The sequence below is a fragment of the Nocardia sp. NPDC004168 genome, from assembly GCF_040610355.1.
GTDB lineage: Bacteria > Actinomycetota > Actinomycetes > Mycobacteriales > Mycobacteriaceae > Nocardia > Nocardia sichangensis.
This window is the reverse complement of record NZ_JBEXME010000001.1, coordinates 319,176-547,601: the sequence shown is the minus strand read 5'-3', so window position 1 is coordinate 547,601 and position 228,426 is coordinate 319,176. Positions and strand designations below refer to the sequence as shown.

General features: G+C 69.3%; 216 protein-coding genes, 4 tRNA genes and 4 pseudogenes (2 of these 224 running past the window's edge). 79 read left to right on the top strand and 145 right to left on the bottom strand.

Annotated features, from left to right (window positions below):
* From ABZW96_RS02740 to ABZW96_RS02675, 14 genes are all read right to left on the bottom strand, one after another.
* Positions 1-1,724, bottom strand: the 5' portion of a protein-coding gene (locus tag ABZW96_RS02740; RefSeq protein ID WP_355071045.1) for a primosomal protein N'. 640 nt of this gene lie to the left of the window's left edge; only the first 1,724 of its 2,364 coding nucleotides appear in the window; it begins with the start codon at positions 1,722-1,724; its stop codon lies beyond the left edge, outside the window.
* A gap of 82 nt (positions 1,725-1,806) precedes the next feature.
* The gene (gene metK / locus ABZW96_RS02735) at positions 1,807-3,018 is read right to left on the bottom strand and encodes a methionine adenosyltransferase (protein WP_355070640.1); all 1,212 of its coding nucleotides are present in this window, start codon (positions 3,016-3,018) and stop codon (positions 1,807-1,809) included.
* 229 nt (positions 3,019-3,247) lie between these two features.
* Positions 3,248-4,471, bottom strand: coding sequence for a bifunctional phosphopantothenoylcysteine decarboxylase/phosphopantothenate--cysteine ligase CoaBC (gene coaBC / locus ABZW96_RS02730; RefSeq protein ID WP_355070638.1), 1,224 nt, complete (start codon positions 4,469-4,471; stop codon positions 3,248-3,250).
* 44 nt (positions 4,472-4,515) lie between these two features.
* The gene (gene rpoZ / locus ABZW96_RS02725; protein WP_355070636.1) at positions 4,516-4,791 is read right to left on the bottom strand and encodes a DNA-directed RNA polymerase subunit omega; all 276 of its coding nucleotides are present in this window, start codon (positions 4,789-4,791) and stop codon (positions 4,516-4,518) included.
* 172 nt (positions 4,792-4,963) lie between these two features.
* Positions 4,964-5,548, bottom strand: a complete 585-nt coding sequence (gene gmk, locus ABZW96_RS02720; RefSeq protein WP_355070634.1) for a guanylate kinase — start codon at positions 5,546-5,548, stop codon at positions 4,964-4,966.
* Between the two features lie 8 nt (positions 5,549-5,556).
* Complete coding sequence (mihF, locus tag ABZW96_RS02715) at positions 5,557-5,877, bottom strand: integration host factor, actinobacterial type (RefSeq protein ID WP_028476708.1); 321 nt, start codon at positions 5,875-5,877, stop codon at positions 5,557-5,559.
* Positions 5,878-6,445: 568 nt separating this feature from the next.
* Positions 6,446-7,270 carry an orotidine-5'-phosphate decarboxylase gene (gene pyrF / locus ABZW96_RS02710; RefSeq protein ID WP_355070631.1) on the bottom strand — a complete coding sequence of 275 codons (825 nt, stop codon included), beginning with the start codon at positions 7,268-7,270 and terminating at the stop codon, positions 6,446-6,448.
* Between the two features lie 25 nt (positions 7,271-7,295).
* Complete coding sequence (carB, locus tag ABZW96_RS02705) at positions 7,296-10,604, bottom strand: carbamoyl-phosphate synthase large subunit (protein WP_355070629.1); 3,309 nt, start codon at positions 10,602-10,604, stop codon at positions 7,296-7,298.
* Positions 10,604-11,716: a glutamine-hydrolyzing carbamoyl-phosphate synthase small subunit gene (carA, locus tag ABZW96_RS02700; RefSeq protein ID WP_355070627.1), complete on the bottom strand. Its 1,113-nt coding sequence runs from the start codon at positions 11,714-11,716 to the stop codon at positions 10,604-10,606. The genes carB and carA overlap by 1 nt, the downstream gene beginning before the upstream one ends.
* Positions 11,713-12,234: a transporter gene (locus ABZW96_RS02695; RefSeq protein ID WP_355070625.1), complete on the bottom strand. Its 522-nt coding sequence runs from the start codon at positions 12,232-12,234 to the stop codon at positions 11,713-11,715. Before ABZW96_RS02695 ends, carA begins: the two co-directional genes overlap by 4 nt.
* A 38-nt stretch (positions 12,235-12,272) precedes the next feature.
* Positions 12,273-13,595 (bottom strand): dihydroorotase, encoded by a 1,323-nt coding sequence (locus tag ABZW96_RS02690; RefSeq protein WP_355070623.1) that lies wholly within the window; start codon positions 13,593-13,595, stop codon positions 12,273-12,275.
* Complete coding sequence (locus ABZW96_RS02685; protein ID WP_355070621.1) at positions 13,592-14,551, bottom strand: aspartate carbamoyltransferase catalytic subunit; 960 nt, start codon at positions 14,549-14,551, stop codon at positions 13,592-13,594. Before ABZW96_RS02685 ends, ABZW96_RS02690 begins: the two co-directional genes overlap by 4 nt.
* A 40-nt stretch (positions 14,552-14,591) precedes the next feature.
* Positions 14,592-15,131, bottom strand: coding sequence for a bifunctional pyr operon transcriptional regulator/uracil phosphoribosyltransferase PyrR (gene pyrR, locus ABZW96_RS02680; RefSeq protein WP_355070619.1), 540 nt, complete (start codon positions 15,129-15,131; stop codon positions 14,592-14,594).
* Complete coding sequence (locus tag ABZW96_RS02675) at positions 15,026-15,847, bottom strand: class I SAM-dependent methyltransferase (protein WP_355070617.1); 822 nt, start codon at positions 15,845-15,847, stop codon at positions 15,026-15,028. The genes pyrR and ABZW96_RS02675 overlap by 106 nt, the downstream gene beginning before the upstream one ends.
* 30 nt (positions 15,848-15,877) lie before the next feature.
* Between ABZW96_RS02675 and ABZW96_RS02670 the strand changes: the two genes are divergently transcribed.
* Positions 15,878-16,504, top strand: a complete 627-nt coding sequence (locus ABZW96_RS02670; protein WP_355070615.1) for an alpha-ketoglutarate-dependent dioxygenase AlkB — start codon at positions 15,878-15,880, stop codon at positions 16,502-16,504.
* 95 nt (positions 16,505-16,599) lie between these two features.
* The gene (locus ABZW96_RS02665) at positions 16,600-17,313 is read left to right on the top strand and encodes an HD domain-containing protein (protein WP_355070613.1); all 714 of its coding nucleotides are present in this window, start codon (positions 16,600-16,602) and stop codon (positions 17,311-17,313) included.
* Between the two features lie 97 nt (positions 17,314-17,410).
* On the opposite strand, the gene ABZW96_RS02660 is transcribed toward ABZW96_RS02665, so the two are convergent.
* A complete protein-coding gene (locus ABZW96_RS02660) occupies positions 17,411-17,986 on the bottom strand; it encodes a helix-turn-helix domain-containing protein (protein ID WP_355070611.1) in 576 nt (191 codons plus the stop codon).
* Positions 17,987-18,069: 83 nt separating this feature from the next.
* Here ABZW96_RS02660 and ABZW96_RS02655 point away from each other — a divergent pair, with 83 nt between their 5' ends.
* Complete coding sequence (locus tag ABZW96_RS02655) at positions 18,070-19,056, top strand: zinc-binding dehydrogenase (RefSeq protein WP_355070609.1); 987 nt, start codon at positions 18,070-18,072, stop codon at positions 19,054-19,056.
* 35 nt (positions 19,057-19,091) lie between these two features.
* The gene (locus tag ABZW96_RS02650) at positions 19,092-20,258 is read left to right on the top strand and encodes a serpin family protein (protein ID WP_355070608.1); all 1,167 of its coding nucleotides are present in this window, start codon (positions 19,092-19,094) and stop codon (positions 20,256-20,258) included.
* A 3-nt stretch (positions 20,259-20,261) separates the two neighbouring features.
* Here the strand turns inward: ABZW96_RS02650 and ABZW96_RS02645 are convergent, their stop codons facing one another.
* The 4 genes from ABZW96_RS02645 to ABZW96_RS02630 form a co-directional block, all read right to left on the bottom strand.
* Entirely contained in the window at positions 20,262-21,488 is a 1,227-nt protein-coding gene (locus tag ABZW96_RS02645; RefSeq protein WP_355070606.1) for an FAD-dependent oxidoreductase, read from the bottom strand.
* 108 nt (positions 21,489-21,596) lie between these two features.
* On the bottom strand, positions 21,597-22,130 hold the full coding sequence (locus tag ABZW96_RS02640; protein ID WP_355070604.1) for a DUF4334 domain-containing protein: 534 nt from the start codon (positions 22,128-22,130) through the stop codon (positions 21,597-21,599).
* Between the two features lie 89 nt (positions 22,131-22,219).
* Positions 22,220-22,726 (bottom strand): DMT family transporter, encoded by a 507-nt coding sequence (locus ABZW96_RS02635; RefSeq protein ID WP_355070602.1) that lies wholly within the window; start codon positions 22,724-22,726, stop codon positions 22,220-22,222.
* Between the two features lie 64 nt (positions 22,727-22,790).
* Positions 22,791-23,279 carry a DMT family transporter gene (locus ABZW96_RS02630; protein WP_355070600.1) on the bottom strand — a complete coding sequence of 163 codons (489 nt, stop codon included), beginning with the start codon at positions 23,277-23,279 and terminating at the stop codon, positions 22,791-22,793.
* A gap of 211 nt (positions 23,280-23,490) precedes the next feature.
* On the opposite strand from ABZW96_RS02630, the gene ABZW96_RS02625 reads away from it, so the two are divergent.
* Positions 23,491-24,744: an SLC13 family permease gene (locus ABZW96_RS02625; protein ID WP_355070598.1), complete on the top strand. Its 1,254-nt coding sequence runs from the start codon at positions 23,491-23,493 to the stop codon at positions 24,742-24,744.
* Positions 24,745-25,022: 278 nt separating this feature from the next.
* On the opposite strand, the gene ABZW96_RS02620 is transcribed toward ABZW96_RS02625, so the two are convergent.
* The 4 genes from ABZW96_RS02620 to ABZW96_RS02605 are packed head-to-tail and all read right to left on the bottom strand — an operon-like array spanning position 25,023 to position 27,566.
* Positions 25,023-25,286: a YciI family protein gene (locus ABZW96_RS02620; RefSeq protein WP_355070596.1), complete on the bottom strand. Its 264-nt coding sequence runs from the start codon at positions 25,284-25,286 to the stop codon at positions 25,023-25,025.
* Complete coding sequence (gene nusB / locus ABZW96_RS02615; protein WP_355070594.1) at positions 25,283-25,792, bottom strand: transcription antitermination factor NusB; 510 nt, start codon at positions 25,790-25,792, stop codon at positions 25,283-25,285. Before nusB ends, ABZW96_RS02620 begins: the two co-directional genes overlap by 4 nt.
* A 34-nt stretch (positions 25,793-25,826) precedes the next feature.
* A complete protein-coding gene (gene efp, locus ABZW96_RS02610; RefSeq protein WP_355070592.1) occupies positions 25,827-26,390 on the bottom strand; it encodes an elongation factor P in 564 nt (187 codons plus the stop codon).
* Between the two features lie 48 nt (positions 26,391-26,438).
* A complete protein-coding gene (locus tag ABZW96_RS02605) occupies positions 26,439-27,566 on the bottom strand; it encodes a Xaa-Pro peptidase family protein (RefSeq protein WP_355070590.1) in 1,128 nt (375 codons plus the stop codon).
* A 223-nt stretch (positions 27,567-27,789) separates the two neighbouring features.
* Here ABZW96_RS02605 and ABZW96_RS02600 point away from each other — a divergent pair, with 223 nt between their 5' ends.
* From ABZW96_RS02600 to aroB, 5 genes and pseudogenes are all read left to right on the top strand, one after another.
* On the top strand, positions 27,790-28,263 hold the full coding sequence (locus ABZW96_RS02600; RefSeq protein WP_355070588.1) for a prepilin peptidase: 474 nt from the start codon (positions 27,790-27,792) through the stop codon (positions 28,261-28,263).
* 211 nt (positions 28,264-28,474) lie between these two features.
* Entirely contained in the window at positions 28,475-29,356 is an 882-nt protein-coding gene (locus tag ABZW96_RS02595; protein ID WP_355070586.1) for a universal stress protein, read from the top strand.
* A gap of 96 nt (positions 29,357-29,452) precedes the next feature.
* A complete protein-coding gene (aroC, locus tag ABZW96_RS02590) occupies positions 29,453-30,661 on the top strand; it encodes a chorismate synthase (RefSeq protein WP_355071043.1) in 1,209 nt (402 codons plus the stop codon).
* Positions 30,658-31,278, top strand: a pseudogene (locus tag ABZW96_RS02585) (shikimate kinase); the annotation flags it as partial. The gene aroC and the pseudogene ABZW96_RS02585, both read left to right, overlap by 4 nt.
* A 263-nt stretch (positions 31,279-31,541) precedes the next feature.
* Positions 31,542-32,663 (top strand): 3-dehydroquinate synthase, encoded by a 1,122-nt coding sequence (gene aroB / locus ABZW96_RS02580; RefSeq protein WP_355070584.1) that lies wholly within the window; start codon positions 31,542-31,544, stop codon positions 32,661-32,663.
* 64 nt (positions 32,664-32,727) lie between these two features.
* Here aroB and ABZW96_RS02575 read toward each other — a convergent pair whose 3' ends face one another.
* The 8 genes from ABZW96_RS02575 to ABZW96_RS02540 all read right to left on the bottom strand — a co-directional run bounded on the left by ABZW96_RS02575 (position 32,728) and on the right by ABZW96_RS02540 (position 41,208).
* Positions 32,728-33,207, bottom strand: coding sequence for a B-4DMT family transporter (locus ABZW96_RS02575; protein ID WP_355070582.1), 480 nt, complete (start codon positions 33,205-33,207; stop codon positions 32,728-32,730).
* A gap of 50 nt (positions 33,208-33,257) precedes the next feature.
* Entirely contained in the window at positions 33,258-33,482 is a 225-nt protein-coding gene (locus tag ABZW96_RS02570; RefSeq protein ID WP_355070580.1) for a hypothetical protein, read from the bottom strand.
* Positions 33,483-33,604: 122 nt separating this feature from the next.
* Positions 33,605-34,423, bottom strand: a complete 819-nt coding sequence (locus tag ABZW96_RS02565; protein WP_355070578.1) for a shikimate dehydrogenase — start codon at positions 34,421-34,423, stop codon at positions 33,605-33,607.
* Complete coding sequence (gene mltG, locus ABZW96_RS02560; RefSeq protein WP_355070576.1) at positions 34,413-35,915, bottom strand: endolytic transglycosylase MltG; 1,503 nt, start codon at positions 35,913-35,915, stop codon at positions 34,413-34,415. The genes ABZW96_RS02565 and mltG overlap by 11 nt, the downstream gene beginning before the upstream one ends.
* A complete protein-coding gene (gene ruvX / locus ABZW96_RS02555; RefSeq protein WP_355070574.1) occupies positions 35,912-36,475 on the bottom strand; it encodes a Holliday junction resolvase RuvX in 564 nt (187 codons plus the stop codon). The genes mltG and ruvX overlap by 4 nt, the downstream gene beginning before the upstream one ends.
* Positions 36,475-39,144 (bottom strand): alanine--tRNA ligase, encoded by a 2,670-nt coding sequence (alaS, locus tag ABZW96_RS02550; RefSeq protein ID WP_355070572.1) that lies wholly within the window; start codon positions 39,142-39,144, stop codon positions 36,475-36,477. The genes ruvX and alaS overlap by 1 nt, the downstream gene beginning before the upstream one ends.
* A 72-nt stretch (positions 39,145-39,216) precedes the next feature.
* Positions 39,217-39,792, bottom strand: a complete 576-nt coding sequence (locus tag ABZW96_RS02545; protein WP_355070570.1) for a Uma2 family endonuclease — start codon at positions 39,790-39,792, stop codon at positions 39,217-39,219.
* A gap of 72 nt (positions 39,793-39,864) precedes the next feature.
* Positions 39,865-41,208 (bottom strand): replication-associated recombination protein A, encoded by a 1,344-nt coding sequence (locus ABZW96_RS02540; RefSeq protein ID WP_355070568.1) that lies wholly within the window; start codon positions 41,206-41,208, stop codon positions 39,865-39,867.
* Between the two features lie 123 nt (positions 41,209-41,331).
* On the opposite strand from ABZW96_RS02540, the gene ABZW96_RS02535 reads away from it, so the two are divergent.
* The gene (locus ABZW96_RS02535) at positions 41,332-43,002 is read left to right on the top strand and encodes an alkaline phosphatase D family protein (RefSeq protein WP_355070566.1); all 1,671 of its coding nucleotides are present in this window, start codon (positions 41,332-41,334) and stop codon (positions 43,000-43,002) included.
* A gap of 52 nt (positions 43,003-43,054) precedes the next feature.
* Here ABZW96_RS02535 and ABZW96_RS02530 read toward each other — a convergent pair whose 3' ends face one another.
* Entirely contained in the window at positions 43,055-44,224 is a 1,170-nt protein-coding gene (locus tag ABZW96_RS02530; protein ID WP_355070564.1) for a kinase, read from the bottom strand.
* A gap of 190 nt (positions 44,225-44,414) precedes the next feature.
* Between ABZW96_RS02530 and ABZW96_RS02525 the strand changes: the two genes are divergently transcribed.
* Positions 44,415-45,386 carry a hypothetical protein gene (locus ABZW96_RS02525; RefSeq protein ID WP_355070562.1) on the top strand — a complete coding sequence of 324 codons (972 nt, stop codon included), beginning with the start codon at positions 44,415-44,417 and terminating at the stop codon, positions 45,384-45,386.
* Between the two features lie 7 nt (positions 45,387-45,393).
* On the opposite strand, the gene ABZW96_RS02520 is transcribed toward ABZW96_RS02525, so the two are convergent.
* On the bottom strand, positions 45,394-46,362 hold the full coding sequence (locus tag ABZW96_RS02520; protein ID WP_355070560.1) for a DUF389 domain-containing protein: 969 nt from the start codon (positions 46,360-46,362) through the stop codon (positions 45,394-45,396).
* A gap of 62 nt (positions 46,363-46,424) precedes the next feature.
* Positions 46,425-48,218, bottom strand: a complete 1,794-nt coding sequence (aspS, locus tag ABZW96_RS02515; protein WP_355070558.1) for an aspartate--tRNA ligase — start codon at positions 48,216-48,218, stop codon at positions 46,425-46,427.
* Between the two features lie 190 nt (positions 48,219-48,408).
* Here aspS and ABZW96_RS02510 point away from each other — a divergent pair, with 190 nt between their 5' ends.
* Both ABZW96_RS02510 and ABZW96_RS02505 read left to right on the top strand, forming a co-directional pair.
* Positions 48,409-49,332: a neutral zinc metallopeptidase gene (locus tag ABZW96_RS02510; RefSeq protein WP_355070556.1), complete on the top strand. Its 924-nt coding sequence runs from the start codon at positions 48,409-48,411 to the stop codon at positions 49,330-49,332.
* Between the two features lie 117 nt (positions 49,333-49,449).
* On the top strand, positions 49,450-49,986 hold the full coding sequence (locus ABZW96_RS02505; protein WP_355070554.1) for a hypothetical protein: 537 nt from the start codon (positions 49,450-49,452) through the stop codon (positions 49,984-49,986).
* A gap of 72 nt (positions 49,987-50,058) precedes the next feature.
* Here the strand turns inward: ABZW96_RS02505 and ABZW96_RS02500 are convergent, their stop codons facing one another.
* Positions 50,059-51,678, bottom strand: coding sequence for a hypothetical protein (locus ABZW96_RS02500; protein WP_355070552.1), 1,620 nt, complete (start codon positions 51,676-51,678; stop codon positions 50,059-50,061).
* Positions 51,675-52,004 (bottom strand): type VII secretion target, encoded by a 330-nt coding sequence (locus ABZW96_RS02495; protein WP_040867626.1) that lies wholly within the window; start codon positions 52,002-52,004, stop codon positions 51,675-51,677. Before ABZW96_RS02495 ends, ABZW96_RS02500 begins: the two co-directional genes overlap by 4 nt.
* 210 nt (positions 52,005-52,214) lie before the next feature.
* Between ABZW96_RS02495 and ABZW96_RS02490 the strand changes: the two genes are divergently transcribed.
* From ABZW96_RS02490 to ABZW96_RS02475, 4 genes are all read left to right on the top strand, one after another.
* Positions 52,215-53,219, top strand: a complete 1,005-nt coding sequence (locus ABZW96_RS02490; protein ID WP_355070549.1) for an NAD-dependent epimerase/dehydratase family protein — start codon at positions 52,215-52,217, stop codon at positions 53,217-53,219.
* A 31-nt stretch (positions 53,220-53,250) separates the two neighbouring features.
* On the top strand, positions 53,251-54,267 hold the full coding sequence (locus ABZW96_RS02485; protein WP_355070547.1) for an Rv2578c family radical SAM protein: 1,017 nt from the start codon (positions 53,251-53,253) through the stop codon (positions 54,265-54,267).
* Positions 54,268-54,377: 110 nt separating this feature from the next.
* On the top strand, positions 54,378-56,366 hold the full coding sequence (locus ABZW96_RS02480; RefSeq protein ID WP_355070545.1) for a 2-oxoacid:acceptor oxidoreductase subunit alpha: 1,989 nt from the start codon (positions 54,378-54,380) through the stop codon (positions 56,364-56,366).
* Entirely contained in the window at positions 56,363-57,442 is a 1,080-nt protein-coding gene (locus ABZW96_RS02475; protein WP_355070543.1) for a 2-oxoacid:ferredoxin oxidoreductase subunit beta, read from the top strand. Before ABZW96_RS02480 ends, ABZW96_RS02475 begins: the two co-directional genes overlap by 4 nt.
* Before the next feature lie 47 nt (positions 57,443-57,489).
* Here the strand turns inward: ABZW96_RS02475 and ABZW96_RS02470 are convergent, their stop codons facing one another.
* The 3 genes from ABZW96_RS02470 to hisS form a co-directional block, all read right to left on the bottom strand.
* Positions 57,490-58,494 (bottom strand): malate dehydrogenase, encoded by a 1,005-nt coding sequence (locus ABZW96_RS02470; RefSeq protein ID WP_355070541.1) that lies wholly within the window; start codon positions 58,492-58,494, stop codon positions 57,490-57,492.
* A gap of 133 nt (positions 58,495-58,627) precedes the next feature.
* Positions 58,628-59,275 (bottom strand): hypothetical protein, encoded by a 648-nt coding sequence (locus ABZW96_RS02465; protein WP_355070539.1) that lies wholly within the window; start codon positions 59,273-59,275, stop codon positions 58,628-58,630.
* 153 nt (positions 59,276-59,428) lie between these two features.
* Complete coding sequence (hisS, locus tag ABZW96_RS02460; protein ID WP_355070537.1) at positions 59,429-60,700, bottom strand: histidine--tRNA ligase; 1,272 nt, start codon at positions 60,698-60,700, stop codon at positions 59,429-59,431.
* 139 nt (positions 60,701-60,839) lie between these two features.
* Here hisS and ABZW96_RS02455 point away from each other — a divergent pair, with 139 nt between their 5' ends.
* Both ABZW96_RS02455 and ABZW96_RS02450 read left to right on the top strand, forming a co-directional pair.
* Entirely contained in the window at positions 60,840-61,718 is an 879-nt protein-coding gene (locus tag ABZW96_RS02455) for a peptidylprolyl isomerase (protein WP_355070535.1), read from the top strand.
* A gap of 405 nt (positions 61,719-62,123) precedes the next feature.
* Entirely contained in the window at positions 62,124-62,672 is a 549-nt protein-coding gene (locus tag ABZW96_RS02450) for a hypothetical protein (protein ID WP_355070533.1), read from the top strand.
* Between the two features lie 89 nt (positions 62,673-62,761).
* Here the strand turns inward: ABZW96_RS02450 and ABZW96_RS02445 are convergent, their stop codons facing one another.
* The 19 genes from ABZW96_RS02445 to ABZW96_RS02355 form a co-directional block, all read right to left on the bottom strand.
* Complete coding sequence (locus ABZW96_RS02445; protein WP_355070531.1) at positions 62,762-63,145, bottom strand: DUF4913 domain-containing protein; 384 nt, start codon at positions 63,143-63,145, stop codon at positions 62,762-62,764.
* Positions 63,142-64,977: a TraM recognition domain-containing protein gene (locus ABZW96_RS02440; RefSeq protein WP_355070529.1), complete on the bottom strand. Its 1,836-nt coding sequence runs from the start codon at positions 64,975-64,977 to the stop codon at positions 63,142-63,144. Before ABZW96_RS02440 ends, ABZW96_RS02445 begins: the two co-directional genes overlap by 4 nt.
* 42 nt (positions 64,978-65,019) lie before the next feature.
* Positions 65,020-65,583 carry a hypothetical protein gene (locus ABZW96_RS02435; protein WP_355070527.1) on the bottom strand — a complete coding sequence of 188 codons (564 nt, stop codon included), beginning with the start codon at positions 65,581-65,583 and terminating at the stop codon, positions 65,020-65,022.
* A 65-nt stretch (positions 65,584-65,648) separates the two neighbouring features.
* The gene (locus ABZW96_RS02430) at positions 65,649-67,313 is read right to left on the bottom strand and encodes a peptidoglycan DD-metalloendopeptidase family protein (protein ID WP_355070525.1); all 1,665 of its coding nucleotides are present in this window, start codon (positions 67,311-67,313) and stop codon (positions 65,649-65,651) included.
* Positions 67,314-67,350: 37 nt separating this feature from the next.
* Positions 67,351-67,659, bottom strand: a complete 309-nt coding sequence (locus ABZW96_RS02425; RefSeq protein WP_067802237.1) for a transposase — start codon at positions 67,657-67,659, stop codon at positions 67,351-67,353.
* Positions 67,656-69,800 carry a hypothetical protein gene (locus ABZW96_RS02420; protein WP_355070523.1) on the bottom strand — a complete coding sequence of 715 codons (2,145 nt, stop codon included), beginning with the start codon at positions 69,798-69,800 and terminating at the stop codon, positions 67,656-67,658. Before ABZW96_RS02420 ends, ABZW96_RS02425 begins: the two co-directional genes overlap by 4 nt.
* 7 nt (positions 69,801-69,807) lie before the next feature.
* Positions 69,808-71,298: an SCO6880 family protein gene (locus tag ABZW96_RS02415; RefSeq protein ID WP_355070521.1), complete on the bottom strand. Its 1,491-nt coding sequence runs from the start codon at positions 71,296-71,298 to the stop codon at positions 69,808-69,810.
* On the bottom strand, positions 71,295-72,725 hold the full coding sequence (locus tag ABZW96_RS02410; RefSeq protein ID WP_355070519.1) for a hypothetical protein: 1,431 nt from the start codon (positions 72,723-72,725) through the stop codon (positions 71,295-71,297). The genes ABZW96_RS02415 and ABZW96_RS02410 overlap by 4 nt, the downstream gene beginning before the upstream one ends.
* 38 nt (positions 72,726-72,763) lie before the next feature.
* Positions 72,764-73,570, bottom strand: a complete 807-nt coding sequence (locus ABZW96_RS02405) for a hypothetical protein (RefSeq protein ID WP_355070517.1) — start codon at positions 73,568-73,570, stop codon at positions 72,764-72,766.
* Between the two features lie 23 nt (positions 73,571-73,593).
* On the bottom strand, positions 73,594-74,406 hold the full coding sequence (locus ABZW96_RS02400) for a hypothetical protein (RefSeq protein ID WP_355070515.1): 813 nt from the start codon (positions 74,404-74,406) through the stop codon (positions 73,594-73,596).
* Positions 74,403-75,059 (bottom strand): hypothetical protein, encoded by a 657-nt coding sequence (locus tag ABZW96_RS02395; protein WP_355070513.1) that lies wholly within the window; start codon positions 75,057-75,059, stop codon positions 74,403-74,405. The genes ABZW96_RS02400 and ABZW96_RS02395 overlap by 4 nt, the downstream gene beginning before the upstream one ends.
* Positions 75,060-75,090: 31 nt before the next feature.
* Positions 75,091-75,375 carry a hypothetical protein gene (locus ABZW96_RS02390; protein ID WP_355070511.1) on the bottom strand — a complete coding sequence of 95 codons (285 nt, stop codon included), beginning with the start codon at positions 75,373-75,375 and terminating at the stop codon, positions 75,091-75,093.
* Entirely contained in the window at positions 75,375-75,671 is a 297-nt protein-coding gene (locus ABZW96_RS02385; protein ID WP_039799032.1) for a hypothetical protein, read from the bottom strand. Before ABZW96_RS02385 ends, ABZW96_RS02390 begins: the two co-directional genes overlap by 1 nt.
* Before the next feature lie 51 nt (positions 75,672-75,722).
* Complete coding sequence (locus ABZW96_RS02380; RefSeq protein WP_355070509.1) at positions 75,723-76,385, bottom strand: DUF6668 family protein; 663 nt, start codon at positions 76,383-76,385, stop codon at positions 75,723-75,725.
* Positions 76,382-77,260 (bottom strand): hypothetical protein, encoded by an 879-nt coding sequence (locus ABZW96_RS02375; protein ID WP_355070507.1) that lies wholly within the window; start codon positions 77,258-77,260, stop codon positions 76,382-76,384. The genes ABZW96_RS02380 and ABZW96_RS02375 overlap by 4 nt, the downstream gene beginning before the upstream one ends.
* A gap of 15 nt (positions 77,261-77,275) precedes the next feature.
* Positions 77,276-78,244 carry a hypothetical protein gene (locus ABZW96_RS02370; protein WP_355070506.1) on the bottom strand — a complete coding sequence of 323 codons (969 nt, stop codon included), beginning with the start codon at positions 78,242-78,244 and terminating at the stop codon, positions 77,276-77,278.
* Positions 78,245-78,301: 57 nt separating this feature from the next.
* Positions 78,302-79,900 (bottom strand): cutinase family protein, encoded by a 1,599-nt coding sequence (locus ABZW96_RS02365; protein ID WP_355070504.1) that lies wholly within the window; start codon positions 79,898-79,900, stop codon positions 78,302-78,304.
* Between the two features lie 299 nt (positions 79,901-80,199).
* Positions 80,200-82,608 carry a RelA/SpoT family protein gene (locus ABZW96_RS02360; RefSeq protein ID WP_355070502.1) on the bottom strand — a complete coding sequence of 803 codons (2,409 nt, stop codon included), beginning with the start codon at positions 82,606-82,608 and terminating at the stop codon, positions 80,200-80,202.
* 342 nt (positions 82,609-82,950) lie between these two features.
* Entirely contained in the window at positions 82,951-83,928 is a 978-nt protein-coding gene (locus ABZW96_RS02355) for an alkaline phosphatase family protein (protein ID WP_355070500.1), read from the bottom strand.
* Between the two features lie 384 nt (positions 83,929-84,312).
* Between ABZW96_RS02355 and ABZW96_RS02350 the strand changes: the two genes are divergently transcribed.
* Positions 84,313-84,972 carry a metallophosphoesterase gene (locus tag ABZW96_RS02350; protein ID WP_355070499.1) on the top strand — a complete coding sequence of 220 codons (660 nt, stop codon included), beginning with the start codon at positions 84,313-84,315 and terminating at the stop codon, positions 84,970-84,972.
* On the top strand, positions 84,969-85,301 hold the full coding sequence (locus ABZW96_RS02345) for a YnfA family protein (protein WP_355070497.1): 333 nt from the start codon (positions 84,969-84,971) through the stop codon (positions 85,299-85,301). The genes ABZW96_RS02350 and ABZW96_RS02345 overlap by 4 nt, the downstream gene beginning before the upstream one ends.
* Positions 85,302-85,397: 96 nt before the next feature.
* Here the strand turns inward: ABZW96_RS02345 and ABZW96_RS02340 are convergent.
* Positions 85,398-85,544 (bottom strand): annotated as a pseudogene (locus ABZW96_RS02340) (NUDIX hydrolase); the annotation flags it as partial.
* Between the two features lie 25 nt (positions 85,545-85,569).
* The gene (locus ABZW96_RS02335; RefSeq protein WP_355070495.1) at positions 85,570-86,079 is read right to left on the bottom strand and encodes a helix-turn-helix domain-containing protein; all 510 of its coding nucleotides are present in this window, start codon (positions 86,077-86,079) and stop codon (positions 85,570-85,572) included.
* An 80-nt stretch (positions 86,080-86,159) separates the two neighbouring features.
* Here ABZW96_RS02335 and ABZW96_RS02330 point away from each other — a divergent pair, with 80 nt between their 5' ends.
* Together ABZW96_RS02330 and ABZW96_RS02325 are read left to right on the top strand one after the other, a co-directional pair.
* Positions 86,160-86,573, top strand: coding sequence for a nuclear transport factor 2 family protein (locus tag ABZW96_RS02330; RefSeq protein ID WP_355070493.1), 414 nt, complete (start codon positions 86,160-86,162; stop codon positions 86,571-86,573).
* 10 nt (positions 86,574-86,583) lie between these two features.
* Positions 86,584-86,937, top strand: coding sequence for an MmcQ/YjbR family DNA-binding protein (locus ABZW96_RS02325; protein WP_355070491.1), 354 nt, complete (start codon positions 86,584-86,586; stop codon positions 86,935-86,937).
* Positions 86,938-86,944: 7 nt separating this feature from the next.
* Here ABZW96_RS02325 and ABZW96_RS02320 read toward each other — a convergent pair whose 3' ends face one another.
* From ABZW96_RS02320 to ABZW96_RS02285, 8 genes are all read right to left on the bottom strand, one after another.
* A complete protein-coding gene (locus tag ABZW96_RS02320; protein ID WP_355070490.1) occupies positions 86,945-88,534 on the bottom strand; it encodes an ATP-binding cassette domain-containing protein in 1,590 nt (529 codons plus the stop codon).
* A 163-nt stretch (positions 88,535-88,697) separates the two neighbouring features.
* Positions 88,698-89,303: a DUF4291 domain-containing protein gene (locus ABZW96_RS02315; protein WP_355070488.1), complete on the bottom strand. Its 606-nt coding sequence runs from the start codon at positions 89,301-89,303 to the stop codon at positions 88,698-88,700.
* A 93-nt stretch (positions 89,304-89,396) separates the two neighbouring features.
* A complete protein-coding gene (locus ABZW96_RS02310) occupies positions 89,397-89,969 on the bottom strand; it encodes an adenine phosphoribosyltransferase (protein WP_355070486.1) in 573 nt (190 codons plus the stop codon).
* 37 nt (positions 89,970-90,006) lie between these two features.
* Positions 90,007-91,728 (bottom strand): ABC transporter substrate-binding protein, encoded by a 1,722-nt coding sequence (locus ABZW96_RS02305; RefSeq protein WP_355070484.1) that lies wholly within the window; start codon positions 91,726-91,728, stop codon positions 90,007-90,009.
* An 18-nt stretch (positions 91,729-91,746) separates the two neighbouring features.
* The gene (gene secF, locus ABZW96_RS02300; protein ID WP_355070482.1) at positions 91,747-92,982 is read right to left on the bottom strand and encodes a protein translocase subunit SecF; all 1,236 of its coding nucleotides are present in this window, start codon (positions 92,980-92,982) and stop codon (positions 91,747-91,749) included.
* A 5-nt stretch (positions 92,983-92,987) separates the two neighbouring features.
* Positions 92,988-94,667 (bottom strand): protein translocase subunit SecD, encoded by a 1,680-nt coding sequence (secD, locus tag ABZW96_RS02295; protein WP_355070480.1) that lies wholly within the window; start codon positions 94,665-94,667, stop codon positions 92,988-92,990.
* A gap of 120 nt (positions 94,668-94,787) precedes the next feature.
* Positions 94,788-95,147 (bottom strand): preprotein translocase subunit YajC, encoded by a 360-nt coding sequence (yajC, locus tag ABZW96_RS02290; RefSeq protein ID WP_355070478.1) that lies wholly within the window; start codon positions 95,145-95,147, stop codon positions 94,788-94,790.
* A gap of 172 nt (positions 95,148-95,319) precedes the next feature.
* Entirely contained in the window at positions 95,320-96,810 is a 1,491-nt protein-coding gene (locus ABZW96_RS02285; RefSeq protein WP_355070476.1) for an NAD(P)/FAD-dependent oxidoreductase, read from the bottom strand.
* 36 nt (positions 96,811-96,846) lie between these two features.
* On the opposite strand from ABZW96_RS02285, the gene ABZW96_RS02280 reads away from it, so the two are divergent.
* Positions 96,847-97,512 (top strand): TetR/AcrR family transcriptional regulator, encoded by a 666-nt coding sequence (locus ABZW96_RS02280; protein ID WP_355070474.1) that lies wholly within the window; start codon positions 96,847-96,849, stop codon positions 97,510-97,512.
* 151 nt (positions 97,513-97,663) lie between these two features.
* Positions 97,664-98,227 (top strand): DivIVA domain-containing protein, encoded by a 564-nt coding sequence (locus ABZW96_RS02275; protein ID WP_355070472.1) that lies wholly within the window; start codon positions 97,664-97,666, stop codon positions 98,225-98,227.
* Between the two features lie 36 nt (positions 98,228-98,263).
* Here the strand turns inward: ABZW96_RS02275 and ruvB are convergent, their stop codons facing one another.
* From ruvB to ABZW96_RS02250, 5 genes are all read right to left on the bottom strand, one after another.
* On the bottom strand, positions 98,264-99,346 hold the full coding sequence (gene ruvB / locus ABZW96_RS02270; protein WP_355070470.1) for a Holliday junction branch migration DNA helicase RuvB: 1,083 nt from the start codon (positions 99,344-99,346) through the stop codon (positions 98,264-98,266).
* A 6-nt stretch (positions 99,347-99,352) separates the two neighbouring features.
* Positions 99,353-99,958, bottom strand: coding sequence for a Holliday junction branch migration protein RuvA (gene ruvA / locus ABZW96_RS02265; protein WP_355070468.1), 606 nt, complete (start codon positions 99,956-99,958; stop codon positions 99,353-99,355).
* The gene (gene ruvC / locus ABZW96_RS02260; RefSeq protein ID WP_355071042.1) at positions 99,955-100,524 is read right to left on the bottom strand and encodes a crossover junction endodeoxyribonuclease RuvC; all 570 of its coding nucleotides are present in this window, start codon (positions 100,522-100,524) and stop codon (positions 99,955-99,957) included. The genes ruvA and ruvC overlap by 4 nt, the downstream gene beginning before the upstream one ends.
* A gap of 83 nt (positions 100,525-100,607) precedes the next feature.
* Positions 100,608-101,060: an acyl-CoA thioesterase gene (locus tag ABZW96_RS02255; RefSeq protein ID WP_355070466.1), complete on the bottom strand. Its 453-nt coding sequence runs from the start codon at positions 101,058-101,060 to the stop codon at positions 100,608-100,610.
* Positions 101,061-101,157: 97 nt separating this feature from the next.
* Positions 101,158-101,673, bottom strand: a complete 516-nt coding sequence (locus ABZW96_RS02250) for an O-acetyl-ADP-ribose deacetylase (protein ID WP_355070464.1) — start codon at positions 101,671-101,673, stop codon at positions 101,158-101,160.
* 121 nt (positions 101,674-101,794) lie between these two features.
* On the opposite strand from ABZW96_RS02250, the gene ABZW96_RS02245 reads away from it, so the two are divergent.
* Positions 101,795-103,225, top strand: coding sequence for an alpha/beta hydrolase-fold protein (locus ABZW96_RS02245; RefSeq protein WP_355071041.1), 1,431 nt, complete (start codon positions 101,795-101,797; stop codon positions 103,223-103,225).
* 20 nt (positions 103,226-103,245) lie between these two features.
* Here the strand turns inward: ABZW96_RS02245 and ABZW96_RS02240 are convergent, their stop codons facing one another.
* Positions 103,246-104,217, bottom strand: a complete 972-nt coding sequence (locus ABZW96_RS02240) for a helix-turn-helix domain-containing protein (RefSeq protein WP_355070462.1) — start codon at positions 104,215-104,217, stop codon at positions 103,246-103,248.
* A gap of 97 nt (positions 104,218-104,314) precedes the next feature.
* On the opposite strand from ABZW96_RS02240, the gene ABZW96_RS02235 reads away from it, so the two are divergent.
* On the top strand, positions 104,315-105,250 hold the full coding sequence (locus ABZW96_RS02235; protein ID WP_355071040.1) for an NADP-dependent oxidoreductase: 936 nt from the start codon (positions 104,315-104,317) through the stop codon (positions 105,248-105,250).
* A gap of 42 nt (positions 105,251-105,292) precedes the next feature.
* Positions 105,293-105,499, top strand: coding sequence for a DUF5988 family protein (locus ABZW96_RS02230; RefSeq protein WP_355070461.1), 207 nt, complete (start codon positions 105,293-105,295; stop codon positions 105,497-105,499).
* Positions 105,500-105,675: 176 nt separating this feature from the next.
* On the opposite strand, the gene ABZW96_RS02225 is transcribed toward ABZW96_RS02230, so the two are convergent.
* The 3 genes from ABZW96_RS02225 to ABZW96_RS02215 form a co-directional block, all read right to left on the bottom strand.
* Positions 105,676-106,428, bottom strand: coding sequence for a YebC/PmpR family DNA-binding transcriptional regulator (locus ABZW96_RS02225; protein WP_355070459.1), 753 nt, complete (start codon positions 106,426-106,428; stop codon positions 105,676-105,678).
* A gap of 118 nt (positions 106,429-106,546) precedes the next feature.
* The gene (pdxT, locus tag ABZW96_RS02220; protein ID WP_355071038.1) at positions 106,547-107,143 is read right to left on the bottom strand and encodes a pyridoxal 5'-phosphate synthase glutaminase subunit PdxT; all 597 of its coding nucleotides are present in this window, start codon (positions 107,141-107,143) and stop codon (positions 106,547-106,549) included.
* A gap of 136 nt (positions 107,144-107,279) precedes the next feature.
* On the bottom strand, positions 107,280-108,101 hold the full coding sequence (locus ABZW96_RS02215; RefSeq protein ID WP_355070457.1) for an acyl-CoA thioesterase II: 822 nt from the start codon (positions 108,099-108,101) through the stop codon (positions 107,280-107,282).
* Positions 108,102-108,206: 105 nt separating this feature from the next.
* Here ABZW96_RS02215 and ABZW96_RS02210 point away from each other — a divergent pair, with 105 nt between their 5' ends.
* Positions 108,207-108,833 (top strand): hypothetical protein, encoded by a 627-nt coding sequence (locus ABZW96_RS02210; RefSeq protein ID WP_355070455.1) that lies wholly within the window; start codon positions 108,207-108,209, stop codon positions 108,831-108,833.
* Between the two features lie 112 nt (positions 108,834-108,945).
* Here the strand turns inward: ABZW96_RS02210 and ABZW96_RS02205 are convergent, their stop codons facing one another.
* From ABZW96_RS02205 to ABZW96_RS02135, 15 genes are all read right to left on the bottom strand, one after another.
* Entirely contained in the window at positions 108,946-109,680 is a 735-nt protein-coding gene (locus ABZW96_RS02205) for an SDR family oxidoreductase (protein WP_355070453.1), read from the bottom strand.
* 178 nt (positions 109,681-109,858) lie between these two features.
* A complete protein-coding gene (locus ABZW96_RS02200; RefSeq protein WP_355070451.1) occupies positions 109,859-110,356 on the bottom strand; it encodes a hypothetical protein in 498 nt (165 codons plus the stop codon).
* Positions 110,357-110,519: 163 nt separating this feature from the next.
* Entirely contained in the window at positions 110,520-111,407 is an 888-nt protein-coding gene (locus ABZW96_RS02195) for a LysR substrate-binding domain-containing protein (protein ID WP_355070449.1), read from the bottom strand.
* 24 nt (positions 111,408-111,431) lie between these two features.
* Entirely contained in the window at positions 111,432-112,334 is a 903-nt protein-coding gene (gene pdxS, locus ABZW96_RS02190) for a pyridoxal 5'-phosphate synthase lyase subunit PdxS (protein ID WP_195042546.1), read from the bottom strand.
* 456 nt (positions 112,335-112,790) lie between these two features.
* Positions 112,791-113,834 carry an NUDIX domain-containing protein gene (locus tag ABZW96_RS02185; RefSeq protein ID WP_355071036.1) on the bottom strand — a complete coding sequence of 348 codons (1,044 nt, stop codon included), beginning with the start codon at positions 113,832-113,834 and terminating at the stop codon, positions 112,791-112,793.
* Positions 113,834-114,958, bottom strand: a complete 1,125-nt coding sequence (locus tag ABZW96_RS02180; RefSeq protein ID WP_355070447.1) for a glycosyltransferase family 4 protein — start codon at positions 114,956-114,958, stop codon at positions 113,834-113,836. Before ABZW96_RS02180 ends, ABZW96_RS02185 begins: the two co-directional genes overlap by 1 nt.
* Positions 114,955-115,923 carry a phosphatidylinositol mannoside acyltransferase gene (locus ABZW96_RS02175; RefSeq protein WP_355070445.1) on the bottom strand — a complete coding sequence of 323 codons (969 nt, stop codon included), beginning with the start codon at positions 115,921-115,923 and terminating at the stop codon, positions 114,955-114,957. Before ABZW96_RS02175 ends, ABZW96_RS02180 begins: the two co-directional genes overlap by 4 nt.
* 88 nt (positions 115,924-116,011) lie before the next feature.
* Positions 116,012-116,707 (bottom strand): phosphatidylinositol phosphate synthase, encoded by a 696-nt coding sequence (pgsA, locus tag ABZW96_RS02170; protein WP_355070443.1) that lies wholly within the window; start codon positions 116,705-116,707, stop codon positions 116,012-116,014.
* 23 nt (positions 116,708-116,730) lie between these two features.
* Positions 116,731-117,330, bottom strand: coding sequence for an HIT domain-containing protein (locus ABZW96_RS02165; RefSeq protein WP_355070441.1), 600 nt, complete (start codon positions 117,328-117,330; stop codon positions 116,731-116,733).
* Positions 117,327-119,390 (bottom strand): threonine--tRNA ligase, encoded by a 2,064-nt coding sequence (gene thrS / locus ABZW96_RS02160; protein WP_355070439.1) that lies wholly within the window; start codon positions 119,388-119,390, stop codon positions 117,327-117,329. Before thrS ends, ABZW96_RS02165 begins: the two co-directional genes overlap by 4 nt.
* 223 nt (positions 119,391-119,613) lie before the next feature.
* Positions 119,614-120,228: a (2Fe-2S)-binding protein gene (locus ABZW96_RS02155; protein ID WP_355070438.1), complete on the bottom strand. Its 615-nt coding sequence runs from the start codon at positions 120,226-120,228 to the stop codon at positions 119,614-119,616.
* Between the two features lie 2 nt (positions 120,229-120,230).
* Positions 120,231-120,656 carry a TIGR02611 family protein gene (locus ABZW96_RS02150; protein WP_355070436.1) on the bottom strand — a complete coding sequence of 142 codons (426 nt, stop codon included), beginning with the start codon at positions 120,654-120,656 and terminating at the stop codon, positions 120,231-120,233.
* Between the two features lie 110 nt (positions 120,657-120,766).
* Positions 120,767-123,016 (bottom strand): bifunctional SulP family inorganic anion transporter/carbonic anhydrase, encoded by a 2,250-nt coding sequence (locus tag ABZW96_RS02145; protein WP_355070434.1) that lies wholly within the window; start codon positions 123,014-123,016, stop codon positions 120,767-120,769.
* A gap of 244 nt (positions 123,017-123,260) precedes the next feature.
* Positions 123,261-125,489 (bottom strand): bifunctional SulP family inorganic anion transporter/carbonic anhydrase, encoded by a 2,229-nt coding sequence (locus ABZW96_RS02140; RefSeq protein ID WP_355070432.1) that lies wholly within the window; start codon positions 125,487-125,489, stop codon positions 123,261-123,263.
* A gap of 540 nt (positions 125,490-126,029) precedes the next feature.
* Positions 126,030-126,101: transfer RNA gene (locus tag ABZW96_RS02135), tRNA-Val, on the bottom strand.
* A gap of 392 nt (positions 126,102-126,493) precedes the next feature.
* Here ABZW96_RS02135 and ABZW96_RS02130 point away from each other — a divergent pair.
* The 4 genes from ABZW96_RS02130 to ABZW96_RS02115 all read left to right on the top strand — a co-directional run bounded on the left by ABZW96_RS02130 (position 126,494) and on the right by ABZW96_RS02115 (position 128,365).
* A tRNA-Gly gene (locus ABZW96_RS02130) sits at positions 126,494-126,566 on the top strand.
* Between the two features lie 43 nt (positions 126,567-126,609).
* Positions 126,610-126,680, top strand: a tRNA-Cys gene (locus ABZW96_RS02125).
* A 1-nt stretch (position 126,681) separates the two neighbouring features.
* Positions 126,682-126,756 (top strand) — tRNA-Val (locus ABZW96_RS02120).
* Between the two features lie 379 nt (positions 126,757-127,135).
* Complete coding sequence (locus ABZW96_RS02115) at positions 127,136-128,365, top strand: sigma factor-like helix-turn-helix DNA-binding protein (protein WP_355070430.1); 1,230 nt, start codon at positions 127,136-127,138, stop codon at positions 128,363-128,365.
* Here ABZW96_RS02115 and ABZW96_RS02110 read toward each other — a convergent pair.
* Positions 128,331-129,275 carry a hypothetical protein gene (locus ABZW96_RS02110; RefSeq protein ID WP_355070428.1) on the bottom strand — a complete coding sequence of 315 codons (945 nt, stop codon included), beginning with the start codon at positions 129,273-129,275 and terminating at the stop codon, positions 128,331-128,333. The genes ABZW96_RS02115 and ABZW96_RS02110 overlap by 35 nt on opposite strands.
* Before the next feature lie 549 nt (positions 129,276-129,824).
* Between ABZW96_RS02110 and ABZW96_RS02105 the strand changes: the two genes are divergently transcribed.
* Positions 129,825-130,865, top strand: a complete 1,041-nt coding sequence (locus ABZW96_RS02105; RefSeq protein WP_355070426.1) for a hypothetical protein — start codon at positions 129,825-129,827, stop codon at positions 130,863-130,865.
* Here the strand turns inward: ABZW96_RS02105 and ABZW96_RS02100 are convergent.
* From ABZW96_RS02100 to ABZW96_RS02090, 3 genes are all read right to left on the bottom strand, one after another.
* Entirely contained in the window at positions 130,832-131,794 is a 963-nt protein-coding gene (locus ABZW96_RS02100) for a LysR family transcriptional regulator (RefSeq protein ID WP_355071034.1), read from the bottom strand. The genes ABZW96_RS02105 and ABZW96_RS02100 overlap by 34 nt on opposite strands.
* A 427-nt stretch (positions 131,795-132,221) precedes the next feature.
* On the bottom strand, positions 132,222-133,781 hold the full coding sequence (locus ABZW96_RS02095) for an NAD(P)/FAD-dependent oxidoreductase (RefSeq protein ID WP_355070424.1): 1,560 nt from the start codon (positions 133,779-133,781) through the stop codon (positions 132,222-132,224).
* A gap of 58 nt (positions 133,782-133,839) precedes the next feature.
* A complete protein-coding gene (locus ABZW96_RS02090; RefSeq protein ID WP_355070422.1) occupies positions 133,840-135,072 on the bottom strand; it encodes a cytochrome P450 in 1,233 nt (410 codons plus the stop codon).
* 166 nt (positions 135,073-135,238) lie between these two features.
* Here ABZW96_RS02090 and ABZW96_RS02085 point away from each other — a divergent pair, with 166 nt between their 5' ends.
* Entirely contained in the window at positions 135,239-136,465 is a 1,227-nt protein-coding gene (locus ABZW96_RS02085; RefSeq protein ID WP_355070420.1) for an MFS transporter, read from the top strand.
* Here the strand turns inward: ABZW96_RS02085 and ABZW96_RS02080 are convergent.
* Complete coding sequence (locus ABZW96_RS02080) at positions 136,416-136,877, bottom strand: hypothetical protein (protein ID WP_355070418.1); 462 nt, start codon at positions 136,875-136,877, stop codon at positions 136,416-136,418. The genes ABZW96_RS02085 and ABZW96_RS02080 overlap by 50 nt on opposite strands.
* Here ABZW96_RS02080 and ABZW96_RS02075 point away from each other — a divergent pair.
* Entirely contained in the window at positions 136,876-137,415 is a 540-nt protein-coding gene (locus tag ABZW96_RS02075; RefSeq protein ID WP_355070416.1) for a GNAT family N-acetyltransferase, read from the top strand. The genes ABZW96_RS02080 and ABZW96_RS02075 overlap by 2 nt on opposite strands.
* A 7-nt stretch (positions 137,416-137,422) precedes the next feature.
* Here ABZW96_RS02075 and ABZW96_RS02070 read toward each other — a convergent pair whose 3' ends face one another.
* From ABZW96_RS02070 to zapE, 3 genes are all read right to left on the bottom strand, one after another.
* Positions 137,423-138,175, bottom strand: coding sequence for an alpha/beta hydrolase (locus tag ABZW96_RS02070; protein ID WP_355070414.1), 753 nt, complete (start codon positions 138,173-138,175; stop codon positions 137,423-137,425).
* 68 nt (positions 138,176-138,243) lie between these two features.
* Positions 138,244-139,026 (bottom strand): tyrosine-protein phosphatase, encoded by a 783-nt coding sequence (locus ABZW96_RS02065; RefSeq protein WP_355070412.1) that lies wholly within the window; start codon positions 139,024-139,026, stop codon positions 138,244-138,246.
* A 74-nt stretch (positions 139,027-139,100) separates the two neighbouring features.
* Positions 139,101-140,117 carry a cell division protein ZapE gene (zapE, locus tag ABZW96_RS02060; protein WP_355070410.1) on the bottom strand — a complete coding sequence of 339 codons (1,017 nt, stop codon included), beginning with the start codon at positions 140,115-140,117 and terminating at the stop codon, positions 139,101-139,103.
* A 17-nt stretch (positions 140,118-140,134) separates the two neighbouring features.
* On the opposite strand from zapE, the gene ABZW96_RS02055 reads away from it, so the two are divergent.
* From ABZW96_RS02055 to msrB, 4 genes are all read left to right on the top strand, one after another.
* On the top strand, positions 140,135-140,914 hold the full coding sequence (locus ABZW96_RS02055; protein ID WP_355070408.1) for a pyrimidine reductase family protein: 780 nt from the start codon (positions 140,135-140,137) through the stop codon (positions 140,912-140,914).
* A gap of 31 nt (positions 140,915-140,945) precedes the next feature.
* Positions 140,946-142,502: an alpha/beta hydrolase gene (locus tag ABZW96_RS02050; protein ID WP_355070406.1), complete on the top strand. Its 1,557-nt coding sequence runs from the start codon at positions 140,946-140,948 to the stop codon at positions 142,500-142,502.
* Between the two features lie 82 nt (positions 142,503-142,584).
* The gene (locus tag ABZW96_RS02045) at positions 142,585-143,919 is read left to right on the top strand and encodes a glycosyltransferase family 87 protein (RefSeq protein WP_355070405.1); all 1,335 of its coding nucleotides are present in this window, start codon (positions 142,585-142,587) and stop codon (positions 143,917-143,919) included.
* Positions 143,916-144,359 (top strand): peptide-methionine (R)-S-oxide reductase MsrB, encoded by a 444-nt coding sequence (gene msrB / locus ABZW96_RS02040; RefSeq protein WP_355070403.1) that lies wholly within the window; start codon positions 143,916-143,918, stop codon positions 144,357-144,359. The genes ABZW96_RS02045 and msrB overlap by 4 nt, the downstream gene beginning before the upstream one ends.
* A gap of 97 nt (positions 144,360-144,456) precedes the next feature.
* Here the strand turns inward: msrB and hemQ are convergent, their stop codons facing one another.
* From hemQ to hemE, 5 genes are all read right to left on the bottom strand, one after another.
* Complete coding sequence (hemQ, locus tag ABZW96_RS02035) at positions 144,457-145,152, bottom strand: hydrogen peroxide-dependent heme synthase (RefSeq protein ID WP_355070401.1); 696 nt, start codon at positions 145,150-145,152, stop codon at positions 144,457-144,459.
* A 4-nt stretch (positions 145,153-145,156) separates the two neighbouring features.
* Positions 145,157-146,401 carry a globin domain-containing protein gene (locus ABZW96_RS02030; protein WP_355070400.1) on the bottom strand — a complete coding sequence of 415 codons (1,245 nt, stop codon included), beginning with the start codon at positions 146,399-146,401 and terminating at the stop codon, positions 145,157-145,159.
* Complete coding sequence (locus ABZW96_RS02025) at positions 146,398-146,871, bottom strand: Rrf2 family transcriptional regulator (RefSeq protein ID WP_355070399.1); 474 nt, start codon at positions 146,869-146,871, stop codon at positions 146,398-146,400. Before ABZW96_RS02025 ends, ABZW96_RS02030 begins: the two co-directional genes overlap by 4 nt.
* Positions 146,872-147,066: 195 nt before the next feature.
* On the bottom strand, positions 147,067-148,428 hold the full coding sequence (locus ABZW96_RS02020) for a protoporphyrinogen oxidase (RefSeq protein WP_355070397.1): 1,362 nt from the start codon (positions 148,426-148,428) through the stop codon (positions 147,067-147,069).
* Between the two features lie 310 nt (positions 148,429-148,738).
* Positions 148,739-149,803: a uroporphyrinogen decarboxylase gene (gene hemE, locus ABZW96_RS02015; RefSeq protein WP_355071032.1), complete on the bottom strand. Its 1,065-nt coding sequence runs from the start codon at positions 149,801-149,803 to the stop codon at positions 148,739-148,741.
* Positions 149,804-149,926: 123 nt separating this feature from the next.
* Between hemE and ABZW96_RS02010 the strand changes: the two genes are divergently transcribed.
* A complete protein-coding gene (locus tag ABZW96_RS02010; protein ID WP_084823786.1) occupies positions 149,927-150,565 on the top strand; it encodes a DUF3000 domain-containing protein in 639 nt (212 codons plus the stop codon).
* Between the two features lie 137 nt (positions 150,566-150,702).
* Entirely contained in the window at positions 150,703-151,941 is a 1,239-nt protein-coding gene (locus ABZW96_RS02005; RefSeq protein WP_355070395.1) for an HRDC domain-containing protein, read from the top strand.
* Between the two features lie 34 nt (positions 151,942-151,975).
* Here ABZW96_RS02005 and dxs read toward each other — a convergent pair whose 3' ends face one another.
* Positions 151,976-153,871, bottom strand: coding sequence for a 1-deoxy-D-xylulose-5-phosphate synthase (dxs, locus tag ABZW96_RS02000; RefSeq protein ID WP_355070394.1), 1,896 nt, complete (start codon positions 153,869-153,871; stop codon positions 151,976-151,978).
* Between the two features lie 193 nt (positions 153,872-154,064).
* On the opposite strand from dxs, the gene glsA reads away from it, so the two are divergent.
* Both glsA and ABZW96_RS01990 read left to right on the top strand, forming a co-directional pair.
* Positions 154,065-155,882 (top strand): glutaminase A, encoded by a 1,818-nt coding sequence (gene glsA, locus ABZW96_RS01995; RefSeq protein WP_355071031.1) that lies wholly within the window; start codon positions 154,065-154,067, stop codon positions 155,880-155,882.
* A gap of 51 nt (positions 155,883-155,933) precedes the next feature.
* Positions 155,934-156,608: an SIMPL domain-containing protein gene (locus tag ABZW96_RS01990; protein ID WP_355070392.1), complete on the top strand. Its 675-nt coding sequence runs from the start codon at positions 155,934-155,936 to the stop codon at positions 156,606-156,608.
* A gap of 15 nt (positions 156,609-156,623) precedes the next feature.
* Here ABZW96_RS01990 and ABZW96_RS01985 read toward each other — a convergent pair whose 3' ends face one another.
* Positions 156,624-156,923, bottom strand: coding sequence for a DUF1330 domain-containing protein (locus tag ABZW96_RS01985; RefSeq protein WP_355070390.1), 300 nt, complete (start codon positions 156,921-156,923; stop codon positions 156,624-156,626).
* 121 nt (positions 156,924-157,044) lie between these two features.
* Here ABZW96_RS01985 and ABZW96_RS01980 point away from each other — a divergent pair, with 121 nt between their 5' ends.
* Complete coding sequence (locus ABZW96_RS01980; RefSeq protein WP_355070388.1) at positions 157,045-157,848, top strand: enoyl-CoA hydratase; 804 nt, start codon at positions 157,045-157,047, stop codon at positions 157,846-157,848.
* A 4-nt stretch (positions 157,849-157,852) separates the two neighbouring features.
* Here the strand turns inward: ABZW96_RS01980 and ABZW96_RS01975 are convergent, their stop codons facing one another.
* Complete coding sequence (locus tag ABZW96_RS01975) at positions 157,853-159,274, bottom strand: TRAM domain-containing protein (protein WP_355070386.1); 1,422 nt, start codon at positions 159,272-159,274, stop codon at positions 157,853-157,855.
* Positions 159,275-159,293: 19 nt separating this feature from the next.
* The gene (locus ABZW96_RS01970; protein WP_355070385.1) at positions 159,294-161,282 is read right to left on the bottom strand and encodes an APC family permease; all 1,989 of its coding nucleotides are present in this window, start codon (positions 161,280-161,282) and stop codon (positions 159,294-159,296) included.
* A gap of 161 nt (positions 161,283-161,443) precedes the next feature.
* On the opposite strand from ABZW96_RS01970, the gene ABZW96_RS01965 reads away from it, so the two are divergent.
* Positions 161,444-162,109, top strand: coding sequence for a TrkA family potassium uptake protein (locus ABZW96_RS01965; protein ID WP_355070384.1), 666 nt, complete (start codon positions 161,444-161,446; stop codon positions 162,107-162,109).
* 2 nt (positions 162,110-162,111) lie between these two features.
* Positions 162,112-162,783, top strand: a complete 672-nt coding sequence (locus ABZW96_RS01960) for a TrkA family potassium uptake protein (RefSeq protein ID WP_355070382.1) — start codon at positions 162,112-162,114, stop codon at positions 162,781-162,783.
* 52 nt (positions 162,784-162,835) lie between these two features.
* On the opposite strand, the gene ABZW96_RS01955 is transcribed toward ABZW96_RS01960, so the two are convergent.
* The 3 genes from ABZW96_RS01955 to ABZW96_RS01945 all read right to left on the bottom strand — a co-directional run bounded on the left by ABZW96_RS01955 (position 162,836) and on the right by ABZW96_RS01945 (position 164,700).
* The gene (locus ABZW96_RS01955; protein WP_355070380.1) at positions 162,836-163,462 is read right to left on the bottom strand and encodes a sigma-70 family RNA polymerase sigma factor; all 627 of its coding nucleotides are present in this window, start codon (positions 163,460-163,462) and stop codon (positions 162,836-162,838) included.
* Between the two features lie 158 nt (positions 163,463-163,620).
* Positions 163,621-164,319, bottom strand: a complete 699-nt coding sequence (locus ABZW96_RS01950) for a DUF3159 domain-containing protein (protein WP_355070378.1) — start codon at positions 164,317-164,319, stop codon at positions 163,621-163,623.
* A gap of 3 nt (positions 164,320-164,322) precedes the next feature.
* The gene (locus tag ABZW96_RS01945; RefSeq protein WP_067808861.1) at positions 164,323-164,700 is read right to left on the bottom strand and encodes an OB-fold nucleic acid binding domain-containing protein; all 378 of its coding nucleotides are present in this window, start codon (positions 164,698-164,700) and stop codon (positions 164,323-164,325) included.
* 132 nt (positions 164,701-164,832) lie between these two features.
* Between ABZW96_RS01945 and ABZW96_RS01940 the strand changes: the two genes are divergently transcribed.
* Positions 164,833-165,528 (top strand): alpha/beta hydrolase, encoded by a 696-nt coding sequence (locus tag ABZW96_RS01940; RefSeq protein ID WP_355070376.1) that lies wholly within the window; start codon positions 164,833-164,835, stop codon positions 165,526-165,528.
* A gap of 10 nt (positions 165,529-165,538) precedes the next feature.
* Here ABZW96_RS01940 and ABZW96_RS01935 read toward each other — a convergent pair whose 3' ends face one another.
* Complete coding sequence (locus tag ABZW96_RS01935) at positions 165,539-166,408, bottom strand: DUF3710 domain-containing protein (protein ID WP_355070374.1); 870 nt, start codon at positions 166,406-166,408, stop codon at positions 165,539-165,541.
* Between the two features lie 5 nt (positions 166,409-166,413).
* Entirely contained in the window at positions 166,414-166,914 is a 501-nt protein-coding gene (dut, locus tag ABZW96_RS01930) for a dUTP diphosphatase (RefSeq protein ID WP_355070372.1), read from the bottom strand.
* A gap of 73 nt (positions 166,915-166,987) precedes the next feature.
* On the opposite strand from dut, the gene ABZW96_RS01925 reads away from it, so the two are divergent.
* Entirely contained in the window at positions 166,988-167,479 is a 492-nt protein-coding gene (locus ABZW96_RS01925) for a DUF3093 domain-containing protein (protein ID WP_355071029.1), read from the top strand.
* 24 nt (positions 167,480-167,503) lie between these two features.
* Here ABZW96_RS01925 and ABZW96_RS01920 read toward each other — a convergent pair whose 3' ends face one another.
* Positions 167,504-167,806 (bottom strand): DUF4193 domain-containing protein, encoded by a 303-nt coding sequence (locus ABZW96_RS01920; protein ID WP_014351871.1) that lies wholly within the window; start codon positions 167,804-167,806, stop codon positions 167,504-167,506.
* A gap of 376 nt (positions 167,807-168,182) precedes the next feature.
* On the opposite strand from ABZW96_RS01920, the gene cei reads away from it, so the two are divergent.
* Complete coding sequence (cei, locus tag ABZW96_RS01915; RefSeq protein ID WP_355070370.1) at positions 168,183-168,860, top strand: envelope integrity protein Cei; 678 nt, start codon at positions 168,183-168,185, stop codon at positions 168,858-168,860.
* On the opposite strand, the gene ABZW96_RS01910 is transcribed toward cei, so the two are convergent.
* Positions 168,861-169,763 carry an inositol monophosphatase family protein gene (locus ABZW96_RS01910; protein ID WP_355070368.1) on the bottom strand — a complete coding sequence of 301 codons (903 nt, stop codon included), beginning with the start codon at positions 169,761-169,763 and terminating at the stop codon, positions 168,861-168,863.
* 198 nt (positions 169,764-169,961) lie between these two features.
* On the opposite strand from ABZW96_RS01910, the gene ppgK reads away from it, so the two are divergent.
* From ppgK to ABZW96_RS01895, 3 genes and pseudogenes are all read left to right on the top strand, one after another.
* Entirely contained in the window at positions 169,962-170,720 is a 759-nt protein-coding gene (gene ppgK / locus ABZW96_RS01905) for a polyphosphate--glucose phosphotransferase (protein ID WP_355070367.1), read from the top strand.
* Positions 170,721-170,871: 151 nt separating this feature from the next.
* Positions 170,872-172,281: pseudogene (locus ABZW96_RS01900) on the top strand (RNA polymerase sigma factor); the annotation flags it as partial.
* A 165-nt stretch (positions 172,282-172,446) separates the two neighbouring features.
* Positions 172,447-173,211, top strand: a complete 765-nt coding sequence (locus ABZW96_RS01895) for a rhomboid-like protein (RefSeq protein ID WP_355070365.1) — start codon at positions 172,447-172,449, stop codon at positions 173,209-173,211.
* On the opposite strand, the gene ABZW96_RS01890 is transcribed toward ABZW96_RS01895, so the two are convergent.
* A complete protein-coding gene (locus ABZW96_RS01890; RefSeq protein ID WP_355070363.1) occupies positions 173,212-174,396 on the bottom strand; it encodes a cation:proton antiporter in 1,185 nt (394 codons plus the stop codon).
* A 3-nt stretch (positions 174,397-174,399) separates the two neighbouring features.
* Positions 174,400-174,882: a cation:proton antiporter regulatory subunit gene (locus tag ABZW96_RS01885; protein WP_355070361.1), complete on the bottom strand. Its 483-nt coding sequence runs from the start codon at positions 174,880-174,882 to the stop codon at positions 174,400-174,402.
* A 111-nt stretch (positions 174,883-174,993) separates the two neighbouring features.
* Here ABZW96_RS01885 and ABZW96_RS01880 point away from each other — a divergent pair, with 111 nt between their 5' ends.
* On the top strand, positions 174,994-176,169 hold the full coding sequence (locus tag ABZW96_RS01880) for a histidine kinase (RefSeq protein WP_355070359.1): 1,176 nt from the start codon (positions 174,994-174,996) through the stop codon (positions 176,167-176,169).
* Positions 176,166-176,813: a response regulator transcription factor gene (locus tag ABZW96_RS01875; RefSeq protein WP_355070358.1), complete on the top strand. Its 648-nt coding sequence runs from the start codon at positions 176,166-176,168 to the stop codon at positions 176,811-176,813. The genes ABZW96_RS01880 and ABZW96_RS01875 overlap by 4 nt, the downstream gene beginning before the upstream one ends.
* Here the strand turns inward: ABZW96_RS01875 and ABZW96_RS01870 are convergent, their stop codons facing one another.
* Complete coding sequence (locus ABZW96_RS01870) at positions 176,814-177,173, bottom strand: DUF952 domain-containing protein (RefSeq protein WP_355070356.1); 360 nt, start codon at positions 177,171-177,173, stop codon at positions 176,814-176,816.
* A gap of 276 nt (positions 177,174-177,449) precedes the next feature.
* On the opposite strand from ABZW96_RS01870, the gene ABZW96_RS01865 reads away from it, so the two are divergent.
* Positions 177,450-177,644 carry a hypothetical protein gene (locus ABZW96_RS01865; protein ID WP_036538000.1) on the top strand — a complete coding sequence of 65 codons (195 nt, stop codon included), beginning with the start codon at positions 177,450-177,452 and terminating at the stop codon, positions 177,642-177,644.
* Between the two features lie 104 nt (positions 177,645-177,748).
* On the opposite strand, the gene ABZW96_RS01860 is transcribed toward ABZW96_RS01865, so the two are convergent.
* Positions 177,749-178,456 carry a TetR/AcrR family transcriptional regulator C-terminal domain-containing protein gene (locus tag ABZW96_RS01860; protein WP_355071028.1) on the bottom strand — a complete coding sequence of 236 codons (708 nt, stop codon included), beginning with the start codon at positions 178,454-178,456 and terminating at the stop codon, positions 177,749-177,751.
* 157 nt (positions 178,457-178,613) lie between these two features.
* On the opposite strand from ABZW96_RS01860, the gene ABZW96_RS01855 reads away from it, so the two are divergent.
* Together ABZW96_RS01855 and ABZW96_RS01850 are read left to right on the top strand one after the other, a co-directional pair.
* Complete coding sequence (locus tag ABZW96_RS01855) at positions 178,614-180,380, top strand: DEAD/DEAH box helicase (protein WP_355070353.1); 1,767 nt, start codon at positions 178,614-178,616, stop codon at positions 180,378-180,380.
* On the top strand, positions 180,380-180,934 hold the full coding sequence (locus ABZW96_RS01850; RefSeq protein WP_355070351.1) for a hypothetical protein: 555 nt from the start codon (positions 180,380-180,382) through the stop codon (positions 180,932-180,934). Before ABZW96_RS01855 ends, ABZW96_RS01850 begins: the two co-directional genes overlap by 1 nt.
* A 274-nt stretch (positions 180,935-181,208) precedes the next feature.
* Here the strand turns inward: ABZW96_RS01850 and ABZW96_RS01845 are convergent, their stop codons facing one another.
* Positions 181,209-181,949, bottom strand: a complete 741-nt coding sequence (locus tag ABZW96_RS01845) for an SDR family oxidoreductase (protein ID WP_355070350.1) — start codon at positions 181,947-181,949, stop codon at positions 181,209-181,211.
* 104 nt (positions 181,950-182,053) lie between these two features.
* Here ABZW96_RS01845 and ABZW96_RS01840 point away from each other — a divergent pair, with 104 nt between their 5' ends.
* Positions 182,054-182,656: a TetR/AcrR family transcriptional regulator gene (locus tag ABZW96_RS01840; RefSeq protein WP_355070348.1), complete on the top strand. Its 603-nt coding sequence runs from the start codon at positions 182,054-182,056 to the stop codon at positions 182,654-182,656.
* A gap of 6 nt (positions 182,657-182,662) precedes the next feature.
* Here ABZW96_RS01840 and ABZW96_RS01835 read toward each other — a convergent pair whose 3' ends face one another.
* Positions 182,663-184,381 carry a DEAD/DEAH box helicase gene (locus tag ABZW96_RS01835; RefSeq protein ID WP_355071026.1) on the bottom strand — a complete coding sequence of 573 codons (1,719 nt, stop codon included), beginning with the start codon at positions 184,379-184,381 and terminating at the stop codon, positions 182,663-182,665.
* A gap of 297 nt (positions 184,382-184,678) precedes the next feature.
* Between ABZW96_RS01835 and ABZW96_RS01830 the strand changes: the two genes are divergently transcribed.
* Positions 184,679-185,752, top strand: a complete 1,074-nt coding sequence (locus ABZW96_RS01830; RefSeq protein WP_355071025.1) for a YihY/virulence factor BrkB family protein — start codon at positions 184,679-184,681, stop codon at positions 185,750-185,752.
* Positions 185,753-185,761: 9 nt separating this feature from the next.
* On the opposite strand, the gene ABZW96_RS01825 is transcribed toward ABZW96_RS01830, so the two are convergent.
* Positions 185,762-185,998 (bottom strand): DUF3039 domain-containing protein, encoded by a 237-nt coding sequence (locus ABZW96_RS01825; protein WP_039799212.1) that lies wholly within the window; start codon positions 185,996-185,998, stop codon positions 185,762-185,764.
* 249 nt (positions 185,999-186,247) lie between these two features.
* Here ABZW96_RS01825 and ABZW96_RS01820 point away from each other — a divergent pair, with 249 nt between their 5' ends.
* Positions 186,248-186,601, top strand: coding sequence for a DUF3099 domain-containing protein (locus tag ABZW96_RS01820; protein ID WP_355071024.1), 354 nt, complete (start codon positions 186,248-186,250; stop codon positions 186,599-186,601).
* 19 nt (positions 186,602-186,620) lie between these two features.
* Here ABZW96_RS01820 and ABZW96_RS01815 read toward each other — a convergent pair whose 3' ends face one another.
* On the bottom strand, positions 186,621-187,916 hold the full coding sequence (locus tag ABZW96_RS01815) for an MFS transporter (protein WP_355070346.1): 1,296 nt from the start codon (positions 187,914-187,916) through the stop codon (positions 186,621-186,623).
* A gap of 190 nt (positions 187,917-188,106) precedes the next feature.
* Here ABZW96_RS01815 and ABZW96_RS01810 point away from each other — a divergent pair, with 190 nt between their 5' ends.
* From ABZW96_RS01810 to ABZW96_RS01800, 3 genes are all read left to right on the top strand, one after another.
* Positions 188,107-188,850 carry a VOC family protein gene (locus ABZW96_RS01810; RefSeq protein ID WP_355070344.1) on the top strand — a complete coding sequence of 248 codons (744 nt, stop codon included), beginning with the start codon at positions 188,107-188,109 and terminating at the stop codon, positions 188,848-188,850.
* Between the two features lie 95 nt (positions 188,851-188,945).
* On the top strand, positions 188,946-190,463 hold the full coding sequence (locus ABZW96_RS01805; protein ID WP_355070342.1) for a methyltransferase: 1,518 nt from the start codon (positions 188,946-188,948) through the stop codon (positions 190,461-190,463).
* Positions 190,464-190,657: 194 nt separating this feature from the next.
* Entirely contained in the window at positions 190,658-191,626 is a 969-nt protein-coding gene (locus tag ABZW96_RS01800; protein WP_355070340.1) for a sigma-70 family RNA polymerase sigma factor, read from the top strand.
* 164 nt (positions 191,627-191,790) lie between these two features.
* On the opposite strand, the gene ABZW96_RS01795 is transcribed toward ABZW96_RS01800, so the two are convergent.
* The 3 genes from ABZW96_RS01795 to ABZW96_RS01785 all read right to left on the bottom strand — a co-directional run bounded on the left by ABZW96_RS01795 (position 191,791) and on the right by ABZW96_RS01785 (position 196,200).
* Entirely contained in the window at positions 191,791-192,093 is a 303-nt protein-coding gene (locus ABZW96_RS01795; protein WP_355070338.1) for a DUF4333 domain-containing protein, read from the bottom strand.
* A 170-nt stretch (positions 192,094-192,263) separates the two neighbouring features.
* Positions 192,264-194,936, bottom strand: a complete 2,673-nt coding sequence (locus ABZW96_RS01790) for a GNAT family N-acetyltransferase (protein ID WP_355070337.1) — start codon at positions 194,934-194,936, stop codon at positions 192,264-192,266.
* Positions 194,929-196,200 (bottom strand): acetoin utilization protein AcuC, encoded by a 1,272-nt coding sequence (locus ABZW96_RS01785; protein WP_355070336.1) that lies wholly within the window; start codon positions 196,198-196,200, stop codon positions 194,929-194,931. The genes ABZW96_RS01790 and ABZW96_RS01785 overlap by 8 nt, the downstream gene beginning before the upstream one ends.
* 209 nt (positions 196,201-196,409) lie before the next feature.
* Here ABZW96_RS01785 and ABZW96_RS01780 point away from each other — a divergent pair, with 209 nt between their 5' ends.
* Both ABZW96_RS01780 and galE read left to right on the top strand, forming a co-directional pair.
* Positions 196,410-197,096 carry an iron dependent repressor, metal binding and dimerization domain protein gene (locus tag ABZW96_RS01780; protein ID WP_355070334.1) on the top strand — a complete coding sequence of 229 codons (687 nt, stop codon included), beginning with the start codon at positions 196,410-196,412 and terminating at the stop codon, positions 197,094-197,096.
* A gap of 3 nt (positions 197,097-197,099) precedes the next feature.
* Entirely contained in the window at positions 197,100-198,080 is a 981-nt protein-coding gene (galE, locus tag ABZW96_RS01775; RefSeq protein WP_355070332.1) for a UDP-glucose 4-epimerase GalE, read from the top strand.
* A gap of 185 nt (positions 198,081-198,265) precedes the next feature.
* On the opposite strand, the gene ABZW96_RS01770 is transcribed toward galE, so the two are convergent.
* Together ABZW96_RS01770 and ABZW96_RS01765 are read right to left on the bottom strand one after the other, a co-directional pair.
* On the bottom strand, positions 198,266-199,339 hold the full coding sequence (locus ABZW96_RS01770; RefSeq protein WP_355070331.1) for a DUF4192 domain-containing protein: 1,074 nt from the start codon (positions 199,337-199,339) through the stop codon (positions 198,266-198,268).
* Between the two features lie 442 nt (positions 199,340-199,781).
* Positions 199,782-200,480: a sensor domain-containing protein gene (locus ABZW96_RS01765; RefSeq protein ID WP_355070329.1), complete on the bottom strand. Its 699-nt coding sequence runs from the start codon at positions 200,478-200,480 to the stop codon at positions 199,782-199,784.
* A gap of 281 nt (positions 200,481-200,761) precedes the next feature.
* Here ABZW96_RS01765 and ABZW96_RS01760 point away from each other — a divergent pair, with 281 nt between their 5' ends.
* The 4 genes from ABZW96_RS01760 (at position 200,762) to speD (ending at position 206,764) form a co-directional block, all read left to right on the top strand.
* The gene (locus ABZW96_RS01760; RefSeq protein WP_355070327.1) at positions 200,762-201,706 is read left to right on the top strand and encodes a PAC2 family protein; all 945 of its coding nucleotides are present in this window, start codon (positions 200,762-200,764) and stop codon (positions 201,704-201,706) included.
* Between the two features lie 69 nt (positions 201,707-201,775).
* Positions 201,776-204,274, top strand: coding sequence for a DUF3516 domain-containing protein (locus ABZW96_RS01755; protein ID WP_355070326.1), 2,499 nt, complete (start codon positions 201,776-201,778; stop codon positions 204,272-204,274).
* A 163-nt stretch (positions 204,275-204,437) separates the two neighbouring features.
* Positions 204,438-205,553: a type III PLP-dependent enzyme gene (locus ABZW96_RS01750; protein WP_355070324.1), complete on the top strand. Its 1,116-nt coding sequence runs from the start codon at positions 204,438-204,440 to the stop codon at positions 205,551-205,553.
* An 8-nt stretch (positions 205,554-205,561) separates the two neighbouring features.
* Positions 205,562-206,764 (top strand): adenosylmethionine decarboxylase, encoded by a 1,203-nt coding sequence (gene speD, locus ABZW96_RS01745; RefSeq protein WP_355070322.1) that lies wholly within the window; start codon positions 205,562-205,564, stop codon positions 206,762-206,764.
* A gap of 106 nt (positions 206,765-206,870) precedes the next feature.
* Here the strand turns inward: speD and ABZW96_RS01740 are convergent, their stop codons facing one another.
* The 5 genes from ABZW96_RS01740 to ABZW96_RS01720 form a co-directional block, all read right to left on the bottom strand.
* Complete coding sequence (locus ABZW96_RS01740) at positions 206,871-207,077, bottom strand: 4-oxalocrotonate tautomerase family protein (RefSeq protein ID WP_355070321.1); 207 nt, start codon at positions 207,075-207,077, stop codon at positions 206,871-206,873.
* Between the two features lies 1 nt (position 207,078).
* Positions 207,079-207,813 carry an SDR family NAD(P)-dependent oxidoreductase gene (locus tag ABZW96_RS01735; protein WP_355070319.1) on the bottom strand — a complete coding sequence of 245 codons (735 nt, stop codon included), beginning with the start codon at positions 207,811-207,813 and terminating at the stop codon, positions 207,079-207,081.
* Between the two features lie 76 nt (positions 207,814-207,889).
* Entirely contained in the window at positions 207,890-208,480 is a 591-nt protein-coding gene (locus ABZW96_RS01730; protein WP_355070317.1) for a TetR family transcriptional regulator C-terminal domain-containing protein, read from the bottom strand.
* A 53-nt stretch (positions 208,481-208,533) separates the two neighbouring features.
* Positions 208,534-209,028: a gamma-glutamylcyclotransferase family protein gene (locus ABZW96_RS01725; RefSeq protein ID WP_355070315.1), complete on the bottom strand. Its 495-nt coding sequence runs from the start codon at positions 209,026-209,028 to the stop codon at positions 208,534-208,536.
* Positions 209,029-209,082: 54 nt separating this feature from the next.
* Entirely contained in the window at positions 209,083-209,991 is a 909-nt protein-coding gene (locus ABZW96_RS01720) for a hydrogen peroxide-inducible genes activator (protein ID WP_355070313.1), read from the bottom strand.
* A 177-nt stretch (positions 209,992-210,168) separates the two neighbouring features.
* On the opposite strand from ABZW96_RS01720, the gene ABZW96_RS01715 reads away from it, so the two are divergent.
* The 3 genes from ABZW96_RS01715 (at position 210,169) to ABZW96_RS01705 (ending at position 212,179) form a co-directional block, all read left to right on the top strand.
* On the top strand, positions 210,169-210,756 hold the full coding sequence (locus ABZW96_RS01715; protein ID WP_355070311.1) for a peroxiredoxin: 588 nt from the start codon (positions 210,169-210,171) through the stop codon (positions 210,754-210,756).
* Between the two features lie 102 nt (positions 210,757-210,858).
* Positions 210,859-211,398, top strand: coding sequence for a carboxymuconolactone decarboxylase family protein (locus tag ABZW96_RS01710; RefSeq protein ID WP_355070309.1), 540 nt, complete (start codon positions 210,859-210,861; stop codon positions 211,396-211,398).
* A gap of 106 nt (positions 211,399-211,504) precedes the next feature.
* A complete protein-coding gene (locus ABZW96_RS01705) occupies positions 211,505-212,179 on the top strand; it encodes a PhzF family phenazine biosynthesis protein (RefSeq protein WP_355070307.1) in 675 nt (224 codons plus the stop codon).
* A gap of 6 nt (positions 212,180-212,185) precedes the next feature.
* Here ABZW96_RS01705 and ABZW96_RS01700 read toward each other — a convergent pair whose 3' ends face one another.
* From ABZW96_RS01700 to ABZW96_RS01690, 3 genes are all read right to left on the bottom strand, one after another.
* A complete protein-coding gene (locus ABZW96_RS01700; protein ID WP_355070305.1) occupies positions 212,186-212,905 on the bottom strand; it encodes an anti-sigma factor in 720 nt (239 codons plus the stop codon).
* Positions 212,898-213,584 (bottom strand): ECF RNA polymerase sigma factor SigK, encoded by a 687-nt coding sequence (gene sigK / locus ABZW96_RS01695; protein ID WP_355070303.1) that lies wholly within the window; start codon positions 213,582-213,584, stop codon positions 212,898-212,900. The genes ABZW96_RS01700 and sigK overlap by 8 nt, the downstream gene beginning before the upstream one ends.
* A gap of 63 nt (positions 213,585-213,647) precedes the next feature.
* Positions 213,648-214,322, bottom strand: coding sequence for a DUF5134 domain-containing protein (locus tag ABZW96_RS01690; protein ID WP_355070301.1), 675 nt, complete (start codon positions 214,320-214,322; stop codon positions 213,648-213,650).
* A 453-nt stretch (positions 214,323-214,775) separates the two neighbouring features.
* Between ABZW96_RS01690 and ABZW96_RS01685 the strand changes: the two genes are divergently transcribed.
* Positions 214,776-215,279, top strand: coding sequence for a GNAT family N-acetyltransferase (locus ABZW96_RS01685; protein ID WP_355070299.1), 504 nt, complete (start codon positions 214,776-214,778; stop codon positions 215,277-215,279).
* A 2-nt stretch (positions 215,280-215,281) separates the two neighbouring features.
* Here ABZW96_RS01685 and ABZW96_RS01680 read toward each other — a convergent pair whose 3' ends face one another.
* Entirely contained in the window at positions 215,282-216,511 is a 1,230-nt protein-coding gene (locus tag ABZW96_RS01680; RefSeq protein ID WP_355070297.1) for an aminotransferase class III-fold pyridoxal phosphate-dependent enzyme, read from the bottom strand.
* Positions 216,512-216,728: 217 nt separating this feature from the next.
* Between ABZW96_RS01680 and hrpA the strand changes: the two genes are divergently transcribed.
* Positions 216,729-220,829 (top strand): ATP-dependent RNA helicase HrpA, encoded by a 4,101-nt coding sequence (hrpA, locus tag ABZW96_RS01675; protein ID WP_355070295.1) that lies wholly within the window; start codon positions 216,729-216,731, stop codon positions 220,827-220,829.
* Position 220,830: 1 nt separating this feature from the next.
* Here hrpA and nrdR read toward each other — a convergent pair whose 3' ends face one another.
* The 3 genes from nrdR to ABZW96_RS01660 form a co-directional block, all read right to left on the bottom strand.
* Positions 220,831-221,301 carry a transcriptional regulator NrdR gene (gene nrdR, locus ABZW96_RS01670; RefSeq protein WP_355070293.1) on the bottom strand — a complete coding sequence of 157 codons (471 nt, stop codon included), beginning with the start codon at positions 221,299-221,301 and terminating at the stop codon, positions 220,831-220,833.
* Between the two features lie 206 nt (positions 221,302-221,507).
* Complete coding sequence (locus ABZW96_RS01665) at positions 221,508-222,761, bottom strand: hypothetical protein (RefSeq protein WP_355070291.1); 1,254 nt, start codon at positions 222,759-222,761, stop codon at positions 221,508-221,510.
* Positions 222,762-222,885: 124 nt separating this feature from the next.
* A complete protein-coding gene (locus ABZW96_RS01660; protein ID WP_355070289.1) occupies positions 222,886-223,353 on the bottom strand; it encodes a hypothetical protein in 468 nt (155 codons plus the stop codon).
* A 343-nt stretch (positions 223,354-223,696) separates the two neighbouring features.
* Between ABZW96_RS01660 and lexA the strand changes: the two genes are divergently transcribed.
* Both lexA and ABZW96_RS01650 read left to right on the top strand, forming a co-directional pair.
* On the top strand, positions 223,697-224,350 hold the full coding sequence (gene lexA, locus ABZW96_RS01655; protein WP_355071022.1) for a transcriptional repressor LexA: 654 nt from the start codon (positions 223,697-223,699) through the stop codon (positions 224,348-224,350).
* Positions 224,351-224,520: 170 nt separating this feature from the next.
* Positions 224,521-225,603 (top strand): annotated as a pseudogene (locus ABZW96_RS01650) (glycosyltransferase family 39 protein); the annotation flags it as partial.
* Positions 225,604-225,738: 135 nt separating this feature from the next.
* Here the strand turns inward: ABZW96_RS01650 and ABZW96_RS01645 are convergent.
* Positions 225,739-226,179 carry a hypothetical protein gene (locus ABZW96_RS01645; protein ID WP_355070288.1) on the bottom strand — a complete coding sequence of 147 codons (441 nt, stop codon included), beginning with the start codon at positions 226,177-226,179 and terminating at the stop codon, positions 225,739-225,741.
* Between the two features lie 28 nt (positions 226,180-226,207).
* A complete protein-coding gene (locus ABZW96_RS01640) occupies positions 226,208-226,717 on the bottom strand; it encodes a DUF2231 domain-containing protein (protein WP_355070286.1) in 510 nt (169 codons plus the stop codon).
* A gap of 187 nt (positions 226,718-226,904) precedes the next feature.
* Here ABZW96_RS01640 and ABZW96_RS01635 point away from each other — a divergent pair, with 187 nt between their 5' ends.
* The gene (locus ABZW96_RS01635) at positions 226,905-227,078 is read left to right on the top strand and encodes a hypothetical protein (RefSeq protein ID WP_355070284.1); all 174 of its coding nucleotides are present in this window, start codon (positions 226,905-226,907) and stop codon (positions 227,076-227,078) included.
* Positions 227,079-227,448: 370 nt separating this feature from the next.
* On the opposite strand, the gene ABZW96_RS01630 is transcribed toward ABZW96_RS01635, so the two are convergent.
* Together ABZW96_RS01630 and ABZW96_RS01625 are read right to left on the bottom strand one after the other, a co-directional pair.
* On the bottom strand, positions 227,449-228,195 hold the full coding sequence (locus ABZW96_RS01630) for a DUF6390 family protein (protein WP_355070282.1): 747 nt from the start codon (positions 228,193-228,195) through the stop codon (positions 227,449-227,451).
* Positions 228,195-228,426, bottom strand: partial view of a HoxN/HupN/NixA family nickel/cobalt transporter gene (locus ABZW96_RS01625; protein ID WP_355071020.1) — the final stretch only. The gene runs 836 nt beyond the window's last position; only the last 232 of its 1,068 coding nucleotides appear in the window; its start codon lies beyond the right edge, outside the window; the stop codon is at positions 228,195-228,197. Before ABZW96_RS01625 ends, ABZW96_RS01630 begins: the two co-directional genes overlap by 1 nt.

The following is a 228,426-nucleotide window of genomic DNA, read 5'->3' as shown; positions in this document are numbered from 1 at the left end:
AACGCACGGCCGAGCTCCTCCGCCGTGCGCGCCGCCCCGATCACCACGGCGCGCAGTGCGCGCGACCCGCAGGTGGTGCAACGAAACGCGGTCTCGGTGATCCCGCACCAACGGCAAGCGGGACTCTGCGCGGCCGCGCCGGGGTCGGCGGCCGATCCGCGCGGTCCCCGAGCTTCCGGCAGCGCGAGCGGTCCGCTGCAGTGTCGGCATCGAGCAGGAGTACGGCATTTCCCGCAGGCCAGGGCGGGAATGTACCCACGACGCGGCACCTGTACCAGCACCGGCGCGCCTTCCTTCAGCGCGGCGCGGGCAGCCGCGAAGGCGACGCCGGGAATTCGGACAGCACGGGCGACCGGATCGCGTTCCAGCGCGATATCGCTGTCGCCGGGGGCGCTGATGCGCGGCGCGGCCTTGCGCAGCACGGCACGATCGGCGACCAGATCGTGCGCCCAACCCGAATCGACCACCGCTTGGATCTCCGCGCTGCGCGCGAAACCCGCCGCGACGAAGGCCGCGCCGGTTTCGTGCGCCCGCAACATCGCCACCTCACGCGCGTGCGGATACGGCGCACGCGGTTCGGCGTAGGTGTCGTCACCGTCGTCCCACAACGCGATCAGCCCGAGGTCCAATGCCGGTGCGAACACGGCGCTGCGCGTGCCCACCACCACTCGCGCCGAACCGCGCAGCACCGCGAGCCACCGCCGGTACCGAGCCGCTGGACCGAGACCGGCGGACAACCCGACTGCCGAGTCCCCCACCAGCCCAACGCATTCCGCCAGGACCCGGTCGAGGTCGCGTTGGTCGGGGACCATGAGGATCGCGCTGCGCCCCTGCCGCGCCACCACGGCGGCGAGCTCCGCCAGCCGTCGTGGCCAGTCCTCACCGGGCAGTGCCTGCCAGGCCGCGCGTGCCCCTTTCCGCTGGCCGAGGGCGGCGACGAACGCCGCCCCGTGGACGTACCGTTCCCAAGGCGCGAGATCTATGGCCGGAAACTCCGAATCGACGGAGGCGGTTCGGTCTTCGGCGTCGCCGCTCGTCTCCCCTGCACCGCCCGAGTCCCCCGCGCCGGTTGGCCCGAGCTTCGGATGCGCACGTGCGGACGGCTCGGCATCGAGCTTCTCGTCGCTCTCCGGCGCGGGCACATGTCGGCCGACGCCAGGGCTATCGCGCTTCGAATCCGGTTCCGCCGCAGCACCACTTTTCGGAGCCGCGCTGCTCACATCGGCCGAATCGGCTTGCAGGTCAGAGGATTCCGGCGATGCAACGGGCAACTCTCCGGCAGACACGGAACTCGCCACGTCCGACCGCACGGGACCAATTGCGGTGGCGGGGTTCTCGTTCGCGGAATCGGCTCGGGCCGCAGCGGACTTCTTCCCGCCACCGGTCTCGGTGCGGGCGTGACGCGGTGGTATCGCCAGACGCAGGACATCGGCACGCGTCCCCGCATAACGGGCCGCGACCTTGCCGGCCAGCTCCAGGATTTCGGGAGTCAACACGCGTTCGCCGGAGACGACGCGTTCCAGCTTGACCAGCTTTCCGCCGTGGTCACTGTGCCGCGATCGAGCCAGGAGATAGCCGTCGACCAGCCGACCGGCGAAACGGACCCGCACCCGGACCCCCGGCTGGGCGAGTTCGTCCAGCTCGGGAGGCACCAAGTAGTCGAAGTCGCGGTCGAGATGCGCGGGCGAGAGCAGCGGAAGCACCCGGGCGATCGGCAACTCCACGCCCGCGGGACCCGCGGCCGGACGGTCCGCCTCGGTGGCGGGGGTGTCCGCCGCGGGTTCGTTCACTCGGACCTGATCGAGGTCAGAGTCCGACGGCGGCGCGCAACTTGTCGGCGCGGTCGGTGTGCTCCCACGGCAGGTCCACGTCGGTGCGGCCGAAGTGGCCGTACGCGGCGGTCGGCCCGTAGATCGGACGCAGCAGGTCCAGGTCGCGGATGATGGCGCCGGGACGCAGGTCGAAGACCTCGGTGATCGCGGTGCTGATGCGCGCCGGGTCGATCTTCTCGGTGCCGAAGGTCTCGACGAACAAACCGACCGGAGCCGCCTTGCCGATCGCGTAGGCCACCTGGACCTCGACGCGGTCGGCCAGATCGGCCGCGACGACGTTCTTCGCGACCCAGCGCATGGCGTAGGCGGCGGAGCGGTCCACCTTCGACGGGTCCTTGCCCGAGAAAGCGCCGCCGCCGTGGCGGGCCATGCCGCCGTAGGTGTCGACGATGATCTTGCGGCCGGTCAGGCCCGCGTCGCCCATCGGGCCGCCCAGCACGAACTTGCCGGTGGGGTTGACCAGCAGGCGAATATCCGAGATGTCCAGGCTGGGCAGCTCGAGGTCGGCGAGCACCGCGTCGAGGACCTTCTCGCGGATGTCGGGCGCGAGCAGGTTGTCCAGGTCGATATCGGCGGCGTGCTGGGTGGAGACGACCACCGTGTCCAAGCGGACCGGGCGATCACCGTCGTACTCGATGGTGACCTGGGTCTTGCCGTCCGGACGCAGGTAGGGCAGCACGCCGGTCTTGCGCACCTCGGTCAAGCGGCGCGACAACCGGTGCGCGAGCGCGATCGGAAGCGGCATCAGCTCGGGGGTGTCCTTGGTGGCGTAACCGAACATCAGGCCCTGATCGCCCGCACCCTGCCGCTCGATCTCGTCGTCGGAGCCGCCGATGCGCGCCTCGTGCGAGGTGTCCACACCCTGCGCGATATCCGGCGACTGCGCGCCGATCGCGATATTCACACCGCAGGAATTTCCGTCGAATCCCTTTGCCGACGAGTCATATCCGATTTCCAGGACCTTTTCCCGGACAATTCGGGGAATATCGGCGTACGCCGACGTGGTGACCTCACCCGCGACGTGGACCTGGCCGGTCGTCACGAGGGTTTCCACCGCGACCCGGCTGCGCGGATCCTCCGCGAGCAACGCGTCGAGAATGGAATCGCTGATGGCATCACAGATTTTGTCCGGATGACCTTCGGTCACGGACTCACTGGTGAAAAGCCGGCTCCCGGACGTGCGCACAGTTCTTCCCTCTCCCTCAACGGGTTACTCGTATCGGCTTGCGACAGTAACGCGATGTCGCGACTGCGCAACCCTTATATCTCAGCCTATTCCAAATCACCGACAGGGCGGACCTCAACGCCGCGGCCATCCCGGACAGCTGAACTCCCGGTGTCGTGCCGGTGCCGAATTGATGACGGCGTCGCGAACGACGGACCGGATCGCAATCCTGGCAGGGACGCGGCCCGGCTCAGCGCAGCAACACGCTCAGCGCGTCGAGCACACGGCTGGCCAGCAACGCCTTGGAGCCGTGATCGAGCGCCTGTTCGGTGCCGTCCGCGCCCAGCAGCCAGCCGTCGTTGGTGTCCACCTCGAACGCCTTGCCCTCGCCGACCGCGTTGACCACGAGCAGGTCGCACCCCTTGCGTGCGAGCTTGGCCCGCGCGTGGGTGAGAACATCGCCGTGCTCGTCACCGGTCTCGGCGGCGAAACCGACGATCGCGGTGCCGGGCAACTGTCCGTCGCGGCGCGCCTGCACCAAGCCGGCGAGGATGTCATCGGTCTTGGTCAGCGGAATGACGTCGGGCTCGCCTGCACCCTTCTTGATCTTGGCGGCGGCGACGTTGGTCGGCCGGAAATCGGCGACCGCCGCGGCCATGATCACCGCGTCGGCGCCGACGGCGTGCTTGTCGACGGCGGTCTTCAGCTGTTCGGCGGTGGTGATGTGCACCAGGTCGACGGCGGCGGGCGCCGCCATCTCGATCGTGTTGCCCGCGATCAACGTCACGTGAGCGCCGCGCTGGGCCGCGACCCGCGCGAGCGCGTAGCCCTGCTTGCCGGAGCTACGGTTGCCCAGGAAACGCACCGGATCCAGCGGCTCCCTGGTGCCTCCCGCCGTGATGACGACCCGGCGGCCCGCCAGATCCCGCGGGATCGCGTCGGCACGCTCCATGAGCAGCGACGCGAGGCCGAAGATCTCCTCGGGCTCGGGCAGCCGTCCAGGGCCGGTGTCGGCGCCGGTGAGCCGGCCCGCCGCGGGCTCCATGACGATCGCACCGCGGGCGCGCAAGGTCGCGACGTTGGCGACGGTCGCCGGATGCTCCCACATCTCGGTGTGCATCGCGGGCGCGAACAAGATCGGACATCGGGCCGTCAGCAGCGTGGCGGTGAGCAGGTCGTCGGCGCGGCCGGACGCGGCGCGGGCCATGAGGTCGGCGGTCGCCGGGGCGATGACCACGAGGTCCGCCTCCTGGCCCAGCCGAACATGCGGCACCTCGGGCACGTCGGAGAACACGCCGGTGTGCACCGGGTTCCCGGACAGTGCCTCGAAGGTCGCCTTGCCGACGAACTCCAGCGCCGAGGTGGTGGGGATCACCCGGACGTCATGTCCGGTCTCGGTGAATCGCCGGACCAGAGAGCACGCCTTGTAGGCGGCGATGCCTCCGGCTACACCGACGACGATCCTTGTGGTCACTACGCCTCCGGCCTAGTAGTGGTCACGGCGAACCGGGGTTCGCCTCACTCGCCTTCGGAGTGCTCGAGCAGGTCGGAGTGGATCTCGCGCAGGGCGACCGACAGCGGCTTCTCCTGCAGACCCGGCTCGACCAGCGGGCCGACGTACTCGAGGATGCCGTCGCCGAGCTGGTTGTAGTAATCGTTGATCTGCCTGGCCCGCTTGGCCGCGTAGATGACCAGGGCGTACTTGGACGACGTGCGCTCCAGCAACTCGTCGATCGGCGGGTTGGTGAGGCCGACCGGCGTGTCGTAAGCGGGCGCGGTCTTGGTGTCCGTCACTAGGAAGACTCCTGCTGTGGTCGGTCGGATGAACGAGGGGCCCTGCGAGTGCGGCGGCGTGCCGCCTCCGGGCCTGGTCACTCATGCCGGAGTGGATTGCGCATGCGCGAAGGCCCTACGTGAATACGCAGGCTACCTCCTCCGGGCCTGATCGCTCATGCGCAGGTGGGGGTCACGAACTCGAATTTGTGCTAACGAACAACGATACCAACTGCTCACAGGCGCTGGTCACCTCGTCGTTGACGATAACTATGTCGAACTCGTCACAGGCCGCCAGCTCGATCCTGGCCGTTTCCAAGCGACGCTCGATCACCTCGGGCGACTCGGTGCCGCGCGAGGTCAGTCGCGCCACCAACTCGTCCCAGCTCGGCGGGGCAAGGAAAACCAGAATCGCCTCGGGGATCGCCCGGCGCACCGATCGCGCGCCCTCGAGATCCACTTCGACCAGTACCGGAAGGCCCTCCGCCAGCGCGGCGCGCACCGGCCCGGCGGGGGTGCCCGAACGCTGCAACCCGCCGTGGATGTCCGCCCACTCGAGCAGTTCATCCGCCTCGATCATCGCGTCGAACTCCGCACGGGAGACGAAGTGGTAGTCGAGGCCGTCGACCTCCCCGGGCCGCGGGGCCCGGGTCGTTGCCGACACGCTGAAGACCAGGTAGGGCAGTCGTTCGCGGACACAGCGGACCACGGTGGACTTGCCCACGGCCGAGGGGCCGACCAGTACGACCAGTCGACCCTTCCGCGTGTGTTCGATCACCCTCGTCGTCAGGCGTCGAAGTCGAACCGGGCCAGCAGCGCCTTACGCTGCCGGTCGCCGAGTCCGCGCAGCCGCCGGGTGGGGGCGATCTCCAGCTCGCTCATGATCTCCGCCGCCTTGACCTTGCCCACCTTCGGCAGGGCCTCCAGCAGCGCCGACACCTTCATCTTGCCGAGGATCTCGTCGGTCTCGGCGTCGGTGAGCACCTGCTTCAGGTTGGTGCCGCCACGCTTCAAGCGCTCCTTGAGCTCCGCCCGAGCGCGGCGAGCGGCAGCCGCCTTCTCCAAAGCAGCGGCGCGCTGCTCGTCAGTCAGCTGGGGAAGGGCCACGGTTCCTCCGTCTCATCGTTCATTGCATTCAACTCCTGCCGGTAACCCGGCAGTCTCAGCGACCGTACCCACGACGTCCGCCGATTGCGAACCCACCCCCCAGGTCAGCGCATGATTCCGGATACGGACCGCACCACGGCGGCCCGGCGCCGGTGCCGCCCGCGCCATCGAGCGCATCGCGATACCGAATCAGCGAAATGTGCCGCCAGCAGGGCGTTTTCGACAAACCGAATGGTTTGCGGAAGGGTTGCGAGACGGCAGCGCATCTCTCCAGCAACCCCTCACGCGCCCTACCAGGAACTTTCTGGAAATTCTCCGCGTGTCGCGAGTTTTTTGCGCGTGTCGGGCGTCACATCCGAGCCGTTTCGGCCGCCATGACCGGCATCCGGTGCCGGAAACCGGCCCTGTACGTCGGTCCAGGAGCGTGTGCCCATCCGTGCACCGATCGGCCCCGAAATCAGCGCAGCAGCGCGCACAGGCCCCGCTAAAGGGCACGTGTGTGCGAACACCTGCACGCTCGAGGGACGGAAACGACGAAGGCCGGCGCGGATGCGCCGGCCTTTCGCGGTCATTTCTGGAGGAACGCGAACGCGTCTTGGAAACCGTGCACTCTGGCACGCAGTGCCGGAACGGTGGGCCCGTCCCTCAGCACCTCCCGCGAGACATTCGGCACGACGGCCGGGAGCATCGCCTCCGGGACCAGCTCCCTGATGGTTTCCGGGCCGCCGCCCTGGGCGCCGACCCCTGGCATGAGGATCGGGCCGTTGAGCGCGGAGAGATCGGGCGCCTCGCTGAGCGTGGCGCCGACCACAACGCCGACCGAACCGAACTCCCCGCCCGCGTTGCGCGCCGCCGCCTCGTCGACCATGGTCTGCGCGACCGTGCGGCCGTCCGCAGCGACCGCCCGCTGCACCTGCGCTCCCTCGGGGTTCGAGGTCGCCGCGAGCACGAAGACGCCGCGGTGGCCTGCCTCGGCGAGCGTCAGCGCCGGTGCCAGCGAACCGAAGCCCAGATACGGCGAGACCGTGACCGCGTCGGACCCGAGCGGGCCGTCGGCCAGCCAGGTCCGCGCGTAGGCGTCCATGGTGGACCCGATATCGCCGCGTTTGGCGTCGGCGAGCACCAAGGTTCCCGAGGCCCGCAGCACCTCGATGGTGCGCTCCAGGACCGCGATGCCCCCGGAGCCGTGGGCTTCGAAGAACGCGACCTGCGGCTTGACCAGTGCGACGAGGCCGTCGAACGCCTCCACGCAGATCTCGGCGAACCGCTCGAGTCCCTCGACGTCTTCGGTCAGTCCCCAGGACCGCAGCAGTTCCGGGTGCGGGTCGATGCCGACGCACACCGGCCCCAGTTGCCGCGTCGCGTGCCGCAGGCGGTCGCCGAAGGTCTTCATCGCACCCGTTCCGTCCGGTCGCGGCTCACCCACGCAGCACCGAGTGCAGTTCCTGCAGCGACCGCACGCCGATGCCACCGTTGATGCTGGCCTCGATGCCCTGCACCGCGGCCGCCGCACCCTGCACGGTGGTGATGCACGGGATGTTCACCCCGACCGCCGCGCTGCGGATCTCATAGCCGTCCACGCGAGGGCCGGAGTTGCCGTAAGGCGTGTTGAACACCATGTCGACCTCGCCGTCGCGGATCTGCTCCACGATCGTCGGCTCGTCGTCCGGCCCCACCTCGGAGTGCTTGCGCACCTGCTCGCACGGAATCCCGTTGCGGCGCAGCATTTCCGCCGTGCCCTCGGTGGCGAGGATGCGGAAGCCGAGGTCGTGCAGGCGCTTCACCGGGAAGACCATCGCGCGCTTGTCCCGGTTGGCGATCGAGACGAACACGGTGCCCTCGGTGGGCAGCGAGCCGTAGGCGGCGGTCTGACTCTTGGCGAAGGCGGTGCCGAAATCGGCGTCGATGCCCATCACCTCGCCGGTCGACTTCATCTCCGGCGAGAGCAGCGAATCCACGCCGCTGCCGTCGGCGCGCCGGAAGCGGTGGAACGGCAGCACGGCCTCCTTGACCGCGACCGGAGCGTCCAGCGCGACGTGCCCGCCGTCGCCCTCGCTCGGCAGCATGCCCTCCTTGCGGAGTTCGGCGATGGTGGCGCCCAGCATGATCCGCGCGGCGGCCTTGGCCAGCGGCACCGCGGTGGCCTTCGACACGAACGGAACCGTCCGGCTCGCGCGCGGATTGGCCTCCAGAACGTAGAGCACGTCGTCCTTGAGCGCGTACTGCACGTTGAGCAGGCCGCGGACGCCGATACCCTTGGCGAGCGCGACGGTCGAGCGGCGCACCGACTCGATATCGCTGCGGCCCAAGGTGATCGGGGGCAGCGCGCAGGCGGAGTCACCGGAGTGGATGCCCGCCTCCTCGATGTGCTCCATCACGCCGCCGAGGTAGACCTCCTCGCCGTCGCACAGCGCGTCGACGTCGATCTCGATCGCATCCTCCAGGAACCGGTCGACCAGCACCGGGTGCTCCGGGCTCAGCTCGGTCGCCCGGGAGATGTAGCCCTCCAAGGAATTCTCGTCGTAGACGATCTCCATACCCCGGCCGCCCAGCACGTAGGAGGGGCGCACCAGCACCGGGTAGCCGATGTCGGTGGCGATCTTGCGCGCCTGCGCGAAGGTGGTCGCGGTGCCGTACTTCGGCGCGGGCAGACCGGCCGCGACCAGCACGTCACCGAATTCGCCTCGGTCCTCGGCCAGGTCGATCGCGGCCGCGCTGGTACCGACCACCGGCACGCCCGCCGCGGTGAGCCGCTGCGCGAGGCCGAGCGGGGTCTGCCCGCCCAGCTGCACGATGACACCGGCGACGGTGCCGGACTCGCACTCGGAGTGGTAGACCTCGAGCACGTCTTCGAAAGTCAGCGGCTCGAAGTAGAGGCGATCGGCGGTGTCGTAGTCGGTGGAGACGGTCTCCGGGTTGCAGTTGACCATCACCGTCTCGTATCCGGCCTTCGACAGCGTCTGCGCCGCGTGCACACACGAGTAGTCGAACTCGATGCCCTGGCCGATGCGGTTGGGCCCGGACCCGAGAATGATCACCTTCTCGCGGTCGGGCTGCGGCGCCACCTCGGACTCGGCCGCGGGATCGAGTTCGTAGGCCGAGTAGTGGTACGGGGTCTTGGCCTCGAACTCGGCGGCGCAGGTGTCGACCGTCTTGAAGACCGGGCGGACCCCGAGCCGGTGGCGCAGGGCGCGCACACCGCTCTCCCCTGCCAGTTCGGGTCGCAGCGCGGCCAGCTGACGATCGGACAGGCCGTAGTGCTTGGCCCGCCGCAACAGCGGTTCGTCCAGCACGGGCGCGTCGAGGATCTCCTGGCGCAACTCGACCAGACCGGCCACCTCCGCGACGAACCACGGGTCGATGCCGGAGGCGGCGGCGACGTCCTCGATGCTCGCGCCCAGCCGCAGCGCCCGCTCCACCTGGTAGATGCGCCCTTCGGTGGGCGTGCGCAGGTCTTCGAGGATCGCTTCGACGTCGGTCCACGCGCCGTCGTCCTGGGTCCAGAAGCCCGCGGCTTTGGTCTCCAGCGAACGCAGCACCTTCCCGAGCGCCTCGGAGAAGTTGCGGCCGAGGGACATGGCCTCGCCGACGGACTTCATGGTGGTGGTCAGCGTGCCGTCGGCGCCGGGGAACTTCTCGAACGCGAACCGCGGGGCCTTGACGACCACGTAGTCGAGGGTCGGCTCGAAGCAGGCCGGGGTTTCCTTGGTGATGTCGTTGACGATCTCGTCGAGCGTGTAGCCGATGGCCAGCTTGGCGGCGATCTTCGCGATCGGGAAGCCGGTCGCCTTCGACGCCAGCGCAGACGAACGCGACACGCGCGGATTCATCTCGATGACGATCAGGCGGCCGTCGCGCGGGTCCACCGCGAACTGGATGTTGCAGCCGCCGGTGTCGACGCCGACCTCGCGCAGGATGGCGATGCCGAGATCACGCAACTTCTGGTACTCGCGGTCGGTGAGCGTCATCGCCGGGGCGACGGTCATCGAGTCGCCGGTGTGCACGCCCATCGGGTCGACGTTCTCGATCGAGCAGACCACCACGACGTTGTCGCGGCCGTCCCGCATCAGCTCGAGCTCGTATTCCTTCCAGCCGAGGATGGACTCCTCGATCAGGACGTTCGCGGTGGGCGAGGCGGCCAGGCCGCCGCCGGCGATGCGATCGAGGTCTTCCTCGTTGTAGGCCATGCCGGAACCGAGGCCGCCCATGGTGAACGACGGGCGCACCACCACGGGGTAGCCGAGTTCGGCGACCGTATCGCGGACCTCGTCCATGGTGAAGCAGACCCGGGAGCGGGCGCTCTCGCCGCCCACCTTGGCCACGATGTCCTTGAACTTCTGCCGGTCCTCACCGCGCTGGATGGCGTCGAAGTCGGCGCCGATGAGTTCCACGCCGTACTTCGCCAGCACTCCGCGCTCGTGCAGCGCGACCGCGGTGTTCAGCGCGGTCTGGCCACCGAGGGTGGCCAGGATGGCGTCCGGACGCTCCTTCTCGATCACCTTCTCCACGAACTCCGGCGTGATCGGCTCCACGTAGGTGGAGTCGGCGAACTCCGGATCGGTCATGATCGTCGCCGGGTTCGAGTTGACCAGCGACACCCGCAGGCCCTCGGCCCGCAGCACCCGGCACGCCTGCGTGCCGGAGTAGTCGAATTCGCACGCCTGGCCGATGACGATCGGGCCAGAACCGATCACCAGGATGTGCTCGAGATCCTCGCGGCGAGGCATCAGGCTCCTTCCATGAGACCGGCGAAACGGTCGAACAGGTACGCGGCGTCGTGGGGTCCGGCGGCGGCTTCCGGGTGGTACTGCACGGAGAAGGCGCGGCCGTCGACCAGCCGGACCCCCTCGACCGTGCCGTCGTTGGCGCAGACGTGACTCACCTCGGCCGTGCCGAAGGGGGTGTCGAACCGCTCGCCCCGCTCGCCCTCCAGCGCGAACCCGTGGTTCTGCGCGGTGATCGAGATCCGGCCGGTCTCGTGCTCCACCACCGGGATGTTGATGCCGCGGTGGCCGAACTTCATCTTGTAGGTGCCCCGGCCGAGCGCGCGGCCGAGGATCTGGTTGCCGAAGCAGATGCCGAACAGGGGCAGGCCCTCGCCCAGCACGCCACGGGTCAACTCGACCGCCGCGTCGGCGGTGGCCGGGTCGCCTGGACCGTTGGACAGGAAGACCCCGTCGGGCTTCAGCTCGAGGATCTGGTCCAGCGTGGTGTTCGAGGACACCACGTGCACCCGCATGCCGCGCTGCGCGAACATGCGCGGGGTGTTGGTCTTGATCCCGAGATCGACCGCGACGACCGTGCGGCGATGGTCGCCCTCCGGCTCGATCGTGTAGAGCGCGTCGGTGGTCACCTCGCCGGCGAGGTCGGCGCCCAGCATGGACGGCTGACCGTTCACTCGGTCCACCAGCTCGTCCGCGGCGGCGAGCGCGTCGCCGGAGAAGATGCCCGCCTTCATCGAACCGCGGGTGCGCAGATGACGTACCAGCGCGCGGGTGTCGATGCCCGCGATGCCGACGATCCGCTGACGTTCCAGCTCGTCCGGCAGCGTCCTGGTGGCGCGCCAGTTGGAGGCGCGCCGCGCCGGGTCGCGCACCGCGTACCCGGCGACCCAGATCTTCGTGGACTCGTCGTCCTCGTCGTTCCAGCCGGTGTTGCCGATCTGCGGCGCGGCGGCCACCACGATCTGGCGGTGGTAGGACGGGTCGGTGAGGGTCTCCTGGTACCCGGTCATCGCGGTGCAGAACACCGCCTCACCGAGCGTCTGGCCCACGGCGCCGTAGGCCTGGCCGCGGAACACCCGGCCGTCCTCCAGCACGAGTGCTGCTTCTCCTGTCATCCCTCGTCATCTCCCGTCATCGTCCCGCTCTGATCCGCCGCGGGAAGCCTGCGCCAAGCCGGGTAGACCGACTTGTCGTCGCCGCGGAAACCCGTATCGATCTCGGTTCCCGTCGGCAGCTTCCAGCGAATGACCAGCACACCATCTTCCGTCATCACTTTGCCCGCGTGCCCGCGTTCGGTGCGCACCGCGGTGATGGATTCGTCCGGAATCCAGATCACCGTCGCGCCGTCGCGTTCGAGCAGAATTCCCTTTTCGAACCGCGTGAGTTCCGCGGTGGCCCGGAAACCCAGATCGCCGACGGTGATCCGGTCCTGCCAGCTCGGCGCGATGGTGCTGCCCAAGTACAGGCCGGTGGTCGGCTCCAATACCTGCGCACCCAGTTCCGCAGGCACGGTGGGCAGCGCGCCGACGCGCTCGGCCTGGCGCGCCGCGCGATTGCGCCAGCCCCGGTACATCAGCCACAGGCAGGCCGCGAACAGGATCAGCAGCCCGACCACCCAGAGTGTTCTCTCCACTACGAACCTCCTCGAACGGCTGCGCCTCGGTTGCTCATCTACGCCTCCGCCCCGTCGACCAGCGCCTTGCCGTCCCTGGCGGTGACCCGGCCGCGCAGCAACGTCGCCGTCACCCGGGCCGGGAAGGTCATCGCCTCGAACGGCGTGTTGTTCGAGATGCTGGCCAGGTCCTTTCCACGCACCGTCCAGCTCGCCTCCGGGTCGACCAGCGTCAAGTTGGCCGGCTCGCCGACCTCGAGCGGTCTGCCGTGCTCGTCCAAGCCCACGATCGCGGCCGGTCGCTCGCTCATCACGCGAGCGACGCCGCGCCAGTCCAGCAGCCCGGGCTCGACCATGGTCCGCACGATGATCGACAGCGCCGTCTCCAAGCCGAGCATGCCGGGCCGCGCCGCGGCGAACTCGCAGCACTTGTCCTGCTCGGCGTGCGGCGCGTGGTCGGTGGCGACGCAATCGATGATGCCCTCGGCCAGCGCCTGCCGCAGCGCGGCGGCGTCGGACGACTCGCGCAGCGGCGGGTTGACCTTGTTGACGGCGTCGTAGGTCTCCAACCGGGAGTCGTCCAGCAGCAGGTGGTGCGGGGTCACTTCGGCGGTGATCGAAATACCCTGGGACTTGGCCCATCTCACCAGTTCCACGGTGCCCTCGGTGGAGGCGTGGCAGATGTGCACGCGGGCGCCCGCGTCGCGCGCCAGCAAGGCGTCGCGCGCCACGATCGACTCCTCGGCCGCGCGCGGCCAGCCGGCCAGCCCCAGCCGGGCCGCGCTCGGCCCCTCGTGCGCGACGGCGCCCTTGGTCAGCCTTGGCTCCTCCGCGTGCTGCGCGATCAGCACCCCCAGCGAGTTCGCGTACTCCAGGGCCCTGCGCATGATCAGCGGGTCGTAGACGCAGTGACCGTCGTCGGAGAACATGCGGACCGCCCCGACGCCCGCGGCCATGGTCCCCATCTCGGCGAGCTGCTTGCCCTCCAGGCCCACGGTGACCGCGCCGACCGGATAGACGTCGACCAGGCCGACCTCCCGGCCCCGCCGCCACACATGGTCGGTGACGACCACCGAGTCGGCGACCGGGTTGGTGTTGGCCATCGCGAACACCGCGGTGTAGCCGCCGAGCGCGGCGGCGGCGGAACCCGTCTCGATGGTCTCGGTGTCCTCGCGGCCCGGCTCACGCAGGTGGGTGTGCAGGTCGACGAAGCCGGGCAGCAGGATCTGGCCCTGCGCGTCGATGATTTCGGCGTCGACCACGCCCAGATCGGTGCCGATCTGACGGATCTCCCCGTCGGCGACGAGCACGTCGACCGGCTCGCCTTCGCCGTACAGCAGCGCGCCCTTGATCAGAACGATGGCGTCGTTCCTTCCACTCATGCCACTGCCTCCTGGGTTCCGACGAGCAGGCGGAACAGCACCGCCATCCGCACGTGCACCCCGTTGGTGACCTGTTGCAGCACAGCGGCTTTCGGCGAGTCCGCGACGGAGGACGCGATTTCCATGCCGCGCAGCATCGGGCCGGGGTGCAGCACGACCGCGTGGTCTTCCAGCAGGGCCAGCCTGCGTTCGGAGAGTCCGTAGGTGATCGAGTACTCGCGGGCCGACGGGAAGAACCCGCCGTTCATCCGCTCGGCCTGCACCCGCAACATCAGCACGGCGTCGGCGCCGATCAGCTCGGCGTCCAAGTGGTGTGAGACGCGGGCGGGCCAGCTCTCCACGCCGACCGGAAGCAGCGTGCGCGGAGCGACCAGCACGACCTCCGCGCCGAGTGTGGCCAGCAGGAAGACGTTCGATCGCGCGACCCGGCTGTGCAGGATGTCACCGACGATGACCACCCGCTTGCCCTCGATGTCGCCGAGCCGCTGCCGGAGGGTCAGCGCGTCCAGCAACGCCTGGGTCGGGTGCTCGTGCGTTCCGTCGCCCGCGTTGACGACCGCCGGGCCGGAGCCGCGCCCCGTGGAGACCGCCCACTCGTCCATCCAGCGCGCGATCTGGTGCGCGGCGCCGGAGGCCGGATGCCGCACGATCAGCGCGTCGGCTCCCGCGGCGTGCAAGGTGAGCGCGGTGTCGCGCAGCGACTCGCCCTTGGCGACCGAGGAGCTGCTCGCGCTCACGTTGATCACGTCCGCGCTCATCCACTTGCCCGCGACCTCGAACGAGACCCGGGTCCGGGTCGAGTTCTCGTAGAAGACCGTCATCACGGTGCGCCCGCGCAGCGTGGGCAGTTTGTGCACCTCGCGGCCGAGCAGCGCCTGTTCGAACCGCTCGGCCTCGTCGAGCAGCTCGTTCGCGGCGGCGCGATCGAGCGCGGCGACCGAAAGCAGATGCCTCACGCGCCTGCCTCCTGCCGCGAGCCGGCGTGTGGCAGCTTCATCACGCCTCCTCCTGGTGCAGGTAGACGCCGTCGCGGCCGTCGTGTTCGGTCAGCAGCACCGAGATGTCCTCGGAGCGGTTGGTCGGCACGTTCTTGCCGACGTAATCGGCACGGATCGGCAGTTCCCGGTGACCGCGGTCGATGAGCACCGCCAGCTGCACCGCGCGCGGGCGGCCGAGGTCGCGCAGACCGTCGAGCGCGGAGCGGACGGTGCGGCCGGAGAACAGGACGTCGTCGACCAGCACCACGAGCGCGTCCTCGATACCGCCTTCCGGAACGGAGGTGCGCTCCAGCGGCCGGTGCGGGCGGCTGCGCAGATCGTCCCGGTAGAGGGTGATGTCGAGCGAGCCCAGAGCCGGGCGGACGCCGGAGAATTCCTCGATCTTGCCGGTGAGCCGCGCGGCCAGGGTGGTGCCCCGGGTGGGGATGCCGATCAGCACCACGCGTGGCGCGCCCGGCTCACCCGCGTCCAGCGCGGTCTTCTCGATGATCTGGTGCGCGATGCGCGCGACGGTCCGCCCGACATCCGAAGCCGACAACAGCTCTCGTCCCGCCGCCACCCATTCCGGGGTATGTCGCTGCGATGTCTCGGCAGCGCCGGACTTGGCGGCCCGTTCTTCGGGCACGGCCATGCCGACCTCCTTCCCCGCCTCACCGGACGGTCCGTTAAAGGATGTCTTACGGCAAGCAGCGTAGCAGCGCCCCGACCCCCGGTTTCACCAGGCATATCGCGCTGTGAGCGGGGCCACTGAGCGCGGGGCAGCGGCCGCTGTCGGCGCACGGCGAGAAATACACCGAGATCGCGGCTGCCCAGGAGCGCGTGACGCTCCAGCGGCGCCACCAAGTCGTCCCAGGCCCGGAACTCGGTCCGCCATCCGTGCTCGGCGAGCCATTCTTCGGCGCCGGGTCCCAGCCCACTGGGCTCCCTCGGCCCGTCTCCCCCGGCCCGGACCAACCACCGCAACTCGGTGTACCGGTCGCTGTGCTGATCGGTGTCGAACTTGCCGACGCCGAAGCGACTTTCCGGCGCGGACAGCTCCGTCAGCGTGGTCACCACCCGGAGGGCGTCGGCACGCCGTAGATATCCGAGCACCCCTTCGTCGACCCAGTGGGTCGGGACGTCGGCGCGAAACCCCTCGACGCGCAGCGCGGCCGCCCAGTCGCCGCGCAGATCGGCCGCCACGACATGTCTCGCGCAGAGGGGACGGGCGTCGGCCGCGTCCAATACCGGCCCATGACCGAAAACCGCTAGCACATATGTTCGATCAGCGGTACGCTCGGCCGCATGTCCACACCGCTACAGGGATCGCTGCTCGACGGGTTCGGTGAGACCGAACTCGGGCCGCTGCGCGACGCGCGCCGTACGGTGCTCGACCACGACGCCTGGGTGGATCTGCTGCCCGGTTGGCTTTCGGGCGCGGACGCGCTGTTCGACCGACTGGTCGACGGCGTGCCATGGAAAGCCGAACGCAGGCCGATGTACGACCGCGTGGTAGACGTGCCCCGGCTGCTGCGGTTCTACGCGGAGCACGAACCGCTGCCGGATCCGGCACTCGCCGACGCGCGCACAGCACTGAGCGAGCACTATCGGCGCGAACTCGGCGAACCGTTCCGCACCGCGGGCCTGTGCTACTACCGGGACGGGCACGACAGCGTCGCCTGGCACGGCGACACCATCGGCCGCGGCGCCACCCACGACACCATGGTCGCGATCGTGTCGATCGGGGCGCCAAGGGCGCTGCTACTCCGGCCGCGCGGCGGTGGCCCGAGCATCAAATACGTTGTCGGACATGGCGACCTGCTGGTCATGGGCGGCTCTTGCCAGCGCACCTGGGAGCACGCCGTGCCCAAGACGCGCAGGCCCACCGGTCCGCGGATCAGCATCCAGTACCGTCCACGCGGCGTCCGCTGACCCTGCTCCCACGCACCGTTTCGAGCTGAACCATCGTCGAGGTCGGAAGTGATCGTCGTCCGCCACGTGTCCCCCGCTCCGGTTAGCCTGGCATTATGAGCAATCCAGGGGCGGGGGTCTTGGCCGTGATGCCGCTGCACACGATCAGCGAGGTCTACGGCGAGGCCGGGCTGCGCGAACGATTACTGCTGGAAATCGCCGAGTTGCCGGACACGCAACGCCTGGCCGCGGCGCTCGATCTCGCGGCCGATCTGCATCGCGACGATCGGTACGGCCGCGAGCCCTATCTCAGTCATCTTCTGCGCGTGTCAATTCGGATCATCAGCCATTACGAGGTTCGCGATCCGGACGTGGTCGCGGCGGGGCTGTTGCACGACGCGGTCGAGGACCACGCCGCCGAGCTGGCCGCCGATCGTCCCGGACCCACCGTCGACGCCGCACTGGGCGCGCTCACCGATCGGTTCGGTGCGCGAGTGGCCGATCTCGTGGCCGCGGTGACCAATCCCGAGCCGGATCCGGCCCGGGACCGGCAGGCGCAGTACCGCGAGCATGTCGCGACGAATCTGGACCGGGACCCGTGGGCCCGCGTCATCAAGCTCTCCGACTTCACCGACAACGGTGTGGGCATCCTCTACGCCACCGGCCCCGCGATGGCGAGACTCGCCGCCAAGTACCGCCCGCTCACCGACGTGTACCGCGATCTGGTCACCCGGCCGGACACGCCGCTGGCCGAGCACGTCCGGCAGCACATCCTCGATCAGCTCGACCGAGCCGACGAACGGTTCGAGGCCATTCTGTCGCGGGACTGATCGCCGCGCGAGGTGTGAGCGGATCGAAACCGCGTGCCGCACACGAACGGTCGAGCCGTAGACGGACCGACGCGCCGGTCGCGATGCCGCACGAGCGTCAGGGCGCGCGTAGCACCGATTCGACCAGCTCGCGGACTGCGGCCAGCAACCGTTCCGTCTCGCCCGCGCGGACCATGGCAGGCACCAGTTCGGCGCTCAGCGCGCCGAGCAGTAGCCGCCCGACCACTTCGGCGTCCAGGTCCGGACGCGCCTCGCGCAGCAACGTGGTGATGTGGCGGTCCCAGAACGCGTGGAATTCGGCGGTTCGCGGATGTGGCGGCTCGGTGCGATAGGCGACCATCAGCTCGGAATTGTTGATCACCAACCGTGCCATGGCGTCGAAGTAGGCGACCAGCCGGGCATCGGCGGGCGCACCGGGGCCGAGGGGTGGCGGGCCGCTGGTGACCGCGTCCATGAGCGCGACCGCGCTTTGCGCGACCATCTCGTGCAACAGCCCCGCCCGGCTGCCGAAGCGATGGAAGATCGTGCCCTTGCCCACTCCGGCGGCGGCCGCGACGCGGTCCATGGTGATCGCTTCGGCGCCGTGCTCGGCCAACAGGGCGAAGGTGGCGTCCACTATCGCCCGCCGGTTGCGCGCCGCGTCGGCCCGTTCCTTCGGCCGTCCGTCGCCCATCGCACCCACTTTCTAGACAAGTTGACCGACGGTCCATATCATCGGTGAGTCAATTGGACCGTCAGTCAACTTATGGAGTTCATATGCAGGCAATCGTAATGACGGCGCCGGGCAGCCCGGACGTGCTGGTCACCGCGGACGTCCCGGCGCCACGGGCAGACGCGGACGAGGTGGTGATCCGCGCCGAGGCGATCCCGGTGCTGTTCCCCGAGACCAAGCTGCGCTCCGGGGAGTTCCCGCTCGGCGCGCCGCTGCCGCTGGTTTTCGGTTTCCAAGCCGCAGGGGTCGTCACCGAGGTCGGCGCGCAAGTCGATCCGGCGCTGATCGGACGCCGGGTCGTCGTGTCGACCCAGGGTTCCGGCGCTTACGCCGAATTCGTCGCCGCCAACGCGGATTCCGTGGTTTCCATTCCGGACGGCCTGTCCTCCGTGGACGCCGCGGCGGTGCTGATGAACGGATCGGTGGCGATTCCACTGCTGGAGACCGCCGCGCTCACCGGCATCGAAACCGTCCTGATCGAAGCCGCCGCCACGGGCATCGGCAGCGCGCTGACCCAATTGGCGAGAGAATTCGGGGCGGCTCGCGTCATCGGGACCGCAGGTGGTCCCGACAAGGTCGCCCACGCGCGCAAACTGGGAGCCGACGAGGTGATCGACCACAACGATCCGGACTGGACCACCCGGCTGCGCGAAACACTCGACGGCGCGACGGTGGACGTGGTGTTCGATTCGATCGGCGGCGCGAGTGCCGTCGGCCTGCTCGATCTCCTGACACCCCTGCGCGGCCGGATGCTGGGCTACGGATGGTTGTCCGGAGCACCCGCGCAGGTGTCGGCGAGCGACCTGCTCATGCGCGGGCTCACCTTCGTCGGTTGCGCAGGACCGGACTGGCTGAACCGAGTAGCCCAAGCGCGCACCGCCGTTCTGGCCCGCGCGGCGGCGGGCGGCCTCGACCCGCTGGTCGAGGCCGTGCTGCCGCTGGACCAGGCGAGCCGCGCGCATCGCCTGTTGGAGGAAAGGACGGTACTGGGCAAGATCGTGCTGCGCCCGGGCTCCGCCGTGTCCGGATAACGCCGCGCGGCCCCCGGCGTAGCTAGGGTGGGCTGGTGCGGACTTCTGTGGAATCCCATGTCGGCGCCGCCAACGCGCTCACCGCACGGTGGTGCGCGGCGGCGGGCGAACGAGACTTCGTGGTGTCCGGCGCCGGGGTATGGCCGCTGCTCGCCCTGCTCGCTTCCGCGGCGGACGGTCCGGCTCGGGACGAACTGACGACCGCGACCGGCTTGCCCGCGGCGGACGGGCAAGCCGCGGCGCTCCGGCTGCTGGACGACCTCGAGCGCGCGGAGGCGGTGTCGGCCGCACTCGGAGTGTGGGTGCGCCGCGACCTTCCGTTGCACGAGCCGTGGTCGCAGTCGCTTCCCGAGAGCGTGCTCGCGCGGCTGGCCGGGCAGTCCGAGCTCGACAGCTGGGCGGCCCGGCACACCGATGGGCTCATCGAACGCTTTCCCCTCACGGTCGATCCCGAGACGCTGCTGATACTCGCCACCGCGCTGGTCGCGAAGACGAAGTGGCAGGCGCCCTTCGATGTCGGGACGCTGGCACCCGAGGACGGCCCGTGGCGGGGACATCGCGGACCCGGGTTGTCCCGCACGAGCCGCGACCTGACGAACGCCGCGATCCTGGACGCATCGGAACCGGTCACCCGCGTGGTCGTCGAAGGCGTCGCCGACCTCGACGTCCACCTTCTGCTCGGCACCGGGGCACCCGGCGCCGTGCTCGAAACGGGCCTGGCCGCGCTGTCCGGCAGTGTGCCGACCCGCTCCGACCTGCCGGTCGGCACGAAGGGACCGGGCCTGAACGTGCGTACCGAGCCGGTGGTACCCAACACTGGCCGACTGCGCGTCCAGCTACCGCCTTTCGAAGTCCGCTCCACCCACGATCTGCTCACCGCGCCGGGCTTGTTCGGCCTGACCGCCGCGACCGACTGCACCCACGGCCACTTCCCGGCGATCTCCCCGGAGCCACTGTGCGTCGGCCAGGGAGCGCAGGAAGTGCTCGCCCGGTTCGGCCACGAAGGTTTCGAGGCGGCCGCCGTGACGGCCTTCGCGTTGCGCGCGGCAGCGGCCGTCCTGCGGCACGACTACGCGCCTGTCGTCTCGGTGGTCTTCGACCGGCCCTTCGGTTTCCTCGCCGTGCACCGCCCGACGGGTCTGGCGGTCGTCGCGGGTTGGATCGCCACCGCGCCTACGTCCTCCCCCGACGTGCCGGCCTGAGCGCTACCGCCGCGCGAAGTGCGGGGCGTGCTCGGGCAAGACACCGCGAGCGATCAAGAAGGTCGGCACGCTGCGAATCACGGGGATGCGCCGCAGAATGCGGACCGGCAGCGGTGCGCGCGGGGAACTCGCGATGTCGACTCGTCCGTCGAGGGCGGGCGCGACCGCGACGGTGTGCAGGAGTCGCTGCATTCCCTGTGTCACCACGGTCGGGAATCGGCGCCGTCGCTGCACCTTCGCCAACTCCCTGGTGCCGAGCGTCCCCGAGAGCAGCGGCGGAGCAAGGATCCTGGCCGCGGCTACGGCGTCCTGCACGGCCAGGTTGATGCCGACGCCGCCGGCCGGGGACATGGCATGGGCGGCGTCGCCCAGACACAACAGGCCGTTGGTGTACCACTTGGTCAGCCGATCGAGTTTCACCTCCAGCAACTTGACCTCGTCCCAGCTGGTCAAGGCGTCGATCCGGTCGTAGAGCCAGGGAGCGGCCTCGGCCAGACTCCGCATGACGTCCCGCACCGGCCCGCGGCGGGCGGATTCGTCGGCGCCCTTGGCGATCAACGTCGCGCACTGCCAGTAGTCGCCGCGATCGAGCAGCACCGCCACCCGCCGGGCGCTGACGATCGGCAGCGCGCCCGCGGGATCGATCTCGGTGCGCGGCAGGCGGAACCACCAGACGTCCATGGGTGTCGACCACGTGCGGATCGGCAGTCCCGCGGCCGACCGCAGCAGTGAGCCGCGGCCGTCGCAGGCCACCGTGAGGTCGGCTTCGATCGCGCCGGTGGCGCCGTCGACGGTCCGGTAGGCGACGCCACCTACCCGGCCGTCGATCCAAACCAGGTCGGTGGCCTCGGTGTTCAGCCGCAGCCGGAAGGTGGGTTCGTCGGCCGCGGCACGCGCGAGCAGATCCAGCAGATCCCACTGCGGCACCATGGCGATGTACTTGTGCCTGCCCGGCAGATGCGTCAGCGTGGCGAGCGTCTGCAGGCCGCCCGAGATCGGCAGTTGCACTCGATCCACCTTGCGCGCGGGCAGTTTCGCGAACTCCGCGCCGAGACCCAGTTCGTCGAGCAGATCGAGGGTGGTGGGATGCACGGTGTCGCCGCGGAAGTCACGGAGGAAGTCCTTGTGCTTCTCCAGCACCGTGACCTCGACCCCGGCCCTGGCGAGCAGCAGCCCGAGGATCATTCCGGCCGGGCCCCCACCAACCACCAGGCAGGTCGTGCGCTCCATCGACTGTGTCTCCCTCGGTCACCACATCGCCGCAAGGTGTCGCCTGTTCGCGCAAATCCTAGTGTGGCGGGCGCGGCGCCGGACCCGGATCGGCGACGGCCGACCGGCTCAGCCGATATCCCGATGCAGCACGAAGAAATACGGTTCGGCCATACCACGCAAATCCATCACGCCGAGCAGGGTGTGCTCGTCGGCGCGCCGGAAATGATCGATGATCGGCAGGTGGTCGTAGACCATCGCGGCACTTGTCACACCGCGGTATTCGACCTCACGCAGACGCGCGGTGTGCTTGCGCGTGCGCAGCGCGGGACGCAGGACCGGCAGCAACTTGCGCAGGGCCCGCACACCGGGCAGCGGTACCCGCCCGGCCAACGCGACCGGGACGCGGCGCGGATCGACGGCGAACACCGCGCCGCCCGAGGTGAACAACAGCGGATGCACGCTGTCGGGGCCGTCGAACTGCTTGCCGTACCAGCCCGAAGCCACCAGCACACCGTCCATCGGATGACCGGTGTCCAGTTCTTCGCCTCGCCAGCGCCCGGTCGTGACGTCCTCGACCCGCGCCGCGGGGAGTCGGTCGAACAGCGCCCACGCCTCCTGTGCGGTACGGATGTCCGTCACGGTCAGCTCGTTCGCGGCCATGTCTCCCACTTCCCTCAGCGAGGCAACGTTGCGATAGCTACCCTATCTGTCTCTCAGAACGCCGCTGTCGACCAGGTCCGCACGGATGTTCAGTAGGTCGCCATGAGATAGATCCCGGCGATGATCATGACGCAGGCGACGACGCGTTTCGAGCTCACCGTGCGCCGCGGGAATCCCATCAGCCCGAAGTGGTCGATCGTGAGCGCACCGAACATCTGTCCCGCGATGATGAGGGCGTTGAACGTACCCGCGCCCACATCGGAGGCCACGGAGATCATCGCCAGGATCGCGGCCCCGCCGAGCAGGCCACCGAAGGGCGCCCAGCGGGGCATACTCCGGATGTCGGCCTTCGTCGGCCACGGCCGGTTCCTGGAAACCAGCAGCGCCACCGTGAGGAAGATCGCGAAGCCGGTGAATGCGACGGCGTAGGAGATCACGCCACACAGCCAGACGTTCTTCAATGCGAGCTTCAGCGAGTTCTGGCAACCGGCTTCTACGGAGCGCAGCGCGCCGCCGACCAGGATGAACGCGAAGATGAGTGCCATCGTGACGCGGGACAGGGCGGCACGGGGCTTTTCGGCGGTCTGAACCGTCATCGAGAATCCTCGGGAGAGTGCGAAGAGTGGATGGCTGGGACCGGCAGCGGTGGGCGTACTGCTGTCAGGTGACGCTGACCCTGGGCTCGTCGCCCGCGGGCTCATCGGCCATCAGGTATATCGCGAGCGTGATCAGCCCGCAGGCCACCAGACGCGGAACGCTGGCGGATCGTTCTTCGAATCCCATGAGTCCGAAGTGATCCATGATCACGGCGACCACCATCTCGCCGACGATCACCAGCGCGCTGAAGGTCGCCACGCCGACATGCCGGGCGACCGCGATCATCCCCATCACCGCCGCGCCGCCCAGCAGACCGCCGAACGGCGCCCACCACGGCATGTTCCGAACGTCGTCGAGCGTCGGCCACGGCGTCTTCGACGAGAGCGCCAGGAAGATCGAAAAGCCGGTCAGCGCAACGGCATACGAGATCACCGCGCAGAGCCACATGTTCTTCATGTGGTTCATCAACGTGTTCTGACAGCCGGCTTCGGCCGACCGTAGGCTGCCTCCGACCAGGATGAACAGAAATACCAGTCCGATGACGAGGCTCATGGGCAATACATCCTTGGCTCGACGGCGGACGAACACCGAGATTGCCTCGGACACAACGTTTTCCACCCGAAAACGGGATCGGTTGTGCCGGAACCGACGTCCGACCTATGTGACCCGCATAACGTACCATCGAATAACGGTACGTTCAATGGGTAAGCGAGGACTGCCGTGGCCCGTCTCGGCCGGGAAGGGACGCGAACGAAGGGCTGCCATGATGGCACTCGTGCCCGAACTGGTCGATTCCTCCACACGGAACCCACCCGCGACCACCTCCGAGCGGCGGCTCAGCGTCCTGGACCGGGTCCGGCTCGCCTTGCTGGCGGCCGGTCTGCTGTGCGTGCTCACCGGGCTCCTGCCCCGCGACGAGGCCGCCGCGAACATGCGCCGCATCGGCCCGTTACTGCTGTTTCTCGCAAGCGTGATCGTGCTGGCCGAGCTCACCCGGCAGGCGAAGGTCTTCGACGCCATCGCCCATCGCCTCGCGATCCTCGGTCGCGGCCATTACCCGGCGCTGTTCGGCCTCTGCGTGCTGTTCGCCTCCGCGACCACGGTGCTGCTGAACCTCGACACCACAGCCGTGCTCATCGCCCCGGTCATGCTGGCACTAGCCGCGCCCGCTCGGATCCCACCACTGCCGCTGGCCATGACCACCCTGTGGCTGGCGAACACCGCGAGCCTGCTGCTACCGGTCTCCAATCTCACGAATCTGCTCGCCGCCGACCGGGTGGCACTGACCGCGACCGGATTCGCGAGCAGAATGCTGGCGCCGCAGATGGTCTCGATCACCGCGACGACGGTGTGCCTGTGGGTGTGGTACTGGCGGCGCGGTCGCCGGGAAACCGACCGCTACGTGCCGCCCGAGCCGATCCGGCTCGTGAACTTCCGGGAGCGCTCGCTGTTCTACACGACAGCCGGGGCCTGTCTGTTGTTCATCGTCGCGATCCCCCTCGTCGGCGACCGGATCGGCGTCGCGGCGACGGTCGCGGCGCTCATCGCGTTGGCGGCGTTCGCCGTGTTCGATCGCGGCGCGTTGCGGCTTTCGCTCATCCCGTGGCAGCTGCTCGTGTTCGTGGTCGGATTGTTCCTGGTGGTGCCCACCCTGAGCCGATTCGGCCTCGGCGACTCGATGCATGCTCTGATCGGCACCGACTCGGGTGCGTCCGGCGCTTTCCGAGCCGCCGCGGCGGGTGCGGGTCTGTCCAATGTCGCGAACAATTTGCCCGCCTACACCGCGGGCGAGGCGGTGATCCCCGCGCAGAACAGCGATCAACTCCTCGCGTTGCTGATCGGCACCAATGTCGGCCCGATCGTCACGCCGTGGGGCTCGCTCGCCACACTGCTGTGCCTGGAGTTCTGCCGCATGCACGGCGTACGGGTACCCATGCGACGTTTCGTCCTGACCGGTGCCGCGCTCGCGACGGTCGCCACCGCAGGCGCGGTCACAGCGCTGCTGATGACGAGTTAGCCGCCGAGACACCCGCGAGTCAGCGCCTCGCTTGACCTCGAGTGCGGTCGAGGTACGAGGATACTGTCGAGACAGGATCGAGACGCACGTCCAGGTTCGGTCTCCGCGCGGAACCCAGGTTCCGGTGCTCCCGCTGGGCATCCGTACACCCACCAGCGGGAGCCATGCGCGGTCTGCGGTAGGAGTTGCACGGACGTCGCGTTGCCCGGCCTCACGCTGCCGCGCGGGAACACGAACCGAGCCGGGAAGCCCGCGCACGCTCCGACGGGCAGTCGAAGTCAGCTCGGCGCCGTGACTTCCCACTCGTAGATCGTGAGCTCCGAGGACCCGGTGGTGTGCACCGGATCGGTGAACACGATTTCCCTTGCGGCGTCGAGGGCTTCGGCGTAGATGATGTACGCGCCTCCGGTGCCGTCGGTGAAGCGGCCACTCTCCTGCAACTGCCCCAGATCCTGCAGCGACTGCAGGAACCGCCGGTGCGGCTCGATCACGGCGGTATCGAAGCGCGGTGTGCGCATCGCCAGGACGAGGTACTTGTTCACGCCTCGGGCTCCGGGCGGGGGGCCCTCGTCGCGGCAGCGGCGGCGCGCACCTGCGGCGCCACCAGGACGACCTGCCCCAGCACGCCGTTCAGGAAGGACGGGGAGTCGTCGGTGGACAGCTCCTTGGCCAGCTCCACCGCCTCGTCCACGGCGACGACCGGAGGCACGTCGCTCGCGTGGAACAGCTCCCAGACCGCGATGCGCAGGATCGCGCGATCCACGGCCGGGAGCCGCGACAAGGTCCAGTCCTGCAAGTACGACTCGATCGTTCCGTCCACCCGGTCGAGATCGTCGGCCACACCCTCGACCAATGTCCGGGTGTAGGCGTGCACCGGCGCGACCGACTGGTCGCGGGCGGCGAGCTCGGCGCGCTCGTCGAGCAGGTCGGCGGCGTCGACGTCCCTGGCCTCCGCCTCGAACAGCAGGTCGACCGCACGGCGGCGGGCCTTGTGCCGCGCGCCGAGCTTCTTGTACGTGGACTTCTTGTCCACGGGCTGGTCAGCCACGGTCACATCATTCCGGGATCGGCCGGCCCGCGGCTCAGGCGTTGACCCGGCCGAGGTAGCTGCCGTCGCGCGAGTCGATGCGCAGCTTGTCGCCGGTGTTGATGAACAGCGGGACCTGCACCTCGGCGCCGGTCTCCAGGGTGGCGGGCTTCGTGCCGCCGGTGGAGCGGTCACCCTGCAGGCCGATGTCGGTGTGCTGGACCACGAGTTCGATCGAGACCGGGAGCTCGACGTACAGCGGCGCGCCCTCGTGCGTGGCGACCTGCACGGTCATGTTCTCCAGCAGGAAGCGGGCGCCGTCGCCGATGGTCTCCTCGGCGATCGAGATCTGGTCGAAGGTCTCGCCGTCCATGAAGACGTAGTCGGTGCCGTCGTGGTACAGGTACGTCATGTCGCGGCGGTCGACGTTCGCGGTCTCCACCTTCACACCGGCGTTGAAGGTCTTGTCGACCACCTTGCCGGACACGACGTTCTTCAGCTTGGTCCGCACGAACGCGGGGCCCTTGCCCGGCTTGACGTGCTGGAATTCGGTGATCTGCTGGAGCTGACCGTCGATCTTCAGCACAAGGCCGTTCTTGAAGTCGCTGGTGTCCGCCACTGTCTTCGGATCTCCTCGTTCTACCGCTTGGTCTCGGGCAGACCGGCGTCAGTCGACGACGGTCAGGTCTTTGCTGGTGTGGGTGAGCAGCTCCGGGCCCCCTTCGCGCACCACGAGCGTGTCCTCGATCCGGACCCCGCCGCGGCCGGGAAAGTACACACCTGGTTCGACGGTCACCGCCACGCCAGTCAGAAGTGTACCGGTTCCGGTTTTCGCGATTCCGGGCGCTTCGTGGATCTGCAGACCGACCCCGTGGCCGAGGCCGTGCACGAACAACTTGCCGTGCCCTGCCGCCTCGATCACCGCCCGCGACGCGGCGTCCACGTCGGATACCGGGACCCCCGGGCGCAGCGCCTCCCGCCCGGCCCGCTGTGCCTCGGCGACCAGCGCGTACACCGCGCGCTGCCAGTCGGTCGGCGCGCCGAGCACGAAGGTGCGGGTCATGTCGGAGTGGTAACCGCCCACCACCGCGCCGAAGTCCAGTTTGACGAAATCACCCGCGGCCAGCACGGCGTCGGTCGGGCGGTGATGCGGGACAGCCGAGTTCACGCCGGTCGCCACGATGGTCTCGAACGAAACCGCTTCGGCGCCGTGTTCGAACATGGCCCATTCCAGTTCCCTGGCCACCTGACGCTCGGTGCGGCCCGGACGCAGTCCGCCCCGCTCCAGCAGCGCGGCCAGACCGGCATCGCCCGCCGCGCAGGCCGCCCGCAACTGATCCACTTCGTAGGCGTCCTTGACCATGCGCAACTGCTCCACCAGCCCGGGCGAGGCGACGAACTCCAGGCCGGTGCGCTGTTCGAGGAAACCGCGATGCTGGTCGACGGTGACCACATGGCTTTCGAAACCCACCCGGCCGACCTGCCACTCACCGGCCAGCTGCACGATCCGCCGGGCGGCGGCGCGCGCGATCTCGGCCCGCAGATCGGGAACCTGCTCGGCGACCTGGGTCCGATACCGGCCGTCGGTGCCGATCACGGTCCGGTCCTCGGCGGTGCGCGTGTCCCAGGAATGCACCAACAACGCCGCGTTGGAGCCGGTGAACCCGGTCAGATATCTGATATTCACCAGATCGGTGACCAGCAGGGCGTCCACCCCGTTCTCCACCAGCAGGCTGCGCAGCGCGCCACGCCGCGCCGCGTAATCCGGCACATGACCCTGGTGATCAGCACACATGAGTCAAAACTACCGCCGACACACCGCACACCGACAGCCAACGCGTGATCGGCATGGCCGTCCGCGGCTGTCGAATCATCGATTTTCGCCCGAAAACATTGCGGCCCAGCATTTCTCGACAGTCGGAGGACTACTGACCCATAGCCTGTTCACACCCGAACCGGTTGTGCACATTCCGGGCCGGAGCGGATGATCCGCGCCGGAACCGGGCGAAGGTGGAGCCATGACTCCACTCGCGTGCGCCGCGCTCACCGTCTGGTGCGCGGCACTGACGACGTTCGACCTGCGTGAAGGACGCCTCCCGAACCGGCTGACGGGCTCCGGAGCGCTGGTCGTGCTCGGATATGCCCTGCACACAAAGCATTTCACCGCCGCTCTGCTGGGCGCGCTGTTGCTTTCGGCGCCGTACCTGCTGGTGCACCTCGCCGCGCCCGCCGCGCTGGGCGCGGGCGACGTCAAGCTCGCGGTGATGCTGGGCGGGGCGACCGCCCTTGGCGGCGCCCGTCCGTGGGTTTGGGCGGCACTCGGAGCACCGGCGCTCACCGCATGCGTCGCGCTCGGAGCACTGGTCTGCCGACGCGCATTCGGCTCCCGCCCCGCCGACTCGGGCGACAGCGCGCTCACCGTGCCGCACGGCCCTGCGATGTGCCTGGCGACATTGCTGGCCCTACTGTCGCCGGTCTTCGACTCGACCTGAGTCCGCTCCGCCCGACGCCACCAGAATGCCGCCGGACCGCGCTGGACGCCGCACAAAGCCAGCAAATCAGTAGCAATTCATCGGTAGCATCAATCGCGGGCAACGACTTTCCGACCCGCCGCCACGTCAGCGCTCGAGATGCGGCGCCTCGGAGAAGTCGCCCCTCGAGTGCGCCAGTACCGCGGAAGCAGCGTCGAGAAGGAGCCGCCCAGTGAATCCGAGGCATCCGTCGCGGGGACCGATCGTCGTGGGAACCGACGGTTCGGAGCAATCGATCGTCGCGGTCCGCTGGGCGGCGCAGACCGCCGCGCTGCACGACGCTCCGCTGCACATCTCGCTCGTCGTGGAGTCCTCGCTCGGCTCCGACGACGACGATCCCCCGCGTCCGGCGGCGCTGCTGCGGGTGCGCGAGGCGGACGAGGCGATCGAGCGCGCGGCGGACGCCGCCGTGGCGGCCGCGCACACCGTGCGCGACATCACCATCGGCACCGAGATCCGCACGGCGCACATCGCCACCGCCCTCATCGAACGCTCCCGGAGCGCGGCGATGCTCGTGGTCGGCACCCGCGGGGTCGGCCGCGTCCAGCGTGTCCTCCTCGGCTCGGTCAGCACCGCCGTCTCCAGGGACGCCGAATGCCCCGTGGCGGTGGTGCCCGCCGAGACGCCGCTGTGGGACCGGGCGACCACCAACCCGGTGATCGTCGGCGTGGACGGCTCCACCGCCGAGCAGGCCGCCATCGGGGTCGCCGCGACCGAGGCGTCGCTCCGCGGGGTCGAACTGGTGGCCGTGCACACCTGGGGTGAGGTCGAGCCGCTGGCCGCGATCGGCACCGACTGGGCCGCCCTGCGCCGGACCGAGGAGGCGTTGCTCGCGACCAGCTTGGCCGGCTGGCAGGAGCAGTACCCGGAGCTGACCATCCGGCGCGAGGTCGTCCGCGACCGTCCGGAGCGAGGGTTGCTCGAACGCTCCCGCGACGGACAGCTGCTGGTGGTGGGCAACCGCGGCCGAGGAACTTTGCGGCGACTGCTGTTCGGCTCGGTCGGTGACGCGCTGCTCCGCTCGGTGGACCGCCCCATTGTCATAGCCCGCTGAGCGCCTCGGCCCGCGGTACCCTGGCTCCCCGGCGTGCGGTTCGTCACGGCGGGCCACGTTCCGGAGCACGGGCGTCGACATGGGAAGATGAACAATGTGCTGCGTTGGATAACTGCCGGAGAATCCCATGGTCCCGCTCTCGTCGCCCTCCTGGAGGGGATGGTGGCAGGCGTCGAGGTCACGTCCGACGAGATCTCCGCGCAGCTGGCCCGTCGCAGGCTCGGCTACGGTCGCGGCGCCCGGATGAAGTTCGAGGCCGACAAGGTCACCGTCATCGGCGGCGTGCGGCACGGGCGCACCATGGGCGGCCCGGTGGCCATCGAGGTGGCCAACTCCGAGTGGCCGAAGTGGACCACGGTGATGTCCGCCGATCCGGTCGATCCGGCCGAACTCGCCGACCTGGCCCGCAACGCACCCTTGACCAGGCCCCGGCCCGGGCACGCCGACTACTCCGGCATGCTCAAGTACAACTTCGACGACGCCCGTAACGTGCTCGAGCGCGCCAGCGCCAGGGAGACCGCCGCGCGCGTCGCGGCGGGCACCGTCGCGCGCAATTTCCTGCGCCAGGCGTTCGGCGCGGAGGTCGTCTCGCACGTCGTGTCGATCGGCGCGGCGCAGAACACTTCCGGCCTCGTGCCGAGCGCCGCCGATCTCGCCGCGGTGGACGAGAGCCCGGTGCGTGCCTTCGACAAGGACGCCGAAGCCGCGATGATCGCGGAGATCGAGGCCGCCAAGAAGGACGGCGACACCCTCGGTGGCGTTGTCGAGGTGGTCGTGGCGGGACTTCCGGTCGGCCTCGGCTCGTTCACCAGCGGCGAGAACCGGCTGGACGCGCGGCTCGCCGCCGCGCTGATGGGCATCCAGGCCATCAAGGGCGTCGAGGTCGGCGACGGTTTCGAGACCGCGCGCCGCCGCGGCAGCCAGGCGCACGACGAGATGCGCCCCGGCCCCGACGGCGTGCTGCGTTCCACCAACCGCGCCGGCGGACTGGAAGGCGGCATGACCAACGGCGAGGCGCTGCGCGTGCGCGCGGCCATGAAGCCGATCTCCACGGTGCCGCGCGCGCTGTCCACCGTCGACATGACCACCGGCGACGAGGCCGTCGCCATCCATCAGCGCTCGGACGTCTGCGCCGTGCCCGCCGCGGGCGTGGTCGCCGAATCCATGGTGGCGCTGGTCGTCGCGCAGGCCGCGCTGGAGAAGTTCGGCGGCGACTCGCTCACCGAGACCGTCGAGAACATCACCAGCTACGTCAAGCGCATCAGCACTCGCCCGCACGTGCCCGCGGACAGTCGGTCGCAATGATCGTGCAGACCGATCCGCGCGCCCCGCGCGTGGTGCTGGTCGGACCGCCGGGGGCGGGGAAATCCACGATCGGCCGCAAGCTCGCCAGGGAACTCGGCGTCGAGCTGTACGACACCGATGCCGGCATCGAGCGGGAGACCGGTCGCACGATCCCGGAGATATTCGCCGAAGACGGTGAGCCCGAATTCCGCAAGATCGAGGAGCGGGTGGTGCGCCGCGCCGTCCTCGCCGAACGCGGTGTGGTCTCGCTCGGCGGCGGTGCCGTGCTGTCCGAGCACACCAGGGCACTCCTGCGCGGCCGCACCGTCGTCTACCTGGAGATCAGTATCGCGGAGGGTCTTCGGCGCACCGGCGCGAGCACGCAGCGGCCGCTGCTCAACGGCGCCGACCCCGGCGCGAAGTACCGGGAACTGATGCGTACCCGTCGGCCGCTGTACCGGGAAGTGGCGACCGTCCGGGTTCGCACCGACGGCCGCAGTCCCGGCCGCGTGGTGCGGATGATCATGACCAAGCTCGGTATGGAGCCGGTCGAACCGGCCGAAACGGATCTCCGGCCACCGCCGAGCGGAATCCCGCAGGGCAGCAGCCGATCCCGGGCCCGCCGACGTGCGAGAGCAAGAGCGGCGGCGCGGCGCAAGACCGCCGATCAGTCCGAGACCACCGACACCGCGACCGGCGCCGCGGCGGAAGCGGCGGTGACCGCCACGGTGCGCTCCCGGCGCAGCCGCAGGAGCGTCACGAGCGAACCCGACGCCGAGGGCGGGGCAGGCAACGGGGAGACGGCGGCGGGCAGCCGATCCCGGCGCGCCCGCGCACGCCGCGCCCGCTCCCGGGCGCGGCAGCAGTCGACAACAGCAACAACAGAATCGGAGCAAGCCACGTGACAGAGCCGAGTCGTCTCGAAGTCCGGACCGCCGACCCGTACCAGGTGATCATCGGCCGCGGGTTGCTCGGCGAACTCGTCGAGTCCGTCCACAGCGCGACCAAAGGTGTGCGCACCGTGGCCGTCTTCCATCAGCCGCCGCTCACCGAGACCGCCGAAGTGGTGCGAAAGGCGCTGGCCGACACCGGTATCGACGCGCACCGGATCGAGATCCCGGACGCCGAGGCGGGCAAGGAACTCGCGGTCGCCGGCTTCTGCTGGGAGGTGCTGGGGCGTATCGGCCTGACCCGCAACGACGTCGTGGTCAGCCTCGGCGGCGGCGCGGCGACCGATCTGGCCGGTTTCGTCGCCGCCACCTGGATGCGCGGGGTGCGGATCGTGCACGTGCCGACCACGCTGCTGGCGATGGTCGATGCGGCGGTCGGCGGCAAGACCGGCATCAACACCGAGGCGGGCAAGAATCTCGTCGGCTGCTTCCACGAGCCGGCCGCCGTGCTGGTCGACCTGGCCACCCTGGAGACGGTGCCGCGCAACGAGATCGTCGCGGGCATGGCGGAGATCATCAAAGCCGGTTTCATCGCCGACCCGGTGATCCTGGAGCTGGTGGAGCGCGACCCGGAGGCCGCCCTCGACCCGTCCGGCGAGGTGCTGCCGGAGCTGATCCGTCGCGCGATCCAGGTGAAAGCCGACGTCGTCGCCGCCGATCTGAAGGAATCCAGCCTCCGCGAGATCCTGAACTACGGTCACACCCTGGGGCACGCGATCGAACGGCGGGAGCGTTACCGGTGGCGGCACGGCGCCGCGGTCTCCGTCGGACTGGTGTTCGCCGCCGAGCTCGGTCGTCTCGCGGGTCGTCTCGATGACGCCACCGCCGACCGTCATCGCGCGATCCTGTCCGCCGTCGGCCTGCCGACCAGCTACGACGCCGACGCGCTGCCTCAGCTGCTGGACGCCATGCAGACGGACAAGAAGACCCGCTCCGGCGTGCTGCGCTTCGTCGTGCTCGACGGCCTGGCCAAACCCGGACGCTTGGAAGGACCCGATCCCGCCCTGCTGGCCGCCGCTTACTCGGCGATCGCGCGGGAGGACAGTCCGAGCGGCGGCGCGGTGCTGCTCTAGCCCGCGGCGGCCGCGAGAGACGAAAACGGCGCGCCCGCTGCGGGCGCGCCGTTTTCTCGTGGAATCAGATCGCGCTGCCCGCGGCGGAGTACAGCGACGGCGGGGTGGAGCGCCCCTTGCCGTTCTGCCGCTCGGCCAGCATCCGGCCGACGCCGACACCGATCAGCGCGGGCACGAAGATCAGCAGGATGATGAACGCCGCGCCCGCCGTGAGTTCGAACAGCAGGCCGTTGTCACCGAGATCGAACCGGGGAGCCCAGTCCAGGATCCAGGACGCCAGGCCGCTGCCGACACCACCCACAACGGCGGCCTTCAGCCACATCATGGTCAGATCGGCGCCGCGTTCGGCGTCCCCGCTCTCGACGCGGTCCCTGCGACCGTCCAGCACACCCCAGGCCGCGATGGCCGCGACCAGCACGACCAGGCACAGGATGCGCATCAGTGCCCCGTGTGTCGGCCAGTACACCATCGCGAACCCGAGCCCGGCACGCAACGCCACCACCAGCGCGCCGAGCACGACGGCCCGCAACAACCAAGCATTCATGCGAAACACCATAGCCGTGTTTCTCGGCAGCGACTACGGCCCTGCGTGTCTCAGTTGGATGGAATCCAGAGGTCGTACCTACCGCTACCGTCGTTCCGCTGAATGCACTTCCCGTCTTTGTGCCACAGCGGCGCCTCTTTCATGCAGTTCGCCAGCGCGACGTTCGACGCCGCGGCAACACACTGGAACCCCCAAGTCGGCTGCGCCGATGCGCAGCCATCGGCTTTCGCCGCCGACTGTCCGGCGAAGACGAACGCGGATGCCGCGATCCCCATCGCGACGGTGACTCCGAGTCGAATCAACACAACGCTACCCCTCCCGTTGAAACGCGTTGGAGGACAGCATAACCGGCGATCACGGCAGCGGAAAGAGCAGATACGCACCGCTGGTGAGAAGGCTATCGACGCCCCTCGTCCAGCGCCGCCGCCATCTCCGCGCGCGGCGCTGCCTGCCCGGTGAACAGCTCGACCTGCCCATACGCCTGGTTCAGCAGCATCTGCAGACCACTGACCACCGTGTGCCCGGACCGGGCCACCGCCTCGGCCAGCGGGGTGGGCCAGGGGTTGTAGATCGCGTCGAGCACCACCGGCGCCTCGGCTACCGCGGGGGCGACCACCACCGCCGCCGTGGCGGGAATGGTGCTCACCACGGCTCCCGCGGCCGCGCAGATCGTACGCAGCGCCCCGGCATCGAAACCGGCCAGCGACGCGATCATCCCCAGCCGCTCGGCGAGTTCCAGCGCGCCGCGCGCCCGCCCGGCGTCCCGGGCGACCACGGTCACCGACTTCGCGCCCAGCTCCGACAACGCCAGCAGGGCGGGCCGCGCGGTGCCGCCCGCCCCCAGCACCACGCCCTCGGTCAGGTCGGTGACACCACCGCCGCGGAGCGCTCCGAGCACACCGTCCACGTCGGTGCAGTCGGCCAGCCAGCCCGCGTCGCGGCGGACCAAGGTGTTGGCCGATCCGACCAACACGGCCCGGTCGGTGCGCTCATCGGCGTAGGCCAGTGCCGCTTCCTTGCCGGGCATGGTCACCGAAAGCCCGACCCATTCCGGCCCGAGCCCGTCGACCAGCCCGGGCAGCTGCTCCGCCGAGCATTCGATGCGCTCGTAGCTCCAATCCAATCCGAGCGCGCGGTACGCGGCCAAGTGCAGCTGTGGCGATCGCGAGTGCGCGATCGGCTTCCCGAGCACCGCCGCCTTGCGATTACCGGCCACCGCTGTCCTTGGAACTGTCGAGGATGCCGCTGCGCTGCGCCCGTGCGATCAGGCGCAGATGCTCCTGATAGTCGTCGGTGAACAGGGTGGTGCCCTGCTTGTCGACGGTGACGAAGTACAGCCACGGCCCCTGCTCCGGATTCTCCATGGCACGCAGAGCGTTCAACGACGGCGCGGCGATCGGAGTCTTGGGCAGGCCACGCATCGCATAGGTGTTCCAGGCGGTTTCCTGGGCGCGGTCGGCGTCGGTGGTCGCCACCTCGGTGCGATCCAGGGTGTAGTTCACCGTCGAGTCGAACTGCAGCATCTGATCGACCCGCAGCCGGTTCACGATCACCCGTGCCACCTTGCCCATGTCCTGGGGCTTCGCCTCGCGTTCCACCAGCGAGGCGGCGACCAGCGTCTGGTACGGCGTCAGTTTCGTGTCGGCGCCGGACTGCAGCAGTCCGGTGGACTCATAGCTCTTGGCACTCGCGGTCACCAATTGCCGCAGGATCTCCGCAGGCGTCCCGCTCGGATCGAAATCCCATGTGCCGGCGGCGATCAGGCCCTCCAGCTGCCGTGTCCGGTCCGGGCAGTCCTTGACACCCTGGGTCGCCCATGCCGGCACTCCGAGCGCGGCCAGGTCCAGGCTCGCGCCCGCGGCATCGAGCTGTTCGTAGCTCACGCACTTCTGATTGGTGCCCGTGCCGATGCAGCTGGCCTCCGCGATCTTGCGGTAGATGCCGTCGTACCGCCCGCCGGTGCTCATGTCGTGTTGGTCGTGCAGCAGCCGTCCCTCGGAGACGACCAGATTGCCGACCCGCGAGGACTTGCTCACCAGCGCCGACACCGCCTCGGCGGCGGGGCTCTGGCTGGGGATCGCGTAGAAGCCGGGCTGCACCGTATTCATGTTCGAATTGCGCACGGCCGCTTGGAAGAACGCGCCCGAGCTCGCCACGACGCCGCGCTCGACCATCGTCGACGCGATCTGCTGGGAGGTGTCGCCCGGATGCACTTGCACCACCACCAGCGGTCCCCCTGGTCCCGCGAAGTCTTTCGGCGGAGCCATACTGGCGACCAACTTCATCCCGGCGAAGATCACGGCGCCGGCGAAGAGAAGGATGAAGACACCCGCGACGAACCATAGGTTGCGGCGGCGCTTCTTGCGCTCGGCGGCTTTGCGGGAGGCGACCCGGGATCGCTTGCCGCGCTGCGAGCGGCCGGAGCGCTCGGGCCGGGCACGTTTCGACTCCGCGCGCTTCGAGCGGCGCGGCTCCTCGACACGCGTCGTCCTGGGGCGCTGTCCGCCACGCCGTGGGGCCGGTGGCGGCGGCGCGGGCTCCGGCTCTTCCTCGTCGTCGACGTAGCGGGGGATGACGGTCGTGTCGTCGTCGTAGTCGTCGTACCGGTCGCCGTCGTACTCGCCCCAGGCCCGGTCGTCTCTCCGGTAACGCCGATCAGCTTCGCGCTGTCGGAACAGTTCCTCGGCCCGCGCCCACCGATCCGTCATGCATCGTCCCCGGACGACGCAGGACGTCCCGCTTCCACCGACCTCAACACCGCACTCCGTTCGTCCAACCATCCTTGCAGGATCGACACGGCCGCCGCCTGATCGATCACCTGCCGCTGGCCACGCGCGCGAACTCCACTGTCCCGCAATGCACGTGCAGCTGACACCGTAGTCAAACGTTCGTCGGAAAGCCGGACCGGCACCGGCACGACAGCAGCCCGCAATCGCTCAGCGAATGCGCTGGCCAGCGTAGCCGCAGTGCCTTTCTCCCCGCGTAATGTTCGCGGCAATCCGACGATTACCTCGACTGCCTCGTACTCCCGCACAATTTCGGCAATTCTTTCGATATCGGGTGCGGGAGCCGATCGCCGGGACGGTTTCGCGCGCGGCACGGTCTCCACCGGGGTGGCGAGGATGCCGTCGGGATCGCTCGCGGCGACCCCGATCCGGACACTGCCGACGTCGACGCCGATCCGCCTGCCCCGACCGGGGTCGGTGGCCGGATGCGGCCGGTCGGCGCCGCGGGGCGCCGACCGCTCCGGTTCCGCTGGGCCGCCCATCACCCGGCGAGTTCGGCCACCCGCGCGCGGACCGCGGTCAGGCCGGCCGGAATGCCGGACGGGTCCGAGCCCGCGCCCTGCGCCATCTCCGGCTTGCCGCCGCCTCGTCCCGCGATACTCGGGCCGAAGCAACCGACCAGATCGCCCGCCTTGATGCCGAGTTCCTGAGCGGGCTTGTTCACCGCGACCACGAACGGCACCTTGCCGTCGGCGTTGCCGAGCAGTACCACCACGGCGGGCTCGCTGCCGAACCGGCCGCGGATGTCGGTGGCCAGCGTGCGCAGATCGCCCGCGGACACGCCCTCCGGCGCGGCCACGGCGACCAGCAGCAGCCGGCCGATCCGCTCGGCCTTCTCGACGAACTCGCCCGCCGAGGACAGCACGGCGGCCATCTTCGTGCGCTCGAGCTCCTTCTCGGCCACCTTGAGCCGCTCCACCAGCTGCTCGACGCGAGCGGGCACCTCGTCGGAGGGCACCTTGAGCGCGGAGGCGACACCGGCCAGCAGCGCGCGCTCCTTGGCCAGGTACGCGTAGGAATCCAAGCCGACGAACGCCTCCACGCGACGCACGCCGGAGCCGACCGACGACTCGCCGAGCACCGTGATCGGGCCGATCTGCGAGGAATGCTGTACGTGCGTGCCACCGCACAGCTCCATCGAGAACGGGCCGCCGATCTCCACCACGCGCACTTCGTTGCCGTAGTTCTCGCCGAACAAGGCCAGCGCGCCCATCTGCTTGGCCTTCGGCAGATCGGTGACGAAGGTGTTCACCGGGAAGTCGGCGCCGACCGCGTCGTTGGAGACGGCCTCGATGTCGGCTTTCTGCTGCTCGGACAGCTGGCCCTGCCAGTTGAAGTCGAAACGCAGGTAGCCCGGCTTGTTCAGCGAACCGGCCTGCACGGCGTTCGGGCCGAGCACCTGCCGGAGGGCGGCATGCACCATGTGCGTACCGGAATGGCCCTGCGTGGCACCCCGCCGCCAGGACGGGTCGGCCTGCGCCAGCACGACGTCGCCCTCGGTGATCTGGCCGTGCTCCACCGTGGTCTTGTGCACCCACAGCTTCTTGGCGATCTTCTGCACGTCGTTCACGCGCAGCTTCAATCCCGACGAGGCGGTGATGGAGCCGCGGTCGGCGATCTGGCCGCCCGCCTCGGCGTAGAGCGGGCTGCGGTCCAGGATGACCTCGACGTCCTGCCCCACGGTCGCCGTCGGCACCCGCACACCGTCGGCGATCAGGGCGAGCACGGTGGCCTCGGAGGTGAGCTCGTCGAAGCCGGTGAACTCGGTGGCGCCGCGGTCGACCAGTTCCTTGTAGATCGTGAGGTCGGCGTGGGCGTGCTTGCGCGCCTGCGCGTCCTCCTTGGCCCGCTGACGCTGCTCGGACATGAGCGAGCGGAAGCCCTCTTCGTCGACCGACAGCCCGGCCTCCGCGGCCATCTCCAGCGTCAGATCGATCGGGAAGCCGTAGGTGTCGTGCAGGGTGAACGCGTCGGACCCGGCGATCGTGCTGCCGCCGTGGGCCTTCACCGCGGCGGCGGTGTTGTCGAACAGGGTGGAGCCCGTGTTCAGCGTCTTCAGGAACGCCGTCTCCTCGCCGACCGCGACGGTCTCGATGCGGCGGAAGTCGGTGGCCAGCTCCGGGTAGGACGGGGCCATCAGGTCGCTGACGACCTTCATGAACTCGCTCATCACCGGCTTCTCGGCGCCGAGCAGGCGGGCCGAGCGCACGATGCGGCGCAGCAGGCGGCGCAGCACGTACCCGCGGCCGTCGTTGCCCGGGTTCACGCCGTCGGCGATCAGCATGGCGGCGGTGCGAGCATGGTCGGCGATCACGCGGAAGCGGACGTCGTCCTCGTGCTGGACGCCGTAGGAGCGTCCGGTCAGTTCCTCGGCCTTGTCGATGATCGGGCGCAGCAGGTCGGTCTCGTAGACGTTGTCCACGCCCTGCAGCAGCAGCGCGATGCGCTCGACCCCCATGCCGGTGTCGATGTTCTTCTTCGGCAGCGACCCGACCGGCGAGTGCCCGAGTTTGGGGCTCAACTCACCGCGGATGTCCTGCATGAACACGAGGTTCCAGATCTCGAGGTAGCGGTCCTCGTCGGCGACCGGCCCGCCGTCGCGGCCGTACTCGGGGCCGCGGTCGTAGTAGATCTCCGAGCAGGGTCCGCCGGGGCCGGGCACGCCCATGTCCCAGTAGTTGTCCTTGCCGTCGCGGAACTGGATGCGCTCCTCGGGGATCCCCGCGACCCGCTTCCAGATCTCGGCGGCCTCCGGGTCGTCCTGGTACACGGTCACCCAGATCCGCTCGGGATCGAACCCGTAACCGCCGTCGTCCTGCGGCTTGGAGATCAGCTCCCAGGCGAGGGTGATCGCCCCCTCCTTGAAGTAATCACCGAAGGAGAAGTTGCCCGCCATCTGGAAGAAGGTGTTGTGCCGCGTGGTGACGCCGACCTCTTCGATATCGCCGGTTCGCACGCATTTCTGCACGCTGGTCGCCCGCGGGTAGGGCGGCGCCTCCTGACCCAGGAAGTACGGCTTGAACTGGACCATGCCCGCGTTGACGAACAGCAGGTTCGGGTCGGCCAGGATCAGCGAGGCACTCGGCACCTCGGTATGGCCGGCACGGAGGAAATGGTCCAGGAAACGCCGTCGAATCTCGTGGGTCTGCACGAATACCCAGCCTACCGGTGCCGCGCACGCGAATATTCATCGACCGGGCTCCGATCGCGTCCCCGCGACCGGTCAGCGAACCCAACCCCGCAACGGCTCGCTATCCAGCGTCATACACACCGGATCAGGCAGTTCGACAGTCTTCCCGAATGCCCGTCGCACAGTCTTGCTGTAGACACCGTCTTCCGGCTCGCTGAACACGACTGACTCGCAGCTGTCTCGGTCCACGAGAAGGTAGACCGGGATGCCGGTCTCGGCATACGCGCGCGGCTTCTCAACTCGATCCCGACGATCGGTGTCGGTGTCATACGACGTCACTTCCACGATCATGAGAACTTTCGCCGGGTCGGCCCATTCGCCCTCGCCTGCGAAACTTCCGTCAGGTGCCAATACCCCGTCCGGACGCACTCGCCCCTTTCGGTACGACTCGACCTGCAAACCGCGCTCCGGATACAGCCACATCTCCGGTCGTTGCAGAAGGAAATGGCGCGTCAACCAACGGATGACCTCGTCGTGGTCCCCCTCCGGCACAGCCTTGACCCCCACCCTCCCGAACACAAATTCCAGTCGCACCGTCTCACCGGCATTCTCGGCGAGTTCCTCGAACTCACTGACGAGCATCTGTGGCCTGTTCACTGGCGCCGCCACGGGAACCTCCAGTTCGTTCCGCCCCTTGTCGGATGCACCGATACCGACACAGTACGCCTCGTACCGGGCCGGTCAGCCTCGGACGATGCGGCGCAGCTTGTCGACTCTGGGGCCGATCTCGCGTTCGTGGCCGTGGTCGGTGGGGTGGTAGTAGTCGACGCCGACCAGCTCGTCGGGCGGGTACTGCTGGCCGAGCACGCCGTCCTTGTCGTCGTGCGGGTACTTGTAGCCCTGCGCGTTGCCGAGCGCCGCCGCGCCGGGGTAGTGACCGTCGCGCAGGTGGGGCGGAACCGGGCCCGCCTTGCCCGCCGCGACGTCGGCCATGGCGGCGCCGATCGCGGCCACGACGGCGCCGGACTTCGGGGCCGTGGCCAGGTGGATGGTGGCTTGGGCGAGCGCGAGGCGGCCTTCTGGCAGACCGACCAGCTGCACGACCTGCGCGGCGGCGGTCGCCGTCTGCAACGCCATCGGGTCGGCCATGCCGATGTCCTCGCTCGCGTGGATCATCAGCCGCCGGGCGATGAAGCGCGGGTCCTCCCCCGCGCTCAGCATGCGCGCCAGGTAGTGCAGCGCGGCGTCGACGTCCGAACCGCGGATGGACTTGATGAACGCGCTGATCACGTCGTAGTGCTGGTCGCCGGCGCGGTCATACCGGACGGCGGCCTTGTCCACGCTGGCTTCGACCAGGTCCACGTCGACGGTGCCGTCGAGCGAGGACTCCGCCGACGCTTCCAGAGCGGTCAACGCGCGGCGGGCGTCACCGCCCGCGATCCGGACGATGTGGTCGAGCGCGGCCTCGGTCACCGTATACGCGCCGTCGAGCCCGCGTGGATCGGTGATCGCGCGGGCGAGCACCTCGCGGATGTCGGTTTCCGTGAGCGACCGCAGTTGCAGCACCAGTGAGCGCGACAGCAGCGGCGACACCACCGAGAACGACGGGTTCTCGGTCGTCGCGCCGACGAGCAGGACGATGCGGTTCTCCACCGCGGCGAGCAGGGCGTCCTGCTGGGTCTTGGAGAAGCGGTGGACCTCGTCGATGAACAGCACGGTCTGCTCGCCCGTAGCCAACCTGCGCCGCGCCACATCGATGACCGCGCGCACCTCTTTGACCCCGGCCGAGAGCGCCGACAACGCTTCGAACCGGCGGCCGGTGGCCTGGGACAGGAGCGAGGCGAGCGTGGTCTTGCCGGTGCCGGGCGGGCCGTACAGCAATACCGACGCGGCGCCCGAACCCTCGATCAGCCTGCGCAGCGGCGAACCGGGACCGAGCAGATGTTGCTGTCCGACCACTTCCTCCAGCGTGGCCGGGCGCATGCGCACGGCCAGCGGCGCACCCGCGTCCCGGCGCACCACGGTGTCGATCGAATGCTCCGGAGGCACCGCGGCTCCGGGCACGTCGAACAAACCATCGCTCACGACAAGAACGTTACCGAGGCGCACCGACAGCACGACATGCCGTTCCCGGATGCGTCTCCGGTGCGGCCGCGCGGTCTCGACCGGCGCGGCGACAGACGGAGTTGCGTGTCGCCGGTACTTCGGATGGGATCGGTACCCGTGCCTGAAAACGTATCCGTTTCAGATCCCTCGTCCACCGCGCGCTTCGCTCGGCGCACTCTTTTCAAGGGCAGCGCGGCCGCCGCCACCGCCACCGCGGTGCTGGGCGGCGGTGACGCGGAAGCCGCGACACCGGTGTTCCGGCACGGCGTGGCCTCGGGGGACCCGCTTGCCGACGGCGTGATCGTCTGGACCCGCGTGACCGTCTCCGACGACGCGACGCCCGGCTCGGGCCTGGGCGACCCGGCGACCGTGCGGTGGGAGATCGCGGCGGACGAGCGGTTCGCCTCGGTCGCCGCGTCCGGCGCCGTGACGACCTCGGCTGACTCCGACCATACGGTCAAGGTCGACGTTTCCGGCCTGGCTCCCGGTGTCGAGTACTTCTATCGATTCACCGCCCTGGGCCAGACCTCTCCGGTGGGCCGCACCAAGACCGCGCCCGCCACGGCGGACACACCGGATCGCCTTCGGTTCGGCGTGGTGTCGTGCTCGAACTGGGAGGCGGGCTACTTCGGCGCCTACCGTCACCTGACCGCCCGCACCGACCTGGACGCGATCGTGCACTTGGGCGACTACATCTACGAGTACGGCCGCGGCAAGTACGGAGGCCGCAACGGCGCCGTACGCCCGCACGATCCGGCCAACGAGACCGTCAGCTTGACGGACTACCGCATCCGCCACGCCCAGTACAAGACCGACCCGGATCTGCTCGGCCTGCACGCCACCTTGCCGTTCATCTGCACCTGGGACGACCACGAATCCGCGGACAACTCCTGGTCCGGCGGCGCGAACAATCACGATCCCGCCACCGAGGGCAGCTGGGCCGACCGGCGCGCCGCCTCCGCGCAGGCCTATCTGGAGTGGATGCCGGTCCGGGCGTCCGGCTCCGGCGCCGACGTGCGGATCTACCGCAGGCTGCGCTTCGGCACCCTGGCCGAGCTCACCATGCTCGATCTGCGCAGCTACCGCGACCAGGAGGCGAAGCCGGGCGCGAACTGGCGCGAGGCCGACGACCCGGCGCGCACCATCACCGGCAAGGCGCAGATGGAATGGCTGACCGCGGGCTTGGCCTCCGCGCCGGTGCGGTGGAAGCTGGTCGGCAACTCGGTCATGATCGCCCCGCTGGTCTTCCCGCCGCTCGAGCCCGCCACCACGGCGGCGATCACCAGCACCATGGGCGTCCCGCAGTCCGGTCCGTCGCTGAACGGCGACCAGTGGGACGGCTACACCGCCGACCGCACCAGGCTGTTCCGCGCCATCATCGATCAGCAAATTTCCGACGTGCTGTTCCTGACCGGGGACATCCACTCCTCGTGGGCCGCCGATCTCCCCGTGGACGTGGCGAGCTACCCGGGCGGCGTGACGGCGGGCGCCGAGTTCGTGGTGCCGTCGGTGACCTCGACCAGCATCGGCGACATGGTCCACACGAATTCCGCTCCGATCGCCGAAGCGATCAAGACGGTCAACCGCCATCTGCGTTATGTGGAGTTGGACTCGCACGGCTACGGCGTGCTGGAGATCACCCCCGACCACGCGCAGATGGACTGGTACTACCTGCTGGATGTGGCGGACCCGAATTCCGATGTACGCTACGGCGCTTCGTTCGCGGTGCGCAGCGGGGGACGGATCGAGCCGCGGCAGGTCCCGCTCGGCTAGCGCGGGGCGGCCGCGCGCCGTCTCCGGAGGCAGCAGCCCCCGGGTGCGCGGCCTACTCGCCCCAGCGTTCTTCCAGCATCGCCGATACGTCCTCGGCGAAATCTCCCACGATGTCGTCACCCGTGCACCGCGCGTCTTCGGCGAGCGCGGCCCAGCGGTTGATCAGCGCCGCCGAGCGCGGCACCGACAGCCCGTGCTCCCTGGCAGCCGCGATACGGGTGTGATCGGCGGGCAGGAACCAGTAAGTGGACAGCCAGACCCAGATCAGCCGAGCTTCCAGGATGCGTTCGGCCAGCTGGTCGTCATCGGCCAGCGCGGGCCACACGCCCACGACCTCCGCGCGCCAGGCCTCGACCATCTGCCGCGCGCGCTCACGCGAGAGCTCGACATCGCACAGGCAGCCGGGGAAGGACACCAGCGCGTAGGCGATGTCCAAGGTGGCGTCGCGGAACCCGCCCCACTCGTAGTCGAGGAAGCGAGCACCCTCCTCGTTCAAGATCACATTGTCCGGGCAGAGGTCCGACGGGCTGAACGCGCGGAAACGGCCCGCGGAGTACAGCCGGTTGCCGCGCACGATGCGCTCGGCGATCTCGCCCGGCACCTCGATACCCAGTTCGCGCTGGAGCAGACCGGGCACCTCGGCGATCGCCGACTCGGCCTGCTGGGCGATGCCGTCCACCCGGTGCACCACGTCCACTCGGCGCAGCAGCGCGACGAAGTCCGCCTCGCGCCCGACGGTGGCGGCATGCATCCGGCCCAGCGCCTGAGCGAACGCCATCAGGGCGTTGCGGCCCGCGGGCTCGGCCCCGGAGCGGAGCACGGCGGTGAGCAGGGAGTTCTCACCCAGGTCACTGAGGATCAGCAGACGGTCGGGAAGGCTGTGCGCGACCAGGTACGCGCCCGGCCGGTGCTCCCGGCTCAACGCGGTGGTGAACTGATAGGACACCGTCTCGCGGAGGAACGCGGAATCGACGCTGGCCACCCCGGGCGCCAAGCCGCCGGTCCGGCGATCCTGCGCCGCGCCGCGGACCTGCTTGATGATCAGGGTTCGCGGCAATGAAAAGGCGTTCTCCGCTACACGCACGCGTAGGACCGTCGTCCTACCACTACCGCTGAGTTCGATCGGATCGCTCAGCTTTACCGGAGCACCCATTCGCTTTGTGAGCAACTGTTGCGCTGCGGACACGACTTCGGCGGCGCGTTCGGCCAATAGTGCGGTCATCGCCTCTCAAAGTACTCGCATGGGGTCACTTCTAGCGAGCGGTTACACAACCTTTCCGCGTCGCTCGGCGTGTCTCCGGCATGGCCGGACGGCGGCCGCAGGTCGCTTGACACCTCCGCACCCGTCGGGTTTTCTCATCGTCAACTGCCCTGCGCCACACCGCAAACCAGTTGAGTGGAAAGGTCTACGCATGACCGAGATCCCGCCCTCCGCACCCAAACAATCAGGTGGCGGCGCTCCCGTGCCGAACGATGACGAACGCTTCGCGGCCAGGCCCGGGCAGCACGAGAGCCCGAATCCGCAGGCTCCCGGCCCCGGGACCGGCCACGCCCGCCACGAGATGGCGGGTCCGGCCGGATATCCGCAGTTCGAAGGCCCCGGCGCGGCGCACTACGGCAACGAACCGCTGGAGCCGCCGCCGCCTGTGGGCGCTGGGCACCCCAGCTACGGACCGCAAGGCACCGGGCCGGGCTGGGCGCAGTCCGGCCCCGCGCCCGCGCAGGAGCCGATCTACGGCTACCAGCAGGTCTCCACCGGTCCCGGCAGACTGGACGTGGGCCGGGCGCTCAGTTACGGCTGGGCGCGACTCTGGGCAAATCCGGGGCCGTGGTTCGGGGTGACCGCGGTGGGCCTCGTCATCTACTTGGCGTTCGTGGTCGTCGTTCAGCTCACCGACCCGACGTCGATGCTGCCGCTGCTGCTGATCTTCTTGGCGGTCATGGCAGGCGTGTGGCTGCTGCAGGCGGCGATGGTGCGCGGCGCACTGTACGAAACCGACGGCACCCCACCGCCTTTCGGCGCATACTTTCGATTCGTGAACGCGGGCAACGTGTTGCTCACCGCGTTGCTGGCATTCACGCTGACCTTCCTCGGCGCGGCGCTCTGCTTGCTTCCCGGACTGATCGCCGGATGGCTGTGCATGTTCTCGTTGCACTTCGTCGTCGATCAGGACCAGGGTCCGTTCGAGGCGCTGAAGTCCAGTTTCACGCTGGTGGTCGCCAACGCCGTGCAGGTGCTGCTGCTCGCGCTGGCCGTGCTGGTGATCACGTTCCTGGGCACGCTGCTGTGCGGTCTCGGCCTGCTGATCGCGGGCCCGGTCTCCGTGATCGCGGTGACCTATGCCTACCGAGTGCTCACCGGAGGCACCGTCGCCGCGGCGTGAGGCCCGCTCACTTCTCGGCCGGTGCGCGCATGCCGATCCAGCGCTGCAACCGCTCCACCGGACCGGCCTCGCTGCCCGCGCGCGGCCGGAGCTGGAGCACGATGATCCCGGCCACGATGATGCCCGCCATGTTCACCGCCAGCTGGCCAGCGGACAGGAACGCCACCCGCCACTCCCCCAAGGTCGCCGCGACCACGGCGAATCCGGCCGCGGGCACGGTGGTCACCGAGATGAACACGCCGACCAGCGCGGCCGACTTCGCCGTCACGAGCGAGAGCATGCCGGCCGCGCCCGCCAATAGCGCGACGACCAGGGAGAACGGGCCCACCTGATAGATGAAGTCGACCTGCTCGACGCCGCTCACCCCGTCCATGGTGATCCAGCCGACCTGTTCCCACACCACCGTGGCCACCAACGTGACCACCATCGCCACCGGAAACCCCACCGCGAGCGCGAGGGCCGAGCGGCGGGCGAGGCCGAAGTCCCTGCGCACCAACGCGACCGCGAAAGCGGCGAGCGGACCGAACTCCGGGCCGACGACCATCGCGCCGACGATCGTCACCGGCGAATCGGTCGCGACGCCCACGGCCGCGAGCAGGCAGGCGATCGTCAGGAACGCGAGAAAAGTCGCGTTGAGGCTCGACTCCTCATGCGTCTGCGCGAGCAGTTCCTCCCACACCACCGCGTCGCTCGGATCACCGGGCGCCTCGTGTACCGCGCGCTCGCCCGCCTCCGACAGGACCGTCTCGACCGGCGTGAGCGTCATCCCGCCGGACCGGCAGACGCCCAGCGCGGTCAAGTCGTCGAGCACGTCGTTGGCGGCCTCACGAGCCACGTCCGCCTGGACGAGATCGCCCTTCGGCTCCAGCGCGGCACCGCGGGCCAGGGTCACGTGCGTGACCCCGGGATCGGCGGCGAGTACCGCGAGCACCTCGTCGGTGAGATCCGGCGGGCTGATCAGGCGCAAGTGCAGCAACGGGTTTCCTCGCGATCGGGCAGGCGTAACTGCCCAGAAGGTACCGTTCGCGCGAGCGCCCGCTACGAGGCGGTCTCGGCGCGCTCGCCCTTCTTCTGCTCCGGCTTGACGTCCAGACCCGCCTCTTTGCGCTGCAGCTCGCTGATCGGCGCGGGCGCGTCGGTCAGCGGGTCGACACCGCCGCCGGTCTTCGGGAACGCGATGACCTCGCGGATCGAGTCCTCCCCCGCCAGCAGTGCGGTGACCCGGTCCCAGCCGAAGGCGATGCCGCCGTGCGGCGGCGCGCCGAAGGCGAAGGCGTCCAGCAGGAAGCCGAACTGCTCCTGCGCCTCCTCCGGGCTGATGCCCATCACGTCGAAGACCCGTTCCTGCACGTCGCGACGGTGGATACGAATCGAGCCGCCGCCGATCTCGTTGCCGTTGCAGACGATGTCGTAGGCGTAGGCCAGCGCCGAGCCCGGGTCGGTGTCGAAGGTGTACAGCGACTCCGGCTTCGGCGAGGTGAAGGCGTGGTGCACCGCGGTCCAGGCGGAGTGGCCCACCGCCACGTCACCGCTGGCGGTCGCCTCGACGGTCGGCTCGAACAGCGGCGCGTCCACGATCCACACGAACGACCAGGCGTCCGCATCGATGAGACCGACTTTGCGGGCGATCTCCACCCGCGCCGCGCCGAGCAGCGCGCGCTGCGCCTTCGCTGCGCCCGCGGCGAAGAACACGCAGTCACCCGGAACCGCGCCGACGTGCTTGGCCAAGCCGTCGCGCTCGGCCTCGGTGAGGTTCTTCGCGACCGGGCCGCCCAGTGTGCCGTCCTCGTTCACCAGCACGTACGCCAGACCTTTGGCGCCGCGCTGCTTGGCCCATTCCTGCCAGGCGTCGAGCTGGCGTCGCGGCTGGCTCGCACCGCCCGGCATGACCACCGCGCCGACATAAGGCGCCTGGAACACCCGGAACGGGGTGTCCTTGAAGTAGTCGGTGCACTCGGTGATCTCCACGCCGAAACGCAGGTCGGGCTTGTCGCTACCGAACCGGCGCATGGCCTCGGCGTAGGTCATGTGCGGGATCGGGGTCTGGATCTCGTAGCCGACCAGCTTCCACAGCGCGACCAGGATCTCCTCGGCCAGCAGGATCACGTCCTCCTGGCGCACGAAGCTCATCTCGATGTCGAGCTGGGTGAACTCCGGCTGACGATCGGCGCGGAAGTCCTCGTCCCGGTAGCACCGCGCGATCTGGAAGTAGCGTTCGATGCCGCCGACCATGAGCAGCTGCTTGAACAGCTGCGGGCTCTGCGGAAGGGCATAGAAGTTGCCCGGCTGCAGGCGGGCTGGCACCACGAAGTCGCGCGCGCCCTCTGGCGTCGACCGGGTCAGCGTCGGGGTCTCCACCTCGACGAACTCGTGGCGGCCGAGCACCTCGCGGGCGGCCGCGTTGACTTTGGACCGCAGCCGGATGGCGTGTGCCGGGCCCTCGCGGCGCAGATCGAGGTAGCGGTGCTTCAGGCGCGCTTCCTCACCCGGCTGCTCGTCCAGCTGGAAGGGCAGCGGGGCGCTCTCGTTCAGCACCTCGAGCTCGGTGACGTTCACCTCGATGGCGCCGGTCGGCAGTTCCGGGTTCTCGTTGCCGCTCGGCCGCGGTTCCACGGTGCCGGTGACGCGCACGCAGTACTCCGCACGCAGCCGATGTGCCTGCTCGGCGGGTTCGCCCTCGCGGAAAACGGCTTGGGCCACACCGGACGCGTCGCGCAGATCGATGAAGATCACCCCACCGTGGTCACGCCGCCGCGCCACCCAGCCGGTGAGAGTGACGGTCTGACCGGCATGCTCGCTTCGCAGCGAACCAGCCAAGTGGGTGCGCAGCACGGGGTTCCTTTCGACGACTCTGGCACCGGCGCGGTGTGACCAAGTGCGAGTCCATCGTAGTGAGACACATTCGGTGAGTGAAAACCGATATCGACGCGCCCGTGCCAAGCTGTATCCGAGGGAGTGTGAACCGGGGTCGCCGACGACCGAGGGTTGGGTGACCCCGGGGACGAGCGAGAAAGCGACGACGATGACCTTCAACGAGGGCATGCAGATCGACCCCGACCGGGTTTCGTCCGGCGGTCCCGGCATGGGCGGCAAGCTCGCGCTCGGCGGCGGCGCGGGCGGGCTCATCGTGCTGGTGCTGGCGCTGCTACTGGGCGGCGACCCCGGATCCATCCTCGGCAACTTCACCGGCTCGCAGGACCAGAGCCAGACGCAGCCGGGCACGGCCGGCACGCCGAGCCATTGCAAGACCGGGGCGGATGCCAACAAATACGTCGACTGCCGGGTGGCGCTCACCGCGCAGAGCCTGGACGCGGTGTGGTCGGCCGAACTGCCGAAGCAGGCCGGAAAGCGCTACCAGCAGCCGAAGGTCGTGCTCTTCTCCGGAGCCACCTCGACCGGATGCGGCAACGCCACCAGCGCGGTGGGACCGTTCTACTGCCCGGCCGACCGGACCGCGTACTTCGACACCAGTTTCTTCCAGGAACTGGTGGATCGATTCGGTTCCAGCGGCGGCCCGCTGGCGCAGGAATACGTCGTGGCGCACGAGATCGGCCATCACATCCAGAACCTGCTCGGCGACATCGGCCGGGCCCAGCGCGATCCACGCGGCGCGGACTCCGACGCGGTGCGCACCGAATTGCAGGCCGACTGCTACGCGGGCATCTGGGCGCATTTCGCGGACAAGCAGCCCGCGCCCGGCAGCAACCAGCCGTTCTTGAAACCGTTGTCGGACAAGGATGTCAACGACGCGCTGTCGGCGGCCGCCGCGGTAGGCGACGACCGCATCCAGCGTGCCGCCCAGGGCCGGGTGAATCCCGAAGCGTGGACGCACGGTTCGTCCGAGCAGCGGCAGAAGTGGTTCCTCACCGGCTACAAGACCGGTCAGGTGAGGGCTTGCGACACGTACTCGGCTCCGGACCTGAACAACCCGTCCGGCCTGCGGTAGCGCCGGATCCGATCGATACAGCGCGCCGACTCCCGCCAGGGGTCGGCGCGCTGTCATGATCTACGGCAGTTCGTCTGTGCCGCAGACGGACACGGACAGCACCGGAAGATGGGATCGATGCGAGTAACGAAAGCCGTTCTGCTGGTTGTCACGCTGATCGTCGCGGTGGGCTCGGGCGCCGCCACGGCCGACCCGGCACTGGATCGCCCCAGTGCGCTACCGCCGATCGCCGCGCCGCTGGCACTGTTCACGCTGACCACCATTCCGGACGGTTGGCAGGCCCGGACGGATCTGCGCCCGCAGCTGGAGATCTTCGCCGACGGCCGTGCGGTGAGCAGCCCCGATGCGGTGGCCGCCGAGCGCCGTCCCGAGACCCCGCCGAAGCGGATCGACGGCCATATCCCGCCCGATGTGTTGAACGCGGCGCTGGCGGAGACCAAAGCGCTCGCCACGGTGGACCTCGGCGTGCCGAAAGCCACCGACCAGAGCAGCCGGATCATCGACTTCATGCCGCAGTCGCCGTCGGACGACGTCCATCTGGTGGTGTACTCGCCGGACACCACCGAGGGGCTCGGCGCCGAGCAGCAGGCCGCGCGTAAACGGTTCGCCGACCTCTACCGGAAACTGATCGACTCGTTCACGCAGGACAACTGAGACTCTGCACGTCACCCGGCCCGGCGCTGATCCGCTCGGGCCGGGTGCGGCGCGTCGCCTACCCGGCGTCCGTCAGAACTGGTCCTGCTCGTAGTCCGAGCTGATGATCTCGTCCGAGTGTGTCGCCCCGATGACGTCCGGCGTCGACTCGCCCAGCGGGCCGGTGAGGTCGTCGTTGCCGATGGGGCTCAGGTAGGGCTGCACCGTGCGGGAGTGTTCCTCGTCGTTGCCGCGCTGCCCCGCCGCGGCGCCGGGGCCGCCCATGAAGCTGCTCGATCCGGCGGATGTGGTGCTCGCGGGCGTGCCGGTACCGAGCGAAGTGCCCGGGACGCCGGCGACCGGCCGGATCGGTGCGACCGTGGCGCCGGGCAGGCCGGTGACTTTGGGCACCGACGACACGCTCGGGCTGCCGGGACGGCCGGGGCTGCTGCCGAGCAGGCTGCTCGGCGTGCCGTGGCTGGTGGTCGGGCTGTGCGAGGTGCTGTGCACCGACGACGGCGTGGTCGAGGGCGTCGATGTCGACGGCGTGGCGGAATCAAGGCCTGCCGCCTTGGTCGCGGTGTCCGACGCGGTCGACTGCGCCTGCTCCAGGATCGGCTGACCGACGTTCTCCGCCAGCGCCTGCGCGACCTCCTGCGGCGCGGGCCCGCCGCCCGGCGCGACCAGCTGCTGCACCATGCCGCTGAGCTCGGCGGTCTTACCGGCCAGGTCGCCGCGGGTGGCGTTGACCACGCCGACGGCTTGACCGAGGTGTTCGGTGGCCGAGGCCATCAGCGTCGCCTGGGCGGGCGGAGTGAGGATCACCGGCGCGAGCGCGGTCGCCTGGGTGGCGAACGACGACGCGATGCCGAGCAGTTGCGCGTTGCCCTGCTGCACCACCGTGGCAGCACGCTGCGTGAGCTCGGAGATGTCGATGCCCCGCTGGCTGGTCTCCTGTCCCTGCACGTTCGCCTGCTGGCTCGTGGCCTGTGCGTTGCGCGCGGCCTGGCTCTGCCACAGCTGCTCGACCGTGCTCATGCTGCCCTTGCCGACCTGCATGGCCATCTCGATGACCTTGGAGGACTGGCTGAGGATCGCGGTCGGATCGAACGCGCCGATGACGCCGGTGCCGAAGCTGCTCAGCAGGTCCAGGATCGGCTTCATCAAGACGTCGACGCCGGGCAGCGCGGGCACCGCGACACCCTGGAGCAGGGCGGCCACCGGATCGGCGGGCAAGGCGGGTAGCGATCCGGCCGCGGCCGCCGCCTGGTTCACCGCGCCGCTGATCGCGCTCGGCGCGGCGGCGAGCGCACCGTTCAGCACGCCGTTCGCCTGATCGAGCGCGGCTTCGACCGCGGGCGCACCGATCTGGCCGACCGCGGCGTTCGTGTCCCCGAGCAGCGCGGACGTATCGTGCGCGATCCCGTGCCCGTCCTCGGCGCTCGGTGTACCACCCAGTCCGGGCAGACCGGCGGGCACGGTGGCGGCCGACTGCTGATCCTCGGAGATCTTGCGGGACAGCACGAATGCGGGCGGCTCGATGGGCGGCAGATCTTCGGGCAACTGCGGCAGCGGCAGGTCGAGCACCGCCTGTGCCGGTGTCTGCTGCAATGCGTCCAGCACGGTCTGCTGGCCGATGGCGACGTTCTGTTCGGCCGCGTGCGCGACGGCGTGATCTTCCGGCGCGATGACGCCGCTGTCCAGCGGTCTCATACCGCGCCCCCGATCTGGCCCGCGATCGACCCGAGCGCGCCCGCGTTGGACCAATCGACCGCGTCGTAGGCCGCGGCCGCGCTGAACGCCGAGTCCGAGAGCTTGGCGTACTTGGCGGACAGATCGTTGATGTCCTTGGCCTGCAACACTTGCGCCGCGGCGAACATCGCCAGGTAATCGGCCCCGATCAAGCCGAACACCGGGACGAGCGCCGAAACGTTCTTCACCGCGTCGAAATTGCCCGCCCCCGCGAGATCACCGGCGATACCGGCGTTCGTGGCGGCGAACGCCCGGACCGCTTCGGTCTCTACCGAGAGATCACTCATCGAGATGCCCCCCAAATCGTCGTACAGATCAGCGTCATGCAGTTGTGGTGATCCGCCTGCTCCCTGCCGAATCGGCAAGGGCCGCTACGGTTGCGCTCAATATAGCGGACCGGACCGGCATGTTTCGAGCCCGAACGCGCCGCACACCGGGCAAACCCGGCAGAACTGGAACGTGTTGCAAATTAGAACAAGTTCTATATTCTCTGTCCCATGAAGGTCGCAGTGACCGGCGCAGCCGGCTACCTTGGCACGAATCTGCTCCGCCTCCTCACCGAGCGCGGTCACCAGGTCACGGCCATCGATCGGGCCGTTCCCGCCGAGCCGGCGGCACCCGGCGTCACCTGGCTGCGTGGCGACGTGCTCGACCCGGCGTCGATGCGCGCCGCGCTGGACGGCGCCGAGGTGGTCTACCACCTGGTCGCGGTGATCACCCTGGCCGAGAAGAACGATCTCGCCTGGCGGGTGAACACCGAGGGCGTGCGCGTGGTCGCCGAGGCGGCGCTGGCGGTCGGCGCGCGCCGGATGGTGCACGCCAGCTCGATCCACGCGTTCGACCAGTACAGCTGCGGCGGCCGGATCGATGAGAACGCGCCGCGGTCGACCGACCCGGCGCTGCCGGTCTACGACCGCTCGAAATGGGCGGGCGAGGTGGCGCTGCGCAAAGTGATCGACCAGGGACTCGACGCGGTACTGTGCAATCCCACCGGCGTCTTCGGCCCACTGGACCACAGCAAGCCGCTCTCGCGCATCAACCGGACGCTCAAGGACGCGGCCCTCGGGCGCGTGCCCGCCATGATCGGCGGCGGATTCGACCTGGTGGACGTGCGCGACGTCGCCGCGGGCCTGGTACTGGCGGGCGAGAAAGGCCGCACGGGCGAGAACTACCTGCTCGGCGGATCGATGATCTCGATGCTCGAACTGTGCCGCGTCGCCGCGACCCATGGCGGCAAGCGCGGCCCGAGGTTCGCCATCTCCCCCAAGCTCGTGTCCGGCGTCATCCCGGTGCTCGCGCCGATCGGCAAGCTGTTCAACTCCGACATCGTCTCCAAGGCGGCGCTGGGCGCGCTGATCTCCGCGCCGGTGGTCGACCACGGTAAGGCCGAGCGCGAGCTCGGCTACCGGCCGCGCCCGCTCGACGACACGGTGCGCGACCTGGTCACCTTCTTCGCCGACCCGGCCGCGCTGACACCGCCCGGCACCAAGCAGATCGCTTGACAGCTGCTAGAACACATGTTCGACTGAGAGGGTGCGGTGGCAAAGCCAGACCCTGGACGCCGAGGACGGCGCCTTGCCCGGGCTGTCCCGGGCCGGTCTGGTGCGCACCGTACGGACGCCGGAGTTCGAGGGCATCACATTCCACGAGGTGTTGTGCAAGAGCGCCCTGAACCGGGTGCCCGAGGGCGCGAACGTGCCGTTCCGATGGACCGTCAATCCCATGCGGGGTTGTTCGCACGCCTGCCGCTACTGTTTCGCGCGCGGCACGCACGAATATCTGGATCTGGACGCGGGCCGGGACTTCGATTCGCAGATCGTGGTGAAGACGAATGTCGCCGCGGTGCTGCGCAAGGAACTCGGCAGGCGGTCCTGGCGCCGCGAGCCGGTCGCGCTGGGCACCAACACCGATCCCTATCAGCGCGCCGAGGGACGCTATCGCCTGATGCCCGGCATCATTCGCGCGCTGACCGAATCCGGCACCCCGTTCTCCATCCTCACCAAAGGCACCCTGCTGCGACGGGACCTGCCGTTGCTCACCTCGGCCGCCCGCGAGGTGCCCGTGAGTATCGCGATGTCCATCGCGATACTGGACGAGGATCTGCACCACAGCCTGGAGCCGGGCACACCGTCACCACGAGCCCGCCTGGACCTGGTTCGCGCGCTCGCCGACGCGGGCTTCGCCGTCAACGTGCTGGTCGCACCGGTCATCCCCTGCCTCACCGACGGACGCGCCCACCTCGACGCGGTCTTCGGCGCGATCGCCGAGGCCGGGGCTCGATCGGCGGTCGCGTTCCCCATGCACCTGCGCGGCAGTACCAGGGGCTGGTTCCTGTCCTGGCTGGCCGAGCACCATCCGGCGCTGCTGCGCCGGTACCGCCAGCTGTACCGGCGCGGCGCCTACGTCACGCCGGAGTATTCCGCGTGGCTGCGCGCGCGGGTCGCTCCGCTGCTGGCGGAGCACGGTTTGACGGCGCGCGGACGGCCCGAACCGGAGACACGAGCCGAAACCGCGCACGCGAGCGACGCACAGCTGGCATTGTTCGCCTGACGCCCGCACCGCCGAATCTCGCCGGTCCGCGCGCTTCACGGGCGCGCACCGCGTTCGACGGAGTAGTTTGGCGATGGCACCTCTCAGCGACGAGGAAGTGAAGCAGGCATATGGTTTCACACCAAAACGATGTCGGCACAGCTAAATTGGAAAAGGTCGTCATTCGGTTCGCCGGGGACTCCGGCGACGGAATGCAGCTGACCGGCGATCGCTTCACCCACGAGGCCGCCGCCTTCGGCAACGACCTGGCCACCCAGCCCAACTTCCCCGCCGAGATCCGAGCGCCCCAGGGCACGCTGCCCGGCGTCTCGTCCTTCCAGATCCAGATCGCCGACTACGACATTCTCACCGCGGGTGACCAGCCCGACGTGCTGGTCGCGATGAACCCGGCCGCGCTCAAGGCGAATCTGGAGGATCTCCCGCGCGGCGCCACCGTCATCGTCAACACCGACGAGTTCACCAAGCGGACCCTCGCCAAGGTGGGTTACGCCGCCGATCCGCTGGCCGACGAGACACTGTCGGACTTCGTGGTCCACCGCGTCCCGATGACCTCGCTCACCCTCGGCGCCACCGAATCGACCGGACTCGGCAAGAAGGACGCCCAGCGTGCGAAGAACATGTTCGCCCTCGGCCTGCTGTCCTGGATGTACGGGCGCCCGATCGGCGGCACCGAGCAGTTCATGCGGGAGAAGTTCGCGACCAAGCCCGATATCGCCGAGGCCAACATCCTGGCGTTCCGGGCGGGCTGGAACTACGGCGAGACCACCGAGAGCTTCGCCACCACCTACGAGATCGCGCCCGCCGAACTCCCGCCGGGCACCTACCGCCAGATCACCGGCAACACCGCGCTCGCCTATGGCCTGATCACCGCCGGTCAGCTCGCCGGGCTGCCCGTCTTCCTCGGCACCTATCCCATCACTCCGGCCTCGGACATCCTGCACGAGCTGAGCAAGCACAAGAATTTCGGCGTCACCACCTTCCAGGCCGAGGACGAGATCGCCGGGATCGGCGCGGCGCTCGGCGCCGGGATCGGCGGTGCGCTCGGCGTCACCAGCACATCCGGCCCCGGGCTGGCGCTCAAGAGTGAGACCATCGGCCTGGCGGTGATGACGGAGCTGCCGCTGGTGGTGATCGATGTGCAGCGCGGCGGACCGTCGACCGGACTGCCGACCAAGACCGAACAGGCCGATCTGTTGCAGGCGCTCTACGGCCGCAACGGCGAATCACCGGTGGCGGTGCTCGCGCCGCGCTCCCCCGCCGACTGCTTCGCCACCGCGGTGGAAGCCGCGCGAATCGCCCTCACCTACCGCACTCCGGTGCTGCTGCTGTCCGATGGTGCGATCGCGAACGGCTCCGAACCGTGGTCCATCCCGCAGGTGACGGAGCTGGAGCCGATCGACCCGGCGTTCGAACCGGAAGGCGACGACACCGACCCGTTCCAGCCGTACGCACGCGATCCCGACACGCTCGCCCGGCCGCTCGCCGTCCCTGGCACGAAGGGCCGCGCCCACCGCATCGGCGGCCTCGAGAAGGCGGACGGCAGCGGCAACATCTCCTACGACCCGGCCAATCACGAACTCATGGTTCGCCTGCGTCAAGCCAAGATCGACGGCATCGAGGTGCCCGATCTCGTGGTGGACGATCCGGACGGCACCGCCGAGCTGTTGCTGATCGGCTGGGGCAGTTCCTACGGCCCGATCGGCGAGGCGTGCCGTCGCGCGCGGCGGCGCGGTGTGCCGGTCGCTCAGGCGCATCTACGGCATCTGAATCCGTTGCCCGCCAACCTCGGTGACGTACTGCGCCGTTATCGCGTCGTGGTCGCGCCCGAGATGAACGGCGGCCAGCTCGCCACGCTGCTACGGGCGAAGTACCTGGTCGACGTGCGACCGTGGACGAGGATCGCGGGCACCGCGTTCTCCGCCCAGGAGCTGGTCGGGGTCATCGACGCGGCGCTGGACGGGTCGATCGAGGAGCTGGAACAGAACAAGGTCTTCGCCGCACGGGCGCGGGCCACCTATAGAACACTGCCGGACGAAGGCCGTCCACAGCCCAGCGCAGGCGAGGCAGCCACATATCGGATGTCTGGGGGTATCGCATGACCATCGTGGAAACCTCACTGGTCGGCACCGATCTGGGACTCACCGGTGTATCCGGAGTGCCGTCCGCGGACGGACCGCAGAAGGTGAAGGACTTCACCTCCGATCAGGAAGTGCGCTGGTGCCCCGGCTGCGGCGACTACGTGATCCTGGCGACGGTGCGCGGCTTCCTGGCGGAACTCGGATTGCGCCGGGAGAACCTGATGTTCGTGTCCGGGATCGGCTGCTCCAGCCGCTTCCCGTATTACTTGGAGGCCTATGGCATCCATTCCATCCACGGTCGCGCGCCCGCGATCGCGACCGGATTGGCGGTCAGCAGGCCCGATCTGTCGGTCTGGGTGGTGACCGGTGACGGCGACGCGCTGTCCATCGGAGGCAACCACCTCATCCACGCGCTGCGCCGCAACGTGAACATGACGATCCTGCTGTTCAACAACCGGATCTACGGCTTGACGAAGGGCCAGTACTCGCCGACCTCGGAACAGGGCAAGATCACCAAGTCGACCCCGATGGGCTCGGTGGACCACCCGTTCAACACCCTGTCGGTGGCGCTGGGCGCGGAAGCGACCTTCGCCGCCCGCGCGCTCGACTCCGATCGTGCGGGACTCACCGAGGTGCTGCGCGCCGCCGCCGAACACCGGGGCACGTCGTTCGTGGAGATCCTGCAGGACTGCCCGATCTTCAACGACGGCTCGTTCGACGCGCTGCGCCGGGACAACGCCGCCGACCATCTCGTCCCGCTGCGGCACGGCGAGCCGATCCGATTCGGCACCGAGGGCGAATTCGCGGTGATACGACGGGGTTTCGGGCTCGCGGTGGCCCGGGCCGACAGCGTCGCGGAGTCCGATATCGTGGTGCACGACGCCTACGCCGACGACCCGGAGTACGCCTACGCGTTGTCGCGGCTGTCCGATCAAGGGCTCGAACACGTGGTCACAGGTATCTTCCGCAGCGTCTCTCGACCGACCTACGACGACGCGGTGCGCTACCAGATCGAGACGGCGCGGGAACGGAAGCCCGTCGGTCCCGAATCGCTGCAGTCCCTGCTCACCGGATCCGAAACCTGGACGGTCGGATAGCTGGCCGCGCCTGACCGGCTCTGCGGGGCGGACGCTCGCGGCGCCGGTCAGGCGCGCTTGGCGAAACCGAGGTCGACGACGGCGTCGCGCTCTTGCACCAACTCCGCGACCGACGCATCGATCCGGGGACGGGCCAGAGCATCGATCGCCAGGTCGGGCACGATGGTGTACTCGCCGTTCGCGCAGGTGACCGGGAACGAGCTGATCAGCCCGTCCGGTACGCCGTAGGAGCCGTCCGAGGCAACGGCCATGGAAACCCAGTCACCGTGCCGCGTGCCGCGCACCCAGTCGTGGATGTGGTCGATCGCGGCGCTGGCCGCACTCGCCGCCGAGGACGCGCCGCGGGCCTGGATGATGGCGGTGCCGCGCTGCTGCACGGTGGGCACGAACTGCTCGGTCAGCCACGCCGGATCGCCGATCAGGTCGAGGGCGGGACGTCCCGCGATGGTGGCGTGCGCGATGTCGGGGTACTGCGTCGCCGAGTGATTGCCCCAGATCGCGACCCGGGCGATGTCGGCGGCGGGCGCGCCGGTCTGCTTGGCCAGTTGCGCGATGGCGCGATTGTGGTCCAGCCGCGTCATGGCGGTGAAACGCTCGGCGGGCACGTCCGGTGCGTTGCTCATGGCGATGAAGGCGTTGGTGTTGGCCGGGTTGCCGATCACGAGCACCTTCACGTCGTCCGCGGCGCTGGCGTTGATCGCGGCGCCCTGCTCGGTGAAGATCGCGCCGTTGGCGGCGAGCAGATCCGAACGTTCCATCCCGGCGGTGCGCGGCCGCGCGCCGACCAGCAGGGCGATATCGGCGCCAGCGAAGCCGATCCACGGGTCGTCGCTGATGTCGATGGACTCCAGCAACGGGAACGCGCCGTCTTCCAGTTCCATCGCGACGCCCTCCAGCGACGCCACCGCGGCGGGGACTTCCAGCAGCCGTAGCCGCACGCGCGTGTCCGGGCCGAGCATCGCGCCGGAAGCGATCCGGAACAGCATGCCGTAGGCGATCTGGCCCGCGGCTCCGGTCACGGTGACGGTCACGGTCCCAGCGGCGGTGCTCACGACGAACTCCTTGCGGTAGGCGGACTTCTGTTGCCCACCCTAACCACTCTCACCGCCGCCGAAGGCCGACGGTGAGCTACGCGACAGTGACTCGTGCGCCGCCCGGCACCGGCCCCGGAGGAGAACCGCGGGGTCAGCTGAGTGTGGCGACCTCGCTGTCGGTCAGCACGATCGGCGAAACCGTGTCCTTGGCGCGCGCCAGCCGCACGGCGCGATACAGCGGCCGTTCCTCCAGCCCGGCGTCGCGCGCCTCGGCCCGCAACTGCCGCACCAGCATCTCGGAAACCGCTACGGCCGCGGCCAATCGACTGGCGGCGAGCGCGTCCGCGAGCCTGCGCAAACCGACCAGGTGCAATTCGCGGCCGCTGCCCACGTCGGTGTACATGGCCAGCGGAACGACCTGGGAGACCTCACCGGCGGTGACCCGCAGAGCGATCCGGCTCAACCGGGCCGGGAACACCAGGACCTCGACCCCGGTGGCCGCAGACATCTCCACCCGCCGTTCACCGAACAGTCTGCGGGCGTGGATCATCGTGCCGGTCAACCACATTCGCCGCCGACGCAGCGCGACGGCGTACAGGACGGTCGGCGCGCCGACGACGACGCCGACCGCCGCGGCGATCGGCCAGCTCACCACGGTCGCGGCCAGCAACGCCGCGCCGACCCCGATACCCGACGCGGCCAGCGCGAGGCGGCGCAACATCGGCGCGTACAACTCGGGCGCGACCAGATCGAGGCCCACCGGCGCGAGCGCCCGCTGGTCATCAGAATTCGTGGACACTACTCCGCCCTCTCGCGACTCCGGCGGCGGTGGTGTGCGCGCCGGTCACGCTACTGCTCCCGTCACCCGGCCGACGACGGGTTCGACGCACAGTACCGTGCGCGCGGCGGGCGCGTCGCGAAACTCGACGGGCAGCGCGCACCCGCCGCCCCGCTACCCGGCCAGCGACTCCCGGATCACGCCGACCGCCTCGGGCAGCGGAATCTGCCGTTGATCACCGGTCGCCATGTCCTTGAGCCCGATGGTGTTCTCCGCGAGGTCACGATCGCCGAGCACGAGGGTGAACTTCGCCCCGGAACGGTCGGCCGCCTTCATCGCGCCCTTCACACCGCGCCCGCCGTAGGCCAGATCGACCCGGACGCCCGCCGCGCGCAACTGCGCGGCGACCACCAGGAGCCGCTGCTTGGCGGCGTCGCCCAGCGGCACGCCGAACACCTCGCAGCGCGCCGGGTTGCCCGCCGACTTGCCCTCGGCCGCCAGCGCCAGCATGGTCCGGTCGACGCCGAGGCCGAATCCGATACCCGACAGCGGCTGCCCCCCGAGCTCGGCCATGAGACCGTCGTAACGGCCACCGCCGCCGATGCCGGACTGCGCACCCAGACCGTCGTGCACGAACTCGAACGTGGTCTTGGTGTAGTAGTCGAGGCCGCGCACCATGCGCGGGTTCACCACGTACGGCACGCCCAGCGCTTCGAGGTGGCCGAGTACCTGCTCGAAGTGCGCCTTGGCCGACTCCGACAGGTGATCGATCATCAGCGGCGCGTTCGCGGTCATCTCCCGTACCTCGGGCCGCTTGTCGTCCAGCACGCGCAGCGGGTTGAGCTGGGCGCGCCGCTTCGTCTCCTCGTCCAGCGGCAGTCCGAACAGGAAATCCTGCAGCAGTTCGCGGTACTGCGGGCGGCACGTCTCGTCACCCAGCGAGGTGACCTCGAGGCGGAATCCGTCCAGGCCCAGGCCGCGGAACCCGGCATCGGCGATCGCGATGACCTCCGCGTCGAGCGCCGGATCGTCGACGCCGATCGCCTCGATGCCCACCTGCTGCAACTGGCGGTACCGGCCCGCTTGCGGCCGCTCGTAGCGGAAGAAGGGACCCGCGTAGCACAGCTTCACCGGGAGCTGACCGCGATCGAGGCCGTGTTCGATGACCGCGCGCATCACGCCCGCCGTGCCCTCGGGACGCAGCGTGACGCTGCGGTCGCCGCGGTCGGGGAAGGTGTACATCTCCTTGGTGACCACGTCGGTGGACTCGCCGACGCCGCGGGCGAACAGGCCCGTGTCCTCGAAGACCGGCAGCTCGATATGCCCGTACCCGGCCAGTCGGGCGGCGCGGAGCAGGCCGTCGCGCACCGCGACGAACTCTGCCGAGCCGGGCGGCACGTAGTCCGGTACCCCCTTCGGGGCGGAGAAGCTGCTGGTCTTGGTCACGATGCTCCAGTTTCCACCACTACGGCACCGCAAGTCCAACCGGTTCCCCGAACCGACTCTCAGGAAGGTTGCGGAACAGTCTCAGGTAGAAATGGCACACTCTTATCCCGATGTAACCGGATACGGGAGGAACGTGGTAGTGCCGAGCAACGAACAGCGACGAGCAGCGGCGAAACGCAAGCTGGAACGTCAGCTCGCCAACCGGGCCGAGCGGGCGCGTAAGCGCAAGCAACTCACCATTGCCGGATCGGTACTCGGTGTCGTCGTCGTGGTCGCCGCCGTGACCGGGGTGTACTTCTTGACCCGCGGCGACGACAGCAACAGCTCCGATGCCGCCGACGCCTCGCTGTCCAGCACTCCCGCCGCGGCCGCCCCGCCCTCCGCGAAGGCCAAGCCCGCGACGGTCGACTGCACCTACAGCGACAGCGCCAAGCCCGCGGACAAGCCGGTGAACAAGCCGAAGGCCGGCCCCGTCCCAACCACCGGCGTCGACGCCAAGGTCAGCGTCAGCATGGACACCAGCCAGGGGCCGATCGGGCTGACCCTGAACAACGCCGATTCGCCGTGCACGGTGAACAGCTTCGTCAGTCTGGCGGCGCAGAACTACTTCGACGGCACCAGCTGTCACCGCATGACCGCGGGCGAGGGCCTGAAGGTCCTGCAGTGCGGCGACCCCACGGGTACCGGAATGGGTGGGCCCGGTTACGAGTTCGACAACGAATACCCGACCGACCAGTACGCTGCGAACGATCCGGCGGCGACTTCGGAGCCGATCTCGTACAAGCGTGGCGTGCTGGCCATGGCCAACGCGGGGCCGGGGACCAACGGCAGCCAGTTCTTCATCGTGTACTCCGATTCCCTGCTCCCGCCGCAGTACACGATCTTCGGCACCGTGGACGACAACAGCCTCGGCACGTTGGACAAGATCGCCGCGCTGGGCCAGGACGACTCCAACGGCCCCGGGGACGGGAAGCCCAAGCAGCCGGTCACGATCCAGTCGGTGCGCATCGACCGCTGAGTGCGGATCCGGGCCCGCGGCGTCTCGGCCGCGGGCCCGAGCCGTATCCACGTCCCTGCAGCCGAAGTGCGGATAGTGGAACCTTTCTTCGGTTAGGGTGCCCTCAGCCCGAAGATCATCCGGCGCGCCCGAAGACACGCCGGAAATGTGCGATATATGCTGATAAAGCAGCACGCTCGTGCGATTGTGCCGACCTTTGTCAGGTAACCTCGAAACAAGGAGTTCTTGCAGCGTAGTGCGGCCTCGGCCGGGCTATCCCCGGGCAGGAAGTGCCACGCCGCAAGTTCTTCGGGTGTCCACGTTTGCAGGCGGGACCCGCTGCACGGGACTACAGTTCGCGTGGCGGCGTCCGTAACGAAGCACCACCATCATCCATAGTGATCACCGCAGCATCGGGGAGCAGCCATGTCCGAGGAACTGGACGACATCGGCCGGGAAACCGCGGCCATGATGAGGACAATGTTGCAGCTTGCGACGCTCGTCGCCTTGCGTACCCGCGAGCGTGGTCAGAAGGAAGCCGAAGCGCGCGTCAAGCTCACCGAGGCCCGGATCAAAGAGGCCAAGGAACTGCAGTTGCGGGAGGCCAGGGACGCGAAGGCCAAGGACCCGCGCAACACCGAGCTGGCCCGGCTGATCGAGAAGCCGATCCCGGAAAAGGGTGTGTCCCTGGAGAAGGACCGCTTCTCCGCGCAGGCCGAGGCATCACGGATGGCGGCCAATGCCGCCGCCGCCAAGCCGGCCTTGCAGTACGACTCCCAGGAACGCCGGATGGCGATCGCGGCACATCTCGCGAAAATGGGTGTGGCGCCGGAACTCGCCGCGGTGCGGATGCTGATCGAAGTAGGGCAGGCACAGCCGCCGGGTGAGGCCGTACGCACCCGCCCCGGCGAGGCGCCCGCGGTTACCAGGGCAGGACGGGAACAGGATCCCCGCGGCTTGGAGCGCACGCGATAGCACGAGACGGACGAGTGCCCGCTGGATCATCCAGCGGGCACTCGTCCGTTCCGAACCCTTTCGGCGAGAATCGCCGTGACGCATCGCCACTACGGCGGGAAGTTACCGATCGTAGGGTCACTGAACATGCCGTTCTGCGGCGCCTTCGTCGGCAGCGGGTTGAGCATGTCCTTATGACCGTTGCGCACACTGCAATACTTGAACGGTCCCTTGGGATCGAACAATTTCGCCATATGCGGATCGGCATGATCCAGGAACCAGACGCTCAGTCCGGTCGCCCCGTCCTGGCGGTAGTGCTCCCAAGCGCGCCATAACGCGTCCAGCCGGGCAATTGCCTCCGCGTGCTGCCACCACTCCGGGCACCACACGGTGTCACTGAGATCGGTGACCTGCCGACGGTAGATCACGCTGAGATAGTTCTCGACGAACTCGACCACGTTCGCGTAGTGCATGTTCTGCTGCGGTTCGTTCACAGCGGCCGGACCTCCTCGACTTGGCCGTACTCCGGCGGTGGCGTCGACTTGCTCAGCGACGGCGAACCGATGACGTCCGCGATCTGCGTCTTGCGCTGCGGATCATGGTGCGAGATGGACTGTTTCACGTCGGAAGCGTACTCACCCTCCCACCACGGCACGGTACGGATGAGCACCGGTGGCGCACCGGACGGGAACAGGATGGCCCGCCCACGCGGCAGCGTCGCCAGACCGTTGACCGAGAACGTCTTGGACGAGCCCAGCGAGCGTGAGTAGCTCTTGCCGCCCTTGGACTCGGAGACCGACTGCGAGATCGCGTCGTACTCACCGAGCACGTCCGAACGCTCCTGCAGGAACTTCGTGTCGTCCACGCCGCTGCCGAGCACTTTGATGTTCGCCGCCGACCACAACGCGTTCATGCCGCTCTCGCCCCAGCAGCGGGCGCCCTGCGCCCAGGACTGCAGCACGGTCATCACGACGATGCCCCGGGAGCCGAAGTGGCTGTACTGCTTGGGCAGATCCTTCCAGCGCACCACGTTCGCCGCCTCGTCCAGCACCGCGAGCAGCGGGATCGCCAGGCGGCCACCGGCCGACTGCGACGCCTTGCGCATCGCCACGTCCACCACCGCCTCGGTGAGCGCGCTCACCAGCGGCGCGGCCGAACCGCGGCCCTCCAGCGACAAGCTGTAGAGCGTTCCGTTGTTCTCCAGGAACTCCAGCTCGTCGAATTCCCTGCGGTCGCCGCCGCGGGAGATCCACGGATGCACGTTCGACAGTTTCAGGCAGCGGATCATCTTCTTGGCCGTGCCGAAGATGCCGCTGCGCGTGCGCGGATCGGTGTTGTACTGCGAGGACAGGCCCGAGGCCGTGTAGTGATGGCGGGCAGCGCGCAGCAGCTCGATGGGCTCGGTGTCCTGCGGATTGGTCACCCACTCCCAAACCTGCACGATCGGCCTGCTGCCGTTGCGGTCGCCGACGGCGGCGGCGAGGAACAACCCGGCCAGCAGGTCCTCGGCCTCGGGATCGAAGAACGCGTCGGTCTTCGTGTCGCGGCCGTCGTCACCGTCGGCGAAGTGCCCCGCAAGCCGCGCCGCGCGCATCTCACAACCTTCGCGCTTGGCGTCCACCCAGGACAGCGGATCCCAGAACCAGGTCGGCTCTTCACCCGCGACACCCTGCGGGTCGAAGACGAAGGTGGGACTTCCCTTGGACTCCCGCACGTCTCGGGTGGCGTCCACCACGTCGCGCTTGTTCGAGGTGGCCAGCACCGGGCCGATCGCGCTGAGGATCGCCGGGATGACCCGGGAGGTCGACTTGCCCTGACGCGGACCCCAGATGTCCAGGTGCAGATCCTCGTACGAACCGTAGAGCATCACCCCGTCGGCCACACCAACGCCGATCGGCACGCCCGGAGCGTCGTCGTAGCCGAGTCTCACTCCCAGCTGCTCGGCCTTCTCCCGGACGCCCGCTTCGGTGAGCATCGAGATCGCGCCGCCGTTGCCCATCACGTCGGCCTTGTCGTCGACCGGCAACCTGCCTTTGGACCGGCGCTTCTGCAACTCCTTGCGGATCACCAGATACGCTACGACGCTGAGGATCACCAGCAGCACGATCGCCGTCGCCGCGCCCGGCCAGCGCAGCCTTCCTCGCGCCAGATCGGCCGCGATGGCGATCGGGTTGAACGGAACCTTCTGCGGGCTGCCCTCGAGCATGTTGCCCAGATGCAGCGCGAGCCAGAGGGTTCCGAAGATCGCGAAGCCGGCGTAGGTCAGTAGCAGGCTGACATCGGGTCCGGGGATGGCCGGATCCGTCACCTTTTTCTTCTTCGCCATGTGTCCCTCCTGGGTCGGCCGTCCGGTACGGAAAGCGAGTGGTCAGCGGAATGCGTCGAGCCGCCAGCCGTCGGGTGTGCGCACGACGGTGGCGATCACCGTCGCGGGCGGCAGCGGCTCCTTGCGTCCGTTCGGATGGACAACGGTCTGCTCGATCCCGATCTTGAACTGCTGGACGTTCGGATCACTGAGGGCAGGAGCCTTCTCGCCGGACGCGAAGGTGAACGCCTCCACATGCGCCCCTTCCCTCGCCCAATCCGCCCACTGCAGTGTCGACTTCGGCGTCTGCACCGCGGTCGGCGTCGCATCCAGCATACGAATCAGGCTGGGGCCGAGAAACTTCCGCGCTCGGCCCAGCGACTCGCCCTGGGTCTCGGTGGCGGGCTGCCAACTGTAGATTTCCCGCAACGCCGCGACCGCGACGCCGTCCGGCGTCACCGGGTCGGGGGCGGGCACGCCCTCCAGCAACCGGGGTGTGGACGTAGCGGAATGCGCCGCATCGGATCCCGAGTCCGCGCGGTCCGTCCGGCCACAGGCCGCACCCAGCACCGCGACGCTCACCACCAGCATCACCACCAGTTTCGCGCGTGCATTTGCTCTGTCCATCCAGGCTAACCGCACACCGGGGCGTCGCGGCAGTCCCGCCGCCGTGTGTTCGCGCCCGTGAACGCTCACAGCACCCTCCTCGCCCGTCCGTCTCCTGGCACCGCGACTTCCGAAACGCCGCCGCCGGATCGGACGTCCGCGCCGGGCACCGACTGGATCATCCGGCCGTTGCCCGCATAGACGCCGACCTGCGCGGGGCCACGCGCGCCGAACGAGCTGAACACCAGATCCCCGGGCTGCGCCTTGCTCATCGGCACCTCCGCGCCCGCCTCCCACTGCTGTTCGGCCGTGCGCGGCAACGTCACCGCGCCGGAGGACGCCGCGAACACCGCCGCCGCGGTCAGGCCCGGTCCGTCCAACCCCCCGCCGCTCGGTCCTTGGGGTCCCCCGCCGCCCCACACGTAGGGCGTGCCGAGCCACTCGTGCGCGGCTTGGACGATCTGGTCGCCGGCCGAACCCTGCCCAGGGGTGAACCGGCCGAGCGAACCCGGCGCTCGGTATTGCGCTTCCATGGTGAGAATGTTGCGCACGTATGGCTGGGTCTCGGCGTAGTGCGCAGCGAGCTGGTTCGGCATGCCGCCCGAGGCCAGCACCGCGCCTTCGCCGGCGTTGTACGCCGCCAGCGTCAAAGCGACGATGTCGCCCTGCACCCTGCCCTCGGCCTGCCACCGCTGGATCTGGTGCGCGATCGCGCACATGTAACGCCCCTGGCCGACGATCGCGTCCCCGTCGTCCCACACGCTGGCCACGCCGTTGCCGTCGGCATCGATCACGTACGGCTGACCGTCGTCGGGATCGATGCTCACCGCGGTGGTCGGCAGGAACTGGGCCAGGCCCTGCGCACCGGCGGGCGAGGTCGCGCCGCGCCGGAAACCGGATTCCTGCCTGCCCTGCGCGGCCAGTAGCGACGGCGTGATCTGCGGGCAGATCGAACCCGCACGGCGGTACCAGATCTCCAGTTCTTGTGGCACCTTGCCCGCGGCCAGCGCGCCACCGGCGGTGCCGAAACCGAGGCTGCAGCGTGGATCGCTGGAATACGCTCGCGCACCGCCGACATCCGGGGTCGGCGCACCGTCGAGCCAGGGCAGCGGATCGATCTGCCGTCCGCCGGTGAAACGGCCGCCCGGGACGATCTCGAAATGCAAGTGGGGCCCGCTGGATTCACCCGCCGACCCCACCGCGCCGATGTGCTGCCCTGCGGTCACCGTATCGCCCGGCCGGACCAGGACGCCGGAGTCCCACATGTGGCCGTAGACCGCCGAGTACGAACGGCCGTTGATGTCCACCGAGTCGACGACGATCCAGTTGCCGAATCCGGATGCCGGACCGGCGGCGACGACGCGGCCGTCGGAGACCGAGAAGATGGGCGTGCCGTCCGGCGCGGCCAGGTCGACGCCCTTGTGCGCGCCACCCCGCGCGCCGAACGTGTCCGACACCGTGAAGGTTCCGGTGGCCATCGGCAACGTGCGGCGTAGCGGGCCGACTCCCGCCGCGAGTGAGGGTGTGGCGGTCGCGGCCGGATTGGGTCGGCTCGCCCCGGAACCTGTTGTCGCGGCGGCGCGCCGATCGCCCGGCGGGTAACCGCCCAGCGGCGGAAGCGCCGACTGCGATCCGAGCACGGAGCCGCCCTCACAGGCGTCGTCGACGGCGGGCATGACGATGACCAGCACGATGGTCATCAGGCCGAGCACCGCGCCCAGCGCCGTCCACAAGACGGATTTGCCGCTCACCGCCGCACTCCGGCATCGTGCCGCGCGCAGCCCGGGTTCACGTGCGGCGCCGAGTCTCGTTGAGGGTGTCGGCCAGCGTGCGGTTCATCTCGGCGGCGGCAGCCAACTGCTGTTGCAGCAGTGCGACCTTGCGCCGCAGCGCGGTGGCGTCCATCCGCTCCAGACTGGGGCCTTCGGCCGCGCGCACCCAATTGCGCACCGAGTTCGTGTGCACACCGATCTGCTCGGCGACCACGCGGCATGCCTCCGATTCACTGCGCAGCTTGCCGGTCAGCGCGATGACCTGTTCGACCGCCGCTTGACGCACCTCCGGCGAGACGCGTCGGTAGGACCGGTGCGGCATCATGCGGCGCTCCCCGGTGAATCCGTTCCTCGCGAGATCGATTCGGTGAACTCGCTGAACCGCTGGTTGGTGTCGTGGATCCCGCTTTCCTTCTCCGACAGCGTGAATTCCATGTGGAAGGGGATACCGGGGCGGCGATCCTCACCGATTTTCAGCAGGAACTTACCGGTGCCGGGCGGGGAGGGCCGCTGCTGTCCCGGTTTGAGCGCCTCGCCGGTCAGCGCTTGCGGCGCGGACCATCCGGTCACCATCTCCTCCTCGGCCGAGGTGAACGGAACCGTGCTGTCGAGCCGTTTGATCTCCTCGGCCGGAAGCGCGCCGAAGATCTTGGCGCGCGCCCGCTCGAGGAAACCGAGCGCCTTCGCGATGGCGGCTTCCGATCCGAGCGCCTGCAGGTCCTTGATGGTGTGGCTGATCATGATCAGCGCGGTGGCGATGCCGCGCTGCAAGCGGGTGAGCTCGTCGACGCGGTCGACCATGAAGTCACCGAGGCCGAGCACCTGCCACAGCTCGTCCATCACCACTTGGAAATAGCGCTGCGGACCGAGTTTCGCGTCGGCGAGCACGTGCGCGGCCTCGACCGAGGCGAACCCGTCGGCCCAGCAGGCCAGCATGACCGCGGCTTTGAGCTTCTTGTCGCCGGTCGGGATGTGTGAGACGTCCATGCACACCGCGACCGCGCTGGTATCGATCGGCACGGTGGTCTGGCCGTTGAAGACCGCGCCGAACGGTCCCTGGGTGAGCGCGCGTAGGGAGCGGCGCAGCCCCTTGATCGCCTCCTGGTACTCCGCGGTGTCGTCGGCGCCCGCGTCCAGCATCAAGTCCTCGCCGCCGCCGACGATCACCTCGAGCAGGTTCTCCATGATCGGCGGCTGGTCCGGCGTGTACCCGCTGCCCGGCCGGTAGAGTATGCGCAGCGCGGTGGCGATCAGGGTCTCCTCGTAATCGCGGACACGATCGCCGCGTACCAGTTCCACCAGGCCCGCGATCAACGTCACCTGCCTGGCCCGCAGGTCCTGCAACACCTGCAGCTGCAACGCCGGGAACTCTTCCAGTCGCGGGACGACCGCGCCGAGCACGCCCGCCGCGAGCGGGTTGAGCTTGCCGTGCCCGTAGCCCAGGTCGATCACCTGGCCGCCGACGAGCTCGACCATCTTCCGGTAGTCCGGTTTGACGTCGGCGAGGATCAACGGCGTGATCCCTTGCGCGATGCCACCGAGCACGATGCGGCGGACCAGCGAGGACTTGCCGAAACCGTTGAGGCCGAGAACGAACAGGCTGGGCGCGGTGATGAAGCTGCCGCGCATGAACCAGTTCATCGGGTCGAAGCAGACCGGCGCGCCGGTGTGCAGATGCGAACCGAGGGGCGTGCCGATCAGCGGCGCGCCCGCGCCGACCGACCAGGGCCACAGACCGGCGACCTGGGCCGTGGTGGCACGGTACTCGACCGGGCGGCCGACCACGTTCATCCGGCCGCCGCCCGCGCCCGCGTAGCCGCGGTCGGTGAGTTGCGCTGTGCTGCGGTCGAATCCGTCCTCGATCGTCTGCTCCGCGCGGGCCGCGTAGTTGCGGCGGCGGATGTCGTCGGTGCGGACCCGGAACTGCGCCCATGCCGCCCGCAAGCCATTGCCCTCCCGGGCGAGCATCTCCAGCTTGGCACGGGTGGCGTCGTCGAGCAGCGGTGGCCCGGATTGCTTGCGCCGATCGGCTTTCGCCTTCGCGCGACGGGCCGCCTTGTCCGTGTACGGGCTGCCCATCGCGCGGTCGGCGGTGTAGTCGACCTTCGCGGGCCGTGCCACGCGACCGTTCCTGGCGCCGCTGCGCTCCGGCCGCGCGGCGATGCGCTCGGTGACCGCGTCGCGGGACATGCGGGGGTTCCGTTCGGCCCGGGAGCGTTCGTTGTGCCCCCGGTCGGCGCGCACGCCGTCGGACCGGCCCGCGCCCGGTCGAGCGCGACGCTCGCCCGCTCGCCGGTCGGTCGTGTCCACGCCCAGCCGGTCCTCGCCGTTCACCCGCGCCGAGTCCCGTGTGGGGCGCCGCCGTTCCGGCCGCTGTCCCCACTCGTCCCGGCCGGATTGTTCGAGCCGCCTGCGGCGTGCGTCCTCGTCCCGTTCCCGCACGGGTGGCTCGTAGTCGCGTGCCATGAATCGCTCACCCCGCCAGTGCCTTCGGAATTGTCGCGTGTTCCGGCAGGATCACCCCGCAACCGAGCGAGGCCGCGAAGGCCGCCGCCTGGTAGCGGTAGCACCGCCGAATCTTCAAGCGCGCCTGGGTCGACAGGTCGCGCGTGATGGCTTCGATGCGCGGCAGGTCACCGCGCAAGGGCTCGGTGATGGTCACCAGCGCCCCGAAGCGGGTCACACCGTGACCCCTGGCCTGCTCCTCGCGGGCCTGCTGAGTCGCGCCCACCCGCAGCGTCGCCGCCGCGGACACGACTCCGCGTTCGCTCTGTTGGGCCACCAACGCGTTCTTGAAATCGTCGTCGACGATCTCGGCGGCGTCGGCGGCCGAGTGCGGACGGTACACGATCGCGATACGTTTGCGCGGCACTTCGGGATTCGGCGCGAGCAGCCGCTGCAGCACCCGCTCGTCGACCGCGCCCTCGGGGGCGGCATCCATTTCCCAGGTGACCGACCGGCCACCGTCGTGCACCAAGTAATCCCACTTCTCGTCGTGGGACACCGGGCCCGCGTCCGCCCAGTCCAGGCCGTGCCCTTCGGGTTCGCCCGCGGCCACCTCCAGGTCGGCCTGCGAGGCGGGATCGTAACTGCGGCGGATGAACGAGATCACCTCGTCCGCCGACATCGGCTGAGCGCGCACACCGGCTTCCGCCAGCGCGGCGCAGATGCCGGGCAGGCGCCGGCCGATCTCCACGGCTTCTTCGGCCGGGTTCTTGCGGCGCTCGGCGGTGGTGGCCTTGAACGTGATCGCCACCCGCGGCAGCAACTGCACGCGCTCCTGCGGCAGTTCGGTGGCCAACTCGTACATCACCTGCTGGGCCAGTTCGGGCGCCTCGGGCCTGGTGATCGTGGAAACCTCGGTGAGCAAACGGTTTCCGGTCTCCGGCACGGTGTCGATCACCGGCACCACGGCGACGATGTCGCTGGTCTGTCCGACCGAGGCCAGGAAGGTTCCCCACGCCGACACCCACCGGTCGATCACGGGCTGGTCCACGGCCTCATGACCTTGCGGCCACGCGCGCAGCACCACGGTGTACTGGGCGAACTGCGGCAAGTGGATCATGCCGAAGCTGTAGCCACCCGCGTCGATGCCCTCATACAACTTGGAGGGCGCGAGCAGGCCCGGCAAACGGGTGACGCCGCCGGGGATCCGGGAGAAGCGGCCACCGCGGTACACGTGCTCGCCACGACTGCGCGAGCGCATCCAGTTGAACATCATCAATCCCGTCTCGTAGCCCGAACGACCTCCGGTCCGCCACACCAGTGGGACCATCACGACGACACCGACGCCGCCGACGATCACACCCCACTGGAAGCCGCCGACCATCGCGGTGATCAGCGCCGTGATCACGACCGCGAAGCCGAGCACGGTTTCCTCCCAGCGCAAGCCGAAAAGGCCTGCGCTGCGCGGCTTCTGCCAAAGCCCGTACGAGCGGCGCTCGTAGGTGTCGGTGATTGTCATCGCGGAATGGTGCTCCTCCCGAGGTCGGGTGAACGGTTCGTCCAGCGATCGCCCGCGACGTCACCCATGGCTTGGTCGGCCCGGCTCAGCCCACCGCTCGCGGCGCGCGCCGCGCCGATCCGGCCTGCCGTCCTGGCCGCTCCGGACGCTACCCCGGCCGCGCCCGCAGGTCCGGAGGCGCGCGGAGCCGCGCCGCCCTGGGGGCCGCCGCCCCCACGCGGCGGCGTCGGCCGAGGTGCGCCGCCGCCACCTCGCGGTCCGCCCGCGCCGCCCGGGCGCGGTCCGGTGCCGCTGCCGCTCACATAGCCTGCCCGGCCCGGCGCCGCAGTGCCCTTCACGCCGACCGCCTTGGTGCCCATGGCGCCGAGAGCAGCCACACCGACCAAGGTGCCGCCCGCCGCGGTGAAACCCGAACCGCCGCTGCCGACGATCGCGACGGCCGGAGTGACCAGTCGCATCAGCGCGGGCAACACGAATGCCACGCTGCACAACAGCACGATCGCCACCAGCATGCGCTGGGCCTGCTCACCGTCGGGCAAGCCGCTGGTCGGAGTGAGCGAGTCGACGTGGCCCGCCGTGGTGAACGCGATCATGTAGACGATCGCCGCCACCGGTTTCCACAGCATGAAGGCGATGATCCAGCCGATGAGCTTCTGATAGGACTGCTTGCCGATGTTCATGCCGGAGGCCGCCGCGGCCAGCGGGAGCACACCGGCCGCGATCACCAGCAGTCCCTGCCGGACGATGGCGAGCACGATCTGCGCGAGCGCGCCGAGCAGGCCCACGATCGCGATGATCAGCACCAGGCCGGGCGAAAAAGCCTGCAGCTTGCTGGTTTTCACCATCAGCTCGGCGAGGTCCTTGGCATTGCCGTTGGTCGAGTCGTCGATGATCCACTCCGCGAAGCGGTCCGACGCCTGCGTGCCCGCGACGATGACCGCGCCCAGCATCCAGGAGCTGAACACGACACGGGTGAACATCCGGAACGATTCGGCCGCCTCGTTCATCGCGGCCCCGCGTCTGGCTTCGGCCAATCGCGCCCCGGACAGGATCACCGACGCTATCAGCAGCAGGATCTGCGCTTGATAGGTGTAGTCGTTGATCTTCGTGAACAACGAACCGGAATCGCTGACCGCCTCGTTGGGCACCTTCATCCAGAAGGTCAACGCCAGGATGATGGCCTCGCCGAGACCGTTCATCAGCGAATCGACCACCTTGCCGAAGGTGGAGTCCCAGGCCTTGTCCTTCACCGCCGTCGCAGCCTGGTTGGGATGCGAGGCGGCATTGCCCGCCTTGCACGCGGCGGACGCGGCGTCACCGAGGGTGAAGCCGGGCAGCCCGAGGCCGTCGAGGCTGTCGTGGATCTCGTTGCACGTATCGTCGAAGCCGTACGTCTGGCCGTAGGCCACGGTCGGAGTCGCGATCATCACAGTGAAGATGACCGCGAGGATTGTGACTAGCCGCCTCACCATTGTGTCCACCCATCGATCGAACCGATCGTTTCGAGCGGCTGCGCGTCGCCCGCGGACGACTTCAATCTCCAGCCACCGTCACGCCATACCACGTTGAGTCTCATGGCCACCCAACTTCGCCCGCCGTGCAGGAACTCACGGGTCTTGCGGGCGACACGAACAACAGCGAAATCGTCACCATAGCTTTCGATTCGAAATGCGTCGGACGCGTACAGCAGCGGTTTGACGCTCTCCGGCAAGACGTCGGGCACTTTGCCCTCGGCGATCTTGCGCTCCCGGTCGGCGAGTTCCTCGGGCGTGAGGATCACCAACCGCTGCCACAGCGTGTGGTCGGTGGGCCGCGCCACGGTCCGCCAGTAGATCTGCTCGGCGGCCAGGGCGGCGCCCTGCGGGGTCTTGGCGAACCCCGTCGGCACACCGTTGTCGACGCGCGCGGGTCCATCGGTCGTCGAGAACGGAACCACGGGGCCGCCGTACACCTGTTGCCAACCGCCCGGCTGGTTCGTCCCGCCCGGCGCGCCGGTCTGCCACTCCGGATCGGTCGGCGTCCGTGGCGCGCCCGACTGCGAGAGCGCCTGCCCGGCGGGGTCTTTCGGGATATCGAAACGATGGCCGAACGAGTCCGCACCCGTTCCAGCGAAGGACGACCCCGGACCGGGTGCGCCGGAAAGGTCGGCCGATGCCGTCGTCTGCGACACCTGGCCGGCTGCCGCGTCGTCGTCCCGGACCGCGAACACGGTGACGACCGCGGCCACCGCCACGGCCAGTACCGCTCCCGCGCCCAGCACGGCAGGCGGCATGCGATCGGAAGACCTCCTACGACTCACCATCGCGTCCACCCCTGCAACGACTCGACGTACTCGGTCTGGGCGTTGTTGGTGGTCGTGGGCTTCAGGCGCCAATCGCCCGCGTCCCACACCATGGCCAGACGCGTCGCCGCCCACAGTTGTTTGCCGTCGATCACCGGGCCCCTGGTGGCCAACCGGACGATGGCGAGATCGTCGGCGTAGTCATCCACTTTGAACGCGTCCGAGGCGACGAAGTAGCGGGTCACCTTTTCCGGCTGCTGCTTCGGCAGCCGGGAGTCGGCCAGCGCCTTGTCGTAGGCGGCGATCTGCTGGGCGGAGACCCGGACCTGGCGCACGTACAGGTCACGGTCGGCGGGCCGGGCGTTGAGCCGGTAGGTGATCTGCGCCGCGGCCAGCACCGCGCCCTGCGGGGTGTGCGAGTACCCGACGGCCAAGTCGTCCTCGATCCGGGTCGGCCCGTCGGAGGTGGAGAACGGGACGGACGCGCCGTACACCCGCTGCCAGCCATGTGGTTCGGCGGTACCCTCCGGCGCGGCGGTCAGCCAGTCCGCGTCGCTGGGCTTGCGCTGCCGGGAGGGGTCCTGCGCGAGCGGTTGCCCGGCAGCGTTGTTCGGGATGTCGACCCGCCTGCCGAGGATGTCCAGCTCGGGGCTCGCGAAGCCGGTTCCGCCGGAGCCTTCGGCGACGGCGGGCGCGCCTGCGACCGGCTCGTCGTCACGGCTGACGAAAACGAAGATGCCGACCACCACGATGAGCGCCAGCACGGCGGCGGATGCGACGATCCCGAAGGAGACACGGTCGCGCGCGTACGACTCCCTGTCGCTCACGTCGGTGCCTCCACTTTCACGATGTCGGTAGGTAATGCGTCGATCGAATCGATCGGTCGCACGGTCGAATCCGGATCCGGCAGCCGTAATCTCCAGTCGTCGCCGAACCACTCCACGGCCGTGTGGTGCACTGCCTTCGACCTGTCGGAGTACTCCGTATACACGTCCACGGTGGACCGCGACTCCGAGTAGCCGGTGATCTTGTAGCCGAGCAAACGGGGCGCGAACTCCGGGCCCGCCGGGCCGGTGATCGACAGCTGCACCCGGTTGATCGCCCATTCGTCCTTGGCCGGACCCGGAACGAGCTCCGCGGCAGCGACTTTCGCCCATTGAGTATCGGCCGCCACGGCCAGCCGCACGGAGTGGGTCAGCGCGGCGATGGCCGCGCCGCGCGGCGAGTGCTCGAAACCGGTCGCCGCGCCGTCGGCCGTCGACCGCGGTCCCTGGCCGGTGTGCGGCAGCGGCACCCCTTGGAACGGCTGCCACCGCACATCGGTGGGAGCGGCCGAGAGGTCCGGCCCCACCGAGTCCGCGCCACCGCCGCAGCCGACCGCCGCGAACAGCAGCGCGGCGCCGACGACTCCGGCCGCGGGGCGGCGGATGTCACGCCGCCACGCCGCGGTGTCCGCCGGCCGCAGTACTGTCGAATTCATTCCCGCGTCGTCCCCGTCCCGCTCCGGCGGCTCACGCGGGCAGGAACGCCAGGGCGATCCCCGACGCCGTGCTCGCCACCACAGCACCCAGCAGGCTCATCAGAACGCCGTGCGAGGCATCGTTCATGGCCAGGTCACTGCGAAAGACCAGCCACAGCTTCCCCGCGGAGACGATCATCCAGGCCAGGCACACCAGAAGGACGAACCACAGCAGCCAGTTCAGCAGCTGCATCAGCGGTGCGAGGACGTCGGCGGGCATCTGCTTGTAGGCCAGCGACCCGGCCGCGAGCATGTATACGGTACCCATCGCCGACATCAGGTCCCGATGACCGCGTTCATGATGGTGCCCGCGCTGGTGGCGACCACGCCGCCGATCATCGCGCCCGCCACCATCTTCGGCGACTCCAGACCACCACCGGTCCACTTCTCCCAGGCGAACTTGCCGCCCGCGTAGACGATGCCGCAGATCCCGGACAACAGGACGAACCACGTGAGATACCGCACCAGCTGCAGGATCTTCTCCGAACCGGGCGGCGCCTCGGGCGTCGGATTACCGACTTGCGCGAGTACGGTGCCGTACGTGTCCTGCACGGCGAGGAGGAGCGTGCTCATCGGGTGCCTTTCTCGAATAGTGGGTGGTGGTCGCCGATGCGATGCGGACGTTCACTCATCGGACGGCTTGCGAAGATCCGGAGACCCGCGGTCGTAGCCGACCTCCTCCAGTGCCGTCCGAGCTGCCGCCACGATGTCGGCGCCGAGCTCCCGGACATCGAGCGGGACTTCCTCCAGCAGATCGAGCTTGCGTTTCCGCGGTGGCACCAGGTCACCGGGCGACCACACCGGCAGCTGCTCCGGTTCGACCAGCGTCCACTCCTCGTACCACGGCACCTGCCACACCTGTCCGGCCAGGGAGCCGACCACGTCTCGGTAGCGCCGGATCTCGGGAGCCATCCGTCCTGGCCTGGCGGCGACGGTGATCAGGCCGAGCACGTCGGAAGGACCGGCGAAACCCGAAAGATGTTGGCGCAGAAGGTCGTGCGCGCGAGACAGACCGGCGATGGTCTCCCTGGCGACGAGGACGACGAACGGGCTTTCGCGGTCGAAGACGCCGGGCCAGCGGCGGCCCGAATCCGCCGCGGGCGCAAGCACATGCGCGAGGGTACTGGCTCCCGCTCCGCCGTGCACACCCAGCAGCCAGACCAGCGGCGCACGGCCGACACCCGGTACGGGACGGTCCCAGACGGCGGCACGGCGGGACTCCGGCGGGGCGATCACACCGGCGGGCGCGGGATCGGGCTGACGCGGAAAAATCATGGCGGCGGTCATGATGCCACCCCGGCGAGCAGGCGCCCATACGCCCGGCGCGTCTCGTCCGCCAAGGAGGAGTGCCGCACGAGTTCACCACGGGCCAGATGCGGATCGTAGGGAATCTCCCTGATATCGCGAACCCAGCCGGACAGGTGCTGGCGCAAATGATCCGCTACCCGGGAGTCGTCGCCGGGATACTGGTGCGAGATGACGATGGTGGTGTCGCCGACGATGCCGCCGCCATGTCCTTCCTCGGCGTCACCGAACTGGTCGTCGAGCCATTCCAGGGCGACCCGCAGCCGGTTGGCCGCGTCGTTGCGCGCCGGAATGGCAAGTACCAGAGCGACTTCCGCGTCGTCGAGCAAGGGAAGCAGTTGCCGGGCGGCAATCGGATGCCCCCCGTCGTAGACGCCGGTGTATCCGGCGTCGCGCACCGCGCGGGCGACCGTGAGGTAGGTCGCACGCCTGCGCAGCGGCGCGGCATCGCGCCACAGCAGGCCGACGCCCGAGGTCGCCCGCGACAGGCACTCCTTCAACGGCGCGGGCTCGTCGTCACCGCGTCCGTACAACCAGGACTGCAAACTGATCGGGTGCAGATGCTCGTCCGCGCCACGCAGCGCGAGATCACTGCCCGCCGAAGTGGCGTCCACCGCGACTGTCGGCGTTCCACCCGTGCCCATCTCACCCGCCAAACCCAATGCCGTCGTCGTGGTACCCGCACCACCGCATCCACCGACCACCAGGATCGGCCGCTGCGCCGGACGATCCGCGTCGGAACCGTCACCCTTGCCGCGCCGCAGCCGCACTACCGGAGCCTTCGAACGCACCGGCCGGCTCGACGCCGCGCCCTCCCCGGGCGCATCGTCGAGCCAGCGGCTCCAGTCCTCTCCCATCGCCTCTGCTCTCCTTTATCCGGCCGTGATACCCGTGATCAGGGTGCGGCCGTCGATCACCGCGGTGGTGACCGTCTGCCTGTTGTACGTGGCGGGCGCGCCGCCGGGCCGGTACTCGGTGACCTCCACCGAATACCGGTTGTCCGCGACCGTCACGATCCGGACGCAGTGCGTCGTGCCGATCGGGACGGAGTCGATGCCCCGCTGGATGACCCAGGCGGGCTGGACGTCGGCGGCCGGAGCGACGGCCGCGCGGGCGCGGTCCCCCGAACGTTCGACGTAGTACGCGTACTGGAACGACAGCACCGCGTCGGGCCCGGAGCCCGTGCCGCCCGGCTCCGCGCTGCGCACGATCGCGTCACTGCGCTCGGTCGGGCAGGCGCCCGCGCTCACCGCGCGCGGGTCACCGCCCGCGTGCACACCGCCGACGGTGAGCTGCACCGACGCGGACCCATGTGAGTCCTTGGGCAGCGCGGCGCGACCGGCGGCGGAGCGCAGCAGCAGCAGCACGCACACCGCGGCGACGGCGATGATCAGCACCGCCGCGATCCCGATGAGCAGCAGCCGGGCTCGGCGCACCGCCGGATGGTCGCGGGCGGCTTGGCGCAGTGCACGCGACGCCGCAGGGCGCGGCCGCTCGACCGGCTCGGGTATGTCGTCGTCGGCCCACGGCAACTTGACCGGATCGGCCTGCCGCGGCGCGACGTAGTCGTCGTCGGGGCCGGGCGCCCGGCCGGTCACCACCCAATCCGACCAACCGCCGGTGAATTCGCTGCGCTGCGCGGGCAGATCCGACGGGACCTCCTCGGGCTTGCGCTGCCACGGCTCGGTGTCGTCGCGGATGTAGTCCGGATAGCGCGAAGGCGCGTCGTCGTCTGCCGGGGCGATGGTGTCCGCCTCATCCGGCTTGCCCGCCTCTGGCGTTCCGACCGCCGGCTCGAGAGCGCCGTACCAGCGGGAAAGCTGTTTGTACGACTTCAACATTCCCCCATTCCCGCAGAGCAGGGCACGCAGTATCGCATCGTCGGACCCTCTCGGCGATCAGTTCGTGGAGAACGGGTAGGTGTTGGGTGTGCCGGTTCGGTCGGTGGGCGGAATCGACGTCACGCCGCTGGATGAGGCGCCGTCGGCTCCTGTCCCGAACGGAAATTGTCCCGTACCGGACGAACTCGGCGTGGGAGACGCGCCGGAGCCGTCCCCGAAGAATCCGGTCGGCTGCTTCTCCAGCACGGCCCTCGGCTCGGCCTTGCTGCCGAACGCGTCGGCGATGTCGCGAGCGATCGCCGCGAACCAGTCGGCCACGAACTGGGTGGGAGCGTCACCGTTCGCCGAGACGGTCGCGCTGGTGTAAGCGGTGTGACGCTGCACGGTGTCCCAGTAGCGCACCCACGTGGTCGTGTTCAGCAGCTCGCTGTTGTCGGTGATGTTCTGCACCACCGCGTCGAACGCCTGGGTGACCAGACGTACGCCGGTGGTCGGCGGGATCAGCTGCGGAATAGCGCCGAGCAGCTTGACGCCGAGCGACAGCAGGGCGGCGGGCGGATTCGCCAGGCCCGCGGTGGCGAGCTCGGCGATGTTCGCCGGGGCGATCACCGTCCGGACCACCGCGATCACCGAGTTCAAACCGATCATGCCGACTTTCAGCAGCGCCTGCAGCGCGGCGGGCAGATTCAGCGGAGTTCGTGGATCCGAGGCGTCGGCGAGGCGCTGCGAGATCGACTTCTGCGGCGAGATCGACAGGGTGGCCAGCGAATTGCCCTGGACGTCGCCGTTGACCACTTCGGTCGCGGTCTTGATGGAGGTGAACGCCAGCGCCTGCGCGATCGATACCAGTGAGGCGATCGGGTCGCCGCCGCTGAGCTTGGACTGGCCCGCCACGTTGGCGACCGCCTTCAGGATGGGCGCGCCGTCCGGGGCGTCGCAGGCGAGATCCCCCGCCGCGCAGAAACTCGCCACCCGGCCGGTGAGCGCCCCGAAATTCGCGGCCTTGTCTCGTTCCGGGCCGATGCCGCCGCCGGTGGCGGGCGCCTGCGGCAGTGCGGCGATGGACACCAGCCGGTCCCCCGAGGTTCCCGGCGCGGGGTCCGGCGTCGCCTTGCCGGGCGCGCCGGGAAAAAGCGGCGCACCGGGATTGCGGGTCGGGTCGCCGAACAACGCGACCGCGGCCACCTTTTCGGCGGGCAGCGCACCGTGCCCCTGGCCGACCTCCTGGGCGAACATCGAGGCGACGTGCGCGCCCTGCGAATAACCGACGACCGCGAACCGGCTGTTCGGGCAAGCCTCGGCAACGGTCCCGGCCATGCTCCGCAGACGGGCCAGGCCGCCGGCCACGGATTCCGAATACGGCGCCGCACCACCGGCTGTCGCACCGCCGAAGCCGGATTCGTATGGCACGTAAGCCCGATCGACGAGTCCGGTGTCCGGAGCTTTCGCCATCATCGGGCGGAACACGGTGGAAAGCATTCCGGTGTCGGTGGTGGGCGCGGCATCCGGCGACGATTCACCGGTGCCTTGAATGCCCAAGGCGTACAACGCGGGACAGGTCGTGAGACGGATATTCGTGGACGGGCCAACAGGATTCGACGGCTCCGCCGCGGCGACACCGGCGGTCGCCACAGCCACGGCGAGTGCTACCAGCATCCCCGAGAGTCTTGCCGAGTATCCAGTCATAGCGATCCGCAATCAAGTCGTCAGCCGCAGCTACCTCAACGCCATGAAACGCAATAGACCGTAACAGATTACGGCTATTACTGCCGCATCGACGGAAAACTTCCACGACACACCGAGTTGAACGCGACACGCAGTGGCGCGTTCCGGGGAAGGGTCCGACAAGTTTCCGGCATCGCGCCCCGAATGGCAACCCCTGGAGCCGAGTTGGCGACAAGCGGAAACCCTTGCGATAAGAGCTAATTGACAGCTACTCGAAGGATTCGCGCGCGTCAGGCCGCGGAGGTGACGCGGTAGACGTCGTAGACGCCCTCCACGTTGCGCACCACGTTCAGCAAGTGCCCCAAGTGTTTCGGATCGCCCATCTCGAAGGTGAACTTGCTGATCGCCACCCGGTCGCCGTGCGTGGCCACCGAGGCGGACAGGATGTTGACCTTCTCATCGGCCAGCACCTTGGTCACGTCGGACAGCAGCCGCGTGCGGTCGAGCGCCTCGATCTGGATGGCGACCAGGAACACCGAGGACGGCGACGGGGCCCAGGACACATCGATGATCCGTTCGGCCTGCTCACGCAGGGAGCCGGCGTTGGTGCAGTCGGTACGGTGCACGCTCACCGCGCCACCGCGGGTCACGAAGCCCATGATCTCGTCGCCGGGCACCGGAGTGCAGCACTTCGCGAGCTTGGCGACCGTGCCGGGAGCGCCGGGGATCAGCACGCCCGCGTCGCCGGTGACCCGCTGCCTGCTCGGTGTCGTCGACGGGGTGGAGCGTTCGGCCAGCTCGTTCTCCACGTCGCCGATGCCGCCGAGCTGCGCCATCAGCCGCTGCACCACGTGGTGCGCGGAGACCTGGTGCTCGCCGACGGCGGTATAGAGCGTGGAGATGTCGGTGTAGTGCAGTTCGTGGGCGACGGCGGTCATCGCGTCGACGCTCATCAACCGCTGCAGCGGCAGCCCGACGCGACGGACTTCCTTGGAGATCTGCTCCTTGCCGCTCTCCAGCGCCTCCTCGCGACGCTCCTTGGCGAACCATTGGCGAATCTTGGCCTTGGCGCGCGGCGACACCACGAAGTTCTGCCAGTCGCGGCTGGGTCCCGCGTTCTGCGCCTTCGAGGTGAACACCTCGACGACCTCGCCGTTCTCCAGCTGACGCTCCAGCGCGACCAGGCGCCCGTTCACCCTGGCGCCGATGCAACGGTGCCCCACCTCGGTGTGCACGGCGTAGGCGAAGTCCACCGGCGTCGACTTCTGCGGCAGCGTGATCACGTCACCCTTCGGCGTGAACACGAAGATCTCCGGCGATTTCAGGTCGAAGCGCAGCGACTCCAGGAACTCGGCGGGGTCGGCGGCCTCGCGCTGCCAGTCCAACAGCTGGCGCATCCACGCCATGTCGTCGACCTCGGCGGTGTCGTTGGAGTGTTTACCCCTGGTCTCCTTGTAGCGCCAGTGCGCGGCGATGCCGAACTCCGCGGTGCGGTGCATGTCCTGGGTGCGGATCTGCACCTCCAGCGGCTTGCCGTCCGGCCCGACCACGGTGGTGTGCAGCGACTGGTAGACGCCGTAGCGCGGCTGGGCGATGTAGTCCTTGAACCGTCCCGCCATGGGTTGCCACAGCGAGTGCACCACGCCGACGGCCGCGTAGCAGTCGCGCACCTCGTCGCACAGGATGCGGATGCCGACCAGGTCGTGGATGTCGTCGAAGTCCTTACCCTTGACGATCATCTTCTGGTAGATCGACCAGTAGTGCTTCGGGCGGCCCTCGACGATCGCGTTGATCCGGGACGCGGCCAGCGTGTTGACGATCTCGGCTCGCACCTTCGCCAGGTAGGTGTCGCGCGAGGGCGCGCGGTCGGCGACCAGCCGGACGATCTCGTCGTATTTCTTCGGGTGCAGGATCGCGAAGGCGAGGTCCTCCAGCTCCCACTTCACCGTGGCCATGCCGAGGCGATGGGCGAGCGGTGCGATGACTTCCAGCGTTTCCTTGGCCTTCTTGGCCTGCTTCTCCGGCGGCAGGAAACGCATGGTGCGCATGTTGTGCAGCCGGTCGGCCACCTTGATCACCAGCACACGCGGGTCGCGGGCCATCGCGATGATCATCTTGCGGATCGTCTCGGCCTCGGCGGCCGCGCCCAGGTTGACCTTGTCCAGCTTGGTGACGCCGTCGACGAGGTGCGCGACCTCGGAGCCGAAGTCCTGGGTGAGCTGTTCGAGGCTGTAGCCGGTGTCTTCGACCGTGTCGTGCAGCAGCGCGGCCACCAGCGTGGTGGTGTCCATGCCGAGTTCGGCGAGAATGTTCGCCACGGCGAGCGGATGGGTGATGTAGGGGTCACCCGATTTGCGGAACTGATGCTTGTGCCGCTCGTCGGCCACATCGAACGCGCGTTGCAGCAGCGTCAGGTTCGCCTTCGGGTACAGCTCGCGGTGCACGGTGGCCAGCGGCTCCAGCACCGGCTTGACCGCCGCGATACCGCGCTGCCCGGTCATGCGGCGGGCCAGACGGGCTCGCACCCGGCGCGAAGCCGAGGTCGGAACGGCGGAAGAGGTGCCGGGCTGACGCGGCGGGGTCGCGTTCGCCGACTCCGGCGATTTCGGGGTCTGCGCGGCGTCGGTGGCGCCCGCACCGTTCGACCGCGGGCCCGACGTCGATTGCTCGACCTTCGCCTCGCCCAGATGCTGAGTCATGCCACCACCTCTCCGCGCCTCGATCGGACCACCCTATCCGACCGGTGCAACCTCCCGGACCACCAACTTTAGTCCGGGCGGAGCACCCACGTCCGCTCTGCTGAGGAAGGATGCGCGCCGGAGTGCCGGGACGACGAACCGGCGCGGGCGCGCAGGGGTCCCGGCCACCCTCTTCCACCGTCGTATTTCGGACACATACGGAGCGCGGCGCTCGGTAGCCTCCCTGCGCACGCGGCGCTCTCCGCAGCGAGATTCATTCACTTGACCAGCGCTTTTACCCCATGAGGCGTGATACCCGAACCGCTGGGGCGAGAACTACGAGCCGAGGCGAGACAGGCGCGGTCAGCGAATGGCGGCGGGCTGGGATCCGGCGAACGGCGTCCGGTCGGAGCCGGGCTCGGAACGAAGCGAGCGACCGTCGAGATCGGCGGCGGGAGCGACGTCGAGCAGGTCGAGCACGGTCGGGGTGATGTCGACCAGGGTGGCTCGGGTACTGGTGGCGCCGGGCCGGAAGTCCGGGCCGCGAGCGATGACGAAGTTGGTCGTCTCGTCCGAGGACTGGCCGCCGTGCCCGCCTTCGGGGGTGTGGCCGTGGTCGGCGGTGACCAGGACGGTCCACCGCTCGGCGGGGTGGGCGGCGGCGCGGGCGTCCACCGCGGCGACGATGCGTCCGACCAGGACATCGATGCGCCGCACCGCGTCGAGGTAGGCGCGCGAGGCGCCACCCGCGCCGTGACCGGCGTGGTCCACCTGGTCCAGGTGGGTGAACAGCAGGTCGGGCGCGAACCTGCCGATCACGGACGCCACGGCGTCGGCGGTGGCGGCGTCGGTGCGCGACTCGTCCGGATCGTCCGGCACGGGCGCGGTGGAGACGACGACGTCGGCGCGCGGGCTGCCGCTGCCGGTCATCGTGGCGATCTGGTCCCAGGTGGCGATGGACTGGGTCTTCGACGCGGGCCGAGCGCGTTCGAGTTGGGTGAACACCGTGGGGTAACGCGCGAACGGCGCGGCGGTGAACTGGTTGTCCGTGATGCCGTGCTTGCGATCCCACACGCCGGTCAGCACGGTGGCCCAGGACGGACCGGAGATGGTGATGTGCGGGGCGATGGACGAACGGCTGAGCAAGCCCTCGCCGCTCAGCCGCAGCAGATTAGGCGCCTGCGCGTGCTCGACCTTGCCGTACATCAAGCCGTCCAACCCGATCACGACCACTTTGGCCGCGGGCGCCTCGCCCTGCGCGACTCCGGCCGCGGCGGAGAGTGGGAGGAACACAGCCGCCGCGGTGGCAACGACTTTCGACAGCAGTTGCGCTCCGCTCATATCGCGACCATGCGGGAGCGACCGGCGCGCGCGATAGTCCGACGCGGCAGTGTTCATGGACGTTTCATCGGACGCCACACTGCCCGTAGTCTCACTGAACAGCCCTTGAACAAGGAATAGCCAACAGCTATATACCGATCTCACGGCGGGTCGCTGCCGGGTGAACGCCGAGTTTCCTGCTTCGCCCCGGTCGGCCGTCGCGGACGTGCTTCGCGCCGTCGCTTGACACGCCCTTCGCCGGTATGGCTGGCTGGCCGTTGTGACCCCAGCGCGCACCGCCGAGCGCATTCGCGTCGCGGCCGTCGGCGACCTGCATATGCACGCGGCCGTGGCCGGGCGTTTTCGTCCGGACTTCCTGCGCCTGCCCGATGCCGCGGATGTCCTTTGCTCGCAGGCGATCTCACCGATGGCGGCACCCGCTCGCAAGCCGATCTGCTGTGCGCGGAACTCGAAAGTCTTCCCGTGCCGGTGGTCGCCGTACTCGGCAATCACGACCATGACGACGAATCGGGCGACCTGATCGCGGCACGGCTCACCGCGGTGGGCGTCCATGTACTCGACGGCACTTCGATCTATCTCGAGATCAACGGCATTCGGCTCGGCGTCGCCGGAGTCATGGGCGGCAGCGGTGGCTTCCCCGGCCATCCCGGCACACCGGACGAGGGGTCCGCCGAACGCCGCGCTCGCATGCGGCGCGGTCCGGTCGACGCCCTTCGCCTACGCCGGGCACTCGGCCGGATCGACTGCGAAACTCGCATCGCGCTCACGCATTTCGCGCCGGTCGTCGACACCCTGGCCGGGGAACCGCCGAAGATCTACCCCGGCCTGGGTTGCCAGGATCTGGCCGAGGCGGTCGACGCGGGCGGGGCGGTGCTCGCCATCCACGGGCATGCCCATGGCGGTACCGAATTCGGCCGCACCCAGGGCGGCGTGCCGGTACGCAACGTCTCCTACCCGGTACTGCGGCGCGCCTACGCCGTCTACGAGGTCGGGCCGGGCTCGCGACGTCCGGCGGACCACGAGCAAGTACCGTCCCCGCCATGATCGTCGCCCGTTCACTGCTGCTGTTCGCCCTCGCCGCGCTCGCCGAAATCGGCGGTGCCTGGCTGGTGTGGCAGGGCTGGCGAGAACAGCGCGGCGTCGTCTGGATCGCCGCGGGCGTGCTCGCGCTCGGCGTCTACGGATTTGTCGCCACCTTCCAGCCGGACCCGAACTTCGGCCGCATCCTGGCCGCCTACGGCGGTGTCTTCGTCGCGGGCTCGCTGGCCTGGGGCATGCTGGTGGACAAGTTCCGCCCCGATCGCTGGGACTACCTCGGCGCGGCGATCTGCCTGGTCGGCGTCACGGTCATCATGTACGCGCCGCGCCGCTGACCGGAGTATCGCGGCGCCCTCGATCGTTGTCTCGCAAATCCGGTGCACGCCCTCGAGGAACGACCGCGCGAGCGTCCCGCGGGCGGGTGCTCCGATTCACTCGGGTGCGCCGAACGCCCACACCGCCGCAGGCCGGCCGGTCGCTTTGACCCGACGCCGTTCGGCGGTGCGCGCCAGTCCCGGGATGGCCGCCGGCGTCCGGTTCAGGTTCGCCGCACCGGGACGGGCTCCGGACAGCGCCGTGGCGGCCTCCACCGCCGGACTTCGGTCAGTCCGCGGCGTCTGTGGCTTCGAGCACTCCCCCGATCAGCATCGTTCCCGGCGCTTGCCTGCCACCGGGTCCGGAAAGCCACCGGACATTGTCCGCGGTGAGCGACCCACCGCACTCCCGGCACACCACCACGCCCGAGGTTAGCCGCCCGCACTCGCGATGGACCACTACGGCGGGCGGGCCTTCCGGGCCCGCGAGCCATTTGTCACCCCAGGTGAGCAGCATCGCGAGGACCGGATACAGGTCACGGCCACGTTCGGTGAGCAGATACTCGTAGCGGGCCGGATTCGATTGGTACGCCCGCTTTTCCACGATGCCGTGCTCACGCAGCACCTCCAGACGAGCGGCGAGCACATTGGAAGCGATGCCGAGGTCGCGACGCAGATCCTCGAAGCGGGTCAGGCCGACGAACAGATCGCGCAGGATCAACGGCGTCCAGCGCTCGCCGATCGCGTCGACCGTGCGCGCGATCGAGCAAACGATGTCGGAGAAAGCGGCCTTGGGCATTTGCCCAGTCTAGTCCATTGCTTTTTGCAAGTGACTTGAACTAGGTTCGGAATCAGCGACGAGCGAAGGGGTTGACCAGCATGTCCGACGCCATCACCGAGTTCCGATCCGCGACCGAAAGCGGCGACATGGATGCGCTGACACGGGTACTCGCGCCCGATGCCGAATTGATCTCACCGCTGTCCGGCCGACTGGTCTTCCGCGGCCGGGACGACCTGCGCGTGCTGCTCTCCGCCGCGTACGGCAGTCTCACCGGCTTGCGGTGGACCGAGGAGATCGGCGACGGCGCGCGGCGCGTCCTGCTGGCCGAAGCCGGGATCGGACCGTTCCGGCTGACCGAAGCGCTGGTGCTGCGGCTCGACGACCAAGGCCGCATCCGCACGTTGCAGCCACACCTACGTCCGTGGCTGACGCTCACCTACCTCGCGGTGCGCCTGGCGCTCGGCCTGTCCAAGCATCCCGGCCTCATGCGGCGTGCGGCCAAGGCCACATAGACTCCCACTCGTGGACCCGCTCGCCCGAATCCGCGCGATCTGCCTGGATCTGCCGGAAAGCACCGAACGGCCCAGCCACGGCTCCCCCACCTTCTTCGTGGCGGCGAAGAAGGCGTTCGTGTACTACCCCGAGGACCGGCACCGGGAGCCGGGTACGACGATCTGGTGCCCGGCTCCCCTAGGCGTGCAGGCCGAAATGGTCGCCGCCGAGCCCACCCGGTTCTTCGTGCCGCCCTACGTCGGGCACCGCGGCTGGATCGGCGTCCGGCTGGACGTGGAACCCGACTGGGACGAAGTCGCCGAGATCGTCCGGGACGGTTACCGACACGTCGCCCCGAAGCGGCTCTCGGCGCTGCTGACCTGACGGCGGGTCAGGTCACCAGCGTCTCCGTCAATCCCGCCGCGGTGAGTTCCAGACGCCGGGTCACCCCGATCTCGTAGAGGAAGCGCGGATCGTGGCTGACCACGATCAGCGCGCCCTCGAAGCCGGCCAGCGCCTGGGTGAGGTGCTCCAGGCTGGGCAGGTCGAGGTTGTTGGTCGGCTCGTCCAGTAGCAGCAGGCGCGGCGCGGGGTCGGCCAGCAGCAGCATCGCCAGCGCCGCGCGCAACCGTTCACCGCCGGACAGCGCCGCCGCCGCGACGTCGGCGTCCGCGCCGCGGAACAGGAAGCGGGCCAGCTGCGCCCGGATCCGCTCCGCGGAGGCGTGCGGCGCGGTGGAGGCGACATTCTCGAATACCGTCTTCCGCTCGTCGAAGACGTCCAAGCGCTGCGGCAGCATCCGCCACGGCACCTTCGGCCCCTCCTCGACGATGCGCCGCAGCAGCGTCGTCTTGCCGACGCCGTTGCGGCCGGTCAACGCGATCCGCTCCGGACCGGACACCCGCAACGCCACCGTCGGCCCGCACGCCAGCTCGACTCCGTCCAGCTCGATGACGTCCTGACCGGGATACAGCCGCGTGTCGGGCAACTCCACCCGGATCTCCCGATCGTCGCGCAACAACTCCTTGGCCTGCTCGAGCTGTTCCTTGGCGGAGTCCAACTTTTCGATGTGGTTGTTGCGCAACTTGCCCGCGGACACCTGCGCCTGCCGTTTGCGTTCGCCCATCACGATTTTCGGCTCCCGCTTCTGGTCCCACATCTTCTGCCCGTACCGCTGCCTGCGGTCCAGTTTGATGCGCGCCTCGACGAGTTCGCGTGCCTGCTTGCGGACATCGCTGCGCGCGTCCCGGATCGCGGCGCGGGCGGCCTCCTGCTCGGCGGCGACGATCCGCTCGTATTCGCTGAAATTGCCGCCGAACAACCGGAGTTCGCCGTGGCGCAGCTCCGCGATGGTCGCCATCCGATCCAGGAGCGCACGGTCGTGGCTGACCGTGAGCACCGTGCCGGAGAATTGGCCGATCACCTCGTAGAGCCGCGCGCGAGCCACCCGATCCAGGTTGTTCGTCGGTTCGTCCAGCAACAGCACGTCGGGCTCGGCGAGCAGCTCGGCGACCAGTCCGAGCAGCACCGTCTCGCCGCCGGACAGGGTGTCGAGCGTGCGATCGAGATGCTCCACCGAGTCGGCGACATAGTGCAGGCCGAGCCGGGCCAGCAGCGCCAACGCCCGCTCCTCGACATCCCACTGGTTGCCGACCGAGTCGAAGTCGGCCTCGCTGCCGACTCCGGATTCGATGCGGTGCAAGGCTTTTCGCACCTCCGCGATGCCCAGCACCGCGTCGACGCGCTGCCCCAAGCCCAGACCGAGGTCCTGGCGCAGATACCCGAGATGCCCGGCGACCGTGACGGACCCGCGAACGGGCTTCAACTCCCCCGCGATCAACCGCAGCAAAGTGGATTTACCCGCACCGTTCCCGCCGACCAGGCCGATGTGACCGGGGCCGAGCACGGCGTCGAGGCCCTCGAAAACGGGGGTGCCGTCCGGCCAGCCGAAAGTGAGATCGGAAAAAGACAGATTGGTCATGCCAGCTCCCAGAGGTTGCGACGAGACACGGCGCGCGAATGCGGGCCGCACGGTGGCTACCTCAAATGAGCAACGGCAGAACTCCGATCAACGGAAATAAGACCTCTACAGGTTAATCACAACTTCGGCAGATGCGCCAGTGCGATTCGGATCACACGGTTCGTCAGGACGACGCGCCGATGGCGGCGGCGACGGCCGCGGGCAACGGATAGGGGCGCTCCTCGGGAAGGGCCCGAGTCGCCGCCTCCAGCTTCCCGTCCGCTACCAACTGCCGCAGCTGCCGCGCTTCCCCGGTGACATCGCGGATCCCGGTGATCCAGCGGTCGAGGAAATGCCCCACGGCGATACCGCCCAAGCCCACTTGCAGGGAGCGGTACGCCAGCGGACGATGCGCGAGGTCACGTTCCGGATCCCACTGGACGCGTACCGGACTCGCCCGCAACCGCTCGGCCCACACCTCACGATCCGGGTGGAGCTTCCGGTCGTAATGGCTGAGGCAGGCATGCGCCAGTGCCCATTCGAACCCGGCACGGGTGATCGTCACCGCCAAGACCCGCTCCTGGCCGGGCTTGCTCGCCCACCCGCAGCGATACATCATCCACAGGAACGAGGGCTTGATCCACGTCATCCGCTCCCGGCGAAACGGCTCGACGAAAGTCCCAGCGGCAACGGCGGGTTCGGCGATCTCCGGGGAGTAGGCCTGATAGACGACGATCGTCCGCTCGTCGTAGACCGCCCGGATCCGGCGCGGCGGCTCCTCAGGTCGCATGCCGCGATCCTGACAGTCGCCGCGGTGGCGAGCAACAGAATTAGGCTGCGAGCGGCTCCCCGCGGGCGGCCCCCGCGCACGGCCGGTGTCGGCTCAGAGCTGAACGATCGAGGTCAGCGGGTAGTCGCCCTGCCGGGCGCGCCCGCCAAGGAAGCCGAGTTCCAGCACCACCGCGGCGGCGGCCACTTCGGCGCCCGCCTGCTTGAAGAGCTCGGCCGCGGCGGCGAGCGTGCCGCCGGTGGCGAGGACGTCGTCCAGCAACAGAACGCGACGGCCGGTCAGGTCGAGGCCGTCCGCGGGAATCTCCAGCGCGGCGGTGCCGTATTCGAGGCTGTACTCGCGGCTGATCACCGGCGGCGGCAGTTTGCCCGCTTTGCGGACGGCGAGCACGCCGGTGCCGAGGGACGCGGCGACACCCGCACCGAGCAGGAAGCCACGGGCGTCGACGCCGGCAACCAGATCGGCGTCGGGCGCGCACGCGGCCAGGCAATCGACCACGGCGCGGAAGCCCTCGGCGTCGGCGAACACCGGGGTGAGATCCGCGAAACGTACACCGGGCGTGGGGAAGTCGTCGTGCCAACGGGTCAAACGGTCGACCACCTCGGCGGCTCTGGTGGTCCGTTCGGCGGCTACATTCTCGGACTCGATCGCCGCGTGCTTGCTCATCGACACCTCTCCATGATCACATCACCCACACCGTCTATCACCGCTCGAGCACCCACCGGTCCATGTTCCAGCCGGTTCCGGCCTGGTTGGGGGCGGCGATCCCGTTGCGCAACCCCTTACCGAAGGCGATCGTGCGCGGGGTGGCGAACAACGGAATGCTCGGCAGCTCCGCCCACAGCAGGTTCTCGGCCTCGGTGAGCAGATTCAGCTGTGCGGCCGAACTGTCGTCGGCCCCGAGCTGATCGGTGATCGCATCGTAACGGCCGTTGCCGTACCGTCCGAAATTGAGACCGTTACCGGTGCGCAACGCGCTGGTCGCGGCCACTCCCCCGATCGAGCCCGCCGGACCGGGGGCCGACGCGGTGCTGCCGAGGACGGCGTCGACCTTGCCCTCGGTGAGCCGGGCGGGAGTGAAATCGGGGGCTCCGGCGTCCACCACGGTGATGCCCGCCGGTTTGCAGGCCTCGGCGATCATGGTGACCGTCTGCGCGCGCCGGTCGTCCGGACCCGCGTAGCCGATCCGGACGGTGGGATTCGGTGCGCCGGAGGCGGCGACGGCCCTGGTCGCGTTCGCCACGTCACCGCCCGAGTACTTGTTCGACGCGCCGATGACCGCCGGGTAGAGCAGGGAATCCTGTTGCAGGATATGCGCGTTCAGCGGTCCGGAGCCGAGCCCGGCCTTGGGTGCGTCCGGCACCTTCCCGAGCTTGTCGAACAGCGTCTGGCGCGGCAGGCACAGCGCGAACGCCCGGCGCGCCTCGACCGAGGCGAACACCCCGCCGGTGGACAGCGTCAACTGCTCGGCGCCACGGCCGGGCAGGGTCTGCACCGAGAAGCCGTTCAGATTCAGGTCCTTCACCGAGTGCGCGCCGACGTCGAGCACGCCGACGGCGTTGTCGCCGACCTTCTTCTTCAAGTCGAAGGTCTTCGGCCACACCACGATCCGCCCGGTCGCCGGTTTGTTTCCCCACCAGCGCTCGTTGGCCACCAGCACCAAACCGTCTTCGCTGCCGAAGGATTCGATGCGGTAGGGCCCCGACGAGGGGAACCGCGACAGGTCGAGCCGTCCGTCGGCCGGAATGGTCCATCCGGTGTTCCAGAACTCCGCGATCCTGCCGAGGGCGTTCGGATCGCCGGTCTGCAACGCCGACACCACGTTGGGCACGTTCGCCACTTGGGCCGCGACGTGCGCGGGCATCAGCTCACCAGCTGCGAACAGGTTGCGCCACGGCAGGTACCGCCTGCCGGGCCGGAACACCACCGTGGCATCCCGCGAGCCGGGCTGGCAGTCGACCCGCTCGATGGCGTCGTAGCCGCTGGTGCTCGCGGCGTCGAACAGCGGAACGGGGCCCCGATCACCGGGTTTGGTGTACCGCCCGCTGCGGGCGGCCCAAGCAAGGACCAAGTCGTCGCAGGAGGTCGGCACACCGTCGGAGTACACGCCGTCGGGATTGAGGCGGTACTGGATGGTCTGCGACTCGCCCGGCACCTCCTTGGCGGTCCCGAAGTCGGTGTCGGCGACCTGCTGGCCGTCCGGACCGGTGTAGAAGAAGCCGGTCAGTACCCGGGAGAACACCGCGGAGGACCCGGAACTCGCCCCGAGCGAGCTGGCGCCGTTATAGGTGGCGATGGTGGCATCGGTCGCGTAGCCGATGGAGGGCACCTGATTCTTGCTGGAGCAGCCGACCATCAGCCCGGCGGCCAGCGTCCCCGCAGCGAGCGCTCCGATCAGTCGTACCGCACTGCGTGGCTGTCGCATGAAACCCCTTGCCTGGTGTCAGTTCCGCCTCTTGTGCCGTTTGCCGCTCGGGCGCGCGCCGGGTCGCGGCGCCTGCCCGGCCGCGCGCTGCTTGCGCGGCGCCTCTTCGTAGTCCCGCCCGGCTGCCACGCTCGCGCGGCGCTCCGCCGCGACGCCCGCACGGGCGCTCGCCGCGCCGGCCCGCTTGGCCAGAACCTTCTTCGTGTGCGCCGCCACAGGCCCCCAGCGTTCCTTGATCGAGACCAGCAGCGGAGTAGCGAAGAAGATCGAGGAGTACGTGCCGACCAGCAGACCCACCAGCTGTACCAGCGCCAAATCCTTCAGGGTGCCGACGCCCAGCATCCACACCGCGATCACCATCAGCCCGACGATCGGCAGGATGCCGATCAAGGCGGTGTTGATCGAGCGCATGAGCGTCTGGTTCACCGCGAGGTTGGCCTGTTCGCCGTAGGTGCGCCGAGTCAGGTGCAGGATACCGTGGGTGTTCTCCTCAACCTTGTCGAACACGACGACGGAGTCGTAGAGCGAGAAGCCGAGAATGGTCAGGATGCCGATCACGGTCGCCGGGGTGACCTCGAACCCGACCAGTGAGTACACGCCCGCGGTGACCGTGACGTCGAAGGCCAGCGCCGCCAGCGCCGCGATGGCCATGTGCGCCTCGTAGCGGATCGCGATATAGCCCGCGACGAGCACGAGGAACACCGCGAGCGCGATGATCGCCTTGCGCGTGATCTGGCTGCCCCAGGTCTCGCTGACGTCGGAGGTGCTGATCGCGGCCCGGCTCGGGTTGCCGGACTTGTCCTTCGGCTGGAACTCGGCGAACAGCGCGCTGTTGAGCGCCTCGACCTGCTTCTGGTTCAGCGCCTCGGACCGGATCAGCATGGTGGCCGATCCGCCCGCGCCGACGGTCTGCACCGAGACCGGGTCAGTGCCGATCGCGCCGCGGTAGACATCCTCCACCGCGCTGGTGGTCGCGTTCCCCGCCGGGAACTGGATGCGCGAACCGCCCTCGAAGTCGATGCCGAAGTTGAAGCCGCGGAAGATGATGCTGCCCAGCGAGACGAGCACGATCGCGGCGGTGATGATGTACCACATCCGGCGTTTGCCGATCACGTCGATCGCGCCGGTGCCGGTGTAGAGGCGGTTGAAGAAGCCGTGCTTGGGGGTCTGCGCGTCGCCGACCGCCGCGAACACGTCGGTGATCTCGGTGGCGCTCGTCTTGTCGAGCGACGGGGTGGTGTGGCTGTTGGTCATCGTCCTCACGCCTTCCCGAGTGCGGCCTCGGCCGCCTTCCGCTCGCGGGCGACCTGCTGGATCGCGCCGAGGCCGTTCACCGACGGCTTGGACCAGAACGCCGTCCGCGAAGCGAGCAGCACCAGCGGCGAGGTGACCAGGAACACCACGACCACGTCGAGGATCGTGGTGAGACCGAGGGTGAACGCGAAGCCCTTGACCTGTCCGACGGCCAGGATGTAGAGCACCGCCGCGGCGATGAAGCTGACCGCGTTGCCGGACAGGATGGTCCGGCGGGCACGCTGCCAGCCGCGCGGAGCGGCGGAACGGAAGCTGCGGCCCTCGCGCATCTCGTCCTTGATGCGCTCGAAGAACACCACGAACGAGTCGGCGGTCATACCGATACCGATGATCAGACCGGCGATGCCCGCGAGGTCGAGCGTGAACCCGATCCAGCGCCCGAGCAGCACCATGATGCCGTACACCGCGAATCCCGATGCCACCAGCGACAGACCGGTGACGAATCCGAGCATCCGGTAGTACAGGAGGCAGTACAGCAGCACCACCAGCAGGCCGACCGCGCCGGCGAGCAGGCCCGCTTTCAGCGAGGACAGGCCGAGCGTGGCGGACACCGTCTCGGCTTCCGAGGTCTGGAACGACAGCGGCAGCGAGCCGTACTTCAGCGTGTTCGCCAGTTCCTTCGCCGACGTCGCGGTGAAGTTGCCGGAGATCTGGGTGCGGCCACCCTGCTGCGGGCCCTGCTGCACGACTGGTGCGCTGACCACCTTCGAGTCGAGCACGAACGCGACCCGCTTGTAGACGTACTCACCGGTGAGCGACGCCCACGCGTCACTGCCGCCGGACTTGAAGTCCAAGTAGACCTCGTGCCTGGCCTGCTGCTGGTTCAGGCCCGAGGTGGCGTCCTTGATCTCCTGGCCGTCGATGCGGCTCTTGTCCAGCAGGAAGACCTCGGTGCCGTCGGTCGAGCAGGTCACCAGCGGAAGGGCCGGGTCGTCGTTGCCCGCGAGCGGATCGGCCTTTCCACAGTCCATGGTGGCCAGCGCGGCCTGCTGCACCGACTGGTCGGTGCTCTGGCGCAGGGCCTTGGCCGCCTGGATCTCCTTGGTCGACTCTTCGGTGGGCTCCAGACCGGGATTCGTGGGTGGCTGCGTCGGCTGCTGAGCGGGGAACACGCGCTGCTGCGGGGCGGGCGCGGGCTCGGTGGTCTCCGGCGCGGCGGGCTGCGTGGTCTCCGGCGTCGTCGGCTGCGCGGCGGGCGCGGGCTGGGTGCCCGGCGCGGTCTGCGGGGTGGCTCCGCGTCCCGCCGCGGGCACGGCCTGCAGCACGGGACGGATGTAGAGCTTGGCCGTGGTCGCCAGCGCGCGCGCCTGCTGCCCGTCGTCGCCGGGCACGGTGATCACGATATTGTCGCCGTCGATGACGACCTCGGATCCGCCGACACCGAGGCCGTTGACCCGGTTCTCGATGATGTCCTGCGCCTTCTTCAGGCTGTCCTGGCTCGGCTTGCTGCCGTCCGGCGTGCGCGCGGACAGCGTGACGCGGGTGCCGCCCTGCAGGTCTATACCGAGCTTGGGTGTCGGGGACTTGTCACCGGTGAAGAACACCAGCGCATAGATCACGGCCAGCAGCGCGGCATAGACACCGAGCAGCCGCAGCGGGTGCGCCGATCCCTGGGAAGGTGGCACAGTACGTCATCTCCTAGGCGGGAAGTCGAGGATGGAACATGCGGACGTGCACCAGCGCCGCCGGGTGCGCGGACGGACGGCCGCGGCGACATCCGGCGAGCCGGGGCACAACCGGAACGATCAGTCCTTGGTCAGGCGGGTCTCGGTCTGCTCGGCGGATTCCTCGACGGCCTCGGTGGTGTCCGAGCCGGTGGTCTCCGAGCCGGTCTCCTCGGTGCTCACCTGGTCGTCGGTGCGCACCTCACGGATGGCCTGGCGCAGCCACGTGGTGACCACGTCCTCGGCGATCTCGAGGTCGACCGTGGTGTCGTCGAGTTCGACCACGGTGCCGTACAGACCCGACGTGGTGACGACCTGATCGCCGATCTTCAGGCTGTCCTGCATCTGGGTGACCTTCTCGGCTTCCCGCTTCTGACGGCGGACACCGAGGAACATCGGCACGAGCAGGGCTACCAGTAGCAGCGGAAACAGCAGTTCCATCGTCGAAGTCAGTCCCTAGTGTCGTGGGTGGGATGGGCAAGTACCCACACAGTCTGCCAGTTCGCTGCGCGGGTGCCACACCCGCACGCCCGCTGGGCAGCTACAACGGCCCAGATCGCACACCGGCTCGCCCGCCGGGACACGCTCCGGCGGGCGAGCCGAGGTAACGGTGTCAGGCGGTCTTGCCGTAGACGTAGTCCTCCAGCGGGAAGGCGACCGCTTCGCGATGGGCGCTCAGTGTGCTGGTGGGCCGCAGCAGGGCGGCCTCACCGTGCTGGTTGAAGTAGTAGCTGCGCGCGGTGGCGCAGTCGCCGCCGTAGAAGACCGAGGAGCCCAGCTTGTCGGTCACCCGGTCCAGGAACGCGGCGTTGGCCTGCTCGCTGACCTCGAAGGTGGTCTCGCCCCTGCGGCGCAACTCGCCGAACAATCTGCCCATGTGCTTCATCTGGGCTTCGATGGTGGTGAAGTAGGACAGGCCGCTGTAGGAGTACGGGCTGTTGAGGCTGAGGAAGTTGGGGAACTTCGGCACCGTGATGCCCTCGTAGGCTTGGAAACGGTTGTCCCGCCAGAACTTTCCGAGGTTCACCCCGTCCCGGCCGATGATCTCGATGGCCGGGAAGTTCACGTCCCACAGATTGAAGCCGGTGGCCAGGATCAGGGTGTCGATCTCGGTCTTGTGCCCGTCGGCGGTCACGATGCCGTCCGGCTCGATGTGGTCGATCGAATTCGTCTCCAGGCGCACGTGCGGCTGGTTGAACGTGGTGAAGTAGTGGTTGGAGAAGGTCGGCCGCTTGCACCCGAAATCGTAGTGCGGTGTCAGCTGCCTGCGCGTCTCCTTGTCGCGCACGGACGCCCGCAGGTGCGCCTTGGCCAGCGCTCCCGCCCCCTTGTTCAGCAGCTTGGCCTGCTTGAAGTGCAGCACCCCGACCACCATCAGCGCCTCCAGCAGGCTGGTGTTGACCAGCCGCGCGGCCTTCTGCGTGGCGGGAACCCGTTCGAACAGCTTGCGCACCGGGGCGGGAATCGCGGTGTCGACCTTCGGCACCACCCAGATCGGGGTGCGCTGGAACACCGTGAGCGCCCGCGCCTTCTTGGCCACCTCGGGCACCAGCTGCACGGCGGTGGCGCCGGTGCCGATGATCGCGGCCGTGCGGCCGGTGAGGTCGAAGTCGTCCTCCCACGCGGTGGTGTGGATGATCTTGCCCGCGAACGAGTCGATGCCGGGGAACGGCGGGGTATAGGGCTGGGACAGGAATCCCGTCGCCGTCAGCAGGTATCGGCCGGTGACGGTTTCCCCGCCCGCGATCGAGACCACCCAGTGTTGCCGCTCTTCGTCCCAGCGCGCGCCGTCGACGACGGTGCCGAAGCGCATGCGGCGGCGCAGGCCGTACTTGTCGGCGACGTGCGCGGCGTACTTCTTCAGCTCCTCGCCCGGCGCGAACAGCCGCGACCAGTGCGGATTCGGTTCGAACGAGTAGGAGTAGGTGACCGAGGCGATGTCGACCGCGAGACCCGGATAGTGGTTGACGTGCCAGGTGCCGCCCAGGTCGTCCTCGCGTTCGAGGATGACGTAATTGCTCAGGCCGAGCCGATCGAGCTGAATACCGGCCCCCATACCGCCGAACCCCGCACCGACCACGACCGCGTCGTATTGAGGCGCCACACCGAACCTCCTGCTAGCTGAACCACATATCACGGAATGACACATCATTCCGTTTGTGATGACTGTATCATCGGGAAGGTGACGAAGCCATCCACGCGTGCCGAGCGACGGAAAGCCGAACTGCGCCAAGAGATCATCGACACCGCCTTCGTCTGTTTCGCGGAGAAGGGCTATCACGCCACCGGCATCGCCGACATCGCGGGACAGCTCGGCATCGGTCACGGCACCTTCTACCGCTACTTCAGCAACAAGCGCGAGATCATCGACCACGTCATCGATGACCTCGCCGCGCGCATCATCGCCGCCCTCGGCACCGAGAACGCCCCGGACGCCGCCGCCACCCTCGACGAATACCGCGCCCAGATCGACCGGATCGGGGTGGCCCTCACCGAAATCCTGCTGACCGATCGCCGGGTCGCCCAGCTGTTGCTGTTCCACGCCACCGGCATCGATGACGAACTCACCCAGCGGCTGTACGGACTGCTCGACACCGCCGACGCGCTGACCGCGGGCTATCTCGACCACGGTGTCGAGCAGGGCTACCTGCGCGCCGACCTGGACACGTCGAACACCGCGCGCGCGGTGACCGGCATGCTGATCGGGGGCATCGTCTACTCACTGCGCGAACCCGACGAGGCCGCGATCGCGGGGCTGAACCAGGCGATCCGCCGCCTGCTCGTGGACGGCGTGCGCAAGGACTGAGCACCTCGGCAATCCCCCTGACACCGCCACCGGCGCTAGGGTGAGGCGCACTGATCCGACGCTTTCGCCAGGGGGACGGCCCTTGTTCGCAAAAGGCCAGGGAATCGCGAAGTTTCCCTTCCGATCGGCCGGACGCGCCGAGCCTGACAGAATGTCGCCCGTGACTCCGGAGGACGTGCGCCGCACCCGTTTCGCGACCCCGACGCTCGGGCATCGCGGCTATCACGCGGACGAGGTGGATGCCTTCCTCGAACTCGTCGCCGCGACGCTGGCCGGGCACGGCGTTCTCGCCGCCGACGATCTGCGGCATGTCGGTTTCGGCGCGCCCCGGCTCGGCCAGCGCGGCTACCGCGCCGACCAGGTCGACGAGTATCTCGACCAACTGCGCGCGGAACTGGAGTTCCGGCAGCGCGGCGTCCGTCCGGTGCCCGCCGCGAACGGCAACGGCCACGCCATGCTCACCTTCGACGATGTGCAGCGCATGCGATTCAGCCAGGCCCCGGTGGGCAGGCGCGGATACAACGAGGAAGAGGTCGGCGCGTTCCTCGATCTGGTCGCCGCGACCCTCGCGCACGGCGGGCCGGGCAGCCTCACCCTCACCGACGTCGAGGCCGTCCGCTTCACCGAGGCCCGCCTCGGCACTCGCGGCTACCAGCGCGACGAGGTCGACGCTTTCCGCGACTTGGTCGCCGCCGCCCTGCGCCATCGCCGCTGACCCGCCACCGCGGCGGCGATCACCCGAGCGCGCGGCTCATTCGAACAGGTCGAGCGTGGGGTGCGGCTCGCGACCGCGCACTTCGATGGAACCGAACACCAGGTCGGGCGGCGGAACGAGACCGAGATGCTCCCACGCGGCGGCGGTGGCGACCCGGCCGCGGGGTGTGCGCGCGACCATGCCCGCGCGAACCAGGAACGGTTCGCAGACCTCTTCCACGGTCGCGGCCTCCTCCCCGACCGCCACAGCCAAGGTGGACACCCCCACCGGGCCACCGCCGAAACTGCGCACGAGCGCGCCGAGCACCGCGCGGTCGAGCCGGTCGAGACCGAGCACGTCCACGTCGTAGACCTCCAGCGCGGCCTGGGCGATGGGGCGGGTGATCCGGCCGTCGGCACGCACCTCCGCGTAGTCGCGCACACGGCGCAGCAAGCGATTGGCGATACGGGGCGTGCCGCGTGAGCGGCCCGCGATCTCGGCCGCCGCCTCCTCCTCGATGACGACACCGAGGATGTGTGCCGACCGTTGCAAGATGCGCAGCAATTCGCCGGGTTCGTAGAAGTCCATGTGCCCGGTGAAACCGAAACGGTCGCGCAGCGGACCGGTCAGCGCTCCGGATCTGGTGGTGGCCCCGACCAGGGTGAACGGTGCGATATCCAGGGGAATGGAGGTCGCCCCCGGCCCCTTGCCGACGACGACGTCCACCCGGAAGTCCTCCATCGCCAGGTAGAGCATCTCCTCGGCGGGGCGCGCCATCCGGTGGATCTCGTCGATGAACAGCACGTCGCCCTCGACCAGGTTGCTGAGCATGGCGGCGAGGTCTCCGGCCCGCTCCAGCGCGGGACCCGACGTGATCCGCAGCGCGGTGCCGAGCTCGGCCGCGATGATCATCGCCATGCTGGTCTTGCCCAGACCCGGCGGCCCGGACAGCAGGACGTGATCCGGTGTGCCGCCGCGCTGTTTCGCGCCGCGCAACACCAGCGCGAGCTGTTCGCGGACACGGGGTTGCCCGATAAAGTCGTCCAGCGACTTCGGGCGCAGACTCGCCTCGATCTCGCCGTCGGACTTCAGATAGTTTGCGCTGACCTGCGATTCGGCGGGTTCCTCAGGATGATCCATGACGCCTTACCGGTTCTTGCCGAGCAGGCCGAGCGCCGCCCGGAGGGCGGCGGAGGTGTCGGCGGCGGGCTGTTCCGCCAGCACCGCGTCGATCGCCTGTTCGGCCTGTCTGACGGCGAAACCGAGGCCGACGAGCGCTTCGGTGACCTGGTCACGCACGGGGGTGACCACCGCGGCGGGCGCGGATCCGGGCGGGCCGGCAGGCACGGGAACGAGACTCACCTTGTCGCGCAGCTCCACCACCATGCGCTCGGCGCCGCGCTTGCCGATGCCGGGGACCCGGGTCAGTGCCGCCACGTTGCTCTCGGCCAGCGCTTTGCGCAGCGCTTCGGGTTCGAGTACGGCCAGCACCGCCATGGCCAGGCGAGGCCCGACGCCCGAAACGGTCTGCAACAGGCCGAACAGGTCGCGGGCCTCGGTGTCGGCGAAACCGTAGAGCGTCATCGAGTCCTCGCGGACGATCATCGCGGTGTAGAGCCGGGTTTCCTCGCCTCGGGTGAGCCCGGCCAGGGTGGACGGAGTGGCATTGAGCCGGTAGCCGACGCCTGCCGCCTCGATCACCGTGTGGTCGAGGGCGATTTCCAGCACTTCACCGCGTACCGACGCGATCACCCGTGCACCGCCTTCCGTTGTTCGGCCAGCCGCTCCCGGTATCGGCGCTGCGCCGCGGCCGCCTTGGCCTCCGCCGCCGCCATCCGCTCCAGCAGCGGCGCTCGCCAACAATGGCAGATCGCCAGCGCCAGCGCATCCGCCGCGTCCGCCGGTTTCGGCGCGGACGGCAGCCCGAGGATACGGGTGACCATGGCGGTCACCTGCCTCTTGTCCGCGGTGCCGTTGCCGGTCACCGCGGCCTTCACCTCGCTGGGTGTGTGGAACGCGACCGGGATTCCCCGGCGCGCGGCGGCCAGCGCGATCACGCCGCCCGCCTGCGCGGTGCCCATGGCGGTACGGACATTGTGCTGAGCGAAGACGCGTTCGATGGCGACGGCCCCCGGCTCGTGGATGTCCATCCAGCGTTCGGCTGCGTCCGCGACCGCGAGCAGGCGCTGCGCCAGATCCATATCGCCGGGAGTGCGGACCACGTCGACGTCCACGGCGGTGACCTTCCGCCCCGATCCGCCCTCCACGATGCTGAGGCCGCAGCGAGTGAGTCCGGGGTCGACGCCCATCACCCGCACGACGACCCCTCTCGCAGACACGAACAACTGTTCGAGAGTCTAGCGGAGGCTTCGCCTTTCGCCGTCCAGCGACACAGCCCCGGCTATTCGCCGACAACCGCCGCTTCCCGCGCGGCGCCCGGCAACCCCAGCAACTCCGGACGGTTCGCGCGTGCCGCCCACTGCCGCGCGGGATCGGCCACGAGGCGCCGCGCCGCCAGATCGAGCAAGCCACTGACATTGGTCACCGTCGCGGCCACCACGCCGTCGGCGCGGGTCAGGACGTGCTCGACACGATAGGTCTTGCCGTCTCCCCACTGCCAGGCGCACGAGACGTCCACGGTGTCGCCACCGCGGAGTTCGCGCTGGAAGCGGAGCACGGTCTCCAAGTTGACCGGCCCGAGCCCGGAGGCGATCAGCTCGTCCACCGACACGCCCGCCGCCTGAACACAGGCGAAACGGGCGTGATCGGCGAATTGGTGGTAGGCCGCGCCGGTGACGTGCAACTGGGGATCCAGGTCGGAGACCCGGATTTCGATGCGAGTACTGAACGACACGCGCCGACTATGTCAGCGGGGACCGACAAGTTCGGCCCACCGGTGCTGCGGACCTGCCGTACCCGTGACGACACGGCGGCTGCCGGCGCAGGAGGTCTCAAGTCCCGCAGACCTGCCGCGCGAACGCACCGTGAGCCCGTTCGTCGAAGAGAACGAATCGCGCCTCCGATACCGCCGTCTCGGTCGTACGAACCGTGTCGACAGCGATTCGCGCCCCGTCGTCCATCGGCCAGCCGAAGATCCCGGTCGAGATCGCCGGGAAGGCGACCGTGCGCGCCCCCAATTCGTCCGCCACACGCAGGGATTCGCGATAACAGGAGGCCAGCAGAGCCGAGCGGTCCTCGACGTCCGACCACACCGGCCCGACGGTGTGGATGACCCACCGCGCGGGAAGCCGACCCGCCGTGGTGGCCACCGCCGCTCCGGTGGCAAGTCCCGCGCCGTAGTGGGACGCCCGCAATCGGCGGCATTCCGCCAGGATTTCCGGGCCGCCGCGCCGGTGGATCGCTCCGTCCACTCCCCCGCCGCCGAGCAGCGACGAATTCGCCGCGTTGACCACCGCGTCGACCTCCTGTTCGGTGATGTCGCCGCGCACCAGCACCAGTTCGACCATGCTCGCATTCTCCTCGCGCACCCCGGACGGCACGACAACATTTCGGGCCGGTCGCACAGGAGGACCTGAGCCGATTCACAGCGTCTCTCGAGCAACCGCCTGCACAATGCCGGACGTGCCGATACTCGCCGCGCCCACGTCTCCGGCGCCACCGCAGGTTCCCCCGGCGAGTCCGGCCTCGAACCAGCAGCACACCTTCCACCACGGGATCTCACTGCTGCACGGCTGGCTGCCGGTGACCGTCGCGCTCCTCGCCGCGGTGGTCGTGCTGCTCGCCGTCGCTCGGCGCGGCAGACAGTGGTGGCTGATCCAGCTGCCGGTTTGCGTGGCGCTCGGCGTCGCGGGAGCGCTGGGCGCCGCGTGGTACGTGGCCGACGAGGGATTGGCCTCCGATCCGGCGCCCACCCGATTGTGGGCGTGGGTCGGCGCGACCGCCGTCGCCAGCGCCGTCGCGGTCGTCGGCTGGCCGGGCGCACGCTGGTGGCGGCGTGGGATCGCGGTCCTCGCCATCCCGCTGACCCTGGTGAGCACCGGAATCGTGCTGAACCAGTGGGTCGGCTACTACCCCACCGTGCAGGCCGCCTGGGGCGCGGTCACCGCGGGTCCGCTCCCGCACGAAACCGACCTCTCGGCGTTGCCCGGCCTGCGGAACACCGCCGTTGCCGACGGCAAACTGGTGCCGGTGCGCATTCCCGACGCGGGCAGCGGATTCCCGCACCGCACCGAATACGTCTACCTGCCACCCGCGTGGTTCGCCGGACCGACCCCGCCCGCTCTGCCGGTGGTGATGATGATCGGCGGCGAGTTCAACACGCCGGCGGACTGGATCCGCAGTGGCCAGATCATGCCCGCCCTGGACAGCTTCACCAAGGCCAACGGCGGACGCGCGCCGATCCTCGTCTTCGTCGACTCCAGCGGCAGCTTCAACAACGACACCGAATGCGTCGACGGCCCTCGCGGCGACGCCGCCGACCATCTGACCGAGGACGTGCCCGCCTATGTCGAATCGCGTTTCGGCGCCGCGGCCGATCCCGCGAATTGGGCGGTGGTCGGCTGGTCCATGGGCGGCACCTGCGCGGTGGACCTCGCGGTCATGCACCCCGATCTGGTCCACACCTTCGTCGACATCGCCGGTGACCTCGGGCCGTCGTCCGGCACAAAGGAGCAGACCATCGCCCGGCTCTTCGGCGGTGACTCCGCCGCATGGGCCGCGTTCGACCCGCTGACCGTCATGGCCGCGCACGGTCCCTATAGCGGCGTCGCCGGCCTGTTCGACGACCTCGTCCCCGCACAACGCTCCGGCGGGGGGACGAGGCGCGCGCCCGTTCCAGACGACGACCGCGCGGGCCTCGGCGGCCGCGACGGGATACCCGATTCCGGTGAGGTCGGAGCCGCCGACAAACTCTGCGCCGCGGGACGCGCGGTCGGCATCGATTGCACCGTCTACACCACCCAGGGCGGCCACACCTGGCAGTTCGCTTCGGCAGCGTTCACCTCGTCGCTGCCGTGGATCGCAGGCCGCGTGGGTCTGTCCGTCACGGCCGCCGACTGAACCGGTCGGCGCACCGGCGTTCAGCTCGCCGCGGCGCCTGCTCGTGCACGGAACGTACGCCGATAAGCCTGCGGTGACACGCCGATCGCGTCGGCCAGATGTTGACGCAACGAAGTCCCGGTGGCGAAGCCGACCTCGCCCGCGATGCGATCGACGGTCAGGTCGGTGGTTTCCAGCAGGTGCCTGGCGCGGAAGACCCGCTGCTGGATCAGCCACCGTCCCGGGCTCATGCCGACCTCGTCACGGAAGCGCCGGGCGAAGGTTCGTTTACTCATCCGGGCGCGGGCCGCCAGTTCATCGACGGTCAGCGGATGGCGCAGGTTCTCCAGGGCCCATTGCCGGACCGCGGCGGTCCCAGCCGACGTCTCGGGCGGCACGGGTTGCTCGATGTATTGCGCTTGGCCGCCGTCGCGCCACGGGGGAACGACGCAACGGCGCGCGACCGCGTTCGCGACGGCGCTGCCGTGATCGCGCCGCACCAGATGCAGGCAGACGTCCAGTCCTGCCGCGGCGCCCGCCGACGTGAGGACGTCCCCGTCATCGACATAGAGCACGTCCGGGTCGAGGCGGACCCGCGGGAAGGTGCGCCGGAACAGACCGGCCTGATTCCAGTGCGTCGTGGCCGGTCGATCATCGAGCAGCCCTGCGGCCGCGGCGATGAAGGCACCGGTGCAGATCGCGACGATCCTGGCCCCCGCCGGAATCAGCGCGAACGCGTCGAGCACCGGCTGCGGCAGCGTGCCGGTGAGAGCCGTCGTGATGTCGCAGGCGGGCAGCACCACGGTGTCCGCGTTCCGCAAGGCGCGGCTGTCGTGGGCCACCGCGATGTCGAAATCGGCGGCGCTGCGCACCGGACGACCGTCGACCGAGCAGGTGATCACCTCGTATCTACCTGCCGCACTGCCGAACACCCGATTCGGGATACCGAGTTCGAAGGGGTAGACCCCCGCCAGCGCCAACACCACCACTCGATGAGGCGCCGTCGAATCCATGGCATGATCATATCGAAGAATGGCAATCGTGCCATTTTCTTTGCCGTCGGATACCGGCAGGCTGACAGCCGTGACCGAAATCGACAGCACCGCGACCATGCGCGCGATCAGCCAGCAGACCCTCGGCGGACCCGAGGTGCTCACCGAAGTGAAACTGCCGCAGCCGGTGGCCGGCCCCGGCCAGATCCTGGTCCGGGTCCGCGCGGCCGGGCTCAACCCGACCGACTGGCGCCACCGCGCCACCGCGGGACTGTTCCTTCCCGAGCCGCCGTTCGTCCTCGGCTGGGACGTCTCCGGCGAGGTCGCGGCCACCGGCATCGGCGTCACCCTGTTCCGCCCCGGCGACGAGGTGTTCGGCATGCTCCCTTACCCGTACGGCCACGGTTCCTGCGCCGAATACGTCGTCGGCCCCGCCCGCGCCTTCGCCCCCAAACCGGCCGCGCTCGACCACACACAGGCGGCGGCGATCCCGCTCGCCGCGCTCACCGCCTGGCAGGCGCTGGTCGACACCGCCGGGATCAGCCCCGGGCAACGCGTACTGATCCATGCGGCAGCGGGCGGCGTCGGCCACTTCGCGGTTCAGATCGCCAAAGCGCGCGGGGCGTACGTCATCGGCACCGCCAGCGCGCCGAACCACGCGTTCCTGCGCGATATCGGCGCCGACGAGGTGATCGACTATCGCGACACCGACGTCGCCGAGGCGGTCCGCGACGTCGACGTGGTGCTGGACTCGATCGACGACGACAACAGCATCCGGTCCCTGCGCACCCTGCGTCCAGGCGGACTGCTGGTGACGTTGCGGGCCTTCGGCGCGGTCGACTTGGCAGTCGAGGCGGAGGCGCTGGGCGTGCGCGCGATCCGGATGCTGGTGGAGCACGATCACGCGGGCATGCTCGCTCTCGCCGGACTCGTCGAATCCGGCGCGTTGCGCCCGGCGGTCGCCCGGTCGTTCCCGCTGTCCGCGGCAGCCGAGGCGCACGCACTCGGCGAGACCGGGCGAACCGTCGGCAAATTGGTACTCACCGTGCCATGAAATATGCCACGATCAGGACCTTCGCGCTTCTACCATCCCAGGATGAGCAAAGGCGCAAAAGCAGTCCTCGAAGGCGGGCCGCACGATCTGCCCTCGCGCATCGTCCCGATCACCCCACCCGGCGTGGAATTGAAGGTGCCGTTCCGCGGCGGATACGAGCACTTCAAGGTCAGTCAGCGGGAGCAGGACACGCCTGAAGGGCGGCTGCGCGTGTACGAGTGGTGCGACCGCACCGAGATCGCGGAGTGAGTCCGGCCCCACCTCCCCGGCGGCCGCAGCGCCGACCGGAAGGTGGGGGCGCGGCCGCCGAGCGGTGCGCTGGGAACCAGGAATGAACCCACTCGGGGCGGCCCGTACACAGACCGGCCGCCCCGATTTCGCGCTCAGCATCCCGCCGTGCGGGAGTACGGCGCGCGGTCGATCGACTAGTCCTCGAGCTCGGCGAGCACGTCGTCCGGGATGTCGACGTTGGTGTAGACGTTCTGCACGTCGTCGCTGTCCTCGAGGGCATCCACGAGTTTGATCACCTTGCGGGCGCCGTCGACGTCCACCGCGACCGACACCGACGGCTGGAAGCCGGATTCGGCGGAGTCGTAGTCGATACCGGCGCCCTGCAGCGCGGAGCGGACCGCGATCAGATCGCCCGGCTCGCTGACGATCTCGAACGACTCGCCGAGATCGTTGACCTCCTCGGCGCCCGCGTCGAGCACGGCCAGCAACACGTCGTCCTCGGACAGCCCGTTCTTCTCCAGGGTGACGATGCCCTTGCGATGGAACAGGTAGGCCACCGAGCCAGGGTCGGCCATGTTGCCGCCGTTGCGCGTCATCGCGACCCGCACCTCGCCCGCGGCCCGGTTGCGATTGTCGGTGAGGCACTCGATCAGCACGGCGACGCCGTTGGGACCGTAGCCCTCGTACATGATCGTCTGCCAGTCGGCGCCGCCGGCTTCCTCGCCGCCGCCGCGCTTGCGGGCGCGCTCGATGTTGTCGTTGGGGACCGACGACTTCTTCGCCTTCTGGATGGCGTCGTACAGCGTCGGGTTGCCTTCCGGGTCACCGCCACCGGTCCGGGCCGCCACCTCGATGTTCTTGATCAACTTCGCGAACAGCTTGCCGCGCTTCGCGTCGATCGCAGCCTTCTTGTGCTTGGTGGTGGCCCATTTGGAGTGGCCGCTCATTCCCTACTTCCTTCAGGTCGGTGGCACGTCTGGTGGTGTGTACGGTACCGGCACCGCCGGGCGGACAACTTCTCCAGCCTACTCGGGCCTCCACCACGGCCGTACAGAGCGGCCCCGACTACGCGGCGGCCGAACGGACGATCTCCACGAACATGCGGTGCACCCGCAGATCGCCGGTGACCTCGGGATGGAACGACGTCGCCAGGACGTTGCCCTGCCGCACCGCGACGATCCGGCCCGTGGCGGGGCCATCCGGCACCGTGGCCAGCACCTCGACGCCCGCACCCGCCCGCTCGACCCACGGTGCGCGGATGAACACCGCTCGCACCGGACCGTCGGTCAGGCCGGAGAACGGCAGGTCGATCTCGAACGAGTCGACCTGACGGCCGAACGCGTTGCGCCGCACCGTCATATCGATGCCGGACAGATGCTGGGCGTCCGGGCGGGTGTCGAGCACCTCCGAGGCGAGCAGGATCATGCCCGCACAGGAACCGAACGCGGGCATACCGTCGCGCAGCCGCGCGCGCAGCGGCTCCAGCAGGTCGAAGGCCTGCAGCAGCTTGCTGATCGCGGTCGACTCGCCACCGGGCAGCACGAGCGCGTCCACGGCCGCGAGCTCCGCCTCGCGCCGGACCAGCACCGGCTCGGCGCCGCAGTGCGCGAGCGCGGCGACGTGCTCCCGGACGTCGCCTTGCAGCGCGAGCACGCCGATCATGGGACGGGACCGCGCCTGTCCGGTGTCGGCGGCGGGTGCGGTGACCGAGGAAGCGTTCACGCCGGAAAGCTTACGAGCCGTACCGATGTGGGCCCGCTCACGGTCGGCCGCATCCGCGTCGCGATGGCCCGCCGGGTCAGTCCTCCCGCAGCCTGCGGATGAGGCCTTCCTGCACCACGGCCGCGACCAGCGTGCCTTCTCGGGTGAAGATCTTGCCGCCGGTCAGCCCCCGGCCGAAAGCCGCTGACGGCGAGGACTGGTCGTAGAGCAGCCATTCGTCGGCGCGGAACGGGCGCAGGAACCACATCGCGTGGTCGAGCGAGGCATTCTGGGTCGGCTCGTCGGGATGGATGACCTTCGAGGAACCCAGCAGCGTCATATCGCTCATGTAGGCGAGGGTGCACACGTGCACCAGCGGATCGTCGGGCAGCAGGTGCCGGTAGCGGAACCACACCTGCTGCTGGGAGACCACACCATCGCGGCGGGACACGTTCTCGTGCGGGACCATGCGTATGTCCCAGTGTTCCCACTCCCGCATCGCCCATAGCCGTTCTGGCGTCATCGTGGTGCTGGCGTCGGGCAGATCCTCCGGCATCGGGACATCGGGCATGACATCTTGATGCTCGGGCCCCTCGTCGCCGACGTGGAACGAGGCCGACATGGTGAATATCGCGGCGCCGTCCTGGATGCCGGTCACCCGGCGGGTGCAGAACGACCGCCCGTCCCGGATGCGCTCGACCTGGTAGACCGTCGGCTCCTGCGGATTACCCGGACGGAGGAAATAGCCGTGCAGGGAGTGCACCTGAAATCGCGGTTCCACCGTCCGGACCGCGGACACGAGCGCCTGGCCGGCAACCTGGCCGCCGAACGTGCGCGCGAGCTGGGTCTTGGTGGACGCGCCACGGAAGATGTCCCGCTCCAGCCGCTCTATTTCCAGCGCCTCTTCGATTGTCGCCATGCGCAGAGATTATCCCGGCCGCTCACGGCGTCGCCGTTCGGCCGCCGGTGAACGCCTGGCTACGCCCACGCCGCACCGGCCGTCGCACTTTGCTGAGATGGATGGGTGCCGCGCTTCCTGCCCATCACGCCCGACGCCCTCGTCACGCAGGTGATCCAGCCCCTGCTGACCGCGACCGCACACACGGTGATCGCCGTCGACGGCGCGGACGCCGCACAGCCGGTGGCGCTCGCCGACCGGATCGTGGAGGCGCTGCGCGACGCGGGCCGGTCGGCCCACGTGGTCTCCTTGCATGACTACGTGCGTCCCGCCTCGCTGCGCATGGAGTTCGGCCGCACCGACGAGATGTCCTATCGCACCGCGTGGTTCGACTACGCCGCGCTGCGCCGCGAAGTCGTGGAGGCGCTGCGCGAGCACGGCCGGTGGCTGCCCGCGTTGTGGGATGAAGCCGCCGACCGCTCCGCGCGCGCCGCGATCCGCACGGCGCCGCCCGCGACCACCGTTGTCGTCGCGGGCCCGATGCTCGCGGGCCGCCACCTCGACGCCGACCTGATCCTCCGACTGGAGCTGTCCGAGGCCGCGCTCCGCCGCCGCACCCCGCCCGAGGCGCAATGGACCATCCCGGCCCTGCTGCGGCACGATGCCGATAACCCCTACACGCCGACCTTCTTCGTGCGCTGGGACCACCCGGATCGTCCGGCGCTTCGAGTCGACCAGGACCGGGCCGACTAGGTTCCCGGGTCCTTGTCGATTACCGCTCGAGCTCGGCTTCTGTGGTGAGGCACAATCCCATGATCAGATGCGCATAACCGCGTAGCCATATGGGTTTCCCGCCGCCCAGCGGTCAGACCAGCCGATGCCCGCCGTCCACGTGCAGGACCGTGCCGGTGATGAAGGGATTGCGCATCACGCCCAGCATCGCCTGCGCGATATCGGAAGGGCGGCCGATGCGCCCGACGGGCAGGCGTGCGGCGAGCTGCTGGTGGCGTTCGGTTTTCGCGGGCCCGGCGATGGTGTCCCAGATCGGTGTGTCGACCCACCCCGGCGAGACCACGTTGACGCGGACCGGGCCGAGCTCCAGGGCCAGCGCGTAGGCCAGCGAGGCGAGCGCGCCGTTGACCGCCGCCACCATGGCGCCGCCCGGCGCGGGCCGATACGCCGCGACGCCGGAAGTGAACGTCACCGAGCCGCCCGGTACGACCCGGGCGTGCTTGGCGAGCAGCATGGGGCCGATCAATTTGGCGGAAACGAGGTTCCGAGCCAGGTCGGCGTCGAACCGATCCAGCTGCTGATAGGCGCCGGTGACATCGGCGGCGGTGGTGACGACATGATCGACCGGCTCCGATTCGGCGAACAAACGCTCGAGGTCGGCTTCGCGGGTGATGTCCGCGACCACCGAGCGCACCGTGCCCGGCCCCACGGACAAGATGCGCTCCGCCGCGGCGAGCCGTTCGGCGGAACGGCCCGCGATGGTGACCTGCGCGCCCGTATCGATCAGCGATGCCGCCAGCGCGAGTCCCATGCCGGAGCTGCCGCCCACGATGACGACGCGTTCGGGTGTTGTGCTGCTTGCTGTCATGACTCCACCCGACCATCGCCGCGGTCGAGTGTCCATGTCGCACTGTCGAATACGCCTTAGGCACGGGCTAACACCGCAGGCCGTGGACCGATTCGGTGCACGGACCGCGGTGGGTGGAGCCGACGCCGGTCACGACGAAACGAACGTCACCGCCCGCGCGCCGGGCCGGCTCCGGTCATCAGGCGGTGCAGGCCGGGGATTGCTGGTTCAGGTTGGCCAGCGCCTGGCAGGCCCAGGCCTTCTGGACCTTCCACTTGCCGTCTTCGAGGACGAACGGAACGTCGACCTGGTTCGCCTGCCCGTTGACGGTGAACGTGGCCTGGGCGGTGACCGTGTCACCGAAGGCGGTGACGCCCGTGACCACTGCCGTGGCGTTGGCCTGCTGAAACGCCTGGGCCAAGCGGTTGGGCAGGCTCGGATCGGCCTCGATGCCCTGCACGAGGTCGAGCTTCTCCTCGTTCGGCACCGCGGGGTCGAGCGCACGCTGCAGGTTGGCGTTGAGTTCTTCTTTGGTGGGAGGGGCAGGTACCTTCGCGGTCGCCGAAGCGGCGGCGGTGGTGGTGTGGGTGGAGTTGTGCGAATCGCTCTTGTCGTCGCTGCCGCAGGCGGCCAGGCCGAGGGCGGCCACAAGGGCCAGGCCCGCTGCTGCGATGCGTCCGGTCTTGAGAAGCTTCAACTGTTCGTCCTTTGCGCTCGGATCGATCCGACGGTGATAGGGCGCGATATGGCCGGGACGGCCATCGAATGGCGAAGCTACTGAGCGTGATTGTGAGAACCATGAGACGACCTTCTGGCCGCCGTAAGAAGTGAACCTAGCATCGGAAGCGGTACCGGCGGGCTCATTCCGGCGACAGTTCGGACGCCAGTGCCGCGAGCAGCGCCGCGACGGCCGGATCGCGCACCGCCGCGCGCCAGGCGATCGCATAGGTCACCCGCAGGGGCGCGCCACGTAACGGCCGCCAAACCAGACCGGCCAGTCCGTTTACGCGCGACGAGCTGAGCCCGATCGCGTCGGGACGTGACGGCAGCACGGCCAGCATCTGCGCATGGCCCATCGCGCTGTCGCTCAGCCGTACCGCCGCGCCGTGGTCGGCGAGCGTACGCAACAGCGAATCATGCAGGCCCGCGGCGGATTCGCGGGAAAACAAGATCAACTCGTGCCCATCCAGCTCGGCCGGGTCCAGCGGCGCCGCCGCCCCGGCGAGCGGATGCCGCTCGGACATCACGACGCCCAGCTCCTCGCGGGCAACCGGACGTTGCGCGAAGCGTTCGGGCAGCTCCACCGGGGCGCGGACCAACGCGAGATCGACTTCGTCGTCATCGAGAAAACGCACCTGATCGGCGGTGGTCCCACCGGTGAGCACCATCCGGGCATCGGGTAGCACGGCGGTGAGCAGGCCGCCGATGTGGGCGGGCAGCCAGGGCGGGACGCCGTTCAACAGCCCGAGACGCAGCACCGGGGCACCGGCGGCGGCAGCGCGCCTGGTCTCGCGCATCGCCTCGTCCATCGCGCGCAGCACGTTCCTACCGGAGCGCAGCAGCACCGCGCCCGCGGCCGTCAGCTCCACCCGCGGCTCCCGGACCAGCAAGGGGCCGCCCAGCTCCCGCTCCAGCACCTTGATCTGCTGGCTGAGCGTCGGCGTCGAGATGAACAATCGCTCCGCGGCCCGGCGGAAGTGCAATTCCTCCGCCAGAACCACGAAGTACCGCAGCTGCCGCAACTCCACGCGGCCGACGCTACCGGCCCGAGCTCACCAGCCGCGCTCGGCCAGGCGGTGCGGCTGGGCGATCTCTTCGACATTGATGCCGACCATGGCCTCGCCGAGCCCGCGCGACACCTTCGCCAGCACGTCCGGGTCGTCGTAGAACGTGGTGGCCTTGACGATGGCGGCGGCACGCTGCGCCGGGTTGCCGGACTTGAAGATGCCCGACCCCACGAACACGCCCTCGGCCCCGAGCTGCATCATCATCGCGGCGTCGGCGGGAGTGGCGATGCCGCCCGCGGTGAACAGCACGACAGGCAGCTTGCCCGTCTCGGCGATCTCACGGACCAGCTCGTAGGGCGCCTGCAACTCCTTGGCCGCGACGAACAACTCGTCCTCGGGCAGCGACGACAGGCGACGGATCTCCTGGCGGATCTTGCGCATGTGCGTGGTCGCGTTGGACACGTCACCGGTACCGGCCTCGCCCTTGGAGCGAATCATCGCCGCGCCCTCGGTGATTCGGCGCAACGCCTCGCCGAGGTTGGTGGCGCCGCAGACGAACGGCACGGTGAAGTTCCACTTGTCGATGTGGTTGGCGTAATCCGCGGGGGTGAGCACCTCGGACTCATCGATGTAGTCGACACCGAGGCTCTGCAGGATCTGCGCCTCGACGAAGTGGCCGATGCGTGCCTTCGCCATGACCGGGATGGAGACAGCGTTGATGATGCCGTCGATCATGTCCGGGTCGCTCATCCGGGAGACCCCGCCCTGGGCACGGATGTCGGCGGGGACCCGTTCCAGCGCCATCACCGCGACCGCACCGGCGTCCTCGGCGATCTTGGCCTGCTCCGGCGTGACGACATCCATGATCACCCCACCCTTGAGCATCTCGGCCATGCCGCGCTTCACGCGGGCGGTACCGACGGTCTGGGTGGTCTCGGGGGTGGTCACGGCAAACTCCTCCAGGCATGTGCGCCAAATCGATCACTCGCATACGAACGCCACGATTCTAGGTGGGCGCAAAAGGCCACTTGATAGCCAGTTGGAGTGCACTGGCCTGGTGTGATCTCGGTAATGGCGCCTTACGCCGGGAAGGCTCGGCCGCAGTGCCGTCCCGGCGCCGCACTGGCCTGCCCGGTTCGCGCCGGGCGCCCGATCACAGCGGGCCGACCACCAGCAACTGCGCCCAGTACTCCGCGGCCGCGGGACCGATCAGCGGCAACAGGAAATCGAACAGCAGGTACGACATGAACCAACTACCTCCACAACCGAACAGGAACAGCCCCGCCGTCAGCGGGACCACGACACCGAAAGCACATGCGTCCCCGACAGCAATACCCTCCGGCGCCCTGGATCATCGCGACGCTATCACGATCGTGAAACACATCACACGTGTTCCGTGGCCGGTCAGCGGATGGAGCGGACCTCCGGATCGCCGGTGCCCGACGCGGCCTGAGCTGCTTCGGCCAGCAGTTCGTCCAGGTGATACGGGTAGACGGTTTCGCCGGAGCGGTCCAGCGTGACGATGTCGGCGGCGGTGCACCATCGGTGCCCGGTGATGGAGCGGCGTTCGATCGCGGTCAGGTTCGCCGGTTGCGGGTCGAAACCACGCACCCGCAGGGCGAAGAACAACTCCTCGCTCCGGATCAGCTCCCCGTTGAAGGGGAATACCGCTACCCGCCGCCAGATCGGACCGCGCAGGGCGGCCGGATCCCCGCGATATCCGGTCTCCTCGTACAGTTCCCGTACCGCCGCCGCGCGCAGGCTCTCCCCCGGCTCCACGCCGCCGCCGACGGTGAACCAGAACGACACCTGCGGCGTCTTCGGATCGTTGCCGCGCATCAGCAGAGTCCGGTCGTTCTCGTCGAACAGCACCACCCGCGCGGTGGTGCGGATGGTGTCCACCGCGAGGCCGGTGGACGCGGCCGGGGTAGCGCGCTCGGTGATCTCGAAGTAGGACGGCAGCGGCGCGGTACCCCCCAGGTGCAGGACGCGGACCGGGCGGCGCGTGCGCAGCGCCAGCGTGTCGCGTACGGCGTCGTTGTGGAAGCGGCGTGCGATCAGCACCCTGGCCTCGGCGTCGGCCAGTTCGGCGACGAGTTGCGGGCGCAGCGTGCCGATATCGACCGCCGACAGCGCGGTGGACAAGCGGTTCTCCACGGTCTCGCGCTCGGCGCGACCGGCGCGCTCGGCCCGGTCCGCCAGCGCTGCCAGTTGTCCGGCCTGCTCCGACAGAGCCGGATCGGACACCGGACCCGCGATCGCCATGGCGACCGACCTGGCCACCACCGCCCGGCGGGCCAGCGCCGCGTCGAGCGCCTGCCAGGACTGATCCGAGCGCACGTGCAGCCGGTCGAGCCGGTTGGCGGTGGAGTACGCCCACAGACCGATCGCGACAACAACCGCCGCGATCAGCGCGAGGACGAGAACGGTCGTCGCGGAGAAGGTGATCATCCGGCGGCCCGCACTCTCGTGTCGCCCACGGTCACCGTCTCGTAGACGCGCAGGATCTGTTCGGCCACCACCGGCCAGTCGTACTCGCCGACGACCTGGGTCGCGGTGTGCACGAGCCCCTCCCTGCGCACCTCATCGGTGAGTACGGCATGCAGCGCGGTGGCCAGCGCCGCCGAGTCGCCGACCGGGACCAGCATGCCCGCCGAACCGTCCCGCAGTACCCGGCGGAAGGCGTCCAATTCACTGGCCACGACCGCGGTGCCCGCCGCCATCGCCTCGATCAGGATGATGCCGAAGCTCTCGCCGCCCAGGTTGGGCGCCACGTACACGTCGGCGCTCCGCATCGCGGAAGCCTTTTCCTCGTCGGACACCTGGCCGAGGAAACGCAAGTGGCCGGACAGGTCGCCCGCTTCCCGGCGCAACCGGTCCTCGTCGCCGCGGCCGACGATCAGGATCTCGACGTCGGGATGTTCGCGCACCAGCTCGGGCAGCGCGCCGAGCAGGACCTCCATGCCCTTGCGCGGCTCGTCGTAGCGCCCCAGGAACAGCACCGTCCCGCCGGGGCGCGGATAACCCGGCAACATCGGCGCGCGCGCGAACGCAGGGACGTCGACGCCGTTGGGGATCTCCACCGCGTCCGAGCCGAGCGCCTCGACCTGCCAGCGGCGCGCGAGCTCGGACACCGCGATACGACCGGAGATCTTCTCGTGATACGGCCGCAGCACACCCTGAAAAGTGCTCAGCACCAGCGATTTCGTCGTAGAGGTGTGGAAGGTCGCCACGATCGGGCCCTCGGCGATCTTCAGCGCGAGCATGGACAGGCTCGGCGCGTTCGGCTCGTGGATGTGCAGCACGTCGAAGTCGTTGCCCTCGATCCACCGGCGGATCCTGGTGTAGGCCATGGGCCCGAACGACAGCCGCGCCACCGACCCGTTGTACGGGATGGCCACGGCGCGCCCCGCCGACACCACGAACTCCGGCAGCGGGGTGCCCTCGGACGCGGGCGCAAGGACGCTCACCTTGTGCCCGCGTTCGATGAACACTCGCGCCAGTTCGACCACATGCGCCTGCACCCCGCCGGGGACGTCGAACGAATAGGGGCAGACCATGCCGATCTTCATGGCGATACGTCCCCCTGTTCGGCTTTGATGCTCGCCTGCGCGGTGGCGATCCTGGCACGCCGCTGCGGCGAGAGATCGCTCTCCCACAATGGTTGCAGCATGTGCCAATCCGCGGGGTGCTCGGCGATATTCGCCGCGAAAGTTTCCGCCAACGCCTGGGTGGCCGCCGCCACGCCATCGGAAACATTCAGCGGTGCTTCGACTTTCAGGCCCCAGTCCTCTCGGCCATCGGCGTCGACCTCGAACCAGGCGTGCACCGGCAGCAATGCCGCGCCGGTCTCGATCGCCAGTTTCGCCGCACCCGCCGGCATCCAGGTGCGCTCGCCGAAGAACTGCACGGGCACGCCCTTGCCGGTGAGGTCGCGTTCACCCAGCAGGCACACGATCTTGTTCTGTCGCAGTCGGGCCGCCAGCAGACCGAACGGCGGCTGCTCACCGCCGGTCAGCGGGATCACCTCGAAGCCGAGGCTCTCCCGATAAGCGACGAACCGCTCGAACAGCGACTCCGGCTTCAGCCGCTCGGCCACGGTGGTGGGGCCGCCGTAGTGCTGCACCAGCCAGACGCCCGCAATGTCCCAGTTGCCGGAATGCGGCAGCACCAAGAGCACGCCTCGGCCCTTCGCAATCGCGGCATCCAGATGCTCCAGCCCGCCGACGTCATAGTCGATCGCTGCATGGTCCATCGTGGGCAGCCGGAACGCCTCCCGCCAGTACCGCGCGTAGGACCGCATGCTGGCGACGATCAGTTCGTCCGGCACGTCGGCGGGAAGCACGCCGAGCACGCGCGCCAGATTGCGCCGCAACTGGTTCGGCGCGCCGCCCGCGTGGAATTCCCGATTGGCGCGACGGGCGATCCGGTCGGCGCCCCACTCGAACAGTCGTCGTGCCGTCGTCTCCGGCAGCGCACGCACCAGTCGCCAGCCCGCCGCGTATCCGGCGGCGCCGAGCTGTTCCCCGATCGTCATCCGAGCCCCCGAGCCGCAGGTCCGCAATTCATCGTGACGGATACCCGGACGCCACCGTCGATCGGTTCGCGCCCGGCATCGGGTGAGGTCACGTCGGAAGCCCCGAGGCGTCGGCGGTGCCCGCGCCAGGGCGCTGCGACTGCCCGGTCGGGATCACGGTGCGCGCTCCCGGCGAGTTGCGTACGGCCAGCACCCGCTGAACGACGGTGACGATGCTGAGCACGGCGAGGATCCACATGGCCACGTGCACGGCGTACGTCAGCCATTCGATCCCCCAGTAGCCACCGATGCCGGTGAATCCGGCGCCGACCAGCACGATGATCAGCCGGTCCGGCCGCTCGATGAGGCCGCCGTCCGCGGACAGCCCACTGGCCTCGGCGCGCGCCTTCGCATAGGAGATCACCTGCGAGGTCACCAAGACGACCAGCGTCGCGGCGAACAAGGGCTTGTGCTGCTCGTGGAAGACCGCCCACCAGGCCAGCCCGCCGAAGATCGCCCCGTCGGCCAGCCGGTCACAGGTGGCGTCCAGCACCGCGCCGTACTTCGTGCCGCCACCGCGTGCCCGCGCCATCGCCCCGTCGAGCATGTCGAACATGACGAACAACCAGATCACCATGGTTCCCCAGAACAGGTGTCCGGTCGGGAAGAGCGTGACCGCGGCGACGATGGAGGCGGTGGTGCCGATCAGCGTCATCGCGTCCGGCGTCAGTCCGGTGCCGACCAGCGCGCGGCCCAGTGGAGCAGTCGCCTTGGCGAACGTCTCGCGGCCGAAGAAACTCAGCACGGCCGACCCGCCCGGTCGCTCATCTACGCCTCCTTCCAGGCCGCCGACAGCAGCGCCCTGGTCTCCCGCAGCAGTTGCGGCATCACCTTCGCCCCGCCGATGACCGTGATGAAGTTCGCGTCGCCACCCCAGCGCGGGACGATGTGCTGGTGCAGGTGGTCGGCCAGCGACCCACCGGCCACCCCGCCGAGATTCAGCCCCACGTTGAAGCCGTGCGGCCGGGACACCTTCTTCATCACCCGGATCGCCTGCTGGGTGAAGGCCATCAACTCGGCGCTCTCCGCCTCGGTGAGATCCTCCAGGTTCGCCACCTTGCGGTACGGCACCACCATCATGTGTCCCGGGTTGTACGGGTACAGGTTGAGCACGGCGTACACCAACTCGCCCCTGGCGACGACCAATCCGTCCTCGTCGGACATCTTCGGGATGTCGGTGAAGGGGTGGCCGGTCGAATCCTTGGGACCGGTGGCCGCCTCCGCGATGTAGGACATGCGATACGGCGTCCACAGGCGCTGCAGCCGATCCGGTTCGCCGGCGCCGGTGTCCACGATGCTGCCCGGCTCGGCCGAGGTCGCGGTCCCGTCCAGATCCGCGAGCCCCTCCGGCACCGTCCGCTCGGTCATGCCCCACCCTTGTTCGCTGATCGGATTTCGAAACCCTCGGCCGTCGGCGACGCGTTCTCCCGGTGGGCGATCCACGCGACGATGGTGGCCACCGCGTCGTCGACCGGCACGCCGTTGACCTGGGTACCGTCGCGGAAGCGGAAGCTCACGGCGTTCGCGTTCACGTCGCGCTCACCGGCGAGCAGCATGAACGGCACCTTCTGGGCGGTGTTGTTGAAGATCTTCTTCTGCATCCGGTCGTCGCTGCGGTCCACCTGTGCCCGGATGCCCTCGTCCTGCAACCGTTCGATCACCCGATCCAGGTGCGGGGCAAAGGTATCCGCGACCGGGATGCCGACGACCTGCACCGGAGACAACCAGGCCGGGAACGCGCCCGCGTAGTGCTCGGTGAGCACACCGAAGAAGCGCTCGATCGACCCGAACAGCGCGCGGTGGATCATGACCGGTCGCTGCTTGGTGCCGTCCGACGCGGTGTACTCCAGGTCGAAGCGCTCGGGCAGGTTGAAGTCGAGTTGGATGGTCGACATCTGCCAGGTGCGCCCCAGCGCGTCCTTGGCCTGCACGGAGATCTTCGGACCGTAGAAGGCGGCGCCGCCGGGATCGGGTACCAGCTCGAGACCGGAGGCCGAGGCGACCTTGGACAAGGTCTCGGTGGCCTCCTCCCAGATCTCGTCGGAACCGACGAACTTCTTCGGGTCCTTGGTGGACAGCTCGAGGTAGAAGTCGTCGAGGCCGTAGTCCTTCAGCAGATCCAGCACGAACCGCAGCGTGTCGGTCAGTTCGCTGTGCATCTGCTCTTTGGTGCAGTAGATGTGCGCGTCGTCCTGAGTCATGCCGCGCACCCGGGTCAGGCCGTGCACCACGCCGGACTTCTCGTAGCGGTAGACCGAGCCGAACTCGAACAGCCGCAGTGGCAGCTCCCGATACGACCGGCCGCGGGCACGGAAGATCAGGTTGTGCATCGGGCAGTTCATCGGCTTGACGTAGTAGTCCTGGCCGGGCTTGCGGACCGTGCCGTCCTCGTTGAGTTCGGCGTCCAGGTGCATCGCGGGGAACATGCCGTCGCGGTACCAGTCCAGGTGGCCGGAGACCTCGAACAGGTGGCCCTTGGTGATGTGCGGGGTGTTGACGAACTCGTAGCCCGCCGCGACGTGCCTGCGGCGCGAGTACTCCTCCAGTTCCTTGCGGATGATGCCGCCCTTGGGGTGGAACACCGGGAGACCGGAACCGAGCTCGTCGGGGAAGCTGAACAGGTCCAGTTCCAGGCCGAGCTTGCGGTGATCGCGGCGCTCCGCCTCGGCGAGCAGGTGCAGGTGCTCGTCGAGCGCCTCCTGGGACTCCCACGCGGTGCCGTAGACGCGCTGCAGGTCCTCCCGGCTCTGGTCACCGCGCCAGTAGGCGGCCGAGCTGCGGGTCAGTTTGAAGGCCGGGATGAACTTGGTGGTCGGGATGTGCGGGCCGCGGCACAGATCGCCCCAGATCTTCTCGCCGGTGCGCGGATCCAGATTGTCGTAGATGGTCAGCTCTTTGCCGCCGACCTCCATGACCTCTGGATCATCGATCCCGGACTTGTCGCTGATCAGCTCCAGTTTGAACGGCTCACCGGCCAGCTCGACCCTGGCCTCGTCGACCTCGACCACCCGGCGGGAGAAACGCTGCGCGCCCTTGACGATCTTCTTCATCCGGGATTCCAGCTTGGCCAGATCCTCCGGGGTGAACGGCCGCTCGACCCGGAAGTCGTAGTAGAACCCGTCCTTGATGTAGGGACCGATGCCCAGCTTGGCCTCGGGGAATTCCTGCTGCACCGCTTGGGCGAGCACATGCGCGGCGGAGTGCCGGATGACGTTGCGGCCGTCGGGGGTGTTCGCCGCGACCGGCTCCACGTCGACGTCCTCGTCCGGGGTCCAGGACAGATCCTTGAGTTCGCCGTCCAGCCGGACGACGACGACGGTCTCCGGCCCCTTGGTGGACAGTCCGGCCTCGCGCACCGCGGCGCCCGCCGTCGTCCCGGCCGGCACCCGGACGAGGGCGACTGGGCTGATGGCGGCTGAGGTGGTCACGGCTGCGCTCTCCTTGGCGTTTCTCGTGCGCGGGCGGGGTCCCGCTGGATGGTGGCCGATCGCAAGTTCGTCCGGCGCGACCATGCTACTGTCCCGCCGCTTCGGCCCGCCCCTCCGGGTTTTGGGCCGTAGCGGTCGGGTGGCGCGAGATTTGCGTTCGGGTCTCTCTCCGGGTGACGCCGGAGTTCCTGGCGTTCCCGTCGAGTTGTCGCGCGCCGGATGGTCAGCCCTCGGCGGCCAGGTCCGCGAGCAGTGCGATGCGTTCGGCGGCAGAACGTTTCGGGCAGCTGGTGCACATCTCGCAGCCGGGGACCTCGAACACCAGGCAGCAGGAGATGCGCCGCACGAAGGTGCGTCCGCCGATCTCGACGAAACGCGGAACCGGAAGTTTGCCGCCGACCTCGGCGGCCAGCCGCGCGCCCGCGTCCGGCGACCCGGCATCCAGTGCCCGATTGCCGATCGCGTCGGCCACGATCGCCCACAACGCGGGGACGCCTGCGCCCGACACCCGGGCGACCGGCGGGATGACGGTCGCCAGCGTCTCGCACAGCGCCGATGCGCTACCGGAAGCCCGGGCGCCGTCCACCGGGATGCGCGCCCGTTCGATGCCGCCGTCGGGGCGCACTTCGCATTCCAGCCGGTCCAGCGCGGCCTCGGGGGCGTCCGCGTCGTGCGCGTACGCCCGCGCGATCTGCTCCACCAGCGCGGACGCGGCCATGCACCACCACAGCGTGCCCGCGATACGCAGCGACGTGGTCCCCCAGGAATGGCCCATCTCCGCGATACGCGCGGCCAGCCATTCCGGTTGGGTGAGCATGCGCCCCGGAACGGTGGTCACCGTTACAGGGGGCTGCGCAGCCATTCCCATTCGACTCCGATCCAACTACCCACAAGCCCGAAGGTTCCCAACACCCACAGCGTCGCCACGACCAGCGCGGCGGTGCCGACCGCACCGGCCACCTGCACGGCCAGACCTTGCCGGGAGTACCAGTCCATCAACTGCCGATACCGGTCCCGCAGCCAGGTCAAGACCCGGTGCGCCCAAGCGAATTCGGTGGCGAGGATGCCCAGCCCGGCGAACACGATCGCCCAGCCGGGACCGGGATAGGGAATCGCGAGCACACCGGCCGCGAGCACGGCTACACCGACCACCGCGACCACGATCCGGTAGCCGAGGTACAGCGTAGGTCGTCGTTCGAGCCCGGCGCGGAAGGCGCGCCAGCGGGTCGGCCGATCGTCCGAGCTCGTTTCGAGGTCTGCCGTCACGTTTCCCAGGGTACGAGGGTCCGGCACAGCGAATCGCGATCCCACTCGCCCGGACAACGGTGACCCCGCCCGAGCAGGCCGCCCGGGCGGGATCACCCATCCCCGTCCGATCAGACGAGTTCGGGAGCGGGCTGATGGCCCGCGTCATCGATGTGCGCGATCCCGTTCTCGGTCACCTCGACCACCCGGGCACTGGCGATGTCGAAGAACAGGCCCGACACCTTGACGCCGCGCTCGGCGACCGCCTTGCGCACCGCTGGGTGCCGGTGCAGCAACTCGAGCTGCACCGCGACGTTCACCATGGCCAGCTGATCGACCTCGCCGAAACCGGCCTCCCGCGCGGCACTCGCCACCGGGTGGCCCGCGTGGAACCGCTCCAGGCTCGGTCGCGCATGGGCGAGCCAGGCGTCCACGCCGGGGACCTGGGCCCCGGCGTGCAACGCCTTCATCGCACCGCACGAGGAATGCCCGCAGACCACGATCGAGCGGACGTTCAGCTGCTCGAGCGCGAACACCAGCGCGGCCTCCACCGACGCGTCACCCTCGGCGGGCGCCAGGTTGCCCACGTTGCGCACCGTGAACAGATCGCCCGGCCCGCTGTTGGTGATGATGTTCGGCACGATCCGCGAGTCCGAGCAGGTCAGGAAGAACGAATCCGGGTCCTGCGTGTCGCGCAACTCGTCCAGATGCGGCCGGACGACGTGCGCGTGGCTGCGGTGGAAGGCCGCCACACCCGCCGCGACCGGATTCTCGTGCCGCTCGTCGCGCCGCCAAGGGCCGAGGATGTCGTCCCAGACCGAGCGGGCGAAGCTGCGCGCGGGCGGCTGCGCCGCGGCGTGGGCCATCCTGGCGCCGCCGATCTCCACGAAATCGACGTTGCCGCCGTGGTTCACCTGCTGGCGGGCGAATTCCTCGATGGCCTCGAACGCCGCGTGATCGAGGAAGTCGACGGTCATCTCCACCGTGACGTCGGCTCCCGGAGGGATCTTCGCGAATTGCGCCGACAGTTTCGGCAGCGCGAGGAAGGTGGCCGATCCGTCGATGGTGACCAGCCAGCGCTGCGTGCCGGGTACCTGTCGGGCCTCGATCGCCACGCGCACCACCCGCCACAGCAGCAGGCCGAAGGCCAGGCCCAGACCGATCAGCACGCCCTCGAGCAGGTTCGCGAACACCACGCCGAGCACCGTCACGGCGTAGACCAGCAGGTCGCCGGTGCGCCGCGCCAGTTTGATGTGGGCCAGCTTCACCAATTGGATGCCGATCACGATGAGCAGACCGGCCAGCGCGGCCTTCGGGATCTGCTCCACCACGGAGACCAGGGCCACCGAGAACACCAGCACCCAGACCCCGTGCAGGATCGCGGAGGCGCGGCTGTGCGCGCCCGCCTGCACGTTGGTGGCGCTACGCACGATCACGCCGGTGACCGGCAGGCCGCCGAGCAGACCGGACAGCACGTTCGCCGAGCCCTGGCCGATCAGTTCCCGGTCGAAGTCGGTGCGCTTGCGCGAGTGCATCTTGTCCACGGCCACCGCGGACAGCAGGCTCTCCACGCTGGCGATCAACGCGATGGTGACGACTGCCAGCGCCAGACCCGACCAGTCGCCGCGAGGCAGCGCGGGCAGGCCGATGGCGTCGAACAGCGAGCCGTTCAGCACGATGCGCACCGCGTCGAGCGGAAGCATCAGCGACAGCGCCGTACCCACGAGCACCGCGACCAGCGGACCAGGCACGACGCGGACCCTGGCGGGCAGGTACTTCCAGCCGAGCATGATCGCGATCACGACCACGCCGATCAGCGTGCCACCGCCGTGCAGGGACAACAGCTGCCCGGGCAGCTCGACGATGTTCCGCCAGGCCGAGCTGTGCGAGGAACCGCCGAGCAGCACATGGATCTGCTGCAGCGCGATGGTGATGCCGATACCGGCGAGCATCGCGTGCACCACCACGGGCGCCACGGCGAGCGCCGCCCTGGCCACGCGGCTCAGGCCGAGCAGGATTTGCAGCACACCGGCGGCGAAGACGATGAAACACGTTGTGCGCCAACCGAATTGATTGATCGTCTCGGCGACCACGACGGTGAGGCCCGCGGCGGGGCCGCTCACCTGCAGGACCGAACCACCGAGGCTGGCGGCGACGACACCGCCGATCACGGCGGCGATGAGCCCGGCGGCGACGGGGGCTCCGGAGGCGATCGCGATGCCGAGCGAAAGCGGCAGCGCGACAAGGAAAACCACGATCGATGCGGGCACATCGTGGCGCAGGATTTCGGTGAAGCGATCGGACAGCGGTCCGGAACTGCGGCTCGAGCCCGCCGGTGCGGGCTTCGACGGTGGCGGGGCCAAATCGTGATCGATAGCCATGACTCTCCTTCGCCGACTCGGCTGTTTCGCCGAGGTCGGTTGACGATCAACATGTCCAGCAGGGCACAAGACCGCGAACCGGCATCTCGCGGTGAAGCAGTCCCGACACAGCGATGAGTCGAGATGTAAACGAGTGCAAGTCTATTGGTAAAGACTTAGCAAAGCCTGAGAAGTTCGCCGATTGTGTGCGATTCCCCACTATCCGGTCGTCGTCCATCAGCATGATCCACCGCACAATGCCTGGTCAGACGGGTTCCGCCGCGATACCGCGCCGCTCGTCGCCGAACTCCGCGATGCCGCCGGCCATGACCTCGATCACCCGGGCCGTGGCGAGGTCGAAGAACAATCCCGACACCGCCACGCCCCGCTCCTCGATCCCCCGGCGCACGACCGGGTGCGCGTGCAGCGTCTCCAGCTGCACGGCGACGTTCACCATGCCCAGCTGATCCACCGGGCCGAATCCCGCGACGGCCGCCGCGGCGGCGACCGGATGCCCCAGCCGGTAGCGCTCCAGGCTCGGCCGGGCGTGCGCCAGCCAGTCGCCGAGCCCCGCCCCGGCCCGCACCTCGCGATGCAGCGCCTCCATGGCACCGCAGCCGGAGTGGCCGCAGACCACGACCGCGCGCACGTCCAGCCGCTCCAACGCGTAGATCAGCGCCGCCTCCACCGAGACGTCCCCACCGCGCGTAGGCACCAGATTGCCCACGTTGCGCACGGTGAACAGGTCGCCAGGGCCGCTGTTGGTGATGACGTTCGGCACGATTCTGGCGTCCGCACAGGTGAGGAAGAACGAGTCGGCGTCGTGCCGATGGCGCAACTTGTCCAGGTGCGGGCGCAGCAGGTGGGCGTGGCCGCGGTGGTAGGCGGCGATGCCCGCCGCGATGCGGTCCTCCCGGTCGCCCGTGCGCCGCCACGGTCCGATGACCTGGTCGACGACCTGCCTGAAGTGCCCGCGCTCGGGCGGTCCGGCCAAGGCGGTTGCCATCCTTTCGCCGCCGAGTTCGACGAATTCCACTGCACTACCGTGCGTTTCGCGCTCGCGAGCCCATTCGGTGAGGAACTCGTGCGTAGCGTGGTCCAGGAAGTCGACGGCCATCTCGACGGTCACCTCGGCGTCGGCCGGGACCTTCGCCAGTTCCGCGGTGAGCTTCGGCAAGGCCAGGAAGGTGCACGTGCCGTCGATAGCGACCACCCACCGGCGCGAGCCGGGTACGGGAGCCGCGACGATCAGGACGCGCACCACCCGCCACAGCAGCAGCGCGAACGCGAGCACGAGACCGATCAGCATGCCCTGCAAGAGATTCAGGAACACCACACCCAGCACCGTCGCCAGGTAGACGTACATTTCACCGGCCCGCCTGGCCAGCCGGATGTGCGCCAGCTTGATCAGCTGCGCGCCGACGAAGATGAGCAGTCCGGCCAGCGCGGCGGTCGGGATCTGCCGCACGAGGCCGGCCAGGGCCACCGCGAACAGCAGGATCCAGACTCCGTGCAGCACGGTCGCCGCCCTGCTGCGAGCGCCTGCGTTCGCGTTGGTGATGCTGCGCACGATGACGGCCGCGATCGGCAGGCCGCCGAGCAGGCCGGAGACGACGTTGGCCGATCCCTGCCCGATCAGCTCCCGGTCGAAATCGGTGCGGTGACCAGGCCGCATCTTGTCCACCGCGACCGCCGACAGCAGGCTTTCGACGCTGGCGATGAGCGCGATCGTGATCACGGTCGAGGCGACGGCCGCCGGGCCGCCGGAGGGGATGGCGGGCAGGCCCAGGGACTCCAGCAACGACTCGTTCAGCACGAGGTGCTCGACCCGCGTGGGCAGGACGAGCGCCAGCAGCGTGGCGGTGACCACGGCGACGAGCGGTGCGGGGAGCACGCGCACCCGCCGTGGCGCGAAGCGCCAAGCGACCAGGATGCCGATGACGACCAGGCCCACGCACAGGTCGCCGGTGCGCACCGACAAAAGCTGCCGCGGTAACCCCACCAGCGCGGCGAACGACGAACTCAGCGAGCTGCCCCCGAGCAGCACGTGCACCTGTTGCAGCGCGATCACCACGCCGATGCCCGCCAGCATGCCGTGCACGACCACCGGGGCGATGGCCAGCGCGGCGCGCGCGACCCGGCTCAGCCCGAACAGGATCTGCAGCACACCCGCTCCGACGGTGATGAAGCACGTTGCCGCCCAGCCGAATTGGTGCACACTCTCGGCGACGACCACGGTGAGGCTCGCGGTGGGCCCGCTCACCTGGATCGCGGAACCACCCAGCAATCCGGCCACCACACCGCCGACGACGGCTGCGATGAGTCCTGCCGCCACCGGAGCGCCGGAGGCCACCGCCACACCGAGCGAAAGGGGAAGCGCGACCAGGAAAACCACGATCGAGGCAGGTAGATCGGCACGGCCGACGCTGGTCAGGCGACCGGCGAGGTGTGCGCGCGGCGACGTCCGTGGTGCGGAATCGGTGTCGGTGGACATATTTTCTCCTTCGCCGGGGTGGCCCCGGTTCATCGGTCAAACATGTTCTTGGCATCGAAAGCGAGCGGCGGGCGAAGCTCGGGCCGTTCCTCCGTCGGTCGAGGCGACCCCGTGACACAGTGATCGAAACGATAGTAAAGAGTTCGCAAAGGGTGTGGAAAGGTTCCCGGTTCCCAGAAAGGCAACCGCTACCATAATGTGACTCAGGTCACAGCGCAACAAAGAACGTCGACGGCTGCCGATTCGAGGAGCTTCGCAGCGACAGGACGCTCGACTGGACGGATGGCCAAGGAGACAGCCCGCTCACCGGCGAACGACGTCGAAGACGAATCCCTCGATCGTGACTCCCGGTGCGAATGAGAACGCCCACGCCACCAGCCCAGTGGAGCACGCGATACTTCGCCCACCGGACGTTCAGCCTGACGCTCACGAAGAGCGTCTCCCACTTGCCGCAGTACGCGGGCCGAGGCAGTCGACGAGGTTCGAACGATCGGATACGCAAAATCCCCCCGAACTGGCAATCTGTCGAGGGGAATCGAGTGGTCCCAGCTGGGATCGAACCAGCGACCTTCCGCGTGTGAGGCGGACGCTCTCCCGCTGAGCTATGAGACCTGACGGGTTCCGGCGGCGCGTGGCGCCCTCCGGACGAGACGAAACATTAGCACGCGCCACCGGTGGTTCACCAAATCGCCGTCCGGACAGGGATGGTTCGGCGCGGAGCCACCGCTCGCGAGCAGTTCCTCTCGATCTTGCGCGAACTCTAGGTGGCGGACAAGCGGGGTCGCGACCACGCCGGCTGCGGTCGCAGATTCGGTGCGGCTCGACCATCGAGAGGACCACCGAGCGCCTCGACTCCCCCATCCACCACATGAGCCACCGGCGTCACAGCGCCCACTTTCCAGATTTCCGCCGTTCTACCAGCGGATTTGTACCTTTCACCGAGCGTCCGCTAATGTTCTGTCTCGCACCACGGAGGCCGGAAACGAGCCCCGGGGAGGCAGAATGCGGATGTAGCGCAGCTGGTAGCGCATCACCTTGCCAAGGTGAGGGTCGCGGGTTCGAATCCCGTCATCCGCTCGAGAGGTAGGGCCAGGCAACATTACGCCGTCCCCCTTTGCGCGGTGGAGTGGCCGAGTGGTGAGGCAACGGCCTGCAAAGCCGTGCACACGGGTTCGATTCCCGTCTCCACCTCGCGCGATTAGCTCAGCGGGAGAGCGCTTCCCTGACACGGAAGAGGTCACTGGTTCAATCCCAGTATCGCGCACCACCGTCTCACGAGGTCAGACCCGGTTTTCACCGGGTCTGATTTTGTTTGTGCCCCGCACGCGGATCGAGTTCCCACTGGCCATTCGTCGCGGTCCGGCTCGAGAACACGTAGTCGGCTACCCGTGAGCAGTCCGGTACCTACTGGCAGCGTTCTCCCTGATCACGAGTAGTCGAGTTGGGAGTTCCGATGCGCTCTCCGATCAGCCCCGGTCCAGGAGCTACGAGAGCCGCTCGGTTCGCCACGTGTGCGCCGCACCTGATCGAGCGCGCCGACTGCCAGGGAACGACTGCTGTCGCCGGCGACCAGGATGGGGCCGCGTGTCGGTGGGTAGGGATACGCTGTGGCGCACAGTGCCGGAGCCGAGTCAGGGGGTTGTCGCGTGACGATCAGCGCGGAGGTCGCGCAAGGCGCGGCGCCGGATGACGACGATCCCGAGTCACTCGACCTGCGCGACGACATCTCGTTCGAACTCGAAGAGGTCAACGAGGTGCTCGGGGAGCTGATCGCGCTGCGCGCCGACCAGAAGGCCAAGGACGGCGACCTGCTGACGGCTCGGCTGGGAGTCGGTGGCGAGAAGCCCGAGACACTCGCCCGGATCGGCGCTCGTTACGACCTTTCCCGCGACCGGGTGCGGCAACTGCACACCAAAGCGGTCGGGCAGATGATCCGGATGGCGCAGCTTTCCGGACATCGGGCCGCCGCGGTCCTGTCCGCGCGCTACCCCCTCGACGCCATGGACCGGCAGCTCACACGCGCGCTGCTGGTGGAGACGTACGCGACCGACACCGATATCGCCGCGACCGAGCTGTCGTATCTCAAACTCCGGCTGGCCGGGCACGCCGCCGAGGACGCCAAGCGAATCGCCGGATTCGTCACCCAGCGCATCGCGGCGTGGCAGAAGAAGACCAACCGGCGCCTGGCGAAACTACACGACGCCGAGCCGCGCGCCACGAGTCAGCTGAATACCTGGTTGGGGCAGGTCGACTGGCCCCACGCAGGCGCCGCGGCCGCGATCCCGACCTCGTCCGCGCGCACCGTGGACAGCGACGACGACGGCCGGGGGCGCTTCTATCTGGACAAGGTCGGTCGCAACGTGCCGTTCGACTCCGGTCTCGAGGCCAGGCTGCTGCGGATCCTCAACGCCGGCGATCTCGTCGAGACCTTCCTGGAGCAGCCCGCGGCGGTCGTCTACGAACTCGACGGCGCGGAGCGGGTGCACTATCCGAGCATCGTCGCGCGGCTCACCGACGGCCGCACCGTACTGATCGACGTCACGCCGCTGGGCCATGTCGGCTTCCACGTGAACGTCGTGAAATCCGCCGCCGCTCGGGCATACGCGCACGCCAACGGCTGGGGCTGGCTGGTCTGGACCGGCAGCCGCGTCGGCGTCCCGGATCTGCGCGCCCGCCCTGTCGACGCCGCGGGTGAGCGGATGCTGCGCGACCTCGTCGAGCGCGGCCCCGTGCACTGGGCCGCGCTCCGCGAGGTGCGCGCGAAGACCGGCCTGGAACTGCTGGACTTCCTCGCGCTGGTGCTGCGCCACGAATGGCGGTGGGACCGGGCGCCGTTCCGGCTCAGCGCACCACCATCGCCCCCGCCAGGAAAGTGACGATCAGCAGCATCGCGCAGATGGTGATCAGCTGCCAGCGGCCGATGGTCACCTCGAGCTTGGCGATCGTGTTGCGCAGGGCCTTGTCGAGCCGGTCGTGATCGGCGATCGTGCGCTGGGCGGCGGCGAGCGCGTCGGCCCGTTCCTGCGCGGCCTGCTCCGCGCGCTCCAGTCGCGTGGTCATCTTCAGCAGATGTTTCTGCTTGTCGCGCAAGGCTTTCCGGGCCACCGCCAGCGACGTGCGCTGGTTGACCAGCTCCTGGCGCTGCCGGGCGATGACCGTGGCCTGCGTCTTCGTGTGGTACTCCCAGTCGGTCACGGTCGCCCAGCCTCCTGTCCTCTCGTCCCGATGGCCCCAGACGTACTCGCCGCTCACCCAGCCCGCGATGAACTCGCGCAGCTCGACCGGCTCACGCCGCGGCGCCGCCATCGCGTGCTCGGTGTCGAGCACGCCGGTGACCGCGCGATAATCACAGGCGGCGGGCGCGAAGTCCGCGATGCCCAGGGCGTGCAGGTACGGCACCCAGTAGCCGGGTGGGCACAGCCACAACACGTCCGTACAACCCTCGGCGCGCAGCCGTTCGGTGTGCTCCTGAGCCAGTCCACGCTCCAGCGGACCGCTACGCACCTCGATCGCGTATATCCGGTCGCCCTTGCGCCAGTACACGTCCACCGGCAAGGTCCCGATGCGCTGATCCACTTCGGCCTCGTCGGCTCCGTAGGCGAGCAGCCTGCCGCACAACCAGTATTTGAGCCGCCGCATATCCCACTGGGCGGCGGCACATTCCGGGCACCCGCAGGCGTAACCGGTCTTCGATCCACGGATACGGCCGGAGGCCTCTCCGATACCCAACTCGGCGAGCATCGCTCGGCGCCCGCAGGCGATCTCCGCCCGCTGCTTCGTTCTCACGCGACCACTCCCCTGCACAAACCACCGCAGGCCCGGCGACCTACGCCATAGATCAAGAGTGCGTCAGACTCGGCTACCTCGCCAGCCCCGTTCACCCCGCGCTCGGGTGTGCCACACACGTGGCCTGCCGACGAGATCTGCGTTGTACTCTGCGGCACAAGGGCTTTCATCATGCCACGGGACGGCATCGGCCACTGCGGGAACGCTGAATTGACAGTTGCCGCCATCCCACGACGCGCCCGGCCGCTCGCAACCCTGGCCCCGCGGCAACCGGCACGGCCTTCGCGCAGCCACCCCTGGGCGTGAACTCGCGCAGGACGCGCTTCGGGCGGATAATGACCGATCAGATGCGTCGGCCCGTTTCCGGACAAACCGGGTCGCCGCGTAATCCGCCTGCAGGGGGCTGATTCCGGGGGCCTAGGCTGCTTCGATCAGGTCTTGATTCGGCGGTGCACCGCCGAATCTTTCGCGAGCCGCGGATGTCCAACTGGGCGGATAGAATCGTCCGGCCGAGTGCGAGCTGGGCCGATACGGGGAAGTGGGTACTGGATGGAGCACGGTCAGCAGACCGGCGAGTCGGTCGGCACGATGTTGGCGAGTATCGCGTCGGCTCTCCGAGAGGTCAGCGAGAAGCTCGACGCGGTGGCGGCCCGGATCGACGGTGCGCAGACCGTGGTGAGCGAACCGACCGTCGAGGGGCGGTTGGCCGAGCTCGAGGCGTGGGCTTTCCGTGCCGGACAGGACATCTCGAGTCTCGATGCCAGGGTGGAGCGCCTGGAATCCGGTGACGACCCAGCGCAGGAGGACCAGCGAACTGCGCAACGCCCGCTACCCCGGGCAGCCGCGGGACGATCGAACGCGCGCGGACCGCAGCACGGCGGCGCCGAAGCCACTGCGCAGAAGAGCGATTCCCGCGAGCCGGCCGGTGCCACGAACGGTGTGCGCCCGCAGCGCACGCAGCGAGAGCCGGTGCACGCGGCGGTCGAACCGAGTTCTACTGCGCAGACGAGTTTCACACCGCCGCGCGAGCCCACGCCGACCGTGCTCGATACGAACGCCACGTCCGGGCAGAACTTCACCACGCCCCGCGACCCGGCGGCGAGCTTCACCGCCCCGCCGTCCCGTGAGCCGGCTTTCACCACTCCGGTCCAACGGGAGCCCGTATCGCCTTTCACCGCGCCGACACCGCGCGACCCGAGCCCGGGACAGCAGGAGGCGTTCATCGCCTCGCGCGAACCCGCCACCTCGTACTCCCCCGGTGAGAACGCCGCGTACGAAAGCATCGTCGCGTCCGCCCCGAGCACGACGCACAACGGCGCGGAGAACGGCACAGCCCCCGGCACCCCGGGACTCACCGGAGCGCACCGCGCCGGCGACGACGACCGCACCCCGGTCGAGAACACGCACGTGGACAAGCTGCAAGCCATGCTGGACGAACTCAAGCGCACGGCGGCGGCTCCGCTGGGCCGCTCCGACCTCTTCGGGCCGGCGCCGGGCGAGTCGACGACGAATGGCTATCAGTCCGACCGCACCGACGCGCAACGCCGACCGGCCGACTACCGGCTATCCAGCCCGCCCCCGATGTCCTGAAGGGCCTTGACGCGCCGCCGCTTCGGCGGAGGCGCCGCCGCGAACGAACGCAACAGGATCTGCTGGACGAGATCGCGCAGCCAGCGATGCCCCCCGTCGGCGGTGTTGCGCGGATGCCAGGCCATCCCGATGGCGACTTCGGGCAACGGCAGGGGTATCTCGAACGTGCTCAATCCGATCGCGGGTAGGGTAGCGGCGCTCAGCAAGGCAGGTGCGGGGCAGACCAGGTCGCTGCCGCGCACCGCGAACAGCGCGCTGGTCAGCGTGGGCACGGTGGCCACCACCCGCCGGGTGCGGCCGTGCAGGGCGAGCCGGTCGTCGATCGGGCCGTGCGAACGGCCGGTGCGCGAAATGCTCAGGTGCGGCGCGGCGGCGTACGCGGCGACGGTGACGCGATCGGTGACCAGCGGATGGTCGGTGGCGGCGACTCCGATCACCCGGTCGGTGAGCACTCTGCGCACAGTGGTCTCCGGGTCGGTGTGGTCGATCACGCCGACCTCCAGGTCGACGCGTCCATCCCGCATCGCCCCGGTGCCCTCGGCGATGTCGGGCAGGAAGCGCAGCGTCACGCCAGGCGCTTGGGCGCGCACCGCGGACAGCAGGGGCCCGGCCAGTTCGGTGAGCACCATGTCGCCCGCCTGTATCGCGAACGTCCGGCGCAGCGCGGCCGGGTCGAGGTCGTCGCGCGGCGTCAGCAGTGCGCGTCCCTGCTCGACCAGCGTGCTGACCTCGTATCGCAATTCCAGTGCGCGCGGCGTCGGCACCAGGTTGCGACCGGCACGCACGAGCAGCGGGTCGCCCAGTACGTCGCGCAATCTGGCCAGCGTCCGGCTCATCGCGGGCGGCGAGGTGTGTAGGCGCTCCGCGGCCAAGGTGACGCTGTTGGTGTCCAGCAGTGCGTCGAGGGCCACGAGGAGATTCATGTCCAGCGCTTCCACCCTTGGATTATCGCCAACGCAAACAGCGGCCCCCGGTATTGCGCGCGGGATAACTCGCGGCGAGTCCGAACCGAGCGGTTCCACCGGACAGTCGGAGGCGGAACCGTCCGTGCTCGAGCGGGCCGCCGCCGCGTGCACGGCACCGTTGCGAGCATCCGGCTGGCCGGTGAGCTGGGGATACGCCCCGCACAGGCCAGCTGGGCGGCGGCGCGACAGTCCTCATCGAGCGCGCCGGACCCAGAAAGCAGCACCGCAGACCGATCGGCCATCGGACGGCCCGGCACGATTTGCCGCATGACAGCCGCCGGTTCGGCAGTCGATGCAAGTGTGCGCACGCGGTCGCCCACCCCGCGGCCCGGACCGATCGGAGAACTCGCTGACCGAGTGGACCGGCGCTACCCGGGTCCGCCCCGATGTTCTAGTGGCTGACCCGGCCGCTGTCGCCCTCGTACGGAAGCAGCTCAGCCTCGATCGGCACCGCCGGGCGTGCCACCGGCCCTGGCCCCGGCTTGCGACGGTTGGCCAGTCCGCGGTAGGACTCCGGCCTGATCCGGCGGAACACCTGCGCCACGCGCGTGTGCAGCGGCAGGCGGAACTTCAGGTCGACGAGCATCTCGTCGATGTTCTGGATGGAGAACGGGACGACCGCGGTGCCGTGCGCGTGGTGGCCGTGCGTGCGTTCCTCCATCCAGCGCAGCCGGGCGTCGATCTCCTCGTCGAGTTTCTCGGCGGGCGGCAGGACGAGCCCGCCGTTGAGCAGCGCGGCGGTCCAGTGCGCGGCGACCTCGGCGTTCAGCGTGCTGATCACCGAGGAGTTGTAGCCGGCGAAGGTCAGATTCGGGACCTCCAACGGCAGGATCTGACGGTGCAAGCGGAAATTGCCGTGCTCATCGGTCAGCCTGCGCTGGATGTACGGCGTGAGGAACGGCACGCGCTGCTGGAAGCCGGTCGCGCAGATCACGACGTCCGCCTGCAGCACCTGCCCGGTGGACAGCCGGATCCCGGGCGCCGCCTTCGGGCCACCGCCCATCTCGGTGATCGTGGTGTCCCGGTGCACCGTGATACGTCCGTTGGCGACCTGCTCGTAGAAGCCTTCGCTCACCAGGCTGACGGTGCTCTCGGCGATCTGCTCGAACCGCCCCTCGGGCACCAGACCGAGTTCACGCAGCTGCGAGTGCTTGGTGACCAGTTCCTGGATCAGATCGAAATTGCTGATCCGTACCGATTCGCCGGGGCCGTCGAGGAACCGGTCCATCCAGCGGGGCCGCAGGTAGTGGAAGTGCGCCTCGCCGAAGCGGGTCAGCATCAACCGCTCGTAGTCGATCACCCGCGCCAGCTTGCGCGGCATCTTCCAGAACAGCCGCCGGGCCACCACCGAGGTGGACGCCGCCACCTCGCTCACCGCGGTGGCGATGTCACAGGCGGACTTGCCGTAGCCGACCACGACGACCGACTTGCCGCGCACCGACTCCAGATCGGTGAACTCCGAGGAGTGGCACAAGCGCCCGCCCGCCGCGCGGAACCAGTCGGCGCCGCGGTACTCCGGCATCGCGGGTTCGCTGAAAACACCGTTGGCGATGACCAGGTGATCGCACGAGGCGCGATGGACTCCGCTCGAATCGCGAATCTCCAGCAACCAGCCGCTGTCCACCGGATCGGCGGCGACCACCTCGGTGCCCAACCGCAGGTGCTCGGTCAGCCCGAAGTGCTCGGCGTAGGCGGCCAGATAGGCCTGCATGTGCTGCCCGTCGAGGACGCGCGGGTAGTCGGCAGGCATGGGGAAGTCGGAGAAGTGATATGTGTCCTTGGAGTTCTGCGTCTGCAGTCCCGGGTATCGCCGGGTCGCGCTCCACACACCACCGACATCGGGTGCACGGTCGAAAACCTCGACCGGAAAACCCGCCTGTTTCAGCACTTTCGCGCAGGCGAGACCTGCGATACCCGCACCGACGATCCCGATGCGGCTTCCGCTTGTCATGCGCGAGAGATTACGTCGCCAGCGGCGCACAGCAAAGTCGGTCGACCGAATCCGCTCTTCAGCGCACTACGGGCGTACCCACCGGGACCACCGGAAGCTCGAGCAGCCCACGGATCAGAATGCTCTCCCGCCACCGCAGGTCCGCGTCGTCGACGGCGGGCCGCAGCTGCGGATAGCGCCGCACCAGCCGGGTCAGCGCGATGCGGGCCTCCAGCCTGGCCAGCGCCGCTCCGAGGCAGTAGTGGATGCCGTGGCCGAAGGCCAGGTGCCCGTTCGTGCCGCGGTCCGGGTCGAACGCCGCGGGCGAGGCGAAGTGCCGTTCGTCACGGTTGGCCGACGCCACCGAGACCAGCACCAGCTCCCCTTCCGGGATGACGCCGCTCGCCAGGTGGACCGGCGCGGTGGTGTAACGCAGGGTCGCCACGTTGACCGGGCCGTTGTGGCGCAGCGTTTCCTCCACCAGCGGTGTGACGCCCGCCGGGTCGTCGCGCAGGGCCAGGTAGCGGGCGGGATCGGCGAGCAGTTCCAGCACGGAGTTACCGATCAGGTTCACCGTGGTCTCGTGACCCGCGACCAGGATCAGGAAGGCCATGGAGATCAGCTCGTCGTGACTGAGCCGGTCCCCTTCCTCGGTGGCGAGCAGCAGCTGGGAGATCAGATCCTCACCCAAGCCCTCCGCGCGCCGCCGGGCGACCAGGTCGTCGAAGTAGTCGACGATGGCGTCGGTCGCGGCACGGATGCCCTCCGGCGTGGACATGGGCGTGTCGACCACCGCCGCCGACCACTCTCGGAAGCGCGCGCGGTCCTCGACCGGCACGCCGAGCAGTTCGCAGATCACCGTGATCGGCAGCGGGAACGCGTACTCCGCGAGCAGGTCGACCGGACCGGCACCCGTCGCACGATCGATCGCGTCGAGCAGATCGTCCGCGATCGCCACGATCCGCGGTGCGAGGGCCTCCATCCGCGCGGGCGCGAACGCCGGTGTGACGAGTTTGCGCAGCCGCGAGTGCCGCGGCGGGTCGGAATTGAGCAGATGCAGGCTCAGGCGCGGGTTGACCGCCGTGACGCCGCTGCCACCTGCGGCTGATCGCCGCGCCTGGGCGCCCCTCGGAGCGTGCGGGTCCTTGTGGACGTCGGGATGGCGCAGCACCTCCTTGGCGGCGTCGTAGTCGACCACAAGCCAGGCGCGCACACCGGTGCGCAACCGGACCTGATGCACCGGCCCCTCGGCGCGCAACTGCTGGTAGAAGGCATGCGGCGTGCGAAAGAAATCCGCGGGCAGCTCTCTCATCCGATCGGTTCCCCCTGATTCGTGAGTATCGTTGCGGCCCTTCGATGGTGACACCGATCACGGATCTCGGCCAGGCCGCGCGACCGGACCATCCTGTGAGCAGCGTTGCCCTCGTCGCGGCCCGGCCCGGCGCGCGTCGTCGTCAGGGTCCGGCTACCCTGCGCCAATGAGTTCGATCGCGCCCGTCCTGCGGCGTGCCCGGATCGCGAACTCGTTCGCGTTCGGCGCACAGGGCTTCTTCCTCGCCGTCGTGCTGACCGAGTTGCCGCAGCAGAAGGAGCGTTTCGGGCTATCGGACGGCGTGATCGCGGTCTCGGTGGTGCTGATCTCGTTGCTGGCGGGCGGCGGCAGCGTCCTCGCGGAGCGGCTGGCGCTGCGCTGGTCCAGCCGCGCGGCGGTGCGGATCGGGCTGCTGCTCGTGGCCGTCACCGGATCGGCGGCGGCGTTCGCGCCGAACACGCCGCTGCTGGTGGCCGCACTCGGCTGCTACGGGATCGCGGTCGGCATCGTCGACGCGAGCACCAACATGCAGGCCGTGTTCATCCAGCACGGCTATGGGACCTTCATCCTGTCGTCGTTCTACGCCGCGTGGAGCGCCGGAACGATAGCCGGGGCATTGTTCGTATCCGGGTGCGAGGCGCTGGAGGTGACGCTGCGCGAATCGCTGCTCGCGGCCGCCGCGATCGTGCTGCTGCTCGGCTGGGCGCTCGGACGAGGACTGCTCGGCGTGCGGGACGCGGAGACGAGTCCCGTCGAGACCGCTGCGTCCGGTCCCACCGTCGCGCTGCGCGCGTATGTCGGGTTCGGGGTCGCGATGGCGTTCGTCTTCGCGGTCGACCTCGCGGTGGGCAACTGGTCGGCTTTATACCTGACCGACGACCTGCTCGCCGGTTCGGCGACGGCGGCGCTCGCCTTCGCCGCGTATCAAGGCACGTCGTTGGTCTCCCGGATCGCCGGGGATTCGCTGGTGCGCCGTTTCGGTCCGCGCCCTGTGGTGCGGGCCGCCGCGGGCACCGGAGTCCTCGGTCTGGCTCTCGTGGTGGCCGCGCCGAGTCCGGCGGTCGCGATCGCCGGGTTCCTCGTCGCGGGCGCGGGCCTGCCCGTGATCGCGCCGCTGTGCTTCAGCGCGGCCGGGCAACTCGCGACCGGACGGGAGCTCGACGCACTGATCGCGCGTCTCAACCTGTTCAACTACGCGGGGACACTGCTCGGCGGCGGTGTGGTCGGCGCGATCGCGGCGAGCGTCGGTCACCGCGTGGGATTCGTGATCCCGCTGCTGTTCGCCGTGGCCCTGATCGGGCTCTCCCGCGTCTTCCGCTCCCATCGGGTCGCGAGCGCGCCTCCTACGCGGAAACTGGACCAGCCCACCGAACTCGGGCCTGCCACCGGCTAGTGCGACCAGCGGTGCACAACCGGACGTCGGCCGGCGCCAAGGTCTCCGAGCGCAATCGCCGCAATCGGCCGATCAGCCGATTCGCCAGCCACGGCGACAACAGGAAGGCCGGCGCGGTGGCGCCCGACACCGCGGCGCCGGTCAGCAGCGAGTCGCGTGACCGCCCCGCCGCGGTGTCCGCGGCCTGCTGGTTCTGGTCGCCCCAGAGCGCCACCACTTCGCTGTTCACCTGATCCGCGACCGATCGCCAGTCCGCGATGCTCACCGGCGGCGCGGGCGCGGGGCCCGACTTCGCGGGCACCGGGCGGATGACGGCCTCCTCCATGGCGCTCGCCTGCTGCCAGGCGCGCGACGAGGTGAGCGCCCTGAGCCGCGCCGCTGACGCGTTGTCGATATGCTCTGATGTAGCCATGAGCAACCTCTCCGTCGTCGTCGACCGCGCCGGGCTGTGGGACGCGGAAGCGCTCAGTGATGTTGCCGCCGCGACTTTTCCACTGGCGTGCCCGCCCGAGGCGACGCCCGACGATATCGCGGTGTTCGTCGGCGAGGTCCTGTCGGGCGAACGGTTCGGCGAATATCTGAGCGATCCGGCTCGGATCGTGCTCAAGGCTGTCGCGGACGACGACATCGTCGGTTACGCGATGCTGGTCACGGGCGGCCCAGCGGACCCTGCGGTGGCCGAGCCGGTCGGGCCGCACCCGATGGTGGAGCTCAGCAAGTTGTACGTGCTGCCCGGCCGGCACGGCACCGGGGTGTCCACCGCGCTGATGAACGCCGCGCTGGACTGGGCGCGCGCCGAGGGATATCCGGGCGTATGGCTCGGCGTCAACCAGGAGAACGTCCGCGCTCGGCGCTTCTACGCCAAACACGGTTTCACCGAGGCCGGCACCAGGACGTTCACCGTCGGCGCCCAGGTGCATCACGACTACGTGCTGCGGCTGGTCTTCTGATCCCGCCTCAGCGCAGGAAATCGACGAGTGCGGTGTGGAACGCGGGGTTCAGCACCGCCATCAGGTGATCGCCGGGCACCACGGCCAGTTCACCGTTCGGCAGCGCGGCGGCGAGTCGCTCCGGTTCGGCGGCGAAGGGGTCGTCCTCGCCCGCCAGCACCAGCGCGGGCACGGTGATGTCCGCCAGCGTCTCGATGGGACGATCGTCCAGACCCGTCGCCACGGCGTGGATGGCTTGCACGTCGGCCTGTACCGCGTCGGCCAGCACCCGGAACATCTTCGCGGTCGGCGACGCGTCCGCGCCGTCTCCGGTCATCGCGGCCTGCAGATCCGGCAGGTCGATCACGCGGCGATCGACGCCACCGCAGTCCAGCACACCCGACCCGATGCCGCCGACGGCCAGCCGCCGCACCCGCCGGTCGGTCGCGGCCACCATCAGCGAGATCACCCCGCCCATCGAGTACCCGACCTGCGCGACCTCCTCGAATTCGAGCTCGTCGTAGAGGGCGCGTACGTCACGCGCCATCGCCTGCCACGAGTACCGCGCCGCGTCGTGCGGCTTGCCGGAACGGCCGTGACCGCGCGCGTCCAGGGACACCACGGTGTGCCCGGCGGACTGCAGTGCGGCGACCACACCGGTGCTCATCCAGTTCGCGTTGGTATCCGCGACCACTCCGTGCTGCAGCACGACCGGGATGCCCTCGCCCTCCCACACCCGGTAATTGAGTTCCAGGCCGTCCCATGTCTCAAACTTCGCCATGCCGGGATCGTAGTGCACGGCACGCCACCGAAACTGCCGAAGCGGACGTATCGGGCCGGGTGCCGCGCTCAGGCCAGCAGTCGGTCCCGCAAGGCCGCGATATCGGCGTCGGTGAGTCCCATGCCGTCGCGGACATACGCGTCGAAACTTCCGTAGGTCCGATCCACCTGGTCGAAGGCGGCGTCGAGCCAGGATCCCTGAACGCCGTTGAGCGGGTCGTTCTCGCTGGCGTTGCGGAATCGGTTGGACAGCAGATAGTCCTCGGTGACCGTGGCACGATCGACGCCGAGCAGCGTGAGCAGCACGGCCGCCGTCCAGCCGGTGCGGTCCTTGCCCGCGGTGCAGTGGAACAACACCGCGCCGTCGGCGCCGATGAGGTCGCGCAGCACCGAAGCGAACGCCTCGTTCGCGCCGGGCGCGGTGATGAACGCGCGATACAGGCCGTCGCCTCCGGTGAGCGTGGTGGCGATGACCTCCGGCGGAGCTTGGCCGATCACGTCGGCCCAGTGCGCCGTCGCGCCCGCGGGCAGCCGGTCCGGACCGAGTGCGCGCTCGTAGACCGTGCGCAGGTCGTGCACGGAGCGCACGCGGCGGCCGGTCAGCGCGGCCAGATCCTCCGGCGTCGCGTTGTTCAGCTGCCCGGTCCGATACACCAGACCGGTGCGCACGATCCGGCCGTCGGTGGTGCGATACCCGCCGATGTCCCGCGCGTTCTGCACCCCTTGCAGGTGCAGGGAGGGATCGGCGACGACGGCCGCAGGCGGGTCGGCCTGCGCGATGACGACTACCGGCCCGAAGGCGACCGCCAGGCCGGCCGCCATCGCGACCGGGACGCGGAAACGAGTGGCCATTCGGCTGCTCCAATCATCGGGTCTGTGGGTCTGCCCACGTTCTCTCGCCGGCCGCCGAGGCCGGGCAGGCAGCGCTAGGCCGCGACCTCGAACCGCGAAAGCGCGAGCAAGCGGGAGATGGCGCGCAGGTACTTCTTGCGGTAGCCGCCCTCCAGCATCTCGGCGGAGAAGATCTCGTCCAGTTTCGCGCCGGACACCGTCACCGGCACGCTCGCGTCGTAGAGCCGGTCGGCCAGCACCACGATGCGCAGCGCCACGGCCTGATCGGTGACCGGATGCACGCCGGAGACGAACACCGACGACACCCCGGAGATCAGCGCGCCGTACTTCGACGGATGCAGGGTGCTGAGGTGCTTCAGCAGCGCGTCGAACTCGTCGAGCGTGGAATTCGGTGTGCTCGCCGCCCGTTCGGCCAGGACCGCGGCGGCGGTGGGCTCCGGCGCGGGGGGCAGATCGCGGTGGCGGTAGTCCGGCCCGTCCACGCGCACCGCCTCGAAGATGGCGCCCAGCTTCTTGATCTCGCGCATGAAATCCTGTGCGGCGAAACGGCCTTCGCCGAGCTGCCCCGGCAAGGTGTTCGACGTGGCCGCGATCGAGACACCGGCCGCGGACAGTTCGGTCAGCAGGCGCGAGACCAGCATCGTGTCGCCGGGATCGTCGAGCTCGAATTCGTCGATGCACAGCACGCTGTTGCCCGAGAGCCGCTCGAGGGCATTGGCGAAGCCGAGCGCGCCGACCAGGTTGGTCAGCTCGCCGAACGTACCGAACGACTTGGGCGCGGGCGAGCTGTGGAAGATCGAGGCCAGCAGGTGGGTCTTGCCGACGCCGAATCCGCCGTCCAGATACAGGCCCGCGCCGCTGACCTGCTTCTTCTTACCGAAGAAGCTCTTCTTGCCCGCGGCCTTGCTGATCTTGGCGACCTGCCCGGCGAACTCCTCGGCCTTGCCGACCGCGGCCGCCTGGCTCGGTTCCTTCGGATCGGGAATGTAGGAGGCGAAGCTCACCTCGTCGAACATGGGCGGCGGCACCATTTGGGCGACGAGCTGATCGGCCGGGACCTCCGGGTGACGATCGACGAGGCGTTCTTGCATGGACGAAGCCTAAAGACGTGGTGAGATCTGATTTCATGCAGCGTAGCCAGAATGCGATCCAGCTCACAGCACTCGGCCCGGACGACCTCGCGCAGATGTACGCCTTCCCCGCCGCGCTCGACGCGCCTTGGGTCCGCGCCAATTTCGTCTCCAGCATCGACGGCGCCGCCACCAGCGGCAACCTGACCGAAGGGCTGGGCACCCCGGCCGACCGAACGGTGTTCATGTTGCTGCGCGAACTGGCGGAGGTGATCGTCGTCGGCGCGGGCACGGCGCGTGCGGAGAACTACGGCGGGGCGCGCACCGACCCGGCGCGCCGCCGCGCGTTCCACGAGCGCGGCATCGGCGGGCATCCCGACGGCGCGCCGCCGCCGATCGCGGTCGTCACGGCGAGCGCGGCGATCGACCCCGGCGCGCGCCTGCTCACCGATACCCAGGTGCCGCCGCTGATCATCACGACGACCACCGCGCCCGCCGACCGCAAGCAGCGGCTGGCGGACGCGGGCGCCGAGGTGATCGAAGCGGGTGGCATCGCGGTGACGCCCAGCGGCTTGCTGCGGGTGCTCGCCGAGCGCGGCCTGCTGCGGGTACTCACCGAAGGCGGCCCGCATCTGTTCGGCGAACTGCTGGAGGCGGATGTGGTCGACGAGCTGTGCCTGACCACCGCGCCGCTGCTGGTCGGCGGCGCGGCGCGGCGAATCTCGCTGTCGGCGCACGAATTCCGCGTCCGCATGACGCGCGCGCACGTGTTGCTGGACGACGACGGCACCATGCTCACCCGGTGGGCCCGTCGATGAAAGAACCGTCCGAACCTGGCAGGCTGTAGCAATGCGCTGGACTCGGGCCGCCGTGCTTGCCGCCACCCTCTCGATCGTGACCGCCGGTTGCGGCGCGGGACCGTCGGATCGTCCCGGTGTCGCGGTGCAGCGCCCGCCGGTCGCTGGCACCGCGACCACCTCCGCCGCGCCCGCTCCTCTGCCCAAGGCCGAGCTGCCCAGAACCGACCTCAGTTGGCGCGAGTGCACCCAGCCGACCTTGGATCAGTTCGGACTCGGCCCCGCGCCCGCCGGGTTGGTGCTCGACTGCGCCGAGTACGCCACCCCGATCGACTCGACGGGCACGGTGCTGGGCAGTTTCCGCGCGGCCGCGTTGCGGGCCAGGCTGGCGCAGACCCCGGCCGACGCGCCGCCGCTGGTGCTCACCTCGGGCTCGGATCGCTCCTCCTCCGCCACTCTGGCCGGGTTGGCCGCTGGCCCCGCCTCCGTGCTGCTGGCCGCCCGCCCGATCGTCGCGGTGGACCGGCGCGGCATCGGCGGCTCGCAGCCGATCGATTGCCTGCCCACGGAGATCCGCCGTGGCCTGGCCGACAACGCCCAGTCCGGTCCCGGTGCGGGCGACCCGGTGGCCCGCATGACGAAGTTGAGCCAGGACGGCACCATCGCCTGCCGCGACTTCCTGCAGCCGTACGAAGGCACCTTCGACGCGCCGCACGCCGCCGACGACATCGAGCAGTTGCGCAGGCAATGGCAGGTGGACCACATCGCGCTGCTGGGCACGGGCAACGGCGCGAAGGTCGCGCTCAGCTACGCCCGCAAGTACGGCGATCACGTCGCCAGGCTGGTGCTCGACTCCCCGGAACCGGTCGGCACCGACGCCGTGACCCGCGCCGAACAGGCCGTGCAGGGCGCCGAGGCGGCGCTGACGGCCTTCGCACAGCGTTGCGTCGGCGTCGGCTGCTCACTCGGGGCCGATCCGCGCGCCGCGGTCACCGATCTGGTGAACCGTGCCGCGGGCGGCGAACTCGGCGACATCTCGGCGAACGCGTTGCTGACCGCGGTGTCGGGCTTCCTCGGCAGCCCGCGCGCCGACCAGGCCTCTCGGGTCACCGAGCTGTCCGACACGCTGGCCGCGGCCGGACGCGGCGACCGCGGGCCGCTGAGCAACCTGATCAGGCAGGAGGCCGCGGCCACCGCGAGCGACGGCCAGTTCGTCAACCGCTGCACCGACACACAGCTGCCGCCGACGCCGGCCAAAGCGAACGAACTCGCGGGCACATGGGCGGGCAAGTATCCGGTTTTCGGCAAGGCGGCGGCCATCGGCCTGATGGAGTGCGCTGCCTGGCCGGTGTCGACCGCGCCTCCGCTGCCCGAAAAGCTGGGTATTCCGGTGTTCGTGCTGGGCGGGGTGGCCGATCCGGTGGTCGGTAGCGGCGGTCAGTCCTCGGTGACCGGCGCGATAGGTTCGGCGGGCGCCCGGCACGCGGCGCTGTCCTGGCAGGGCTTCGGGCATCCGGTGTCCACGCATTCCGGCTGCGCGCAGCGGGCGGTGCTCGACTATCTGAAGGAGGGCAAACTTCCCGCAGATGGCACCGCATGCCCGGCGTAGCCCGGGCGTGCGGAGCCGTTCGAGCGGCGCGTCCGACAGGTCCGGCCAACCGCCGGTAACCCATCCGGTGTACCGTGCCCCAGTGTTCCTTCGACAGCTCGAGCCCAGGACCGCTCGCACCACCGCCGAGGTGATCAAGTTCGCACTCTGGCCCCTGGCGGTCATGACCGTGCTGAACCGGGTTTTCATCAAGGCTGTCAACGGCTTCATCACCGACGACTACCGGCCTGTCTACCAGGCGTCGTTCGACTTCCTGAACGGGCGGCCGGTCTACACCGCGAATTTCGACTCGGTGGACCCGCACTACCTGTACCCGCCCAGCGGCACCCTGCTGATCGCGCCGATCGCCGCCATCGACTACGAGAAGTCGCGCTGGCTGTTCATCGCCCTCAACGCGATCGCGATTCTCATCGCCTGGTACCTGTTGCTGCGACTGTTCCGGTACACCCTGCATTCGGTCGCCGCGCCCGCGCTGCTGCTGGCGATGTTCTCCTCCGAGACCGTGATCAACACGCTGGTGTTCACCAACGTCAACGGCTGCGTGCTGCTGGCGGAGCTGATCTTCATCCATCTGCTGCTGAAGCGGCGAGACCTCTGGGCGGGCGCCGCGCTCGGATTGAGTATCGCGGTCAAACCGACACTGGCTCCGTTGCTTTTGATCGCGCTCGTGCGCGGGCAGTGGAAAGTCTTCGTGACGGCCCTCGGCGTGCCGCTCGCGCTCACCGCGATCGCCTGGCCGCTGGTGAAGGACCCCGAGAAGTTCATCACCCGCACCGCGCCCTACCTCTTCGAATCCCGCGACTACTTCAACAGCGCCATCGTCGGCAACGGCGAGTACTACGGACTGCCGCCGTGGCTGACCTGGGGCATGCGCGTGGCGCTCGGCGTGCTCGTGCTGATCTCGCTGTGGCTGCTGTACCGCTACTACCGCGAGGACGAACTGTTCTTCGTCTGCACCTCCTCCGGCGTGCTGCTGACGGCCTCGTTCCTGCTCAGCTCGCTGGGGCAGATGTACTACTCGATGATGCTGTTCCCCTTCCTGATGACCGTCGTGCTGCGCAACTCGGTGCTGCGCAACTGGCCGGCCTGGCTGGCGATCTTCGGGTTCATGAGCTACGACAAGTGGCTATCGGACCGCTGGCAGCACATCGGCCGCAACCTGGAGTACCTGCGCATCACCTTCGGCTGGGGCCTGCTGCTCATCGTCGTGTTCTGCGTGCTCGGCGACCGCTATCTGGCCGCGCGGCGGGCAGGCAGGCTGCCGTTCGGCATCGATCCCGCGTGGATGAGTTCCGCCCCGGACCCGCGCGGCGAACAGCCGCAGCCGCCGGTCGCCGCGGCTCTCCCGGCGGAAACCCACAGACCACAAAACGGTTCGACGCCCGCGGAGCAGAATCGTATTAGCGTGGAGCCATGAGTTCCGAAGCCGACACGTCCCTGCCCGCGCCGCGCATCCAGCTCTCGCCGCAGGAATGGCGGTCGAAGCTGAACCCCGAGGAGTACTCGGTGCTGCGCGAGGCGGCTACCGAGCGGCCGTTCACCGGCGAGTACACCGACACCAAAACCGAAGGCGTCTACGTGTGCCGGGCCTGCGGCGCCGAACTGTTCCGCAGCACCGAGAAGTTCGACTCGCACTGCGGCTGGCCGTCCTTCTTCGATCCGGCCGCGTCCGACGCGGTGATTCTCCGGTCGGACGACTCGCTCGGCATGCATCGGGTCGAAGTGCTGTGCGCGAACTGCCACAGCCACCTCGGCCACGTGTTCGAGGGCGAGGGGTACAACACGCCCACCGACAAGCGCTACTGCATCAACTCCATCGCCCTGCGACTGCACCCCTCGGACAGCGCAGCGGAGTAACCAGCCCGACGCTCACGGGCAGCGTACGAAGCCCCGGCGCTCGGCGCATGCCCCGAAAACTTCGGGCAAGCGTTTGCCTGCACCGGGGCAGGGCGCATCAGGGCAGAGCGGCGATCAGCTGCTCGATCTCCACGCGGGGGCCGGTGAAGAACGGGATCTCTTCGCGCACGTGCCGACGGGCGTCGGTGGCCCGCAGGTCACGCATCAGATCGACGATCCGGTGCAATTCGGGCGCCTCGAAGGCCAGGATCCACTCGTAGTCGCCGAGCGCGAACGAACTGACGGTGTTCGCCCGCACGTCCGGGTAGCCACGCGCGGCCTTGCCGTGTTCGGCCAGCATCCGGCGGCGCTCCTCGTCGGGCAGCAGGTACCACTCGTAGGACCGGACGAACGGGTACACGCAGATGTAGGCGCCCGCCTCCTCGCCGGCCAGGAAGGCCGGGATGTGGCTCTTGTTGAACTCGGCGGGGCGGTGCAGCGCCGCGTTGCTCCAGACCGGCGCGCTGGCCCGTCCCAGCTCGGTGGTGCGGCGGAAATCGGCGTACGCGGCTTGCAGGTCCTCGACGCGTTCGGCGTGGGTCCAGATCATGAAATCGGCGTCGGCGCGCATCCCGGCCACGTCGTAGATGCCGCGGACCACGACGTCGCGGTCGGCCAGACCGTCGAAGAATGCCTTGGCCTCCTTGGTCGCAGCGTCCCGGTCCTCGCCCAGCACTCCCGGCTGCACCTGGAAGACCGAGAACATCAGGTAGCGGATGGTGGAGTTGAGAGCCTGATAGTCGAGTCGCGCCATAGCACTATCGTGCCACTCGCTCGGGAGCGCCCGCGTCGCCGGGCGTGAACTGCTCGATGTGCACGCGGGCGTCGGGGATACCGAGGGCGCGCAACTGGCGTTGCATCTCGCCCAGGAACCCGGATGGACCACAGACATATATGTCGGCGTCCTCGGGCACGTTCAGCACCGAGAGATCGGCCCGGCCGTGCCGGGCGCCGGGAGTCGGTTCCTCGTACCAGATCTCGACCTCGGCTTGTACGAGCCGGGCAGTGAGTCCCAGCAGCCGATCGCGCAGCGGATGGGTGCGCGGCGCACGGTCGGCGTGCACGACCAGCGTGCGACGGCCCGGGTCGTGGGCGGCGAGATAGTCCAGAACGCCGATCGTCGGGGTCACACCGATGCCGGCGGAAATCAGCACCAGCGGTGTCGCCGCCGCGGTATCGAGGACGACGTCACCGAACGGAAGGGTGATCTGCAGTGGGTCACCCGGGCGCAACTGCTCGTGCAGCCAGGAGGACACCTCGCCCGCCGGGCAGCCGGCGGCCGCCTCGACCCGCTTGACGGCGAACGACAGCGCGCCGTCGCACGGCCTGCCCACCAGGCTGTACTGCCGCAACTGGCGCGCACCGTCGGGAAGCCGGACGCCGACCGAAACATACTGTCCCGGAATGAATCCCGGTAGCCGCGCAGCCGGGTCGGCGGACTCGACGGTGAAGACCGCGACGCCCGAGGGGTCGTCGTCGCGAGCCACGACACGGACGTCCCGGAACACGTCGCCGGAATCCACGCCCGCCTCGGCGTAGAGCCCCTTCTCTTGATCCATCAACGTGTCGGCCATCATCCAGTAGACCCGATCCCAGGCCGCCGCGACCGCGTCGTTGACCACGTCGGCGCCGAGTACTTCCACGATGGCCGCGAACAGATTTTCGTGCACGATCCGGTACTGCTCCGGAGTCACCCCGAGTGAGGCGTGCTTGTGCGCGATCCGCGACAACATGGTGGCCGGGTGCGGCAATTCGGGGTCGACCAGGTACGTGGCGAAGGTGGCTATGGAGGCGGCCAGCGCCCGCTGCTGACTACCCTGTGCCTGATTGCCCCGGTTGAACGTGTCGCGCAGCAGCCGCGGGTGAGCGTCGAACATCGTGCGGTAGAACACGGCCGTGATGCGGTCGATGTTCGCCGCCACCAGCGGTAGGGTCGCGCGGACGACCTCGGCGTGCCGCGGTTCGAGTTCCGGTTCGGCACGGACGACGCTGTCGAGGTTCATGAAACTTCCTTCATCTCAGGGGTGACACTCGCCGTGGAGCGGACGAGTAAATGCAGCAACCCGGTTGTCGACGAGGTGACCAAATCCTCTATCGAATAACGGTCGAGTTCGGTATAGAAAGCCTTCTTCGCGTCGGCGAGAATTCGACGCAATCGGCACCCGCCGAGTAACGGACACGGATTCGGTTCCCCGCACTCCACCACGTCGCGGTTGTCTTCCAATTCCCGGACGAGCTCACCCACCGACGCGGCGCGACCTGCCGCGGTGATGAACAATCCGCCGGATCGTCCGCGGTGCGCCTCGACGAGGCCCAGTTCGGCCAGCCGCGAAACCGCCCTGGCCACATGCTTTTCGGACGCGCCGACCTGTCGCGCGATGAGTTTGGTGGTGACCCGGGAATTCTTCTCGTCCTCCACCGCGAGCCGCATGATGATGCGCAAACCGATATCGGTGAAGTGCGAGAGCTGCATGGTGCTCACGGTACCGGCGAATTCCACCGATTCCGCATTCCGGCGGGGTGTCCTTAATTACGCCGATCGGTGCGCATTTTGATGCGCCGCACATTGTCCGACAGGCCGGAACAGTGCCGCATAATTGTGGTCACAGGAAACCGCGTGCGCGGTGCCGCGACGAATCTCGTCGGTGCGGGCACGCCCGGCGAACGGTCAGCGTACGGTGCCCGCACCGACCTCCGCCGCGATGCGCTGTGCGGCGGCCGCGCCGGAGGCGACGCACGCGGGCACACCGACGCCGTGCAGGTACGCGCCCGCCACCGCCAGCCCGTCCAGCGCCGCGACCTCGGCTTCGACGGCCGCGATGCGGGCCGGATGGCCGGGCGCGTACTGGGCGAGGCCACCCGGCCAGCGCTGTACGACGGCCTCGACCGGCTCGATCGCGACCCCGGTGACGGTAGCCAGGTCCGCGGTGGCGGCGGCGACGAGTTCGGCGTCGGGCCAGGACAGCGGGGAGTCGTCGCCGAACTTGCCGAAAGAGACGCGGACGAGCGCCGTTTCACGTTGTGCGAGATGTGTCCATTTGCGGCTGGACAGGGTGAAGGCTTTGGCCCGCAGCGGCTCTCCGGTGGCCACCAGGATGCCGGAGTTCTGTGGCAGGGCGGTCTCGCGGGGCAGCGCCAGCGCGACCACCGCCGACGAGGAGAGTTCGACACCGGCCAGTTCCGCGGCGGCGACCGGGGCGACGGCGGCCAGCAGTCGCGCGGTCACCGGCGCCGGAGTGGCGAGCACCACCGCGTCGACGGCGCCGATCGGGTCGACCACCCAACCGCGCAGCCCTCTGGCCAGACGCGTGCCCGGCGTCGTGGTGACGAACCGCGCCCCGGAACGTTCGGCGAGCGCCTCGAGCAGCACCCGGTAGCCGTCCCGGATGCCACCGAAGACCGGCGCGTTCGAGGGCGGCGGCAGCGCGGCGCCGACGGCGGCGGTGAGACTGGGCGCGCCGTCGTCCAGCGCGGCGGCGAGCGTGGGCAGCGCGGCGCGGACACCGATGGAGCGGGAGCTGCCCGCGTACACGCCGCCGAGCAGCGGATCCACGCTGCGCTCGGCGACCTGCGCGCCGAAGCGGTCGGCGACCAGTCGGTAGACGTCGGTGTCCGAGCCGGGCTCCCAGGCCAGCGGCCGGTCGGGTTCGGCGGCGATGCGTGCCAGTGTCTCGGCGTCGACCAGCCCGCGCATCGACTCCGCGTTCGCCGGGACACCCATCAAGGTGCCCTCCGGCAGCGGGTGCGCGGTGCCGGCGGACCACACCAACGGCCGCAGACCCGCCGGGGTCACCAACTGCGACTCGAGCCCGAGTTCCCGCAGCAGCGCGGGTACCTCCGGCCGTCGCCCGACGAACGCCTCCGCGCCGAGATCCAGTGGCTCCCCGCCCAGTTCGCCCGTGTAGAGGATGCCGCCGATCCGTTCGGCGCGATCGAGCACGAGTACGTCGGCATCCGGCCCGAGCGACATCCGCAACCGATACGCGGCCACCAGCCCGCTGATCCCACCGCCGACCACCGCGATACGCATGCCTCGACCGTATCGCGTACCGCGATGGCGGCCGTCCGACGGTAGGCGCCCGGATGACTCGGAACACACTGTGTCCACGATGTCCGCGGCGATGACGGATACGTCGGCCGGACTCGACTCGGCCGATGGCAGCCTGAACCGCCTCGGCCGCTCGCGGATGGCTGCCGGGCGTCGGCGCGTGGTACGCGGGTCGACCTGGCGGCCGGGTACGCCGACACGGGCGCCGCGACCACAGCGGGCAGATCCTGACTCAGCGCTCGACGCAGCCGCCGCACTCGCTGCCGTGGCGGCCTACCCGCGTTCGCCCGCGCTACAACTCGTGGACGAGTTCCACCAAGGCGGTCAGCACGCCCGGATCGGTGTCCGGAAGCACCCCGTGGCCCAAGTTGAAGATGTGCCCGGCGGCGCCGAGCGTGATCGCCTCGTCCGCTTCGCGCGCGATCCGCCGGGCCTGCTCCTCGATCGCTTCCGGTCCGGCGAACAGTACGGCGGGATCGAGGTTGCCCTGCAACGCTTTTCCGGGCCCGACGCGGCGGACGGCCTCGGTGAGCGGCACCCGCCAATCGACGCCGACCACGTCGGCGCCCGCCTCGCTCATGGCGCCGAGCAGCTCTCCGGTCCCCACACCGAAGTGGATGCGCGGCACGCCCGCCTCGGCGATCTCGGCGAACACCCGCTCCGAATGCGGGAGCACGAAATTGCGGTAGTCGGCCAGCGAGAGGGCGCCCGCCCAGGAGTCGAACAATTGCACCGCGTCGACGCCCGCCGCCAACTGCGCCTGCAGGAACGCGATGGTGATGTCGGTGAGCACGCCCAGCAGCTCGTGCCAGGTCTGCGGATCGGCGTACATCATCGCCTTGGTGCGCTCGTGGTTCTTGCTCGGACCGCCCTCGACCAGGTAGGAGGCGAGGGTGAACGGCGCGCCCGCGAACCCGATCAGCGGCGTCTCCCCCAGCGCGTCGACCAGCAGGCGCACGCCGTCGGTCACCGCCCCGACCTCCTCGGGGCGCAGCCGGGGCAGACCGCGCACGTCGCCGACCGTCCGCACCGGCGCGGCGACCACCGGCCCCACGCCCGGCACGATGTCCAGGTCGATCCCCGCCGCTTTCAGCGGAACGACGATGTCGGAGAACAGGATCGCGGCGTCGACGCCGTGCCTGCGAATCGGCTGCAAGGTGATCTCGCACACCAGCTCGGGATCGAAGCAGGATTCGAGCATCCCGATGCCCGCCCGCACCTCGCGGTACTCGGGCAGCGAGCGTCCGGCCTGGCGCATGAACCACACCGGACGCCTGCTGGGCGTCGCGCCGGTAGCGGCGGCCAGGAACGGGGCATCGGTCAACCGGCGGCGGGTATGAGTGCTCATCACGGCTATCGTATGCGGGCCCGGCGGGAGGGGCGGACGCGGAGGCGGCAGCGATGACCGCACGGACGCCGCATGGCCCGTAGCGGCGCGCCTCCGACTGCGCCGGGTGCACAAGGTCTACCGTCAGCATTCGTGACACCGCTCGACTTCCGCGACGGCGCCGCACCGACCGAAGGACCTCATGGCGAGCCAGCTCAGTTTCGCGCCGCGGTCGAGGCGATGGGCACCGCTACCGTGCACCCTCGGATCGAGCTCGCGCCCATCCGGCCCCCGCAACGACTCGCACCGTTCTCCTACGCCATCGGCGCGGAGGTCGCTCATCCGGAAACCCCTGTCGTACCGGCCGATTCCGAAGGCGACGCGTTCGGCAGGCTGATCCTGCTGCACGATCCGGACGGCGACGACACCTGGCACGGCACCTTGCGCCTGGTCGCCTACATCCAGGCCGACATCGACGCCGCGCTCGCCACCGATCCTCTGCTGCCCGAGGTGGCGTGGAGCTGGCTGGTGGACGCGCTGGAGTCGCGCACCGAGCCGTTCACCGCGCTCGGCGGCACGGTGACCTCGACCAGCTCGGTGCGCTACGGAGACATCGCCGGTCCGCCGCGCGCCCATCAGCTGGAGATACGCGCGTCGTGGACGCCGGTCACCACCGACATGCGCCCGCATCTGGAGGCGTTCTGCGAGGTACTGGCCTACGCGGCGGGGTTGCCGCCGGCCGGGGTGACCCAGCTGCAGATCCGGCCCGGCCTGTCCGGCGATCACCCCTGAGCACGCCCGTCGGCGTGCCGTGACCTGCGCCGGAGCCCCTCGTTCTGTGTGCGGGGCACATCGCGCCCGATTCGCCGACACACTTATGCGCCGATAGGACGGCGGCGCCGTGGCGTCGGCACGTAAAGTTCAACACCATGTCCGTACCAGACGAATCCGAACCCTCGGCCGCGACGCCGCTGCTCGCGCCGGTGGAGGGCGTGCCACCGGTACTGGACACCGCCGCCGAGATCAGCGCAGCCGCCGCCCGGCTGGTCGCGGGCACCGGCCCGCTGGCCGTGGACGCCGAACGCGCCTCCGGGTTCCGCTATTCGGCGCGCGCGTATCTGATCCAGCTGCGCCGTGCGGGCGCGGGCACGTTCCTCATCGACCCGATCCCGGTCACCGAAGCCCTCGGCCCGCTGGCCGACGCGATCAACGGACTGGAGTGGGTCCTGCACTCCGCGGACCAGGATCTTCCCGGCCTGGCCGAACTGGGTTTGCGCCCGGCCAGGCTGTTCGACACCGAACTCGGCGGACGTCTGGCTGGTTTCGAGCGCGTCGGGCTCGCCGCGATGGTGGAGCGGCTGTTGGGCCACGCGCTGCGCAAGGGGCACGGGGCGGCCGACTGGTCCACCCGGCCGCTGCCCGCCGACTGGCTGAACTACGCCGCCCTGGACGTGGAACTGCTGCTCGAACTGCGCGACGCCGTGGCCGACGCACTCGATGCGCAGGGCAAAACGGATTGGGCGATACAGGAATTCGAACACATTCGCACCTTGGACCCGCCCGCGCCGAAGGCCGAGCGGTGGCGGCGTACCTCGGGCATCCACACGCTGCGCCGCACCAGGCAACTGGCGGTGGTGCGCGAACTGTGGACCGCGCGGGACGCGCTGGCCCGTGCCCGCGACGTGGCGCCCGCCCGCATCCTCCCGGACGCCGCGATCATCGCCGCGGCGGCCGCGGAACCCAGGTCCATCGCGCAGTTGCGCACCTTGCCGGTGTTCGGCGGTCCGCGCCAGCGCCGGTACTCCCGCGAATGGCTCGCCGCGATCGAGCGCGGCCGTACGTTGCCCGACAGCGACCTCCCGCCGCTCACCCAGCCGTTCGACGGCCCGCCGCCGGTCAACCGCTGGGAGCGCCGCGACCCGGCCGCGGCGGCGCGCCTGACCCGGGCACGAGCCGCCATGGCCGACCTGTCGGCGCAGCACGCGATCCCGGTGGAGAACCTGCTCGCGCCGGATCTGGTTCGCCGCCTGTGCTGGGACGGACTGCCCGACTACGAGGCGGTGGACCCCTCCGCCGTCGACGGATTCCTGAAGTCCGGCGGCGCCCGGCCGTGGCAGCGGGAACTCGACGTCCCGCGACTTGCCGCGGCGCTGCCGCCGTCGGACTAGCGCCCGCTCCGTCGGCTCGCCCGTGGCTGCGGCGTCAGCGAGCGGCCAGCCACCCGCTGATCCGGCGGGCGATGTCCGGGCCGGTGAGGCCGAGTTCGGCGTGGACCTCACCGCGCGAGGCATGGTCCAGGAACTGTTGCGGCACACCGAGATCGCGGGTCGGGATGTCCAGCCCGGAGTTGCGCAGCCGGGCCGACACCGTGGAACCGATGCCGCCGTGCAGGCCACCGTCTTCCAGCGTGACCACGAGCCGGTAGTTCTCCGCGAGTTTCAGCAGCGCGTCGGAGACCGGCAGCACCCAGCGCGGGTCGATGACGGTGACCGAGACGCCTTCGGAATCCAGCAGATTCGCCGCCTCCAGCGCCGTGCCCGCGAACGAGCCCACCGCGACGAGCAGCACGTCGCCGTGCACCGCCTGCACCGATCCGCCGTCCGGCTCGGCCATCCGCAGCACGTCGATGCCGTCCAGCCGTTCGACCGCGGAGATATCCTCGGCGACACTGCCTTTCGGGAAACGCAGCGCGGTCGGTCCGTCGTTGACGGCCAGCGCCTCGGCCAGTTCCTCCCGCAGCGTCGCGGCGTCGCGCGGCGCTGCGACCCGGATGCCGGGGATGATCCCGAGGACCGACAGATCCCACATGCCGTTGTGGCTGGCGCCGTCGGAGCCGGTGATGCCCGCGCGGTCCAGTACCACGGTGACCGGCTGCTTCAGCAGCGCCACGTCCATCAGCAGCTGGTCGAAGGCGCGATTGAGGAAGGTCGAGTAGATCGCCACCACCGGGTGCATGCCGCCGAGCGCGAGGCCCGCGGCGGAGGCCATGGCGTGCTGCTCGGCGATGCCGACGTCGAACATCCGGTCCGGGAAGCGCTCCCCGAACGCCGCCAGTCCGGTCGGGCCCGGCATCGCCGCGGTGATGGCGACGATGTCGGCGCGGCGCTCGGCGTGCGCGATCAACTCCTCGGAGAACACCGAGGTCCATCCGCGCGCCTTCGGACCACCGACCGGGACGCCGGTGAGCGGGTCGATGGGATCGCAGGCATGCATCTGGTCGGCGACATGGTTCTCGGCGGGCGCGTAGCCGCGGCCCTTCTGCGTCACCGCGTGCACCACGACGGGGCCGCCGAAGTCCTTGGCCCGGCGCAGCGCGGCCTCGAGCGCGACGACGTCGTGGCCGTCCACCGGCCCGACGTACTTCAAGCCGAGGTCGCTGAACAGTTCCTGGGGGCTGACCGCGTCCTTGATGCCCGCCTTCACCGCGTGCACCATCGAGTACGCCGATTCGCCCACCCTGGGGATGCTCTTGAGGATCCGCTTGCCCGCGTCCAGGGCGTGCTCGTAGGCGGGCTGGGTGCGCAGCGCGGTCAGCCGCTCGGCCAGACCGCCGATGGTGGGCGCGTAGGAGCGGCCGTTGTCGTTCACCACGACGACCACCGGACGGTCGGATGCGGCGATGTTGTTCAGCGCCTCCCAGCACATGCCGCCGGTGAGCGCGCCGTCGCCGACGATGGCGACCACGTGCCGGTCCTGCCCGCTCAGCGCGAACGCCTTCGCCAGGCCGTCCGCGTAGGACAGCGCCGCCGAGGCGTGTGAGGACTCCACCCAGTCGTGCGCGCTCTCGGCCCGGCTCGGGTAGCCGGACAGGCCGCCCTGTTTGCGCAGCGAGTCGAACTGGTCTTTGCGCCCGGTCAGGATCTTGTGCACATAGGCCTGGTGGCCGGTGTCGAAGATCAACGGGTCGGCCGGCGAGTCGAAGATCCGGTGCAGGGCGATGGTGAGTTCGACCACACCGAGGTTCGGGCCGAGGTGCCCGCCGGTCGCGGCGACTTTGCGCACCAGGAACTCGCGGACCTCCTCCGCCAGCTCGCGCACCTGCGGCACGGTCAGCCGGCGCAGATCATCGGGCGTGTCGACCCGGGAAAGCACTCCCACCTGAACTAGCTCCCTCCGGATAGCGCATCTGATCCGATCAGTCTACGGAGCGGCGGCCGGTGCTCCCGCACGAGAACGGTCACACCAACCGACATGGCGTCGAAATGTGAGCCTCGACATACGGTACCCGGCCTAGAGTGACAGGGTGGCCCGGCCCGAGCAAGTGGTCTCCCGGACAATCGAACCCGGCGTGGTGGCACGGATCGTCGACGACGTCCACCGGCGTTGCCGGGACGACCGCTCCGGAACGTTGGCGGACTACATCCCGGAACTCGCCGCGGTGCAACCGGATTCGTTCGCTATCTGCCTGGCCACCGCCGACGGCCGGATCTACGGCGCGGGCGATGTCCGGACCGAATTCACCATCCAGTCCATCTCCAAGCCGTTCACCTACGCCCTCGCGCTGGCCGACCGGGGGCAGGCCGCGGTCGCCCAGCACATCGACGTCGAGCCCTCCGGTGAGCCGTTCAACGAGATCAGCCTGGATCCGGTGACCGCGCGGCCGCGCAACCCGATGATCAACGCGGGCGCGATCACCGCCGCCTCGCTGATCGACGGCCGCGACCCCGCCGACCGCTTCGAGCGGATCCGGCGCTGCTACTCGAGCTTCGCCGGGCGCGAGCTCACTGTGAACGAGGCGGTCTACGCCTCCGAGGCGCGCACCGGGTACCGCAATCGCGCCATCGGCTACATGCTGCGCTCGTTCGGCATCCTCGACGCCGACCCGGACGAGGCGGTCGATCGCTATTTCCGCCAGTGCGCGGTTACCGTGACCTGCGAGGATATGGCCCTGATGGCCGCATCGCTGGCGAACAACGGGCGCAATCCGGTCACCGGAGAGCAGGCGGCCTCGGCGGCGCTGACGGAGCAGGTGCTCAGTGTCATGACCACCTGCGGCATGTACAACGCGGCGGGCGACTGGGTGACTACTGTCGGCCTGCCCGCCAAGAGTGGCGTCGGGGGCGGGATCGTGGCGGTGCTGCCCGGACAGGTCGGGATCGCGGTGTACTCGCCGCGGCTGGACGGGCACGGCAACAGCGTGCGCGGCGTTGCCGCCTGCCGTGAACTGTCGCGGCGACTCGAGCTGCACTTCCTGCACGTGACCCGAGCGGCGCGAGCCGCGATCCGGGCGGCGTACTCGGTGGCCGAGGTGCCCTCGCGGCTACGCCGCCCGACCGAGGAGATCGCGGTGCTCGCCGCGCACGGGCATCGCGCGTGTGTCTACGAGCTGCACGGCGACCTGCTGTTCGCGGGCGCGGAGCGCACGGTGCGCACCATCGAGGAGCAGGCGGGCGAGCTGGAAGCGCTGGCCATCGACGTGCGCAGGGTCGGCGAGGTGAGCGCGATCGCGGTGCGGATGATCGACGACCTGCGACTCGAGCAGTTGTCGGCGGGTGTCCGAGTGGCGCTGGTCGATCCCGACGCGCGACTGCGGTCCCCGGATTCCGGCATCGATCCCGACGATCCGAGGGGGCCGGTGTTCATCGATCGCGACACCGCGACCGAGTGGTGCGAGAACATCGTGCTCGCGAACCATCGCCCCGCCGGCGAGGCCGCCCGCGCGTCGTTCGGCATCGAGAGTCACCCGGCGTTGGCCGGCCTCGCCGCGGACGAGCGATCCCGCCTGGCGGAGCAGTTCCGGGTGCGCACGTTCGCGCGCGGGGCGGTGATCGCCGAACGCGGCAGCGCGCGCTCGGGTCTCTACCTGATCCTCGACGGCCGCGTGCGCCTGACGGTCGAAGGCACCGACGGACGCACGCATCGGCTGCTCAGCCTGTCGGCCGGGATGTCGTTCGGGGAGATTCCGATGCTGGTCGGAACGCCGTTCGGGAACGAGGTACTGGCGGAGACCGAGACGTGCGTCGCGGTGCTGACCCCCGAACGGTTCGATCGGCTCACCCCGCAAGCGCCCGGGCTGAAGCTCGCGCTGCTCGAACAGCTGGCCGCCGAAGCCTTCGCGCAGATCGACGCGGCTGTGCGGGCGATCGCGGCCCGCGGCGGCGACTACTGAAGCGGGCACGATGGTGCGGTGCGGATCGACAGCGATCGACGAGGAGGCTCAGTGGGCACGAACACCGATTCGCGGGCAGGCACCGTCACCACCTACGGACACGGCACCGCCCGCGCCGTCCCCGATCTGATGCGGGTGACGATCTCCGTCGAATCGCGCGCGAGCAAGGTCGCGCTCGCCTACAGCCGGGCCGGTGAGCGCGTGGCCGCGGTCGCGCGATCGCTGCGCTCCGACGGGGTCGACGGCGCGGACATCGCCACCAGCGGACTGTCGGTACAGACCGAGACGGTGTGGACCGAGGGACAGGGCAACCGCATCACGGGATACCTCGCGAGCACATCGCTGACGGTCGCGTTGCGCGATATCGGCGAGCAGGCCGATCCCGGCCCGGGCACGATCATCGCCAACTGCGTCGAGGCGGGCGGTGACGACGTGCGCCTCGGTGGTCTGACCCTCACCTTCGCCGACCTGGAGTCCCTGCTCACCCGCGCCCGCGACGCCGCGTGGGACAACGCCCTCGCCAAGGGCGAGCAGTACGCCCGGCGGGCACGGCGCTCGCTCGGCGACGTCGTGCAGATCACCGAGGACACCGCCGCCGCGCCTCCGGTTCCGCGCGCACAGGCGATGTCCGCTCCGATGGAGGCCTACCGTGCCGTCGCCATCCCGGTCGAGCTGGGCGAGAGCGAGATCTCCGCGGACGTCCGCGTCACTTGGCAGCTGGACTGACGGCGGCTTGCCGGTTCACGACCCGTGACCGAGACCCCGCACCAGCAGGGTGACCGTGTCCGCTCCGGCGTGCCGATCCTTCGAGATCTCCTGGTACTCCGGCGATTCGGCCCAGGCGCGGAAGGACGGCTCGTCCGGGAAGGAGATCAGCACCACCTTCTCGCGATCGGTGACGCCCTCGATGGTCTGCGGGGACTCGTCCGCGGCCAGCAGCGTACCGGAGTAGCGGACGAAGACGTCGAGGAAGCGCGCCTGGTAGCGATCGTAGGCGGCGCGGTCGGTGAATCTCAGTTGCGCGATTGCGTACACGGTCATGGCGGTGACTCTAATTGGGCGGTCCGGCGACCCGACCCGGATCCGGCGGGGCCGAGCGCGATTCACCGCTGCGCCGCGCCCGGCGTGCCTATATTGAGGTTGTCACCGCTCAGGAGGTCGCATGTCGTTCGTGCTCATCGACAAACCACGGCCCCATATCGCCCTGGTGACGCTCAATCGGCCCGAACGGATGAACGCGATGGCGTTCGACGTGATGATCCCGCTGCGCGAGGCGCTGGAGGGTGTGCGCGCCGACAACGACGTGCGGGTCGTCGTGCTGACCGGGGCGGGACACGGTTTCTGCTCGGGAGCCGACCTGACCGGCGCGGGAAAGGTGCCGAACGTCGACGGGCTGACCGTCACCAGTGTCGCGCGCCGGTCGATGGATCTGCTCAACGACGTGCTGATCACGTTGCGGCGGATGCACCAGCCGGTGATCGCGGCGGTCAACGGCGCGGCCATCGGCGGCGGGCTGTGCCTGGCCGTCGGCGCCGACATCCGGATCGCCGCCGAGGACGCGTACTTCCGCGCCGCGGGCATCAACAACGGCCTCACCTCCACCGAACTGGGCCTCAGCTATCTGCTGCCCCGCGCGGTCGGCGCGTCGAGGGCGTTCGAGATCATGTTGTCCGGCCGCGACGTCGACGCGACCGAAGCCGAGCGAATCGGCCTGGTATCCCGCACGGTTCCGGCGGCGAAACTGCTGGACACCTGCTATGACCTCGCCGAGCGCATCATCGGCTTCAGCCGGGTGGGCACCGAGCTCACCAAGCGCATGTTGTGGAGCGGCATGGAGGCGGGCGGATTCGAATCGCACATGCAGCACGAGGGCACGGCCCAGTTGTACGTCCGCCTCACCACCGGCAATTTCGACGAAGCGATCCGCGCCCGTAAGGACCGCAGGCCCCCGGTCTACGAGGACTGACCGCTCAACGCTGTAGCAGCGCGAGGCTTTCCACGTGGTGCGTCGCGGGGAAGGCGTCGAAGGCGCGCAGATCGGCGAGCCGGTAGCCCGCCGCCTGATACAGGCCGAGATCGCGGGCGAACGCGGCGGGATCGCAGCCTACGTGGATGATCCGCGTCGGCCCGCTGGCGGTGACCGCGCCGACCACCTCTTTGCCCGCCCCCGCGCGCGGCGGATCGAGCACGACGACGTCCGGGGCGGCCGCACCGACGTGCTCGAGCACCCAGCGCTCCACCCGCTGGGCCCGCAGTTCCACCCAGGGCAGGTCGCGCAACGCGGCGGCGCCGTCCGCGACGGCGGGCCGCGCGGATTCCACCGCGAGCACCACTCCGGTCCGCCCGGTCCGCTCGGCGAGCCGCGCGGCGAACACCCCGGCGCCGCTGTAGAGATCCCACGCCCGGCCGCCGGGGCCGAGTTCCGACCATTCCGCGATCAGGTCCGAATACCGTTGCGCCGCACCGTGATGCGCTTGCCAGAAGCCCGTCGCCGCGACCTCCCACCGGCGCCCGGCCACGTACTCGACCGCGCGCCCGCTGCCCTCGAACACCCACTCGTCGCGTGCCGCGTGCGCCGCGGCGCGTCGTGCGGATGCCGCGCGCCGGTCGTCGCTGCGAGCGGACTCCGCGGCGGGCCACTGTGCCCCGCGCCGATCCCGGCCGTGCGGCCGATCGCGGCGACCACCTCCGCCGCCCGCACGCCGATCCCGGCTCCCCGGCTCCGTTCGCCGTCCACTCCCGCCGGGACCGCGCCGACCGGGCTCGTGGCCGACCGGTTCGGACTCGGCAGCGGGCGCCAGCTCGACGACGTGCCGTATCCCATCACCGTCCACCGCGATCACCAGATCGGCGCCGGGCGTCCACCGCCGGTCCGCGATCCCGTCCAAAGCCCCCGCGACCGGTTGCGGGCACCGCAGATCCGTGATCACGTCGGTGCTGCGATAGCGGTGCACGCCCGCACGTCCGTGGGCGTCGACCGCGAGGCGCACGCGGGTGCGCCACCCGCCCATCGCGTCGCCGGGCCCGATCGGCTCCACCACCACTTCCCGCTCGATCCCGGCCAGCCGCCGCAACTGTTCGGCCACCACCGTGGCCTTCAGCGCGCGCTGGGCCACCGGCGTGGCGAAGGAGAAATCGCAGCAGCCCGCGCCACCGGGGCCGGACACCGGACAGGTGGCCCGCACCCGATCCGGGGACGCCTCGAGCACCTCGACCGCGTCGGCACGGCAGAACGAGCCGCCGCGATCCTCGGTGACCCGGACCCGCACCAGCTCGCCGGGCAGGCCGTGCCGGACGAACACCACACGTCCCTCGTGCCGTGCGACACAGAAGCCGCCGTGACCCGGCGGCCCGAGCCGCACTTCGAACGTGGCGGTCGGCCGATCGCTCATCCCGAACGCTCCATGGACGTCACATCCGATCCTCGTACCCGCGCCGCACCGCGCCCGGCGCGTTCACCACCCCGGGGGTCCGCGCCCGCGCGGACGAACTCAACTGCCACGGCACGCTGGTCACCATCACGCCCGGCACGAACAGCAGCCTGCCCTTCAACCGCAGCGCGCTCTGGTTGTGCAGCACCTGTTCCCACCAATGGCCCACCACGTACTCCGGGATGAACACGGTCACCACGTCACGCGGAGCGTCCTTGCGCACGCGCTTCACATAGTCCAGCACCGGCTTGGTGATCTCGCGATAGGGCGATTCGATCACCTTGAGCGGCACCGTGATGTCGCTGTTCTCCCACTCCCGCACCAGCGCCCTGGTGTCGGCCTCGTCGACGTTCACCGTCACCGCCTCCAGCGTGTCCGGGCGGCTGGCGCGGGCGTAGGCGAGGGCGCGGCGGGTCGGCAGATGCAGCCGGGAAACCAGCACGATGGAGTGCGAGCGGCTGGGCAGCACACCGTCCCACTCGTGCTCGTCCAGCTCGCGCGCGACCGAATCGTAATGCCTGCGAATCATCTTCATCACGACGAAGATCGCCACCATGGTGAAGATGGCGATGTAGGCGCCCGCGAAGAACTTGGTGATCAGCACGATGACCAGCACCGCTCCGGTCGCGCTGAGACCGACCGCGTTGATCACCCGCGAGCGCTTCATCCGCGCGCGCTGCGCCGGGTCGGTCTCGGTGCGCAGCAAGCGGGTCCAGTGCCGCAGCATGCCGGTCTGGCTGAGCACGAACGAGACGAACACGCCGACGATGTACAGCTGGATCAGCTTGGTCACCTCGGCGCCGAACAGCACCACGAACGCGATGGCCGCGCCGGAGAGGAACAGGATGCCGTTGCTGAACGCCAGCCGATCGCCCCTGGTGTGCAGCTGGCGCGGCAGGTAGCGGTCCTGCGCCAGGATCGAGCCGAGCACGGGGAACCCGTTGAACGCGGTGTTGGCGGCCAGCACCAGGATCAGCGCGGTCACCGTCGTGATGAAGAAGAAGCCGAGCGGGAAACCCTCGAACACGGTCTCGGCGAGCTGCGCGATCAGCGTCTTCTGGTGGTAGTCCGACGGTGCGCCGGTCAGGTCCTCGACGTTGTGCGCGTACACCACCCCGATCTTCTGGGCGAGGATGATGATGCCCATCAGCAACACGATCGCGATCGTGCCCAGCATCAGCAAAGTGGTGGCGGCATTGCGCGACTTGGGTTTGCGGAACGCGGGCACACCGTTGCTGATCGCCTCCACACCGGTCAGCGCGGCACACCCGGAAGAGAACGAGCGCGCGATGAGGAAGGCGAACGCCAGCCCGTAGAGGTGCTCGTGCTCGGCGATCAATCCGAAACCGGCCGATTCGGCCCGCAACTCCTCGCCGAGCACGAAGATCCGGAACAGGCCCCAGCTCAGCATGAGGAACATGCCGATGATGAACGCGTAGGTCGGAATCGCGAACGCCGTGCCGGACTCCCGCACACCGCGCAGATTCATCGCGGTCAACAGAGCGATGGCGACGACGGCGAACAGCACCTTGTGTGTCGCGACGAACGGGATGGCCGAGCCGATGTTGGACGCGGCCGAGGAGATCGACACCGCGACGGTGAGCACGTAGTCGACCAGCAGCGCGCTGCCGACGGTCAGGCCCGCGTTCGGCCCCAGATTGGTGGTGGCCACCTCGTAGTCGCCGCCGCCGGACGGGTAGGCGTGCACGTTCTGCCGGTAGCTGGCCACCACGACAGCCATGACGAAGGCGACGGCCAATCCGACCCATGGGGCGTACAGGTAGGCCGTGACCCCGGCGGCCGAAAGAACGAGGAAGATCTCCTCGGGGGCGTAGGCGACCGATGACATGGCATCGGAAGCGAACACCGGGAGCGCGATTCGCTTCGGCAGCAGCGTGTGGCCGAGCGAGTCACTACGGAAAGGCCTGCCCAGCAGCACTCGCTTCGCTGCCGTCGTCAACTTGGACACTGGAGCGAGCATAGGCCCCCGCACAGTGGATCGCGCGCGTGGCTCGCAGGTTTGCTCGCCGGCTGGAGGGGGAACGTGGCCGGTGGAATCATTCGGCGGGTAGCGTTCGACCGAACAGCGAAGCAGACCGAACACCACGGTTCCAGGAACGAGGTTGCACGGTGTACGTAGTGATCATGGGGTGCGGGCGCGTGGGCTCGTCGCTGGCCCATGCCCTGGTCCGCGTAGGTCACGAAGTCACCGTGATCGACCGGGACTCCAGTGCCTTTCTACGCCTGGGATCCGACTTTCCCGGCGAGCAGGTGACCGGCGTCGGTTTCGATCGAGATGTGCTGATAAAGGCGGGGATCGAACGGGCGGACGCGTTCGCGGCGGTCTCCTCCGGCGACAACTCCAACATCATCTCCGCCCGGGTGGCGCGGGAGATGTTCGGGGTGGAGCGGGTCGTCGCCCGCATCTACGACGCCAAGCGCGCCGCGGTCTACGAGCGGCTCGGCATCCCGACCATCGCCACGGTCCCGTGGACCACCGACCGCTTCCTGCGCGCGCTCGTCGGCGACACCGGCACCACCACCTGGCGCGACCCCACCGGAACTGTCGCTGTGACCCAGCTGACGCTGCACGAAGAGTGGTACGGCCGCACCGTGCGCGATCTGGAGCAGACCGTCGCGGCACGGGTCGCGTTCATCATCCGGTTCGGCCAGGCAGTGCTCCCCGACAGCAAGACCATCATCCAGGCCGACGACATCGTCTATGTGGCCGCAGCATCCGGCGCCGTGGGCGAAACCGTCGCCCTGGCCGGGAAGCCCCCCGCGAGCGAGGACTGAACATGAAAGTGGCCATCGCCGGAGCAGGCGCCGTGGGCCGATCGATCGCCAGGGAACTCCTGCGCGGCGGGCATCGGGTCATGCTGCTCGAGCGTGAGCTCGAGCACATCGATGCGGCCGCGATCCCCGACGCGGTCTGGGTGCACGCCGACGCGTGCGAACTGGCCCTGCTGGAGCAGGCCGGTCTGGAGACCTACGAGGTGGTGATCGCGGCCACCGGCGACGACAAGGCGAACCTGGTGCACAGCCTGCTGGCCAAGACCGAGTTCGGGGTGCGCCGGGTGGTGGCCCGGGTCAACGATCCGCGCAATGAATGGCTCTTCGACGGTTCCTGGGGTGTCGACGTCGCGGTGTCCACACCCCGGCTGCTGGCCTCCCTGGTCGAGGAGGCGGTCTCCGTCGGAGATCTGGTGCGACTGATGACGCTGCGCCAGGGCCAGGCGAATCTGGTGGAGATGACGCTGCCCGCGGACACCGTGCTGGCCGGTAAACCGGTGCGCACGCTCACCCTGCCGCGCGACGCCGCACTGGTGACCATCCTGCGCGGCGGGCGCGTGATCGTGCCGCAGCCGGACGACGCGCTGGAAGGCGACGACGAGCTACTGTTCGTGACTTCGGTGGAGGCCGAGGAGGACCTCCGGCTGGAACTCGCCAACCACGGCATCAGACCGTAACTCCCCGTGACACGGCCGGACGCGCGTTCTCGGCGAAGCGCTGCCGGAAACCCTACGCGGCCAGCTTCAGCTCCGCGCGCAGCTTGTTCAGCGCGCGGTGCTGCATCACCCGCACCACACCCGGGCTGGTGCCGATGGCCTCGGCGGTCTCAGCGGCCGACCAGCCGAGCACGATGCGCATCACCAGCACCTCACGGTGCGCCGGGGCCAGCACTTTCATGAGTTCCCTTGTGGCGGCGCGGCGTTCGGAGGCCAGCGCCCACTCCTCGGGACCGGCGGCCGAGGACGCGGAGTCCGGGACGTCGGCCACCGGGTAGGCGGGGTGCTGCTGCGAGCGGCGGAACGCGTCGGCGACCTTGTTGGCCGCGATGCCGTAGACGAAGGCCAGGAACGACTTGCCCTGGTCGCGGTAGCGCGGGATGGCGTTGACGGTGGCCAGCAGGATCTCCTGGACCACGTCGTCGGCGGTGACCTGCAGATGGGCCGTGTTGCCCAGGCGCGCGCCGCAGTAACGCCGCACCAGCGGATGAACGATCCGGATGATCTCCGAGACCGCCCGGCGATCGCCTCCGGCCGCCGGACCGATCAGCTTGTCCAGCTCGGCCGAGATCCGCCGGCTCTCCGAGAGCGCGGGGTTGTGGTTGACGGGCAGCGCCGCGGTGTTGTGCTCGGTAGCCACGTCCGAGTCCTTTCTTGCCGATCAATGCGTGTTTTCGGTACGCATAGATCGTCTGATGAACTCGGAGGACCAACCAGGCACCCCAGGGTGGGGAAGCACCCACCTCGGCGGTGGCGATCTCCCCACCCCTGTGGTTTTCGCCGGATAGCGGCGGAAGGTTAACGGCTCAGGCCGGTTCGGGCGCGCACCGACTTGGCGGGCAGGTGACCGGCCCGGCGCACAGCCCAGATCGTGACGGCCAGCGCCACCGCGGTCAGCGGCCAGCCCATCGCGATGCGGGCGAAGGCGAGCCAGCCGGTGCGGTCGGTGTCGTAGAGCTGCGACTGCACCAGGTAGCGCGCCCCGAACACGAGGATCCAGGTGGTGGTGGCCAGGTCGTAGAGGCGCACCGAGCGCGGGTCGGACCGCCAGTCGGAGCCGTGGCCGTTCAGCACGCCCCAGATCACGCCGACCAGCGGCCTGCGGATCAGGATGGACGCGAGGAACACCGCGGCGTAGACGAGGCTGGTGTAGATGCCGAAGAGGAAGAACCCTTTGGCCTCGCCCATCCGGTAGGCGATGAAAGCGCAGATGCCGACGCCGAAGAAGCCCGAGATGGCGGGCTGGATGGGATCGCGCCGCACCAGGCGCCACAGGAGGATGGCGGCCGCCACCCCCAGGGCCGACCAGATCGCGGCGGCCAGCCCGGCGACACTGTTCACGGGAACGAACACGACAACGGGAAGCGTCGAGTAGATCAGGCCGCTGAAGCCGCCCAGTTGTTCGAGGAGGGTCTGCTCGGCACGTTCCTCGTCACGGTCGGGCGAGGGGAGCCCGGTGCGGTCGTCCGATCCTGCGTTGTCGTCGCTCAAAGGCATACGTCAGCTGTTCCCGCGCAATTCGTAGTAGGGGTTGAAGATCACTTTGCGGCCGTCGCGGTCGCCGACCCGGCCACGGACGAGGATGCGCCTGCCCGGCTCGATGCCGGGAATGCGCCTGCGCCCGATCCAGACCAGCGTAATCGCGTCGGTGCCGTCGAAGAACTCGGCCTGGACGCTGGCGCCCGCCGACTTGGGACACGCTTCGACGCTACGGAGCCTACCGAGCATGGTCGCCTCGTCACCGCGCCGACACTCCGACGCGCGGCACGCGCCCGATGCTTCGGACGTCTCGGCCAGCTCTTCGGCATCCAGCTGATCGATGTCTTCGGTCAGCCTGCGGCCCAGACGTCGAAAATACCCTGAGGCTGCGGATGACATTGTGCACGCTCTCCTGCATAGAGCAGATGGCATGGGTCGCACACCATCGTGAGGGATCCGATCCGCACGGCCTGCGGCGGCCGTACAACGCCACTGTAGATGGGCCGGGCCACCCCCGCTACGCTCGGACCGATGTTCGACTCCCCACACCCCGCTCGTGTCGTGGCACTGCCCGGCACCGGGTCCGACGCCGATTTCGCCAGGCGCGCCTTCGGTCCCGCGAGCGCCGCACGCGGCCTGGATTTCGTCGCGGTGGAACCCGACCCGCGCCGGGTGGTGGCGAGCTGCCGCGCAGCGCTGGATGCGGCGGCGGATTCGGGCCCGGTGCTGGTGGCGGGCATTTCCCTGGGCGCGGCGATCGCACTGGAGTGGGCCGCCGAGCACCCCCGACGCGTCGTGGGGGTCGTGGCGGCACTGCCCGCCTGGACCGGGCCCGACACCGCGGCCTGCCCCGCCACGCTGAGCGCGGCGGCCACCGCGGCGCAGCTGCGCGTGGACGGTCTGGACACGGTGATCGACCGGATGCGGGCGAGCAGCCCGCGGTGGCTGGCTGACGCGCTGACCCAGTCCTGGCGGGCACAGTGGCCGGAACTGCCGCGGGCGCTCGAGGAGGCCGCGGACTACAAGTGGCCCGATGCCGAGCTGCTGTCGGCATTCGAGCTGCCGCTCGCGGTGGTCACCGCGGTCGACGACCCGGTGCACCCGCGTGCGGTCGCCGAGGAATGGGCGGCGCTGGCCCCGCGCGCGCACCTGTACCGGATCACGCTGGACGAACTCGGCGCCGACCCCGCGATCCTGGGACACACGGGTATCGGCGCCTTCGCGTGAGATCTTCCGCTCAGTTCAGGCCGAGTTGCTGCATGGCCGACCCGTCCGCGCCCCGGCGCGGGCCCTGCGGCATGCGCGGCACCACCGGTTGCGCACCGGTCTGCGCCGCTACCTGCGCGGCCATCGCCTGCTGCTGAGCCTCCACCTGCTGCTGATGGGCCGCGGCGAGTTGCTCGGCCAGCTCCTGCGGCAGCACCACCGGAAGCGGGTCCCGCACCGGCAGCGGGTCCTCGCCGCGCCGCACCACGGTCTCGCTCAGGATCGCCCGCGCCGCCTTGACCAGGGGGCTGCCGTCGTTCGCCGCGCCCGAGGGGCCCGCCGCGACCAGCCGCACCATCCAGCGATAGCCGTCCACGCCGATGAAACGCAGGTCCGCGCCTTCGGTCAGGGCCAGCAGTTCTCGGCCCCACGGCCCGTTCTCGACCGACACCCGGGCGCCGTCCTTGCGCAGCGAGTCGGCGAGATCCGCGGCGACCAGCCGCCACTGGCCGGAGGTCTTGGGCGCGGCGTAGGCCGCGACGGTGATCCGGCCGTGCTCCGTGGCCAGGTGCACCGCCTGCGGCTGGCCTTCCGGGGTCATCTCGACTTGCAGCTGACCGCCCGGCGGGACCGGCAACAACACCGACCCGAGATCCAGCCGCTGCTCGGACACCGAATCCAGCAGCTCGGCGACCTCGTCGTAGTCGTAGGGTCCGGGCCGTCCGTTGGGCCGGTCGACGTCCAGATCCACGCCCTCATACGAGCGCTCGTCGGTGGGGGCGTCGTCGTAGAAATCGTCGTCGTACTCGCCCTCGTAGGCGGACTCGTAGTCGGCGTAGTCGCCCGCCTCTTCGTACCGGTCGTCCGCGGCCCGGCTCGAGTTCTTTCTCTTTCCGAACATTCCCGTCATGCCTCCTCGCCGGTAGCCCGGCCCACCCCGTTCGTCTGTGCGGTCAAACTCGCGTGACCGCCGCTGGAGCCATAGCCACCCGCTCCCCTGGTGGTCTCGTCGAGCGAGTCGACCTCCACGAAATCCACCAGCTCCACCCGCTGTACCAGCAGTTGCGCGATCCGATCACCGCGCCGCAACTCGATCGGCGTGCGCGGATCGTGGTTGATCAGGCACACCTTGATCTCGCCCCGGTACCCCGCGTCGACCGTGCCGGGGGTGTTCACCACCGACAGCCCGGCCTTGGCCGCCAGACCCGAGCGCGGATGGATCAGGCCGACGGTGCCGACCGGTAGCGCGACGGCGACGCCGGTGCCGACCAGCACCCGCTCCCCCGGCTCCAGGATGACGTCTTGCGTGGTGCACAGATCCACGCCCGCGTCACCCGCATGGGCGCGCGTGGGCAGAGGGATGCCGGGGTCGAGCCGCAGCAAGGGTATGGGTGAAAGTGCGCTCACGTTGGACGAGCCTACGCGTAGGCTGTTTGCCCTCGTGACTTAGTGTTGACTCGTGTCGGACCAGCCCAACCCCATGACCGCGGACGAGAAAGCGCAGCCTGCGCACCGATACCGGGAGCGCCTGTGGGTGCCGCTGTGGTGGTGGCCGGTGGCGTTCGCCGTCACCGGACTGCTCGCGGCGGAGATCCATATGGGCGCGCCGGGACTGCGTGCCTGGCTGCCCTATGTGCTGCTGTTCCCCGTGCCGGTCTGGGTGCTGCTGTGGCTGAGCCGCCACCGCGTCGAAGTGGCGCCGGACGCGAACGGCACACCGGAGTTGCGCGCCGATCGCGCGCATCTGCCGGTGAATTTCGTTGCTCGCGCGGCCGCCGTCGCCCCCACCGCGAAAAGCGCGGCGCTGGGTCGCCAGCTCGACCCCGCCGCCTATGTCCAGCATCGCCCCTGGATCGGGCCGATGGTCTTGCTCGTGCTCGACGACCCGGACGATCCGACGCCGTACTGGCTGGTCAGTACGCGGCGGCCCGAACGGGTCCTCGCCGCGCTCGGTCTACCGAGCGCGGGCTGACACTGTTGTTCGATCTCGTCGAGATCAGGCGGCGCAATCCATGCAGATCATCTGACCGCCCTTGTCACTGGCCAGCCTGCTCCGGTGATGGACCAGGAAACAGCTGGAACAGGTGAACTCGTCGGCCTGCTTCGGGATCACCCGAACCGTCAGCACTTCCTCGGACAGGTCGGCGCCGGGAAGCTCGAACGACTCCGCGGTATCGGATTCGTCGATATCCACGACGGCGGACTGTGCCTCGTTACGACGAGCCTTCAGCTCCTCCAGCGAATCCTCCGACACATCGTCGGATTCGGTGCGCCTCGGTGCGTCATAGTCGGTTGCCATGTCGTCTTCCCCTCGTCCTAACTCCGTATATCCCGGACCGGTCCGCTCACACCCGATTCCTGCCGGAATCGCCGCGACCGGTACCGCCCCGCCGGTGGTGCACGTCACACGTACACCGGTCGCCTATCAGGGCGGATCATGCCGATCCACTCCTGATAGCGCTGGGTAAACGCAGGACATGCCCTTCTTGTTCCCGCGACCGACCACTGATTTCCGCACCGGTGATTCGATCTGGGCCGCCAGACAATAGCGGACCCCGGAGCAAAAGTCGCAATCAAAACACAGCCGAGTCGAAAATGAGGGGCAATCGACACCGTCCGTGGAACGCACCGAGACCTTGCGACGCGACCGCCCCACATTTTCGTAGAGTGTGCTGGTGGTTTCACTGATCACCGAAGGCACCGCGACGGATTCGCAAGGGCAACCGTACGTGCGCCGCCGCCCCCAGCCCTGGCTCATCATGCTCGGCGTTCTCGCCCTGATCTGCGGGATCGTCTGGGTCAAAGCCCTCACGACGCACGATACCGACCACACCGCGATGGCGTGCAACTCACCGAGTCCGGCCTCGGATCCCGGTGCGCCGCAACCGACTCCGCTCGGCCAGCGGGTCGGCGCAGGCCGGCTGCAGGACGTGGAACCCGCACCGCTGGCGGCGAGCAAGGTGCGCGTGCTGAACGCGAACAACCAGCGCGGCCAGGCCGCGCACGTCGCCGCCCAGCTCGGCGACCTCGGATTCGCGAGCGCTCCCGGAACGCAATACGGCAACGATTCGGTATACGTCAACGGCGACCTGGAATGCACCGGGCAGGTCCGCTTCGGCGTCAACGGCCGTCCGGCCGCGGCCGCCGTACAGCTGGTCGCGCCGTGCGCCGAGCTGATCGAGGATCAGCGCGGCGACGACACCGTCGATCTCGTGCTCGGCTCGCTGTTCCGGGACATCCACCCCAGCAACGACGCCGAGGAAGTGCTGCGTTCGCTCAAGAACCCGGCGCCGGGCAACTCCACCTCCATCGACATCAAGCTGCTCGACGCCGCACGGCAGGCCCGCTGCTGATCAGCGGTCCGGAATCGGCTCGGTAGCGCCGACCCGGGCCAGCAGCTCCCCCAGCTCGTCGGCGATGCCGGGCGCGGCGGCCACCACCAGGTCGCCGTCGGCGCCCGGCGCCGTCGCGGGCGGCAGCGTAAGGCGCGCACCCGCCTCGGCGGCGATCAGCGCGCCCGCGCCCCAGTCCCAGGCGTTCAAGCCGTGCTCGAAGTAGGCGTCCACACGGCCTGCTGCGACATGACACAGATCCAGTGCCGCCGCACCGAAACGGCGGATGTCGCGCACGTGCGGCAGCACCTGCGCGATCAATTCCGCCTGCCTGCTCCTGCGGTGCCTGCCGTAGGCGAATCCGGTGGAGACCAGCGACATCGCCACCGACTCGACGGGCGTGCAACTCAAGTGCTCCACCGCGCCGTCGGCGTCGACACGCAGCGCGCCGAGTCCGAGCGCGGCGCTGTAGGTGGCTGCCCGCGCGACGTCCACCACGGCGCCCGCGACCGGACGGCCGCCGCGCAGCGCGGCCACCGATACGGCGTAGCCGGGAATGCCGTAGAGGAAGTTGACGGTGCCGTCGATCGGATCAACCACCCAGTGGACGGTGTCCGCGCTCGCGTCATCGATGCTGCCGCCGCCCTCCTCGCCGAGGATCGGGTCGCCGGGGCGTTGTTCGGCGAGCAGTCTTCGGATCAGCTCTTCGGTCTCGGTGTCCACGATGGTGACCGGGTCGGTCTCGTGGCTCTTGGACCGCACGGCGCCTTCGGCGTGCACGCCCGCGGGCCCGAACACCTCGGGACGACGGGCACGGACATGGGCGGCGGCCGTCTCGGCGAGGTCGACCGCGACACGGCGCAGGTCGGCTTCGTCGCCACGCGCGACGATCGAGACGAACGAGTCGGGGGTGTAGTCGGACACTGACGATGAGGTTTCCGGCACGCCCACCATCGCATCACACATCCTCGCCGAACGCCCAGCCTCGTGGTCCCATTACTCTTGTCGTGCACGACACAGCGCCGTCGTCGGGCATCCCATTCGCACGCCCGCCATGGGCGTCCCGGGCCCCGTGCAGCGCTGTCATCACACCGGCCAGCACAGGGAAACGAGGGGTTAGTCATGTCCGCTCGGGGGCACGCATTCGGCATCGACATCGGCGGCAGCGGCGTCAAAGGCGCCACGGTCGATCTGGCCACCGGCGAGTTGGTCCACGAGCGGATCAAGATCGCGACGCCGCACCCGGCGACACCGTTCGCCGTGGCGGAGGCGGTCGCCGAACTGGTCGACAAGGCCAAGTGGACCGGGCCGGTCGGCCTCACCCTGCCCTCGGTGGTGATCGGCGGCGTGGCGCGCACCGCGGCGAACATCGACAAGTCCTGGATCGGCACCGACGCGCGGGCGCTGTTCTCCGCCGCGCTCGGCGGCCGTCCGGTCACCGTGCTCAACGACGCGGACGCCGCGGGCATGGCCGAGGACCACTTCGGCGCGGCGCGCAATTTCGCGGGCTTGGTCATGCTGCTGACCTTCGGCACCGGCATCGGCTCGGCGTTGCTCTACCACGGCACACTGGTGCCCAACACCGAACTGGGTCACCTGGAGATCCAGGGGATGGAGAGCGAGCACCGCGCGGCGGCCTCGATCAAGGAACGCGACGGCCTGAGCTACGAGCAGTGGGCAGCGCAGGTCAGCCTGGTGCTGACGGGGCTGGAGAACCTGTTCTTCCCGGTCGTCTTCGTCGCGGGCGGGGGCATCAGCAGGGAGGCCGAGCAGTGGATTCCCCTGCTCACCAACCGGACTCCGGTCATCCCGGCCCGCCTGCGCAACACCGCGGGCATCGTCGGCGCCGCCATGGCGATCGCGGGGGGCGTCGCACCGTGAGGCGCGCGGGAACCGCGAGGATGCCGTTCCCGGCATCGTGCCGTAGGTACCCTGGTTAGATCGTTACAATGGAACGTGCCCGGCTGAGCCGGAGAAACCCCGACCGGCCCTCCGCCGGTGCAACCCGACAGATCGCTCCGCCGGAAACCCACTCTGGCGTGACGCCGCACGAGACCGTCACGAAAGGGCGTACGTGGTAGCCACGAATACCCGTCAGACCGCCGAATCGGCCGATGCCGACTCCGCAGATGTAACCGCAGCACGGCCGGTCCGTAAGGCTGCCGCGAAGAAGGCTCCGGCGAAGAAGGCCGCCGCCAAGAAGGCGCCTGCCAAGAAGGCGGCCAAGGCTCCCGCGAAGAAAGCCACCACCAAGAAGGCGGGCCCCGACGGCGAGCCCGGCGCCGACGAGGCGATCGAGGACGAGTCGCTCGATCTCGACGATCTCGGCGATCTGGAAGTCTCCGAGGAGGACCTCGCCGACGGCGACGAACTGGTCGACGTCGCCGAGGACACCGAAACCGAGGAAGCCGAGAGCGAGGCCGACGAGCCGACGGCGGCCGACAAGGCCTCCGGCGATTTCGTCTGGGACGAAGAGGAGTCCGAGGCGCTGCGCCAGGCCCGCAAGGACGCCGAGCTCACCGCCTCGGCCGACTCGGTCCGCGCCTACCTCAAGCAGATCGGTAAGGTCGCGCTGCTCAACGCCGAGGAGGAGGTCGAACTCGCCAAGCGGATCGAGGCGGGCCTCTACGCCGCGGAGAAGGTGCGCGAATTCGCCGAGCAGGGCGAGAAGCTGCCGGTCGCCATGCGCCGCGACTTCAACTGGATCGTCCGCGACGGCAACCGGGCCAAGAACCACCTGCTCGAGGCCAACCTGCGCCTGGTCGTCTCGCTGGCCAAGCGCTACACCGGCCGCGGCATGGCGTTCCTGGACCTGATCCAGGAGGGCAACCTCGGTCTGATCCGCGCGGTGGAGAAGTTCGACTACACCAAGGGCTACAAGTTCTCCACGTACGCCACCTGGTGGATCCGGCAGGCCATCACCCGCGCCATGGCCGACCAGGCCCGCACCATCCGCATCCCGGTGCACATGGTGGAGGTCATCAACAAGCTCGGCCGCATCCAGCGCGAGCTGCTCCAGGATCTCGGCCGCGAGCCGACGCCGGAGGAGCTGGCCAAGGAAATGGACATCACGCCGGAGAAGGTGCTGGAGATCCAGCAGTACGCGCGTGAGCCCATCTCGCTGGACCAGACCATCGGCGACGAGGGCGACAGCCAGCTCGGCGATTTCATCGAGGACTCCGAGGCCGTGGTCGCGGTGGACGCGGTGAGCTTCACGCTGCTGCAGGATCAGCTGCAGTCGGTGCTGGAGACGCTGTCGGAGCGGGAGGCGGGCGTGGTCCGGCTGCGCTTCGGCCTCACCGACGGCCAGCCGCGCACCCTCGACGAGATCGGCCAGGTCTACGGGGTCACCCGCGAACGCATCCGCCAGATCGAGTCCAAGACCATGAGCAAGCTGCGCCACCCCAGCCGCTCGCAGGTCCTGCGCGACTACCTCGACTAGGTCGCATCGCCTCGACGCCCGCATTCGTCGTCCGCTCGATTCCTCCAGCGGCCGGTGAATGCGGGTGTCGCGCTTTTCCGCGCCAGGCCGCAGACGCGCCGGAGGAAACAGCGCCACGACGGGGGCACTTCGCCGCGCGCAGCTCGCGCCCGGCAGACTTGCGGGGTGGTTGCCTCGACCTCGACTTCGAGCTGGCTGCGGTCACCGTGGACGCAGACCGTCGACCTGCGCGCCGAGTGGCGCGACGTGCAAGCCTGGCTGCGCCGTCCCGGGCTGCCGCGGCGGCTCCTGCCCGCGATCCGCGCGCACCTGGGAGCCGCCCCCGCCAGCACCGCCTACGCGTTCACGCTGTTCGTCACCTGGTGGACGCTGCGCGGGGTCGGTGACTCGGTGGAGCGCAGATTGATCTTCTCGGCGTCGACCAACCTCTACAACATGCGGCACAACCCGGTTCAGGTGCTGGTCGCCTCGGCGTTCTGGACCGACGGCGGCTTTCCCTGGACGACCATCGCCGGTTTCCTGATCGTCATGGCATATGCCGAGCGCTGGCTTGGCACCGCGCGCTGGATCCTGCTGTTCGCGACCGGGCACATCGGGGCGACGCTGCTGACCGTCACCGGCATCTCACACGCCATCGACCGTGGCCTCATCCCGCTGCGGGTGGCCGTCGCCGCGGATGTCGGTACCAGCTACGGCTTTTCGGCCGTGCTGGCGGCGCTGGCATTCCGGTTCCGCGGCAGGGTGCGGCTGGTGTGGGCCGGTGCGCTGCTCCTGACGCTCGGCGTGGCGCTGTGGATCGAGCCGACATTCACCGACTACGGCCATCTCTGCGCCGCCGTGATCGGGCTGGCGGTCGGGGCGATCGCGAGCCTGTTCTGGCATCGGCTGGAACGGACCGCGGGCCGCAGAGCCCGCACGGCCCAGGACTGATCAGTAGACCTGGGGCTCGCGGCGGCCGCGGTCGGGCAGCAAACCGACCATCGGCTCGACCACTCGCGCCGCGATCGGGCCCAGCACCGCCATCAGCAGGACGTAGGTCGAGGCGAGCGCCGTGAGCTGACCGTCCATCGCGCCCGCGCTCACGGCCAATCCCGCGATGACGATGGAGAACTCGCCCCGCGCGACGAGCGCCGCGCCCGCTCTGGCCCGGCCCATCCGCCGGATGCCCTCGCGTGCGGCGGCCCACCACCCGGTCGCCACCTTCGTAACGACCGTGACCGCCGCCAGCGCGATCGCCCAGCCCAGCACCGGCGGGATCGCCCGCAGGTCGGTGTTCAACCCGAAGGCCACGAAGAAGATGGCCGCGAACAGGTCGCGCAGCGGTTCGAGCATCTTCGCCGCCGCGTGCGCGGTCGAGCCGGAGATCGCGATGCCGAGCAGGAACGCTCCGACCGCCGCCGACACGCTCAGCGCCGAGGAGACGCCCGCGACCAGCAACGCCGCGCCGAGCAGCGTGAGCAGGAAGACCTCACGGTCGGCGCTGTCCACGACCGCCGAGACGTACCGCCCGTAACGCAGCGCCACCACGAGCACCAGCGTGATGGTGATCAGCGCTACCGCCAGGGCGCGCAGCCCGCTGAGCCAGCTGAGCCCCGCCAGCACCGTGGTGAGGATCGGCAGGTAGACCGCCATCGCCAGGTCCTCGAATACCAGGATGGACAGGATCACCGGCGTCTCCCGGTTGCCCAGGCGTCCGAGGTCGTCGAGGACCTTCGCCACGATGCCCGAGGAGGAGATGTAGGTGACGCCTGCCATCGTGATCGCGCCGTCGACACCCCAGCCCAGCATCAGCGCGACCACTGCCCCCGGTGACGCGTTGACCACGATGTCCACCACACCGGCCGCCCAGGAACGACGCAGGCCGGTCACCAGCTCCGCCGCCGTGTACTCCAAGCCGAGCAGCAAGAGCAGCAGCACCACCCCGATCTCGCCCGCGATATGGCCGAAGTCGTGGGCGGCCCGGAGTTCGATGAGACCACCTTGGCCGAAGGCGACACCGCCGAGCAGGTACAGCGGAATGGGCGACATACCGACACGGCCTGCGACACGCCCCAGCATGCCGAGAACGAAGAGAACCGCTCCGAGCTCGATCAGGGCGAGCGCGGTGTCCGTCACGGCTCAGCCGTGCGTCAATATCTTCGCGGCGGCATCCAAGCCCTCCGGAGTGCCGACGACCACGAGCAGGTCGCTCGCGGTGAAGGTGAAATCGGGTCCGGGCGAGGGATGCAACTGCCCGGCCCGCATGACCGCCACGATGGAGGCCTTCGTGCGGGTACGCATCTCGGTCTCACCGAGGGTGCGGCCGTCGTAGGGGGAATCGTCCCCGATCGGGAGCTGGCGCGTGGTGATCCCGGGCAGGTCGCGGTGGTCGTCGTTGAGCTTGGCGACCAGCTGCGGCGCACCGAGCAAGTTGGCCAGGACCGCGGCCTCATCGGTGGTCAGCGGGATCTGCGCGGCACAGGCGTCGGGATCGTCGAGTTTGGAGACGATCAGGTCGATATCACCATCGCGGTGGGCGACCACGCCGATTCGGCGACCGGATCGCACTTCGAAGTCCTTCCGGACACCGATCCCGGGTAGTGCGGTGACGTCGACGTTCACGCCCTCCAGATTAGCCGGATCACCGCGTCCACGAACGGATCGGTCATCACTTCGGCCGATGGCGCGTCGCGGTCGCTGTGCTGTGATGGAGGCGTGTGGCGGTGGGCGGATGTGCCGGAGCGGACACGGGATGCGCTGGGCGCCGTGATCGCGTTCGCCGGCGGCGCGGCGCTGTACCTCGCAGGCTTGTCCACCATGACCGAGCGGGGCGAGCAGGCGTCGTTGTGGGTGCGGTGCGGTGTGCTGGCGCTACTGTGCCTGGCGACCTTCTGCCGGCGCCGGATGCCGGTCGCGGCCATGCTTGCCGGGCTCTTGCCGCTGGCCGTGGACATCTGGCTGGGCGCCACGGTGCCGGTGTGGATCGTCTACGCCGACTTGATCTACGCGGCCGTGCTGTACGCCGGGCGCCGGGCGTCGCGGATCACGGCGCTGTCCTGGTCGACGCTCTCCGTCGTCGTGGTGGTGCTGACCCTCGCCTTGACCGGCGACCTGCGCGCGGTCGCGCTGGCGCTGGTGGCGGTGTTCAGTTTCGTCGCGACGCCGATCTGGTGGGCGAACTCGGTGCGCACGCACAAGGAGGTCGCGCACGCCGAGCGCACCCGCGCCGAGGCGCTCACCCTGGTCGCCGAACTCGACCGGCGCGCGGCCATCGCCGACGAGCGCACCACGATGGCGCGCGATCTGCACGACGTGATCGCCGGGCACCTGTCGGCCATCGCACTGCACTCGGAGGCGGCGCTCGGCGTGCTGGCCCGCCGCGACGCCGACCCGGCGGTGGCCGGCATCATGCGCTCCATCCGCGCCAACAGCGTCAGCGCACTGGAGGAGATGCGCACCATGATCGGATTGCTGCACAGCGACGACGGCGCGGCGGAAGTAGCCGCGCCGCGCACCCTCGCGCAGTTGCCGATCCTGGTGGACGCCGCACGCGCGGCGGGGATCTCGGTACGGGTGCGCGAATCACTGGACGGCGCCGCGCTGCCCAGCGCTGTCGACCAGGCCGCTTATCGCATCGTCCAGGAGGCTTTGACCAACGCCATGAAACACGCCCCGGGACAGGAGGTCTCCATCGACGTGCGCGCAGAGCGGGAGAGACTGACCATATCCGTCCGCAACAGGACAACGCCCGCGCGGCCCCACCGGGCCGTGGACCGAGCGGGGCGTCGCGGTCTGGTGAACATGCGCGAACGGGCCGCGGCACTCGGCGGAAGCTTGCGCGCCGGAACGGATTCCGGCCACTGGGAAGTTCTGGCCACCCTGCCGCTCGGCTGCGTGGGCGCCGCATGACGATTCGGGTGGTGATCGCCGACGACCACGCCGCGATCCGCGCCGGCCTGCGGATGATCCTGGACGTCGAGGACGATATCGAGGTGGTCGGCGAGGCCGCCGACGGCGATGTCGCGGTGGCACAGGCCAAAGCGCTGCGGCCGCAGGTGGTGCTGATGGACGTGCGCATGCCGGGGGTGGACGGGATCACCGCGACCGAGCGGATCACCGCGGACGGCTTGGCGAAGGTGCTGATCCTCACCACGTTCGACCTGGACGAGTACGTCTTTCGCACGCTGCGCGCGGGCGCCTCCGGGTTCGTGCTGAAATCCACGTCGGGCCGGGCGCTGGTCGAGGCGGTGCGCGCGGTCGCGGCCGGGGACGGCGTGCTGGCTCCGGAGGTGACGCGAGCGGTGATCTCTGCGTTCGCCGCGTCGAATCAGATTGCCGCGCAACCGGCTCCCGCCGGATTCGGCGAGCTCACCGAGCGGGAACGCGAAGTGCTCGATTGCCTCGGCGACGGCCTGTCCAACGCGCAGATCGCGGGTCGGCTGTTCATCGGCGAGACGACCGTCAAAACACATGTGTCCCGGGTGCTGACGAAACTCGGTGTGCGGTCGCGGGTTCAGGCCGCCATCGTGGCGCGTGAGATCCGCGACCGGTAGTCACGCCGGGAGCGGGGCGAATGTCCCGTCCGCCGCGGGCAGGTACTCTACGACCCCTGTGACCGCGCCCACCGGCAGGGGGCCGTACAGGTGCGGGAAGAGTATCGACTCCGGATCGGTCGGGACGCCCGGCTCCCACTTGATCGGCGACCCGACGCGGCGGGAGTCGATCCGCAGCAACACCAGATCACGCCGCCCCGCGAACAAGCGATTCGCGGGCAGGTGCACCTGTTGCGGCGACGAGAGATGGATGAACCCTGCCTCGGCGAGGGAGGGCGCTCGGTACTCCCCCGTTTGCCGCGCGGATAACCATTCATCCAAAGTGCATAGGTGAACAAGCGTGTGAGTGTCATAGGTCACGGGTAATCTCCCGGTAGACAACTGGATCGGCCGATCGAGAGTGTGACGCAGTGCACATCTACGACAGGACCAGCGGCGTTCGCCCGTAGCGAAATCCCTGGTCGTGTTATCGAAAACACACTGCTTCATCCGCGGGAACAAAGTCCCCCGTCCCGAACGTCTGACAGAGTAGTCATACCCCTGCTGGGAAGTAGCGGTAGCGAGCTCGTGGTGAGTGACCACGGGCCCCACACCAGGTGAACGGTCGTCGGGACCGGGAGCCAGGACGGAGGAGTCATGCCAGGAACCCTGACAAGCACCCCACTGACCGCGGTCGATCGTTGCGACCGCTGCGGGGCGGCGGCCCGTGTGCGCGCCGTACTGCCCGCAGGTGGAGAGTTGCTCTTCTGCCAGCACCACGCGAACGAACACATGGATCGGCTGCGTGAGCTGGACGCCGTGATCGACACGGAGTCCGCTCCCGCGCTCTGACCTGCTCCTCGCGTCCTGACACAACAGCATCGAACAACAGAACACCGTTTCCACCGGCAGCGGGCGACCCACAGGTCGCCCGCTGTCGGTGTGTCCGGCGGCGCTCAGTCCGCGCCGAGGATGCCGTCCAGCAGCCTGGCCAGGCCGTATTCGAACGCGCCGTCCGGGTCGGCCGGCGCCTGGTACAGCTCACCCACCGCCGCCCCGACACGTGCGGCGAGCGGGAACCGGCCCGGCGGCATGACCTCGCTCAGCAGCGGACCGTGCACTTCCCACCACTGCGCGTCGCTCATTCGCGCGGTCTCGCGGGCTGCGGCCACCGCCATGCGCGCGTTTCCGGTGGCGAACTCCGACAGCACGGCGATCGCCCGGTCCATCGCCACGTCCGGCAGGCCGAGCCCGTCGATCGCGGCGAGCTGCCGCTCGTAGCGACGCATCCGTCCCGGCCCGAGCACGAGCCGCCACGGCGACACCTCGAGCAGCCAGGGGTGCGCGAGGAGTTCCGCGCGCACCTGGCGGGCCACCGCGGCGAGGCGCTCACGCGGCGGCAGATCGGCGGGAACCGGCGCGTCTTCCTCGGCCACCGCGTCGACCATGAGCACCGTCAGTGCGTCTTTGCTCGGTACGTACGTGTAGAGGCTCATCGGCCGCAGCCCCAGTTCGGCGGCGACCGTGCGGATGGAGACCTTGTCATAGCCCTGCCGGTCGGCGAGCGCGACCGCCGCGGCGACCACCGCGTCCACGCTGACCGCCTGCTTCGGACCGCGCCCCGCCGGACGCGACGGTAGTTCGTGCCGCCACAGCAAGCTCATCAGCCGCCTGGCCTCGTTGGATGTGACGTCTTCGCTCACTGGCTCCTCGGAACCGATCCGGTACGGTGTCCGTTGTCAGGTTACTCCGTACACCATACGTTGATTCAAGGGGTGCGCTCTGCCCAGCACACACGCCACTTATCTACCGGATCGGCACATGTTCGCGCTCTGGACCTGGCTCGGACACGCCACCGGTCCGGCCCCGACCGGTCCAGGTGACCGCGAGACCCTCGCGCTGGCCGTCCCGATCGGCGTGGACGGAGCCCTCGAGGTCATCGACGTCGATGCCGCCTTGGTGGATCCCGAGACGTTCGCGGACTCGAGCCTGGAGCACCCGGGTGAGTCGGTCCTGGTCTGGCAACAGGTGGTGCGTTCCGCGCTCGCCGACCCCGCCGGTGAGCCGCCCGACCCGGACGCCGATGCCCTGCCCATCGCCGCGCACGCCGTGCCGGACGCGTCCCGCACGGCAATCGTCTCCGCGCGACGAGCATTGGCCGTCCTGCGCGACACCGAGGCGGTCACGGCGGATCTGCGGGCCACCCTGAAAGCCCGGCTGCGCCCCTACCAGGCCCGCGGGGTCGGCTGGCTGCGCGAAACGGTCGCCGCGCACGGCGGCGCGGTGCTCGCCGACGAGATGGGGCTGGGCAAGACCGTGCAGACCATCGGCTTCCTGCTCGACCGGGCCGAGGCCGGTCCGCAGTTGGTGGTGTGCCCGACCTCGCTGGTCGGCAACTGGGCGCACGAGATCGGCCGGTTCGCGCCCGGGCTGCGCGTGGTCGTGTGGCGAGGCGGCGCCGTCGATCCCGACGCCACGACGATCTTGGTCGCCGGTTACCCGACGCTGCGGTTACATGGGCAGCTGCTGGCGCAGCGGAGGTGGGCGACGGCCGTCTTCGACGAGGCGCAGGCGCTGAAGAATCCCCGCACCCAGGTCGCGAAGGCGGCGCGCGCGATCGACGCGGCCGCCACGGTCGCACTGACCGGCACGCCGGTGGAGAACCATCTCGATGAGTTGTGGGCACTGCTGCACCTGGTGGCACCCCGATTGTTCGGGCACCGGACGCAGTTCCGGCGGCGCTTCGTGCGGCCCATCCACGAGGGTTCGGCCGCCGCCGCGGCACGGTTGCGCGACACCATCGAACCGGTGGTGCTGGCCCGCACGAAGCGTCAGGTCGCCGCCGCCCTGCCCGCGAAGATCCACAGCGACCTGCTCTGCGACCTCACCGCCGAACAGGAACAGCTGTACGACCAACTGCTCGACGAGGCCGTGGACGACGGATTCGGCGCGGGCATCGAGCGCCACGGCCGCGTGCTCGCGGCGCTGACCGCCCTGAAGCAGGTGTGCAACCATCCCGGCCTGATCACCGGCGAACTCGACGAGCTCGCCGGCCGGTCCGGGAAGCTCGACCTGTGCACCGACATCGTCGCCGCCAATCTCGAAACCGGCAGTCCGACGCTGATTTTCACGCAGTACCGGCAGACCGGTGACCTGCTGGTACGGCATCTCGCCGAGCAGTTCGGCGTGGATGCGCCGTTCTTCCACGGCGGCCTCTCACAGGCCGAGCGCGCCGAGATCGTCACCCGGTTCCAGGCCGAGGACGGGCCACCGGTGCTGGTGCTCAGCCTGCGCGCGGCGGGCACCGGGCTCACGCTGACCCGCGCCGCCGACGTCGTCCACTTCGATCGCTGGTGGAACCCGGCGGTGGAGGCGCAGGCCTCCGACCGGGTGCACCGGATCGGCCAGACCCGTACGGTCACCGTCACCACGCTCACCTCCACCACCACCGTGGAGGAGCACATCGCGGGCATGCACGACCGCAAGGCGGCGCTGCGCGACCTCGGCGACACTGCGGGTATCGCGGCGCTGGCCACACTGGACGACGCCCAGCTGATCGAGATACTGCGCCGCAAGAGGGAGAACTGATGGCGGACAACGAGTTCGGCTACACCGCATGGGGCATGGACTGGGTCCGGCTGGCCGAGCCGCTGCGCCAGACCCGGCCGGACCCACTGCTGCCCCGCGCGCGCAGCATCGCGCGCAACAACGGCGTGCGGGCCACCGTCGAAGGACAGGTCGTGCGGGCCACCATCCACCGGGGCGGTCAGGCGTCGGTGACGCAGGTGGAGGTGGCCCCCATGTCCCGGACCGCCGTTACCGCGATCGCCGGATTCGTGCCGGACCCGCCCGTACCGACCGACGATGTGCACCGCGCCATCAGCGCGGCCGGGATTTCCCTCGCACCCGTCCTCGCGGGTACCGACTGCTCGTGCACCGCGCGCAAGACACGATGCGTGCACCTTCTGGCCGTCTTCTACGAGATGGCGCGGCGAGTCGACGAGGATCCGCGACTGGGCTTGGCGATCCTTGGTTATTTCGCCGCCGCGCCGCAGGACTCGGACGAGTCCGCACCGGCGACGCGGTGGACGCCGATCAGTGCACTGGACTCTCGGCGATTCTTCACCACGACGCCGCGCTGAACTGCCGAACCATCTCGGAGTATCCCGGCCACCGATCGCACCCCCGCCGTCTGGCCCCGGAAGCGGGGAATTACTGCGCCGGAGGCGATCTCGATAGTTCGCTTCGTTGACGGGTGGCGTACGCGGATCCCGGCCGCATCATTGCCGCTGCTCTGCCACGGGCATGCCGCTCGCGCGGGTCGCGAGCCGATCGGTCCTGCGACGCCGAGCACGTACGTCGCGGCGTTCCAGCGGGCGGTCGTGGTCCCGCAGCGGCGGCATTTCGCCGGGTTGATCAGGCGTTGGTACCGCTGTCCACGGTGAGGAACGCACCGGTCACGCTGCGACCGGACGGCCCGGCCAGGAAGGCCACCGTCGCCGCCACATCGTCGGCGGCGCCGAAGCGCCCGAGCGCGGTCAGGTCGCGCTGCCTGCCCGCATGCGCTCCGTCGCCCGGATTCATGTCGGTGTCGGTGGAGCCGGGCTGGACGAGGTTCACCGTGATCGCGCGCGGGCCCAGTTCGCGCGCCAGCGCCTTGGTGAAGCCGTTGAGGGCGGACTTGCTGAGGTTGTAGAGCGTCACCCCGTCGAACGGCGCGTGATCGGTCAGGTTGGTCCCGATGCTGATGATCCGCCCGCCGTCGGTCATGTGCGGGACCGCGGCCTGCGCGCCGACGAACGCGGCGCGCGCGTGCACACCGAGCGCGTTGTCGATCTCCGCGACGGTGAACTCCTCGAACGGCTTCGCCGGGAAGATCCCCGCGTTGTTGACCAGGATGTCCAGCCCGCCGAGTTCGGACGCCGCGCGGTCCACCGCCGTGCGCACGGCGGTGGCGTCGGCGCTGTCGGCCTGGATGGCGACGGCTCGCCGCCCGAGCGCCTCGACTTCGCCGACCACCGTCTTCGCCTGCCCCTCGGCGTGCTGGTAGGTCAGCGCCACGTCCGCGCCCGCCGCGGCGAGGCGGCGCACGATCGCCGCCCCTATCCCGCGGCTACCCCCGGTGACCAGTGCGACCTTGCCCGTCAGATCCGGCATCGGTACTCCTCCTATTTTGTGTCGATCAATACATAAATAGCCAAGCGCATCCGCCACCACGGTGTCAAGGGGTATATTTAACGATCGACACAGAAAGGTTCGGCATGGCAGAACGGGGACGACCACGCGCCTTCGATCGCGCCGAGGCCTTGCGCCGCGCCATGGAGGTGTTCTGGGAACACGGCTACGAGGGCGCGTCGATGAACGACCTCACCGCCGCGATGGGGATCAACTCACCCAGCCTGTACGCCGCGTACGGCGGCAAGGAGGCGCTGTTCCGCGCGGCCGTCGACCTCTACGGGCACACCGACGGCGGCTACACCGCCCGTGCGCTGCGCGAGGAACCCACCGCGCGGGCGGCCATCGAGGCGATGCTGCGGGACAACGCGGTGGCCTACACCGAGGAGAACAAGCCGCACGGGTGCATGGTCGTGCTCGCGGGCTCCACCTACACCACGAGAAACACCGGCATCCGCGATTTCCTGATCGACAAGCGCCGCGCGACGACCGAAGACATCCGGCAACGACTCGAGCGCGGCGTCGCCGAGGGCGATCTGCCGCCCGGTACCGACAGCGCGGCGCTCGCCGCTTTCTACACGACGGTCCTCTACGGGTTGTCCATCCAGGCACGGGACGGCGCGGCGCTGCCGGAACTCACCGCGTCCATCGACTGCGCCATGGCCGCCTGGCCCGCCCCGGCCGACTGACGCGGGCTACTTCCGGCGCAGCGCCGCGATGCGCTCACCGAGTTGTTCGGCGGTGGCCAGCGCGGTCGGCGGCCCGCCGCACTCCCGGCGCAGCTCGCCGTGGATCACGCCGTGCGGCTTCCCGGTGCGATGGTGATGCATCGCCACCAGGCTGTTGAGTTCGCGCCGCAGCTCGCCGAGCCGATCGGCGGTGGCGACCCGCTCCGCGGCGCCCGCCACCTGTGGACCGGGATCGGGGACGGGCGCGGACAGGCTCCGATCCGCGACCTGTCTGGCCTGCCGCTCACGCAACAGCGCGCGCATCTGCTCGGCGTCGAGCAGGCCCGGAATCCCGAGGTAGTCGGCTTCCTCGTCGCTTCCGGCGAAGGTCGCGGTACCGAAGGAGGATCCGTCGTAAATCACCTGGTCGAGCTCGGCGTCGGCGGCCAGCGCGACGAAGGACTTCTCCTGCTCGCCCGGTTCGTCCTGCTGCTTGTTCGCCTCGATCAGCAAGTCGTCGTCCAGGCCGTTCTTCTCCCGGTGCGGCTTGCCGATGACGTGGTCGCGCTGCAACTCCAGTTGCGCGGCCAGATCCAGCAACACCGGCACCGAGGGCAGGAACACCGTCGCGGTCTCGCCGGACTTACGGGCACGCACGAAACGCCCGATCGCCTGCGCGAAATACAACGGGGTGGAGGCGCTGGTCGCGTACACCCCGACGGCGAGGCGCGGCACGTCGACGCCCTCGGACACCATGCGGACCGCGACCATCCAGGGCTGGGTGCTGTTGCTGAATTCGGCGATGCGGTTGGAGGAGGCCGGGTCGTCGGACAGCACCAGCGCCGGCTTCTCACCCGAGATGTGTTCCAGCAGTTCGGCGTAGTCGCGGGCACGGTCCTGGTCGGTGGCGATCACCAGACCGCCCGCGTCGGGCATGCCGGAGGCGCGCTTCTGGCGCAGCCGGATGTCGGCGGCGCGCAGCACGGCGGAGATCCAGTCGCCGGCCGGGTCGAGCGCGGTCCGCCAGGCACGGGCGGTCTGCTCGGCGTTCAGCGGCTCGCCGAGGCGGGCGGAATACTCCTCGCCCGCGCTGTCGCGCCAGTGCGCTTCGCCGGAGTAGGCCAGGAAGACCACCGGCCGCACCACGCCGTCGGCGAGCGCCTCGGCGTAGCCGTAGGTGTGGTCGGCGCGGGACTTCGGGAAACCGGACTCGTCGGGTTCGTAGACGACGAAAGGGATCTGGCTGTCGTCGCTGCGGAACGGGGTACCGGTCAGGGCGAGGCGGCGAGTCGCGTCGCCGAACGCCTCAGCGGTCGCGTCACCCCAGCTCTTGGCGTCTCCCGCGTGATGGATCTCGTCGAGAACGACCAGCGTCCTGCGATTCTCGGTGCGCACGCGGTGGCGCGAGGGATGCGCGGCGACCTGCGCGTACGTGACCACGACACCGTGATAGTCACCCGAGGTGCCACCGGTGGAGTTGGAGAACCGCGAGTCCAGCGCGATCCCGGAGCGAGCCGCCGACTGTGCCCACTGGTGCTTCAGATGTTCGGTGGGCGCCACCACGGTGATCTGGTCCACAGTGCGGTCGGCCAGCAGTTCGGCGGCCACGCGCAGCGCGAAGGTGGTCTTGCCCGCGCCCGGGGTGGCCACGGCGAGGAAGTCCCGTGGTTTGGTGGCCAGGTACTTCGTCAGCGCACGTCGCTGCCAGGCGCGGAGGGAACCGCCGCTGACGGCGGGGCCGATCACTTTCGAATCGCCCGGCGTCTCTGCCTCACCCGCCACAGCGGCGCCACCCGACCCAGTCACGCAGACGACCCTAGCGGCCCGGCACGGCGTGTCGCCAAACCGACGCGGCGGGCGCGACGGGCATCACACGGCCACCAGCCAGGACGCTGGGAGTTCACCCGATGCCCACCGACACGTCGCGCGCACACTCCGATGCGGATCGCCGAAGTGCGCGATGCTGTAAGCACGATGACCGAGCACCACGCCATTCCGGGGGATCCGCCGCGGACCGACACACCGTCGACCCGCGCCGCCGCTATGCGCCCTCCCACTTGGGCCGACCGCGCGAGCGCGTGCACAGCGGTGTTGAGCAGACGGGCCGCCGCGCTGATCCTGCGGGTGGCGGCGAAGGCGTGGACGGATTCGATCTTCGCCAAATCGGCCGCGGCCGCGTTCTGGCAGACGCTCTCGCTGGCGCCGCTGTTGCTCGGCCTGCTCGGCAGCCTCGGTTACGTCGGCGGATGGTTCGGCCCGGACACGGTGCAGATCGTCGAGTCCAAGATCATCGCGTTCAGCCGGGAGCTGTTCAGCGCCAACGTGGTGTCCGATCTCATCGAGCCCACGGTGCAGGACGTCCTCGGGCGCGGGCGCGGAGCGGTGGTGTCGGTGGGCTTCGTGCTGTCGCTGTGGGCCGGATCGTCGGCGATGGCGACCTTCGTCGACTCGATCGTGGAGGCCCACGACCAGCAGGACGCGCGGCACCCGGTGTGGCAGCGCATCTTCGCGCTGTTGCTGTACCTGCTGTTCCTGGCGGCGTCGGTGTTCATCCTGCCGCTGGTGGCGCTGGGGCCGACGCTGATCGGGCGGGTGCTGCCCACCGCGTGGCGGGCCACCGGACTGCAACTGCTGGACTTCTTCTATTACCCGGGCGTCGGCCTGCTGCTGATCGTCGGGCTCACCACCCTCTACAAGCTGGCACTGCACACCTCGTTGCCCTGGCACCGGCTCTTCGGCGGGGCGCTGGTGGCTGGCGTGTTCTTCATGGCGGCCAGCGAAGTGCTGCGCCGCTACCTGTCGTGGGTCAGCCGCACCGGCGTCACCTACGGCGCGCTGGCGACGCCGATCGCGTTCCTGCTGTTCACGTTCTTCCTGGGCTTCGCGGTGATCCTGGGCGCGGAGTTCAACGCGGCGGTGCAGGAGTTCTGGCCCGCCCGCGCGACGCGCATGGAGCAGGTCAAGGAGTGGATCGCCAATCAGGTGCGCGGCGAGAGCGGAACCGACGCGGACACGACGGATCCCGACGAGGCCGCGGCGGGTCCGGACGACGCGGGCTCCGACGACCTGCGCGCCGTGCTCGATCTGCGCGCGGCGCGGTCCTCGTCCGGCGAGTAGATCGTCGCCTCAGTCGCCCTTGCGTAGGCCGTCGTAGACCTTCTTGCACTCCGGGCACACCGGAGAGCCCGGCTTGGGCGAGCGGGTCACCGGGAAGACCTCTCCGCACAGCGCGACCACGTGGGTGCCCAGCACGGCGCTCTCGGCGATCTTGTCCTTCTTCACGTAGTGGAAGAACTTCGGGGTGTCGTCGCCCGTCGTCTCGTCGGTCGTCGTATCCGGGCGAACCATGGTGTCGGTGCTCACGCACTCCATGATGCCGCATCGCGCGACAACCCCGCTGACCACGGTCTCACCTCGGTATCGCAGCACCGGCCACCGCCGAGCAGACCCGACCCCACCTCGGTATCGCATCACCGGCCACCACCGACCAGACCCGACCCCACCTCCGTATGTGCGCGGAAGGACCACGAGTGGAAGACTCGGGGTATGCAGCAGAACGGCGATTCCCCATCCGCCGACGGCCGCGACCGCGAAGAGCACCCCGACGTGACGATGCCGACGCAGCCCCGCCGTTCCTCCGGATACTTCCCAGGCACCGACGACAAGCACCCCGCGTTGATCACCGAGGCGGCGCCCTCGCTGGACGATCAGCACCGGGCCCGGGTGCGCAGGTACACGATCATCATGGCGTTCCGCATCCCGTGCCTGGTCCTCGCCGCGATCGCCTACAGCGCGTTCGGCAACCCGCTGCTGTCCATCCTGATCATCGTCGCGTCGATTCCGCTGCCCTGGATCGCGGTGCTGATCGCCAACGATCGCCCGCCACGCCGCAAAGACGAGCCCAGCAGGTGGGACCGTCCGCGCACGGCCATCGAGTCGCGGCCGCACAACGCCATCGACGGCTGAGTCCGCTGGGAAGACCGGCTCACCGCGCCGCTGCCGGAGGCCTGCGGACGACGGCCGACATCACGGCGGCGGCGCCGCACAGAGCGCCCGCCAGGTACCAGGCGAGGTCGTAGCTGCCTTGCAGGTCACGGATCACGCCCGCGCCGGTGGCCGCCACCGCCGAGCCGATCTGGTGCGAGGCGAACACCCAGCCGAATGCGACGGGGCCGTCGGCGCCGAACAGTTCGCGGCACAGCACGACGGTCGGCGGCACCGTGGCCACCCAGTCCAGGCCGTAGAAGACGATGAACACCCACAGGCTCGGCTGCGTGTCCGGACCCAGCAGCGCGGGCAGGATCAGCAACGACAGACCGCGCAGCGTGTAGTAGCCGATCAGCAGGTAGCGCGGATCGATCCGGTCGGTCAGCCAGCCCGAGGCGATGGTGCCCGCCACGTCGAAGACGCCGACGACGGCCAGCAGGCTCGCCGCGGCGGTCGGCGGCATGCCGTGATCGTGCGCGGCACTGACGAAATGGGTGCCGACCAGCCCGTTGGTGGACGCGCCGCACACCGCGAAACCGCCTGCGAGCAGCCAGAACCCGGGACGCCGCGCGATCGTCCCGAGCACCGTGAGCGCGCGCGACGCGCCGCCCGCGGCGGGTACGCGCAGGCCCGCCGTGCTGTCCGGCTCGGCGCCGTAGGCTCGCACGCCGAGATCGCTCGGATAGTCCCGGATGAACAGCACCACCAACGGCGCCACGGCCAGCGCCGCGCCCGCGACGATCAGCGACGGCAGCCGCCAGCCGTGGGCGTGCGCCAGCGCCGACACCAACGGCAGGAAGACCAACTGTCCGGTCGCGCCCGCGGCGGTGAGCACGCCGGTGACCAGACCGCGCTGCCGCACGAACCACCGGCCGGTGATCGTGGCGACGAACGGCATGGACATCGACCCGACGCCGACACCGACCAGCAGGCCCCAGGTCAGCACGAGGTGCCACGGCCGGGACATGAAGACCGTCAACCCGCTGCCCGCGGCGACCAGCAGCAGCGCGCAGGCGACCACCCTGCGGATGCCGAAGCGATCCATCAGCGCGGCGGCGAACGGCGAGATCAGGCCGTATAGCAGCAGATTCAGCGAAACGGCCGTCCCGATGGTGCCGTGCGACCAGCCGAACTCCTCGTGCAACGGGTCCATCAGCACGCTGGGCACGGAACGGAACGCAGCCGCGCCCAGCAGGGCGATGAAGCCCACGCCTGCGACCGGCCAAGCCGGATGCAAGCGCCGGCGCGGCGCGGTAGCCAGGGAAACGGGAGTCGGCGTCTGCAGTTCGGTCACCCGATGAGCCTGCCCGAACCATGCTCACGCAACGAGTGGCTGAAATGCCACATAACATTGAATTCCTGCCAAATGTGGCGGCGCCGGTATTTTCTCGACAAGGCGGGCACGCGTCCCTAGGGTCGCATGAGGCCTCGCGCACCACGATCACCGGCCACGGTTTGTTGCGGGCGACAAGACAGGAGTGCACATGATTCGGTGGATCTGGGTCTTCCTGGACCGCCCGGCGCAGCGTTTCGACGACTGCGCGAAGTTCTGGTCCACGGTCACCGGCACCGAGCTCTCCCCTCGGCGCGGCGCGAACGACGAGTTCCTCACCCTGTTGCCGGACCCGGCGCTGTTCGCCGCGGCGAGCGTCAAGATGCAAGCGGTGACCGGCCTCGGCGGCGTCCACCTCGACCTGGACGTCGACGACATCCCCTCCGCCGTGCGCACCGCGCTCGGCCTCGGGGCCGAGCTGGTCGCCAACCATCCCGGCTACGCCGTCCTGCGATCCCCCGGCGGCCAGACGTTCTGCCTGACTCCCAGCGGCCGCGCCACCAGCACGCCCGCGCCCGCCGTCCGGGCTCCGGACGGCGCGCTGTCGCGCCTGGACCAGGTGTGCCTCGACATCGGCCCCGACGATCACGAGGTCGAGACCCGCTTCTGGACGCTGCTGACCGGCTGGACCCATCAACCGGGCAGACGGCCGGAGTTCGCCCGGTTGCGCTCCGAGGAACGGCAGCTGCCCGCGCAGCTGCTGTTGCAGCGCCTCGGCGAGAACCGCCCCACCAGCGCGCACGTCGATCTGGCGGCCACCGACATCGACGCCACCGCCGCGTGGCACGAGTCACTCGGTGCGACCGTGGTGGAACGTCACGAACACTGGATAGTCCTGAGCGATCCCGGCGACGCGTTGTACTGCGTCACCGGACGCGACCCCAGCGGGGTCTGACCGACTCCGGCGGCGGCCCGAGGTGGCAGCGCGGTGCCGCGGAACACAGCGGGCACCTGATCCGCGCCCGGTGGTCGCGGTGGCAGAGTACCGGTGTGCCTACGAACCGATCGACGACCACCGGATCGCTGCTCGCCGCGCTGTGCCCGGATCTGCGGACCGCGCTCACCCGGGTGGGCTACGACGCCGACACCCTGCTCGAGGTGCTCGGCGACGCGCACGCTGCGCTGGGCCGGTCGGAGCCGGTACCGGTGCGCCGCGCGGCCCGCGCGGCAGGCGAGCTGGGCACCCTCATCCGTCTGTTGCTGCTGGGCGACGCGCTGCCCGAGCGGGAGGTGGCCGCGGCGCTGGCGCCGGTCGAGATGGATCGCGCGGTCGCGGCGGGCCTGCTGGAGCGCGAGGGCGACGAGGTGCGTGCGGCGCTCGACCTGCGGCCGCTCGACACGGGCGCGGGCACTCGGTGGGTGCTTTCCGACCTCGACGACTCGATGCGCAGGCGCACACTGACCGAGGATCACGTCCTCGGCGTCGGCCACGCCTCCCTCTCGCTGCTGCGCGCCACACCCACCCGGCCGGTCGGCACGGTGCTCGACCTCGGCACCGGGTGCGGCGTGCAGGCGGTGCACGCCGCCTCCTACGCGCGGCGCGTGACCGCAACCGATGTCAATCCCCGCGCATTGTGGCTGGCCGAGGCCACCGCCGCGCTCAACGAGCTGGACATCGAACTGGTGGAAGGCTCCTGGTTCGACCCGGTGCGGGGCAGGCGGTTCGACCAGGTCGTGGCCAATCCCCCGTTCGTGGTGGGCCCGGGGCGTGTCGAGCACACCTATCGCGATTCCGGCCTCGCACTGGACGGCGCGAGCGAGTTGGTCATCTCGCAGGCCGCCGACTTGCTGGCGCCCGGCGGTACCGCCGCGATGCTCGCCGCGTGGGTCCATGTCGACGACGAGGACTGGCGCGGGCGCGTCTCCTCCTGGTTGCCCGCGCACGGGGTGGACGCCTGGGTGGTGCAACGTGACGTGGCCGACCCAGCCCTGTACGTGGGCACCTGGTTGCGCGACGCGGGCGCGGACCCGCGCGATCCCGCCACGCAGGCCCGCGCGGAGCGCTGGCTGGACGCCTTCGAGGCAGCCGACGTGGCGGGCATCGGCTTCGGGTTCGTCTACCTGCGCGCCATCGATGGGCCGACCGAATTGCTCGCCGAGGACCTCACCCACGGCTTCGATGATCCGCTCGGCGAGGAGGCCTTCCGGTATTTCGAGCGCTCGGCCTGGTTGCGGGCCGTCGCCGGCGACGAAAATCTCGCCTGGTCTTCACGTTTCGTCGTGAACGAGGCGACGGCGCTGGAGCGGGTGTATCTGCACGACGCCGAGGGATGGGCGCCGGAGGTCGCGCGACTGCATCGCGGCGACGGCCCGCGCTGGCAGCACGAAGTGGATGAGGCGACGATCTCACTGCTGGCGGGAATGCACGCCGACGGCCTGCCGTTGTACGACCTGATCGAACTGCTGGCGCTCGCCCATGGATCCGATGCGGTGGGCACCGAGTTCGCCGCCGACGCGTTGTCCGTGGTCACCGGCCTGGTACGGCACGGATTGATCAAGCCCGTGTGAGAAACGGCAGCCGCGCGCCGGCCGGTGCAGGTCCTGGCCGGGGATCGTCCCCGCGCTGCGGCGCTTCTCAGGAACTTCTCAGACGAGAAGGGCGAAAACCGCTGCTCAGAGCGGTTTATGCCAGCCGTAACGGGGAACTTTCTCCCTGTCGGGTCCGTTTATCGGAGTGAGACACCACCGACAGGAGGCAAGTCATGACAAGCCCCGCCACCACTCGTGTGCGCACCAGCGATTCGGACCTCGACGCTCAGAGCCCTGCCGCCGACTTGGTACGTGTGTACCTGAACGGAATCGGCCGCACCGCGCTGCTCACCGCTGCCGACGAGGTCGAGCTGGCCAAGCGCATCGAGGCGGGCCTCTACGCGCAGTACCTGCTGGAAACCGGCAAGCGACTGTCGGCGTCCCGCAAGCGTGATCTGGCGATGATCGTGCGCGACGGTCAGGCCGCCCGGTCGCACCTGCTCGAAGCCAACCTGCGCCTTGTTGTCTCGCTCGCCAAGCGGTACACCGGCCGCGGCATGCCGCTGCTCGACCTGATCCAAGAGGGCAACCTCGGGTTGATCCGCGCCATGGAGAAGTTCGACTACGCCAAGGGCTTCAAGTTCTCCACCTACGCCACCTGGTGGATCCGGCAGGCCATCACTCGCGGCATGGCCGACCAAAGCCGCACCATCCGCCTGCCCGTCCACCTCGTCGAGCAGGTGAACAAGCTGGCCAGGATCAAGCGCGAACTGCATCAGCAGCTGGGCCGCGAGGCCACCGACGAGGAACTGGCCAACGAATCCGGCATCCCGGTCGACAAGATCTCCGATCTGCTCGACCACAGCCGCGACCCGGTGAGCCTGGACATGCCGGTCGGCAACGACGAAGAGGCCCCGCTGGGCGATTTCATCGAGGACTCCGAGGCCACCTCGGCCGAGTCCGCGGTCATCGCCGGTCTGCTGCACCACGATGTGCGCAGCGTGCTCGCCACCCTGGACGAGCGCGAACAGCAGGTCATCCGGCTGCGGTTCGGCTTGGACGACGGCCAGCCGCGCACGCTGGACCAGATCGGCAAGCTCTTCGGTCTCTCCCGCGAGCGGGTGCGTCAGATCGAGCGTGAAGTCATGGCGAAGCTGCGCAAGGGTGAGCGGGCCGACCGGCTCCGCGCCTACGCCAGCTGATCGTCCGGCGCCGGCCGCCCCGAGACAGCGCCGGCGTTCGGCTCGGTGGCCCTTCCGCCGGGGTCACCTTCCCGCGCCGACCGGTATGCGCGCGTGCCCGTCCCCTCCGGGCGTCGCGCGGGCCGGTCGGCGGTGTCGTATCCCCTTCTCCGCGCCGCGTCAGCTCAGCTCTGGTCCACCGCGATGTCGTATTTCACGGTGTCGCCTTCCACCAAGGTCACCGTCAGCGTCACACCGAGCGTGTCCCCGGCCGCGGTGAGCGTGCAACGCATGGTGGTCCCTTCTTTGCCAGTGAGATCACCGGGGCAATCGATCGCGTCGGGTTCCTGCCCGACCTTCTCGGTGAGCGAGTCCTTGACCGACTTCTCCAAGTCGGCCTCCTTCACCTTCGGGGTGCCGATTGTGACGGAACACGCGGTGAGCGCCGCCGCGAGCAGCGACAAGACGGCAACACTGCGAATCTTCATGGCGAGCAGGCCTTTCTGACGGACGAACGTGACATCCCCAGATCGCGGCAGAAGCGATCGTCCGTTATCGGACATTTCGCGTGTGACGTGTGCGAGCCGATGTCTCAGCCGTGCCACGCGATAGGCGGGGCGTGCTGCGCAGCGAATTCGCCCGGCGGATCCGCCGAGGCTCAACCCAACCGGCGCGGACCGGTGTCGAAACGGCTGGGCTGCGGGCCGATCCGGGCGCGTGCGTACAGGATCTCCGCCGATGTCGGCGAGGCCAGCACCGGATCGAAGGACAGTTCCCGCATCTCCGGCAGGTCGTCGAACAGCGCCGAAATGCGCTGGGCCAGTTCGGCGAGGGCCGCTTTGTCCACGCGGGGACTCGCCGGCGTACCCGACAGCAACGGTGCGGCTCGCGGCGCGTCGATCAGGGCTGTCGCCTCGTCGGCGGTCAACGGCAGTGCCCGATAGGCGCGGTCGCCGAGCAACTCGATGATCAGACCGGACAGGCCGAATTCGATCACCGAGCCGAACGAAGGGTCGTCCTGGACACGCAGGATGCAGCCGACACCCTTGGTGGCCATCTTCTGGATGTGCAGTACCGGATCACCGCACAACTCCGCCAAGTCCGCGTATCCCTGTCGCACCGCTTCGGGACGCCACAGATCGAGCCGGACGCCGGTGAGATCCGGTCTACGCCGCCACAATTCGCCGGTCGCCTTGGCCGCTACCGGGTAGCCGAGTTCTTCCGCGGCGGCGACGGCCTCCTCGGCGTTGCGCACCTCGCGGAACTCGACGACCGAGATGCCATAGCAAGCAAGCAGTTCCACCGTTTCCAGATCGGTGAGCCGCCGACCGCCCGAACCGGCCATCCAATCGGCCACCAATCGACGCGCGCGGTCGGTGTCGATGCCCTCCGGCCGCACCACCGGCGAGACCGGCCTGGTTCGCCACGCGGCGTATCGCCGCACCCGGGCCAGCGCTCGAGCCGCGCGCTCCGGATCCGGATACGACGGGATCGAGCCGTGCGCCGCCGTGGCGCCGGGACCACGCACCGCGAGCAGGTTCGGAATCCCTTGCTCGGCGACGAACGTGGTGAGAATCGGCTTCTTCGCCTCGGGCACCGCGGCCGCCGCCGCTCGGATCGCGTCGGCGAAACCGGCGGTCGGCAGCGGCACCGGAGGTGCGAAAACGACGATCAAGGCGTCCGTCTCGTCCGAGCGCAACGCTGCGACCAGAGCGTCCAGATACGCGCCCGGCGTCGCCTGCGGACCGAGGTTGACCGGCTCGCCGACATCGAGGCCCTCCCCCTGCGCCGCGTCGACGGCCAGCCAGTTGAGCGCCGCGCTGTTGCCGACGACCGCCAGCCGCGAGCCGCGCGGCAACGGCTGATAGCCCAGCAGAGCGGCGCAGTCGAACAGTTCGGAGATCGAGTCGACCTGGACGATTCCGGCCTGGGCGAACAGATCCCGCACGATCGACCGGTCCATGTCCCCCGCGGGCTGAGCGACCGAGCGGCCGCTGCTCACCGCGACGATCGGCTTGGTCCGGGCCACCCGGCGCGCGATCCGGGAGAACTTGCGCGGATTACCGAAGCTTTCCAGGTACAGCAGCACCACATCGGTGTCCGAGTCGCTGTCCCAGTACTGCAGCAGGTCGTTGCCGGAGACGTCGGCACGGTTACCGGCCGACACGAACGTCGACAAACCGAGATTGCGGGCGGCCGCCTCCCCGAGGATGGCCGCGCCCAAGGGCCCGGACTGGCAGAAGAAGCCGATACGTCCGCGACCGGGCAACACCGGGGCGAGGGTCGCGTTCATGGCGACCGCCGGATCGGTATTCGCGATGCCGAGCGCGCTAGGCCCGACTACGCGCATGCCGTGCCCACGAGCGGCCGCCACCAGTTCGCGTTCGGCCGCCGACCCCCCGGCGCCGGTCTCACCGAAACCAGCGGTCAGCACGACGAGGCCTTTGACCCCCTTGGCCATGCAGTCGTCGAGTACCGACCCGATCGCCGCGGGCGGCACCGCGACCACGGCGAGATCGACCTCGTCGGGAATCTCCCTGACCGTCGCGTACGCCCGTACCCCGCGCACCGACTTGCGGTTCGGGTTCACCGGGAACACCGGCCCCTGGAACAGACCCGACAGCAGATTCGCCAGCACCGCCCCGCCCACCCGCCCGGTCGCGGGGGTAGCGCCGATCACCGCCACCGATCGCGGCGTGAGCAGATTGCCCACGCTGCGCGCTTCGGATGCGCGTTCGCGCGAATCACGCACCGACAGCAATGCTTCGGTGGGGTCGATGGCGAACTCGAGATGCAGGACCGACCCGTCCCGGCTGCGCTCGACCTGGTAGCCCGCGTCGCGAAAGACCGTCACCATGACGGTGTTCTCCGCGAGCACCTCGGCGACGAAGGTCTCGATCTTGTTCTCGGCGGCGGCGCCGGCCAGATGCTCCAGCAGGATCGAGCCGAGCCCGCGCCCTTGATGGCCGTCGGCGACCACGAACGCGACCTCCGCCGCCCGCGGCCCGTCCCGCTCCAGCAACTCGTAGCGGCCCACCGCGACGATCGCCTCGCCGAGTTCCAGCACCAGGCCGACCCGGTCGTGATAGTCGACATGCGTGGTGCGATACAAATCCTTCGGCGAGATCCTGGGGTACGGGCCGAAATATCGCAGATACCTGGTGCGGTCCGACAGCGCGCCGTGGAACTCCTGCAGCCGCTCGGCGTCGGCGGGAGTGATCGGGCGCAGTCGTACGACGCCACCGTCGGAGGCGAGCACGTCGGCGAACCAGTGCTGCGGCGGCGGGGGCGGGGTGGCGGGAGTGTCCGCGGTGTCGGGAAAGTCAGTCACGAGGATCCTCCGGGTCCAGACCCAGCAACCCGAAAGTCGCTCGGCGGGTGGCCAGCACGGCCATGTCGACGGCACGTTGGGCGCGATCGACCCGTACGTCACCGGTCTCACCGGTGCCGCCGGGGCCGTCCCATGGACGGTAGGCGATGTCACCGCCGTCGCCCATGGTGCGCGGCGGGTCCGCCCGCGGCACCGCCGCGCCGATCAGGTCGATCCAGTCCTGCGGGATCGCTGTCGCGGGATCGATGGTGCGATCCAACGCAGTGGCCAGCAAGTGGGTCCAGGCCCGGGGCACCACCCGGACCAACCCGTATCCGCCACCACCAACGGCCAGCCAGCGTCCTTCGGCATAGCGGTCGGCGAGTTCGCGCATGGCGCGGAAGGCCGCGCGCTGTCCGTCGACGGTGAGTTCCAGGTCGGCCAGCGGATCTTCCCGATGGCTGTCCACCCCGCACTGGCTGACCACGATTTGCGGACGGAATGCCTCCACCGCGCCCGGCACCACGGCATGAAACCCTCGCAGCCACTGAGCGTCCCGGGTGCCCGGCAGCAACGGCAGGTTGATCGACGTGCCCTCCGCCGCGCCAACGCCGATCTCCTCCGGCCAACCGGTGTTGGGCCACAGGGTGGCCGGATGCTGGTGCAGCGAGATGGTCAGTACCCGGGGGTCGGCGTAGAAGGCCCGTTGCACGCCGTCGCCGTGGTGCACATCCACGTCGATGTAGGCGATCCGGTCGAAACCGTGGTCCAGCAGCCAGGAAATGGCCACCGCCGCGTCGTTGTACACGCAGAACCCCGCCGCCGAATCGGCCATCGCGTGGTGCATGCCGCCGCCGATGCTCACCGCCCGGTTGGTGCGGCCCTCCGCGATCTCCCTGGCCGCGGCCAGCGTGCCGCCGACGATCGTGGACGCCGCCTGGTGCATTCGCGGAAATACCGGATTGTCCGGGGAACCGAGACCGAAGGGTGGAGCGGCAGGCGAACCCACCGGCGGCACGGCGCGTTCGACCGCGTCCAGGTAGTCGGGCGTGTGGACGCGCAGCAGATCGGGGCGTTCCGCGGCGGCGGGCTCGAGCACTTCGACGCCATCGAGCAAGCCGAGACTCTCCGCCAGCGCCATGGTGAACTTCAGGCGCGCGGGCTGCATCGGGTGCTCCGGAGTCCAGCGGTAATCCAGGAACCGCTCGGTCCAGACGACGGTTGCGGGGCGGCTCGTTCCGGGCGAAATCGGCGCCCGAGGTTCGCCGCGCGGTGCAGTGGCCATGATCGCAACGCTAGCGGGAAGCAAGGAACCCCGCGAAACGTTCCTATGCAGTACAAATACAAGAAAGTATGCTCACGGCCGCCTGCCGTGCGCCGATCACGTTCCCGCAATGCCGCCGGAGATGTCGTGCGCAGCGTGGAGCGACACGATCCGGCACACGGGGGTGCCGTCGTGCGTGGGTAGAATTCGTGCCGACGAAGGGGTAACAGGTGAAGGATCTGGTCGACACCACGGAGATGTATCTCCGTACCATCTACGACCTCGAGGAGGAGGGCGTGGTGCCCCTGCGCGCCCGGATCGCCGAGCGCCTCGAACAGAGTGGTCCCACCGTGAGCCAGACCGTCGCGCGCATGGAACGTGACGGTTTGCTGCTGGTCGCAGGCGACCGTCATCTGGAACTGACCGAGAAGGGGCGCAGCATGGCCGTCGCGGTCATGCGCAAGCACCGGCTGGCCGAACGGCTGCTGGTCGACATCATCGGCCTGGACTGGCAGAACGTGCACGCGGAGGCCTGTCGCTGGGAGCACGTGATGAGCGAGGACGTCGAGCGCCGTTTGGTCGAGGTGCTCAACCACCCCACCACCTCCCCGTACGGCAACCCCATTCCCGGCCTGGACGAACTGGGCATCATTCCGCCCGCCGCCGCCGACGAGACGCTGCTTCGCCTGTCGGATCTGCCGAACGGCCAGCAGCACGCCGTCGTCGTGCGCAGGCTCGCCGAGCACATCCAGACCGACCCCGAAGTCATCGGCCGGCTGCGGGAGGCGGGCGTGGTGCCCGACGCCCGCGTCACGGTGGAGACGAGGCAGGGTTCGGTGATCATCACCGTGCCCGGCCACGACGGCTTCGAACTGCCCGACGAGATGGCGCACGCCGTCCAGGTGAAGCTGGCCTGACACGTGAGACTTCTCGTCACGGGTGGCGCGGGCTACGTCGGCGGCGTCTGCGCCCAAGTTCTGTTGGAAGCCGGCCACGAGGTGATCGTGGTCGATGATCTGTCCACCGGCAATGCCGAGGGCGTGCCCTCCGCCGCCCGGTTCGTCCAGGGTGACGTGGCGGTCGCCGCGCCGGAGCTGCTGGCCGCCGAACCCTTCGACGCTGTTCTGCATTTCGCGGCCCAGTCGCTGGTCGGCGAGTCGGTGCAGCAGCCGGAGAAGTACTGGCACGGCAACGTCGTGAAGACGTTCGAGCTGCTGGAGGCGATGCGGCGCACGGAAACGCCGCGGCTGGTCTTCTCCTCCACCGCCGCGGTCTACGGGGAACCGGAGCAGGTGCCGATCACCGAGGATGCCCCGACCCGCCCGACCAATCCGTACGGCTCGTCGAAGCTGGCCATCGACCATGCCATCACCTCCTACGCGATCGCGCACGGGCTGGCGGCGACCAGCCTGCGGTACTTCAACGTCGCAGGCGCCTATGGCGGACTGGGCGAGAACCGAGTGGTGGAAACGCATCTCATCCCGCTGGTCCTGCAAGTCGCGGCCGGGCACCGCAAGGCGATCTCGGTCTTCGGCACCGATTGGCCCACCCCCGACGGGACCGCGGTCCGCGACTACATCCACATCCGCGACCTCGCTCAGGCCCATCTGCTGGCCTTGACGACCGCCGAGCCGGGCACCCACCGGATCTACAACCTCGGCAGTGGCACCGGATTCTCCGTTCGCGAGGTGATCTCGGCCTGCGAGCGCGTCACCGGCCTGCCGATCGCCGCGCAAGACGCGCCCCGTCGTCCCGGCGACCCGGCGACGCTCATCGCGTCCAGCGAACGCGCCATCACCGAGCTGGGCTGGCGTCCCGAGCACAACGATCTCGACGAAATCGTCACTGACGCTTGGGCTTTCCTCCGATCGCTCGGCTCCCGCGCGCACAGCGCGCGATAATCCGCCACCTGCGGTCCGAGTCGACCCCGCACCGACTCGGGCCGCGGCGCCGACGCAACGGCCCCGGAGCCGATTTCGCCGCGACGACACCTGCCCGGACGAAGCACGGTGTTCCGCCGAATCGTCACGGTGATCCGGCGCGGGCAGCATCGCGAACTCGTTGTCACCGATCCGCATATCCGGCTTCACGGCGCCGGTTCCCCCAGGTCGACACCGAGACCAGCGGCGGTCCGGTAGCCGCTGCGCGCGAGGCGACGCAACTGTTCCGGGCGCATGCCCAGGCGCAGCGAGGTGTCGAGCAGCATCGCCATCGGATGCCCCGGATCCGCCTCCAGCGCGGCTTCCAGCGCGATGCCCGCCAGTGGTCCGTCACCACGGACGTAGGCGCTGTAGCCGAGCAGCGCGGCGGCCTCGGCACGATCCGCGCCGGTCAGCGCGCGGGTCAGCGCGATCCACACCGCCTCCGCCGCGGCGGCGTGGTCGCCAACGGCCAGTGCGAACATCGTGTCCCGCACCGCCCGATCGCGCAGGGCCGCGGTGATCTTCGCGAGTTCGGGCGCCATCAGCGCCGCGCCCGAGGCGGTGTTGGCGATCTGCCACAGCACATAGTCCAGCGCTTGCCTGCTGTATCCGATCGGATCGCCGCGACGCGCGGCCCGGGCGTAACGTTCGCCCGCACGCGCGAGCGCGTCCGGCAGGTGCGCCGCCATCTCGGCACATGCGAGCGGATCGGGCGCGACCAGACCGGTGAGTTCGGAACGCGAACCGCGGATCGGCCTGCCTTCCAGCACGTGGGTCAGCGTCACCAGAGAGGCCGCAGGATCACGGAGCACTCCGCGCCGCCGTGGTCCCGTCAAGGTCCACCACTGCTGCCCGGCGGCGATCGCAGGCACCGCCCAGACCCCGGCCAGCGAGATGTCACACGCTGCCAGCCGCCTGCCGAGCGAGCCGACCAGCGCGTCGAATCGTCCGGCCGCGCATCTCGACCGGTCGGCGCTCGGCTCCACGGCGCGTTCGTCGACGACGACGGCCATGACCTCGGCCGCCTGGTCGTGCGCGCAGATCCGCGCGACCGCGGCCGCCAGCGTCGCACCCCGCACGCGGCGGCCACCGGGCGAATCCAGATCGAAGCGCACCACCGCGTCGACCGTCGCACCGCCGGGCGTCCCGTGCCGCAGGACGAGCACGACCACCGACCGTTCCGGGGTGAATCCGAGCATCGCGGGCACCGCGGCAATCAACTCCGCCGGATCATTCACGCACACAACATGTTCCGGAGCACCATGGAACTGCGGAGGATCTTCGCCGCATCGAGCGTGCCGAGATCGACCACCGGGAGTCCACGCGTCTGTTCCGTCCTCCGCCGCGCGCGAATGCGAGTGCGGCGCGGCGATCGCTGCGGGAACGGCGCGTGGCGCGGTGTCGGAGCGAGCGCCGCACCTCGATGGATGGTTGCGGCCGGAATCCGGCCGCGATTCGTCGTCCATGCCTGCATGTCCGGCATCGACCGGTTCGGGGGCTCGAAACGGGTTCGCGGAAGTGGTCATGCTTCGACCATGCGGCTCGGTGGACTCCGGTCTTCGACGCCGACCTGGCGATTCCGCCGCCCTGGGGAATCCGCTTCGCGCTGTGCACGACTCGACCGACACGACGGCGGTATCGCGATTCGTGTCGGAGGCGCCTGCTACCGTGCCGCCCGCGCTACCTCTCGCGCACTTTGCGCACCGCCGTGGCGAACAGCGCATCCAGCGCGGGGGTATCCGGTTCGCCCTCGGCGAACGACATGTAGGTCACCGAGATTCGCACGTCCCCCACTTGCGCGACGTGCGTGCGCATCGTTTGGGTCAGCCGGGCGCCTCCCGACTCCGGCCGAACCGTCCTGCGCAGCGAGAGGGTGTCGTCGGCGTCGATCGGCGGCGGCGAGTCCAACTCGGACGTCACGGTGGTGGCGGCGCCCGCTCGGTTGACCCGCACCGATCCGCACTGCTCCAGCCGGGCGCGCAGGGCGGCCAGCGGCTCGCCGCTGCGGGTCAATTCGACGGTCAGCGTCGCGCGGGTCGCGTCGTCCGTGCCGACCGCCATCGCGGTGCGATCGGGCCCGAAGTCCTGATTCGGCGGCACGCATCGGCTGGGCTGGACGTTCGCACCGCGGCCCATGCCGTCCAGGTCGCCCGCCGCCTGAGCCACGGCGTCCTGGGGCAGCACCACCGCCGCGTACGGCGGTGGAAACTGGCTCGGATCCGGTAGCAATGTCGGCAGTTCCGCGCTGACGTGCCGGGTCACCGCGGTCGGCGCCGACGAGACCGGGCGCCCCGGTACCGTCGACCCGCATCCTGCGAGCAGCACCGCGCAGACGACGGGTGCCACCCGGCCCAGCCGCATGCGCCTCGAATCCGCCACGGTCACATCCCCACTGTGCCAAACTCCTCGTGTCCGGTCGGCGATGCCACGCCGCCGGGCCGGGAATGCGCGGCCCACCGATGCTGTTGGCTCGGAGTACGGGTCGGTGTCCGGCCGTGCGCGGCGACCGCCACGGCATGGGGGACAATGGACAGTGGTCCCCGGTTCGGACGACTGCTCGTCTCCGCACCACCAGGAGTGGCGAACGATCGGGCAGGCAACCACACTGGCGCGTGAGGCACGCGTCCGGGCCGCAGGAGCCGCGCAGGAAGGAGTACGCGATGGACTACGAGTCGCGAATGTACGAACTGGAGTTCCCCGCTCCGCAGCTGTCGTCCGCCGACGGCGCGGGCCCGGTCCTGGTGCACGGACTGGAAGGCTTCACCGACGCCGGGCACGCGGTGCGGTTGGCGACCACGCACCTGCGCGAAAGCCTCGAAAGCGAACTGGTCGCCTCGTTCGACGTGGACGAGCTGCTGGACTACCGGTCGCGGCGCCCGCTCATGACGTTCAAGACCGATCATTTCTCCGATTACGCCGAGCCGGAACTCAACCTCTGGGCATTGCGCGACACCGCGGGGACCCCGTTCCTGTTGCTCGCGGGTCTGGAGCCGGACCTACGCTGGGAGAAGTTCACCACCGCGGTGCGGCTGCTCGCCGACCAGCTGGGCGTGCGGCGCAGCATCGGCCTGAGCGCCATCCCGATGGCGATTCCGCACACTCGCCCGCTGGGCGTGACCGCGCACTCCTCCAACCGCGACCTGATCTCCGAGCACCAGCGGTGGCCGGGCGAGCTGCAGGTTCCTGGCAGCGCGTCGTCGCTGCTGGAATTCCGCATGGCGCAGCACGGTCACGAGTCGGTCGGCTTCTCGGTGCACGTGCCGCACTACCTGGCACAGACCGCCTACCCGGAGGCCGCGCAGACGCTGCTGGAGAACGTCGCCGACAACGCGGGCCTGGAGTTCCCGCTGGCCGCGCTCGGCGAGGCCGCCGCCCGGGTACGCGAACAGGTCAACGAGCACATCGCGGGCAATGCCGAGGTGGAGACCGTCGTGCACGCGCTGGAGCGGCAGTACGACAGCTTCGTCACCGCCCAGGAACGCCAGTCGAGCCTGCTGGTCGGTGACGGCGAGTTGCCCAGCGGCGACGAGTTGGGCGCCGAATTCGAGCGATTTCTCGCCGAGCAAGGCCGTTACACCGGCGACGACGAGGGCGAACAGGACTGATCCGCCCGGCCGCCTGGTCCCGATCGCCCCTGCAAACGTGCTCACGGGCGAGGCCGTAGGGTTGTCGGAGTGGATCTGACCGAACTGCTCGACATCCCGGGGACCGACGCCGACGCGCTCTACGAGTCGTTCGGCATCTGGGCCGCCGAGCAGGGCACCCCGCTCTACCCCGCGCAGGACGAGGCGCTGCTCGAGCTGGCATCCGGATCCAACGTCATCCTCGCCACCCCAACCGGTTCCGGGAAGTCACTCGTCGCGGTCGGCGCGCATCTGTTCGCCCTCACCCAGGGGCTGCGCACGTATTACACCGCTCCGATCAAGGCGCTGGTGAGCGAGAAATTCTTCGCCCTGTGCGAGGTATTCGGCGCCGAACGCGTCGGCATGGTCACCGGCGACGCCGCGGTGAATCCGGACGCGCCGATCATCTGCGCGACCGCGGAGATCCTGGCCAATCTGGCGCTGCGCGAAGGCGCGGACGCCGCCGTCGGCCAAGTGGTGATGGACGAATTCCATTTCTATGCCGACCCCGATCGGGGGTGGGCCTGGCAGGTCCCGCTGCTGGAACTTCCCCGCGCCCAGTTCCTGCTCATGTCGGCCACCCTCGGGGAGGTCGATTTTTTCGCCCGTGACCTGGAGCGCCGGACCGGCCGCTCCACCGCGATCGTCGCGGGCACCGAGCGCCCCGTGCCGCTGAGCTTCTCCTATGCCCGCACCCCGATCACCGAGACGCTCGAAGAGCTGGTCACCACCCACCAGGCTCCGGTGTACGTCGTGCACTTCACGCAGGCCGCCGCGCTCGAACGCGCGCAGGCGCTGACGAGTGTGAATTTCGCGACGCGCGCCGAGAAGGACGCGATCGCCGACGCGCTGGGCGAATTCCGGTTCGCCGCCGGGTTCGGCAAGACGCTGTCGCGGCTGATCCGGCACGGCATCGGCGTACATCACGCGGGCATGCTGCCGAAGTACCGGCGACTGGTGGAGCGCCTGGCCCAGGACGGCCTGTTGAAGGTGGTCTGCGGCACCGACACCCTCGGCGTCGGCATCAACGTGCCCATCCGCACGGTGCTGCTCACCGGGCTGACCAAATTCGACGGCGTGCGCACACGCAGGCTCAAGGCGCGGGAGTTCCACCAGATCGCGGGCCGCGCGGGCCGGGCGGGTTACGACACCATGGGCACCGTCGTCGTGCAGGCTCCGGAGCACGAGGTGGAGAACACTCGGCTGCTGGCCAAGGCGGGCGACGATCCCAAGAAGCAGCGCAAGGTGCAGCGGCGCAAACCGCCGGAAGGCTTCGTCTCCTGGAGTGAGGAGACCTTCGACCGCTTGGTCGCCGCGCAGCCGGAGCCGATGGTGTCGCGTTTCACGGTCACCAACGCCATGCTGCTGAATGTGATCGCCAGGCCGGGCAACTGCTTCACCGCCATGCGCCATCTGCTCGAAGACAACCACGAGCCGCGACCCGCCCAGCGCAGGCACATTCTGCGCGCCATCCGGCTGTATCGGGCGCTGCGCGACGCCGGGGTGGTGCAGCAACTGCCCGAACCCGACGCGCAGGGCCGCCGCGCCCGCCTGACCGTCGACCTGCAGCGTGACTTCGCCCTCGACCAGCCGCTGTCGCCGTTCGCGCTGGCCGCGCTGGAGTTGCTGGACAAACAGTCCCCGAGTTATACCCTCGACGTGGTGTCGCTCATCGAATCCACGTTGGAGGATCCGCGCCAGCTGCTCATGGCCCAGCAGCACAAGGCGCGCGGCGAGGCCATCGCGGAGATGAAGGCCGACGGCATCGACTACGACGAGCGGATGGAACTGCTCGAAGAGGTGACCTGGCCCAAGCCGCTGGCCGAACTGATCGAACCGGCCTTCGAGACCTACCGAGCCGGACACCCGTGGGTGTCGGAGTTCGCGCCGGCGCCGAAGTCGGTGGTGCGCGACATGATCGAGCGCGCCATGACCTTCGCCGAACTTATCTCCTTCTACGAGCTGGCCCGATCCGAGGGCGTGGTGCTGCGCTACCTCGCCGACGCCTATCGCGCGCTGCGGCGCACCGTGCCGGAGTCGGCGCGCACCGAAGAACTCGACGACATCACCGAGTGGCTCGGAGAGCTTGTGCGGCAAGTCGATTCGAGCCTGCTCGACGAATGGGAGCAACTGACCAACCCGGGCGCGGAGACCGACGCCGACCAGATCGCGTTCGGCGCCGAAACCGTGCGCCCGATCTCCGCCAACGAACGCGCGTTCCGGGTGATGGTCCGCAACGCGATGTTCCGCCGGGTCGAACTGGCCGCGCTGCGACGCTGGGACGAGCTGGCGGCACTCGGTCCCGGCCCGGACTGGGCCGAGGCACTCGCGGACTACTACGCGGAATACGAGCGCATCGGCACCGGACCCGACGCCAGGGGACCGCAACTGTTCCAAGTGGAACGAAGACCCGGATTCTGGCATGTGCGGCAGGTGCTGGAGGACCCGGCGGGCGACCACGGCTGGTCGATCGACGCGGTGGTCGATCTGGCCGAGTCCGACGCCGCGGGCGAGGTCGTCTTCGACGACGTCACCGTGTCCGCCGGCTGAGCCCGCATCGCCTACCGGCCACCTGTTCCCGCAGGTCAGCAGCTCCGTCGCGGCCTGATGACAGGGTTGCGCCACCATGGGGCGAATCCAGGTTTGGACGGATTCGTTACTGGGTAGGGGCCGCTGATACTCTCTCCCCCGCTGCCGAAGCGAAAGATCAACTATGCCCGAATCGCCGTACCTTGTCATCCATCCCGAGCGTGTCCGCCAGAATTACCGCGCGCTCGACGCCGCCCTGTCCGCGGGCACGGGCGCCGCGACGAGGATCCGTTTCGCCGTGAAGGCGAGCCCGGTGCCGGAGATCGTGCGCCTGCTGGACGAGGAAGGCGCGGAATTCGACGTAGCCAGCATCGGCGAGATCGACCTCTGCCTCGGACTCGGCGTGGCGCCGGAGCGGCTGTGCTACGGCAACCCGATCAAGAAGGCCGCGCACATCGCCCGCGCCTACGCCCTCGGGGTGCGCCGCTTCGCCTTCGACACCGAGGACGATCTGCTGCGCATCGCCGAGCACGCGCCCGGCTCCGAGGTGGAGTGCCGCTTCCTCGCCTCGGCGCCGGAGTCGCGCACCCCGTTCGGCACGAAGTTCGGCTGCAGCCCCGGCGAGGCGTTCCGGCTGCTGGTCCGGGCCAGGGATCTCGGGCTGGTCGTCGCCGGACCCTACTTCCACGTCGGCTCTCAGCAACTGGATCCCACCGCGTGGCGGATCGGCATCGAGCAGGCGGGCCGGATCGCCGAGGCATTGGCCGACAAGGATATCGCGGTCGGCTCGGTGAACATCGGCGGCGGGCTGCCGATCTCCTACGCAGACGCGGCGCCCGCGCTGGGCGAGATCGCCGCGGTGGTGAACCACGCGGCGGCCGAATTCCTTTCCGGGAATACCGGATTGGTCGTCGAACCGGGCCGGGCACTGGTCGGTTCGGCGGGCACGATTCACGCCGAGGTCGTCGGCGTCCGCACCGCGCCGGACGGTCGGCGCTGGGTGTATCTCGACATCGGCCGCTACAACGGCATGGCCGAGACAGAGAACGAGTACATCGCCTACCGGTTCGTCACCGATCGCGACGGCGACCCCGTCGACGAGGCGGTGGTGGCCGGTCCGACCTGCGACGGCGACGATGTACTGTATCAACGCACGCGAGTCCTCCTACCGACCACGTTGCGAGCCGGTGATCGCGTTCGAATCCTCGACACCGGTGCCTATACCGCGAGCTATTCGTCGGTGTCCTTCAATGGTTTTCCGCCCTTGACCGTTCATGTCTCGGGCGCTGAGCGAGAGTGAGTTTGCCCATGACGGCGGAATTCACCGGTTGGCATGTGCTGGCCGAGTTCGGTGGTGTCGACGCAGCCCTCTGCGACGATCTCGAACGACTCGAATCGGCGTTGCGTGAGTCTCTGATCGCGGCGGGCGTCACCATCTGCGATGTCGTACACAAGAAGTTCGAACCGCAGGGGGTGACCGTCCTCGCGCTGTTGTCGGAGTCCCACGCCTCGATTCACACCTATCCGGAGTCCGGCGACATCTTCGTCGACGTCTTCACTTGCGGCAGCATCGGCGCTGGCGCGTCGAAGGCGGTCGAGCTACTGCGGGACGCGTTGGCGCCCAAGGACGTTCGGATGCAGGTCATCCGCAGGGGACACGGCAGTCAGCGGATCGAGGAGCCGGTGGGCGCGGGCCTGACCCGCATCTGGGACCTGCACGACATGATCGTCGACACCCACACCCCGTTCCAGCACATGATCATCGCGCGGACCGAGCAGGGCATCAGCCTGTTCTCCGACGACGACCGCCAGTCCACCGAGTTCTCCCAGGTCACCTACCACGAGGCGATGATGGTCCCCGCCTTCGTGCTGGCCGAGAAGCTGGACAAGGTGTTGATCATCGGCTCCGGGGAAGGCGTCGCCAGCCAGATGTCGGTCGCCGCGGGCGCCACTCTGGTCGACCACGTCGACATCGACCAGCTCGAGGTCGAGCTGTGCGCCGAGCACCTGCCCTACGGCTACACCAGGGATGAACTGGCCGCCGCGGTCAAGGGTGAGGGGCCGATCAAGGTCCATTACGCCGACGGCTGGGATTTCCTGGCCGAGGCCGAGCGGGCGGGCACCCGGTACGACGTCATCGTGATCGACCTGCCGGACGAGCGCGTCGAGGACGCGCAGCACAACCGCCTCTACGAGGCGGAGTTCCTGTCCCGATGTCGTGCGCTGCTCGCGCCCGGCGGTGTGCTGTGCGCCCAGGCGGGCTGCTCGACGATGTGGCGCAACGAGACCCTGAAGCGGTCCTGGCAGCGTTTCCACGAGCAGTTCGGCACCGTGGTGCACTACGGCAGCGACGAACACGAGTGGTCGTTCCTGTTCGGCCTGGTCGAGGAGATCGACGACCCGGTCGGCGGGATGACCGATCGCCTGGCGCAGCTGCCCTACCAGCCCGAGACCATCGACGCCAGGGCGCTGGAGCGCGGCGCGATCGAACCGCACGCCCTGCGGGTCTAGGCAACGGCGCCCGAATGCGCCGGTTCCGGATCCGGAACCGGCGCATTCGGCGTTTCGTGTCCGATCAGAGCCGCGCCGGGTCGACGGGCGGCTGGTCCCGGATGGTTCAGGAGCGCTGCTGCGCGCGCCACTGCTCGACGTCGACTCCGCCGACGCCCCAGTTCGACAGCGCGACCTCGTCGATCACGACGTACGTGCTCGCGGGCGATTTGCCGAGCACGTCCTGCAGCAGATCGGTGACACCCTTGATCAGCCGCGCCTTCTGCTCGCGGGTCACGCCTTCGTCGGTGACTTTGATGTTCACATAAGGCATTTCAGGCCGCCCTTCCAGAGATGAACCCGCCGTCGACGGGGAGGATGTGTCCGGTGGTGAAGGCCGCGTCGGCGAGATACAAGACCGCGGCCGTCGTTTCGGCGACTTCGCCGATGCGGTTCAACAGCGCGAGTCTGCCCGAAGCAGGCTCGTCGCCGTCGCCGAACAGCGGTGTGCGAATGATGCCGGGGGCGACAGCGTTGACCCGGATGCCCTCGGCGGCGAGTTCGGCGGCGAGGCTGGTGGTCAACGCGTGTATGCCGCCCTTGCTGACCAAAGCCGCGGTGGCGGGCAACCCGGCGAGGGCGTGATCGATCAGCACGGTGCCGATGTTCACGATGCTGCCGCCCCTGGCTTGCGTCAGGAACTGCCGCACCACGGCCTGCGTCGTGAAGTAGGTGCCTTTGAGGTTGCCGTTCAGATAGACGTCCAGGTCTTGCTCGGTCACCTCGACAAACGGCTTGGCTCCGAAGATGCCCGCGTTGTTGACCAGCACGTCCACGCCACCGAATCGCTCCACCGCGACGCGCACCAGGGTCGCCGCGGTCGTGGCGGCGCCGATATCGCCCGGCACCGTAGCCACACGCTCCGGCGCACCGAGTTCAGCAGCCACCCGGGTCAGCTTTTCCTCGTCTCGGCCGTTGAGCACGACGTTGTCGCCGCGTTCCACGAACGCCCGTGCGATATCGCGACCGATTCCGCTCGAGGAACCGGTCACGATGACGGTCTTCACCATGGTGATCCTTTCTTATATACGACCGGTCGTCTTGGAACGGGTAGCCGAAGACGCCGGACAGGTGCTGCCCCTGGAATCAGGGCAGGAAGTAATCGCCCAGCAGGCGATCGAGGCACTTGTGCAGCGGCGCGAGGGTGCGCTCCATCTTCATCCTGATGACCGCCCCTTCCCAGGATTCGAGCAGGAGATCGGCCAGTTCGACCGCCTCGATGTCGGCGCGGATCATGCCGAGGCGCTGCGCCTGCACGAGTTGCTCGGCGACGCGATCGCGCCATGCGCGCCAAGCCACCGACAGCGATTCCCGCAACAGCTCACTGCCTTCCAGCTCGCCCCCGAGATTCGCGATGAGGCACCCGCCGGTGAAATCCGCCGCGACGAAATCGTCCATCAGCCGTCCGAAGAACGCACGCAAGCCGCTCACCGGGTCCGGCTCCGCGCCGAACGCCTCGGTCAGATTGCGCTGTACGCAGACCGAATGGTGCTCGATGATCGCGCGACCGAAGCTCTCCTTGCTGTCGAAGTAGTTGTAGAACGAGCCCTTCGGCACACCGACCTTGTCCAGGATCTGTTTGATACCCGTGCCGTGGTAGCCGTTGGTCAGAAACCCTGCGGCGCCCTCTTCGACGAGAAGACGCCGGGTGTCCTGGCTGCGTCGCGGTCGTGCCATGCGCTGAATATACGACCGGTCGTCTCGGAATTGCAACAGCCGCACATATGGCCTCACGCCGAGGGATCCGACCAGCCGGGTCCGGCCGAGTCCGAGAAGCTCGCGGGGTCCTGCCGCCACCGCGCGGACCGGACGGCGAAACGCGCGAGATGCTCGGCGGCGAACCGGTCCCGTTCCCAGTCCGCCGAGTCCGCCGCCACCGTCCAGACGTAGGTCCACACCGGAGCGTTCCGGCCCTCGAGGCGCACTTGGCGCAGGTCGTACTCGTCGTCCTCGAACGCGTCGAGAATCTTCCACTCCGTCGCGCTGAGACCGGTCAGCACGGCGCCGCGGGCGCGCCCGTGCGCCGCGGCGACCAGTCCCGGATACAACCGCCGCGGCAGCGCGGCGGCGCGCCACCCGGCCAGCTCGGCCGGTTCGAGCGATGGCACTCGCCCGAGCAGCGTCGTCAACACCTCGGGGAACTGCAGGGTGCCGTAGACGAACAACGCATGGTCCGATCCGGACAGGCGGCCCAGCCGCCCCTCTCCCAGCGCCGCCGATGCCAACTCGCCTCTCCTCTCACCGGCCTCCACTGTGCCCGGCCGGCGCGTTCGACGCAGCTACATCGGCCGCTGAGCACGGATGATGGCGGCCAGGTATTCGTAATCGTCGGCGCGGGCGCTGGACGTGCGAAAAACCAGGCCGATGGTGCGGCCGGGTGCGGGAGCGGAGAAGTGCGCCACGTCCAACGTGCCGCGCGCGGTCTCCGCCGCGACCGCCATCTGCGGGATCAGCGTGACACCGAGCCCGCCCGCCACGCACTGGACCACGGTGGACAGGGACGCGGCCCTGGTGTCGCCGACGGCGGCGGGATGCACATCGGCCGAGCGGCACGCCTCCAAGGTCTGATCGCGCAGGCAGTGCCCCTCGTCCAGCAGCAGCAGCGGCTGGGCGTCCAGCACCGACGCCGCCAGGTCGCCACGCCCGGCCAGTTCGTGGCCGCGCGGCGTGACCAGCACGAATTCCTCGGAGTACAGCGGAATCTCGACCAGGCCCGGCATCTCGGTGGGGACCGCGAGCAGCGCGACGTCCAGCACGCCGGTGCGCAGCCCGTCCAGCAGCCGGGTGGTCTGGTCCTCGATGATCTGCGGGCGCAGTTCGGGCAGCCGCTTGCGCAATTCCGGCAGCAACCCGGGCAGCACATAGGGGGCGACCGTCGGGATGATGCCCATCCGCAGCGTGCCGCCGAGCCCGTCACCGGTGGCCGACGCGACGAAACGGTCCGCGGCCTCCAGCGTCGCCATCGCCTTTGGCAGCAACCGCATCCCGGCGGCGGTCACCAGCACGCGCCGGGTGCTGCGTTCGATCAGCTGGAGCCCGAGCCCGTGTTCCAGGGCGGCGAGCGCCTGCGATAGCGTGGGCTGACTCACACCGAGACGGGCAGCCGCGGTGCCGAAATGGCGGTATTCCGCGATCGCCACGAACGCACGCAGCTGTGACAGGGTGGGCTGATAAGTCTGATCAGTCACCCCTATCAGTGTAGTGCGACTGATCACCTTTACCTTTTACCGCCCCTTGGGCAAGATCGCCCATGAGCTTTTCACCCGCGGTGTGAGTGCTGAATTCGAGTCGGTGGCCGACTTTCACGGCAACGGTTCGGCAATACCGCAGAACACAGTTGGCAATCAAATGACGAGGAGACGAGCATGGCCCTGCTGACCATCGGCGACCAATTCCCGGCATACAACCTCACCGCGGTCATCGGCGGTGACCTGTCGAAGGTCGACGCTCAGCAGCCCGACGACTACTTCACCCGGATCACCAGCGACGACCACGCGGGCAAGTGGCGGATCGTCTTCTTCTGGCCGAAGGACTTCACCTTCGTGTGCCCGACGGAGATCGCCGCGTTCGGCAAGCTCAACGACGAATTCGAGGACCGGGACGCCGTGGTGCTCGGCGCGTCGGTGGACAACGAGTTCGTGCACTTCCAGTGGCGCGCTCAGCACGAGGACCTCAAGACCCTCCCCTTCCCCATGCTCTCGGACCTCAAGCGGGAACTGGCCGCGGCCACCGGTGTGCTCAACGCCGACGGCGTCGCCGACCGCGCCACCTTCATCGTCGACCCGAACAACGAGGTCCAGTTCGTCTCCGTGACCGCGGGTTCGGTCGGCCGCAACGTCGACGAGGTGCTGCGCGTGCTCGACGCCCTGCAGTCCGACGAGCTGTGCGCCTGCAACTGGAAGAAGGGCGACCCCACCATCAACGCGGGCGAACTCCTGTCCGCCAGCGTCTGAAAACCGCAGTCGCATCCGGACTTCCTGGTACGTCCCAACCCCACACCATCGAGAACCGACCTGGTCCCCGCACGGGATCGCTTCGAGTAGAGGAATCGCCGCATGAGCATTGAGAACCTGAAGAACTCCCTTCCCGAGTACGCCAAGGACCTCAAGCTCAATCTGTCATCCATCGCGCGCACCACGGTGCTGAACGAACAGCAGTTGTGGGGCACCCTGCTCGCGTCGGCGGCCGCAACCCGGTCGACGACCACGCTGCGCGAGATCGCCGAGGAAGCCGCCGACGCGCTGTCGGCGGAGGCGTACAACGCCGCGCTCGGCGCCGCCTCGATCATGGGCATGAACAACGTGTTCTACCGGGGCAAGGCGTTCCTCGGCGGTCGCTACGACGACTTGCGGGCCGGGCTGCGCATGCAGATCATCGGCACGCCGGGCGTCGACAAGGCCGACTTCGAGCTGTGGTCGTTCGCGGTCTCCTCGATCAACGGTTGCGCGCACTGCCTCGAGGCGCACGAGCACACGTTGCGCGAAGCGGGCGTATCCCGCGAAGTGATCTTCGAATCGCTGCGCGCCGCCGCGATCGTGGCCGGTGTCGGCCAGGCGGTGCAGTCGACCGAGGCCCTCACCGCGGCCGCGATCTGATTTCGCTGGGAAAGCGGCCCCTGTCCTGCGACGGGGGCCTCTTTCGCGTTCCATTGTGGTCTGCGTGACAGCTCGCGCCCGCGGCATCCGAGTAGGCTCGGCGAGCATGAGCACACAGGTCGATGTGGTGCGAGTGTTCACCGACGCCGCCGGACGCTTCGGCAACGAGTTGGGTATCGCACGGGCGGCCGACGTGGCCGCGGCCGATCGGCAGGCGCTGGCCGCCAAGGCCGGATACAGCGAGACCGTGGTCGTCGAGGAGCCGGTGGACGGCACCGCCGCGGTGCGGATCTACACCCCCACGATGGAACTTCCGTTCGCCGGGCACCCCTCGGTGGGGACGGCGTGGTGGTTCGCGTCGCAGGGCCTTGCGGTGCGGACACTGGACGTCCCCGCGGGCCCGGTGGCCGTGGAACTCACCGAGGGATTGACTTGGATCACCGCTCGCGGCGAGTGGGCGCCCGCGTTCACCTTCCATCAACTGGACGACGCCGAGGAGCTGGCCACCTTGCGGCCGGAGGAGTTTCCCGGCGGTCCGCACTACCTGTGGGCGTGGACCGACGAGCATCGCGCCGCCCTGCGATCGCGCATGTTCGCGCCGACCATGGGCATCACCGAGGACGAGGCGACCGGAGCCGCGGCCGTGGCGTTGACGGCGCTGCTGCGCAAGGGACTGGTCATCACCCAGGGCAAAGGCTCGCAATTGTTCACCCGGTGGGACTCCGACGGCTGGGTGCATCTGGGCGGCCGAGTCGCCGCGGACCAGCCGGTGGAGATCTGACGCCGCTCAGGGCAGGGTCACGCCCACGATCGGATCGCCGCTCGGTGCGTCCGAACCGCCGTCCGGTTCGACGCTCACCGCCAGCACTTCGCCGGACCGGAAACCGGTGACGAACGGCCGCTCGGTCGACGGCACGTCGCTCAGCAATCCCGCCGAGCGTGGTCGCCCGTCGGAACCGACCAGCCACACCTGATACACCCGGCCCAACGGCGGCGGCGCGACCCGATCGAAGACGACGACCGCGCGTCCGAGTTCGGGTGAGGCGTCGACGACGAGCAGCCCACCCCCGGCGAACGATCCGTTCACCGTCCGCATGTGCACCTGATCGGCGGCGGCCGGGTCCGAGTGGGAGCCGAGGAGCTGCGCGGTCACCACGCTGCCACCGATCACCAGGCACAAGACGGCCGCGATCGGGGCCACCCAGCGCAGCGAGCGCCGCCACGACGCGATCCGCGTGCTCGACCGCTCGGCGCGCTCGTCGGGCAGCGCGGCCAGGATGCGGCGTTCCAGCTCCGGCGGCGGCGCGAGCTCACCGAGCACGGCCAGCCGCCCCATGACGTCACGCACCTGCCACACGGTGTCGGAGAACGCTTGGCGCACCTCCGGGTCCGCGGCCGCCAGACGGGCATCGATGTGCCTGCGTTCGATATCGGCGACCGCGTCCAGCGCGCAGGGGTAGGCGAGGTCGATGAGGTCCGCCTCCGAGCGCGGCGAGGTGTCAACCATCGCTGCCTTCCCCGGACAAACATTGCTCCAATCGTTTCAGCCCGTCGCGGATGCGGGTCTTGATCGTTGGCAGCGGCACCGAGAGACGATCGGCGACCTCCCGGTAGGTCCACCCGCCGTAGTAGGCCAGCACGATCGCTTCGCGCTGCGTGGGGGTCAACCTCTCCAGGCAGCCTGCCACCTGTTGCTCCTCGATGCGCTGGGTGACCGATTCGGCGACGACATCGTGGGCGCGCCCGAGCTGCTCGTGCGCGTAGACGAGGTCCCGGCTGGTGGCCGAACTCTCCGCGCGAACCCGGTCCACCGCCCTGCGATGGGCGAGCATCATGAGCCAGCCGACCGGACTGGCCAGCGTGGCATCGTAGCGATGGGCCATCGACCAGACCTGGAGGTAGACCTCCTGGGTCACCTCCTCCGCGGCGGCATGACTGCGCAGCACTCGCACCGCGAGCCCGAACACCCGCGGACTGGTCAGCTGATAGAACTCGGTGAACGCGCCGCGATCGCCCGCGCCTGCGGCGGCGAGTAGCGCCGCGAGCTCACGGCTCGCGCTGGTCGCCCCTGCTCGGTCGTAGCCGGTGGGCAGCGGGCACGCGAGCGCCGGGGCATCGGTTTCCTCGCGCGCACGTGCCGGACCGCCGGAGCGATGGGGTGAAGCAGAACCGTGTTCGTTGCTCATGGCCGAATCCCGTGCCTGCATGCACAGGGGTTCGGTATGCGCGGGAAACCGGATTGGTCACGGTCACCGAATGATCACGGCCACGAGCATGTATGCGGTGCCCGCGTCCATCACCACATGCGGCACCGCCGCCCACGGTTTCGCGGGACCGGTGAGGGCGGCGACGCAGCCGCTGGAACGCACCAGCAGCCCCAGCGGCCCCGGCACGTGCGCCCGGGTCCGGCCGGTACAGGCGGTGAAGGTCACCAGAAGCGCGTCGAGCAGGAACAGGACGGCGAGAACGAGCGCCGGTCCGGTGGACGGACCGCCCACATGGCCGGAACCCGTATGGCCGGACATCGCGTAGAGCATCGCCGCGGCGGCGACGATGTGGTAGCCGAGCGGTACCAGCCGGTCGATCGGCAATGGCCGCCCCTGGGTGGCGTGCTCCACGGCACGGATCGTCAGCAACCCGGCGAACACCACGGCCATCGCCGTCAGTACGCCGCGCACCGCATGCGGGCTCGCGCCCGAGGGAAACGCCAGCATGCCGAGCATCACCAGGCACATCACCAGGTGGGCCGCATCGGATTCGGAGTGCCCGGCCGAGGTGTCCGACGGTGGCCGCGTCTGCGCGACGGACCCGGTCGACGACGTCGCGGCCGCCGCCACCCGCGACAGCACGATCCCCGCGGCGATCACGAACGCCGCCACCATCATCCACCGCAATACGGCATACTCCTGCACGAACTGCGCCACACCCCACCACCTCTCAGCACGGCGACCACGGTCGTCGCCCTTCCATGCTCGCATCCCGGAGCGTTCGAGGTGTCATTTTCAAATCGCGCACACCATGTAGGACGCAGAGGGAAGCCATACCTCAGCAGTTCGATCGCCTGCCCTCATGGCCGAGTTCCGGGGTGCGCGCCGCATCGCGGATTCGGTTGAACGACAGTGGTTTCGATCTACCCTGAAGACAGCGCTGACAGCGTGCTACTTCGATGCTGTTGAAGGCTGCTGTCGGACAGTTCTGAGCACGGCCTGCCGTCCCGGCGACGACTTCGCAGCGTGCTCCGCCGTGTCGCGGAAGTCGGCTCCGCGCGGCGCTCTTCGATTCGAGGCCGCCCGGGGAACGCTCGGGTGCGGCCTCGGCGAGATGCCGAGTCAGTGGCGGGATGCGGATGGAACCGAGCGACCCGCCATGATGGAGTCATGTCCCACCAGGCCGGCAAACACGTCACCGAGATCGAGCGCGACGGTCTGCGCATCGTCGTCGACGACCTCACCGGCCCGGAGGTCGCGGCACTGCTCACCGAGCACCTTGCCGAGATGGCCGCGCACTCGCCCGCGGAGAGCATGCACGCGCTGGACCTGGCGGCGCTGCGTCATCCGGACGTCACGTTCTGGACCGCATGGGATGGTGCGGCCCTCGCCGGATGCGCCGCGGTGAAGCGCCTCGACGACGACCACGCCGAGATCAAATCGATGCGCACCGCCGCGACGCACCAACGCCGCGGTATCGCGACCACCCTGCTGCGTCATCTGCTCGCCGAGGCCACCGCGCGCGGCTACCGCCGCCTCAGCCTCGAGACGGGTGCGCATGATTTCTTCCGGCCCGCACGACGGCTCTACGCCGCCCACGGCTTCGCCCACTGCGCGCCGTTCGGTGACTACCGCCCTGATCCACACAGCGTCTTCATGAGCCGTGACCTCTGACGTCAAGCATCGTTCAACGCGCGGGTGAATCCCTCGACGAGCTCGGCGACCTGGTCGTCGGTCATGACGAAGGCCGGGGAGACCTGCATGGCCCCTTGGCCCGCGGCGCGACCGGAGATGCCGTGCGCACGCAACGTCTTGACCAGTCGCGGCCCTTCGGCGGGATCGGTGAGCTGGATGGCCGCGACGGCGCCGAATCCGCTGCGCACCTCGGCGACCCTGGGGTGTTCGGCGAGCACCGACAGCTGATCGTGCAGGCTGGATTCCAGGCGCAAAGCGGCCGCGAGCAGGTCTTCCCGCTCGACGATGTCGAGATTCGCCAACGCGGCGGCCGCCGCGCCCGCGTGGCCACCGTAGGTGTAGCCGTGCCGCCACCAGACGCCGCCCGCGAAGAACGGCTCCGCCACGCGCGGGGCGGCGAATACCGCGCCCATCGGGAGATAGCCGGAGGTCAGTCCCTTCGCGGTGGTCATCAGATCGGGTTCGAGGGCGAGCCGGGACGAGGCGAACCACGCTCCGCCGATGCGGCCGAAACCGGTGACCACCTCGTCGGCGACGAACAGGATGTCGTGGTCCCGGCAGATCCGGCGCACCTCGGCGAGGTAACCCGCCGGTGGCGGATACACACCGCCCGCGCCGATGACGGGTTCGCAGAAGAACGCGGCGATCCGCTCGGCGCCGACTTCCTCGATGAGGGCGAGCAGTGCCTTCGCGTCGTCCCATTCCACGGTGCGCGCCGCGGGCATCAGCTCGCCATAGCCTTCGCGGTTTCCCGGGAGGCCACCGAGCGCGGTGCCACCCACGTGCATGCCGTGATAGGCCATCCGCCGCCCGACCATGATCGTCTTGCCCGGCTGCCCTAGTTCGTGCCAGTAGCGGCGGGCGAGCTTGGTCGCGGTGTCGACGGAGTCGGAGCCGCCCGAGGTGAAGAAGATCTTGCTGCCGGGAACCGGCGCGAGCCCGGCGAGCCGCTCGGCGAGTTCCTGGGTGGCGGGCTCGGTGATGTCGCCGAAATTGGAGTAGTGCGCGATCGTGCGCAGCTGCGCGGCCACCGCGTCGGCGATCTCGCCGCGCCCGTGGCCCACGTTGGCGAACCACAGGCCCGCGGTGGCGTCCAGGTAGCGGTTGCCCGCCCGGTCGAAGACGTAGGCGCCCTCCCCGCGGGCGACCACAAACGCTCCGTCCCGCTCGACGGCGCCCATGTCGGCGAAGCCATGCCATAGCGCGTTCATGTCTTCCACCTTTACCGGTTCCCCGGCCGCGGTCCATACCTTCGAATACCGCGACTGCTCCGCGAACCGGACGCATACACCGCGCGCACCGGCGCTGAACAGCGCATATTCAGGCGTGACACCGCGCCGGTCGCGCACCTCCGGCTTACTCTCGGCTACCGGACGCACCGCCTGGTGGAAAAATCCGCTGGCGGATTTCGCTAGGCTGGTCGATGCAATGACCAGGACAGCCGCCACCGATCTCCGCGACCTTCGCACCCGCCTGGCGAATCTTTCCCTTCGCGACGAACACCGGTTGCGGCGCAGGCTCGACAAAGCGCGCGGCGGCGACCTGGGCGAGGTGGAGACCGAGATCACAGCGGCCGAACTGCGCGTCGCAGCGCGGCGCGCCGCGGTGCCGGAGATCCGCTACCCGGAGCAGCTACCGGTCACCGCCCGCCGCGAGGACATCGCCGCTGCCATCGCCGAGCACCAAGTGGTCATCGTCGCGGGCGAGACCGGCTCCGGCAAGACCACCCAGATCCCGAAGATCTGCCTCGAACTCGGCCGCGGCATCCGCGGCACCATCGGGCACACCCAGCCCCGCAGGCTCGCCGCGCGCACCGTGGCCGAGCGCATCGCCGAGGAGCTGGGTACCGAACTCGGCGACGTGGTCGGCTACACGGTGCGGTTCACCGACCACGCCTCCGAACACACGCTGGTCAAGTTGATGACCGACGGCATCCTGCTCGCGGAGATCCAGCGCGACCGGCTGCTGCGCCGCTACGACACGATCATCATCGATGAGGCGCACGAACGCAGTCTCAACATCGACTTCCTGCTCGGCTACCTCAAACAGCTGCTGCCCCGCAGGCCCGACCTCAAGGTGATCATCACCTCGGCGACCATCGATCCCGAGCTGTTCGCCCGGCATTTCGCGGACGAACATGGCACGCCGGCACCGATCGTCGAGGTCTCCGGGCGCTCGTACCCGGTGGAGATCCGCTACCGGCCGCTCGCGCTGGAGCTGCCGAGCGCCGCCGAGGACGAAGACGACGAAGATACCCGCATCGTCGACCGAGACCCGGTGGACGCCATCGGTGACGCGGTGACCGAACTGTTCGCCGCGGGCGACGGCGACGTGCTGGTATTCCTGTCCGGCGAACGCGAGATCCGCGACACCGCGGACGCGCTGCGCGATCTGAAGCTGCCGCGCACCGAGATCCTTCCGCTGTACGCCCGGCTGTCCACCGCCGAGCAGCACCGCGTGTTCGCCCCGCACACCGGGCGCCGGGTGGTGCTCGCGACGAACGTCGCGGAGACCTCGCTCACGGTGCCAGGGATCCGGTACGTCGTCGACCCGGGCACCGCGCGGATCTCGCGCTATTCCATGCGGACCAAAGTGCAACGGCTGCCGATCGAACCGGTGTCCCAGGCATCGGCGCGGCAGCGATCCGGGCGTTGCGGTCGCGTCGCCGACGGCATCTGCATCCGCCTGTATTCGGAGGACGACTTCGAATCCCGGCCCACCTTCACCGATCCGGAGATTCTGCGCACCAACCTCGCCGCGGTGATCCTGCAGATGACCGCGCTCGGACTCGGTGACATCGAGAACTTCCCGTTCGTGGAGGCGCCGGACCGCCGCGCCATCCGCGACGGCGTCGCCCTGCTCGAGGAGCTCGGCGCACTCGCGCGGCGGGACGGCGGGGCCAGGGCGAGTGGCGACGACGCCGCACTGTCGCTGACGCCGATCGGCCGCGAGATGGCCCAGCTCCCCGTCGATCCCCGGATGGCGCGGATGCTGGTGGAGGCGCAGCGCACCGGGTGCCTGGCCGACGTGCTGGTCATCGTCGCGGCGCTGTCGATCCAGGACGTCCGCGAGCGGCCCGCCGATCAGCAGCAGGCCGCCGACACCAAGCACGCGCGGTTCACCGTCGACGGCTCCGATTTCCTGGCTTACCTGCGCCTGTGGGAATACCTCGGCGGACAGCGCAAGTCGTTGTCGTCCAATCAGTTCCGCCGTCTGTGCCGGGAGGAGTTCCTGCACTACCTGCGGATCCGGGAGTGGCAGGATCTCCACGGGCAGCTGCGCACGATCACCAGGGGCCTCGGCTGGTCGACGCGCGCGGAGAACGCGGAGGACGGCGCGAAACCGGACCGAGCCGAAGCGGCGGCACCGGATCGCAAGTCCGGCAACAGGTCACGCAGGGGTCGCGGCGGCGACGGACGCGCAGGCTCCGAGCCTGGCAGGTCCGCCACCGCGGCCGTCGTGGACGACGGACTCCCCTGGGATGCCACCGCCATCCATCAGGCGCTGCTGGCGGGCATGCTGTCGCACATCGGCGTCCGAGAGGCGGAAACCCGGGAGTTCCTCGGCGCCCGCAACGCCAAGTTCATGATCTTCCCCGGTTCGTCGCTGGCCAAGAAGCCGCCCCGCTGGGTGATGGCGGCCGAACTGGTCGAGACCTCACGGCTGTGGGGGCGGATGGCCGCGAAGATCGAGCCCGAATGGGCCGAGCGGCTGGCGGGCGACCTCGTCAAGCGCACCTACTCCGAACCACACTGGTCGGCCAAGCGAGGCGCGGCGCGCGCCTACGAACGGGTGACGCTGTACGGCATCCCCCTGGTCACCGGCAGGCCCGTGGATTACGGCCGCATCGACCCGGAGCTGTCACGCGAGTTGTTCATCCGCCATGCCCTGGTGCAGGGCGAGTGGCAGACCCGGCACGACTTCTTCCACCGCAATCGCGCGCTGCTGGACGATGTCGCCGACCTGGAGCACCGCGCCCGCCGCCGCGACATCCTGGTCGACGACGAGGTGCTGTTCGAGTTCTACGACAAGCGCCTGCCCGCCGACATCGTCTCGGTGCGGCACTTCGACAGCTGGTGGCGCGCCGCACGCCGGGAGAACCCGGCGCAGCTGGACTTCTCCACCTCCACCGTGGTCAACGAGGGCGCGGCCGCGCTGGACCCGGCGGCGTTCCCCGACTCCTGGCGGCAGGGCGAACTCAGTTTCCCGCTCTCCTACCAGTTCGAACCGGGCAACGAGGACGACGGCGTCACCGTGCGGATCCCGGTGGAACAGCTCGCCCACGTTCGCGCCGTCGGTTTCGACTGGCTGGTGCCGGGCATGCGCGAAGAACTGGCCGCCGCTCTGATCAAGACCTTACCGAAGGCCTTGCGGCGCAGTGTTGTTCCCGCCCCCGATTTCGCGACCGCCGCCTTGGCGGTGCTCACCCCGCGTGCGGAGCCGCTGCGCGCGGGGCTGGCACGCGAGCTGTCCCGGCTGGGTTCGGTGCCGATCGCCCCCACCGACTTCGACACCGCCGCGCTGCCCGACCACCTGCGCATGACCTTCGCGGCCGTCGGCGGCGACGGGGCTACGCTCGCGCGCGGCAAGAGCCTCGCCGCGCTGAAAACGCAGCTGGCCGAACAGGTTTCCGCCTCGGTCGCCCGGGCCACCGCGGGCGCGGAACGCCCTCCGGCCACGGTGTGGACCTCCGAATCGCTCGGCACCATCGCGCCGACGGTGCGGCGCGAGGTGGCGGGCCAGACCGTCACCGGATATCCCGCGCTCGTCGCCGAAGGGGACGGCGTGGCGCTCCGGGTTCTCAGCTCCCCCGCGGAGCAGGCCGCCGCCATGCGCCTCGGCACCAGAGCGTTACTGCTGCACGCACTGCCGACGTCGGTCCGCTCCGCCACCGCGGGCCTGTCGCCCGCGGACCGCCTCGCCCTGAGTCAGAATCCGTACGGCTCGCTGGAGGCGCTGCTCGAGGACTGCCGCGCGGCCGCCGCCGACGAACTGCTCGCGGCCGCGGGCGGGCCGGTGCACGACCCGGCCGAGTTCGACGGGCTCGTCGCCCGGATCCGGCCCGACTTCGCCGCTACCGTCGCTCGTTTCGTGCGCCTGGTCGTGCCGATCCTCGCCGGCGCACACCAGGTCTCCGCGGCGCTGGAGCGAACGAGCGAGCGCGACATCGCCGATGACGTCCGTCATCAGCTCGACAACCTGGTGTTCCGCGGCTTCGTCTCCGAGACGGGCGCGACGAGACTGCGTGAGCTGCCGCGTTATCTCCAAGCCGCGGTGGCGCGACTGGAGGCGCTGCCCGGCTCCGCCGTTCGCGATCGGCAGGGCATGACCGAACTCGATCGGGCGCTTGCCGCCTACGACCGCCTGGTCGCGTCGCTACCGGAGAACCGCAAGCATGCACCCGCGGTCACCGAAATCTGGTGGATGATCGAGGAATTCCGGGTCAGTCTATTCGCGCAGAAGCTCGGCACCCCGTTTCCGGTGTCGGCCAAGCGAATCGAGAAGGCGATCGCCGCTGTGCGGCGCTGAGTCAGTCGGCGGCCGACAACGCTTCCGCACGCGCCCGGCGCATCTCCCTGATCTCGCGTTCGAAGTCGTCGGCCGAGGTGAACGATCGGTAGACCGACGCGAAGCGCAGGTAGGCCACCTCGTCCAGATCCCGCAGCGGGCCGAGAATGGCCAAGCCCACCTCGTGACTCGGCACCTCGGGAGAACCCTTCGCCCGCACCGCGTCTTCCACCTGCTGGGCGAGCAGGTTCAGCGCGTCGTCGTCGACCTCACGGCCTTGGCAGGCCCGGCGCACACCCCGGATGACCTTCTCACGGCTGAACGGCTCGGTGACGCCGCTACGCTTGACCACCGACAGAATGGCCGTCTCCACCGTGGTGAACCGGCGCCCACATTGCGGGCAGGCGCGACGGCGACGGATGGCCGCGCCTTCGTCGGCCTCGCGCGAATCCACCACCCGAGAGTCGGGGTGTCGGCAGTACGGGCAATGCATCCGAGAAATCCTTCGTCGATGCGCGTGCTCGCGTCCGGACCGGGCACCGATCGCGGCGATCGGTCCGGCGAGCCCGTGTACAGAGGTCTATACCCCGGCACCAGGTATTCCTCGTGCGACACGCGGAATACCTGCATAACACTTCGAGGATACCCGTCCGAGTTTCCGATTTGTCGCACTCACCCCGGCTGTCGGACGCTGCTCGGTCATCCGGAGATCTGCCAGTGCGCGGTCAGGTCCGCGAGCAGCTCCGGTAAGCGGGCGGCCAGGCGACCGCGCGCCAGCTTGTTCCAGAACGCCTCGCCGAGGACGGCGCCGGCCGACACGGGATCGGTCTCCATATCGATGTGGCGGGGCACCAGGTCACCGGTGATGTAGTTCCATCGGGTGTCGCGGTCGGCCCAGTTGAAGCCGGGCAACGGGACGCGCAGCGCGAGGCCGCGGCCTCCGACTTCGGCGCTCACTACCGTCGGGGCGAACACGCCTGGCGCGCGAACGCCCGGGACAGCGGGTTTACCCGCGATGGTGCTGACATAGGTGAGCACGCGGCCGATCGGCGCGCGACCCGCCGATGTCTCGTCCCACTGGTCGGCCACGACGTGGTTCTGCTCCCGATCGGTCATCCGGACCAGCGCGTCGATGTAGCCGTCCCGGGCGCCCGAGGCGATCGACCGCCAAGCGGCGTGGATGTCGTCGTCGAGCACACCGGCCGCGTGCATCTCATCGATTCCGCGCATGCCGAGCGCGACGTAGGCCTCGTGCATCGGCACCAGATCCGTGAAAATGTGCTTCTGCATGATCATCAGGCGGGTCTGGTACCAGGCGACGTCCGCCGCGGTCAGCCGAGAACCCTCGGTAGCGAGCAGCCGGATGTCCTCCGGCAGCGCAGCCGCCAGTTCCGGTGGAGTGGCGCGCAGGAGATCGGCGACCGTGTCGCCGATCCGATGGATGCCGGGCAGGTCCAGGACGAAACCCGCGTCGCTCATGTCGAAGAATCCGGAGGCGAACGATCCGCCCGCGATTCCGGCGAGTCCCGCCCAGTAGAACTCCGGGTGCTGGGTGGCCAGCCGCAGGTAGTTGACGTACACCTGATTGAACGTGCGTTCGTTCGCGCGCGGGCCCCGACCGGGATCCCAGGCCGCCAGGTCGATGTCGGCGTTGCGGGTGGCGACCACCAGCCAGTACTGGTGCAGCAGCGTCGCGTATCTGCGCGGCGGCACTCCGTCGGCCCGTGCCTGCCGCAACGCCTCCGCTAGGTCGAATTCGCTCAGCGGGAGAAGCGGATCGAGTCCACCCGGCCCCGCACCGTCGCCATTGACGGACGGGAGATCGAGATACGCCGCGTAGGCGGGCTCCGCCCTGGCGATGGCTGCCGCGCCGAGCCCGAAGACCAGACAAAGGGACAAGGCGGCAACGCGGGTGAAGACGCGAACCGAGCGCCCTGCGGTAAGGAGTGTCATGTGCTGAGAAGTCCCGACATCGTTCGGGCGGCGTCGCCCGGATCACGTTTTCAGCACGGTAGCAACACGTTCTAGTTTTCGATCAACAATTCCGGCCGCCCAGGGTGGCCGATTTCCCTTGTGCTCAGCGCGAATTGCCGCCCATCGGCACGCTCGGGCCATCCACCACGGCCGGCACCGACCGGCCGGACCCACCGCCCCACTCACCCGCGCGGACATGCGACAAAGCGATCAAGCCCACCACCGTCGAAGCGGTGAGCAGGGCGGCGACGGCGAGGGCGGCGAACCCGATCTGCGCCTGCTCGACCCGGCGCATGGGATGTTCGCCACGAGGACGACGCCGCGCGAAAGTGCTTACGCCCCGGCCATAAACGAGCATGCCCGCACCGGGACGCGCGCCGGGTGGACGCCGATCGACCGCGGATCGATGCGCGGGCGTCAGCGTGCGCGGGCGCGCGCCGCCGCACAGCAGCCGCCGAGCACTCTCGTACCCGAGATCATCCTGCGCCGGGGCCGGATCGGCGACGCGGCGCTCGGCTTCGGCCTCCGCCGCAGCGATTGAAGGGGTGACATGGCTGATCGCAGTGCTCATCGGACAAACCTCCGTAGTGGGTGCTCCGTTGCCGGTCGAGCCGTTCGAACACACGTTCCGCGCTCATTCGCTCACATGTTCGAGGAACTGGTGTTCGATTTCTACCACGCCGCGACGACAAAGTCAGCAAGAACACCCGACATGCGTCGAACAGATGTTTGATCCAGCGGCGCTACCGGACTAGATTCGAAGGACCGAAGACACGACAGGCCGAGAAGACACATGCCGGGCGCGGACCGGTCTGGCACAGCAGGAAAGGGCGGTTGCGGTGAGGCAGACGGACGACACGGGTGACGAGACCGAGAGCGGCGCCGACGCGGCGGGTAGCGGGGCGGATCTCACCGTGCGTCAGCGCAAAGTGCTCGAGGTGATCCGCACCTCGGTGAGCGAGCGCGGCTACCCGCCGAGCATCCGGGAGATCGGTGACGCCGTCGGCCTCACGTCCACCTCGTCGGTCGCCCATCAGCTGCGCGCCCTGGAACGCAAGGGCTACCTGCGCCGGGACCCGAATCGCCCGCGTGCCGTGGACGTCAGGGGCCTGGACGAAGTGGTCCGGTCGGTGACCAGCTTGCCGGTCGCCGCGGTCGACGACGGTGAGATCACCGTCGACGTCGACCGTCCCGTCCCCACCTTCGTTCCGGTGCTCGGCCGCATCGCCGCCGGTGGCCCGATCCTGGCCGAGCAGGCCGTGGAGGACGTCTTCCCGCTGCCGCGCGAGCTGGTCGGCGACGGTTCGCTGTTCCTGCTGAAGGTCGTCGGTCAATCCATGATCGACGCGGCGATCTGCGACGGCGACTGGGTGGTCGTGCGGCAGCAGAACGTCGCCGAGAACGGCGACATCGTCGCCGCGATGATCGACGGTGAGGCCACGGTGAAGACCTTCAAGCGCACCGGCAAGGACGTCTGGCTGATGCCGCACAACCCGGTCTTCGAGCCGATCCCCGGCAACGACGCCCAAATTCTGGGCAAGGTCGTCACGGTCATCCGCAAGATCTGACGGCCCGGCGCAACGATCCACCGTCGGCGGGCCGAATGCTCGTCGGCCGGTGGACGTCCGGTACTCACAGCTGATTGCCAGGATGCGCGCAGGAGATTCACCAGGACGCTTGCGAGACTCCTGCGGTGACAGCGATCCCCGCCGAGGCCGCCCTGCCCGATGCGAATCCGATTGCCACCCGTCCCGAGCCGGGCGGATTACCGCCCGCGCGGCTATGGGAGCGCGCAGGGCTGGCGGCATTGCTGCTCGGGACCGCGGCCGCGTACTTGTGGCACATCACGGTCAACGGCATGGGCAACGGCTTCTACGCCGCGGCGGCCTGGTCGGGTGCGCGGGACTGGAAAGCGGTGCTGTTCGGTTCTCTCGACCCGGGCAACTTCATCACGGTGGACAAGCCGCCGGTGTCGCAATGGGTGATGGGTGTTTCGGGGCAGCTGTTCGGATTCGGCAGCGCGAGCATGCTGGTGCCACAGGCGCTGATGGCTGTCGCCGCGGTGGCATTGATGTACGCGATGGTCGCCGGGGCGACGACCAGCCGGGCCGCCGGTCTGCTCGCCGGAGCCGCGCTGGCGGCAACGCCGGTGGTGGCGTTGATGTTCCGGTTCAACAATCCGGATGCCGTGATGGTGCTGCTGATGACCACGGGCGCGTACTGCACGCTTCGGTCGGCGCGGCAGGCGAGCGCGCGCTGGCTGATGCTGGCGGGCGTCGCGCTCGGGTTCGCGTTCCTGGCGAAGATGCTCGAAGGTCTCATGGTGTTGCCCGCCTTGGCGCTCACCTATCTGATCGTCGCGCCGACCTCGGTGCGGAACCGGTTGCTGCACTTGTCGGCCGCCGCGGCGGCACTGGTCGTCTCGTCCGGCTGGTATGTGCTGCTGACGGTGCTGTGGCCCGCCACGGCGCGGCCGTACCTGGCAGGCTCGACGGACAACACGTTCATGGATCTGGTGCTGGGCTACAACGGGTTCGCTCGCTTCCTGGGACAGAACCACCACGGCGGCAACAGATTCGCGCTGCCTCCGGGGTACGAGATGCCTACCTCCGCCGGGCACACCGGCGGCGGGTTCGGCGGTTTCAGCGGACCAGGCCCGGCTCGCCTGTTCACCGGTGAGATCGGTTTCGAGATCTCCTGGCTGCTTCCGGCCGCCCTGCTCGCGTTCGCACTGGTGCTCGTCTCCCGTCGGGGTATGCCACGAACGGACCCGGTTCGTGCGGCCGCGCTGGCGTTCGGGCTGTGGCTGGTCGTCGACGGCGAACGTCGCGGTCTACGACCTCACCGCCCCGGCCTGCGACAGTACACAACCCTCGCCGCCCGCGGCCTGCGCGAAATGACTGGGGACTCCCGCCGTCGCGGCCACCCACCGGTGGCTCTCGTCTGGGACGAGAGGTCAGCTGCCGACGCCGAGCGCGGTCAGGAACACCAGCACGACGGTCGTCACGGCGAAAACGCCGTGCGCCGCGACGACGGCAACGGGAAAGTGCTTTTCGGGCGGTTCGGCCGTTCCCGCGGCGGAGCGGCGTTCGACCGTTCCCGCGGCCGAACGCTCTCGATAGGTGGGAATCCAGCGCACCAACATCGTGAATCCGAGTAGGGCGACCGGAATCAGCAGCACGAAGGCGATCCAGGCCCACGCCGTGTTGTCGACGACGAGGTACACGATCCACACGATCAGTCCGGCCACGGCGAGCAGGAAGTGCCCGAACAATACCGGCGCGGGCAGCTGGGTCGAATTCGGCTGACGCGTGCCGCCCTTGGCGATCCAGGTGCCGAGCAGGAAGAAACCGCCGCCCGCGGTGAGCAGCCAGAAGATCAATGCGGCGATGCCCATGGTGTGCCTCCTGACGTTGGGAAGGGATTCAGCGCTTGAAGCCGCTCGCCTGGGTTGCCTCGTCGGCGACACGTACGCCGTACCGGTAGGCGAGCTTGCCCCCGAGATACCCCGACATCGCCAATGCCACCAGGGCCGCCACCGATAGCGCCAGCGGCCCTGCCGGAACCGCGCGTGTGGTGTCGGCGCCCCGCCGCCAGACGAAACCGACCGCGTAGGCGACGGTGACCAGCAGATTGAGGGTCATGTGCAGCAGGCCGGTGCGGAAGGCGGGCGTACCCGTCGGGATGGCGAGCAGGTCGAGGAACCCGATCGACGCGGCGGCCAAGGCGCCGAGCACGCCGATCGCGATCAGCCACGACGACCCCTTGACCAGGAACTCCGGATCGTCCACCACTCGGGACGCGAGGTCGAACACCAGACTGGCGACCCATGCGCCGATCGGGACGGTGACCAGGATCGGATGGAATGGGTGCCCGTACGGGCCGGCCAGCGCGGCGCTCACCGGCCGCTTCGCCTGCTGCGGATCCTCGGTCATGGCGCACCTCCATCGAGGTCGATCGCCTTCGCATGCGCCGACCGGCCACGGGGCCGACGCTCGGCTACGGTCCGCCGAGTCATTTGACTCCGCCCGCGCAGATGGCCGACGGATTCCACTCTCCTGTATACGGGAATATCGCATCGGATACGGTAGGCCACAAAGTGGATGTACCACCGTACGGAAATTGCACACCTCGTTCGGAAAAGCCGCACCCATCGCCTCGACGCAGAATTGTCGGACGCTTGCACAACTGCGGTTTTCCGGCTTGTGGGACGGCTACTACATCATCGGAAGCATCGGCATCGGCATGCCCGGGAACATGTTGTTCCACATGTCGCGAATCATCCCCATCATCTGATCCAACACTGTAGTTCACCTCCCTTCGGGTGAGATCCGAAATGCGGATCAGCCCGTCGGGCACGATGGCGGGAGGACGCGCCGACACACCGGATGAATCATCCGGGAACGGTTCGGAGTTTCGCCGGACGACTATCGGTGAAATACACGTGTCGCTCCCCGAGGTCGGGCTCGACAGCTATATACAGGATACGCGCACCTAGGTGAGCCAAACACGCCTCGCGGGTCTGCCGAATTCGCGAACCGTCGAGTTCGCCACGATTGACGGGGAATCGAAACTTTCTCATCGGCAACCGCCGCGACATATCGGCGCTGTAAGCAAGCAGCCCGCCTCGGTGTCGGGTGTGGACGACCGGCAACTCACGTGCTCGTCAGCTGATCGCGGAATTCCCTTGTGCGGCGAGTCGTCGGTTGGTGAGCTCCAATTGACGCACCGTGCCCACCTCCAGAGCACTCACCTGGGCGTCGTCCAAGCGCCCGCACAGCCGCCCCCAGTGCACCGCGACCCGCTCCCCTACCGCGACATCCGGCAGCGCCGCGTACCCGTCCACCCGGATCGGCACCGACCGCGCCGTCTCCGCCGACAACGCGAGACGTTCGCCGTCCCAGCTCAGCGCACGGCAGCCCAACACGACCTCGCCGCCGGCGCGGTCGAGCACCGTTCCCCAGCCGATCCGGCAGTTGTCGAGCACGTGCAGGGGCTGTTCGTTGCCGTGTCCGAGCAGCCGCGACCAGGGGTACACACCGAAGACGTGGAAGCAGTGGTTGGCGGCCGCCTCCTCGGCCAGCCGTGGCGTCAGGTACGTCCAGTACCCGCCCGCGACCGGGCCGAGCAGATCCAGCAGTTCGGCGGTGAACTCGCGGGCATCCAGTTCCGCGCCGACGCCGCCGCCCAGCCAGTACGCCTCGACGAGCCTGCGGTCCAGCGGGTCCGCTATACCGGTCATGCGCGCCATCACGCGCAGGTACGGCCACGCTCCGGTGAACCGGCGCGCCACCGCCCGCACCTGCTCGTCCGAGCCGTCGCGCAGGGCGGCCGCGTCGGGCGGCCCGCAGTAGCCCAGCCGATTGGGCGCGTAGGCGTACCGGGCGAACATCTCCGCTCCGCTGCCCGCCATCAGCACGGCCCTCCGCCCGCCCGGCCCGGGGACCACCGCTGCTCGATCCGGCCGAATCGCCACACTCCGACGGCGACCGCCCAGGTGAGCAGGAACAGTCCGGCGATCACGAAGCCCATGGCGCCCAGATCCAGCCCGCCGACCCACGCCAGCGGTCCGTCGGCGATGCCGAATTCGTCGGCCAGCAAGGAGATCATCTCCTGCGCGCCGATCAGCAGCGCCACGGCCACC

Excerpts from the sequence above, each read along its gene's own strand:
- ABZW96_RS02085 (WP_355070420.1), top strand. The coding sequence starts at position 135,239 with ATGAGTTCGATCGCGCCCGTCCTGCGGCGTGCCCGGATCGCGAACTCG.
- ABZW96_RS02440 (WP_355070529.1), bottom strand. The coding sequence starts at position 64,977 with ATGGCGAAGAAGAAAAAGGTGACGGATCCGGCCATCCCCGGACCCGAT.
- ABZW96_RS02305 (WP_355070484.1), bottom strand. The coding sequence starts at position 91,728 with ATGCGACAGCCACGCAGTGCGGTACGACTGATCGGAGCGCTCGCTGCG.
- speD (WP_355070322.1), top strand. The coding sequence starts at position 205,562 with ATGACGGCGGAATTCACCGGTTGGCATGTGCTGGCCGAGTTCGGTGGT.
- ABZW96_RS01680 (WP_355070297.1), bottom strand. The coding sequence starts at position 216,511 with ATGAACGCGCTATGGCATGGCTTCGCCGACATGGGCGCCGTCGAGCGG.
- ABZW96_RS01715 (WP_355070311.1), top strand. The coding sequence starts at position 210,169 with ATGGCCCTGCTGACCATCGGCGACCAATTCCCGGCATACAACCTCACC.
- ABZW96_RS01850 (WP_355070351.1), top strand. The coding sequence starts at position 180,380 with ATGGCGGACAACGAGTTCGGCTACACCGCATGGGGCATGGACTGGGTC.
- ABZW96_RS01660 (WP_355070289.1), bottom strand. The coding sequence starts at position 223,353 with ATGAGCACTGCGATCAGCCATGTCACCCCTTCAATCGCTGCGGCGGAG.
- ABZW96_RS02570 (WP_355070580.1), bottom strand. The coding sequence starts at position 33,482 with ATGGGGATCGCGGCATCCGCGTTCGTCTTCGCCGGACAGTCGGCGGCG.
- ABZW96_RS02365 (WP_355070504.1), bottom strand. The coding sequence starts at position 79,900 with ATGCTGGTAGCACTCGCCGTGGCTGTGGCGACCGCCGGTGTCGCCGCG.
- ABZW96_RS01975 (WP_355070386.1), bottom strand. The coding sequence starts at position 159,274 with ATGAGCGATCGGCCGACCGCCACGTTCGAAGTGCGGCTCGGGCCGCCG.
- ruvB (WP_355070470.1), bottom strand. The coding sequence starts at position 99,346 with ATGGATCATCCTGAGGAACCCGCCGAATCGCAGGTCAGCGCAAACTAT.
- ABZW96_RS02640 (WP_355070604.1), bottom strand. The coding sequence starts at position 22,130 with ATGGCCGCGAACGAGCTGACCGTGACGGACATCCGTACCGCACAGGAG.
- ABZW96_RS01705 (WP_355070307.1), top strand. The coding sequence starts at position 211,505 with ATGAGCACACAGGTCGATGTGGTGCGAGTGTTCACCGACGCCGCCGGA.
- ABZW96_RS02005 (WP_355070395.1), top strand. The coding sequence starts at position 150,703 with ATGTCCGTACCAGACGAATCCGAACCCTCGGCCGCGACGCCGCTGCTC.
- ABZW96_RS02235 (WP_355071040.1), top strand. The coding sequence starts at position 104,315 with ATGCGCGCGATCAGCCAGCAGACCCTCGGCGGACCCGAGGTGCTCACC.
- ABZW96_RS02655 (WP_355070609.1), top strand. The coding sequence starts at position 18,070 with ATGCAGGCAATCGTAATGACGGCGCCGGGCAGCCCGGACGTGCTGGTC.
- ABZW96_RS01855 (WP_355070353.1), top strand. The coding sequence starts at position 178,614 with ATGTTCGCGCTCTGGACCTGGCTCGGACACGCCACCGGTCCGGCCCCG.
- ABZW96_RS02315 (WP_355070488.1), bottom strand. The coding sequence starts at position 89,303 with ATGCGACCTGAGGAGCCGCCGCGCCGGATCCGGGCGGTCTACGACGAG.
- ABZW96_RS02505 (WP_355070554.1), top strand. The coding sequence starts at position 49,450 with ATGCGAGTAACGAAAGCCGTTCTGCTGGTTGTCACGCTGATCGTCGCG.
- yajC (WP_355070478.1), bottom strand. The coding sequence starts at position 95,147 with ATGGAACTGCTGTTTCCGCTGCTACTGGTAGCCCTGCTCGTGCCGATG.
- ABZW96_RS01800 (WP_355070340.1), top strand. The coding sequence starts at position 190,658 with ATGACAAGCCCCGCCACCACTCGTGTGCGCACCAGCGATTCGGACCTC.
- ABZW96_RS02310 (WP_355070486.1), bottom strand. The coding sequence starts at position 89,969 with ATGAGCAAGCACGCGGCGATCGAGTCCGAGAATGTAGCCGCCGAACGG.
- ABZW96_RS02105 (WP_355070426.1), top strand. The coding sequence starts at position 129,825 with ATGGAGCACGGTCAGCAGACCGGCGAGTCGGTCGGCACGATGTTGGCG.
- ABZW96_RS01865 (WP_036538000.1), top strand. The coding sequence starts at position 177,450 with ATGCCAGGAACCCTGACAAGCACCCCACTGACCGCGGTCGATCGTTGC.
- ABZW96_RS02410 (WP_355070519.1), bottom strand. The coding sequence starts at position 72,725 with ATGATCGCGACTCCGACCGTGGCCTACGGCCAGACGTACGGCTTCGAC.
- ppgK (WP_355070367.1), top strand. The coding sequence starts at position 169,962 with ATGTCCGCTCGGGGGCACGCATTCGGCATCGACATCGGCGGCAGCGGC.
- ABZW96_RS02420 (WP_355070523.1), bottom strand. The coding sequence starts at position 69,800 with ATGGCACGCGACTACGAGCCACCCGTGCGGGAACGGGACGAGGACGCA.
- ABZW96_RS01740 (WP_355070321.1), bottom strand. The coding sequence starts at position 207,077 with ATGCCTTATGTGAACATCAAAGTCACCGACGAAGGCGTGACCCGCGAG.
- hemQ (WP_355070401.1), bottom strand. The coding sequence starts at position 145,152 with ATGGCGCGACTCGACTATCAGGCTCTCAACTCCACCATCCGCTACCTG.
- ABZW96_RS02145 (WP_355070434.1), bottom strand. The coding sequence starts at position 123,016 with ATGGCTATCGATCACGATTTGGCCCCGCCACCGTCGAAGCCCGCACCG.
- ABZW96_RS02575 (WP_355070582.1), bottom strand. The coding sequence starts at position 33,207 with ATGAATGCTTGGTTGTTGCGGGCCGTCGTGCTCGGCGCGCTGGTGGTG.
- ABZW96_RS01630 (WP_355070282.1), bottom strand. The coding sequence starts at position 228,195 with ATGGCGGGCAGCGGAGCGGAGATGTTCGCCCGGTACGCCTACGCGCCC.
- ABZW96_RS01730 (WP_355070317.1), bottom strand. The coding sequence starts at position 208,480 with ATGGCACGACCGCGACGCAGCCAGGACACCCGGCGTCTTCTCGTCGAA.
- ABZW96_RS02050 (WP_355070406.1), top strand. The coding sequence starts at position 140,946 with ATGCGCTGGACTCGGGCCGCCGTGCTTGCCGCCACCCTCTCGATCGTG.
- ABZW96_RS02435 (WP_355070527.1), bottom strand. The coding sequence starts at position 65,583 with ATGGACAGAGCAAATGCACGCGCGAAACTGGTGGTGATGCTGGTGGTG.
- ABZW96_RS02320 (WP_355070490.1), bottom strand. The coding sequence starts at position 88,534 with ATGACCAATCTGTCTTTTTCCGATCTCACTTTCGGCTGGCCGGACGGC.
- sigK (WP_355070303.1), bottom strand. The coding sequence starts at position 213,584 with ATGAGCAACGAACACGGTTCTGCTTCACCCCATCGCTCCGGCGGTCCG.
- pdxT (WP_355071038.1), bottom strand. The coding sequence starts at position 107,143 with ATGATCGGCGTGCTCGCGCTGCAAGGCGACGTCCGGGAGCACGTCGCC.
- carA (WP_355070627.1), bottom strand. The coding sequence starts at position 11,716 with ATGACAGGAGAAGCAGCACTCGTGCTGGAGGACGGCCGGGTGTTCCGC.
- ABZW96_RS02475 (WP_355070543.1), top strand. The coding sequence starts at position 56,363 with ATGACCATCGTGGAAACCTCACTGGTCGGCACCGATCTGGGACTCACC.
- ABZW96_RS02360 (WP_355070502.1), bottom strand. The coding sequence starts at position 82,608 with ATGACTCAGCATCTGGGCGAGGCGAAGGTCGAGCAATCGACGTCGGGC.
- ABZW96_RS01785 (WP_355070336.1), bottom strand. The coding sequence starts at position 196,200 with ATGGCCACTGCACCGCGCGGCGAACCTCGGGCGCCGATTTCGCCCGGA.
- ABZW96_RS01875 (WP_355070358.1), top strand. The coding sequence starts at position 176,166 with ATGACGATTCGGGTGGTGATCGCCGACGACCACGCCGCGATCCGCGCC.
- ABZW96_RS02645 (WP_355070606.1), bottom strand. The coding sequence starts at position 21,488 with ATGGAGCGCACGACCTGCCTGGTGGTTGGTGGGGGCCCGGCCGGAATG.
- ABZW96_RS02330 (WP_355070493.1), top strand. The coding sequence starts at position 86,160 with ATGTCCGACGCCATCACCGAGTTCCGATCCGCGACCGAAAGCGGCGAC.
- ABZW96_RS02670 (WP_355070615.1), top strand. The coding sequence starts at position 15,878 with ATGTCCACACCGCTACAGGGATCGCTGCTCGACGGGTTCGGTGAGACC.
- ABZW96_RS02385 (WP_039799032.1), bottom strand. The coding sequence starts at position 75,671 with ATGAGCACGCTCCTCCTCGCCGTGCAGGACACGTACGGCACCGTACTC.
- ruvX (WP_355070574.1), bottom strand. The coding sequence starts at position 36,475 with ATGGGCGGCCCAGCGGAACCGGAGCGGTCGGCGCCCCGCGGCGCCGAC.
- ABZW96_RS01845 (WP_355070350.1), bottom strand. The coding sequence starts at position 181,949 with ATGCCGGATCTGACGGGCAAGGTCGCACTGGTCACCGGGGGTAGCCGC.
- ABZW96_RS02345 (WP_355070497.1), top strand. The coding sequence starts at position 84,969 with ATGATCGTCGCCCGTTCACTGCTGCTGTTCGCCCTCGCCGCGCTCGCC.
- secF (WP_355070482.1), bottom strand. The coding sequence starts at position 92,982 with ATGACCAACAGCCACACCACCCCGTCGCTCGACAAGACGAGCGCCACC.
- ABZW96_RS01960 (WP_355070382.1), top strand. The coding sequence starts at position 162,112 with ATGAAAGTGGCCATCGCCGGAGCAGGCGCCGTGGGCCGATCGATCGCC.
- ABZW96_RS01980 (WP_355070388.1), top strand. The coding sequence starts at position 157,045 with ATGTCGTTCGTGCTCATCGACAAACCACGGCCCCATATCGCCCTGGTG.
- ABZW96_RS02225 (WP_355070459.1), bottom strand. The coding sequence starts at position 106,428 with ATGAGCGGCCACTCCAAATGGGCCACCACCAAGCACAAGAAGGCTGCG.
- ABZW96_RS02065 (WP_355070412.1), bottom strand. The coding sequence starts at position 139,026 with ATGGCCACTCGTTTCCGCGTCCCGGTCGCGATGGCGGCCGGCCTGGCG.
- ABZW96_RS02030 (WP_355070400.1), bottom strand. The coding sequence starts at position 146,401 with ATGAACCTCGACAGCGTCGTCCGTGCCGAACCGGAACTCGAACCGCGG.
- zapE (WP_355070410.1), bottom strand. The coding sequence starts at position 140,117 with ATGCAAGAACGCCTCGTCGATCGTCACCCGGAGGTCCCGGCCGATCAG.
- ABZW96_RS02080 (WP_355070418.1), bottom strand. The coding sequence starts at position 136,877 with ATGGCTACATCAGAGCATATCGACAACGCGTCAGCGGCGCGGCTCAGG.
- ABZW96_RS02660 (WP_355070611.1), bottom strand. The coding sequence starts at position 17,986 with ATGGGCGACGGACGGCCGAAGGAACGGGCCGACGCGGCGCGCAACCGG.
- ABZW96_RS01920 (WP_014351871.1), bottom strand. The coding sequence starts at position 167,806 with ATGGCAACCGACTATGACGCACCGAGGCGCACCGAATCCGACGATGTG.
- ABZW96_RS02530 (WP_355070564.1), bottom strand. The coding sequence starts at position 44,224 with ATGACCGCACTATTGGCCGAACGCGCCGCCGAAGTCGTGTCCGCAGCG.
- ABZW96_RS02230 (WP_355070461.1), top strand. The coding sequence starts at position 105,293 with ATGAGCAAAGGCGCAAAAGCAGTCCTCGAAGGCGGGCCGCACGATCTG.
- ABZW96_RS01665 (WP_355070291.1), bottom strand. The coding sequence starts at position 222,761 with ATGACACTCCTTACCGCAGGGCGCTCGGTTCGCGTCTTCACCCGCGTT.
- ABZW96_RS02205 (WP_355070453.1), bottom strand. The coding sequence starts at position 109,680 with ATGACAGCAAGCAGCACAACACCCGAACGCGTCGTCATCGTGGGCGGC.
- nrdR (WP_355070293.1), bottom strand. The coding sequence starts at position 221,301 with ATGCATTGCCCGTACTGCCGACACCCCGACTCTCGGGTGGTGGATTCG.
- ABZW96_RS02140 (WP_355070432.1), bottom strand. The coding sequence starts at position 125,489 with ATGTCCACCGACACCGATTCCGCACCACGGACGTCGCCGCGCGCACAC.
- ABZW96_RS01985 (WP_355070390.1), bottom strand. The coding sequence starts at position 156,923 with ATGACCGTGTACGCAATCGCGCAACTGAGATTCACCGACCGCGCCGCC.
- ABZW96_RS02070 (WP_355070414.1), bottom strand. The coding sequence starts at position 138,175 with ATGGCGAAGTTTGAGACATGGGACGGCCTGGAACTCAATTACCGGGTG.
- ABZW96_RS02500 (WP_355070552.1), bottom strand. The coding sequence starts at position 51,678 with ATGAGACCGCTGGACAGCGGCGTCATCGCGCCGGAAGATCACGCCGTC.
- ABZW96_RS01735 (WP_355070319.1), bottom strand. The coding sequence starts at position 207,813 with ATGGTGAAGACCGTCATCGTGACCGGTTCCTCGAGCGGAATCGGTCGC.
- ABZW96_RS02380 (WP_355070509.1), bottom strand. The coding sequence starts at position 76,385 with ATGACCGCCGCCATGATTTTTCCGCGTCAGCCCGATCCCGCGCCCGCC.
- ABZW96_RS01840 (WP_355070348.1), top strand. The coding sequence starts at position 182,054 with ATGGCAGAACGGGGACGACCACGCGCCTTCGATCGCGCCGAGGCCTTG.
- ABZW96_RS02020 (WP_355070397.1), bottom strand. The coding sequence starts at position 148,428 with ATGCGTATCGCGGTGGTCGGCGGTGGGATCAGCGGGCTGGTGGCCGCG.
- ABZW96_RS01685 (WP_355070299.1), top strand. The coding sequence starts at position 214,776 with ATGTCCCACCAGGCCGGCAAACACGTCACCGAGATCGAGCGCGACGGT.
- ABZW96_RS02090 (WP_355070422.1), bottom strand. The coding sequence starts at position 135,072 with ATGAGAGAGCTGCCCGCGGATTTCTTTCGCACGCCGCATGCCTTCTAC.
- ABZW96_RS01935 (WP_355070374.1), bottom strand. The coding sequence starts at position 166,408 with ATGTTCGGAAAGAGAAAGAACTCGAGCCGGGCCGCGGACGACCGGTAC.
- ABZW96_RS01640 (WP_355070286.1), bottom strand. The coding sequence starts at position 226,717 with ATGACCGAGGATCCGCAGCAGGCGAAGCGGCCGGTGAGCGCCGCGCTG.
- carB (WP_355070629.1), bottom strand. The coding sequence starts at position 10,604 with ATGCCTCGCCGCGAGGATCTCGAGCACATCCTGGTGATCGGTTCTGGC.
- ABZW96_RS02025 (WP_355070399.1), bottom strand. The coding sequence starts at position 146,871 with ATGCAGCTCTCGCACTTCACCGATATCGGTTTGCGCATCATCATGCGG.
- ABZW96_RS02275 (WP_355070472.1), top strand. The coding sequence starts at position 97,664 with ATGTCGCCCGTGACTCCGGAGGACGTGCGCCGCACCCGTTTCGCGACC.
- ABZW96_RS02690 (WP_355070623.1), bottom strand. The coding sequence starts at position 13,595 with ATGAGTGGAAGGAACGACGCCATCGTTCTGATCAAGGGCGCGCTGCTG.
- ABZW96_RS02510 (WP_355070556.1), top strand. The coding sequence starts at position 48,409 with ATGACCTTCAACGAGGGCATGCAGATCGACCCCGACCGGGTTTCGTCC.
- ABZW96_RS02395 (WP_355070513.1), bottom strand. The coding sequence starts at position 75,059 with ATGAATTCGACAGTACTGCGGCCGGCGGACACCGCGGCGTGGCGGCGT.
- ABZW96_RS02415 (WP_355070521.1), bottom strand. The coding sequence starts at position 71,298 with ATGACAATCACCGACACCTACGAGCGCCGCTCGTACGGGCTTTGGCAG.
- ABZW96_RS02375 (WP_355070507.1), bottom strand. The coding sequence starts at position 77,260 with ATGGGAGAGGACTGGAGCCGCTGGCTCGACGATGCGCCCGGGGAGGGC.
- ABZW96_RS01940 (WP_355070376.1), top strand. The coding sequence starts at position 164,833 with ATGTTCGACTCCCCACACCCCGCTCGTGTCGTGGCACTGCCCGGCACC.
- ABZW96_RS01760 (WP_355070327.1), top strand. The coding sequence starts at position 200,762 with ATGGACTACGAGTCGCGAATGTACGAACTGGAGTTCCCCGCTCCGCAG.
- ABZW96_RS01950 (WP_355070378.1), bottom strand. The coding sequence starts at position 164,319 with ATGCCTTTGAGCGACGACAACGCAGGATCGGACGACCGCACCGGGCTC.
- ABZW96_RS01645 (WP_355070288.1), bottom strand. The coding sequence starts at position 226,179 with ATGGGCATCGCCGCATTGATCTTCTGGCTGCTCACCGCGGGCGGCGGT.
- ABZW96_RS02480 (WP_355070545.1), top strand. The coding sequence starts at position 54,378 with ATGGTTTCACACCAAAACGATGTCGGCACAGCTAAATTGGAAAAGGTC.
- ABZW96_RS01795 (WP_355070338.1), bottom strand. The coding sequence starts at position 192,093 with ATGAAGATTCGCAGTGTTGCCGTCTTGTCGCTGCTCGCGGCGGCGCTC.
- ABZW96_RS02425 (WP_067802237.1), bottom strand. The coding sequence starts at position 67,659 with ATGATGCCGCACCGGTCCTACCGACGCGTCTCGCCGGAGGTGCGTCAA.
- ABZW96_RS01945 (WP_067808861.1), bottom strand. The coding sequence starts at position 164,700 with ATGTCATCCGCAGCCTCAGGGTATTTTCGACGTCTGGGCCGCAGGCTG.
- ABZW96_RS02635 (WP_355070602.1), bottom strand. The coding sequence starts at position 22,726 with ATGACGGTTCAGACCGCCGAAAAGCCCCGTGCCGCCCTGTCCCGCGTC.
- mltG (WP_355070576.1), bottom strand. The coding sequence starts at position 35,915 with ATGACGGATCGGTGGGCGCGGGCCGAGGAACTGTTCCGACAGCGCGAA.
- ABZW96_RS02335 (WP_355070495.1), bottom strand. The coding sequence starts at position 86,079 with ATGCCCAAGGCCGCTTTCTCCGACATCGTTTGCTCGATCGCGCGCACG.
- pyrF (WP_355070631.1), bottom strand. The coding sequence starts at position 7,270 with ATGAAGACCTTCGGCGACCGCCTGCGGCACGCGACGCGGCAACTGGGG.
- ABZW96_RS02450 (WP_355070533.1), top strand. The coding sequence starts at position 62,124 with ATGTCCGAGGAACTGGACGACATCGGCCGGGAAACCGCGGCCATGATG.
- ABZW96_RS02250 (WP_355070464.1), bottom strand. The coding sequence starts at position 101,673 with ATGGTCGAACTGGTGCTGGTGCGCGGCGACATCACCGAACAGGAGGTC.
- ABZW96_RS01820 (WP_355071024.1), top strand. The coding sequence starts at position 186,248 with ATGCCGACGCAGCCCCGCCGTTCCTCCGGATACTTCCCAGGCACCGAC.
- ABZW96_RS01925 (WP_355071029.1), top strand. The coding sequence starts at position 166,988 with ATGACCGCGGACGAGAAAGCGCAGCCTGCGCACCGATACCGGGAGCGC.
- ABZW96_RS02405 (WP_355070517.1), bottom strand. The coding sequence starts at position 73,570 with ATGCCGCCTGCCGTGCTGGGCGCGGGAGCGGTACTGGCCGTGGCGGTG.
- ABZW96_RS02630 (WP_355070600.1), bottom strand. The coding sequence starts at position 23,279 with ATGAGCCTCGTCATCGGACTGGTATTTCTGTTCATCCTGGTCGGAGGC.
- ABZW96_RS02355 (WP_355070500.1), bottom strand. The coding sequence starts at position 83,928 with ATGAGCGGAGCGCAACTGCTGTCGAAAGTCGTTGCCACCGCGGCGGCT.
- ABZW96_RS02240 (WP_355070462.1), bottom strand. The coding sequence starts at position 104,217 with ATGGATTCGACGGCGCCTCATCGAGTGGTGGTGTTGGCGCTGGCGGGG.
- ABZW96_RS02525 (WP_355070562.1), top strand. The coding sequence starts at position 44,415 with ATGACCGAGATCCCGCCCTCCGCACCCAAACAATCAGGTGGCGGCGCT.
- ABZW96_RS02665 (WP_355070613.1), top strand. The coding sequence starts at position 16,600 with ATGAGCAATCCAGGGGCGGGGGTCTTGGCCGTGATGCCGCTGCACACG.
- ABZW96_RS02075 (WP_355070416.1), top strand. The coding sequence starts at position 136,876 with ATGAGCAACCTCTCCGTCGTCGTCGACCGCGCCGGGCTGTGGGACGCG.
- msrB (WP_355070403.1), top strand. The coding sequence starts at position 143,916 with ATGAGTTCCGAAGCCGACACGTCCCTGCCCGCGCCGCGCATCCAGCTC.
- ABZW96_RS02215 (WP_355070457.1), bottom strand. The coding sequence starts at position 108,101 with ATGGCGACAATCGAAGAGGCGCTGGAAATAGAGCGGCTGGAGCGGGAC.
- ABZW96_RS01830 (WP_355071025.1), top strand. The coding sequence starts at position 184,679 with ATGCGCCCTCCCACTTGGGCCGACCGCGCGAGCGCGTGCACAGCGGTG.
- ABZW96_RS02535 (WP_355070566.1), top strand. The coding sequence starts at position 41,332 with ATGGGATCGGTACCCGTGCCTGAAAACGTATCCGTTTCAGATCCCTCG.
- ABZW96_RS02095 (WP_355070424.1), bottom strand. The coding sequence starts at position 133,781 with ATGACAAGCGGAAGCCGCATCGGGATCGTCGGTGCGGGTATCGCAGGT.
- ABZW96_RS02625 (WP_355070598.1), top strand. The coding sequence starts at position 23,491 with ATGATGGCACTCGTGCCCGAACTGGTCGATTCCTCCACACGGAACCCA.
- ABZW96_RS02165 (WP_355070441.1), bottom strand. The coding sequence starts at position 117,330 with ATGACCGAGCGGACGGTGCCGGAGGGGCTCGCGGATCTGGACGGGACC.
- ABZW96_RS02490 (WP_355070549.1), top strand. The coding sequence starts at position 52,215 with ATGAAGGTCGCAGTGACCGGCGCAGCCGGCTACCTTGGCACGAATCTG.
- ABZW96_RS01750 (WP_355070324.1), top strand. The coding sequence starts at position 204,438 with ATGCCCGAATCGCCGTACCTTGTCATCCATCCCGAGCGTGTCCGCCAG.
- hrpA (WP_355070295.1), top strand. The coding sequence starts at position 216,729 with ATGACCAGGACAGCCGCCACCGATCTCCGCGACCTTCGCACCCGCCTG.
- ABZW96_RS02605 (WP_355070590.1), bottom strand. The coding sequence starts at position 27,566 with ATGTGTGCTGATCACCAGGGTCATGTGCCGGATTACGCGGCGCGGCGT.
- ABZW96_RS01700 (WP_355070305.1), bottom strand. The coding sequence starts at position 212,905 with ATGGTTGACACCTCGCCGCGCTCGGAGGCGGACCTCATCGACCTCGCC.
- ABZW96_RS02600 (WP_355070588.1), top strand. The coding sequence starts at position 27,790 with ATGACTCCACTCGCGTGCGCCGCGCTCACCGTCTGGTGCGCGGCACTG.
- ABZW96_RS02175 (WP_355070445.1), bottom strand. The coding sequence starts at position 115,923 with ATGACGATCGGGGAACAGCTCGGCGCCGCCGGATACGCGGCGGGCTGG.
- ABZW96_RS02370 (WP_355070506.1), bottom strand. The coding sequence starts at position 78,244 with ATGTTGAAGTCGTACAAACAGCTTTCCCGCTGGTACGGCGCTCTCGAG.
- ABZW96_RS01710 (WP_355070309.1), top strand. The coding sequence starts at position 210,859 with ATGAGCATTGAGAACCTGAAGAACTCCCTTCCCGAGTACGCCAAGGAC.
- ABZW96_RS02390 (WP_355070511.1), bottom strand. The coding sequence starts at position 75,375 with ATGTCGGCGATGGGTACCGTATACATGCTCGCGGCCGGGTCGCTGGCC.
- ABZW96_RS01860 (WP_355071028.1), bottom strand. The coding sequence starts at position 178,456 with ATGAGCTTGCTGTGGCGGCACGAACTACCGTCGCGTCCGGCGGGGCGC.
- ABZW96_RS02180 (WP_355070447.1), bottom strand. The coding sequence starts at position 114,958 with ATGAAGATCGGCATGGTCTGCCCCTATTCGTTCGACGTCCCCGGCGGG.
- ABZW96_RS02495 (WP_040867626.1), bottom strand. The coding sequence starts at position 52,004 with ATGAGTGATCTCTCGGTAGAGACCGAAGCGGTCCGGGCGTTCGCCGCC.
- ABZW96_RS02280 (WP_355070474.1), top strand. The coding sequence starts at position 96,847 with ATGACACATCATTCCGTTTGTGATGACTGTATCATCGGGAAGGTGACG.
- ABZW96_RS01810 (WP_355070344.1), top strand. The coding sequence starts at position 188,107 with ATGATTCGGTGGATCTGGGTCTTCCTGGACCGCCCGGCGCAGCGTTTC.